This window comes from Curtobacterium sp. PhB78 (genome assembly GCF_003751685.1).
Taxonomy (GTDB): Bacteria; Actinomycetota; Actinomycetes; order Actinomycetales; family Microbacteriaceae; genus Curtobacterium.
On the sequence record NZ_RKIA01000005.1, the window covers coordinates 1 to 227,623 of the forward strand.

At 70.7% G+C, this 227,623-nt stretch carries 214 protein-coding genes and 5 tRNA genes (1 of these 219 cut by a window edge); 75 read left to right on the forward strand and 144 right to left on the reverse strand.

The window, feature by feature from the left end; translation table 11 throughout:
- Nucleotides 1–209: 209 nt before the first annotated feature.
- From EDF53_RS12245 to EDF53_RS19385, 5 genes are all read right to left on the reverse strand, one after another.
- Nucleotides 210–1,034 (reverse strand): helix-turn-helix domain-containing protein, encoded by an 825-nt coding sequence (locus EDF53_RS12245; protein ID WP_123293863.1) that lies wholly within the window; start codon nt 1,032–1,034, stop codon nt 210–212.
- A gap of 46 nt (nt 1,035–1,080) precedes the next feature.
- Entirely contained in the window at nt 1,081–1,443 is a 363-nt protein-coding gene (locus EDF53_RS12250) for a hypothetical protein (protein ID WP_123293864.1), read from the reverse strand.
- A 76-nt stretch (nt 1,444–1,519) separates the two neighbouring features.
- Nucleotides 1,520–2,020, reverse strand: a complete 501-nt coding sequence (locus EDF53_RS12255) for a hypothetical protein (RefSeq protein WP_133939128.1) — start codon at nt 2,018–2,020, stop codon at nt 1,520–1,522.
- A 174-nt stretch (nt 2,021–2,194) separates the two neighbouring features.
- Nucleotides 2,195–3,241, reverse strand: a complete 1,047-nt coding sequence (locus tag EDF53_RS12260) for a GrpB family protein (protein WP_185021028.1) — start codon at nt 3,239–3,241, stop codon at nt 2,195–2,197.
- 32 nt (nt 3,242–3,273) lie between these two features.
- Nucleotides 3,274–3,552, reverse strand: coding sequence for a hypothetical protein (locus tag EDF53_RS19385; RefSeq protein WP_185021029.1), 279 nt, complete (start codon nt 3,550–3,552; stop codon nt 3,274–3,276).
- Between the two features lie 119 nt (nt 3,553–3,671).
- Between EDF53_RS19385 and melA the strand changes: the two genes are divergently transcribed.
- The 4 genes from melA (at nt 3,672) to EDF53_RS12280 (ending at nt 8,344) form a co-directional block, all read left to right on the forward strand.
- The gene (melA, locus tag EDF53_RS12265) at nt 3,672–5,096 is read left to right on the forward strand and encodes an alpha-galactosidase (protein WP_123293867.1); all 1,425 of its coding nucleotides are present in this window, start codon (nt 3,672–3,674) and stop codon (nt 5,094–5,096) included.
- 125 nt (nt 5,097–5,221) lie between these two features.
- The gene (locus EDF53_RS12270) at nt 5,222–6,526 is read left to right on the forward strand and encodes a sugar ABC transporter substrate-binding protein (RefSeq protein WP_260215575.1); all 1,305 of its coding nucleotides are present in this window, start codon (nt 5,222–5,224) and stop codon (nt 6,524–6,526) included.
- Nucleotides 6,510–7,469, forward strand: coding sequence for a carbohydrate ABC transporter permease (locus tag EDF53_RS12275; RefSeq protein ID WP_123293868.1), 960 nt, complete (start codon nt 6,510–6,512; stop codon nt 7,467–7,469). The genes EDF53_RS12270 and EDF53_RS12275 overlap by 17 nt, the downstream gene beginning before the upstream one ends.
- A complete protein-coding gene (locus EDF53_RS12280) occupies nt 7,469–8,344 on the forward strand; it encodes a carbohydrate ABC transporter permease (protein WP_071252441.1) in 876 nt (291 codons plus the stop codon). The genes EDF53_RS12275 and EDF53_RS12280 overlap by 1 nt, the downstream gene beginning before the upstream one ends.
- Before the next feature lie 173 nt (nt 8,345–8,517).
- On the opposite strand, the gene EDF53_RS12285 is transcribed toward EDF53_RS12280, so the two are convergent.
- The 4 genes from EDF53_RS12285 to EDF53_RS12300 all read right to left on the reverse strand — a co-directional run bounded on the left by EDF53_RS12285 (nt 8,518) and on the right by EDF53_RS12300 (nt 11,589).
- Nucleotides 8,518–8,727 (reverse strand): cold-shock protein, encoded by a 210-nt coding sequence (locus tag EDF53_RS12285; protein ID WP_123294168.1) that lies wholly within the window; start codon nt 8,725–8,727, stop codon nt 8,518–8,520.
- Between the two features lie 16 nt (nt 8,728–8,743).
- Nucleotides 8,744–9,853, reverse strand: a complete 1,110-nt coding sequence (locus EDF53_RS12290) for an acyl-CoA desaturase (protein WP_123293869.1) — start codon at nt 9,851–9,853, stop codon at nt 8,744–8,746.
- A 249-nt stretch (nt 9,854–10,102) separates the two neighbouring features.
- Complete coding sequence (locus EDF53_RS12295) at nt 10,103–11,089, reverse strand: Gfo/Idh/MocA family oxidoreductase (RefSeq protein ID WP_243692509.1); 987 nt, start codon at nt 11,087–11,089, stop codon at nt 10,103–10,105.
- On the reverse strand, nt 11,086–11,589 hold the full coding sequence (locus EDF53_RS12300) for a heme-degrading domain-containing protein (protein ID WP_123293870.1): 504 nt from the start codon (nt 11,587–11,589) through the stop codon (nt 11,086–11,088). The genes EDF53_RS12295 and EDF53_RS12300 overlap by 4 nt, the downstream gene beginning before the upstream one ends.
- 116 nt (nt 11,590–11,705) lie before the next feature.
- Between EDF53_RS12300 and EDF53_RS12305 the strand changes: the two genes are divergently transcribed.
- A complete protein-coding gene (locus EDF53_RS12305) occupies nt 11,706–13,523 on the forward strand; it encodes a BCCT family transporter (RefSeq protein ID WP_260215579.1) in 1,818 nt (605 codons plus the stop codon).
- A gap of 90 nt (nt 13,524–13,613) precedes the next feature.
- Here the strand turns inward: EDF53_RS12305 and EDF53_RS12310 are convergent, their stop codons facing one another.
- Both EDF53_RS12310 and EDF53_RS12315 read right to left on the reverse strand, forming a co-directional pair.
- Complete coding sequence (locus EDF53_RS12310; RefSeq protein WP_123293871.1) at nt 13,614–14,066, reverse strand: GNAT family N-acetyltransferase; 453 nt, start codon at nt 14,064–14,066, stop codon at nt 13,614–13,616.
- A gap of 16 nt (nt 14,067–14,082) precedes the next feature.
- Complete coding sequence (locus EDF53_RS12315) at nt 14,083–14,508, reverse strand: VOC family protein (RefSeq protein ID WP_123294171.1); 426 nt, start codon at nt 14,506–14,508, stop codon at nt 14,083–14,085.
- Between the two features lie 128 nt (nt 14,509–14,636).
- On the opposite strand from EDF53_RS12315, the gene EDF53_RS12320 reads away from it, so the two are divergent.
- The gene (locus EDF53_RS12320; protein WP_123293872.1) at nt 14,637–14,903 is read left to right on the forward strand and encodes a hypothetical protein; all 267 of its coding nucleotides are present in this window, start codon (nt 14,637–14,639) and stop codon (nt 14,901–14,903) included.
- Between the two features lie 79 nt (nt 14,904–14,982).
- Here EDF53_RS12320 and EDF53_RS12325 read toward each other — a convergent pair whose 3' ends face one another.
- Complete coding sequence (locus EDF53_RS12325) at nt 14,983–15,846, reverse strand: SMP-30/gluconolactonase/LRE family protein (RefSeq protein WP_185021030.1); 864 nt, start codon at nt 15,844–15,846, stop codon at nt 14,983–14,985.
- Between the two features lie 57 nt (nt 15,847–15,903).
- On the opposite strand from EDF53_RS12325, the gene EDF53_RS12330 reads away from it, so the two are divergent.
- On the forward strand, nt 15,904–16,941 hold the full coding sequence (locus EDF53_RS12330; RefSeq protein WP_123293873.1) for an LLM class flavin-dependent oxidoreductase: 1,038 nt from the start codon (nt 15,904–15,906) through the stop codon (nt 16,939–16,941).
- 88 nt (nt 16,942–17,029) lie between these two features.
- Here EDF53_RS12330 and EDF53_RS12335 read toward each other — a convergent pair whose 3' ends face one another.
- Both EDF53_RS12335 and EDF53_RS12340 read right to left on the reverse strand, forming a co-directional pair.
- Nucleotides 17,030–18,244 (reverse strand): glycosyl transferase, encoded by a 1,215-nt coding sequence (locus EDF53_RS12335; protein WP_123293874.1) that lies wholly within the window; start codon nt 18,242–18,244, stop codon nt 17,030–17,032.
- Entirely contained in the window at nt 18,241–19,053 is an 813-nt protein-coding gene (locus tag EDF53_RS12340) for a mannosyl-3-phosphoglycerate phosphatase (protein ID WP_123293875.1), read from the reverse strand. Before EDF53_RS12340 ends, EDF53_RS12335 begins: the two co-directional genes overlap by 4 nt.
- Before the next feature lie 171 nt (nt 19,054–19,224).
- On the opposite strand from EDF53_RS12340, the gene EDF53_RS12345 reads away from it, so the two are divergent.
- Entirely contained in the window at nt 19,225–19,929 is a 705-nt protein-coding gene (locus tag EDF53_RS12345) for a hypothetical protein (protein WP_148058344.1), read from the forward strand.
- A 10-nt stretch (nt 19,930–19,939) separates the two neighbouring features.
- Nucleotides 19,940–20,410 (forward strand): GNAT family N-acetyltransferase, encoded by a 471-nt coding sequence (locus EDF53_RS12350; RefSeq protein WP_185021031.1) that lies wholly within the window; start codon nt 19,940–19,942, stop codon nt 20,408–20,410.
- A 77-nt stretch (nt 20,411–20,487) separates the two neighbouring features.
- On the opposite strand, the gene EDF53_RS12355 is transcribed toward EDF53_RS12350, so the two are convergent.
- Nucleotides 20,488–21,534, reverse strand: coding sequence for an alpha/beta hydrolase (locus tag EDF53_RS12355; protein ID WP_123294174.1), 1,047 nt, complete (start codon nt 21,532–21,534; stop codon nt 20,488–20,490).
- A 275-nt stretch (nt 21,535–21,809) separates the two neighbouring features.
- Between EDF53_RS12355 and EDF53_RS12360 the strand changes: the two genes are divergently transcribed.
- Nucleotides 21,810–22,811, forward strand: a complete 1,002-nt coding sequence (locus EDF53_RS12360; protein WP_148058345.1) for a carboxypeptidase regulatory-like domain-containing protein — start codon at nt 21,810–21,812, stop codon at nt 22,809–22,811.
- Here EDF53_RS12360 and EDF53_RS12365 read toward each other — a convergent pair.
- Together EDF53_RS12365 and EDF53_RS12370 are read right to left on the reverse strand one after the other, a co-directional pair.
- Nucleotides 22,808–23,521: a GAF and ANTAR domain-containing protein gene (locus EDF53_RS12365; protein WP_131973727.1), complete on the reverse strand. Its 714-nt coding sequence runs from the start codon at nt 23,519–23,521 to the stop codon at nt 22,808–22,810. The genes EDF53_RS12360 and EDF53_RS12365 overlap by 4 nt on opposite strands.
- A 171-nt stretch (nt 23,522–23,692) precedes the next feature.
- Complete coding sequence (locus tag EDF53_RS12370; RefSeq protein WP_123293879.1) at nt 23,693–24,733, reverse strand: NAD(P)-dependent alcohol dehydrogenase; 1,041 nt, start codon at nt 24,731–24,733, stop codon at nt 23,693–23,695.
- A 170-nt stretch (nt 24,734–24,903) separates the two neighbouring features.
- Between EDF53_RS12370 and EDF53_RS12375 the strand changes: the two genes are divergently transcribed.
- From EDF53_RS12375 to EDF53_RS19840, 4 genes are all read left to right on the forward strand, one after another.
- A complete protein-coding gene (locus EDF53_RS12375; RefSeq protein ID WP_123293880.1) occupies nt 24,904–25,779 on the forward strand; it encodes a helix-turn-helix transcriptional regulator in 876 nt (291 codons plus the stop codon).
- 299 nt (nt 25,780–26,078) lie between these two features.
- On the forward strand, nt 26,079–26,984 hold the full coding sequence (locus tag EDF53_RS12380) for a hypothetical protein (protein ID WP_123293881.1): 906 nt from the start codon (nt 26,079–26,081) through the stop codon (nt 26,982–26,984).
- On the forward strand, nt 26,981–28,264 hold the full coding sequence (locus EDF53_RS12385; protein WP_185021032.1) for a hypothetical protein: 1,284 nt from the start codon (nt 26,981–26,983) through the stop codon (nt 28,262–28,264). The genes EDF53_RS12380 and EDF53_RS12385 overlap by 4 nt, the downstream gene beginning before the upstream one ends.
- Complete coding sequence (locus EDF53_RS19840; protein ID WP_123293883.1) at nt 28,261–28,923, forward strand: ABC transporter ATP-binding protein; 663 nt, start codon at nt 28,261–28,263, stop codon at nt 28,921–28,923. Before EDF53_RS12385 ends, EDF53_RS19840 begins: the two co-directional genes overlap by 4 nt.
- A gap of 104 nt (nt 28,924–29,027) precedes the next feature.
- On the opposite strand, the gene EDF53_RS12395 is transcribed toward EDF53_RS19840, so the two are convergent.
- Nucleotides 29,028–29,516, reverse strand: a complete 489-nt coding sequence (locus EDF53_RS12395; RefSeq protein ID WP_123293884.1) for a hypothetical protein — start codon at nt 29,514–29,516, stop codon at nt 29,028–29,030.
- Here EDF53_RS12395 and EDF53_RS19680 point away from each other — a divergent pair.
- Both EDF53_RS19680 and EDF53_RS12400 read left to right on the forward strand, forming a co-directional pair.
- Nucleotides 29,509–29,637 (forward strand): hypothetical protein, encoded by a 129-nt coding sequence (locus EDF53_RS19680; protein ID WP_260215593.1) that lies wholly within the window; start codon nt 29,509–29,511, stop codon nt 29,635–29,637. The genes EDF53_RS12395 and EDF53_RS19680 overlap by 8 nt on opposite strands.
- Nucleotides 29,638–29,941: 304 nt before the next feature.
- On the forward strand, nt 29,942–30,298 hold the full coding sequence (locus tag EDF53_RS12400; RefSeq protein ID WP_123293885.1) for a transposase: 357 nt from the start codon (nt 29,942–29,944) through the stop codon (nt 30,296–30,298).
- On the opposite strand, the gene EDF53_RS12405 is transcribed toward EDF53_RS12400, so the two are convergent.
- The 5 genes from EDF53_RS12405 to EDF53_RS12425 all read right to left on the reverse strand — a co-directional run bounded on the left by EDF53_RS12405 (nt 30,267) and on the right by EDF53_RS12425 (nt 39,046).
- Nucleotides 30,267–32,864, reverse strand: a complete 2,598-nt coding sequence (locus tag EDF53_RS12405) for an AAA family ATPase (RefSeq protein ID WP_123293886.1) — start codon at nt 32,862–32,864, stop codon at nt 30,267–30,269. The two genes, EDF53_RS12400 and EDF53_RS12405, sit on opposite strands and share 32 nt — an antisense overlap.
- 227 nt (nt 32,865–33,091) lie before the next feature.
- Nucleotides 33,092–35,386, reverse strand: a complete 2,295-nt coding sequence (locus EDF53_RS12410; RefSeq protein ID WP_185021033.1) for a hypothetical protein — start codon at nt 35,384–35,386, stop codon at nt 33,092–33,094.
- A 61-nt stretch (nt 35,387–35,447) separates the two neighbouring features.
- Nucleotides 35,448–36,446, reverse strand: a complete 999-nt coding sequence (locus EDF53_RS12415) for a HEPN/Toprim-associated domain-containing protein (protein WP_123293887.1) — start codon at nt 36,444–36,446, stop codon at nt 35,448–35,450.
- Between the two features lie 177 nt (nt 36,447–36,623).
- Nucleotides 36,624–38,393 (reverse strand): ATP-dependent endonuclease, encoded by a 1,770-nt coding sequence (locus tag EDF53_RS12420; protein ID WP_148058346.1) that lies wholly within the window; start codon nt 38,391–38,393, stop codon nt 36,624–36,626.
- Nucleotides 38,394–38,533: 140 nt separating this feature from the next.
- On the reverse strand, nt 38,534–39,046 hold the full coding sequence (locus EDF53_RS12425; RefSeq protein WP_148058347.1) for a hypothetical protein: 513 nt from the start codon (nt 39,044–39,046) through the stop codon (nt 38,534–38,536).
- 492 nt (nt 39,047–39,538) lie between these two features.
- On the opposite strand from EDF53_RS12425, the gene EDF53_RS19000 reads away from it, so the two are divergent.
- Nucleotides 39,539–40,105, forward strand: coding sequence for a hypothetical protein (locus EDF53_RS19000; protein ID WP_148058348.1), 567 nt, complete (start codon nt 39,539–39,541; stop codon nt 40,103–40,105).
- On the opposite strand, the gene EDF53_RS12430 is transcribed toward EDF53_RS19000, so the two are convergent.
- The 3 genes from EDF53_RS12430 to EDF53_RS12440 all read right to left on the reverse strand — a co-directional run bounded on the left by EDF53_RS12430 (nt 40,097) and on the right by EDF53_RS12440 (nt 41,732).
- Nucleotides 40,097–40,170 (reverse strand) — tRNA-Pro (locus EDF53_RS12430). The genes EDF53_RS19000 and EDF53_RS12430 overlap by 9 nt on opposite strands.
- A gap of 153 nt (nt 40,171–40,323) precedes the next feature.
- Nucleotides 40,324–40,914 (reverse strand): hypothetical protein, encoded by a 591-nt coding sequence (locus EDF53_RS12435; protein ID WP_185021034.1) that lies wholly within the window; start codon nt 40,912–40,914, stop codon nt 40,324–40,326.
- Nucleotides 40,902–41,732 (reverse strand): endonuclease/exonuclease/phosphatase family protein, encoded by an 831-nt coding sequence (locus tag EDF53_RS12440; protein WP_123293891.1) that lies wholly within the window; start codon nt 41,730–41,732, stop codon nt 40,902–40,904. The genes EDF53_RS12435 and EDF53_RS12440 overlap by 13 nt, the downstream gene beginning before the upstream one ends.
- A gap of 70 nt (nt 41,733–41,802) precedes the next feature.
- On the opposite strand from EDF53_RS12440, the gene EDF53_RS12445 reads away from it, so the two are divergent.
- Together EDF53_RS12445 and EDF53_RS12450 are read left to right on the forward strand one after the other, a co-directional pair.
- Nucleotides 41,803–43,284 carry a hypothetical protein gene (locus EDF53_RS12445; RefSeq protein ID WP_123293892.1) on the forward strand — a complete coding sequence of 494 codons (1,482 nt, stop codon included), beginning with the start codon at nt 41,803–41,805 and terminating at the stop codon, nt 43,282–43,284.
- 76 nt (nt 43,285–43,360) lie between these two features.
- Nucleotides 43,361–45,508: an ATP-dependent DNA helicase RecQ gene (locus EDF53_RS12450; protein ID WP_123293893.1), complete on the forward strand. Its 2,148-nt coding sequence runs from the start codon at nt 43,361–43,363 to the stop codon at nt 45,506–45,508.
- 106 nt (nt 45,509–45,614) lie between these two features.
- Here EDF53_RS12450 and EDF53_RS12455 read toward each other — a convergent pair whose 3' ends face one another.
- The 15 genes from EDF53_RS12455 to EDF53_RS12525 all read right to left on the reverse strand — a co-directional run bounded on the left by EDF53_RS12455 (nt 45,615) and on the right by EDF53_RS12525 (nt 59,885).
- On the reverse strand, nt 45,615–46,136 hold the full coding sequence (locus tag EDF53_RS12455; RefSeq protein ID WP_123293894.1) for a hypothetical protein: 522 nt from the start codon (nt 46,134–46,136) through the stop codon (nt 45,615–45,617).
- 155 nt (nt 46,137–46,291) lie between these two features.
- Nucleotides 46,292–46,933 (reverse strand): hypothetical protein, encoded by a 642-nt coding sequence (locus tag EDF53_RS12460; RefSeq protein ID WP_148058350.1) that lies wholly within the window; start codon nt 46,931–46,933, stop codon nt 46,292–46,294.
- Between the two features lie 131 nt (nt 46,934–47,064).
- Complete coding sequence (der, locus tag EDF53_RS12465) at nt 47,065–48,585, reverse strand: ribosome biogenesis GTPase Der (protein ID WP_123293896.1); 1,521 nt, start codon at nt 48,583–48,585, stop codon at nt 47,065–47,067.
- 108 nt (nt 48,586–48,693) lie between these two features.
- Nucleotides 48,694–49,359, reverse strand: coding sequence for a (d)CMP kinase (gene cmk / locus EDF53_RS12470; RefSeq protein WP_123294175.1), 666 nt, complete (start codon nt 49,357–49,359; stop codon nt 48,694–48,696).
- Nucleotides 49,360–49,580: 221 nt separating this feature from the next.
- Nucleotides 49,581–50,693 (reverse strand): prephenate dehydrogenase, encoded by a 1,113-nt coding sequence (locus EDF53_RS12475; protein ID WP_123293897.1) that lies wholly within the window; start codon nt 50,691–50,693, stop codon nt 49,581–49,583.
- Nucleotides 50,694–50,780: 87 nt separating this feature from the next.
- Entirely contained in the window at nt 50,781–51,572 is a 792-nt protein-coding gene (locus EDF53_RS19685; RefSeq protein ID WP_243698047.1) for a pseudouridine synthase, read from the reverse strand.
- A gap of 1,327 nt (nt 51,573–52,899) precedes the next feature.
- Nucleotides 52,900–53,628 carry an SMC-Scp complex subunit ScpB gene (gene scpB, locus EDF53_RS12485; RefSeq protein ID WP_185021036.1) on the reverse strand — a complete coding sequence of 243 codons (729 nt, stop codon included), beginning with the start codon at nt 53,626–53,628 and terminating at the stop codon, nt 52,900–52,902.
- Nucleotides 53,618–54,421: a ScpA family protein gene (locus EDF53_RS12490; RefSeq protein WP_123293899.1), complete on the reverse strand. Its 804-nt coding sequence runs from the start codon at nt 54,419–54,421 to the stop codon at nt 53,618–53,620. The genes scpB and EDF53_RS12490 overlap by 11 nt, the downstream gene beginning before the upstream one ends.
- Nucleotides 54,405–55,280 (reverse strand): ParA family protein, encoded by an 876-nt coding sequence (locus tag EDF53_RS12495; RefSeq protein ID WP_111084609.1) that lies wholly within the window; start codon nt 55,278–55,280, stop codon nt 54,405–54,407. The genes EDF53_RS12490 and EDF53_RS12495 overlap by 17 nt, the downstream gene beginning before the upstream one ends.
- Before the next feature lie 124 nt (nt 55,281–55,404).
- Nucleotides 55,405–56,232, reverse strand: a complete 828-nt coding sequence (locus EDF53_RS12500) for an SseB family protein (RefSeq protein ID WP_123293900.1) — start codon at nt 56,230–56,232, stop codon at nt 55,405–55,407.
- A 4-nt stretch (nt 56,233–56,236) separates the two neighbouring features.
- A complete protein-coding gene (gene priA / locus EDF53_RS12505; protein WP_111084607.1) occupies nt 56,237–56,983 on the reverse strand; it encodes a bifunctional 1-(5-phosphoribosyl)-5-((5-phosphoribosylamino)methylideneamino)imidazole-4-carboxamide isomerase/phosphoribosylanthranilate isomerase PriA in 747 nt (248 codons plus the stop codon).
- A 111-nt stretch (nt 56,984–57,094) separates the two neighbouring features.
- Entirely contained in the window at nt 57,095–57,730 is a 636-nt protein-coding gene (gene hisH, locus EDF53_RS12510) for an imidazole glycerol phosphate synthase subunit HisH (protein ID WP_123293901.1), read from the reverse strand.
- Complete coding sequence (gene hisB / locus EDF53_RS12515) at nt 57,727–58,329, reverse strand: imidazoleglycerol-phosphate dehydratase HisB (RefSeq protein WP_111084605.1); 603 nt, start codon at nt 58,327–58,329, stop codon at nt 57,727–57,729. Before hisB ends, hisH begins: the two co-directional genes overlap by 4 nt.
- A complete protein-coding gene (locus EDF53_RS12520; protein ID WP_123293902.1) occupies nt 58,326–59,432 on the reverse strand; it encodes a histidinol-phosphate transaminase in 1,107 nt (368 codons plus the stop codon). The genes hisB and EDF53_RS12520 overlap by 4 nt, the downstream gene beginning before the upstream one ends.
- A 75-nt stretch (nt 59,433–59,507) precedes the next feature.
- Entirely contained in the window at nt 59,508–59,885 is a 378-nt protein-coding gene (locus EDF53_RS12525; protein WP_111084603.1) for a LysM peptidoglycan-binding domain-containing protein, read from the reverse strand.
- 235 nt (nt 59,886–60,120) lie between these two features.
- Between EDF53_RS12525 and lexA the strand changes: the two genes are divergently transcribed.
- The gene (lexA, locus tag EDF53_RS12530; RefSeq protein WP_123293903.1) at nt 60,121–60,765 is read left to right on the forward strand and encodes a transcriptional repressor LexA; all 645 of its coding nucleotides are present in this window, start codon (nt 60,121–60,123) and stop codon (nt 60,763–60,765) included.
- A 181-nt stretch (nt 60,766–60,946) separates the two neighbouring features.
- Here lexA and hflX read toward each other — a convergent pair whose 3' ends face one another.
- Nucleotides 60,947–62,485: a GTPase HflX gene (gene hflX, locus EDF53_RS12535; protein ID WP_111084601.1), complete on the reverse strand. Its 1,539-nt coding sequence runs from the start codon at nt 62,483–62,485 to the stop codon at nt 60,947–60,949.
- 61 nt (nt 62,486–62,546) lie between these two features.
- On the opposite strand from hflX, the gene EDF53_RS12540 reads away from it, so the two are divergent.
- Nucleotides 62,547–63,158 (forward strand): class I SAM-dependent methyltransferase, encoded by a 612-nt coding sequence (locus EDF53_RS12540; protein ID WP_123293904.1) that lies wholly within the window; start codon nt 62,547–62,549, stop codon nt 63,156–63,158.
- A gap of 208 nt (nt 63,159–63,366) precedes the next feature.
- Here the strand turns inward: EDF53_RS12540 and dapF are convergent, their stop codons facing one another.
- From dapF to EDF53_RS12610, 14 genes are all read right to left on the reverse strand, one after another.
- A complete protein-coding gene (dapF, locus tag EDF53_RS12545; RefSeq protein ID WP_123293905.1) occupies nt 63,367–64,257 on the reverse strand; it encodes a diaminopimelate epimerase in 891 nt (296 codons plus the stop codon).
- Nucleotides 64,254–65,165: a tRNA (adenosine(37)-N6)-dimethylallyltransferase MiaA gene (miaA, locus tag EDF53_RS12550; protein WP_123294177.1), complete on the reverse strand. Its 912-nt coding sequence runs from the start codon at nt 65,163–65,165 to the stop codon at nt 64,254–64,256. Before miaA ends, dapF begins: the two co-directional genes overlap by 4 nt.
- A gap of 70 nt (nt 65,166–65,235) precedes the next feature.
- Nucleotides 65,236–66,729, reverse strand: a complete 1,494-nt coding sequence (miaB, locus tag EDF53_RS12555; RefSeq protein WP_123293906.1) for a tRNA (N6-isopentenyl adenosine(37)-C2)-methylthiotransferase MiaB — start codon at nt 66,727–66,729, stop codon at nt 65,236–65,238.
- A 26-nt stretch (nt 66,730–66,755) separates the two neighbouring features.
- Complete coding sequence (locus tag EDF53_RS12560; protein ID WP_123293907.1) at nt 66,756–67,622, reverse strand: regulatory protein RecX; 867 nt, start codon at nt 67,620–67,622, stop codon at nt 66,756–66,758.
- Complete coding sequence (recA, locus tag EDF53_RS12565; protein ID WP_111084595.1) at nt 67,619–68,680, reverse strand: recombinase RecA; 1,062 nt, start codon at nt 68,678–68,680, stop codon at nt 67,619–67,621. Before recA ends, EDF53_RS12560 begins: the two co-directional genes overlap by 4 nt.
- Before the next feature lie 282 nt (nt 68,681–68,962).
- Nucleotides 68,963–69,187: a DUF3046 domain-containing protein gene (locus EDF53_RS12570; protein ID WP_123293908.1), complete on the reverse strand. Its 225-nt coding sequence runs from the start codon at nt 69,185–69,187 to the stop codon at nt 68,963–68,965.
- A gap of 93 nt (nt 69,188–69,280) precedes the next feature.
- Nucleotides 69,281–69,589, reverse strand: coding sequence for a helix-turn-helix domain-containing protein (locus EDF53_RS12575; protein WP_027464765.1), 309 nt, complete (start codon nt 69,587–69,589; stop codon nt 69,281–69,283).
- Between the two features lie 154 nt (nt 69,590–69,743).
- A complete protein-coding gene (locus EDF53_RS12580) occupies nt 69,744–70,289 on the reverse strand; it encodes a CinA family protein (protein WP_395873586.1) in 546 nt (181 codons plus the stop codon).
- Nucleotides 70,286–70,954, reverse strand: a complete 669-nt coding sequence (gene pgsA / locus EDF53_RS12585) for a CDP-diacylglycerol--glycerol-3-phosphate 3-phosphatidyltransferase (RefSeq protein WP_123293909.1) — start codon at nt 70,952–70,954, stop codon at nt 70,286–70,288. The genes EDF53_RS12580 and pgsA overlap by 4 nt, the downstream gene beginning before the upstream one ends.
- The gene (locus tag EDF53_RS12590; RefSeq protein ID WP_123293910.1) at nt 70,951–73,860 is read right to left on the reverse strand and encodes a DNA translocase FtsK; all 2,910 of its coding nucleotides are present in this window, start codon (nt 73,858–73,860) and stop codon (nt 70,951–70,953) included. The genes pgsA and EDF53_RS12590 overlap by 4 nt, the downstream gene beginning before the upstream one ends.
- Before the next feature lie 119 nt (nt 73,861–73,979).
- The gene (locus EDF53_RS12595) at nt 73,980–75,656 is read right to left on the reverse strand and encodes a ribonuclease J (RefSeq protein ID WP_123293911.1); all 1,677 of its coding nucleotides are present in this window, start codon (nt 75,654–75,656) and stop codon (nt 73,980–73,982) included.
- A 49-nt stretch (nt 75,657–75,705) separates the two neighbouring features.
- On the reverse strand, nt 75,706–76,683 hold the full coding sequence (dapA, locus tag EDF53_RS12600; RefSeq protein ID WP_111084638.1) for a 4-hydroxy-tetrahydrodipicolinate synthase: 978 nt from the start codon (nt 76,681–76,683) through the stop codon (nt 75,706–75,708).
- Nucleotides 76,684–76,895: 212 nt separating this feature from the next.
- Complete coding sequence (locus EDF53_RS12605) at nt 76,896–77,390, reverse strand: dihydrofolate reductase (protein WP_123293912.1); 495 nt, start codon at nt 77,388–77,390, stop codon at nt 76,896–76,898.
- Nucleotides 77,390–78,220: a thymidylate synthase gene (locus EDF53_RS12610; protein WP_123293913.1), complete on the reverse strand. Its 831-nt coding sequence runs from the start codon at nt 78,218–78,220 to the stop codon at nt 77,390–77,392. Before EDF53_RS12610 ends, EDF53_RS12605 begins: the two co-directional genes overlap by 1 nt.
- Nucleotides 78,221–78,274: 54 nt before the next feature.
- Between EDF53_RS12610 and EDF53_RS12615 the strand changes: the two genes are divergently transcribed.
- Nucleotides 78,275–79,195 (forward strand): TIGR01777 family oxidoreductase, encoded by a 921-nt coding sequence (locus tag EDF53_RS12615; RefSeq protein WP_123293914.1) that lies wholly within the window; start codon nt 78,275–78,277, stop codon nt 79,193–79,195.
- Nucleotides 79,196–79,202: 7 nt separating this feature from the next.
- Here the strand turns inward: EDF53_RS12615 and EDF53_RS12620 are convergent, their stop codons facing one another.
- Both EDF53_RS12620 and EDF53_RS12625 read right to left on the reverse strand, forming a co-directional pair.
- A complete protein-coding gene (locus EDF53_RS12620; protein ID WP_395873590.1) occupies nt 79,203–79,673 on the reverse strand; it encodes a tetratricopeptide repeat protein in 471 nt (156 codons plus the stop codon).
- A gap of 4 nt (nt 79,674–79,677) precedes the next feature.
- A complete protein-coding gene (locus EDF53_RS12625) occupies nt 79,678–80,424 on the reverse strand; it encodes a 4-hydroxy-tetrahydrodipicolinate reductase (RefSeq protein WP_228505012.1) in 747 nt (248 codons plus the stop codon).
- Nucleotides 80,425–80,447: 23 nt separating this feature from the next.
- Between EDF53_RS12625 and EDF53_RS12630 the strand changes: the two genes are divergently transcribed.
- On the forward strand, nt 80,448–80,939 hold the full coding sequence (locus EDF53_RS12630) for a GNAT family N-acetyltransferase (protein WP_123293915.1): 492 nt from the start codon (nt 80,448–80,450) through the stop codon (nt 80,937–80,939).
- On the opposite strand, the gene EDF53_RS12635 is transcribed toward EDF53_RS12630, so the two are convergent.
- Together EDF53_RS12635 and EDF53_RS12640 are read right to left on the reverse strand one after the other, a co-directional pair.
- Nucleotides 80,936–81,538, reverse strand: a complete 603-nt coding sequence (locus tag EDF53_RS12635) for a histidine phosphatase family protein (RefSeq protein WP_111084585.1) — start codon at nt 81,536–81,538, stop codon at nt 80,936–80,938. The genes EDF53_RS12630 and EDF53_RS12635 overlap by 4 nt on opposite strands.
- 8 nt (nt 81,539–81,546) lie before the next feature.
- A complete protein-coding gene (locus EDF53_RS12640; RefSeq protein ID WP_123293916.1) occupies nt 81,547–82,881 on the reverse strand; it encodes a pitrilysin family protein in 1,335 nt (444 codons plus the stop codon).
- 246 nt (nt 82,882–83,127) lie between these two features.
- Here EDF53_RS12640 and EDF53_RS12645 point away from each other — a divergent pair, with 246 nt between their 5' ends.
- Nucleotides 83,128–83,775 carry a TetR/AcrR family transcriptional regulator gene (locus tag EDF53_RS12645; RefSeq protein WP_123293917.1) on the forward strand — a complete coding sequence of 216 codons (648 nt, stop codon included), beginning with the start codon at nt 83,128–83,130 and terminating at the stop codon, nt 83,773–83,775.
- A gap of 286 nt (nt 83,776–84,061) precedes the next feature.
- Here the strand turns inward: EDF53_RS12645 and EDF53_RS12650 are convergent, their stop codons facing one another.
- Nucleotides 84,062–85,027, reverse strand: a complete 966-nt coding sequence (locus EDF53_RS12650) for a ferritin-like domain-containing protein (protein ID WP_123293918.1) — start codon at nt 85,025–85,027, stop codon at nt 84,062–84,064.
- Nucleotides 85,028–85,275: 248 nt separating this feature from the next.
- Between EDF53_RS12650 and EDF53_RS12655 the strand changes: the two genes are divergently transcribed.
- On the forward strand, nt 85,276–85,803 hold the full coding sequence (locus EDF53_RS12655) for a YbhB/YbcL family Raf kinase inhibitor-like protein (RefSeq protein WP_123293919.1): 528 nt from the start codon (nt 85,276–85,278) through the stop codon (nt 85,801–85,803).
- A gap of 69 nt (nt 85,804–85,872) precedes the next feature.
- Here EDF53_RS12655 and EDF53_RS12660 read toward each other — a convergent pair whose 3' ends face one another.
- On the reverse strand, nt 85,873–88,140 hold the full coding sequence (locus EDF53_RS12660) for a polyribonucleotide nucleotidyltransferase (RefSeq protein WP_123293920.1): 2,268 nt from the start codon (nt 88,138–88,140) through the stop codon (nt 85,873–85,875).
- A 281-nt stretch (nt 88,141–88,421) separates the two neighbouring features.
- Between EDF53_RS12660 and EDF53_RS12665 the strand changes: the two genes are divergently transcribed.
- The gene (locus EDF53_RS12665; protein ID WP_123293921.1) at nt 88,422–89,636 is read left to right on the forward strand and encodes a lytic transglycosylase domain-containing protein; all 1,215 of its coding nucleotides are present in this window, start codon (nt 88,422–88,424) and stop codon (nt 89,634–89,636) included.
- Nucleotides 89,637–89,646: 10 nt separating this feature from the next.
- On the opposite strand, the gene EDF53_RS12670 is transcribed toward EDF53_RS12665, so the two are convergent.
- The 8 genes from EDF53_RS12670 to EDF53_RS12700 all read right to left on the reverse strand — a co-directional run bounded on the left by EDF53_RS12670 (nt 89,647) and on the right by EDF53_RS12700 (nt 94,765).
- Nucleotides 89,647–89,880, reverse strand: coding sequence for a ferredoxin (locus EDF53_RS12670; protein ID WP_123293922.1), 234 nt, complete (start codon nt 89,878–89,880; stop codon nt 89,647–89,649).
- Nucleotides 89,877–91,193 (reverse strand): NADH-ubiquinone oxidoreductase-F iron-sulfur binding region domain-containing protein, encoded by a 1,317-nt coding sequence (locus EDF53_RS12675; RefSeq protein WP_123293923.1) that lies wholly within the window; start codon nt 91,191–91,193, stop codon nt 89,877–89,879. The genes EDF53_RS12670 and EDF53_RS12675 overlap by 4 nt, the downstream gene beginning before the upstream one ends.
- Nucleotides 91,190–91,747, reverse strand: a complete 558-nt coding sequence (locus tag EDF53_RS12680; RefSeq protein WP_123293924.1) for a ferric reductase-like transmembrane domain-containing protein — start codon at nt 91,745–91,747, stop codon at nt 91,190–91,192. The genes EDF53_RS12675 and EDF53_RS12680 overlap by 4 nt, the downstream gene beginning before the upstream one ends.
- Nucleotides 91,747–92,706, reverse strand: coding sequence for an FAD:protein FMN transferase (locus EDF53_RS12685; protein WP_221181216.1), 960 nt, complete (start codon nt 92,704–92,706; stop codon nt 91,747–91,749). The genes EDF53_RS12680 and EDF53_RS12685 overlap by 1 nt, the downstream gene beginning before the upstream one ends.
- Before the next feature lie 2 nt (nt 92,707–92,708).
- Nucleotides 92,709–93,065: a hypothetical protein gene (locus EDF53_RS19555; RefSeq protein WP_221181217.1), complete on the reverse strand. Its 357-nt coding sequence runs from the start codon at nt 93,063–93,065 to the stop codon at nt 92,709–92,711.
- Between the two features lie 126 nt (nt 93,066–93,191).
- On the reverse strand, nt 93,192–93,809 hold the full coding sequence (locus EDF53_RS12690) for a CE1759 family FMN reductase (RefSeq protein ID WP_123293925.1): 618 nt from the start codon (nt 93,807–93,809) through the stop codon (nt 93,192–93,194).
- Nucleotides 93,810–93,946: 137 nt separating this feature from the next.
- Nucleotides 93,947–94,216, reverse strand: coding sequence for a 30S ribosomal protein S15 (gene rpsO / locus EDF53_RS12695; protein ID WP_070416523.1), 270 nt, complete (start codon nt 94,214–94,216; stop codon nt 93,947–93,949).
- Nucleotides 94,217–94,318: 102 nt separating this feature from the next.
- Nucleotides 94,319–94,765 (reverse strand): VanZ family protein, encoded by a 447-nt coding sequence (locus tag EDF53_RS12700; RefSeq protein ID WP_123293926.1) that lies wholly within the window; start codon nt 94,763–94,765, stop codon nt 94,319–94,321.
- Between the two features lie 143 nt (nt 94,766–94,908).
- Between EDF53_RS12700 and EDF53_RS12705 the strand changes: the two genes are divergently transcribed.
- From EDF53_RS12705 to EDF53_RS12715, 3 genes are read left to right on the forward strand one after another with little or no spacing between them, the layout of a single operon-like run.
- The gene (locus EDF53_RS12705) at nt 94,909–95,964 is read left to right on the forward strand and encodes a glycoside hydrolase family 6 protein (RefSeq protein ID WP_185021037.1); all 1,056 of its coding nucleotides are present in this window, start codon (nt 94,909–94,911) and stop codon (nt 95,962–95,964) included.
- Nucleotides 95,965–96,005: 41 nt separating this feature from the next.
- The gene (locus tag EDF53_RS12710) at nt 96,006–97,055 is read left to right on the forward strand and encodes a M4 family metallopeptidase (RefSeq protein WP_123293928.1); all 1,050 of its coding nucleotides are present in this window, start codon (nt 96,006–96,008) and stop codon (nt 97,053–97,055) included.
- A gap of 38 nt (nt 97,056–97,093) precedes the next feature.
- Nucleotides 97,094–97,369 carry a protealysin inhibitor emfourin gene (locus tag EDF53_RS12715; RefSeq protein WP_123293929.1) on the forward strand — a complete coding sequence of 92 codons (276 nt, stop codon included), beginning with the start codon at nt 97,094–97,096 and terminating at the stop codon, nt 97,367–97,369.
- Nucleotides 97,370–97,523: 154 nt separating this feature from the next.
- On the opposite strand, the gene EDF53_RS12720 is transcribed toward EDF53_RS12715, so the two are convergent.
- The 3 genes from EDF53_RS12720 to EDF53_RS12730 all read right to left on the reverse strand — a co-directional run bounded on the left by EDF53_RS12720 (nt 97,524) and on the right by EDF53_RS12730 (nt 101,048).
- On the reverse strand, nt 97,524–99,767 hold the full coding sequence (locus EDF53_RS12720) for an AAA family ATPase (RefSeq protein WP_260215611.1): 2,244 nt from the start codon (nt 99,765–99,767) through the stop codon (nt 97,524–97,526).
- Between the two features lie 73 nt (nt 99,768–99,840).
- A complete protein-coding gene (locus EDF53_RS12725) occupies nt 99,841–100,677 on the reverse strand; it encodes an aldo/keto reductase (protein WP_123293931.1) in 837 nt (278 codons plus the stop codon).
- A complete protein-coding gene (locus EDF53_RS12730; protein ID WP_123293932.1) occupies nt 100,677–101,048 on the reverse strand; it encodes an FKBP-type peptidyl-prolyl cis-trans isomerase in 372 nt (123 codons plus the stop codon). The genes EDF53_RS12725 and EDF53_RS12730 overlap by 1 nt, the downstream gene beginning before the upstream one ends.
- A 69-nt stretch (nt 101,049–101,117) precedes the next feature.
- Between EDF53_RS12730 and EDF53_RS12735 the strand changes: the two genes are divergently transcribed.
- Nucleotides 101,118–102,437 carry an MFS transporter gene (locus tag EDF53_RS12735; RefSeq protein WP_123293933.1) on the forward strand — a complete coding sequence of 440 codons (1,320 nt, stop codon included), beginning with the start codon at nt 101,118–101,120 and terminating at the stop codon, nt 102,435–102,437.
- Between the two features lie 237 nt (nt 102,438–102,674).
- Nucleotides 102,675–103,760, forward strand: a complete 1,086-nt coding sequence (locus EDF53_RS12740; protein ID WP_123293934.1) for a YihY/virulence factor BrkB family protein — start codon at nt 102,675–102,677, stop codon at nt 103,758–103,760.
- A 28-nt stretch (nt 103,761–103,788) separates the two neighbouring features.
- On the opposite strand, the gene EDF53_RS12745 is transcribed toward EDF53_RS12740, so the two are convergent.
- The 3 genes from EDF53_RS12745 to EDF53_RS12755 form a co-directional block, all read right to left on the reverse strand.
- On the reverse strand, nt 103,789–105,279 hold the full coding sequence (locus EDF53_RS12745; RefSeq protein WP_123293935.1) for an aspartate ammonia-lyase: 1,491 nt from the start codon (nt 105,277–105,279) through the stop codon (nt 103,789–103,791).
- A gap of 299 nt (nt 105,280–105,578) precedes the next feature.
- Entirely contained in the window at nt 105,579–105,875 is a 297-nt protein-coding gene (locus EDF53_RS12750) for a hypothetical protein (protein WP_123293936.1), read from the reverse strand.
- Between the two features lie 55 nt (nt 105,876–105,930).
- The gene (locus EDF53_RS12755) at nt 105,931–107,187 is read right to left on the reverse strand and encodes an inorganic phosphate transporter (RefSeq protein WP_123293937.1); all 1,257 of its coding nucleotides are present in this window, start codon (nt 107,185–107,187) and stop codon (nt 105,931–105,933) included.
- Nucleotides 107,188–107,304: 117 nt separating this feature from the next.
- On the opposite strand from EDF53_RS12755, the gene EDF53_RS12760 reads away from it, so the two are divergent.
- From EDF53_RS12760 to EDF53_RS12770, 3 genes are all read left to right on the forward strand, one after another.
- Nucleotides 107,305–108,993, forward strand: coding sequence for a sodium:proton antiporter (locus EDF53_RS12760; RefSeq protein ID WP_123293938.1), 1,689 nt, complete (start codon nt 107,305–107,307; stop codon nt 108,991–108,993).
- A 51-nt stretch (nt 108,994–109,044) separates the two neighbouring features.
- Complete coding sequence (locus tag EDF53_RS12765; protein WP_123293939.1) at nt 109,045–110,613, forward strand: ABC transporter permease; 1,569 nt, start codon at nt 109,045–109,047, stop codon at nt 110,611–110,613.
- Between the two features lie 230 nt (nt 110,614–110,843).
- Complete coding sequence (locus EDF53_RS12770) at nt 110,844–111,131, forward strand: hypothetical protein (RefSeq protein WP_111084562.1); 288 nt, start codon at nt 110,844–110,846, stop codon at nt 111,129–111,131.
- 14 nt (nt 111,132–111,145) lie between these two features.
- On the opposite strand, the gene EDF53_RS12775 is transcribed toward EDF53_RS12770, so the two are convergent.
- Entirely contained in the window at nt 111,146–111,664 is a 519-nt protein-coding gene (locus EDF53_RS12775; protein WP_185021038.1) for an 8-oxo-dGTP diphosphatase, read from the reverse strand.
- A 64-nt stretch (nt 111,665–111,728) separates the two neighbouring features.
- Here EDF53_RS12775 and EDF53_RS12780 point away from each other — a divergent pair, with 64 nt between their 5' ends.
- Nucleotides 111,729–112,079 carry a tryptophan synthase subunit alpha gene (locus tag EDF53_RS12780; RefSeq protein ID WP_123294181.1) on the forward strand — a complete coding sequence of 117 codons (351 nt, stop codon included), beginning with the start codon at nt 111,729–111,731 and terminating at the stop codon, nt 112,077–112,079.
- A 63-nt stretch (nt 112,080–112,142) separates the two neighbouring features.
- Nucleotides 112,143–113,033: an aminodeoxychorismate lyase gene (locus EDF53_RS12785; protein WP_123293941.1), complete on the forward strand. Its 891-nt coding sequence runs from the start codon at nt 112,143–112,145 to the stop codon at nt 113,031–113,033.
- Nucleotides 113,034–113,144: 111 nt separating this feature from the next.
- On the opposite strand, the gene EDF53_RS12790 is transcribed toward EDF53_RS12785, so the two are convergent.
- A complete protein-coding gene (locus EDF53_RS12790; RefSeq protein WP_123293942.1) occupies nt 113,145–114,344 on the reverse strand; it encodes an amidohydrolase in 1,200 nt (399 codons plus the stop codon).
- A gap of 73 nt (nt 114,345–114,417) precedes the next feature.
- On the opposite strand from EDF53_RS12790, the gene EDF53_RS12795 reads away from it, so the two are divergent.
- Both EDF53_RS12795 and EDF53_RS12800 read left to right on the forward strand, forming a co-directional pair.
- On the forward strand, nt 114,418–115,797 hold the full coding sequence (locus EDF53_RS12795) for a Fic family protein (RefSeq protein ID WP_123293943.1): 1,380 nt from the start codon (nt 114,418–114,420) through the stop codon (nt 115,795–115,797).
- Between the two features lie 9 nt (nt 115,798–115,806).
- Entirely contained in the window at nt 115,807–117,951 is a 2,145-nt protein-coding gene (locus EDF53_RS12800) for a S9 family peptidase (RefSeq protein ID WP_173169588.1), read from the forward strand.
- 102 nt (nt 117,952–118,053) lie between these two features.
- Here EDF53_RS12800 and EDF53_RS12805 read toward each other — a convergent pair whose 3' ends face one another.
- The 3 genes from EDF53_RS12805 to EDF53_RS12810 are packed head-to-tail and all read right to left on the reverse strand — an operon-like array spanning nt 118,054 to nt 120,742.
- Nucleotides 118,054–119,583, reverse strand: coding sequence for a CYTH domain-containing protein (locus EDF53_RS12805; RefSeq protein WP_185021039.1), 1,530 nt, complete (start codon nt 119,581–119,583; stop codon nt 118,054–118,056).
- A complete protein-coding gene (locus EDF53_RS19390; protein WP_185021040.1) occupies nt 119,580–120,419 on the reverse strand; it encodes a hypothetical protein in 840 nt (279 codons plus the stop codon). The genes EDF53_RS12805 and EDF53_RS19390 overlap by 4 nt, the downstream gene beginning before the upstream one ends.
- Complete coding sequence (locus tag EDF53_RS12810) at nt 120,416–120,742, reverse strand: PadR family transcriptional regulator (RefSeq protein WP_123293946.1); 327 nt, start codon at nt 120,740–120,742, stop codon at nt 120,416–120,418. Before EDF53_RS12810 ends, EDF53_RS19390 begins: the two co-directional genes overlap by 4 nt.
- A 68-nt stretch (nt 120,743–120,810) precedes the next feature.
- Between EDF53_RS12810 and EDF53_RS12815 the strand changes: the two genes are divergently transcribed.
- On the forward strand, nt 120,811–121,083 hold the full coding sequence (locus EDF53_RS12815) for a mycoredoxin (RefSeq protein ID WP_123293947.1): 273 nt from the start codon (nt 120,811–120,813) through the stop codon (nt 121,081–121,083).
- 115 nt (nt 121,084–121,198) lie between these two features.
- Here the strand turns inward: EDF53_RS12815 and EDF53_RS12820 are convergent, their stop codons facing one another.
- Nucleotides 121,199–123,325 carry a DEAD/DEAH box helicase gene (locus tag EDF53_RS12820; protein ID WP_165901102.1) on the reverse strand — a complete coding sequence of 709 codons (2,127 nt, stop codon included), beginning with the start codon at nt 123,323–123,325 and terminating at the stop codon, nt 121,199–121,201.
- Between the two features lie 623 nt (nt 123,326–123,948).
- Nucleotides 123,949–125,193: an aminoglycoside phosphotransferase family protein gene (locus tag EDF53_RS12825; protein ID WP_111084551.1), complete on the reverse strand. Its 1,245-nt coding sequence runs from the start codon at nt 125,191–125,193 to the stop codon at nt 123,949–123,951.
- Nucleotides 125,194–125,273: 80 nt separating this feature from the next.
- Here EDF53_RS12825 and EDF53_RS12830 point away from each other — a divergent pair, with 80 nt between their 5' ends.
- Nucleotides 125,274–126,347 (forward strand): aromatic acid exporter family protein, encoded by a 1,074-nt coding sequence (locus EDF53_RS12830; RefSeq protein WP_123294183.1) that lies wholly within the window; start codon nt 125,274–125,276, stop codon nt 126,345–126,347.
- 6 nt (nt 126,348–126,353) lie between these two features.
- Here EDF53_RS12830 and EDF53_RS12835 read toward each other — a convergent pair whose 3' ends face one another.
- Nucleotides 126,354–126,692 (reverse strand): hypothetical protein, encoded by a 339-nt coding sequence (locus EDF53_RS12835; protein ID WP_111084550.1) that lies wholly within the window; start codon nt 126,690–126,692, stop codon nt 126,354–126,356.
- A 225-nt stretch (nt 126,693–126,917) separates the two neighbouring features.
- On the opposite strand from EDF53_RS12835, the gene EDF53_RS12840 reads away from it, so the two are divergent.
- Both EDF53_RS12840 and EDF53_RS12845 read left to right on the forward strand, forming a co-directional pair.
- Nucleotides 126,918–127,595 (forward strand): response regulator transcription factor, encoded by a 678-nt coding sequence (locus EDF53_RS12840; protein WP_111084549.1) that lies wholly within the window; start codon nt 126,918–126,920, stop codon nt 127,593–127,595.
- Nucleotides 127,592–129,103: a HAMP domain-containing sensor histidine kinase gene (locus EDF53_RS12845; protein ID WP_123293948.1), complete on the forward strand. Its 1,512-nt coding sequence runs from the start codon at nt 127,592–127,594 to the stop codon at nt 129,101–129,103. The genes EDF53_RS12840 and EDF53_RS12845 overlap by 4 nt, the downstream gene beginning before the upstream one ends.
- Nucleotides 129,104–129,153: 50 nt before the next feature.
- Here the strand turns inward: EDF53_RS12845 and EDF53_RS12850 are convergent, their stop codons facing one another.
- The 15 genes from EDF53_RS12850 to rplU form a co-directional block, all read right to left on the reverse strand.
- Nucleotides 129,154–132,579, reverse strand: a complete 3,426-nt coding sequence (locus EDF53_RS12850; RefSeq protein WP_123293949.1) for an error-prone DNA polymerase — start codon at nt 132,577–132,579, stop codon at nt 129,154–129,156.
- A gap of 22 nt (nt 132,580–132,601) precedes the next feature.
- Nucleotides 132,602–134,230: a DNA polymerase Y family protein gene (locus tag EDF53_RS12855; protein ID WP_123293950.1), complete on the reverse strand. Its 1,629-nt coding sequence runs from the start codon at nt 134,228–134,230 to the stop codon at nt 132,602–132,604.
- A 34-nt stretch (nt 134,231–134,264) separates the two neighbouring features.
- Nucleotides 134,265–135,149 (reverse strand): hypothetical protein, encoded by an 885-nt coding sequence (locus tag EDF53_RS12860; protein WP_123293951.1) that lies wholly within the window; start codon nt 135,147–135,149, stop codon nt 134,265–134,267.
- 36 nt (nt 135,150–135,185) lie between these two features.
- Entirely contained in the window at nt 135,186–136,745 is a 1,560-nt protein-coding gene (locus EDF53_RS12865) for an anthranilate synthase component I family protein (RefSeq protein ID WP_123293952.1), read from the reverse strand.
- Nucleotides 136,724–137,647 (reverse strand): aldose 1-epimerase family protein, encoded by a 924-nt coding sequence (locus EDF53_RS12870; RefSeq protein ID WP_123293953.1) that lies wholly within the window; start codon nt 137,645–137,647, stop codon nt 136,724–136,726. The genes EDF53_RS12865 and EDF53_RS12870 overlap by 22 nt, the downstream gene beginning before the upstream one ends.
- 78 nt (nt 137,648–137,725) lie before the next feature.
- Nucleotides 137,726–137,801: transfer RNA gene (locus EDF53_RS12875), tRNA-Ala, on the reverse strand.
- A 108-nt stretch (nt 137,802–137,909) separates the two neighbouring features.
- Nucleotides 137,910–138,284, reverse strand: a complete 375-nt coding sequence (gene rsfS, locus EDF53_RS12880; protein ID WP_111084542.1) for a ribosome silencing factor — start codon at nt 138,282–138,284, stop codon at nt 137,910–137,912.
- Nucleotides 138,285–138,415: 131 nt separating this feature from the next.
- Nucleotides 138,416–139,924, reverse strand: a complete 1,509-nt coding sequence (locus tag EDF53_RS12885) for a hypothetical protein (protein WP_123293954.1) — start codon at nt 139,922–139,924, stop codon at nt 138,416–138,418.
- A complete protein-coding gene (gene nadD, locus EDF53_RS12890) occupies nt 139,921–140,520 on the reverse strand; it encodes a nicotinate-nucleotide adenylyltransferase (RefSeq protein ID WP_111084540.1) in 600 nt (199 codons plus the stop codon). The genes EDF53_RS12885 and nadD overlap by 4 nt, the downstream gene beginning before the upstream one ends.
- A gap of 10 nt (nt 140,521–140,530) precedes the next feature.
- Nucleotides 140,531–140,731 carry a hypothetical protein gene (locus tag EDF53_RS12895; RefSeq protein ID WP_123293955.1) on the reverse strand — a complete coding sequence of 67 codons (201 nt, stop codon included), beginning with the start codon at nt 140,729–140,731 and terminating at the stop codon, nt 140,531–140,533.
- A 41-nt stretch (nt 140,732–140,772) separates the two neighbouring features.
- On the reverse strand, nt 140,773–142,038 hold the full coding sequence (locus tag EDF53_RS12900; RefSeq protein ID WP_123293956.1) for a glutamate-5-semialdehyde dehydrogenase: 1,266 nt from the start codon (nt 142,036–142,038) through the stop codon (nt 140,773–140,775).
- Between the two features lie 378 nt (nt 142,039–142,416).
- On the reverse strand, nt 142,417–143,235 hold the full coding sequence (gene proB / locus EDF53_RS12905; protein ID WP_216834657.1) for a glutamate 5-kinase: 819 nt from the start codon (nt 143,233–143,235) through the stop codon (nt 142,417–142,419).
- Between the two features lie 7 nt (nt 143,236–143,242).
- Nucleotides 143,243–144,829: a GTPase ObgE gene (obgE, locus tag EDF53_RS12910; protein ID WP_123293957.1), complete on the reverse strand. Its 1,587-nt coding sequence runs from the start codon at nt 144,827–144,829 to the stop codon at nt 143,243–143,245.
- A gap of 184 nt (nt 144,830–145,013) precedes the next feature.
- Nucleotides 145,014–145,265 (reverse strand): 50S ribosomal protein L27, encoded by a 252-nt coding sequence (gene rpmA / locus EDF53_RS12915; RefSeq protein WP_071257351.1) that lies wholly within the window; start codon nt 145,263–145,265, stop codon nt 145,014–145,016.
- A 12-nt stretch (nt 145,266–145,277) separates the two neighbouring features.
- A complete protein-coding gene (rplU, locus tag EDF53_RS12920) occupies nt 145,278–145,586 on the reverse strand; it encodes a 50S ribosomal protein L21 (protein ID WP_111084536.1) in 309 nt (102 codons plus the stop codon).
- 179 nt (nt 145,587–145,765) lie between these two features.
- Here rplU and EDF53_RS12925 point away from each other — a divergent pair, with 179 nt between their 5' ends.
- A complete protein-coding gene (locus tag EDF53_RS12925; RefSeq protein ID WP_123293958.1) occupies nt 145,766–146,038 on the forward strand; it encodes a DUF4031 domain-containing protein in 273 nt (90 codons plus the stop codon).
- A 462-nt stretch (nt 146,039–146,500) separates the two neighbouring features.
- Here EDF53_RS12925 and EDF53_RS12930 read toward each other — a convergent pair whose 3' ends face one another.
- Both EDF53_RS12930 and EDF53_RS12935 read right to left on the reverse strand, forming a co-directional pair.
- Nucleotides 146,501–147,463 carry a hypothetical protein gene (locus tag EDF53_RS12930; RefSeq protein ID WP_148058352.1) on the reverse strand — a complete coding sequence of 321 codons (963 nt, stop codon included), beginning with the start codon at nt 147,461–147,463 and terminating at the stop codon, nt 146,501–146,503.
- 2 nt (nt 147,464–147,465) lie between these two features.
- On the reverse strand, nt 147,466–150,354 hold the full coding sequence (locus tag EDF53_RS12935) for an Rne/Rng family ribonuclease (protein ID WP_123293960.1): 2,889 nt from the start codon (nt 150,352–150,354) through the stop codon (nt 147,466–147,468).
- 349 nt (nt 150,355–150,703) lie between these two features.
- Between EDF53_RS12935 and EDF53_RS12940 the strand changes: the two genes are divergently transcribed.
- Nucleotides 150,704–151,306: a vitamin K epoxide reductase family protein gene (locus EDF53_RS12940; RefSeq protein WP_260215639.1), complete on the forward strand. Its 603-nt coding sequence runs from the start codon at nt 150,704–150,706 to the stop codon at nt 151,304–151,306.
- 122 nt (nt 151,307–151,428) lie between these two features.
- A complete protein-coding gene (locus tag EDF53_RS12945; protein ID WP_123293962.1) occupies nt 151,429–152,280 on the forward strand; it encodes a thioredoxin domain-containing protein in 852 nt (283 codons plus the stop codon).
- A 73-nt stretch (nt 152,281–152,353) separates the two neighbouring features.
- Here the strand turns inward: EDF53_RS12945 and EDF53_RS12950 are convergent, their stop codons facing one another.
- From EDF53_RS12950 to ileS, 5 genes are read right to left on the reverse strand one after another with little or no spacing between them, the layout of a single operon-like run.
- Nucleotides 152,354–153,202: a thioredoxin domain-containing protein gene (locus EDF53_RS12950; RefSeq protein WP_123293963.1), complete on the reverse strand. Its 849-nt coding sequence runs from the start codon at nt 153,200–153,202 to the stop codon at nt 152,354–152,356.
- 19 nt (nt 153,203–153,221) lie between these two features.
- The gene (ndk, locus tag EDF53_RS12955; RefSeq protein WP_111084529.1) at nt 153,222–153,641 is read right to left on the reverse strand and encodes a nucleoside-diphosphate kinase; all 420 of its coding nucleotides are present in this window, start codon (nt 153,639–153,641) and stop codon (nt 153,222–153,224) included.
- Nucleotides 153,642–153,679: 38 nt separating this feature from the next.
- Nucleotides 153,680–154,165: a DUF4233 domain-containing protein gene (locus tag EDF53_RS19005; RefSeq protein WP_148058353.1), complete on the reverse strand. Its 486-nt coding sequence runs from the start codon at nt 154,163–154,165 to the stop codon at nt 153,680–153,682.
- Nucleotides 154,162–155,628, reverse strand: coding sequence for a folylpolyglutamate synthase/dihydrofolate synthase family protein (locus EDF53_RS12965; RefSeq protein WP_185003204.1), 1,467 nt, complete (start codon nt 155,626–155,628; stop codon nt 154,162–154,164). Before EDF53_RS12965 ends, EDF53_RS19005 begins: the two co-directional genes overlap by 4 nt.
- The gene (ileS, locus tag EDF53_RS12970) at nt 155,625–158,879 is read right to left on the reverse strand and encodes an isoleucine--tRNA ligase (RefSeq protein ID WP_123293965.1); all 3,255 of its coding nucleotides are present in this window, start codon (nt 158,877–158,879) and stop codon (nt 155,625–155,627) included. The genes EDF53_RS12965 and ileS overlap by 4 nt, the downstream gene beginning before the upstream one ends.
- A 244-nt stretch (nt 158,880–159,123) precedes the next feature.
- Between ileS and EDF53_RS12975 the strand changes: the two genes are divergently transcribed.
- Nucleotides 159,124–160,158, forward strand: a complete 1,035-nt coding sequence (locus EDF53_RS12975) for a cation diffusion facilitator family transporter (protein ID WP_123293966.1) — start codon at nt 159,124–159,126, stop codon at nt 160,156–160,158.
- A gap of 23 nt (nt 160,159–160,181) precedes the next feature.
- Here EDF53_RS12975 and EDF53_RS12980 read toward each other — a convergent pair whose 3' ends face one another.
- Nucleotides 160,182–160,781: a TetR/AcrR family transcriptional regulator gene (locus EDF53_RS12980; protein ID WP_123293967.1), complete on the reverse strand. Its 600-nt coding sequence runs from the start codon at nt 160,779–160,781 to the stop codon at nt 160,182–160,184.
- Between the two features lie 32 nt (nt 160,782–160,813).
- Here EDF53_RS12980 and EDF53_RS12985 point away from each other — a divergent pair, with 32 nt between their 5' ends.
- Genes EDF53_RS12985 through EDF53_RS13000 form a run of 4 tightly spaced genes read left to right on the forward strand, consistent with a single transcriptional unit; the run spans nt 160,814 to nt 166,060 of the window.
- Nucleotides 160,814–162,433, forward strand: coding sequence for an ABC transporter substrate-binding protein (locus tag EDF53_RS12985; RefSeq protein ID WP_123293968.1), 1,620 nt, complete (start codon nt 160,814–160,816; stop codon nt 162,431–162,433).
- Nucleotides 162,434–162,438: 5 nt separating this feature from the next.
- Entirely contained in the window at nt 162,439–163,476 is a 1,038-nt protein-coding gene (locus EDF53_RS12990; protein ID WP_260215645.1) for an ABC transporter permease, read from the forward strand.
- Nucleotides 163,473–164,369 (forward strand): ABC transporter permease, encoded by an 897-nt coding sequence (locus EDF53_RS12995; protein WP_260215646.1) that lies wholly within the window; start codon nt 163,473–163,475, stop codon nt 164,367–164,369. Before EDF53_RS12990 ends, EDF53_RS12995 begins: the two co-directional genes overlap by 4 nt.
- The gene (locus EDF53_RS13000; protein WP_123293969.1) at nt 164,366–166,060 is read left to right on the forward strand and encodes an ABC transporter ATP-binding protein; all 1,695 of its coding nucleotides are present in this window, start codon (nt 164,366–164,368) and stop codon (nt 166,058–166,060) included. The genes EDF53_RS12995 and EDF53_RS13000 overlap by 4 nt, the downstream gene beginning before the upstream one ends.
- A 148-nt stretch (nt 166,061–166,208) precedes the next feature.
- On the opposite strand, the gene proP is transcribed toward EDF53_RS13000, so the two are convergent.
- Nucleotides 166,209–167,795, reverse strand: coding sequence for a glycine betaine/L-proline transporter ProP (gene proP / locus EDF53_RS13005; RefSeq protein WP_243648893.1), 1,587 nt, complete (start codon nt 167,793–167,795; stop codon nt 166,209–166,211).
- A 266-nt stretch (nt 167,796–168,061) separates the two neighbouring features.
- Between proP and valS the strand changes: the two genes are divergently transcribed.
- Nucleotides 168,062–170,656 (forward strand): valine--tRNA ligase, encoded by a 2,595-nt coding sequence (valS, locus tag EDF53_RS13010; RefSeq protein ID WP_260215650.1) that lies wholly within the window; start codon nt 168,062–168,064, stop codon nt 170,654–170,656.
- A gap of 65 nt (nt 170,657–170,721) precedes the next feature.
- A complete protein-coding gene (locus EDF53_RS13015) occupies nt 170,722–170,973 on the forward strand; it encodes a hypothetical protein (RefSeq protein WP_123293970.1) in 252 nt (83 codons plus the stop codon).
- 81 nt (nt 170,974–171,054) lie between these two features.
- Here the strand turns inward: EDF53_RS13015 and EDF53_RS13020 are convergent, their stop codons facing one another.
- Nucleotides 171,055–171,891, reverse strand: a complete 837-nt coding sequence (locus EDF53_RS13020) for an alpha/beta fold hydrolase (RefSeq protein ID WP_123293971.1) — start codon at nt 171,889–171,891, stop codon at nt 171,055–171,057.
- A 122-nt stretch (nt 171,892–172,013) separates the two neighbouring features.
- Between EDF53_RS13020 and EDF53_RS13025 the strand changes: the two genes are divergently transcribed.
- On the forward strand, nt 172,014–172,613 hold the full coding sequence (locus EDF53_RS13025) for a TetR/AcrR family transcriptional regulator (protein WP_123294189.1): 600 nt from the start codon (nt 172,014–172,016) through the stop codon (nt 172,611–172,613).
- 256 nt (nt 172,614–172,869) lie between these two features.
- On the forward strand, nt 172,870–174,894 hold the full coding sequence (locus EDF53_RS13030) for a M3 family metallopeptidase (protein WP_123293972.1): 2,025 nt from the start codon (nt 172,870–172,872) through the stop codon (nt 174,892–174,894).
- A gap of 204 nt (nt 174,895–175,098) precedes the next feature.
- Here EDF53_RS13030 and clpX read toward each other — a convergent pair whose 3' ends face one another.
- Nucleotides 175,099–176,379 (reverse strand): ATP-dependent Clp protease ATP-binding subunit ClpX, encoded by a 1,281-nt coding sequence (clpX, locus tag EDF53_RS13035; protein ID WP_111084519.1) that lies wholly within the window; start codon nt 176,377–176,379, stop codon nt 175,099–175,101.
- A 233-nt stretch (nt 176,380–176,612) separates the two neighbouring features.
- On the opposite strand from clpX, the gene EDF53_RS13040 reads away from it, so the two are divergent.
- Entirely contained in the window at nt 176,613–177,341 is a 729-nt protein-coding gene (locus EDF53_RS13040) for a YcnI family protein (protein ID WP_123293973.1), read from the forward strand.
- A gap of 50 nt (nt 177,342–177,391) precedes the next feature.
- Nucleotides 177,392–177,997, forward strand: a complete 606-nt coding sequence (locus EDF53_RS13045; protein ID WP_185021041.1) for a copper resistance CopC family protein — start codon at nt 177,392–177,394, stop codon at nt 177,995–177,997.
- A 62-nt stretch (nt 177,998–178,059) separates the two neighbouring features.
- Here the strand turns inward: EDF53_RS13045 and EDF53_RS13050 are convergent, their stop codons facing one another.
- The 5 genes from EDF53_RS13050 to EDF53_RS13070 form a co-directional block, all read right to left on the reverse strand.
- Nucleotides 178,060–178,719 carry an ATP-dependent Clp protease proteolytic subunit gene (locus EDF53_RS13050; RefSeq protein WP_111075987.1) on the reverse strand — a complete coding sequence of 220 codons (660 nt, stop codon included), beginning with the start codon at nt 178,717–178,719 and terminating at the stop codon, nt 178,060–178,062.
- A gap of 26 nt (nt 178,720–178,745) precedes the next feature.
- Nucleotides 178,746–179,375 (reverse strand): ATP-dependent Clp protease proteolytic subunit, encoded by a 630-nt coding sequence (locus EDF53_RS13055; protein WP_111084515.1) that lies wholly within the window; start codon nt 179,373–179,375, stop codon nt 178,746–178,748.
- 169 nt (nt 179,376–179,544) lie between these two features.
- Nucleotides 179,545–180,852, reverse strand: a complete 1,308-nt coding sequence (gene tig / locus EDF53_RS13060) for a trigger factor (RefSeq protein WP_159572754.1) — start codon at nt 180,850–180,852, stop codon at nt 179,545–179,547.
- A gap of 52 nt (nt 180,853–180,904) precedes the next feature.
- Nucleotides 180,905–180,981: transfer RNA gene (locus EDF53_RS13065), tRNA-Pro, on the reverse strand.
- Between the two features lie 93 nt (nt 180,982–181,074).
- Nucleotides 181,075–181,350 carry a hypothetical protein gene (locus EDF53_RS13070; protein WP_123293976.1) on the reverse strand — a complete coding sequence of 92 codons (276 nt, stop codon included), beginning with the start codon at nt 181,348–181,350 and terminating at the stop codon, nt 181,075–181,077.
- Between the two features lie 67 nt (nt 181,351–181,417).
- Here EDF53_RS13070 and EDF53_RS13075 point away from each other — a divergent pair.
- Nucleotides 181,418–181,488: transfer RNA gene (locus EDF53_RS13075), tRNA-Gly, on the forward strand.
- 142 nt (nt 181,489–181,630) lie between these two features.
- Here EDF53_RS13075 and EDF53_RS13080 read toward each other — a convergent pair.
- The 7 genes from EDF53_RS13080 to EDF53_RS13110 all read right to left on the reverse strand — a co-directional run bounded on the left by EDF53_RS13080 (nt 181,631) and on the right by EDF53_RS13110 (nt 190,696).
- Complete coding sequence (locus tag EDF53_RS13080) at nt 181,631–181,921, reverse strand: DUF1905 domain-containing protein (protein WP_123293977.1); 291 nt, start codon at nt 181,919–181,921, stop codon at nt 181,631–181,633.
- Nucleotides 181,922–182,146: 225 nt separating this feature from the next.
- On the reverse strand, nt 182,147–183,070 hold the full coding sequence (locus EDF53_RS13085; protein WP_123293978.1) for an endo-beta-N-acetylglucosaminidase H: 924 nt from the start codon (nt 183,068–183,070) through the stop codon (nt 182,147–182,149).
- A gap of 49 nt (nt 183,071–183,119) precedes the next feature.
- On the reverse strand, nt 183,120–186,119 hold the full coding sequence (locus tag EDF53_RS13090; protein ID WP_123293979.1) for a glycoside hydrolase family 38 C-terminal domain-containing protein: 3,000 nt from the start codon (nt 186,117–186,119) through the stop codon (nt 183,120–183,122).
- 32 nt (nt 186,120–186,151) lie between these two features.
- Complete coding sequence (locus tag EDF53_RS13095) at nt 186,152–187,546, reverse strand: cellulase family glycosylhydrolase (RefSeq protein WP_123293980.1); 1,395 nt, start codon at nt 187,544–187,546, stop codon at nt 186,152–186,154.
- The gene (locus EDF53_RS13100) at nt 187,546–188,529 is read right to left on the reverse strand and encodes a carbohydrate ABC transporter permease (RefSeq protein WP_207906643.1); all 984 of its coding nucleotides are present in this window, start codon (nt 188,527–188,529) and stop codon (nt 187,546–187,548) included. Before EDF53_RS13100 ends, EDF53_RS13095 begins: the two co-directional genes overlap by 1 nt.
- On the reverse strand, nt 188,526–189,404 hold the full coding sequence (locus EDF53_RS13105; protein ID WP_111084508.1) for a carbohydrate ABC transporter permease: 879 nt from the start codon (nt 189,402–189,404) through the stop codon (nt 188,526–188,528). Before EDF53_RS13105 ends, EDF53_RS13100 begins: the two co-directional genes overlap by 4 nt.
- Nucleotides 189,404–190,696 (reverse strand): ABC transporter substrate-binding protein, encoded by a 1,293-nt coding sequence (locus EDF53_RS13110; RefSeq protein WP_123293981.1) that lies wholly within the window; start codon nt 190,694–190,696, stop codon nt 189,404–189,406. Before EDF53_RS13110 ends, EDF53_RS13105 begins: the two co-directional genes overlap by 1 nt.
- A 115-nt stretch (nt 190,697–190,811) precedes the next feature.
- Here EDF53_RS13110 and EDF53_RS13115 point away from each other — a divergent pair, with 115 nt between their 5' ends.
- The 3 genes from EDF53_RS13115 to EDF53_RS19395 all read left to right on the forward strand — a co-directional run bounded on the left by EDF53_RS13115 (nt 190,812) and on the right by EDF53_RS19395 (nt 192,522).
- Nucleotides 190,812–191,843, forward strand: coding sequence for a LacI family DNA-binding transcriptional regulator (locus tag EDF53_RS13115; RefSeq protein ID WP_123293982.1), 1,032 nt, complete (start codon nt 190,812–190,814; stop codon nt 191,841–191,843).
- Between the two features lie 91 nt (nt 191,844–191,934).
- Complete coding sequence (locus EDF53_RS13120) at nt 191,935–192,267, forward strand: hypothetical protein (protein WP_123293983.1); 333 nt, start codon at nt 191,935–191,937, stop codon at nt 192,265–192,267.
- A gap of 102 nt (nt 192,268–192,369) precedes the next feature.
- Complete coding sequence (locus EDF53_RS19395) at nt 192,370–192,522, forward strand: hypothetical protein (RefSeq protein WP_159572741.1); 153 nt, start codon at nt 192,370–192,372, stop codon at nt 192,520–192,522.
- A gap of 8 nt (nt 192,523–192,530) precedes the next feature.
- On the opposite strand, the gene EDF53_RS13125 is transcribed toward EDF53_RS19395, so the two are convergent.
- From EDF53_RS13125 to EDF53_RS13135, 3 genes are read right to left on the reverse strand one after another with little or no spacing between them, the layout of a single operon-like run.
- A complete protein-coding gene (locus EDF53_RS13125; RefSeq protein ID WP_123293984.1) occupies nt 192,531–193,394 on the reverse strand; it encodes a DMT family transporter in 864 nt (287 codons plus the stop codon).
- 13 nt (nt 193,395–193,407) lie between these two features.
- A complete protein-coding gene (locus tag EDF53_RS13130) occupies nt 193,408–194,070 on the reverse strand; it encodes a response regulator transcription factor (protein ID WP_111084503.1) in 663 nt (220 codons plus the stop codon).
- Between the two features lie 39 nt (nt 194,071–194,109).
- Nucleotides 194,110–195,666: a sensor histidine kinase gene (locus EDF53_RS13135; protein WP_123293985.1), complete on the reverse strand. Its 1,557-nt coding sequence runs from the start codon at nt 195,664–195,666 to the stop codon at nt 194,110–194,112.
- Nucleotides 195,667–195,799: 133 nt separating this feature from the next.
- Between EDF53_RS13135 and EDF53_RS13140 the strand changes: the two genes are divergently transcribed.
- Together EDF53_RS13140 and EDF53_RS13145 are read left to right on the forward strand one after the other, a co-directional pair.
- Entirely contained in the window at nt 195,800–196,642 is an 843-nt protein-coding gene (locus EDF53_RS13140) for a helix-turn-helix domain-containing protein (protein ID WP_148058354.1), read from the forward strand.
- Nucleotides 196,643–196,743: 101 nt separating this feature from the next.
- Nucleotides 196,744–197,325, forward strand: a complete 582-nt coding sequence (locus EDF53_RS13145; RefSeq protein ID WP_123293987.1) for a hypothetical protein — start codon at nt 196,744–196,746, stop codon at nt 197,323–197,325.
- Nucleotides 197,326–197,374: 49 nt separating this feature from the next.
- On the opposite strand, the gene EDF53_RS13150 is transcribed toward EDF53_RS13145, so the two are convergent.
- The 7 genes from EDF53_RS13150 to EDF53_RS13180 all read right to left on the reverse strand — a co-directional run bounded on the left by EDF53_RS13150 (nt 197,375) and on the right by EDF53_RS13180 (nt 205,919).
- Complete coding sequence (locus EDF53_RS13150; protein WP_123293988.1) at nt 197,375–199,027, reverse strand: ABC transporter ATP-binding protein; 1,653 nt, start codon at nt 199,025–199,027, stop codon at nt 197,375–197,377.
- A complete protein-coding gene (locus tag EDF53_RS13155) occupies nt 199,024–199,608 on the reverse strand; it encodes a GbsR/MarR family transcriptional regulator (protein ID WP_123293989.1) in 585 nt (194 codons plus the stop codon). Before EDF53_RS13155 ends, EDF53_RS13150 begins: the two co-directional genes overlap by 4 nt.
- Complete coding sequence (locus tag EDF53_RS13160) at nt 199,605–201,014, reverse strand: serine hydrolase (protein ID WP_260215663.1); 1,410 nt, start codon at nt 201,012–201,014, stop codon at nt 199,605–199,607. The genes EDF53_RS13155 and EDF53_RS13160 overlap by 4 nt, the downstream gene beginning before the upstream one ends.
- Nucleotides 201,015–201,098: 84 nt before the next feature.
- Nucleotides 201,099–201,989 (reverse strand): ABC transporter permease, encoded by an 891-nt coding sequence (locus EDF53_RS13165; RefSeq protein WP_111086776.1) that lies wholly within the window; start codon nt 201,987–201,989, stop codon nt 201,099–201,101.
- Nucleotides 201,986–202,927, reverse strand: a complete 942-nt coding sequence (locus EDF53_RS13170; RefSeq protein ID WP_123293990.1) for an ABC transporter permease — start codon at nt 202,925–202,927, stop codon at nt 201,986–201,988. The genes EDF53_RS13165 and EDF53_RS13170 overlap by 4 nt, the downstream gene beginning before the upstream one ends.
- Complete coding sequence (locus EDF53_RS13175) at nt 202,927–204,321, reverse strand: M14 family zinc carboxypeptidase (protein WP_123293991.1); 1,395 nt, start codon at nt 204,319–204,321, stop codon at nt 202,927–202,929. The genes EDF53_RS13170 and EDF53_RS13175 overlap by 1 nt, the downstream gene beginning before the upstream one ends.
- A gap of 11 nt (nt 204,322–204,332) precedes the next feature.
- On the reverse strand, nt 204,333–205,919 hold the full coding sequence (locus EDF53_RS13180; RefSeq protein WP_260215666.1) for an ABC transporter substrate-binding protein: 1,587 nt from the start codon (nt 205,917–205,919) through the stop codon (nt 204,333–204,335).
- 158 nt (nt 205,920–206,077) lie between these two features.
- Between EDF53_RS13180 and EDF53_RS13185 the strand changes: the two genes are divergently transcribed.
- Both EDF53_RS13185 and EDF53_RS13190 read left to right on the forward strand, forming a co-directional pair.
- Complete coding sequence (locus tag EDF53_RS13185; protein WP_123294193.1) at nt 206,078–206,737, forward strand: FMN-binding negative transcriptional regulator; 660 nt, start codon at nt 206,078–206,080, stop codon at nt 206,735–206,737.
- Complete coding sequence (locus EDF53_RS13190) at nt 206,734–208,203, forward strand: amidohydrolase (RefSeq protein ID WP_123293992.1); 1,470 nt, start codon at nt 206,734–206,736, stop codon at nt 208,201–208,203. The genes EDF53_RS13185 and EDF53_RS13190 overlap by 4 nt, the downstream gene beginning before the upstream one ends.
- Before the next feature lie 6 nt (nt 208,204–208,209).
- On the opposite strand, the gene EDF53_RS13195 is transcribed toward EDF53_RS13190, so the two are convergent.
- Genes EDF53_RS13195 through EDF53_RS13205 form a run of 3 tightly spaced genes read right to left on the reverse strand, consistent with a single transcriptional unit; the run spans nt 208,210 to nt 210,277 of the window.
- Nucleotides 208,210–209,139, reverse strand: coding sequence for an Fpg/Nei family DNA glycosylase (locus EDF53_RS13195; protein WP_123293993.1), 930 nt, complete (start codon nt 209,137–209,139; stop codon nt 208,210–208,212).
- 9 nt (nt 209,140–209,148) lie between these two features.
- Nucleotides 209,149–209,646 carry a ribose-5-phosphate isomerase gene (locus EDF53_RS13200; protein ID WP_123293994.1) on the reverse strand — a complete coding sequence of 166 codons (498 nt, stop codon included), beginning with the start codon at nt 209,644–209,646 and terminating at the stop codon, nt 209,149–209,151.
- Between the two features lie 22 nt (nt 209,647–209,668).
- The gene (locus EDF53_RS13205) at nt 209,669–210,277 is read right to left on the reverse strand and encodes an XRE family transcriptional regulator (RefSeq protein WP_123293995.1); all 609 of its coding nucleotides are present in this window, start codon (nt 210,275–210,277) and stop codon (nt 209,669–209,671) included.
- On the opposite strand from EDF53_RS13205, the gene EDF53_RS13210 reads away from it, so the two are divergent.
- Nucleotides 210,276–210,803 (forward strand): GNAT family N-acetyltransferase, encoded by a 528-nt coding sequence (locus tag EDF53_RS13210; RefSeq protein WP_123293996.1) that lies wholly within the window; start codon nt 210,276–210,278, stop codon nt 210,801–210,803. The two genes, EDF53_RS13205 and EDF53_RS13210, sit on opposite strands and share 2 nt — an antisense overlap.
- Before the next feature lie 52 nt (nt 210,804–210,855).
- Here EDF53_RS13210 and EDF53_RS13215 read toward each other — a convergent pair whose 3' ends face one another.
- The gene (locus tag EDF53_RS13215) at nt 210,856–211,416 is read right to left on the reverse strand and encodes a disulfide bond formation protein DsbA (RefSeq protein ID WP_235036050.1); all 561 of its coding nucleotides are present in this window, start codon (nt 211,414–211,416) and stop codon (nt 210,856–210,858) included.
- Between the two features lie 227 nt (nt 211,417–211,643).
- Here EDF53_RS13215 and pepN point away from each other — a divergent pair, with 227 nt between their 5' ends.
- The 3 genes from pepN (at nt 211,644) to EDF53_RS13230 (ending at nt 215,875) form a co-directional block, all read left to right on the forward strand.
- Entirely contained in the window at nt 211,644–214,223 is a 2,580-nt protein-coding gene (gene pepN / locus EDF53_RS13220) for an aminopeptidase N (protein ID WP_123293998.1), read from the forward strand.
- 75 nt (nt 214,224–214,298) lie between these two features.
- A complete protein-coding gene (locus EDF53_RS13225) occupies nt 214,299–215,366 on the forward strand; it encodes a mechanosensitive ion channel family protein (RefSeq protein ID WP_123293999.1) in 1,068 nt (355 codons plus the stop codon).
- Between the two features lie 47 nt (nt 215,367–215,413).
- Nucleotides 215,414–215,875: a globin gene (locus EDF53_RS13230; protein ID WP_260213568.1), complete on the forward strand. Its 462-nt coding sequence runs from the start codon at nt 215,414–215,416 to the stop codon at nt 215,873–215,875.
- 162 nt (nt 215,876–216,037) lie between these two features.
- Here EDF53_RS13230 and EDF53_RS13235 read toward each other — a convergent pair whose 3' ends face one another.
- Entirely contained in the window at nt 216,038–216,880 is an 843-nt protein-coding gene (locus EDF53_RS13235; protein WP_123294000.1) for an NAD-dependent epimerase/dehydratase family protein, read from the reverse strand.
- A 37-nt stretch (nt 216,881–216,917) separates the two neighbouring features.
- Nucleotides 216,918–217,619: a hypothetical protein gene (locus EDF53_RS13240; protein WP_123294001.1), complete on the reverse strand. Its 702-nt coding sequence runs from the start codon at nt 217,617–217,619 to the stop codon at nt 216,918–216,920.
- Between the two features lie 47 nt (nt 217,620–217,666).
- Between EDF53_RS13240 and EDF53_RS13245 the strand changes: the two genes are divergently transcribed.
- Nucleotides 217,667–218,530, forward strand: coding sequence for an acyl-CoA thioesterase II (locus EDF53_RS13245; RefSeq protein WP_123294002.1), 864 nt, complete (start codon nt 217,667–217,669; stop codon nt 218,528–218,530).
- On the opposite strand, the gene EDF53_RS13250 is transcribed toward EDF53_RS13245, so the two are convergent.
- Entirely contained in the window at nt 218,517–218,972 is a 456-nt protein-coding gene (locus EDF53_RS13250) for a thioesterase family protein (RefSeq protein WP_123294003.1), read from the reverse strand. The genes EDF53_RS13245 and EDF53_RS13250 overlap by 14 nt on opposite strands.
- Before the next feature lie 32 nt (nt 218,973–219,004).
- Nucleotides 219,005–220,690, reverse strand: coding sequence for an energy-dependent translational throttle protein EttA (gene ettA, locus EDF53_RS13255; protein ID WP_111086790.1), 1,686 nt, complete (start codon nt 220,688–220,690; stop codon nt 219,005–219,007).
- Nucleotides 220,691–220,880: 190 nt separating this feature from the next.
- On the opposite strand from ettA, the gene EDF53_RS13260 reads away from it, so the two are divergent.
- A complete protein-coding gene (locus EDF53_RS13260) occupies nt 220,881–221,606 on the forward strand; it encodes a hypothetical protein (protein WP_123294004.1) in 726 nt (241 codons plus the stop codon).
- Nucleotides 221,607–221,629: 23 nt separating this feature from the next.
- On the opposite strand, the gene EDF53_RS13265 is transcribed toward EDF53_RS13260, so the two are convergent.
- The 3 genes from EDF53_RS13265 to msrA all read right to left on the reverse strand — a co-directional run bounded on the left by EDF53_RS13265 (nt 221,630) and on the right by msrA (nt 223,211).
- Nucleotides 221,630–222,319: a single-stranded DNA-binding protein gene (locus EDF53_RS13265; protein ID WP_123294005.1), complete on the reverse strand. Its 690-nt coding sequence runs from the start codon at nt 222,317–222,319 to the stop codon at nt 221,630–221,632.
- A gap of 123 nt (nt 222,320–222,442) precedes the next feature.
- Nucleotides 222,443–222,646, reverse strand: a complete 204-nt coding sequence (locus tag EDF53_RS13270; protein ID WP_123294006.1) for a methyltransferase — start codon at nt 222,644–222,646, stop codon at nt 222,443–222,445.
- Nucleotides 222,647–222,683: 37 nt separating this feature from the next.
- A complete protein-coding gene (msrA, locus tag EDF53_RS13275; RefSeq protein WP_123294007.1) occupies nt 222,684–223,211 on the reverse strand; it encodes a peptide-methionine (S)-S-oxide reductase MsrA in 528 nt (175 codons plus the stop codon).
- Nucleotides 223,212–223,369: 158 nt separating this feature from the next.
- Between msrA and EDF53_RS19400 the strand changes: the two genes are divergently transcribed.
- Together EDF53_RS19400 and EDF53_RS13285 are read left to right on the forward strand one after the other, a co-directional pair.
- Nucleotides 223,370–223,636, forward strand: a complete 267-nt coding sequence (locus EDF53_RS19400) for a hypothetical protein (protein WP_111086795.1) — start codon at nt 223,370–223,372, stop codon at nt 223,634–223,636.
- Nucleotides 223,637–223,725: 89 nt separating this feature from the next.
- Nucleotides 223,726–225,063: a hypothetical protein gene (locus EDF53_RS13285; protein ID WP_123294009.1), complete on the forward strand. Its 1,338-nt coding sequence runs from the start codon at nt 223,726–223,728 to the stop codon at nt 225,061–225,063.
- A 103-nt stretch (nt 225,064–225,166) separates the two neighbouring features.
- Here EDF53_RS13285 and EDF53_RS13290 read toward each other — a convergent pair.
- Nucleotides 225,167–225,239 (reverse strand) — tRNA-Arg (locus EDF53_RS13290).
- 112 nt (nt 225,240–225,351) lie between these two features.
- Between EDF53_RS13290 and EDF53_RS13295 the strand changes: the two genes are divergently transcribed.
- The 3 genes from EDF53_RS13295 to EDF53_RS13305 all read left to right on the forward strand — a co-directional run.
- Nucleotides 225,352–226,155: a cytidylyltransferase domain-containing protein gene (locus tag EDF53_RS13295; protein ID WP_123294010.1), complete on the forward strand. Its 804-nt coding sequence runs from the start codon at nt 225,352–225,354 to the stop codon at nt 226,153–226,155.
- A complete protein-coding gene (locus tag EDF53_RS13300; protein WP_123294011.1) occupies nt 226,152–227,024 on the forward strand; it encodes an N-acetylneuraminate synthase family protein in 873 nt (290 codons plus the stop codon). The genes EDF53_RS13295 and EDF53_RS13300 overlap by 4 nt, the downstream gene beginning before the upstream one ends.
- Nucleotides 227,025–227,121: 97 nt before the next feature.
- Nucleotides 227,122–227,623, forward strand: partial view of a DUF6716 putative glycosyltransferase gene (locus EDF53_RS13305; protein ID WP_123294012.1) — the 5' end (the start) only. 1,082 nt of this gene lie beyond the right edge of the window; 502 of the gene's 1,584 nt are visible here — the first part of the coding sequence; its start codon is at nt 227,122–227,124; its stop codon lies off the right edge, out of view.

Genomic DNA, 227,623 nt, shown 5'->3' on the forward strand with positions numbered 1-227,623 from the left:
ACCACCGTCCACGTCTCCGAAGACGCCGCCGGCCTGCTGAACAAGACCTTCGGCACCGACGCCGTCAAGCGCGGCCTCCTCGTCGGCACCGCCACGATCACCGCACAGATCAAGTAACACCCCACGTACTCCGGCTGTGCATGGCAGACCGGAACGGCCAACGCCCCGTCGCTCGCGACGGGGCGTTGCTCGTGCGTGGAGACGCCGGGTCAGCGAACCCGCGCTCGGTACGCACCTGGCGCGGTTCCGCACGCACGGGTGAAGTGCACGTAGAAACTCGATTGCGACCCGAACCCTGCGGCGTGCGCGATCTCCGACGTCGTCATGGACGTCGTCGCGAGCAACCGCTGCGCCTCGGCCACCCGGCACCGTGTCAGGTACTCGACGATCGTGGTGCCGACGTCCTGTCGGAACACCGACATCGCGTAGTGCGGGTGCAGGTGTGCGGCCGCTGCGACGTCAGCGACCTCGATCGGTTCGCGGAACCGGTCGACCACGAACCGCACCATGTCGATCACGCGGTGCATGGCATCCGCGGTGCCGTGCCCGCCGCCGGGCCGCAGGTCAACGGCATCGCGGTGGTGCCGGAGCAGGCGACGCACGAGCGCCTGCGCCTCGAGGTTGGCGATGATCTCCGCACCGTCGTCCTCGAAGTCCTGCTGCCACGACCCGAGCATCGACTCGACGTCACGGCCAGCGGCTGCGGTCGGCACGACGATCGGGCGGTTCAGGAGCATCGCTCCGAGGTCGTGGTCGGGCAGTCCCCACGCCAGCACCTCGGCCAGCGGGATGTGCACCCAGCGGAACTCGCCCGTGCCGGTGCCGTCACCCACGAGCTGGTGCGGGGTCCAGCCCCAGAACAGTGCGATCTCGCCCGCGTGCACGCTTACCGGCGCCCCGCCGAACCGGTAGTCCAGGTGCCCGTCGAGCACCAGGTTCATCTCGAGGTCGTCGTGCCGATGGGACGACGCCATGAGCGGAGCCGGGCCGCGGTGGCTCCAGTACGCCGCTTCCATCGTCTCCACGTCGAGCACGATGCTGAGCCTACGTCAGTGAGCCTTTCCCCACACAGGACCTCCGTCAGGGGGTCGCCTGACGAGACCAGTAGTCGGCTCTGATGACGAGGAGTTCCCCGTCCGCTTCCGAACTCAGGTTGACGGTGCGCGGGTCCCACAGTGTCCCGCGCTGACGAGCTTGCGGAGTCATCCCCAAGCTCGTCGCGAGGTCCTGCGGGCTCACTCCCTCGGGCGGTCGGACCGAGAGCACGGCCCAGCACCCACCAGAAGCGCACTCCTTCTCTTCCGTGATCAGCTCGCTGCCCGCGGGCAGTGAGACCGAGGAAGCGGGTGGCACATCCCCCTCGGTCGCGAACGCGAACAGGGACACGAGGCGAACACCGGCGAGCAACGCGACGAGCGCAAGCGTCACCACGACCATCACCACGACCGATCGCTTCCGTCTCCCTGTGGCCGTCACGAGCGCCACCCTACGGCCTTGGCGCAACAGCCTGTCCTGGTACTCACCCGACGGTGTGGAGTACTTCGATGCCCATGGAGCCGACGCGCGGTCGGTACCGGACGAGCGCGACTCGTGCCCCGTGCATCTCTCCGAGCTCCTGGTGGCGCGATCGGTCCACGTGACGCACGACCGCTGCCTCGCGTGAGGCCTCGCGGTGCACACTGATCGAGAGGTGGGCCGTGTTCCTGATGAAGGCCATCGGAGGCGCGGCACCGCCGTGGAGCGCCGAGGCAGCCTCACGCATCCGGACACGGATCGGCCGCAGGGTGTCGTCGTCGAACCCCTGCACGAAGATGCCGGCCGCCGATCCTCCAAGGCCGTCGAGCCGGACTCGGTGGTCGAGCGCGCCGCGCGAATCCTCGACGACGTCGATGTAGTGCTCGAGCGTCGCACGGTCGATCCGATCGCGGTACGGTTCGAGGCTCGTGATCGTGAGGTGCACGTCCTCGACTCCGTACACGTGTTGCGTGCCGTCGTACGCGGCGGCCAGTTCATCCGCCACGCCAGCGATCCGCTGAGCGAGTGGCCTCGGAGGGAGCAGCACCAGGCTCAGACCCCAGCGCGGATCACCGTCCACCGGTTCACGGTCGAGCTGCAGGTCACCAACACGCAGCCGCTGACGGGCACGTTCCCAGAGCACGTCGTACTCCTCACGACTTGCCACAGGCGCCGCCGTCTACTCGTCCCACGCCGTCACGGACGCGAGACCTCGGACGGCACGTTCCTCATCGAGCAGCTGCTGCACCACCTGGCTCTTCGCTGCGGTGTAGGCACGACCGTCCGACGATCGCGCTGCTCGGGTCTTGACCTCCCGGTACCGCGCAACGGCGGTCGGGTCGCTGAGCAGTTTGTCCCGGAAGAGCCGTTGGTTGCATTCGTCCCACTGGTCCGAGGCGAAGACGTGGAGGATGTGGGTCCTCGCCCCGTCTCGCTCTCGGGTGTACACCCCGTGGCTCTTCGGACCGGAACGGTGCTGCGTGTAGCCCGTCGCCGCGAGCAACGGGCTGAGCGCCAAGGGATCCGTGTCGACTGCGACCCGGACCGCGATGTCGATGACCGGCTTTGCTTCGAGGCCCGGGACGGCCGTGCTGCCGATGTGTTCGACCGCGAGCACGCGGTCTCCGAGCGCGGCGACGAGCCGCGACGCCTCACGCTGGTAGTCCGTCTTCCAGGAGTCGCGGTGTGCTTCCAGCTGCACCGCGGGAGGCTCGTCCACGGACCGGATCGTGGCCATCGCCGCTGGCCACAGCGCGTCCAACCGCGGTCCCCACGGATCTGCCATCACGCCGCTCTGACGGAGTTCGACCACCTCGGACGCGGGGAGCCACTTCCAGGCCATCACCTCGGCCGGAGCTGGCCGCACGGTCGAGTCGGCAGGTTCCCGGACGGTGAAGAGATCCACCAGCGCAGAGTCCTCGGTGAAGCGACCGACCCACTGCAGCGCGTCGGGCGCGACCTCGATGGCGGTCTCCTCGCGCAGTTCACGGCAGGCCGCCGCTGTCCCCGACTCGCCGGCGAGCGCACTGCCACCGGGAAACTCCCACCCGTGCGCGAACTCCTTCGTCGGAGCTCGTTGCGTGACGAGGACGGTCCCGTCGGCGCGGTGGACGCAGACCGTGACCACGAGGTGGAAGGACCCGGCGGGCCAGCCGCTGTCGCCTCGCCGGAACGTCGTGCCTGTCGCTCCACCGCCCGCATCGACCACGTCCCACCACTCGTCCACGTCCGCCAGCGTACGACGACAGTCGCGACCCGTCAGAGCCCCTTCCGTCTGTTCGTCTCCCAGTACCCCAGCACCAGCTCGTCGCCCGGCGGCAGTTCGCGTTCGACGAGCCGGAAGAGTCGACGCGCCTGGCGCTCGGACGAGCGCGCCGCGGCCTCGGTCGGCCATCCCGCTTCCACCGAGTAGTCCTCGTTGAACTCGGCGGCCCACCGCAGTACTTCGTCGCGGACCGTCTCCGACAACGCCGGTGTCCCCTCAGGGCACAGGCCGTCCTCGTCCCAGAGCGGCCAGTCGACGCTGTACTCGTTCATCAGTCGGTAGCGCACCGGACAACACTCGCACAGCGGGCCACGGACCGATCCGAGGATCCTGGAACCCCACCGTCCGAAGCCGGAGGACCGCACACCCCCGCGCTTCCTACCGTCGACACATGACCAAGATCACCATCATCGGCGCCGGCGGCTTCGTCTTCCCCTTCCGCCTCATCGGCGACCTCGTCTCCTTCCCCGCCCTGCAGGACGCGACGTTGCACCTCATGGACCTCGACGCGGGCCGGGTCGCCCGCACCGCGACGGCCGCCCGCGAGCTCGTCGCCCACCACGGCCTCGGTGTCGAGGTCCTCGAGACCACGGACCGCCGTGCGGCCCTGGCGGGTGCCGACGTCGTCATCATCACGTTCCAGGTCGGCGGCGTCGAGTCGTACAAGTGGGACGTCGAGATCCCGCGCAAGTACGGCATCGACCAGGCGGTCGGCGACACCGTCGGCCCGGGCGGCGTCTTCCGCTTCCTGCGGTCGGTCCGCGCGTACGAGGACATCGCCCGCGATGCCCTCGAGCTCTGCCCGGACGCCCAGTTCATCAACTACGCGAACCCGATGGCGATGGCCACGGCGTTCCTCAACGCGAAGGGGCTCCGGACGGTGGGGCTCTGCCACAGCGTGCAGGGCACGACCCGCATGCTGGCGCGCACGCTCGGCGTGCCGTACGACGAGGTCGAGTTCGTCAGCGCCGGCATCAACCACCAGGCGTGGATCCTCGAGTTCACGCGTCGCAACGGCGAGGACCTGTACCCGCGTCTGCGCGAGGTGATGACGGCGAAGCACCAGCGGGGTGTCGCGGCGTCCGACCTGCACGACGACGACGGCGACCACAGCGAGGCAGCTGCCGCGGCGAGCAACTACGAGGGCGGCAACGAGCAGGTCCGCACCCAGCTGATGCGCTCGTTCGGGTACTTCGAGACCGAGTCGAGCCACCACGCCAGCGAGTACGTGCCGTACTTCCGCAAGGACCCGGAGACGGTGCTCGAGTACATCCCGGAGCGCTGGGACTACTACGAGATCTGCCTGGCGCACGACGAGCAGGGCGACGTGGACACGCAGCTCGAGAAGCTCAAGGCCGACCTGACGCCGAGCGTCGAGTACGGCGCGAGCATCGTGAACGCGATCGTGACGGGTGTGCCGGCGGTCGTCTACGGCAACGTGCCGAACGCCACGGGCGTCATCCAGAACCTGCCGTCCGACGCCTGCGTCGAGGTCGCGTGCCTGGTCGACGGCAAGGGGGTGCAGCCGACGTCGTTCGGTGAGCTCCCGCCGCAGCTCGCCGCGATCAACCGCACGAACACGAACGTGCAGACCCTGGCGGTGCGCGCTGCACTCACGGGCAACGTCGAGCACGTCCACCACGCGGTGGCTCTGGACCCGCTGACGGCGGCGCACCTGACGCTCGACCGCATCGCCGAGATGACCGACGAGCTCCTGCACGCCCACGCGGCGCTCCTCCCCGAGTCGCTGCGTCCGGCGGACGCGGTCACCGCGGCACCGGTGGCCGACCGGGAGGCCCGCCCCGCGCTCGTCTGAACCGTCGCGCCCGACGTGGGGTCGGGTCCAGGACGCGACCCCACGTCGGACGCGCGGCGCCCCGTGTGCGCACCCCGCGCCTCCCGGCCGACCTGAACGGCACCACGACCTCAAAGGAGAGGACCATGCCGACCCGACCATCCCCCCAGCTCGCCAGACGGGGGTTCCTCGCCCTCGCCGGCATCTCGCTGACCGGCGCGCTGGCAGCGTGCGCCGGCGGCGGCACGACCGGCCGCGGCGGGACGAAGCACATCCGCCTGTCCACCTGGAACATCCCGACGGACATCACGAGCTACCAGGCGATCGCCGACGAGTTCGTCGCGGCGCACCCCGGCACGAGCGTCGCCGTCGAGGTGACGACCGGCCAGTTCCACCAGTGGTTCATCACCCGGCTCGCCGCCGACCTGGCGCCGGACGTCATCCGGATCACCCCGCAGCAGATCGGTCGGTACGCCGCGAACGGCAGCCTGGTCGACATCTCGGGGGCCGTCCCGGCGGACTACCGGCAGGACTACAGCGACCCGTTCTGGGCGATCGGCGCGCGGGACGACGGCGTGTACGGCGTCTTCCAGCACACCGACAACTTCATCACCTACTACAACCGCGACGTCATGGAGCAGATCGGCGTCACACCTCCTGAAGCCCTGGCCGACGCGTGGACGTGGGACGAGTTCCTCGACGTCGCGAAGGAGGTCAAGCAGGTCACCGGCAAGTACGCGTTCGGGTACGGGTGGTCGTCGCCCGAGACGGCGTACCGGTGGCTGCCGCTGGTCCACCAGAACGGGGGCGCGTTCCTCGGCGAAGACGGTGCCACCCCGTCGATGGACACCCCGGAGGCGATCGACGCCCTGGCCTTCGGCCGGAAGTGGTACGCCGAGGGACTCGCGACCACGGGCAACCTCAGCAAGAGCGGCGGCGGCGACGTCTCGCGGAACCTGTTCCTGACCGGGCAGATCGGCATGATGCTCAACAACCCGGAGTCCATCGCGCAGCTCGACACCGACATGCCGGACAACTGGGGCACGGCCCCGATGATCCGCAACGTCGGCGAGGCGAGCGACCTGGGCGGCAACGCCCTGGCCGTCACGAAGTCGAGCAAGCACCCGGAGCTCGCGGCCGAGCTCGTTGCGATGATCACGTCCCGGTCGAAGATGCAGCAGTTCTGCCACGACGGCAACTGGCTGCCCGCCCGGAAGTCCCTCGACGCGAAGGACATCGGGTACGCCGCGAACACCGACACGATGCAGCGGTTCATCGACCAGGGGACGACGATCCCGCTCTCGATGGTGAAGGCCGAGAGCGGCGAGTACTTCAGCTCGCTCAACGCGGTGTTCGCCGACTACCTCGACCTCTGCCTGCTCGGGCAACTGAGCCCGAAAGAGGCCTCGAACCAGATGATGGAGGCGATGCGCAGTGTCACTGCGAACTGAGACCGCGCCGGTCCGCACGACGGCGTCCACCGCCCCACCGACCGGCGGATCCCCCGCGGGCGGCGGCACCCGCCGGAGCCGGGGCCGCTTCGTCCCGTACGTGTTCATCGGCCCCGCGGCGCTGCTGTTCCTCGGCTTCTCGCTCATCCCGATCATCACGGCGATCGCGCTGAGCTTCCAGGACTCCAGCACCTCGCTCGGCGACGGCACCTGGGTCGGCGGGAAGAACTTCGTCGACATGGGTTCCGACCCGCTCATCGGCACGGCGCTGCGGAACACGCTCGTGTTCACGCTCGGCACCGTGCCCACCTCGATGGCGATCGGGCTCGCCCTGGCGGTCGCCCTGAACCGGCCGCTGCCCGGGCGCTCGGTGTTCCGTGCCCTGTTCTTCGTGCCGATGGTCGCGGCGGGCGTCGTGGTGGGCGTCATCATGTCGTGGATCTTCAACGGCGACTACGGCGTCGTGAACAACCTGCTCGAAGCGCTCGGGATGGGGCGCGTGCCCTGGCTGACCGCTCCGGGCTGGGCGATGGCGACCCTGGTGGTCGTCGTGGTCTGGACCCGGATCGGCTTCTGCATGGTGATCTACCTCGGCGCGCTGCAGTCCGTGCCCGCCGAGCTCAAGGAGGCCGCCGCGATCGACGGCGCCTCGCGATGGGTCCGGTTCCGGACCATCACGTGGCCGCTGCTCCGCCCGACGACTTCGATCCTGCTCATCCTGAACGTCGTGTTCTCGTTGCAGGCCTTCGACGTCATCTACGTGATGACCGGCGGTGGCCCCGGCTTCTCGACGACCGTGCTGATCCAGTACGTGTTCCGGTCCGCGTTCATCGATGCCCGGATGGGCTACGCCGCGGCGCTCGGACTGGTGCTCGTCGCGATCCTGCTCGTGTTCACGCTGCTCCGGCAGCGCGCCAACCGCAAGGCGGAGGAGATGCTCTGATGGCCGTACTCGATGTCCGCGGTCCCCGCCGCCGTCCGGCTGGGGCCCGCTCCAGGCGCCGGCCTGGTCGCTGGGTGCTCGTCGCCGGGCTCACCGCCCTGGCCATCCTGATGGTGTTCCCGCTGTACTGGATGGTCGTCTCAGCACTCACCCCCGGCGGGCAGTCGCAGAGCGGCACGTTCTCGCTGTTCCCGACCCGGCCGACGTTCGAGAACTACACGCAGGTGTTCAGCACACAGCCGGTCTGGCGGTGGCTCGGCAACTCGGCGCTCATCACCAGTGTCGGCACCGCGTTGAGCGTCGTCGTGTCGTTGATGGCCGGGTACGCCCTCGCCAAGTTCCGGTTCATGGGCCGGGGGCTGCTGTACTCGGCGTTCCTCGTCACGATCATGATCCCGATCCAGGTCACCCTGGTGCCGAGCTTCCTGGTCGTCGCGAAGATCGGCCTGGTCGACTCCCCCTGGGCGGTGATCCTGCCGACCGTGTTCGACGTCGTCGGGATCTTCATCGCCCGGCAGTTCATGCTCGGGGTGCCGGACGCCCTGATGGAGGCCGCTCGACTCGACGGCGCTGGCGAGTTCCAGACGTTCTTCCGGGTGGTGCTGCCCTCGTGCGGCCCCCTGGTCGGGGTGCTCGTGATCCTCGGCTTCATGACGCGGTGGAACGACTTCCTCTGGCCGCTCGTCGTGCTGCAGGGCAACGAGAACCTGACCGTGCCGGTGGCCCTGTCGACGCTGACGAACAACCCGGCGTTCAGTTCGCCGTGGGGTGCCGTGATGGCCATCGCGACGGTGACCGTGCTGCCGCTGCTCGTGGTGTTCCTGGCGTTCCAGCGCCAGTTCGTGCAGGGCATCGCCTCGACCGGCATCAAGTAGCGCGGCGGGCGCGCGCCGGCACGGCGGGCGGCGTACCTGCCCGAATCGGGCGTACCTGGTCGATTCTTTCGACCAGGTACGCCCGATTCCGCATACCAGCGCAGTGGACATGGGAAAGAAACGACGGGAGGCACGGTGCCAACTGGCACCGTGCCTCCCGTCCGTCGTCCGCGTCAGCGGATGATCGAGATGTTGTCCGCCTGCGGGCCCTTCTTGCCGGGGCCCACGTCGTACTGCACGTGGTCGTTCTCCTCGAGCGACCGGTAGCCGGTCGTCGCAACGATGCTGGAGAAGTGGGCGAACAGGTCCTCGGACCCGTCGTCGGGGTGGATGAAGCCGTACCCCTTGGCGTGGTCGAACCACTTCACGGTGCCGGTCGGCATGGTCGACAGCACGGCGTCAGTGGATGCGCAGTTGCGCGACCATCGGGCAGGCGAACGGGTCGCGGGCAGCGAGCCCGACCCGGTTCAGGTACCGGACGACGATGCCGTAGGAGCGCAGCAGGGTGGTCTCGGTGTAGGGCACCTCGAGCGTGTCGCAGTGGTCGCGGACGAGCAGGCGGGCCTGCTTGAGCGCCGGACGGGGCATCGACGGGAACAGGTGGTGCTCGACCTGGTAGTTCAGGCCGCCCATCAGGAACGAGACCCACCAGCCGCCGCGGATGTTGCGCGACGTGCGGACCTGGCGCGAGAAGAAGTCGACCTTGGCGTCGTGCGCGATGGTCGGCATGCCCTTGTGGTTCGGGGCGAACGAGGCGCCCATCATCACGCCGAACACGGCGAGCTGCACCCCGAGGAACGCGCAGGCCATGCCGAACGGCAGGAACCAGAACACGACCGTCAGGTAGATGCCGAAGCGGGCGACGAGCAGCGCGGCCTCGAGCCAGCGGTGCTTGACGTCGGCCTTGGTGCCGTTGCCGGTGACGATGCTCTGCACGGCGTACCGGTGCAGGTTCAGGCCCTCGAGCGTCAGCAGGGGGAAGAACAGCCAGCCCTGGAACCGCATGAACGTCGTCATGAGCGGACCCTTGACCGCCGCAGCGTCCTCCGGCAGGAACCGGATGCCGTCGGGTGCGATGTCGGGGTCCTTGCCGACGGTGTTCGGGTTGCCGTGGTGGCGGGTGTGCTTGTTCATCCACCACGAGTAGCTGAGGCCGACCAGGAACGTGCCGAGCCAGCGGCCGGCGTGGTCGTTCCACTTCTGCGAGGCGAAGACCTGGCGGTGCGCGGCTTCGTGCGACAGGAACGCGAACTGCGTGAAGATCACGCCGAGCGCGCCGGCGACGATGAGCTGGAACCAGGTGTCGCCGAGGAATGCGAACGCGACCCACGCGAGGGCGAAGGTGACGATGAGTGTGCCGAACAGCGACCAGTAGAACCCGGTGCGGCGGCGGAGGAGTCCGTTCTCCTTCACCTGCGCGAGCAGGGCTGAGTAGGTCGAGGTGCCCTTGGGGCTTCCTGTTCCAGGTCGAGTGCGGGTGTAGCCCGGAGCGAGCGGAGTGGTGGTCAAGATGGACCGACCTTCCGGTGCGGACCGGCCCTTCGGCCGGTTCGAGAGAGTTCACGCGATTGCGCTTGGTGCGACCCTAGGGCCTGAAGGTGCGATTCCACCTGACAATCAGCCTGCCCTGTCCAGCGGGCGTTGTGATGGCACCTGAAGGGGGTGTGCGTCCCCACGGGCGGACGGGAGGCGCGGGTCGCCCCCGCCCCGTGCCTCCCGTCCGCCGCACGCGCCCGACCAGGGCCGTGGCCCGCGCCGTCAGGTCGCGATCCGCGCTCCGGAGCGGTGCGACTCCGTCGCCGCGTCGGCGAGCAGGAGGGCCCGCCGGCCGTCCTCGAGCGTCGCGCGCGGGCGCTCGTCGCCGCGCGTCACCGCGACGAGGTGGGCGATCTCGGCCGCGTAGGCCTCGCGGTACCGGTCGCCGTAGTGGCTGATGGCGAGGTCGCCCGCACCGACGCCGGCAGCGGTCGACGCGGTGACCGAGGTCGCGGTCCGGTTGCCGACCGCGAGCGTGCCCGCTGGCCCGGACGCCTCGAGCCGCTGGTCGTACCCGGAGGCGTTGCTCCGCGCGTCGACGATCGTGACGAGTGCCCCGCCAGCCGTGGTCAGGGTGACCATCGCACCGGAGACGTCGTCGAGTGCGGCGACCTCGGGGTCGCTCACCTGGCCGACGGCGTGCACCGAGGTGACCTCGCCGCCGAGCCACCGGGCCATGTCGAGGTCGTGGATGGTCATGTCGCGGAACAGTCCACCGGACCCCGGTACGTAGGCGATGGGCGGCGGTGCAGGGTCGCGGCTGACGATGACGAGCTGCTCGAGGGGGCCGATCTCACCGGCCACCAACCGGTCGTGCAGGGCCGCGAACGACGGGTCGAACCGACGGTTGAAGGCCACGACGACCCGGTCTGCGGCGGCACCGACGGCCGCGATGCAGGCGTCGACCCGGGCGATGTCGAGGTCGACGGGCTTCTCGACCAGGACAGCCTTGCCACCGGCGACCGCCTGCGTGATGTGCGCGGCGTGCAGCGGGTTCGGCGACGCGATGACGACGGCGTCGATCGCCGGGTCGGCGAACGCGGCGTCGACCTCGAGGGCGGCGGCTCCGTGGCGAGCGGCGAGCGCCGGTGCTCCGGACCCACCGGCGACCGCGGACAGGACGGCACCGTCGGTGCGGGCCACGTTGGCGGCGTGCACGGCCGCCATCTTGCCGGCGCCGATGATCGCGATGCGGACGTCGGCGGTCACGAGGCGTCGGCCCGGATCGCTTCGAGCCCCTCGACCACGAGCGCGTGGTCGTCGTGCATCTCGAGACCACTGACCCCGACCGCCCCGATCAGGCGGCCCTGCAGCAGGAGCGGGAACGCACCGCCGGCCGCCGCGTACTCGTTCGTGTCGAGGGCGCCGTCCTGCTCGAAGCTCCCGCCGGCGGCCAGGTAGGTCGCGCGGACGCGCAGCGACGACTGGCCGAAGTGCCGCACGACGCGGAACTTCCGCTCGAGCCAGGCGTCGTTCAACGCGGCGGCGCCCTCGGTCGCGGCGTGGAAGACCCGCTGCTCGCCGAACACGACGGCGAACCCGATGGCGTGGCCGCGGTCGATCGCCGCCTGCCGGAGCCAGGAGCCGAGGCGCCACGAGTCGTCGAGGTCGAAGGACGGGAACGTCAGGCGCTGCTCCTCGGCCGCGAGGGCATCGCGCAGGGCGGTCGGGTCGAGGTCGCGGTAGTGGGCGCCGTCGGGGTGGGCCATGATCTCTCCTTCGAGGTGGTCCGGAACACGTTCTGGAACGTTCCAGAGCACCGAGCGTACCGCCCCCGACACGCCTGAGCGAACGCACAGAGCCGCCGCCAGGCACCATGGAGGGCATGGCAAGCACCACCTCCGCTCCCCCGCCCGGCCCCGTCGAGACGACGTCGAAGGTGCGGCGGTGGGTGTTCTGGCCCGCCGCCGTCCTCGTGCTCGGTTTCGTGGCGTTCACCCTGATCTCCCCGTCGAGCGCCGAGGCGATGTTCGTCGGCCTGCAGGACGGCATCGTCAAGAACTTCAGCTGGTACTACGTCCTCGTCGCCGCGTTCTTCGTCGGCTTCTCGCTGTTCGTCGGCTTCAGCAAGTTCGGCGACATCAAGCTCGGCAAGGACCAGGACGAGCCCGAGTTCTCGACCGGGTCGTGGTTCGCGCTGCTCTTCGCCGCTGGCATGGGCATCGGCCTCGTGTTCTACGGCGTCTCGGAACCGCTCAGCCACTTCGCCTCACCGCGCCCCGGCGTCACCGGCACCGAGAACGAGCTCGCGCAGCAGGCCCTCACCCAGACGTTCCTGCACTGGGGACTCCACGCGTGGGCGATCTACGTCGTGCTCGGCCTCGCCCTGGCCTACGCCATCCACCGCCGCGGCCGCCCCGTGTCGATCCGGTGGGCGCTCGAGCCGCTGCTCGGCAACCGGGTGCGCGGCGGGTGGGGCAACCTCATCGACGTCATCGCGCTCGTCGGCACGCTGTTCGGTGTCGCGACCTCGCTCGGCCTCGGGGTCATCCAGATCGGCGCCGGGCTCGAGAGCGCTGGCATCGCCGACAGCAGCATCGTCAGCCAGATCGCCATCATCGCCGTGATCACCGCGGTGACCATCGTGTCGCTCGTGACCGGTGTCACCAAGGGCATGAAGATCCTGTCGAACTTCAACCTGCTGCTCGCCGCCGCACTGCTGCTGTTCGTGCTCATCGTCGGGCCGACCCAGTTCCTGCTCCGCGACTTCGTGCAGTCCATCGGCGCGTACCTGCAGAACATCGTCGGCCTGTCGTTCAACGTCACTGCACAGCAGGGCGCCGAGGGCGTCGCCTGGCAGGGCGCGTGGACCACCTTCTACTGGGGCTGGTGGATGTCGTGGGCGCCGTTCGTCGGCGTCTTCATCGCGCGCATCTCGAAGGGCCGAACGGTCCGCCAGTTCGTGTTCGGCGTGCTGCTCGTGCCGACCGCGCTCACGTTCCTCTGGTTCGCCGTGCTCGGCGGCGCCGCCATCCACCGCGAGACCGACGGCCCCGGTGGCCTGGTCGGCTCGGACGGCTCGGTCGACCTCGAAGGCTCGCTGTTCGCCCTGCTCGGCGACCTGCCCGCCGGAGCGGTGCTGACCTTCGGCGCGATCCTGCTCATCGGCGTGTTCTTCGTGACCTCGTCGGACTCCGGGTCGCTCGTGATGGCGATGATCGCGTCCGGCGGCGACATCGAGCCGAAGAACTGGCTGCGCGTCTTCTTCGCCACCGTCTCGGCACTGCTCGCCGTTGCCCTGCTGCTGAGCGGCGGGCTGAACGCTCTCAAGACGGCGGCGATCACCACGGCGTTGCCCTTCAGCGTCGTGCTGCTGCTCACCTGTTGGTCGACGATCATCGCCTTCACCCGCGAGCGCCGTGCCTACGACAAGGCCGAGCGCGAGGTCCTGCTCGAACACGTCGGTGCGTACTACGGCCTCGAGGTCGAGGGGCCGTCAGAGCGCGCGCCGCGGTCCGCGTTCGGTCGGCCGTGGGCAGCCGTCAAGAAGCGCGTGCGCGGCGGGTCAGTGGCGCACCCGGCCGCCACCGCCCTCGACGACTTCCCGATCCGGACGCAGACGGTGTCACCAGACCCGGCGGTCGACGCGAGCCTGGACGACGGGCCGGCTGCGGAGAGCGCTCCGCGCCCGACGGACGGATGACGGACGGGAGGCTCGTGGCGGGGCCGCCACGGGCCTCCCGTCCATCAGCGGTCGCGACCAGGGCGTCGCGCTTGCCCCGACACGAAGGGCTCAGAGGCGCTTCTCCATGCAGTAGCTCGTCGGGTCGTCGGTGTACGGCGGGAACCGCGGGACCTGGCGGTACCCGAGCTTCTCGTACAGGGCGATCGCCGCGACCTGTGGCAAGCCCGTCTCCAGTTGCAGCGTCTCGATGCCCAAGTCGTGCGCGTGCGCCTCGAGTGCCTGGAGCAGGGCTCGACCGACCCCGAGCCCTCGAGCCTCGTCGGTGACGAACATGCGCTTGACCTCGCCGGATCCATCGCGCCGATCAACCAGCGCCGCGGTGCCGACGGCCACGCCACCCTCGCGAGCGACGAACAGCGAGACCCCATCGGCTTCCAGGGCGTCGACGTCGAGGCCGTAGTAGTTCTCGGCCGGGTACAGAGCCAGGGCGAAGGCGTCTCCTTGGCGGAGCAGGCTGAGGACGTCGTCGCTGCGAGGGCTCTCGATCTGGATGGAAGGCACGGCCGATTGTACGAGTTCAGTCGGCGACTGGGCGTCGTCCCGCCGAGGACTGGAAGCGCACCAGGTACCCGTCCGGGTCCTGCACGAGGAACTGGTCGACGCCGGCCTGCTCGTTCCCGACGTCGTACCACTTCGTCTCGGGCTGCATGAAGAGTTCGGTCTCGGCACGGAGCAGGGTGGCGGCGAGCGCGCGGCTGTCGGGCACGGTGATCTGGAAGTTCACGCCTCGGCCGAGCGGGCGATCGAGCGGGCCGGTGATCCAGTTCCGATCGACGCCGGCCTGTTCGAGCATCAGGTGTGCGGTGCCGAGGGCGATGTACGCGAAGCGCTCCTCGGGCCGCGCGTAGCGGGTCTCGAAGCCGCACAGGTCGCACCAGAACGCGAGGCTCCGGTCCAGGTCGGCGACGAGGAGTTCGGGGACGAGTGCGGGCTCGGGGGGCATGCTCACCGGACCATCGTGGCATCGGAGCGCTGCGATGCCCGCTCGGCGGCCGTCAGATGCCGGGACAGGAATACGACGATGCGGCGTCGTGCGAGGATTCGTCGACCACATCGACGAAGGGCTCGATCATGACCACCGCGCGCACGTTCCACCTGATCAGCACGCCGCTGCTGGCCGTCGGGTTCCTCGGGGTCGGCGCGCTGATGGCCGACGTCTACTACGGACCGGAGGGTGGGGGTGCCAACATCGGCCTCGGGCTCGTGATGCCACTGTGCCTCGGCTCCGGCGTGGTCGGCATCGCGATGGGGATCGCGGCCCTCGTGATGACGTGGTCGGCCGGCCGCGCCGCACGTTCGCGCCAGCCACGCCCGGGGCACCTCCCCGAGGTTCCATGACATGCCGCGTGCACGTCGCCGAGGTTCCACGGGCAGGCTCCGCGGCGCGTGAGATGCCCGAATTTTGGAACCTCGGCGCTCACCAACCCGGCACGGCCACCCGCACCGCACTGATCCGCCCCGCACGCGTCTGCGCCGTTGTCGCCGGGTCGTAGCTGTCCGCCGTCGCCAGGTACAGCGTGCGGCCGTCCTCGCCCCCGAGTGCGCAGTCGATCGCGCACAGCCCCGGCGCGTCGATCCGGTCCGTGACCTCGCCGCCCTCGAGGACCCGGAGGAACTCCCCCGTGTCGACGGAGCAGACCCAGACGGCGCCGTCGCGGTCGACCGTGCTGCCGTCCGGCGTGACGCCACCGGGAAGCGCTGCCCACTCGCGTCGGCCGGTCAGCGACCCGTCGGGCTCGATGTCGAACGCGGTGAGCCGGCCGCCCCACGTCTCGCTCACCACGAGGGTGCGGGTGCCGGGCAGGACGTTCGCGCTGTTCGGGAACACCAGCCCCTCGGCGGCGAGGCGGAACGAGCCGTCCTGCTCGATCACGTACAGCGGGCCGGGGCGGAGCTCCTCGCCGCCGTACAGGTCGTAGCCGAAGGCCCCGATGTAGGTCCGGCCGGTCGCCTCGTCGACGACCAGGTCGTTCAGGAGCGACGACTCCTCGCCGGACAGGTCGGCGAACACCGACGCCTCTCCACGGTCGTCGACGGCGACGACCGTGCGGGACTCCATCGAGCTGACGACGAGTCGCCCGTCGGCGAGCCATCCAAGTCCGGACGACTGGCCCTCCACCGTGGCCTCCAGGCGCGGAGCCGCGGTCGAGGTCGGGTCCATCGAGAAGACCTCGCCGGTGTGCATGTCCGAGTACCAGAGCCGCCCGTCGTGCCAGCGGTTGCCCTCGGGGAAGCGGATGTCGGTGACGACGTCGGTCGCGGAGTCCAGAGTGATGTGCACCGATCCACCCTGCCAGCCGGACCCCCGCGCCACCCGGTGGTCTGGCACGATCGAGGCATGCCCCTCGACGGAACTCCCCTGGAACGGCTCGGCTTCCTGACGATCGGGTCGTTCGACCCCGCCCGACCGTCCGAGGGCCACGAGGACACGCTCCGGGTCATCGAACGCGCGGAAGCGCTCGGCTTCGACAGCGCCTGGCTGCGCCATCGGCACCTGCAGCACGGCATCTCCTCCCCCGTTGCGGTGATGGCCGCCGCGTCGCAGCGGACCTCGCGGATCGAGCTCGGCACCGCCGTCACGCCGATCGGCGCCGAGAACCCCTTCCGGCTCGCCGAGGACCTCGGCACCGTCGACGTGCTGCTGGGTGGGCGGCTGAACCCCGGCTTCTCGGTCGGTACCCCGATGAACTTCGACCTGTACCGCGAGGCGCTCTACCCCGACACCGCCGAGCACGAGGACCTCGGCAACGACCGGCTCCTGCGCTTCCGTGACCTCGTGCGCGGAGACGCGGTGGCCGGCACCGGGACCGGCACCGTCGAACGCCGAGGGATCGAGGAGTTCGCGAGCACCGTCCAGCCCCACAGCGCTGGCCTGTCCGACCGCATCTGGTACGGCACCGGCAGCACGAAGTCGGCGGTCTGGGCCGGCGAGAACGGCTTCCACCTGCTCACCTCGAGCGTCACGCGCAGCGAGGTCGGCACGGACTTCGCCGCCAACCAGCGCGCACAGATCGACGCCTACCTCGACGTCCACCCCGACCCCGACGCCGCCCGTGTCTCGCAGGGCCTGGTCGTCATCCCGACCGACACCGCGACCCGTGAGCAGGAGGCCCGCTACCGCGCCTACGTCGAGAGCCGCTCCGGCCGAGTTGGCGTACCGATGGGGCCCGCCGGGATGCTCTTCGCCGCCGACCTCGTGGGGACCTCGGCCGAGATCGCGGACCGGTTGCGCGCCGACGCCGGCTACCAGGCGGTCACCGAGGTCGCCTTCGCGCTGCCGTTCTCGTTCGAGCCGGACGACTACGCGCAGATCACCACGGACATCGCGGAGCACCTGGGTCCGCAACTCGGCTGGGCGCCGCGACCGGCGGCCTGAGAGCAGCGCCAGACCGCCGGACGGGAGGCACGTGGCCAGCTCGCACCGTGCCTCCCGTCCGCCCTTCGGTCGCGCCCAGGGCGCGTGATCAGTCCTGCTGGTCCGCCTCCACCGCATCCTGCAACCGCTCGAGCACGTCCGGCACCGCCGAGCGCACCCGGCTCCAGCTCGGGATGAACGGCTTGTCGTCCGGGCGCGCGCTGAAGGCGCCGCCGGCGTCGAGGATCGCCTTGGTGAAGAGCTCCACCGCGGCTTCTTCGGCGTGCTGGTCGAAGCCGAGCCCGCTCATCTCCGCTTCGTGCCGGTAGACCTCGACGATGTCGAGGGCGTTCCGGTAGTACGTCGCCTTGAGCACCCGGAACGAGTCCGAGGTGAGCGGGACGCCCATCGTCGCGAGCTTCCGCAGCAGCGACTGCACGATGTCGTTGCCCATACGGGCGAGTCCGCCGGTGCCGTCGGCCTCGGCGAGGGGCTGGTGCTTGTGGTCGTAGGCATCGGCGATCTCCACCTGGCACACCTGCCGGGTCGCGTAGTCGCGGTACACCTCGGACAGCATGCCGATCTCGAGGCCCCAGTCCCCCGGGATCTTCAGGCCGTTCAGCACGTGCGCGCGCATCGCGAACTCGCCGGACAGCGGGTACCGGAAGCTGCTGAGGTACTCCAGGTACTCGGACTCCCCGTAGACCTGGCGGAGCGACCGGAGCAGCGGGCCGACGAGCAGGCGTCCGACGCGGCCGTTGATCCGGCCGTCGGCGACGCGGGCGTAGTAGCCCTTCGAGAACTCGTAGTCGAACGCCGGGTTCGCGACCGGGTAGAACAGCCGCGCGAGCATGCCCCGCTCGTACGTGGTGATGTCGCAGTCGTGCAGGGCGATGCACTCCGCACGCTCCGACGCGAGCGCGTAGCCCGTGCAGTACCAGACGTTCCGGCCCTTGCCCGGCTCGCCCGGCGCCAGGCCCTCGCGCTCGAGCTCGGCGTCGAGTGCCCGCAGCCGCGGCCCGTCGTTCCACAGGATGCGGTGCCGCTGCGGCAGCCGGGCGAAGAACTCCCGCGCGTGTTCGAACTGCGAGCGGTCGGCGCGGTCCAGCCCGATGACGATCTCGCTGAGCCAGTCGGCCTCGGCGAGCTCGTCTACGATCCGAGAGAGCGCCGGGCGTTCGAGCTCCGAGTACAGCGCCGGCAGGATCAGGCTCATCGGCCGCTTCTCGGCGAAACCCCGCAGGTCGTCCTCGATGCTCGCGGTGCTGCGGCGGCCGAGGTCGTGGAACGTCGTGATGATGCCGTTCTGGTGGAAGTCGCTCATCGGTGGCTCCTGACGGACGGGGTGGTGAATCGGGAGACGCCCTCGGCCCAGCCCTGCGGGCCAGGGGCGGTTGTGCGGTGGACGCGCTCGGGTCGGTCGTCGGCGAGGGGGCCGGGTTCCGGGCCGTGGCCGCGGACGACGACCGCCAGGTCGACGGCGTCGAGCAGCGCCGTGTCGTTCGGGCCGTCGCCGAGCCCGATGGTGCACGGAGCGGTGCCGGTGCGGCGTTCGTGGTCGGCGACGAGCAGGCGGACCGCGGTGCCCTTGTCGCGCCCGGCGGGCAGGACGTGCCAGAAGCGGCCGCCGCGCACGAGGTCGAGGCCGGCCGCGGCGAGCGCCGCGCGGAACGCGTCCGCCCGGTCGTCGTCCTCGGCGTGCCAGAGCAGGACCTCGGAGGCTTCGCGCCGCCGGGCATCACCGGCAGCATCGAGGACGAGGCCGGTCCAGGCGGCGACGACCTCGTCGGTCACACCGCCGAAGGTCGCGAAGTGCAGGTCCAGGTCCGCACGGGTGCGGTCGAGGGCTGCGCGGAGACGCGCGACTTCGCCGTCTGGCGGTCCCGCGAGCACGTTGCCGTCTCGTCCCACGACGATCGCGCCGTTCTCCGCGACGAACGCCTGCCCATCCAGACCGGTCCGCCGCTGCAGGGCGGTGATCTCGGCCCGGGTCTTGCTGCTGCAGAACACCACCGGCACGCCGTCCGCGCGCAGCCGCTCGAGCATCGGCAGGGCAGCGTCGAACGAGTAGTCGTGGTGGTCGAGGAACGTCCCGTCGAGGTCCGTGACGACCATCAGGTCGGGTGGTGGCATCGTGCTCCGCTCGCGGCTGGCTGGGCTGCGGGCGACTATGCCCCGGACCACCCTGCCATGTGCGGGAGTCCGGTTGGTGAACAGGGGCGGCTCGGTTCCGTGGTGCGCACTGCGCGCCCGGTCGCTACAGTCGTGGTGGGGCGCCGGGGACCAGGCGCAAGGGGGAACACCGTGGGGGAAGTCCAGTACGACGACGCGGCAGCCGATCTGCTCGCGCAGGCAGCGTCCAGCGCCGCTTCAACTCTGCGTGTCCAAGGCGGCGCTCCGCGCGCCGCCGCTCCCATCGAACGAATGCAGCAGGGCGACCTACACGCCTGGCAGGTCCGCCACGACGAACGCATCCGAGCAGCCGCCCCGTCGGACTTCCTCCGGCGGCCGGGACTCCGAGGCGTCGCCCGCCCCAGCATCGGTGTCGGCGTCATGCTGACTGCGGCGCTCCTCGTGTCCGGTTGCAGCAACGCCCCTGGAGGCAACGCAGTGGACCCGTCCGAGGCGAAGAAGTCGATCGTCGACGCCGTCAAGGAGTCGACCGACGCCGTCGGCGGCGAGTGGACGGTGTACCGCGGCCCCGCTGCCGAGGTGTGCACGCAGTCGGGCGGTGGGGACGGCGCCCGTTTTGTCTACGTCCTGGAGCGGAGCGGCACCGACGGCACCGATCCTGCGGCCGACATCCGTACGGTCGAGGAGCTTTGGAAGTCAAAGGGGATCACGACGGAGCGGTTCGAGAGCGGCGGTTCAGACCCGCTCACCGGCATCCGGGGCGCGGACGGGCCCGTCACCTCCATCGGATTCAACGCGTACCCGCAGCGGTACAGCATCACAGGAGTCTCGGAGTGCTCCGACGGGGATGTGCAGGACCTGCGGAGTGCGGAGTGAGGCCGGCGTCATGATGATCCGGCACGCGACCGTTGACGACGCGGAGTCCATCGCCCACGTCCACACCACGTCCTGGCGTGAGACGTACGGCCGGTTCGTGGACGACCCGGCCACCAACCCGTGGTTCGACGTCGAGCGACGGATCACGATGTGGCGATCGAACCTGGAACACGAGACCTTCGCGACCCTGATCGCCGAGGGCGAGATCGGGATCATCGGCTTCGCCGCGGCACAGGTCGTGACCGAACCCGATGCGGTCCGGCCGGAAGAGCTCACCATGCTCTACGTGCTTGCGTGCGCTCATGGGAGCGGTGCTGGCCAGGCACTCCTGGACGCCGTCCTCGAGGGCCGTCCGGCTTCGCTCTGGGTCGCGGCCGACAACCCGCGAGCGCACTCGTTCTACCGCCGGAACGGTTTCGTCGCCGACGGCGCGACGTCGAGCTTCGGCCCGATCGGGACGACCGTTCGGCTCGTCCGTTGATCGCCTGGTGACATCGGCCGGGACGGGAGGCCCGGTGCCAGCTGGCACCGGGCCTCCCGTCCCGCTCGTGGGGATGTCTACCGAGACACCCCCGTCACGGGTCCGTCCTGGCGCCCGGCTGCGCGACTGATCGGCGAAGGATCGCCGAGCAGTCGTCGGGTCCAGTCCGCGAGGGCCGCGGTCGCGGTCCTCGAGATGGCGGCGTCGGGCACCATGCTCGTGAACCCGTGGAAGGCACCGGGCCAGACGTGGAGCTCCGCGTCGACCCCCGCTGCCCAGAGGCGGCTCGCGAAGGCGACGTCCTCGTCGCGGAAGACCTCAGCACTGCCGCAGTCGATGTAGGTCTTCGGCAGCGCAGACAGGTCTGCGGCACGAGCCGGCGCGGCGTACTCGGAGACGTCAGGGGTGGCACGGCGTGCCCCGAGGTACGCGTCCCACGCGAAGCGGTTCATCTGGCGGTCGGCGACCCCGACGCCGTCGATCTGCTGGGTCGAGACGGTCTCGTCACGGTCGTCGAGCATGGGTGACACGAGGATCTGCGCCATCAGGTCGGGACCCTGCCGGTCACGGGCGAGCAGGGCGGTCCCCACGGCGAGTCCGCCGCCGGCGCTCTGCCCCGCGATGACGATCCGTGCCGGGTCGATGCCGAGCTCGTCCGCGTGCGCCGCCACCCAGACGAGACCGGCGTAGCAGTCCTCCACCGGGTACGGATCGGGGTACTCGGGTGCGAGGCGGTAGTCGACGCTGACGAGGACCACGTCGTGGTCGAGCAGCCAGTCGTCGAACGAGTCGAGGTTCCCGAGGTGGTGGCCGAACATCATGCCCCCGCCGTGGATCGAGTAGACGGCCGCGGTCGCACCGGTCGCACCGGCCGCACCGGTGCGCTCGACGCGGTCGATGATCGCGAGGTCGATGGGCTCACCGAGGTACCCCGGAACCGTGACGTTCCGCCGCTGGTACCCGCGGGACCGCAGGCGCTCGTCGAGGACGTCCTCGGGCACGTCGAGCTGCCGCATGCGGGGCAACATCTCAGCGGTGAGGGTGAACGGGCCTTGGGCCTCGAGCGCCGCCAGGAAGGTCGCCAGTTCGGGGTCGAACGGCGGGCGGGCGATGGTGTCGGACACGGGCACACTCCTTCGATGAAGAAGTGGCGACTCCCGTGAGACGCGTGTGCGGTCCCGCCTGCCGGAGCAGCGCGGGATTTTTTCCCTCTGCCGAGGACAGTAGTGCACGCGACGCTCCGGAGCGCGCACCGCACTGTGCAAGAAGCCGCGGAAACGAGGTACTGAACGCCGACGTTCCTGGTGCGCAACCGGGACGCCGTCCTTCCCCACCACTCGCACGACGCGTACAGTCCCCCGCAAGGTACGACTGGTGGGCGGGGAACGCGATGCGACTGATGACGGGAACGACACTGGTCGTGGCGCTTGCCGCAGCAGCGATGGTCGGCCTGGCGCCGCCAGCGGCCGCGGCCGGGTCGGGGACGATCGCTGTGCAGCTCGCGACGCCGGACGGCACCCCGATCAGGTTGGCGGACGTCGAAATCGCTGCGATCGGCATCGACGCCGTCGTCGGGACCGCCACCACCGATGCCGACGGCACCGCGACGTTCACCGGCATCCCCGCCCCGGACACCGTGACGGTCACCACACGGCAACTCCCGCCGCGCGGAACGCAGACCTACGCCCCCGGACTCCGCTCGGCCATCGTGGTCCGCGGCGGCACGACGGTCGCGGTCACCGTGCCGCTCGTGATCGGCGCCACCGTGGAGGGCGGGGTGGTCGGCCCCTCGGGTCCCGCTGCTGGACGGTTGATGTACGCCTGGAACGAAGACACCTCGCAGGTGTTCCGGACGACCTCGGACAGCGCGGGCCAGTACCGGTTCGTCGGGTTCAGCACCGGGAAGTACCGCATCGAGGCCTACGCCAGCGGCACGGCGTCGCCCGCCGTCTGGAAGACCCGGGTGTACCAGCAGCGCGGGACCCTCCCAGCGTCGCAGGTGACGTTGTCGAGGCACTACGCACACAGCGACTACGACCTGGTCGTCTACGCCGACACGGCGTCCCGCACCCCGTCGCCGCTGCTCAGTGGCGCGCGCGTCACGGTGACGAACGCGACGACCGGTGCGTCGTTCTCGACCCGGTTCTCGACGCTGCTCGACAGCGAGCAGACGGCACAGTTCCAGATTCCCTCCGGGCAGTACTTGGTCGAGCTCCGGACAGTGGCGACGACCGCGACGCCGGCGCGTGTGCTGTGGCTCGGACGCCCCGGCGGCGTGTACCGGTACGTGACCGACCGGGCCCAGGCCGTCCCGGTGCGGGTCGTGTTCGGCGGATTCAACGGCTGGGGTGGGGCGGTGCCGGAAACGTCCGTGGCCGTGGCCGTGGCCGAGTACAACTAGCCGAGGGTGGTCCGTCCGGCGAGGACGGCGAGGGCGACCTCGGCGAGCGGGAGCTGGTTCCGCCGCGCGTGGTCGCGCAGCAGGGAGAACGCGGTCGCGGTGTCCACCCCGTTCCGGTTCGCGATCCACCCCTTCGCCTGCTCGATGACGGTACGGCTGTCGAGTGCTGCTTGCAGTTGCCCCTGCGTCGTCACCGCGTCGTCGATGGTGCGCTGCTGCATGAGCGAGACCGCTGCGATGTCGGCCAGTGCCCGCGCAGCGATGAGGTCGTCCTCGTCGAACGCGCCGGCGGACTCGCCGAACAGGTTGAGCGATCCGATGACGGTGGTCCGGAGCCGCAGCGGGATCGAGTGGACGGCTGTGTACCCGGCGTCAGCCGCGGCCCGGCAGAAGTGCGGCCATCGCGGCTCGGCCACTCGGACGTCGGGGATCGAGACCACGCTCCCCGTCCGCGCTGCCTCGAGACAGGGCCCGTCGCCGACTTCGAGCTGCAGGAGCTCGAGCAGTCCGCTGTGGTGCCCCACCGAGGCGGTGATCTGCAACCGGTGATCCGAGCCGAACAGCATCAGCCCGGCAGCGTGGACGTCGAACAACGCCGCCGACTCGTCCACCAGGTGCTGCAGGCGCCCGGTGAGGTCCTCTGAGCTGGTGGCGCTGCCGACCAGCGCGATGATCGTCTGCAACAGTCGTCGTTCGCGGTCGGCGCCCACGGGGTCACTCCAGATGCTGTGATCAGAAGTGGCCGGTCGTGCCCTGCTCCAGCAGTCGAAGACCGCGTGCCGCCACACTACGGCCCGGGGATGCGAACACGCCTGGCGCAACGACTCCCCGCTGGGGACTCGTCCAGATCACCGACCCGGGTGCGAACGGCCGACTGGGCGTCAGATCGTGCTGGCGTCGAGGACGAACCGGTACCGGACGTCGCTCGCGAGCATCCGTGTGTACGAGTCGTTGATGTCCGTCGCGGCGACGGTCTCGATCTCCGAGCCCAGCCCGTGCTCGGCGCAGAAGTCGAGCATCTCCTGGGTCTCGGCGATGCCGCCGATCATGGAGCCGGCCAGGGCCCGGTTGCCGGCGATCAGGGAGAACGCGTGCAGTGGCAGCGGCTCGTCGGGGATGCCGACCATGATCATGGTCCCCTCGGCGTGCAGGAGACCGAGGTACGCGCCGAGGTCGATGGGGGCGGACACCGTCGACAGGATGAGGTCGAAGCGGCCGGCGAGTTCGGTGAAGGTCGCGGGGTCCGACGTCGCACGGTAGTCCGCCGCACCGAGGCGCAGCCCGTCCTCACGCTTGCCGAGCGTCTGGGACAGCACCGTGACTTCGGCGCCCATGGCGTGGGCGATCTTCACCGCCATGTGGCCGACCCCGCCGAGTCCGACGACCGCGACCTTCTTGCCGGGGCCGGCGTTCCAGCGCTGCAGCGGCGAGTACGTGGTGATGCCCGCGCAGAGCAGCGGTGCCGCGACGTCGAGCGGAAGTGCGTCGGGGATCCGGAGCACGAAGGCCTCGGTGACGACGACCTGCTTCGCGTACCCGCCGTACGTGACCCTGCCGTCGCGACCGATCGCGTTGTACGTGTCGGTGGCACCACGGAGGCACTGCTGCTCCTGGCCCGCGAGACAGCGCTCGCACTCGCCGCACGAGTCGACCAGGCACCCCACACCGACACGGTCGCCGACCTGGTGCGCCGTGACCGCGGACCCGACAGCGGCCACGATCCCGGCGATCTCGTGCCCGGGGACCATCGGGTACACCCCCGGGCCCCACTCGTCGCGCGTCAGGTGGATGTCGGTGTGGCACAGGCCGGTGAAGCGGACGTCGATGAGGACGTCGTGCGCACCGAGTTCTCGGATCTCGACCGACGACGGTTCCAAGAGCGCTCCAGCGGCGGGGGCGGCGTAGGCGGGGACGATCGGCATGGTTGGTTCTCCTCGACGGTGGTGCCGGAGCAGGCTCAGCCCCGCTCCACGAACCCCTCAACACTCACTCGGAACGACTGCCCGAGCCAGACTCCCCTGCTGCGTACGTCCGCCGTGGGTACCACTGGCAGTGGTGGGACAACCGGAACGATCAGCCACATACTGGATCGATGAGCTCCTCCACGTCTGCAGCTCGGCTGGTGACGGCGGATGAGGACGAAGGGCAGGAGCTGGGACGCTTCCTCGCCGCGAAGCGAGCCCAGATCCGCCCGGACGACGTCGGAATGCCAGGAGGCGGGCGTCGACGGGTTCCCGGACTGCGCCGCGAAGAAGTCGCCATGCTCGCAGGCGTCTCGCCCGCGTACTACACCCGACTGGAGCAAGGCGATGCCGGGCGGGTGTCCGACGAGGTCGTCGGCGCACTGTCCCAAGCCCTGCGCCTCACACCCGCCGAGGCGGAGCATCTCTTCCGCCTCGTGAACCCGCGAGCCGAGGCCCGGAGGAACACCTGCAGCAACGCGGTGGTCCGGCCGGAGCTGCAATCGCTGCTCGACGCACTCGGAGAGGTTCCGGCGATGATCGTCGGCCGACGGTCGGACATCCTGGCGTGGAACACCCTCGGATCGCTCGTGTTCGGCGACCTCGAGCGCCTCCCCCGCTCGGAGCGCAACTGGGCGCGGCTGGTGTTCATCCACCCGGAGTACCGGAACCTCTTCATCGACTGGCACCAGAAGGCAGCCGATGTCGTCGGACAGCTCCGGGTGGACGCCGGCTTCCACCCGACCGACCCACACCTCGCCGCCCTCGTCGGCGAACTCGCCGTCACGAGCCCGACGTTCGCCAGACTCTGGGCGCGACACGAGATCCGGGAACGCTGTCACAGCATCCAGCAACTCGAACACCCCGAGGTCGGCCAGCTCGAACTGCAGGTCGAATCGTTCCGCGTCGCAGGAGAAGAGGACAAGAGTCTCGTCACCTACCGAGCCACGGCAGAGTCGTCGACGCACGCGGCGCTGCGGCAGCTGCGCGCGGCAACCGGAGCGTGAGTCCGGCTACCTCGACTACGTGCTCTTGGTGGAGGTGGAAGTAGAAGTCGACCCATCGACGGACGGGAGGCCCGGCGCCAGCTGGTACCGGGCCTCCCGTCCGTCCGTGGTTGCGCTGCAGATCCCCGACCGCGTGTCCGGGGCACGGTCGCGACCGAGAACACGTTGCTCGACAAAGCGTTCCACCTCTGACATGTTAACGACTGAACGGTTGGCTTTCACCGATCAGAGAGGCACAGTCGGTTGCGCAGGAACCGGAACGTCGACAGCTCTCACCCGCTGCGGCGTGAGGAGACGACGTGACGAAGCGACAGCTCACGGCGACCGCCGGCCTGCTCCTGCTGGCCATGCTCCTGACGGTGCTGATCGGAGTGTTCGACGCTCGTCGACGTGTCATCGCCGCGGAGGGCGACGATCTCCGCACCGGCCAGAGCGCCTGGGTGACCGCGACATTCGACGAACTCAGGCGCGCCCGGGGCGGGTTCGAACCGGGAACGAAGGTGTTCGTGAACCTCGAGGAGAAGGTCCGCGCCGTCGCGGTCCTGTCGGGACGGTGGACAGACGTTCCGCTGCACGACGGGCACGCGCTGACCGGGCGTCCCGGCGAAGCTCTCGTCGGCTCTGACGTCGCCGTCCGCGGCGACGACCTCGTCTTCGACGGCACGACGTACACCGTGGTGGGTCGTCTCGGCGTCCGGGCAGACAGTCTGCTGTCCGATGACGTGGTCCTCGCCGATCCGTCGCAGTTCTCGGCGTCACCACAGCGGCTGCTCCTGGACGGCCCGAGCAGTGTCCGCCACTACAGCGCACAGTTCCCTGGCCGAAGCGTCGAGATCATCGACGACGGCACGAACCGCAGGACGAACGTCGACGCTGTGTCGCCGGTGCTGGTCACGCTCGGCGCGCTCGTCTCCACACTCATCGCCCTGATCGCTGGTCTGCAAACCGGACGATGGGAACTCCGCGCTGCGGCAGTCCGGTTCATGACGGGGGTTCGACCACTGACCACCCTTCGCAGCGCTGCCGCCAGGGTCGGTCTGATCAGCGCCGTCGCCTGTGCAATCGCGCTCATGGGTGCGGCAGCTGCACGGCACACCACCAACCTCGACCTCGACGTCACCGCCGCAGTCGTGGCAGTCGGGACGGTCACGCTCGCCGTCTCGGTCGTTTCATTCTGGCACGGAAGCCGACGATGGAACTGTTGAACGACCTCCGGTCCAACTGGACGATCATCGTCGCCAAGATCGTCCTGATCGTGCTGCTCGCACTCTGCTGGTACAACGTGGCGTCGTTCACCCAGTCCACGTCGCAAGCCGTGGCCCAGGGCCTGTCCGCTGATGCCGACGCCGACCTCTACACAGTGATCGACGATCTCGACCCGGAGGCCTTCGAAGCGGTTCGACGAAACGAGCGCGCACTCGACGCAGTCGCCTCGTTCGTCGAGCGCATCGATGACGAGCCCCGATTCAGGTTCATCTCCTCGTACGACCAACCCGTCACCGTCCAGGACTTCCGCGGCGACGATCGCTTCGACGTCGGCTACGGCACGGAGTACACGCTCAACGGGAAGTACCAGGACGAGTCCGGACGGAGCGTCCAGGACATCAAGTCCATCCAGCTCAACGAAACTGCGTACGAGTTCGCGGGGCTGTCCGTGCAGGACGGCAAGCCGATCGAGTGGGACGCCGTCGACTGGGGATCCGGCCAGGTCCCGGCGCTGCTCGGCAACGAGTACCGCGGCGTGTACGAGCTCGGAGAGCGACTCACCGGAGCGGTCATCCTGCAGGAGCAAGAGCTCGAAGTCGTCGGTTTCCTCGAACCGAACAGCGCCATGTACTTCCGCGGTGAGGCCAACCACTACCTCGATGACACCGTCATCGTGCCCTACCCGCCGACACTCGCCGGACTCGACCGAGCAGCACTCGACCGGCTGGATCCCGAGCTGTTCGCACGCCTCGTGTTCCAGGTGTTGAACGCCGACCTCGCCGTCGATCGCAGCCTCGATTTCGGTGGCGTCGTCGCGCGACTCGACGAGATCGGAGACGACACCGGCTTCCGGTCGTACACGTTGCTCGGAGTGCCGACCTACCTCGTGCAGCTCTCCCTCGTCCGCCAGCTCATCCAGGACAACATGGTGCTCGTCACCGCGCTGCTCGTCGTCCTCACCGCGGGCGTGGGCATCATCACGGCGTTCCTCGACCGACTTCTCCATCACCGTCGAGCGCCAGTCGCGCGGGTGCACCATCTCCTCGGGAAGAGCCCGAACCGCACGAACCGCCTGTTCCGCGCAAGCCGCCTCACCGAGTACGCCGCCGCGTTCGGGCTGTTCCTCGCGACGAGCGCGGCGCTCCCCAACGACAGTGCGCCGGCTCGACTCGGCGCGGGTGCCGCCCTCCTGCTCTGGTGCGTGGCGGACGGCGCACTCAGCCGACGAGCCGTCCGCATCGAACTGACCACCCGACGTCGAAGAGGTACCCCACGATGATCACGCTGCACGACGTCTCGAAGACGATCACCGAGCCCGACGGATCGACCAGAACGCTGTTCGACCGACTGCACTTCGACCTTCGCGAAGACGATCGGTCAGTAGCCATCACCGGGCGCAGCGGATCGGGCAAGAGCACGCTGCTCCGAATCCTCGCCGGCCTCGACACCGATTTCGTTGGCACCTACGACCATGAAGGGCAGGTGCTCGAGCGCACCGCGTCCAGGATGGCGGCTCACCGGCTCCGACACATCGGCATCGTCACCCAGGACCACAGCCTGCTCGGGGACCGCAGCGTGCTCGACAACGTCCGGCTCGGAGTCCCTGCTCGTGCTGACTCGGCGGACCGAGCACACGACGCCCTCGAGGCGGTCGGCATCGGTCACCTTGCCGGCAAGCGCCCACGACGACTGTCGGGAGGAGAAGCGCAGCGCGTCGCGATCGCTCGGGCCATCGCGAAGCGCCCAGCCGTCGTCCTTGCCGATGAGCCCACCGGAGCACTCGACGAGACGACCGAAGACGACGTGCTCGCCCTCTTCGACCGGCTGCAGGAAGCAGGAACCAAGTTCGTGATCGTCACCCACAGTGAGCGCGTTGCACAGCGATGCGGACGCCAACTCCACCTCCATCACGAGCAGCTCCTCGCGCGCGGCGCGTGACGGACTGGAGGTGGGCCCCACCAGCCGGTACCGGCGCACCGCGCCAGCGGGGCGACGGCCGTGCCTGGAGGGACGGTGCCAGCTGGCATCGGGCCTCCAGTCCGTCAGAAGTTACGCTCCAGATCCCGATCACGCGTGCGCAGTACGGTCGCGGCTGAAGAACTCGGCGAACATTTCCGTTTCGCCGCGTGCGAATCGAGGTCGAGCTCGAGGCCCTCCATGTTGAGGTCGGTCCCGAACAGTCGGAGTATTCCTGGGCCATTCGGCTCCGCGGTCTCGAGGGACACCGAGAACAGTGTCGGCGACGTCCCGCCGGCAGCAATCCGCCGAGCTTCTGCGAACGCCGCGCGGTACGTCGCGTCGGTGACGCGGATCACACTGACCGAGCAACTCGTGGCGTCCCAGTCGGGCGCGACCATCTCGCCGCTGGGCGCATGGAAGAAGTGCACGACGAACGTGTCGCGCTCGCCTTCGGCGCCGTAGTGCCGCTCGTCCACTTCTTCGATCTGCACGAACTCATTCCGCATCACCGGGAAGACCTTCAAGCTCGCCGTCCGGACGGTCGCGCCGGGCGAGACGACCCACGTGATCAAGACGCACTCTTTCCGCGTCATCACCACGCGGACCTACCACCCCGGCACGCACGCCGTCGAGCTGCTCGTCAACGGGGTCTCCGCCGGCCGCCGCGAGTTCGAGCTCACCGCGGGACGCTGAACCCGACGGCGTCGAGGGTGTCCGGCAGCGCCATGGTCATCGCCTGGAAATCGAGGAGCAAGAAGAACAGTGGGGTGTTGCTGGGGCGACACCCGACACCGCGCGTCTTGCAAGCGGCGACCACCGCACGGTCGCCGCTTGCAAGGAACCGCTGTCCGGGCGCTCAGTGCACCGGTGTGGCCGGGAGCACGAACCGCTCAGGTTCGCCGTCGAGCATCGCTGTCCGTGTCATCCGCTGGATCTCGGCGGACACCTCTCCCCGCGGAGCGCTCACCTCGTCGAGGCTGCCTGAAAGGATGCGATCGTGCCCAAGCCCTATCCGAAGGAGTTCCGCGATGACGTGGTGCGTGTCGCGGAGAACCGCGAGCCCGGCGTGTCGATCAAGCGCATTGTTGGCGATTTCGGGGTTCACCCGATGACACTCACGAAGTGGCTCGCCCGCTCGGGCACCGAGAAGACAGCCGTTGACACCGGTGCGCCGCTGCTGGGAGGTCGAGATGCTGAGATCCGCGAGTTGCGTAAGCGCAACCGTCTCCTCGAGCAGGAATTCGAGGTGCGGCGGCGTATCTGTCGCAAGCGCACCTTCCGGGAATCAGCGCGGACCTCCCGCGACATGAATATCAACAGGCTCACGCCGCCTTGCCTTCGTTCAGCTTCTTGAGCTCCTGAAGCTCGGCCCAGTGTTGTTCGAGTCCGGCGAGAGTAGGGCTGACGCCCTGAGTGATGAGGGCTTGGGAGTGGGCGTCGATGTACCGGCAGGCTTCCTCGAAGATCTCGCTGGCCTTGGGGATGATCTCGCCGAGCTTGTCGACGTTGATGTTGCCGAGCGTCGTCATCTGGACGTTGGCCTGATACCGGCGGGTCACGCCCTTGAGCAGCTCGTCCTCCGTGAAGACCTCGCACCAGGAACGAAGGTGGCTGTAGCCGGTGCGGACCAGCGCGTCCCGGGCTTCGCCGTCCAACTGCTTGGCGGCTTGGATGGTGCTATTAATCCGACCCTTGATCGCGTTCAAGGAGTCGATGCGCGGTCCTGTGGCGCGGGACACGTTGCCCTTGCCGCTCTCGTCAGTGATCTGGAAGTAGGCGCACCGCTTGGACTTCTCGAACAGGGCGAGGAGCGTCGTGGCGAACAAGATGTCGTGGGTAAAGACAATGACCTGGTTGTCGTCGGCCAGGCGGGCGATGCGCTGGGCAACTTCCTTGATTCGACGGTGGTCGAGGCTGGATACCGGGTCGTCGAAGATGACAGGCGCCGTGATGCCTGCGAGGCGAGCCTCGGCGAGAAAATCTGCGAGCGCTAAGACTTTCTGTTCGCCCTCGGACAGCACCTTGGACGGCTTGTGCTTACCGCTCAGCACCTTGCGGCGCTGCGCCTTGCCCTCTCGCCCGACGAACTGGACCTTGAGGGACGGGGTACGGAGGGCTTCGCACTCCTCGAGGAACAGCGCATCAAAGCTCTGGTTGATCAGCTGATCGCTGGCGGTCTTGGCGAGCGCGGTCACGGAGCGGCCGAGGCCAGGCAGCGGGCGCTTGAGCGTCTTGAGGCGATCGGCCTCCTTGGCGCTTTTGACCTGCGTCTCGATCACTGCCCAGGACTTACCCAACTCGATGGCGTCCTTGAGTTCGAGCAGCTCTGCTTGCCTCTCAGCCAGCGCCTCGGTTCGGCCCTTCTGCAAGGTCTCCAGGTCCGTGATGCTGTTGCCCACGGTGGTCAGCGCAGTGTCGACCTCGGCGCGAGGCTTGGCCACGAGATCGGCGATCTCGATGCTGGCTGGTTGGCTGGCGGCCACTGCCGTGGCGGCGGTGCTTCGTGCGCCTTCGATCGCTTCAACCTGAGTGAAGTAGGTCGGGCGCTCGCTTGGATCGGCGTCCTTGTATTGCTGGATGAACGACGCCATCTCGTTGCCTTGGAGCGCGGCAGCTTGCCGCCTGTAGCCATCGAGCGTGGTGTCGGTGATACGGATGTCGGCTGAGATCTTGTCCTCAAGGTACGTCGAGTAGCGAGTGAGCAGATCACGCGCCGGATCGAGCAGAGGCTGGCGGCAATAGAGGCAGCGGTCTGCATCGTGCGCCTCAACCTCGACGAGATGCTGGCGGTACGTCTCGCCGGCCTCGATGAAGTCGTTCCAGGTGTCGTCGGGCTCAGCAGGCAGGTCCGCGGCGGCGAAAAGCTCGCGGCGGAACGTCTCGAAATCGGTCGTGAGCTGCGCGCGCGTTGCCAGTGCGTCGTTGTACTTGGCCTGCTCGAAGCCCAGCAGAGCTTCGGCCGCGGTCGCTGCCTCTGACAGAACTCGCTGCTCGCTCCTGAGGCCGGTTATCTGGGCACCCATGGTGTTGGCGCGCAGGGCCGCAACGCCCTGGGTCAAAGCATCGAGCTCTTGATCGACGTCATCCCCGCTCTTGGCCTTGGCCTTGAGGTCGGCAAGCTCGGTGGAAGCACCGAGGGTCTCGATCAGCGGATAGATGGTCGATCCGCGCTGGAATCTGGAGAGCAGTGCCGAGCCGCTCGAACCAAGCTCAGAGATCGCCGCATCAACCTGAGCTGCTACTGCCTGGATCGCAGTCGTGACGTCTTTGAACAGGGCCAGCGAGGCCGGGGTGTAGACGTAGTCAAGGTCCTCGTCGACGTGGGTGCGCACGGCGGGGCTGTCGAAGATCGACATGCGCGTGAACGGCGACACCCCCAGTTCGCCCGTCCAGATCAGATTCTGAGCGTCGTCGCCGAGCTTGAATTCAAGTTTGGCGGACTGTGCTTCCGAGGTGTCGGCATCGATGTTGCCGAGGATCGTGTCGGCGGTACGGCTGTTGGCCAGAGCCTTGAAGATGCGGGAGTAGCCCGTCTTGCCGGTCCCGTTCTCCCCGTAGAGGATCGTCAGGCCCTCGTGGGGCTCGATCACTACACCCGCCACCAGCGCGTTGACACCACGTACCTCGGAGAGCCGGGTCAGCGACAGGGGCGGTGCCGACTCATCCTGGCGAGCCTCGATGTTGAGCAGTGGAACGGCTGGAAGCTCCCGCTTGTCGAGCGCTTTCTCCTGTCGGAACAGCAAGTAGGCCTTGTCGACCACGGAGGTTCCGACCGGGCGTCCGGTGGCGATCACTTCGGCGACAAGCAGGCGCACCCACTCGTCGTTGGCGTTCGCCCACTCGGCGAGTTGTGCCCGCGGGTCAATGAGCTCGGCTGGCTCAGTCGACTCTGCGACTTCGGCGTCAGTCGGTGTAGTCATCAGGCGCAGCCCTCCCGCGGCGCATCTGCAGTGATCGGTCTTGACGGCCCGCGCCGATGGTGTCCCTCATGACCTGCTCGCGATCTCCTCTGCGCCGCAGCGGGCGCTCATCCGTTGTCCCAACGCTAGCCATGTGGTCCGACACGGTCGACGATGCCGCGCCCAATGCGGTTGCACACCAGACTCCGGCCGCACGATCAGGTGCGCCTCGGCGGCGACGCTGTCGCTCAGTGGCCGGCGGCGACGTCCTCGAATGGATCGCGCTGGCTCGAGATCTCACCGGAGGCAGGTCGAGCCGGCGCCGCCAATCCCGAGCTCTCAGCGGGCAGCTCGTCTTCGTCCTCGTCGCTGGACACACGGTTGTTGATGTGTTCTTCTGCGCGGTCGCAAAGTGCGAGAACGTCCGGGCTCTCGGGGAAGGCGCTTCGAATGGCGGCAACGTAGTCGCGTGGAGTTTGGTAGAGCTGCTCCTTGGTCATGTCGCTGATGATCGAGTCGACATGGGTGTCGATGCGCTGCTCCAGCTCTGGCAGCACGTCTTCTTCAACTCGTCTGTGCAGGTCTGCGCGTTCTTGTGCGGTGAGGAGACCGGCGAGGGATGAGTCGGCCCAAGCCGGGTCGAGGTCGTCGATGCTGTACTCGACGATCCGCTCGACCGCTTTGCGGCGCACCTCTTCGGGCAAGGCCGCAGCTTCGTTGAGTCGGCTCAGGACAGCGGGCTCCCACATTGCGTCCACCATCATCCCGAACTCGGCCATGCCGGGTAGCGCGTCCTGGTGCGCATCCGCCCACATGCGCAGAAATTCGTCGGAACACCGTGTTTGTAAGAACCACGCTCGGGGGCCTCTCGACCATTCCCGCCGTTCGGGGACAGGGACGCGCGGGACAATCAGCCGATACATGGCGGGTGGGACCTGGACCAGCGCCCCCCGCTGGTTCGGGCCGCCGCAGTCGAGTTGGGAGACAAGCTCATCGGCCGTCATGCCTTCGAGATAGACCGACAGCGTGGAGATGTCACGGGCAACGGAGGCAGCGAAGCCTTCTCTGATCGTCGGGTGGTGGAAGCGCCAGACAGTGTTTCCGTCCGCTCTCACGTTTTGGGACAGGAAGGTGCCTTCTATGGCCGAGAAGGCGCGGGCTGTCTCGGCGACCGTTGCGCCCAGAGACGTCACCGCTGCAATCAGCCGTTCGTCTGGCGCGAACGGCGCTAGGAGTTCTCCGCCCGAGAGGTAGACCGCTGCGAGTGCTGCGCGCTGCGCAGGGTCGAGGCCGTCGAGCACGTCGACCAGAAACTCATTCGGATGCTCGAAGTATGACACCAGCGCGGCCTCACCCTTTAGCCCGGAGGCGGGCACGAAGTCTTGCAAGGACAGACGTCGCGCCACCTCCGGCTGGAATCGAGTTGCGGCCGCGACCGTGCGCAGGTGTGGCCGCCACTCGTCCAATACCCCGGCCGCCTGATCGCCTGCCTTCAAGTGGTTGTAGAGCATCTGCTCCTTCTCGGAGAGGCTCAGGGCAGTGATGTCGATGACAACCTGATGCTCTTTCAGCCGAGGGAAGGCGTACTCCTTCATCCTCGGGCGCGCTTCGCGGTAGATGTAGTCGCGGCTTGTCATCAGCACGCGAGCGCCGTGATCGACTGCCGCCATGACCTCGGGCATCCGTCGTACCCAGGCTTCGGTTAGGTGCGGTTCGTGTCGGATACTGCCGAAAGCGTCGTCGACCCAGAACATCTGCCGGGGGTCGTCGGGGTTCCAGTGCGCAAGAAGCTCATCCGGGCCATCGACGCGCATCACATCGCATTGCCAGTTGTCGAGCGCCGTCATGCAGAGCATCGCGGCGATGGTCGACTTCCCGCTGGCAGGTTCGCCAAGTAGCAATACGAACCCGTGCTCGGTGATGGCGTCACTTGCGCCTCGGTACGCGCCGGTAGGGACGAAGGTTTCCAGTTCTCGGGTCAAGCTTGTGAGAAGTGCGCGAGCCTGGCGCATCCTGCGCTCGTCCAGGATGCTCGTGAGGTCGCCGAGCCCATAGACACGCGGTACGTACCGCCGCAGGTTCCAGTTCATCTCGATCTGCGTGCAGATCCAGCCGCCGGGAAGAATCGCCGCAACCTTGGGGCCACGTTCGCGCACTTCCTCCGCGAACCAAGCCTGTGTCCGGCCGGTGACGCGCAGGTTCGTCAACACCATGTAGCCGTCGCAGAGCCCACGAGCGTGCAACGCTTCGATCTTGGCGAGTTCGTCTGCAAGGTCTCCCGGCGGCAGCGTGCCTGACGGCTCGACGCTGAACTTGCATTGCACCACGACGGGCATCGCGGTCGTGGCAAAGTCTTCGAGCTCCGTGACCACCTGGTCTCCAGGCGCCGCCCATAGGCCATGAAAGGCACCATCTTGACCGGCGTCGTTCGTGTCAGCGAACGCGGTGAAGGTCTGCCCCAGGGTCTCCTGGAGAACGACAGCGCAGAGGTCTTGGAAGGCTCGCCAGCCGAGCTTGTGGAGTTCGTAGTCAGGCCCGGGCATCGAGGCTGATTTAACCAGAGTCGCAGCACCCGCGAGGGGAGGTTCACGACGACACGGGGTGCTAGGTGAGCCCGGGAAGCGGAGTTGGAAGGGCCATCACGACTCGCAGAAGACTCTCGACGCTCTCATGGAGATCCGCATCCGACAGCACGTTATTGGGGTTCTCCGGGTGATGGATCATGTTGCGGACCGCGGTGGGAAGGGTCGTCACCTCTGGTGTCACGGTGCCGTCCGGGTTGACCTTCACGTACGGCGTCGCCTTGGGCAATCCGTAGCCTGCGAGCCAGGAGTCGAACCCCTTCACGGTCGGTTTGCCGGCGTGGTCTTGCAGGCGCCCGTAGAGCATGGTGTGGCCGATGACGAACGCTTGCCGGTCGATGTCGGTCAGGTCATCGAGCGATACCCAGCCGCTCTCGACCAAGTCTTGATGGTGCCATCGGAGCGCGAGCGAGCCGTTTGCTGGGCGGTCGGCGAGCGTTCGGAGGGTGATCGCGAAGTCGAGGCTTGCGATGAAATCTTCGAGCCCTGCCTCATTCGTATCCCAAGCCGAGAGCAGGCTCCTCACGTAAGCGCGGAAGTCCCAGATGAATGGCGCCACGTCCGCTGGCGTGAGCGTGCCGAAGTCGATGCTGGTGAGAGCAGTACGGAAGTCCTCGAAGGTGAGCTGGAGGTCCGCTGTCCGATTCCACCGGATCACCGCGGCGTCGAACTTGGTCTTCGTCTCTTGAAGGGAGTAACCGAGGTGGCGGAGCCGGAAGTCAGCCTCCTTCAAACTAGTCTGGAAGCCAGGCTTCGTCTCAGCCACCTCGTTCGCGTATCGATACGTGATGTCGGTGAGACTCCCCGGCGGGAATAGCCAATGATGGTTCTTCCAGTAGCGGTTTTTGCCATAGTCGATGTCGACGCCGTTGAGCGACAACGTGATCTCTGTGCCCACGAATAGATCCTCGCATCTTCCGTCGATCCCCGACCCAGTTCGCGCGCTACCGAACCCAGTGAGCTCGACGGGCCCGTATACCTCGTCGACAACGATGGTGAGTGCGTCGATGTCGAGCCGCATCGGTCGGTCCGCGCTCTCGGGACTGTTGCAGGTTCGGTTGACTCCTGACCTGGGGGATCTGGTCTCTGCTGGAGCGATGTCGATCCGCCGCCGTCGATGCGAACGGTCGCGTCGACAGGAGTGCATGGCGTGCACGGCCCGGTTCCGGCGGCGCCGCTCCCGTCTGCCCATGCGTCGTTACAGCAAGGCTTTCTCCCGTGCGATCACCGCCGCGGCGAGCTGCGCCGCGAACGCCGACGAGTCAGAATCCTTGTGCGCGCCGGCAGCCAGCGCTGCCGGCAGCCACTCCGGCCCCTTCTTGACGCCGAGACTTGGCGCGAACCCCTCGAGTTCGCCGACGGGGACTAAGACGACGCCCTCCGACGCGAGCGCGGTCACGAGCCGGTCCGCTGCCTGACGGTCGGCGCGGAAGCCGTTCATGCCGTATCGCTTCACGTCCGCCCACGGGTCGTCGGCTGCCAGAGCGCGTGTGACCGCCCGACGCGTGGCGCCGGTGTAAGCCGCGTCGGGTGCTTCGCCGAGAACACCGTCTACAGCAAGTTGCACATCGCCGTTCGTCGCCGGTCTTCGAGCTCGTCGGAACTCGGCCGTGGCCTTTTCGTAGTCCTTATCGATGTCGGTGGTCCACGTTGCACCCATCGCTTCCACAAGCGTCTTAAGAGTGCTTCTTTCCTTCAACGCATCGATGTCCAACGCGGCGAGTACCGGTACCCTCGCGGCGGCAAGGATCGAGGCGATCTCCGTTGCCCCGCCCTTGCCGTGCGCCGATACGAATAGAACGTCGTTCGGCAGCAACCCGTCGGGTAGCGGAGCGGCTTCGTCGAGCGCTGCCGCGTAGAATAGGCAGTCGCGTTCGTTCTCGGCGATGACGACGGCCCGGTGGAAGAGCCCGTCGAGGATGCTGCTGTGCCGAAGCAGTGGACTCGTCCACGCTTTCGCGAGTTCCGCGGGATCGACGCGGTGCGCGGTGGTCGTGTCCCCGCTCCGGTCAAGCCGGATGACCGTTCGGTCGGCGCTCTGAAGCGACAGGACACCGGCGACGAAGTTTCGGTCGTGTGTGGCGACGATGAGCTGGCTGCGCCGTCCGGCAGTGATCTCCGCGACGATGCGACCGAGCTTGAATGCCTGCGGCGGATGCAGGAATGCCTCCGGCTCATCAACGAATGAGATCTGATTCCGACCAGCGATGAGCGGGACCAGCAGGCCCAGCGTAGAACCGACACCGTCACCTTGCGACTCCACCGGCGGAAGCTTGGCCATGTCCTCCCGGTACGGTGTGAGGTCCTTGAAATCAGGTGTCACCGTGGTCTCGCCGTATCGGAGGATGACGTTGCCGCTCAACCAGTCGAGAGTGACTCCGGTGCCGAAGATGTCCTTCGTGTACGTGTTGAGGGAGCGCATCAGCTCCGTCTCTGCCTCGAAGTAGTGCAAATCGAGGTTGGGCGGGAGGCTGATGTCTGGGCGGCGCGGGACCGCACGGATCGCTTCAAATCGGGTTCGGGCGTTCGGCATCAGTGCAAGCGAGGCACCGAAGTTCGAAAGGTGCACCCTCGGCGTGAACGTGTAGGCGAGGTTGATTTCTTGCGGAGTCACGGTGACGCTGCCGCGGACGTAGCCGTTGTCGCTGGCGTATGCGTCTGCGGCAAACCAGGCGTGTGCGTCCGCCTGCGTGCCGCCCAGGAGCAGCTCCTGCGAGGTCAACAGGTGCGGCTGTGGAAGCACCGTCGCGCCCCACGCATCCACCAAAGAAGCGTGCATTTGGCGCAGCAGCGTGGACTTGCCGGCATTGTTGCCACCAACCACGACTGTGACACCGTTCGTGGAGATCGGGACCTGTACACCGCCTTGAACGCTGACCGACCCGATACGGAGCGAGAACAGATCCGCATTCCCGCCCCGCAGTTCGGGCTCGAGCGCAAATCGTTGTTCGTAGTCGTTTACGGCCACAGCCCCTCCTCAGTGGAATCTGCTGTGCAGGATAGCGCCTCGGAACTCCAGCCCCGGACCCGTGCACCACGGGCCCGTCGCACCCGCCAGAACGTCGCAGAGATTTTAAGCCCTTTGTTCACGGCGCTGGCGAGCAGGAGTCAGTACGTCGGGTGCCGCTCGGTGATGCGCAGCCAGTCGTCGAAGTCCGGGATCACAGTCCGCTGTGCTGAGCGTGCACTCCACTCGTTCTCCCACTCGCGGACCCGCTGCAGGCACAGTGCGAGGTAGTCGGCGGCGTAGCTCGACCACCGGGCGCTGTAGTCGATCGTGTCGCCGAGGACATCGTCTCCCGTGTCGAGGAAGACGAGGCCGTCGCCGAGCGCTTCACCGAGGCAAGCGCGTGTGGAACGCTTGAGGTGTCGCCATTGGCCCGGGAGCCGGACCTTCGTCGCGTCCAGGCTGCGGTACGCGACCGGGATGTGCTCGACCCAGAACGCGGTGTCGCGACGGTCGCGTAGGTGATGCAGCTGCTCGACCATCGGCACCATCCACGCGAGCAGTTCAGCTGCCGCCGCGCGTCGGCGTTGACGTTCGTCGTCTTGTCGCCGCTGGGTGCTCCCGATGGCGCGGTCGATGAGGGGGCCGATGGTTCCGCCGATGATGTCGGTCACGAACGCAATCTTCACGACACCTCCGACATTCAGCCCGGACAGTACGCAGGGGCCTTGTGCTGCGGGCAGTGGCAGCAGCGAAGCGATGGATAGGTGAGAACACGACGAAGCCCTCCCGGTTTGGGAGGGCTTCGTCGTGTTCGGTCTGGCTCGACTACGACGCGTTGGTACGGAGCGGGCAGCGGAAGGGTCGGTGGTTTGCGCCGAGGCTCAGGGGGTTCGCGTCGTGGGGCTGCTTGACCTAGTAGGGGCGCGGGCTGATCTGGTCGTCCCGCGTAATGTGGGTGGCGTCGAAGGCGGCGTCGAAGCTGCTGGGCATCGCGCGGGCGTAGAAGCGGCCGTTTGGCTGGAGAGCGCGCGGCCGTGTTGCGGCGGTGGTGGACTCTGGGCGTCGCGCGGCGTGGTCGGCGCGGTGCCACTCGGCAAGGGTGGTCAGGATCTCCTGGCTGATGTTCCGCGAGCGGGCCGCCTGCGCCGTGGCTCTGGTTCAGCTTGCGGGACTTCGCGCTCACACAAGCCCTGCGCTACAAGTCCCGCGAGTGGATCGACTTCCACGGCTACGCGCGCAACCTCATCGAGAACGGGAACTCGATGCTGAAGGCTCCGAAGTACGGGTCCCTGCACGACCATCTCAACCGACAGTCTCGCGGCTTCGCATCCGGCTACGTGTTCCTGACGTTCCTGCTCGTCGCGCTCAACATCAAACAGATCTGCGACTTCCTGAAGGCAAAGGAGATCGAAGCCCGCCGAGCAGCCGAGAACCGGCCCCACGCAAACCGCCCATCCTGCGTCGGAGAGACCGCGAATCCTTCAACGACTACACGGGCACCCGTCCAGGTGGAGTGCCGGACCTCGAGGTTCGTCAGGAGCGAGCCAAGGCACGACGAGAGAAGGCGGCGAAGGCGGCTGCTGAGAAGGCCAAGCGATCCACACGGTCGCGGAAGGTGGCAGCTCAGTAGCCCTGAACCTGCCGACGACAACGAAGAGAGGCTCGCAGCCAGTTGGCTGCGAGCCTCGCTTCGTTGTCGGGTTCTTAAGACACCCCTTCGGTCGGGCTGACAGGATTTGAACCTGCGACCCCTTGACCCCCAGTCAAGTGCGCTACCAAGCTGCGCCACAGCCCGCGAGTTCCGGAGAACTCAGGATCCCGGAGGACCCTCGCCCACGTCCGACCGGAGCGCGAGCGACCGGTCCAGCATAGCGGACGCCAGACCCCCTCCGCGCCACGGCGAGTCGGAGCGAGCAGCAACCAGAGCCACCGGAACGAGCACGCACCGTCACCCCGCCCGCACCACCTCGCGCCGCGCCGCCAACCACGGCAACCCGAGCCCGACGAGCAACCCACCGGCCCCGTCCGCCGCCAGGTCCCCGATGGTGTCGTCGTACCCGACGTAGATCGCCGAGTCGACGAAGTTGTGCCCGAGCCACTCCCCCATCTCCCACGCCGCCCCGATCGCGAGCCCAGCGCACAGCCCGAGGACCGCGACGACCACCCGGCGCTCTCCGTCCGGCGCCGGCACCGCGCGCAGGTCGGCACCGATGACGTACAGCACGGCGGCGAGCAGCCCGGTGAGCACGACGTGCATGAACTTGTCCCACAGGAACACGCTCGTGTACCACTCGAGCACGCTCGACCACCCGGCGAGGAGCACGAGCACGCACACCGCCAGGTCGAACGCGGGCCGCAGTCCGAGCATCCGCGGCACCACGACCCCGAGCAACGACAGCGCCATCACCGGCAGCGCGGTCCCGCCCCACCCGATGCTCGCGACGACCAGGCTCACGACCGTCAGGGCACGCACGACGTCGGCCACCAGGAACTTCGGCCGCAGGAACGTCGGACCGAGCGCCCGGATCACGACGCCCACCGCACGACCGCGTGCACGGCCGCGTGGTCGGAGGGCCACACGCCGCCCGGCCGCCGGTTCGAGACGGCCACCCGGTCGACGGTCGCTTCCGGCGTCACCAGGACACCGTCGATCCGCCGGCCACCGACACGCGGACTCCCGTAGTGCGGGTACGTCCCGTACGGCTCGCCCACCTGCCTGGAGGCCCGCCCCCAGCTGTCGACGACGCCAGCGTCCGCCAGTGCTCGCCATGGTGCGGACCCTGCCGGGCTGTTCCAATCGGCCATCACGACGGCGGGCAGGCCGCGCTGTCGCACGATCCGGCCGAGGAGTTCGGCGGACCGCAGTCGGGCCCACGGCGAGGCGACGTCGAGGTGCGTCGCGATGGCCAGGAACCGGACGCCGGTCGCGCGGTCGTCGACGACGGCTCCGACGGCGTGCCGGGGGAAGGACGTGACCCACGAGCGGGATCCCGGACGGCTCGGTGTGCGGGACAGTGCCCAGGTGCGTCGCTCGACGACGTCGAGGCGGGAGCGGTCCAGGAGGAGCCCGACCTGCTCGCCACCGCCGCGCGCGCCGCGCCCGACCAGGACGGGCTCCCAAATCGACCCAAGAGCGGCCGTGAGGTCCGCTGCCTGCGTGGGGAGGGCCTCCTGGACGGCGAGGACGGTGGGCGCTTCGGACGTGACGAGCGCGGTGATGGCATCGCGGCGACGCTCCCAGGCGTCCGGGTGTGCGGACGGTCGCGGCACGCGGCGCCGCACGTTGAGGGTCATGCAGTGGACCTCGGGCGACCGGACGGCTCCGATGAGCGGGTGGTCGTCGGGGTGGTGGGGCATGCTTCCCTTCTACGAGACGACACCCGTCGGATTCCCAGGGACCTCTCCGCGTGGCTCGTAGGGTGGCCCGATGCGTTCTCGTTCCACCCCTCGTGTCCTCGTCGCGATCGCCGTCTCCGGACTGCTGCTCGGAGCCGCCGGGTGCACGTCGAGCGGGCCGGACACGAGCCGCCCGACCCTCGCGAAGGCCACGGCGGGGACGGTCACGGTCGCCGACGCCTCCGACGCTGCGGCTCGGTCAGTGCGGGTGAGCACGTCCCTGTTCGCGAGTGCTCCCGGCGCGATCGTGGCGACGGCCGGTGATGCCGACGCGATCTCCGATGCAGCGAAGGCCGCGGCGAGCGCCCACGTCCCGGTGCTGCTGACCGCGACGGGCGCGAAGGGCAGCGCTGCCGTCGCCGGCGAGCTCGATCGGCTCGGGGCCGACTGGTACCAGGCCGAGGGCGACGTGTCGGTCGACACGGACGTCGAACAGCGGAAGGCGCCCGAGGATGGCGACGCGCCGGAGTCGACCCGGGCCTCCCGGCAGGCCACGGTGGTGGTGGCGGACGCGAGCGCGGACGCTGCGGCCGTGGCGACCGCGAAGGCCGCAGGAGCGAAGGTCGTGACCATGCCGCAGGGCGTGACCGACCCGGCTGCCGCACCCGACGTGGTGACGGCGCTGCACGAGCGGAAGCAGCACCAGACGGTCCTGGTCGGTGCGGCGTTCGACGCCCTGCAGGACCCGGAGTGGACGGTGCGGGCGGCCGAGGGCGGCTTCCAGCTGCGGAACGGCGGCCAGCGGCCGTTCGACGGGCACCGCTACGTGGCGCTGTACGGGGCTCCCGGCGCGCCGGCGCTCGGTGTGCTCGGCGAGCAGGGGCCGGAGGCCACCGTCCAGCGCGCCGAGCAGGTCGCGAAGCCGTACCGGGCCGAGTCCGACGAGCTGGTGACGCCCGCGATGGAGGTCATCGCGACCGTCGCCGCAGGGGACGCCGGGGCGGACGGCGACTACTCGACCGAGCTGCCGGTGTCGACGCTCGAGCCCTACGTCGACGCCGCGCACGACGCCGACATGCCCGTGATCATCGACCTGCAGCCGGGCCGCTCGGACTTCCTGTCGCAGGCGAAGAAGTACGAGTCGCTGCTGAAGAAGCCCGGAGTGTGGCTCGCGCTCGACCCGGAGTGGCGGCTGACGAAGGACCAGGTGCCGCTCGAGCAGATCGGCAGCGTGTCGGCGTCCGAGGTGAACGAGGTGTCCTCGTGGCTCGCGTCGCTCGTCGAGAAGGAGGGGCTGCCGCCGAAGGCGCTCGTGCTGCACCAGTTCCGGCTCTCGATGATCCAGGACCGTGATGCGCTCAAGACGCACCCGGAGCTCGACATGCTCGTGCACGTCGACGGGCAGGGGTCGCAGCCGGACAAGCAGGCGACGTGGAAGGCGCTGCACCAGGGCGCTCCGGAGGGCTTGCACTGGGGCTGGAAGAACTTCTACGACGAGGACACGCCCATGCTGACGCCGTCGCAGACGATGTCCGAGGTGACGCCGACGCCGTCGTTGGTCACCTACCAGTAAGGCCCGGTTGGTCCGGTTGTCCACAGCCGGGAGGCGCGGGTCGGCTTTCGTCGGTTGCTCCTGACAGCATGGGGGCATGGACACCCCCACCGCCGCTCCGTCTGTCGTCTCGCCGTCTGCGGACATCGCCGCCGAGGCACAGCAGGCGCTCGCCGCGCTCACCGGGCGCCCCGACGCGGTCTTCCACCCCGGCCAGCTCGAGGCGATCTCCGCCCTGGTCGAGCACCGGCAACGGGCCCTCGTCGTGCAGCGCACGGGGTGGGGCAAGTCGGCGGTGTACTTCCTCGCGACCCTGCTGCTCCGACGCCGTGGTGGCGGCCCGACCGTCCTGGTGTCGCCGCTGCTCGCACTGATGCGCGACCAGGTGGCTGCGGCTGCCCGGGCCGGGGTCCGTGCGGTGTCGATCAACTCCGCGAACGCGCACGAGTGGGGCGAGACCCAGGCCGCGCTCGCCCGTGACGAGGTCGACGTGCTCCTCGTCTCCCCCGAGCGCCTGAACAACCCGAAGTTCCGCGACGAGCAGATGCCGACCCTGATCGCGCGGATGGGCATGCTCGTGGTCGACGAGGCGCACTGCATCTCGGACTGGGGCCACGACTTCCGGCCGGACTACCGCCGCTTGGCCGAGCTCATCCGGTCCCTCCCCCACGGGGTCCCCGTCCTGGCGACCACCGCGACCGCGAACGAGCGCGTGGTCGAGGACGTCGCCGAGCAGCTGACCGCCGGCCCGGCCGACCCGGTGTTCACGATCCGGGGGTCACTCGCCCGCAAGTCCCTGCGGCTCGGTGTGCTCACGCTGCCCGACGCCCGGCAGCGGCTCGGCTGGCTCCTCGCGCACCTCGGCGACCTGCCCGGCAGCGGCATCATCTACACGCTCACGGTCTCGGCGGCCGAGGACATCGCCCGACTGCTCCGCGACAACGGGTACGCCGTCCGGGCCTACACGGGGCGCACCGACACCGACGAGCGGGAGCAGCTCGAGCAGCAGCTCAAGGGCAACGAGCTGAAGGCCCTGGTCGCCACGAGCGCGCTCGGCATGGGGTTCGACAAGCCGGACCTCGGGTTCGTCGTGCACGTCGGCGCTCCCTCGTCGCCCGTCGCCTACTACCAGCAGATCGGTCGTGCGGGTCGTGCCACCGACAACGCCGACGTGCTGCTGCTGCCCGGGCGTGAGGACCGTGAGATCTGGCAGTACTTCGCGAGCGCGTCGATGCCGACCGAGGCCCGGGCCTCCGCCGTGCTCGGTGCCCTGTCCACCGACACCGCGATGTCGACGGTCGCGCTCGAGGGTCTGGTCGACATCAAGCGCTCCACCCTCGAACTCCTGCTCAAGGTGCTCGACGTCGACGGGGCGGTTCGACGCGTCACCGGCGGCTGGGTCTCCACCGGGCAGCCGTGGCAGTACGACGCCCCGCGGTACGAGCGGGTCGCCGCGGCACGTTCCGCCGAGGCTGCGTCGATGCTCGACTACGAGTCCACCTCGGCCTGCCGCATGCAGCTGTTGCAGCAGGACCTCGACGACCCGTCCGCGGAGCCCTGCGGCCGGTGCGACAACTGCGCCGGGGCGTGGTTCCCGACCGCGGTCTCCGACACGGACTCGTCCGGTGCGGCTGCCGCGCTCGACAAGGTCGGTGTCGAGATCGCCCCGCGTGCCCAGTGGCCGTCGGGCATGTCATCGCTCGGCGTCTCGGTGCGGGGCAAGATCGGCGCCGACGAGCTCGTCCAGCCCGGCCGCGCGGTGGCTCGTCTGACCGACCTCGGCTGGGGCGGGCCGCTCCGTGCGCTGTTCTCGCCGTCGACGCCCGATGCTCCGATCTCCCGCGAGCTCGTCGACGGCTGTGTCCGGGCGCTCAAGGACTGGCCGTGGGAGACCCGGCCGACCGGGGTCGTGGCGATGTCCTCGCGGTCGCGGCCGCAGCTCGTGGGGTCGCTCGCCCAGGCGCTGTCCACGATCGGACGGCTGCAGTTCCTCGGCACGCTCGACCGGAACGGCGGCACGCCCCGCGGCGACGGTGCGACGAACAGCGCGTACCGGTTGTCCGGCGTGTGGGAGACGTTCCAGGTCGGGCCGGAACTCGCTGCGGCGCTGCAGTCGCACCAGGGCCCGGTGCTGCTCGTCGACGACCTGGTCGACAGCCGGTGGACGATGACCGTCGCGGGCCGCGAACTCCGGCGTGCCGGGGCCGCCGCCGTGCTGCCCTTCGCGCTGGCCACCGTCGCGTAGCGCTGCGCCGCCCGCCCCCGCACCCGTTCCGCGACAGTCCACGAGTCGATCGACGCGTGGTCTGTCGCAAGAGTGGTGCGGGCGCCGGAGCCGGCGGTCGACGGCGCTAGCGGCGGGCGGGCTTGGGGAACGTGGCGCGCATGTGGTCGGTGGTGAGCACGTCGCCGATACCGATCATGAGCAGTGAGAACACGATCTGCTCGATCACCATCCAGAACGGGTACAGCCCGGGGATCGCCGCCACGATGAGCGTCACGATCGGGAAGATCCGGCTGAACAACCGCACCCGCTGGTACGCCCAGTAGTACCCGAGCTGTGCCCGCCACGCGAACACGTAGAGCGTCAGAGTGATGAGCAACACGACCGTCGCCCGGAACCACACCGCCCACGGCACGGTCTCCCCCGCGCGCGTCAGCAGCACGGCCACGACGATGGCCGCGAGTCCGACGATCGTCTCCGCGACGAGCAGCCACCGGATCCACCGGAACGAGCGCACGGTGTCGGGGTGCTCGAGCATGTCCTGGCGGATGACGTACCCGCCCTGGCGACCTCCGGCCAGCCGGTCGAGCCGCAGCCGGCACCACAGACGGTCGGCGAGGCCACCGAGTCCGTCGTTGCGCTGCGTCACCAGTACATCGTGCCGCATCGAGCGACCGCCGGCGTACCGCGCCGTCGCCGACCCCAACCCCGACCCCGACCCCGACCCCGACCCCGAACGACGTCATCGAGGTCGCACGACGTCGACGAGGTCGTTCCGGGTCGGCGCAGGGCTCCCCAGCCGGCTCAGTCGCTCGGCACCAGCGCCGCGCCACCCAGCACGGTGCCGGTCGCCGCATCGAGCAGGACGAGGGAGCGGACCTCGTCGGGCAGGGTCCACGGGTCGCTCAGCACGACGGTCAGCCCCTGTTCGACGCCGGCGGCCTGGAACACGTCGGAGGACTCCCCCGCCGGCGTCCACTCCGGGTCCTTCCCACCGGTGACGGTCCCACCGGACAACACGACGTCGACCGGGCCACTCGTGCCCGTCTTCAGGTGCGAGATGTCCACCGCGAGGGTGGCGTCACCCGTGTTCCCTGCGATGTGGACGTGTCCAGAGGCGGCGGCGCCGTCGATGCCGACGATGTCCCCGGAGACCGGCGGGACACGGCGCCACCACGGCTCGATCGGCGACGAATCGACGGGCTGCACGGCCGGGGACGCCTCGGGCAGGGGTACGCCGAGGCCGTTCGAGGGTCGCAACCCCTCCGCGGGCGACTGCGCGGGCTCGGGCACGGGCGCAGCGCGTTCGGAGCGGGTGACTGCGTCGTCCTCGGAGGGTCCGTGCGAGACCGTCCAGAGTGACACCGAGCCGACGACGACCACGGCGACGAGGGCACCCACCAGGGCGAGCCGACGTCGATCCGTTCCCCACCGCCCGATGCGCACGCTCCCATGATGCCGCGCCGACGCTGCGGACGCGCTCCGGGCCTCCCGGCCGAACGCGAACGCGAACGCGAACGCGAACGCACAACGCGCCCCGTGCAGACGGGACGCGTTGTGTGTGACGGAGCTGGGACTCAGCGCTTCCGGCGCTCGCGCACGCGCATGTTGACGTTGATCGGGGTGCCGGAGAAGCCCCAGACCTCGCGGAGTCGACGGGTGATGAACCGTCGGTACTGCGGGTCGAGGAACGCCGACGTGAAGAGCACGAAGGTCGGCGGCTGGCTCGACGCCTGGGTCCCGAACAGGATGCGGGGCTGCTTGCCTCCGCGCACGGGGTGGGGGTGCTCCTGGACGAGCTCGGCGATGAAGGCGTTGACCTTGCCCGTCGGGATGCGGGTGTCCCACGACGCGAGGGCGGTCTCGAGCGCCGGCACGAGCTTCTCGAGGTGGCGGCCGGTGCGGGCCGAGATGTTCACACGCGGGGCCCAGGCGACGTGCGCCAGGTCCTGCTCGATCTCGCGCTCGAGGTAGCGGCGGCGTTCGTCGTCGAGCAGGTCCCACTTGTTGTAGGCCAGGACGAGCGCACGGCCCGACTCGAGCACCAGGTCGATGATGCGGAGGTCCTGCACGGAGACGGGCTCGGTGACGTCGAGGACGACGACGGCGACCTCGGCCTTCTCGAGCGCGGCGGTGGTGCGGAGCGAGGCGTAGAAGTCGGCGCCCTGCTGCATGTGGACGCGCTTCCGGATGCCGGCCGTGTCGACGAAACGCCACACCTTGCCGCCGAGCTCGATCTGCTCGTCCACCGGGTCGCGGGTGGTGCCGGCGATGTCGTTCACGACGACGCGCTCTTCACCGGCGGCCTTGTTGAGCAGCGAGCTCTTGCCGACGTTCGGGCGGCCGAGGATGGCCACGCGACGGGGGCCACCGACCTCCTGCTTGGCGACGGCCGAGGTGTCGGGCAGCGTCTTGATGATCAGGTCGAGCAGGTCCGCGACGCCACGGCCGTGCAGGGCCGACACGGGGTGCGGCTCGCCGAGCCCCAGGTTCCAGAGCTCGTAGGCGTCGAGTTCGCGGCGCTCGTCGTCGGCCTTGTTCGCGACGACGATGACGGGGCGGTCGGTGCCGCGGAGCATCTTGACGACGTGCTCGTCGGTGGCGGTGATGCCGACCGTGACGTCGACGACGAACAGCACGGCGTCGGCGAGGTCGATCGCGACCTCGGCCTGCGCGGCGACCGAGGCGTTGATGCCCTCGGCGCCGGGCTCCCAGCCGCCGGTGTCGACGAGCGTGAAGCGCTTGTCGTTCCAGTCGGCCTTGTAGCTGACGCGGTCACGCGTGACGCCGGGGACGTCCTGCACGACGGCCTCACGACGACCGAGGATGCGGTTGACGAGCGCGGACTTGCCGACGTTCGGGCGGCCGACGATCGCGAGCACCGGGTAGGCGGGCAGGTAGTGGACGCCGTCCTCGCCGACCTGACCGGCCTCGAGCAGGGCGAGGTCGTCGTCCTCGAGGTCGTACTCCTCGAGTCCGGCGCGGAGCGCGGTCGCGCGCTGCTCGGCCTCGGCCTCGTCGAGTCCGGCGAGCCGCTCGCCGAGGGCGTCGTCGTACTGGGGGAAGTCGTCGTTGTCCGGGTTGTCCAACTGAGCCATGGTGGGTTCCTCGCGAGCGGCCGGAGCCGCGGTGTCGGTGGCCGTTCCCGGCCGGGCCGGAGATCCGGCCGTGGTGTGACCAGGCGGCCGAGGCCGTCCGGTCGTGCGTCAGTGCGTGGCCGCGCGGGCCAGGTCGACGACCGCCTGCACGGTCTGGTCGAAGTCGAGGTCGGTGGAGTCGAGCGTCGTGACGCCGTCTGCGGCGTTCATGAAGTCGACGACCTTCGCGTCCGCCGCGTCTCGACGAGCGAGTGCGGCGGAGGTCTCTGCGGCCGACTGGGTCGTGACCTCCGCCGAGCGCCGGGCCATTCTAACGGACTCGTCGGCCGTCAGCAGGATCCGGACCTCGGCGTCGGGTGCGACCACCGTGGTGATGTCCCGGCCCTCGGTGATGATGCCCGGTGCGTCGGTCTTCCGCATGACGTTCCGGAACAGCTGCACGAGCCGGTGTCGGACGTCGGGGAGCTTCGCGATGTGGGCCACCGCACCCGTCACGTCCGGGGTGCGGATCGCGTCGGTGACGTCGGTCTCCCCCACGCGCACGTAGTAGTCGTCGGGGTCGGTGCCGATCGCGTAGTCGAAGGTGTCCCAGCTCGCCAGGATCGCCGCCCCGTCGTCGAGGTCGACCCGCTGCTGCAGGGCGTGCCAGGCGAGGGCGCGGTAGGCGGCGCCGGTGTCCTGGTAGCCGTAGCCGAGGGCGCGGGCGGCCGCGCGGGAGACGCTCGACTTGCCGCTGCCTGCGGGACCGTCGACCGCGATGACGATCTTGGCCACGTAGGCGCCGTCGGTGAGACCGGCCGGTACCGGGGCGCTGGTCGAACCGGGCTCGCCGCCGGGCTCGCCGAGGCCGCCGGCCGGACCGCCGAGCGGGCCGCCGTCCGCGCCACCGCGGGCGCCGTCACCGGGGGTCGGGGTCGGCAGACCGGAGTCCGGACCGTCCGGCCCGCCGGAGTCGGCGGTCACACCGGAGTCGTTCGTCGCTGCGTTCGTGTCGTTCAGGCCCATGCTGCTGCGATCCTCCATCCGCGACCCTCGAGTTCCTCGACGAGTCGCTGTTCCTGCTCGGGCAGGACCGACACCTCGACGATGCCGATCTGCGCGCCCGGTGAGTGCTCGAGGCGCATGTCCTCGAGGTTGATGCCGATCTCCCCGATGAACGTCAGGAGGGCGGCGATCTGCCCGGGGGTGTCGTCGACGAGGACGACCACCTGGGCGAAGCGCTTGGTGGTGCCGTGCTTGCCGGGCAGCCGTTCGACACCGCGGTTGCCGGCGGCGATCGTCTCGGCCAGGGTCCGCGGTGCTCCGGCGGCGGCGGGGTCGTCGAGCGCCCCGATCACGTCGCTCAGCTCGTCGCGCAAGTCGGACAGCACCCGCCGCACGTTGGCCGCGTTCGCGCCGATGATCTGCACCCACAGGCCGGGGTCGCTCGCGGCGACACGGGTGACGTCGCGGACGGCACCGCCCGCCAGACCGAGGGAGCCGTCCGGGGCGTCACGAAGCCGCGAGGCCATCAACGTCGACACGAGCTGCGGCACGTGCGAGACGTAGGCCACGGCCAAGTCGTGCGACGCCGGGTCCATCGGCACGACGGTCGCGCCGACGTCGAGCGCCAGGTCCTCGACCACGGCGGCGCGCTGGTAGCTGATCGCGTCGTGTCCGGCGATCACCCAGGGGCTGCCGACGAACAGGTCGGCGCGGGCGGCGCTCGGTCCGCTGCGTTCACGTCCGGCCATCGGGTGCGACCCGATGTAGCGGGTGACGTCGGCGCCGGCTGCCACGAGCTCGGCCAACGGTCCGGCCTTGACGCTCGCGACGTCGGTCACGATGGCGTCCGGGTACGCGGACAGTTCGCGGGCGACGACGGTCGCCACGACGTCCGGCGGGACCGCCACCACCACGAGTTCCGGCTGGTCGCCGGGTTCGGGCCGGCGGCCGGCCCCGTAGTCGACGGCGAGCGCCAACGCGCCGGGTGAGACGTCGTCGAGGACGACGTCGACCCCCTTCTCGCGCAGCGCCAGACCGATCGACGTTCCGAGGAGCCCGGTGCCGACGACCCGCACCGGGCCGCGCACGCGGCGGTCGATGTCGGGTGGGGTCAGGTCGGTCACCGGGCAAGCCTACCGACCGACACCCGGGCATCGGTCGACGCCCGGGTGGCAGTCACGGCCCGAGGGCCGGTCGCAGGCCGGTCGCGGTCAGTCCGCGGTCTCGTCGTCCCAGTCGTCGTCGTCGCCCTGGTCGAGGGCGACGTCGCGGTCGTCACGAGCGGAGGGCTTCGCGTCACGGACGGTGCCGAGCAGCTTGCCGACCTCGACCGTGCCCAGCTCGCGCATCTTGCCCGGCGGCAGGCTGCCGAGGTGCAGCGGCCCGAACGAGCGGCGGACGAGTTCGAGGACCGGGTGGTCGACGGCCTCGAGCATGCGACGGACGATCCGGTTGCGGCCGGAGTGCAGCGTGATCTCGACGAGCGACTCACCCCGCGAGGACTCGAGCAACCGCACCTTGTCGGCCTTGATCGGACCGTCCTCGAGCTCGACGCCCTCGGTCAGACGCTGGACCACGGCGGGGTTCACGTTGCCGTGCACCTTCGCGATGTAGGTCTTCTGCACGCCGAACGACGGGTGTGCCAGCACGTGTGCCAGGTCGCCGTCGTTCGTCAGGACGAGCAGCCCGGAGGTCTCGGTGTCCAGGCGGCCGACGTTGAACAGGCGCTCCTCGTAGCGGTCCACGAACTCGGTCAGGTCGCGGCGACCGCGCTCGTCCTGCAGGCTCGAGACGACACCGGTCGGCTTGTTCAGCACGATGTAGCGCCGCGAGGAGTCGATCTGCACCGGCACGCCGTCGACCGAGATCGCGTCCGTCGCGGGGTCGACACGACGCCCGAGGGCATCCACCACCTGCCCGTTGACCGTCACGCGGCCCTCGACGATCAGGTTCTCCGCGACGCGGCGAGATGCCACGCCCGCAGCGGCGATCACCTTCTGCAGGCGCTCCCCCTCTGCCTGGAGGCCCGGCTCGGCCCCGGCAGACGTCGTCCCGTCCGCCGCGTCCCAGTCCTCGATGATCGGGCGTTCGGGCGTGCCCTCCACCGGAGCACCGTGGCTGTCGCGCTCACCGCTCGGCTTCGGCGTGGTGCGGTTGCCGGCGCTGTTGCCGCCCTTGCCGGGGCGGTCGCTGTTGCGGACGCTCGTGGTTCCGCCGACGTAGCGGCGGCCGTTGTGCCAGACGCGGCTCTGCTGGCCGTCGGGGCCGCGGCGGTCCTCGCGGCTGTCGCGGTTGTCGCGGGGTGCCGAGCTGCGGTCGTCGCGTCCGCGGTACCCACCACGGTCATCACGGTTGTCGCGGGGAGCTGCGCTGCGGTCGTCGCGACCGCGGTAGCCACCACGGTCGTCACGGTTGTCGCGAGGTGCCGAGCTGCGGTCGTCGCGGCCCCGGTAGCCACCACGGTCATCGCGCGGAGCCGAGCTGCGGTCGTCGCGGCCCCGGTAGCCACCACGGTCATCGCGCGGCGCGGAGCTGCGGTCATCGCGACCCCGGTACCCACCGCGATCGTCGCGCGGAGCCGAGTTGCCCCGGTAGCTACCACGGTCATCGCGCGGGGCCGAGCTGCGGTCATCGCGACCCCGGTACCCACCACGGTCGTCACGCGGCGCGGCGCTGCGGTCGTCGCGCCCGCGGTAGCCACCACGGTCATCCCGCGGAGCCGAGTTACCGCGGTACCCGCCACGGTCGTCGCGCGGGGCCGAGCTGCGGTCGTCGCGACCCCGGTAGCCACCGCGATCGTCACGCGGCGCGGAGTTCCCGCGGTAGCCACCGCGGTCATCGCGCGGAGCCGAGCTGCGGTCATCGCGACCCCGGTAGCCACCACGGTCATCGCGCGGCGCGGAGTTCCCGCGGTAGCCGCCACGGTCGCCGCCGCCGGCACGGTCGTCACGGCCTCGGTACCCACCGCGGTCGTCACGCGGAGCCGAGTTGCCCCGGTACCCGCCACGGTCGTCGCGCGGAGCCGAGCTGCGGTCGTCACGGCCGCGGTACCCACCACGGTCATCACGCGGCGCGGAACTACGGTCATCGCGACCCCGGTACCCACCACGGTCGCCACCGCGGTCGTCGCGCGACTGGTAGCCGCCACGACGGTCGTCGTCACGCGGCGGACGTGCGCCCCCGCGGTCGTCGCGACCGTACCCGCCGGAGCGGCCACCGGCACTGGAGCCGGCCCCGCCGCGGCCGGGAGCCGAACGCCCGGGGCGATCCGGGCCTCCTGAGCGTCCGTTGCGGTCGTCTCGGTCTCGGGGCGCGCCGCGCCCCCGGTCGTCAAACCCGGCCATCGGGGATCCCTTCGTTCTGCCCGAAGCCGTCCGCACCGTCGTCCAGGAGGGGCGAGATGAGCGGCAGCTCGTCGAGCGAGTTGATGCCGAGCTGCTGCAGGAGCAGATCGGACGTGACGTAGTTGATGGCGCCGGTCTCGGAGTCGGTGAACGACTCCTCGATGAGACCGCGCGCGACCAGCGTTCGGACGACGCCGTCGACGTTGACGGCGCGGATCGACGCGATCTGGGATCGCGTGATCGGTTGCTTGTAGGCGACGACCGCGAGGGTCTCGAGTGCGGCCTGCGACAGGCGCGAGGGACGCTCGGCCTCGACGAACTGCTCGACGACGGCGTCCAGGTCCTGGCGGACGTAGAAGCGCCAGCCGCCGCCGACCTCGCGGAGTTCGAACCCGCGGCGGGTGGTGCCGTCGACGCCGTCGAAGTCCGCGACGAGGCGTTCGACGGCCTGGCGGACGGCGGGGACGGGGGCGTTCACGGCGGCGCCGAGCGCGACGAGCGACTGGGGCTCGTCCGCGATCATCAGGATCGCCTCGAGCTGGCGGTCGATCGGGATCGCCGGGTGCGCCTGCGGGGCGCGGTCGTGCTCGGCGCGCTGGCCGTGCTCAGCGTGCTCGGCGCGCGCGTGCATCTCGTGCTCGATCGCGCGGGCGTCGGCCATCTCGTCGGCGCCGCCGGGTTCGGCGCTGGACGTGTCGTGCACGTCATCCGTCATAGTCGGCTCCCAGGTTGGCGAGGCTCTCGTCGGACCAGTCCTCGGCGGTCCATCGGAGCGTGAGTTCCCCGAGCGGCTCGAGTTGTTCGAACGAGATCGATGCGTTCCGGTACAGCTCCAGGATCGCGAGGAAGCGAGCCACCACGATACCCGTCTGGTCGACGCCCGCGACCAGTTCGCGGAACGAGACCCCCTCGCCGTCGCGTGTCCGCAGGATCGAGACGACGATCGCGGCCTGTTCGCGGATGCTGATGAGCGGCGCGTGCAGGTGGTCGAGTCCGACCGTCGGGATCTCCCGCGGGGCGAACGCCAGCGCTGCCAGTGCGGCGAAGTCCTGCACCGAGAGCGTCCACACGAGCTCGGGCGTGCGGGCGCGGAACCGTTCCTCGAGCCGGACGCTCCGGACGTGCCGACGCGACTCCAGACCCCAGCGTTCGCCGAACCAGTCGGCGGCCTGCTTGAACGCCCGGTACTGCAGCAGCCGCGCGAACAGCAGGTCTCGGGCTTCGAGCAGGGCGACGTCCTCGGCATCGACGAGCTCACCCTGCGGCAGCAGCCCGACGATCTTCAGGTCGAGCAGGGTGGCGGCGACGACGAGGAACTCGCTCGCCTCGTCGAGTTCGTCCGCCGACTCGGCCTGACGCACGTACTGGATGAACTCTCCGGTGACCGCGCCGAGCGAGACCTCGGTGATGTCGAGCTCGTGCTTCGTGATGAGCGACAGCAGGAGGTCGAACGGGCCGTCGAAGTTGGTGAGCCGGACCCGGAACCCCGACTCAGGCGACGGCGCCACGCTGGACGAGCTCTCGTGCGAGCTGCCGGTAGGCGTGGGCGGCGGCGTGGTCGGGCGCCGTCTGGGTGATCGGTCGAGCGGAGACCGTGGCGTCCGGGAACTTCACGGTGCGGCCGATGACGGTGTCGAGGACCCGGTCGTCGAAGGTGTCGACGACGCGCTCCATGACCTCGCGCGAGTGCAGGGTGCGGGAGTCGTACATGGTCGGCAGGATGCCGTCGAGCGTCAGCGCCGGGTTGAGGCGGTCGCGCACCTTGTCGATCGTCTCGATGAGCAGGGCGACACCGCGCAGGGCGAAGAACTCGCACTCGAGCGGGATCAGCACGCCGTGCGCCGCGGTCAGGGCGTTGACGGTGAGCAGGCCGAGCGACGGCTGGCAGTCGACCAGGATCACGTCGTAGTCGTTCGCGACCTTGCGCAGCACGCTCGCCAGGATCTGCTCGCGGGCGACCTCGTTGACCAGGTGCACCTCGGCCGCGGACAGGTCGATGTTCGCCGGGATCACGTCGAGCCCCGGGGTGTTCGTCGGCTGGATGACCTGGATCGGGTCCTTCACGGCGCCCATGAGCAGGTCGTAGACGGTGTGGATGTCGTGCGTGCGGACACCGAGGCCCGCGGAGAGCGCACCCTGCGGGTCGAAGTCGACGGCCAGGACCTTGCGGCCGTACTCCGCCAGCGCTGCACCGAGGTTGATCGCCGTGGTGGTCTTGCCGACGCCGCCCTTCTGGTTGCAGAGGGCGATGATGCGCGCGGGGCCGGTGCTGTCGAGTTCCTCGGGCACGGGGAACTCCCGGACAGGACGACCCGTCGGACCGATGGAGGTCGCGCCGGTGGGGTTGGTCGTCGGGTTCGTGCTCACCCGGCCATCGTACCGGCGACGTCGGCCGGCCCGGGGCCGCACCGCCGCGCGCGGTCGGGTCTGCGTTGCTCGTGGCCGGGTCGGCGTTGCTCGTAGCCGGGTGCGTGGCCGACGCGGTCGCCGCTCAGGCTGCCCGCAGGGCCACGCGCATGCTGTCGACGCGTTCGGCGATGACGGCGTCCGTCGACCACCGCTGCTGCAGGCGTCCGACGAGCTCGCCGACCTGCTCGCGGTCGAGCCCGGGGTGCAACGCCAGTCCGACGGTCAGCTCCGGGCCGGCGAAGCGTCCGACCGGGTCACCGGGGGTCAGTTCGACACGGGCGACGCTGCGCTCCCCCACGACCGAGTCGGCGAACGCCTGAGCGACCTCGGGGTCCTCGAAGCACGGGGTCCACGGCAGGTCCTGGCCGAGCGCCCACACCGCAGGACGGCGCAGCACGAACTCGGTCGCCGACTTCGGGTCGAGCACGACGAGCTGCGTCTCCTCGCTCGCCGCGGCCATCGCCACCCGGCGTGACTCGACGGGCACGGGCCGGGCATCGGCGTCCCAGGCGTGCATCGCGTCGACCGAGGTGAACGCTGGCATCACGCTCCGCCCGTCCGGGCCGGCGACCGTCACGATCGAGAGCTCCTGGGTCTTGTCCACGAGCTTGCCGGCGTCGGTCTCGCCGAGGTCGCCCGCCTCGGCGATGAGCGGGATGAGCAGCCGGGCGGTGCGCAGTGCATGAACGACTGCCGCCTGCGATGCACCGGCGGCCACGCCTGCGATCGCCGCGGTCAGCGCCGGGTCGGCCAGACCGTCGTCGTCGGCGAACGCGGTGTCGTGATGGTCGAACGTGCGGCCTTCCCACGTGAAACCGGCCGAGTCCGCCGCGCCACCCGGGGTGTGCGCGTCGTCGGGACCGGTTGCCGCGTCCGGACCGGTTCCGCGCCCGTTCGAGATCCCCGCCACGCCGCTACTCCGAGGCGATGTCGAGTGCGGCCGGCAGCGTGAACGCCCCGGAGTACAGCGCCTTGCCGATGATCGCGCCTTCGAGCCCGAACGGCACGAGCTCGCGCAGCGCCCGCAGGTCGTCGAGCGTCGAGATCCCACCAGAGGCCACGACGGGCTGGTCGGTCCGGTCGCACACCTGGCGCAGCAGCTCGACGTTCGGGCCCTGCAGCGTGCCGTCCTTCGTGACGTCGGTGACGACGTACCGGGCGCAACCCGCGGCCTCGAGCCGGTCGAGGACCTCCCACAGGTCGCCGGCGTCCTCGGTCCAGCCGCGGCTGGCGAGGGTCGTGCCACGCACGTCGAGCCCGACGGCGATCTGCTCGCCGTACTCGCCGATCACCCGAGCGGCCCAGTCCGGGTTCTCGAGCGCCGCCGTGCCGAGGTTGACCCGGGCAGCGCCGGTGGCCAGCGCGGCTTCGAGCGAGGCGTCGTCGCGGATGCCGCCCGACAGCTCGACCGAGACGCCGTCGACCTCGCGGATCGCGTGCGCGATGACCTTGCGGTTGTCGCCCCGACCGAAGGCCGCGTCGAGGTCCACCAGGTGGATCCACTCCGCGCCCTGATCGCGCCAGGTGCGCGCGGCGGCGACGGGGTCGCCGTAGCCGGTCTCGCTCCCCGCCTCGCCCTGGGTCAGCCGGACGGCCTGGCCGTCGACCACGTCGACGGCAGGCAGCAGGACGAGGGGCGAGGTGTCGGTGAGGTCGGTCATGGTCCTGTCGGTTTCGTCACGGTGGTGAAGGTGCGGTGGTGAAGGTGCGGGGTTCGGCCTGGAGGCCCGCGGCGCGTCCGGCGGCGCCGTCGCGCCCGTTGCGGGCCGGGTTCAGAGCGAGCGCACCCAGTTGGTCAGCAGGCGGATGCCCGGCTCGCCGGACTTCTCGGGGTGGAACTGGGTCGCGGTGAGCGGCCCGTTCTCGACCGCGGCGATGAACCGCTGCCCGTGTTCGGCCCACGTCAGGCCGGGAGCACGGAACGGCCCGTAGGCGTCGAGCGGGAAGTCGGTCACGCCGTACGAGTGCACGAAGTAGAACCGCTCGTCGTGCAGCCCGTCGAACAGCACGGAGTTCTCCGGTGCTTGGACGGTGTTCCAGCCCATGTGCGGCAGGACCTCGGCCTGGAGCTGCTCGACGGTGCCGGGCCACTGTCCCAGGCCCTCGACGTCGGCTCCGCGTTCGATGCCGCGTGAGAACAGCACCTGCATGCCGACGCAGATGCCGAGCACCGGACGGCCACCGGCCAGACGGTGGTCGACGATCTCGCCGCCATGGACGCCCTCGAGCTGGTCGATGACCGCGGCGAACGCCCCGACCCCGGGCACGAGCAGGCCGTCGGCACGGAGCGCCGCCTGCTTGTCGGCGGTCAGCGTGACCTCGGCTCCGGCCCGCTCGAGTGCCTTGGCGGCCGAGTGGACGTTGCCCGACCCGTAGTCGAGGACGACGACGTTCGGCTTCGCGGTCACAGTGCGCCCTTGGTGGAGGGGATGCCGTCGACGCGCGGGTCGAGCTCGACCGCCTTGCGCATCGCACGCGCGAACGCCTTGAACTCGGCTTCCGCGATGTGGTGCGGGTCGCGGCCACCGAGCACACGGACGTGCACGGTGATGCCCGCGTTGAACGTGATCGCCTCGAACACGTGGCGGATCATCGACCCGGTGAAGTGACCGCCGATGCGGTGGAACTCGAACCCCTCGGGCTCACCCGAGTGCACGAGGAACGGACGCCCGGAGACGTCGACGACCGCCTGGGCCAGCGCCTCGTCGAGGGGCACGAGGGCGTCGCCGTACCGGCCTATGCCGGACCGGTCGCCGAGGGCCTGCTTGAGCGCCTGCCCGAGCACGATGCCGGTGTCCTCGACCGTGTGGTGCACGTCGATGTCGGTGTCACCGGTCGAGCGCACGCGCAGGTCGATGAGCGAGTGCTTGCTGAACGCCGTCAGCATGTGGTCGAAGAACGGCACGCTCGTCGAGATGTCGGACGAGCCGGTGCCGTCGAGGTCGAGCTCGAGTTCGACGCTCGATTCGCTCGTGCTGCGGCTGATCGAGGCGGTACGGGCGGTCATGCCCCAACCCTAACCGGCGGCTGCTCGGCCGCGACCTGCCGCATGGCGTCGAGGAACGCGGTGGTCTCCTCTTCGGTGCCGGCACTCACCCGCAGGTGGTTCGGGATGCCGAGGTCGCGCACGATGACGTCCCGCTCGAGCAGCGACTCGAACGCGGCATGCGGGTCGGCGACCCCGCCGAACAGCACGAAGTTCGACCAGGTCTCGTAGGTCCGGTAGCCCATGCCCTGCAGCTCGGTCACCATCCGGTCACGCTGCTGCTTGATGTCGTCGACCATCGCGAGCATCTCGGGCGCGTGGCGCAGTGCGGCGACGGCGGCCGCCTGCGTCAGGACGGACAGGTGGTACGGCAGCCGGACGAGGCGGACGGCGTCGATCACGGCGGGGTGTGCCGCCATGTAGCCGACCCGTGCACCGGCGAACGCGAACGCCTTGCTCATGGTCCGGGATACCACGAGTCGCTCGCGTCCGGGCAGCAGCGTGAGGGCGCTCGGCACGTCGGCCGGCATGAACTCGGCGTAGGCCTCGTCCACCATCACGACGCCGTCGGTCGCGGCGTACGCGGCCTCGATCGTCTCGATCGGCAGCGGTGTGCCCGTGGGGTTGTTCGGCCCGCACAAGAACAGGATGTCCGGTCGGTGCTGCTCGATCGCCGCCACGACGGTCTCGGGTGAGATGCGGAACTCGTCGTCGCGCTCCGCCGGGATCCAGGTCGTGCCGGTGCCGGAGGCCAGTATCGAGTGCATCGAGTAGGTGGGCGGGAACCCGAGGACGGAACGCCCCGGGCCACCGAAGGCCTGCAACAGCTGCTGGAGGACCTCGTTCGAGCCGTTCGCCGCCCACAGCTGTTCTGCCGTGAGGCCGTGCCCGAGGTACCCGGCCAGCGACTCGCGGAGCTCCGTGAACTCGCGGTCCGGATAGCGGTTCACCGTTGCGAGCGCCTGTCGGATCGAGGCGACGATGTCGTCAGCCACGTCGTCCGGCACGGGATGCGTGTTCTCGTTGACGTTCAGCTGGACGCGGACGTGCTTCTGCGGAGCGCCATAGGGGCTCTGACCGCGGAGGTCGTCTCGGATCGGGAGGTCTTCCAGCGTGAATGCCACCGATCCATCGTAGGCCGCTGTGGCCACCGGACGACCAGCCGTCCGGACGGGACTGCCGACGACCACTCGCAGCGGCTACTGACCGGAGGTGTACTTCGTCGGGATGGCGATCTGCTCGCCGGCCTGCAGCCCGGAGCCGTCGAGGGCGTTGAGGCTGATGACGTCCTGCACGAAGTCGCGCGGGTCGGCGTTCGGCGCGGTGTCCTCCGCCAGCTGCCAGAGCGTCTCGCCCGGCTGGATCGTGACCGTGTCGAACTGCGTCCGGGCGCCACCAGCGGCGGCGTCACCGGCGGACGCCTGGCCGCCGTTCAGGACGAAGAAGGCGACGACGATGAGGAGGGGGAGCGCGGCGAGCGTCGTGAAGACGATGCGGCCGCGGCGCGTCAGGCGCAGGCGGACGCGCACGGCGGGGGCCGCGGTGCGCTGGATGTCAGCGATGGCGATGGTGCTCATGTCGTTCTTGCCTTCCCGTTCGGGTGAACCGAAGTCGTGTACCGAACATAGTTTCGAATCAGACGACGCACAAGTCCTGGGAGAGGATTTCTGCGGGGTTTTCTTGCGACACGCTCGAACAGGTGTTTGTCCGGGCTTGACCGGTCGGATACTGTTTCGATCGACTGGGACAAGTCAAACGGGGACCACCGACATTCCCGCCACGGCCGCTCAGCACCGACGAAAGCGAGACGACGTGGTGGACGAACTGCGGGGCCAGAAGCCGCTGACCGCGAAGCAGCAGACGATCCTCGACGCCATCCGTGCGTCCATCGCCTCGCGGGGTTACCCGCCGAGCATGCGCGAGATCGGCGACGCAGCCGGGCTCTCCTCGCTGTCGAGCGTGTCCCACCAGCTCGGCCAGCTCGAGCTCGGCGGCTGGATCCGCCGCGACCCGAACCGTCCCCGTGCCCTCGAGGTCCTGGTCGACGAGCCCACGCCGGACGTCACCGGACCCGATGTCGACGCCACCACGCTCGTGCCGCTGGTCGGCCGGATCGCCGCCGGTGTCCCGATCACGGCGGAGCAGCACGTCGACGAGATCGTCCCGCTCCCCCGGCAGCTCGTCGGCTCGGGCGACCTCTTCATGCTCAAGGTCGTCGGCGAGTCGATGATCGACGCCGCGATCTGCGACGGCGACTGGGTGGTCGTCCGTGCGCAGCAGACCGCCGAGAACGGTGACATCGTCGCCGCGATGCTCGACGAAGAAGCCACCGTCAAGGTCTTCCGCCAGCGCGACGGCCACACGTGGCTGCTCCCCCGCAACACCGCGTTCGAGCCGATCCTCGGCGACGCGGCCTCGGTGCTCGGCAAGGTCGTCGCAGTCCTCCGCTCCCTTTGACCCGCGTCGGGCACCGACCTACGCCGGGGACTGACCGGCGCACAACCGCAATCGGCTCGGACCACGAGATCTCGTGGTCCGAGCCGATTGCGGTTGTGCGGCGTTGAACGGAACCGCGGCCGGAGCGCACCCGCGCGACGGACGTGGGGCGGGCCTCCCGGCCGTCAGTCGGTGCCGGCCGTCAGGACGTGACGGGCGCGACCACGTACGGATCGAGCTCCGCGACCTGGCGCTGGAAGACGCGCACGCGCAGGCGGGTGCCGTCCTCGACGTAGTCGACGGAGTCGACCGCGCCGGCGTCGTGCAGCGTGGAGACGAGGTCACCGCGGTCGTAGGGCACGACCACCGTGAGCTCGACGTCGGGCTCCGGCAGGCGCTCCTCGATGGTACGGAGGAGCTCCGGGATGCCCTCGCCCGTGCGGGCCGACACGAAGACGGCGTCCGACGCGAGTCCGATCAGGACGAGGCGCTGTGCGTCGTCGATCAGGTCGGCCTTGTTGAACACGACGATCTCGGGGATGTCGTGCGCGCCGACGTCGCCGATGACCTCGCGCACGGTCGCGAGCTGGGCCCCGGGGTCGGGGTGCGAGCCGTCGACCACGTGCACGATGACGTCGGCCTCGCCGACCTCCTCGAGGGTGGAGCGGAACGCCTCGACCAGCTGGTGCGGCAGGTTCCGGACGAAGCCGACCGTGTCCACGAAGGTGAACTCGCGGCCCTTGGTGCTCTCGGTCCGGCGGACCGTGGCGTCCAGCGTCGCGAACAGCTGGTTCTGCACCAGCACGCCGGCGCTCGTCAGACGGTTCAGGAGCGAGGACTTGCCCGCGTTCGTGTAACCGGCGATCGCGACGCTCGGCACCTCGTTGCGGTGACGGTCGGCACGCTTCGCCTCGCGCGCAGGACGGAACCCGGCGATCTGGCGGCGGAGCTTCGACATGCGGGTGTGGATGCGACGTCGGTCGAGCTCGATCTTCGTCTCACCGGGACCACGCGAACCCATGCCCGCACCGCCGGAGACCTGACCACCGGCCTGCCGGGACATCGAGTCACCCCAGCCGCGCAGTCGTGGCAGCAGGTACTGGAGCTGCGCGAGCTCGACCTGGGCCTTGCCCTCTCGGGTCTTCGCGTGCTGGCTGAAGATGTCGAGGATCACGGCCGTGCGGTCGATGACCTTGACCTTCACGACGTCCTCGAGCGCGCGGCGCTGCGACGGGGCGAGCTCGGTGTCCGCGATCACCGTGTCGGCGCCGGTGGCCTTGACGACCATCGCGAGCTCTTCCGCCTTGCCCTTGCCGAGGTAGGTCGCCGGGTCGGGGTTCGGTCGACGCTGGAGGAGCCCGTCGAGGACCACCGCGCCGGCCGTCTCGGCCAGGGCGGACAGCTCCCGCAGGGAGTTCTCGGCGTCCTGGGCGTCACCGTGCGGGTACACGCCGATCAGGACGACCTGCTCGAGCCGCAGCTGGCGGTACTCGACCTCGGTGACGTCCTCGAGCTCGGTGGAGAGGCCGGCGACGCGGCGCAGGGCCGCCCGGTCCTCACGGTCGTACTGGTCGCCGTCGCCGTCCCACCCGTGCTCGTCGACCGAGCGGGTCTGGATCGCCTGAGCGGGGGCGAAGATGGACGATGCTGCGCGGCGGTCGGCGTTGCGCAACACCCGTTCGACGACACCGTCTGCGCTGTCGTCGTTGGTCTGGTCGTTCTGCTGATGGGTATCCGTCATCCTGTCCACAGGGTACCTCCGGCGGGCCTCGGACACACCGGGTTCCCGCTACGGTTCATCCATGGCGAACGACCACTACTTCTCCGCGAACCCGTCATCGGACACCCGCGAACGCCAGATCGACGTCACCCTCGCCGGCCGGTCGCTCACGCTGACCACGGCAGCAGGGGTCTTCAGCCCGGACGGCCTCGACCGCGGCACCCGCGTGCTGCTCGGTTCCGTCCCGCCGCCCGCGCACGACGGCGCCCTGCTCGACGTCGGCTGCGGCTGGGGCCCGATCGCGATCACGATGGCGCTGCACTCCCCCAATGCGTCGGTGTGGGGCGTCGACGTCAACGAACGGGTGCTCGGTCTGGCGCGGGCCAACGCCGAGGCCGCCGGTGCGTCGAACGTCACCATCGCCCTGCCCGACGACGTCCCGGACGACCTGCGGTTCCGGACGATCTGGTCGAACCCGCCGATCCGCGTCGGCAAGGACGAACTCCACGAGATCCTGCTGACGTGGCTGCCCCGGCTCGAGGTCGAGGGCGACGCCTGGCTCGTGGTGTCGAAGGACCTCGGGGGCGACTCGTTGCAGAAGTGGCTCGTCGGTGCGCTCGGGGCAGGGTTCCACGTCGCGCGGGCGTCCACCGACAAGGGGTTCCGCGTCATCCGCGTGCGCCGGACGGCGTAGGCGGGCGCGCGGCGCCAGGCGCCGCGCGCGCCGCCCGGCCGGGCCGCGCCGGGCGGCGCCGGGCGGCGCCGGGCGCGCGCTGCGCGCCCGCGCCACTTCGTGAGCAGAAATGGTCGAGTCGCCGCAGCGCACCCGACCATTTCTGCTCACGAAGCGAAGCCCGCCGCGCGGCCCCCGCCCCGCGGCCCCCGCGGCCCCGCGCCCCGCGTCAGACCGTCAGGTCGCCGGAGAACACCAGCTCGGCGGGACCGGACAGCGACACGTGCTCGCCGTCCTCCGCCGCGAACATCCGCACCGTCACGACGCCGCCCGGCACCCGTACGCGCCAGGTGTCCGGCGCACCGGAGCCCACCCAGTACCGCGTCGCGAGGGCCGCAGCCACCGCACCGGTGCCGCACGACAGCGTCTCGCCGCTGCCCCGCTCGTGCACCCGCATCGTGATCTCGCCGACGCCGTCGTTGATCAGGGGGTCGCCGGGCAGCACGAACTCGACGTTGGCGCCGTGCTCGGGCGCCGGGTCGAGCACGGGCAGGAAGGTCAGGTCGAGGTCGGCGAGTTCGTCCTCGGTCGCGACGGCGACGACGACGTGCGGGTTGCCGACGTCGATGCCGATGCCGGGCCGGGCGCCGTCGAGGTTCTTGGCGCGCACCATGACGTCGTCCGAGCCGCCGTCCTCGATGCCCAGCCCCCACCGGCCGAGGTCGGCAGCGAAGCCGTTCGTGGTCCGCTGGATGTCGACCAGGCCCTTGCGGCTGCCGACGGTCAGGGTCTCGCCGGGTGCGAGCTCGACCAGGCCGGACTCGGTCAGGTACCGCGCGAACACCCGGATCCCGTTGCCGCACATCTCGGCGACCGTGCCGTCGGCGTTGTGGTAGTCCATGAACCACGTCGCCGCGGGTTCGACGGCCACCAGGGCGCGTCCTTCGGGGATCGATTCGGACCGCACCGCACGGATCACGCCGTCGCCGCCCACGCCGAAGCGTCGGTCCGCGATCGCGCGGATCCGCTCGGGGGTCAGGTCGACGGTGGCGTCGGGGTCGGCGAACAGGACGAAGTCGTTGCCGGTCCCCTGGCCCTTGGTGAAGTGCAGCTCGGTCACGGGACGATCCTACGGGCCAGTTCCGACAGGTCCCCGCGGTCGGCTCCGGTGACGTCGAGGGTCTCGGCGTCGGTGTAGCGGCGGAACCAGGACACCTGCCGTCGGGCGTACTTGCGCGTCGCGATCCCGGTCGCCTCGACCGCGGCCTCGATCGTGGAGGTCCCCCGCAGCACGTCGAGCGCCTGCGAGTACCCGATCGCGGCCCGCGCGGTCTTCCCGTGCTCGATGCCCTGCTCGCGCAGAGCCGCGACCTCGTCGACGAGTCCGGCGGCGAACATCCCCGCCGCACGCGCGTGCAGCGCCGCGACCAGCTGCTCACGATCCCGTCGCAGGTGCAGGATGCGGGACGGTCGCCAGGCGCGGGGCGCGGACGGGAGGCTCGGGGTCACGACCTCGGACCGGCTCGCGATCTCGAGTGCCCGGATCAACCGCCGTGGGTTGCGTGCATCGATCGTCGCTGCGGCCGCCGGGTCCAGGCCGCGGAGCCGCTCGAGCAGGATGCCCGGACCGAGCTCGTCGTGCTCGCGCTCGAGCTGCGCGCGGAGTTCCGGGTCGGTGCCGGGGAACGCCAGGTCGAACAGGACGGAGGACACGTAGAGACCACTGCCGCCGACGAGCACGGCGACGCCGCCGTCCGCCTGGATCCGGTCCACGTCGGCTCGGGCAGCCACCTGGTACGCGGCGACGCTCGCCTCGTCGGTGACGTCGAGCACGTCGAGTTGGTGGTGCGGGATGCCGTGCCGTTCGTCGAACGACAGCTTCGCGGTGCCGATGTCCATGCCCCGGTACAGCTGCATGGCGTCCGCGTTGACGATCTCGGCGTTCCGGCCGGCGGCGCGGAGGCGTTCGGCGATCGCGATCCCGAGGTCGGACTTGCCCGTCCCGGTCGCGCCGACGACGGCGATCAGATCAGCGTCGGAGGCATCGAGCCCGCAGTGCTGGGCCGGGTCGCGCTCGGGGCCGTCCCCGACGGGGGCGTCAGCGCCCGACACGGAGCGTCGGCAGCCCGAGCGACACCGGGCGCGGACCGTCGCCGGGCGCCGCCGGGGTCGGCACGCCGCAGCTCTCGGCCTCGGCGCGGTCCCAGGCGTCGCCCGCTCGGGTGCGTCGGATGCGCAGTGGAGCGTCGTCGTCGGCGATCAGGAAGTGCGGGGCCGCTCGGGTGATCTCGACCGTCACGACGTCGCCGGGTCGCGGGACCGCGGAGCCCTCCGGCACGGCGAAGTGCACGAGCCGCGAGTCCTCGGCGCGTCCGGACAACCGGCGGGTGGCGTCGTCCTTCCGCCCCTCGCCCGTCGCGACGAGGACCTCGACGCTCCGGCCGACCTGCGCGGCGTTCTCCTCCGCGGTGATGCGTTCCTGCAGCACGACGAGCCGCTCGTACCGCTCCTGCACGACGTGCTTCGGCAGCTGGTCGTCCATCGTCGCTGCCGGGGTGCCGGGACGGATCGAGTACTGGAAGGTGAAGGCGCTGGCGAACCGTGCCTGCTCGACGACGCGGAGGGTGTCCGCGAAGTCCTCTTCCGTCTCGCCGGGGAACCCGACGATGATGTCGGTCGAGATCGCCGCGTTCGGGATCTTGGCGCGCACCCGGTCGAGGATGCCGAGGAACCGCTCGCTCCGGTAGCTCCGCCGCATCGCCTTGAGGACCCGGTCGGACCCGGACTGCAACGGCATGTGCAGCTGCGGCATGACGTTCGGGGTCTCGGCCATGGCGTCGATGACGTCGTCGGTGAAGGCTGCCGGGTGCGGGCTCGTGAAGCGGATGCGCTCGAGGCCGTCGATGGTGCCGGCCGCGCGCAGCAGCTTGCCGAACGCCTGACGGTCGCCGAACTCGACCCCGTACGAGTTCACGTTCTGCCCGAGCAGCGTGACCTCGATCGCGCCGTCGTCGACGAGCGCCTGGATCTCGGCCAGGACGTCACCCGGGCGGCGGTCCTTCTCCTTGCCGCGGAGCGACGGGACGATGCAGAACGTGCACGTGTTGTTGCACCCGACCGAGATCGACACCCACCCGCTGTGGGTCGAGTCGCGCTTGGTCGGAAGCGTCGACGGGAACACGTCGAGCGCTTCGAGGATCTCGATCTGCGCCTCGTCGTTGTGCCGCGCGCGTTCGAGCAGCGTCGGCAACGAGCCCATGTTGTGCGTGCCGAAGACCACGTCCACCCACGGCGCCTTCTCGAGGATGACGTTCTTGTCCTTCTGCGCCAGGCACCCACCGACGGCGATCTGCATGCCGGGGTGGTCGCGCTTGATGCCGGCGAGCTGTCCGAGGTTGCCGTACAGACGGTTGTCCGCGTTCTCGCGCACCGCACAGGTGTTGATCACGACGACGTCGGCCTGCTCGCCGTCGGCCGCCATGTAGCCCGCAGCCTGCAGCGACCCGCTCAGCCGCTCGGAGTCGTGGACGTTCATCTGGCACCCGTAGGTGCGGACTTCGTAGGTGCGCTGGCGCGCTGCGACGGTGGCCATGGTCGTCCCAGTGTAGGTCGGGGCGACTACTCGAAGCGCACGGTCCCGCGGCCCGTCGGAGGGCGGCGTCCGCCGCCGTCGAGGGCCCGCTGGACGGCGATCCGAACCACGCCCGAGCCGTAGCCCTTGCGCATCAGGAACCCCGACAACCGACGCTCGGCGGTCGCACGGTCGAGCCCACGCATCTGCGGCGCACGCTTGTCGGCGAGCTCCTGGGCGCGGATGAACTCGTCGTCCTCGTCATCGGCGGCTTCGTCGAGCGCGGTGTCGATCGCGATCTGGTCGATGCCACGACGACGCAACTCGGTGATCACGCCCTGCCGCCCCAGACCCTTGCGGGCGTGCAAGCGGTCCACCAGGTCGGTGGCGAGGGCGACGTCGTCGAGCAGCCCGACGCGGGTCAGGCGTTCGATCTCGTGCTCGACCACGTCGGGGTCGAGGTCCTGCTGGGTGAGCAGTGTCCGCATCTCGGACTCGCTCACGCCCTTGCGGCCGAGCGCCCGCATGCTGAGCCGCTCGGCGTCGGCGCGTTGCTCGTCCAGGGGACGCGGAGCATCCGCAGGGTCGAGTTCTTCGCCACCGGCGATCGAGAAGACCGACGCCGTCGTGGCGTCCGCCCCGTCGTCGTCGTAGCCGTCCTGCTCGGCCCGCGCGGTCCGGCCGGAACCGTCGCCGATGACCGGCGAGACCCAGTCGGCCTGTGCACGCGGCCCGCGGATGGGCAACGGGACGGGGGTGTCCGCATCGTCCTCGAGCACGGGCTCTGGAATGCTTGGCACCGGCTGCTCGGGTTCGGGGGTGGGCTCCGCAGCTGCCGGGGCCCGGCGACGGGACCTCGCACCGAACAGGTCGGTGACCGGTGCGAGGCCGTCGTCGTCGTGGTCGGTGCTCACGCGCCCTTGCGCTCCGCGAGCTTCGGCGCGATCGACTCGACCGGAGCCTCTTCCGCCTTGGCGCCACCGACGCCGAGCTTGGCGAGGATCTTGCCCTCGATCTCAGCCGCGGTGTCGGGGTTCTGGATCAGGAAGGAACGCGAGTTCTCCTTGCCCTGCCCGAGCTGGTCGCCGTCGTAGGTGTACCAGGCACCCGACTTCTTGACGATGCCGTGGTCGACACCGAAGTCGAGCAGCGAGCCTTCGCGCGAGATGCCGACGCCGTACAGGATGTCGAACTCGGCCTGCTTGAAGGGCGGCGCCATCTTGTTCTTGACGACCTTGACACGCGTGCGGTTGCCCACCGCGTCGGTGCCGCTCTTGAGCGTCTCGATGCGACGGATGTCGAGGCGGACGGACGCGTAGAACTTCAGTGCCTTACCGCCCGAGGTGGTCTCCGGGGAACCGAAGAACACACCGATCTTCTCGCGCAGCTGGTTGATGAAGATCATCGTGGTCTGCGTCTGGTTCAGCCCACCGGCGAGCTTGCGCAGCGCCTGGGACATGAGGCGGGCCTGCAGACCGACGTGGGAGTCACCCATCTCGCCCTCGATCTCGGCGCGCGGCACCAGTGCTGCGACCGAGTCGATCACGATGAGGTCGATCGAGCCGGAGCGGACGAGCATGTCCGCGATCTCGAGCGCCTGCTCGGCGGTGTCCGGCTGCGACACGAGCAGGGCGTCGATGTCGACACCGAGCTTCTTGGCGTACTCCGGGTCGAGCGCGTGCTCGGCGTCGATGAAGGCCGCGATGCCACCGGCGCGCTGGGCGTTGGCGATGGCGTGGATGGTGAGGGTCGTCTTGCCCGAGGACTCCGGGCCGTAGATCTCGACGATGCGGCCGCGGGGCAGTCCCCCGATGCCGAGCGCGACGTCGAGCGCCACCGACCCGGTCTGGATGACGTTGACGGGGGCGCGTTCGTCCGAACCGAGGCGCATGATCGCACCCTTGCCGAACTGCCTGTCGATCTGTGCGAGTGCGGTCTCGAGGGCCTTTTCGCGGTCTGCCGGTGATGGCATGGGGTGCTCCTTCGTGCTCGTGTTCGGCCGCCTGTAGGCTGTCGCGTCCACGCCGGCCGGTGGTGCAAGGCCGATGGTTCTGCGACAAGGCTTCGGGCTGTTCCCGATGTCCATCAACCTATGGCTGGCCACCGACATCACTGCCGACGGTCACGCGATCTGTGGATGGAACACCCGGGCGACGCCGCTGTGGAGGAACGTACCACCGATCGAACACCCGTTCGAGCAACACGCCGAACACAGTTTCGGGTGATGACGGCGGCGCGACGGAGCGCGGACGCCTCAGTTCTGCGGCTCGGCCAACCCCTTGCCGTGCCGCCGGTCGAGCGGGACGTCCTGCGAGTCGCAGAGGGCGTCCCACACCCGACGGGCGTCGATGCCGGCGGCGAGGGCGTCCACGGCCGAGCGGCCACCGAGTTCCTCGAGCACGACGTCACGGCTGACCACGGACCCGTAGGCCTCGCCGAACACCTGGTCGACGGCACGCCAGAACTCACTCACCCGCATCCGACAAGCCTAAAGCGTCCCCGAACACACAGCGCCCCGGACGCAGAACGCCCCCGCCGGGAGGTTCCGGCGGGGGCGTTCAGTGCGAGGCGCTCAGCGCACCGCGAGGTCGTTGTCGAACTCGGCGACGAGGTCGTCCGGGAGCGTGTCGGGGACGGGAGTGAGTCCCTCGACGATCGCGAGGCGGTCGCCCACCTCGCGCATGATCGTGGAGATGGGGGTGTCCAGCGCATCCGCGACGGACGCGAGGATCTCCGAGCTGGCCTCTTTCTGACCACGCTCGACCTCACTGAGGTACCCGAGAGCCACACTGGCCTTGGACGCGACCTGACGGAGGGTCCGGCCCTTCTGCAAGCGGAAGTCCCGAAGCACATCGCCGATTTCCTGACGAACGAGAACCATGAGAACTCCTCCTCTCTGTCGTCTCCGCGCCCGCCCGATCCGGAGGATCGAGTTCGGGTTCAGCAACTTTAGCGTTGCCGGTTGAAGCATGCTAACCAGGCTGGCTGCCGTCCTGCTGGAGATTGCGTGAGATGTAACCCAGTGGAAACGGGACCTATTCCCGGCCCCGGACCACGGACGACATCCGTGTCAGGAGTTCGGAGACGGACGCCGTGCGGATTGCACCGCGGTCCCCGTCGAGGTGGAGTTCCCAGGCAGTGGCGCCGTCCGCCGACGCGATGCCGACGTAGACGGTGCCGACCGGCTTGCCGTCCTGCGGGTCCGGCCCCGCGACACCGGTCGTGCTGATCCCCCACGTCGCCGGCTCACCACCGACGGACAGCGCGATGCGGACACCGGCCGCCATCTGCCGCGCGACCTCGGGATCGACGGCCCCGTTGGCCGCCAGCAACGCCGACGACACCCCGAGCACGGTGTGCTTGACGGGCGTCGCGTAGGCCACGACTCCCCCGCGCACCACGGCGCTCGCCCCCGGAACACCGACGAGCGTCGACACCACCAACCCGCCGGTGAGCGACTCCGCCACGGCGACGGTCTCACCGCGACGCGTCAGGTCGGCGACCAGGTGCTGCGCGATCGCGTCGACCGTGTCGGCAGGGCCGGGAGGCACGGCGCCGGTCGCGTCGTCGGCCTGCGTCACGCGGTGGTCCGGTTGTGCTTCCACGCCTGGTACAGGTAGTCGATGCCGCTGAGCACGGTCGCCAGGAAGGCGGCGCTCATCAGCACCACGTTGACCCAGTGCGCCCAGTCGCCGACGAGCTCCCACCACGGGAAGAGTGCCGACGTCAGGGCGACGGCCTGCAGCACGGTCTTGATCTTGCCACCGCGACTGGCCGGGATCACCCGGTCCGACAGCACCGCGAAGCGGAACACCGTGATGCCGATCTCGCGCACCATGATGAGCACCGTCACATACCAGGGCAGCTCGAGCAGGATCGACAGGGCGACGAGCGCGCCGCCGATCAGGACCTTGTCGGCGATCGGGTCGACGAGCTTGCCGAAGTCGGTGACCAGGTTCTGCCGCCGGGCGATGATGCCGTCGGCGCTGTCGGTCACGATCGCGACGACGAAGACGATCGCCGCCCAGATGCGCAGCGGGCCGTCGTCGCCGGCGTCGGCGAGGAGCAGCACGAAGAACAGCGGCGCCATGAGGATGCGCACCACGGTGATGATGTTCGCGACGTTCGCCGTCGATGCGGGGCCGGGACCCTTGCGGAGCAGTCGCCCGCGCCAGGGGAACTTCGCGCCGTGTGTCGTGGCGCCGTCCGTCGTCTCCGTGCCGTCCGAGGCGGTCATCGCCTTCACTCCCTGCCCGTCAGTCCCCACGCGTCCTCATCGGGCTCGTCGTGCACTTCATCGTACCCGCGGGTCATGTCGCCCACGGGGTCGCCACCGTAGCGGTCGCCGTCGTCACCCGGGCCGGGCACGGGGGCCACGGGCGCCGGAGCAGCCGGCGGCTCCTCGCCGCGGAGCTTCGCGAGCACCGCGGGCAGCTGGTCGGTGGTGACGAGCACGTCCCGGGCCTTCGACCCCTCGGACGGCCCGACGATGTCGCGGGACTCCATCAGGTCCATCAGGCGACCGGCCTTGGCGAAGCCGACCCGGAGCTTGCGCTGCAGCATCGAGGTCGAGCCGAACTGCGTCGAGACGACCTGTTCGACCGCCGCGAGCAGCAGTTCGAGGTCGTCGCCGATGTCGGCGTCGATCTCCTTGCGCTCGACCACGGCCTGGACGTCCTGGCGGTACTCGGGCTGGGCCTGGCGGGTGACGTGCTGGACGACCTCGGCGACCTCGCCCTCCTGCACCCACGCTCCCTGCACGCGCAGGGACTTCGACGACCCCATCGGCAGGAAGAGCGCGTCGCCCTGACCGATGAGCTTGTCCGCGCCGGGCTGGTCGAGGATGACGCGGGAGTCCGTGACGCTCGTCACCGCGAAGGCGATGCGGGACGGCACGTTCGCCTTGATCAGGCCGGTGATGACGTCCACCGACGGGCGCTGCGTCGCGAGCACCAGGTGGATGCCGGCGGCACGGGCGAGCTGGGTGATGCGGACGATCGACTCCTCGACGTCGCGCGGGGCGACGAGCATGAGGTCCGCGAGCTCGTCGACGACGACGAGCAGGTACGGGTACGGCTTGAGCTTCCGCTCGCTGCCCGCGGGCAGGACGATCTCGTTGTTCTCGATCGCCTTGTTGAAGTCGTCGACGTGGCGGAACCCGAACGACGCCAGGTCGTCGTACCGCATGTCCATCTCCTTCACGACCCACTGCAGCGCTTCGGCCGCCTTCTTCGGGTTCGTGATGATGGGCGTGATGAGGTGCGGGACACCCGCGTAGATCGAGAGCTCGACGCGCTTCGGGTCGACCAGGACCATCCGGACCTCGGACGGCTTCGCCCGCATGAGCAGCGACGTGATCATCGAGTTGATGAAGACCGACTTGCCGGAACCGGTCGAACCGGCGACGAGCAGGTGCGGCATCTTCGCCAGGTTCGCGACGACGAAGCCGCCCTCGACGTCCTTGCCGACGCCGATCGTCATCGGGTGCTTCGACTTGCGTGCCGCGTTCGAGCGCAGCACGTCGCCGAGGGACACGATCTCGCGGTCGGAGTTCGGGATCTCGACGCCGATGGCGCTCTTGCCCGGGATCGGCGAGAGGATCCGGACCTCGTTGGAGGCCACCGCGTACGACAGGTTCTTCGACAGCGCCGTGACGCGCTCGACCTTGACACCCGGGCCGAGCTCGATCTCGTAGCGGGTGACCGTCGGGCCGCGGGAGAACCCGGTGACCTTCGCGTCGACCTTGAACTCCGTCAGCACGCCGGTGATGGCGGCGACGATGTCGTCGTTCGCCTGGCTGCGGGCGACCGAGGGGGTGCCGGAGCTCAGGGTGGTGGCGGCCGGCAGGCGGTACGGCTTCGACGGGTCGTCGTCGGTCGCCGCCGCGGAGAGTTCCTCGGGCTCGTCGACGACGGGGTCCTCGACGAGGGGTGCCGCGACCACGTCGGGCACCGCGGGGCGGATCGCCGCGGTCGGCTCCGGACGTGCGGGGACGTCGGTGCCGAAGTCCCGCAGGGCCTGCTCGGCGACCTGCAGGTCCTGTTCGACGGAGTCGTTGAGGTTGACCGACGCGGGTTCGGCCGGCGTCAGGTCCACGAGACCGGCCGCAGCGCCCGCGTTGGGGTTGACCACCGGGGCAGCGGGTGCAGCCGCCGCGGCGGGCGGGGCCGTCGGTGCGACACCGGTGGCCGGGGGCAGGACGGGGCTGTCGTACGCCGGGTCCTCTTCGCGCCCGGACTTGTTCCGCCGCCACCACGGCACGTTGTCGCCGCCGGCGTCACCGTCGGCAGCGGCCTGCTCCTCGCCGAAGCCGAGGTCGTCGAACAGCTGGAAGTCGGTGTCGCCCTTCTTGCCGCGCTTGGTCGTCTTGGTGCGGGTGGCGGGTGCCGCTGCTGCCGCTTCGACCTCGGGCTCGGCGGCCGGGGCCGGCGCTCCGAACAGGTACGCGTACAGCTCGTGCAGCCGACGCCCGACCTTGTTCGGCGGCGTCTTGGTGATGATGAAGAGGGAGAGCACGAGCAGCACGATCGCCACCGGGACCGCGACCCAGGCGGTCGCGATCGTGACGAGCCAGCCGATCACGACCCAGCCGAGCACACCGCCGGCCGAAGCCAGGGCGGGCATGCCGTCCGCTGCGCTCGGCTGCCCGCCGAAGACGTGGCAGAGCGAGGCGATCGCGACGAGCAGGATCCCGAGGCCGATGCCGATCCGGGTGTTGTCGTGCACCGAGGCCGGGTGCCGGAACAGCCATCCGGCGAAGACGATCATGATCACCGGCAGAGCGAACGCCAACCGGCCGAACAGCCCGCCGAACGTGTACGCGTCGAGGGCGACCGACACGCCGTTCGTCGGGTTGAGCCACTCGACGACCGCACCGGCGATGGCCAGCACGAACAGCAGGAACGGGAACCCGTCACGCCGCTGGTCCTTCTCGAGGGACTCCTTGCCGAGCAGTCGGAACATCGCACCGACGCCGTGCGCCATCGCGAGCCAGAACGTCACGAGCGGGTTCTGCTCGCGGAACACCGGTGTCGGTGCCGCCTGCGGCAGCTTCTTCGTCGTGGCCTGGGTGCGCGACGAACCGCGCGTCCCGTTCCCACGGGACGACGTGGACGCGCGCGAGCGCGTGGTCGACTTGGTGCCTCCGGCCATGGGCAGAACCCTAATCCCCTCCCAGGACAAACCAAGGGAGGCCCGCCGCAGCATCCGTGACGGACGCTGGACGGGCCTCCCGGTCGACCGCGATGAACGCGGCGAACGCGACTGACGCGCTACGCCTCGATGACCACCGGGACGATCATCGGACGGCGGCGGTGCTTGGTGTTGACCCAGCGGCCGACCGTGCGACGGACGACCTGCGCGAACGCGTGCGAGTCGCGCGTGCCGTTGGCGGCCGCCTCGGCGATCGCCTTGGCGATCTGGGGACGGACGTCGTCGAACACGGAGTCGTCCTCAGCGAAGCCGCGCGACTGGATCTCCGGGCCGATGACGCACTGGCCGGTGGTGAAGTCCACCGCGGCGAAGACCGAGATGAAGCCCTCTTCGGACAGCACGCGGCGGTCCTTGAGGTCGGCATCGGTGATCTCGCCCACGGTCGAGCCGTCGACGTACACGTAGCCGATGTCGAGCTGCCCGGCGACCGTCGCGACGCCGTCCTTCAGGTCGACGACGATGCCGTCCTGCCCGAGGATCACGTTGCGCGGCGGTACACCCGTCTGGATCGCCAGGTCGGCGTTCGCGTACAGGTGGCGGTGTTCGCCGTGCACGGGCAGGACGTTGCGCGGACGCAGGATGTTGTAGCAGTAGAGCAGTTCGCCGGCCGAGGCGTGTCCAGAGACGTGCACCTTGGCGTTGCCCTTGTGCACGACCTTCGCGCCGAGCTTCGTCAGCCCGTCGATGACGCGGTACACGGCGTTCTCGTTGCCCGGGATCAGCGACGAGGCGAGGATGACGGTGTCGCCCTCGCCGATCTCGATCTGGTGCTCGAGGTTCGCCATGCGCGCGAGCACGGCCATCGGCTCGCCCTGCGACCCCGTCGACATGTAGACGATCTGGTCGTCGGGGACGTTCTTCGCCTTCTTGGTGTCGATGAGGACGTTCTCGGGCACCCGGAGGTAGCCGAGGTCGGCGGCGATGGTCATGTTGCGGATCATCGAGCGCCCCATGAACGCGACCTTGCGGTTCGCGGCCGCGGCGGCGTCGAGGACCTGCTGCACACGGTGCACGTGCGACGAGAAGCTCGCCACGACGACCTTCTTGCGGGCGCGCGTGATGATGTTCTCGAGCACCGGGCCGATGTCGCGCTCGGGCGCGGTGAAGCCCGGCACGTCGGCGTTCGTGGAGTCCGGCAGGAACAGGTCGACGCCCTGCTCCCCCAGACGCGCGAACGCACGGAGGTCGGTGATGCGGTCGTCCAGCGGGAGCTGGTCCATCTTGAAGTCACCCGTGTGCAGGACACGACCGGCGGGGGTCGTGATCGCGACGGCGAGGGCGTCCGGGATGGAGTGGTTCACGGCCACGAACTCGAGGTGGAACGGGCCGAGCTGCTCGGTCTGGTCCTCGGCCACGACGAGCGTGTACGGCTTGATCCGGTGTTCCTTGAGCTTCGCCTCGACGAGCGCGAGGGTCAGCGTGGAGCCGATCAGCGGGATGTCGTCGCGGAGCTTCAGCAGGTACGGGACGGCACCGATGTGGTCCTCATGGCCGTGCGTGAGCACGACACCGAGGACGTCGTCGAGACGGTCACGGATCGGCGCGAAGTCCGGCAGGATCAGGTCGACCCCGGGCTGGTGCTCCTCGGGGAAGAGCACGCCGGCGTCGACGATGAGGAGCTTGCCCTCGTACTCGTAGACGGTCATGTTGCGACCGATCTCGCCGAGTCCCCCGATGGGGATGACGCGGAGGGTGCCGGGTTCGAGCGGCTGCGGTGTGGAGACTTGTGTGGGCATTCGGTCCTACGGATTCAGGCGACGCGCGAGGAGCGCGCCGCGGTGTTCGCTAGCGGGTGGTGCCTGGCACCTTTGGCAGTGCGCCGCCGGCCGCAGCGTTGCGGTCGGGGCGGAAGTTCGAGAAGTCGGCGCCGGGCACGTCGCGCACGGCTTCGAGCGAGGTCTCGATGGCGTACGCCTCGGAGTCCTCGGGGCCGACGAGCGGCAGACGGACGCGCGGGCTGCCGATGCGGCCGAGCCCGTGCAGGATGTACTTCGCTGCGACCGTGCCGGGCACGTGGGTCATCACGGCGCGGACGAGGGGCTCGACGCGCTTGTGCTCGGCGGTGGCGGTCGCCAGGTCGCCGCGGTTCACGGCGTCGATGATGGTGCGGTACGGCGTGCTCGTGATGTTCGCGGTGACGCCGATCAGGCCCGTCGCGCCGATCGACAGGTGCGGGAGCACGTTGGTGTCGTCGCCGGAGAAGTACATGAGGTCGGTGTTGTTGAGCACGCGGGACACCTCGGCGAAGTCGCCCTTGGCGTCCTTCACGGCGAGGATGTTCGGGTGGTGCGACGCCCGCACGATCGTCTCGTACGTGATCGGGATGCCGGTGCGCCCCGGGATGTCGTACAGGATCACCGGCAGGTCGGTGGCGTCGGCGATCATCCGGAAGTGGGTGAGCACACCCGACTGGGTCGGCTTGTTGTAGTACGGCGTGACGATCATCACGCCGTCCGCGCCGGCCTTCTCGCTCTGCTTGTACAGGTGGATCGCGTGCGCGGTCTCGTTCGACCCGCCACCCGTGATGATCTTCGCGCGGCCCGCGGCGACGGACTTGCCGACCTCGACCAGACGGAGCTTCTCGGGGTCGGTCAGGGTGCTGGTCTCGCCGGTCGTCCCGGTGACGACGATGCCGTCGGCGCCGGCGGTGATGCAGTCGTCGATGTGCTGCTCGACGCCGGGCCAGTCGACCTCACCGTCGGCCGTGAACGGGGTCACGAGGGCGACGAGGACCTGACCGAAGGGATTCTCACGCGGGGACACGGGCACCAGCGTACCGGGGATGGGCGCGATGGCCGCCGTCCGGGTGGACGGTCGCCTGCCTGCGGCGCGGACGGGAGGCCCGGATCGCGTCCGTCCTGCCGCTCACGCCCGGTGTCACGGGTGCGTCCAGGGCCGCCCGCGGCCGTCCGCACAACCAAAGTCATCGCGAACCACGGGAACGCGTGGTTCGCACGCACTTTGGTTGTGCTGCGCTACGCGCGGCGCCACTCGAGGAAGCGGTAGCGGGTCCCGGTGCGGGACACCTGCCACGGGCCCTCGTCGGTGAGCGTCCAGCCGGCCGGCTCGCCGAGCGTCGGTGCAACGGTGTCGCCGGGCACATCGACGTCGATGACGGTCTCGGACACCCGGTCGGCACGGTCCAACGCCGCGGCGTAGACCTGGCCGCCGCCGATGACCCAGACGGGGCTGTCGGCACCGTCGGCACCGTCGAGCGCGGCGCGGAGGTCGTGCACGACCTCGGCGCCGTCGGCGGTCCAGGACGCGTCGCGGGTGAGCACCACGTTGCGCCGACCGGGCAGCGGGCGGAAGCGTTCCGGCAGGGACTCCCAGGTGCGACGGCCCATGAGCACCGTGGCGTCGCCGGTGACCTGCTTGAAGTGCGCGAGGTCCTCGGGCACGTGCCAGGGCATGCCGCCGTCGGCCCCGATGACCCCGTCGGTCGACCGGGCCCAGACCATGCCGATCATCAGACGGCGACCGCGGCCTTGATCGCCGGGTGGTGGTGGTAGCCGACGACGGTGAAGTCCTCGTACTCGTAGTCGTCGATCGAGTCGCGCGGCGCGAGCTCGAGCGTCGGCAGGGCGTACGCCGTGCGGGACAGCTGCTCCTCGACCTGCTCGACGTGGTTGTCGTAGACGTGGCAGTCGCCGCCGGTCCAGACGAAGTCGCCGACCTCGAGCCCGGTCTGCGCGGCGATCATGTGGGTGAGCAGCGCGTACGACGCGATGTTGAAGGGGACGCCGAGGAACATGTCGGCGCTGCGCTGGTAGAGCTGGCACGAGAGCTTGCCGTCGTTGACGTAGAACTGGAAGAACGCGTGGCACGGTGCGAGCGCCATGTCCGGGATCTCGGCGACGTTCCACGCCGAGACGATGAGCCGGCGGCTGTCCGGGTTCGTGCGGATCTGGTCGATGACCTGGGCGATCTGGTCGACGTGCTCGCCGGACGGGGTCGGCCACGAGCGCCACTGCACGCCGTAGACGGGGCCGAGGTCGCCGTCCTCGTCCGCCCACTCGTTCCAGATCCGGACACCGTGCTCCTGCAGCCAGGTGGCGTTGCCGTCGCCGCGCAGGAACCAGAGCAGCTCGTACGCGATCGACTTGAAGTGCACGCGCTTCGTGGTCACGAGCGGGAAGCCCTTCGACAGGTCGTAGCGGAGCTGCGCGCCGAACAGGCTGCGGGTCCCGGTGCCGGTGCGGTCACCCTTCGGCGTGCCCTCGGTCAGGACCCGGCGGAGCAGGTCCTCGTACGGGGTCGGCACGGTGGGGTCGGGCTGCACGGTCTCGCTGTCGCTCACACACAGAAGCCTACGTCGGCGAAAGCCAACGGCAGCATGAGTAGCGTTGCCGGCATGGCAGACACGGCGGCAGAGCCCCTCTCGATCCTGATCGCCGGCGCGTCCGGTTTCATCGGCACCCCGCTCGTCCGCGCGCTGCGCGAGGCGGGCCACCACGTGACCACGCTCGTCCGGCGCGAGCCGCACACGGCCACCGAGTTCCGATGGGCCCCGGGTCGCCGGCCGCTCGACCCGGCCATCGTCGACGGTGCGGACGTGGTGATCAACCTGGCGGGGGCGAACATCGGCAAACTGCCATGGACCGCGAAGTACCGCGAGGAGATCCGGCGCTCCCGCGTCGACGCGACCGACACCCTGGTCGAGGCGATGCGGCACGCCAGCACTCCCCCGGCACTGTTCCTGTCCGGGTCGGCGTCCGGCGTGTACGGCGACCGTCCGGCGGACGTCCTGCAGGACGACGCGGCACCCGGGACCGGGTTCCTCGCCGAGGTCTGCACCGCGTGGGAGGCCGCGGCGAACGCGGCTCCGGAGGGCGTCCGGGTCGTCATCCTGCGCACGGGCATCGTGATCGGCGAGGGCGGCGGCGCGCTCGCACCCCTCATCCCGCTCACCCGGGCTGGGCTCGGCGGTCGCCTCGGCACCGGCGGGCAGCACTGGCCGTGGATCGCGCTCGAGGACGAGGTCGGGGCGATCGTGCACCTGGCGACGAGCCCGTCGGCGTCCGGGGTCAGCGGGCCGGTCAACCTCGCCGGGCCGGAAGCCGTCGTCGCCGACCGCATCACGAAGCGCGTCGCCGAGGACCTGCACCGGCCGTACCTGTTCCGGATCCCGGAGTTCGCGCTGCGCCTGGCGCTGCAGGACGCCGCCGACGAGATGCTGCTGTCGAGTCAGCGGATGGTGCCGACGAAGCTGCTCGAGTCCGGCTACGTGTTCCGGTACACGCGTGCGGTGGACGCCGTCGACGCGGTCCTCTGACCGGGTCTCAGGCGCTCGACCGCGTCAGGGCCGTGCGCATCGCGGCGCGAGCGCGCTTGCGGTCCCCCGCGGCGACGTAGACGACCCCGAGCCGGTACCAGGCGCGCCAGTCCGCCGGGTCCTGCTCGACAGCGGCCTTGTACTGCGGGAAGAGCTCGTCTGCGGCCTCGCGCGTCGGACGGCCGGACGGACGCACGGGCACGACGTCCTCCGGTGCACCGCCCTCGGCCTCGAGCCGGGAGCCGAGCCGGGTGATCCGGATGCCGAAGCGGAACTCGAGCACGAGCAACAGCGCCCCGATCGCGGCGACGACGAACAGGGCGACGCCGATGCCGATCCCGATCGGGATGCCGGTGGCGATGAACGCCACGGCCCGTTGCCCGACGAGCACGATGTAGAGCGCCAGCAGCAGGGTCATCAGCGCTGCTCCCCAGAACGGCGACCGGATCGCGCGGCCGGCACGCGCTGCACGTCCCACCGGGTCAGCCGATGCCGAGGACGCTGCCGAGGCCCACGGTGAGCCCGCGGGCGGATCCGAGGGCGGACAACGCCGCACGGATCCCGGCGACGTAGGCGACGTCGTCGTTGGTGTCGTGCCGGATCGTCAGGGTCTCGCCGGGGCCGCTGAGCAGGACGTCCTGCACGGCCTTCACCCCGGGCAACCGGAGCGAGTGGATCGGCACGCTCGCCACCTGCTGGCCGCGGGCGCGCTGGTCGACGTGCGGGGCCTCGACCGGGCCGACGTCGCGACGGGCCTCGGCGATGAGCTCGGCGGTGCGCACCGCGGTGCCGGACGGCGAGTCGATCTTGCCGGCGTGGTGCGTCTCGACGATCTCGACGGAGGGGAACCACGGCGCCGCGATGGTGGCCAGGTGAGTGCCGAGCACCGACCCGATCGAGAAGTTCGGCACCACGAGGACGCCCTGGTCGGGACGCTCCTGCAGGGCGGTGCGGAGCTTCGCGAGACGGTCGGCGGACCACCCGGACGTGCCGACGAGGACGTTCGCCCCGCTCGACAGCGCGTTCTCGACGATCGCGGGGCTGAGCGCCGGCACCGTCACGTCCACGACGAGCGCGGCACCGCCGAACACCGACGGCGGTGCTTCGTGGGCACCGTCCTTCGACGACAGGCGGGCGACGAGCTCGAACTCCGGGAGTTCCTCGACGACGGAGGCCACGAGGCCCCCGAGACGACCGGTGGCGCCGACGACGGCGACGGGAGTGACCATGCGGTCCATCCTAGGATCGACGCATGTCAGTCGAGGTCAGGACCGTGCCGGCCGATCTGCCCGAGGTCGACGTCCTGCTCGACGCGTACCTCGACGAGCGCGAGGCGACGTTCCCCAGTGCGCAGGGCGCGTACTCGCGGAAGCGCACCCCGGCGGCGGAGTTCACGCCGCCGAACGGGGTCTTCGCGGTGGCGTACGACGGCGGGGTCGCGGTCGGCTGCGGCGGCCTGCGGCGGATCGCGGACGACCCCGACGCGACCACCACGGACGTCCAGTTCGAGGTCAAGCACGTCTTCGTCAGCCCGGCGGGACGGGGCAAGGGCGTGGCCACGGCGCTGATGGACGCACTCGAACGGGAAGGCGCCGCGCTGGGGGCGACGAGCATCGTGCTGGACACGAACGACTCGCTCGTCGCCGCGGGCGCGATGTACCGCAGCCGGGGCTACGAGCGAGTCGCGCCGTTCAACGACAACCCGAACGCGACCGCCTGGTACCGCAAGCCGGTCTCCCGCTAGACGGGCTGGTCGACCGGCAGCCCGGTGCGGAGCTCGACCGGCAGGTGGGCCAGGTCGTTCAGGGCCACCACCTCGGCCGGCTTCGCGGAACGGATCCGGATGATCGTCAGCGCGGTGTGCGCGACGTTCGTGCCCATCCAGCGCCACTCGGGCGCCTGGAACGCCTCGCGCACGAACCAGCCGATCACGGCGTTGTGGGTGATGAGCAGGTCGTGCCGGTCCTCGCGCGCCGGGGTGAACCACTCGGAGACGGCGTCGCCCATCTGCGCCTGGCCGGCGATGATCTCCTCTTCCGTCACGCCGCCGTACCAGCCCTGGTAGGCGTGGGGCATGTCCGGGGTCGGGCCGGAGGGGACGCAGTCGAACAGCAGCGTCGACGGTTCGGGCTGGATCGACGGCAGTCGCTGCGCCAGGAACGCGGCGGTCTCGCTCGGGGCCTCCAACGGGGAGTGGTACACGCCGTCGAACGGCAGCCCGCCGAGACGGTCGGCGACGAGCATGGCCTGGCGCTTGCCGCGTTCCGACAGCTTGCCGTCGCGGAGGCCGTGCTCGGCGTCCTGGTGTTCGCCGTGCCGGACGAGGTACAGGTAGTGCGACATGTCCGTGCTCAGCTGCCCATCCCGATCGCTGCGGCGAGCTCGTCCTGCTGCACCGCCCCGACCACCGACGTGATCGTCGGGCGGGTCAGGAGGTCGCGGGCGAGTTCGAGCACGCCGTCGGTGGTGACCCGGTCGACACGCTCCAGTGCGGTCGACAGGTCGGTGTACTCCCCGGTGCCGAGCTCGGACCGGCCGAGGCGGGTCATCCGGGCGTCGGAGTCCTCGAGCGAGAGCGTCAGGGCGCCCTCGATCTGGCCCTTGGCACGGCGGAGCTCGTCGTCGGTGATGCCGTCGTCCACCATGCGGCGGAACTCGGCGTCGATGATCTCGATGACCCCGGGGACGTTGTCGGGCGCACAGCCCGCGTAGACGCCGAAGGCGCCGTTGTCGAGGTAGGCGGGCGCGAAGGACGACACCGCGTAGGCGAGGCCGCGTCGCTCGCGGACCTCTTGGAAGAGCCGGGAGCTCATGCCCCCGCCGAGCACGGCGTTCAGGACGCTGAGGGACGGCCGGCGGTCGTCGCGCAGGTCGAGTCCCTGCGAGCCGCGCAGCATGCTGACCTGCTCCGTCGGACGGTGGACCACCGACAGCTTGGGCTCGATGGGGTCGGCGACGGTCTGCGGCGTCCGGCGCGCGAGCGGCTCGGCGTGCGGGGCGTCGTGGAACACCGCGGCGACGGCGTCGCAGAACCGGTCGTGGTCGACGGCGCCGGCGGCGGTCACGACGATGCCGTTCGGTGCGTAGTGCTCGCGGTAGTGGGCCAGGACCTCGTCCCGCTGGACCGCACGGATGCTGTCCGGGGTCCCGCCGATCGGGCGGCCGAGCGCGTGTCCGCCGAAGGCCGCGGCGAAGAACGCTTCGCCCGCGACGTCGGCCGGGTCGTCGGCGGCCATCGCGAGTTCTTCGAGGATGACACCGCGCTCGACGGCGAACGCCTCGGGGTCGAGCACGGAGCCGGTCACCATGTCACCGATGACCTGCACGGCCATCGGGACGTCGGCGTCCCGCACCCGTGCGTAGTAGCAGGTGTACTCCTTGGCGGTCGCGGCGTTGTGCTCGCCGCCGACCGAGTCGAACGCGATCGCGATGTCGAGCGCCGACCGGGTCTCGGTGCCCTTGAACAGCAGGTGCTCGAGGAAGTGGGTCGATCCGAACTGGCCGTCGCGTTCGTCACGCGAACCGACGCCGACCCAGAACCCGATGCTCGTCGAAGCGGCACCGGGCACGGCTTCGGTCAGCACGCGGACACCCGACGGCAGCACGGTGCGGCGGACGAAGGCCCCTCCGGACGTCAGGAAGGACGTGTCCGGGGCCCCGAGCGGCAGTGGCACTGGCTGGTTCATCGCAGACGAGCCTACTGATGCTCCGGAGCCCACCGCCCAGTTTCCACAGGCCCATGGACTGTCACTCGAAGAGGGGTACAGAAATTGCGGACAGACCGACTCGTCTGTCTGTCCTCCTTGTGGTACAGTCGTTCACGCCGGATCGAAAGCCCCCCTAAGTTCCGATCCGGCGGCTCGGGACATCAGTCCTCGCGGCCACGAGTCCCCCCACTCGGTCGCGGAGCCGATGAACCAAGGAGCCACGCTGTGACGGTCGATTCCCCCCAACCGGCCGTCCAGCGTCTCCCTGGTCCGAGCACGAACCTCGCGTCGCCGGACGGGTCGAGCGTCCCCCCGACTCCCCGCTCCGGCGGCGCGAAGGTCCGCATCCTCGAGACGGCCACGCGACTCTTCTACGAAGAGGGCATCCACAGCGTCGGCGTCGACCGCCTCATCTCCGAGGCGAGCGTCACGAAGGCGACGTTCTACAAGCACTACGGGTCGAAGGACAACCTGATCCTCGCCTACATCCGCACGCAGCACGAGCGGGTGCAGGAACGCCTGGAACAGCTCGTCACCGACGCCGGCTCCTCCGCCGCAGCGGTCCGCGCGTGGGTCGCTGCCCTGGCGGACGAGGTCAACGACCCCGACTTCCGCGGGTGCGCGTTCCTCAACGCCGCCGCCGAGTACCACGACCCCCGCGACCCCGTGCGCGAGGTGGTCGCCACCCACCGCGACTGGTACACCGACCGGCTCGCCGCCCTGCTGCAGGAGTCCGGCCACCAGCTGCCCGGCGACGGCGCCGACGAGCTCATGCTCGCGCGCGACGGTGCGATGGCCGGCGCCTACGCCGGTGACGCCATCGCGGCGACGGCAGCGCTCGGTCGCGTCGTCGACCGCGTCCTCGCCGCCTGACGCCCGGCTGCCGTCGGGGCCCCGCTCGGCTGCGGCCCGGCTGCCGTCGGGGCCCCGCTCGGCTGCGGCCCGTCTGCCGTCGGGGCCCTCCCGGCTGCCGCGAAAGCGACAGTCTGCCGCGAACCGTTCGCGGCACACTGTCGCCCTCGCGGCACGGACCCGCCGACGTGACGGACATCCGTCGCTTTCGCGACCACGAGCGGACGGGAGGCACGGTGCCAGCTGACACCGTGCCTCCCGTCCGCTCGTGTGGTCGCGCTCACCGCGACCGGTCGCGTCGCGCGGATCAGGCCGGTCCGGTGGCGCTCCCGGGGTTGCCGCTCGAGACGATGGAGCCGTTGACGCCGTCCGGGAAGAACCCGCCCTTGTCGATCTGGTTCGGGTTCAGGAACACCACGTTCAGGACACGCTCCGCGGTGCGGCCGTAGGCGAGCGAGTTCGCGTCCGTCGGCACGAGGTTCACCGCTCCCGACCGGGTCGTCACCCCCTGGTCGTCGTCGGTCGGACCGTCGAGCGAGTCACGGGCGTCGGAGATCTTGTTCGCCGGCACCTGCAACCCCTTGTCCGAGAGCTTCGACCGGATGATCCCGGCGTGGTAGGCCTCGACGGCGAGGATGCCCGCCGCGGCACTGAGGTACGTCTTGCTGGTGATGAGCGGCGCGGCTCCCTTGTAGGCGGTGACCCCGACGTCCTCGAAGATGTACGCCCCGAGCAGGAAGTTCTCCTCGCTGGCGAACGGGTCGAAGGTGCCGGTCGGGCCGACCACACCCGCAGCGCGCGCCGCCGCGGTGAAGCTCGACACGAGGTCGATCTTCGGACGTGAGACCGTCGCACCGCCGAGGGCGGATCGGAGGAACGCCACGTGCGCGCGCTCGTCGTTCGCGATCTCGGTGGCGATGCCGCGGATGGCCGCGGTCTTGAACGGCACCTTCTTGCCACCGATCACCGGCCCCTGCGGGTCGATGCCGGTGATCATGCTGTCGGCGAGGCCCGCGCCGAACACGGCACGCAGGTAGAACTCGGCCTCGAGGTACTCGAGGTTCAGGGCGAAGTTGAGGATGGCGGCGTCGGAGACGGCACCGTCCTCTTCCGGGGTGGCGGCGGCGCGGTCGGTGGTGAGCACCGACGAGCCGAGCGCGGCGATGCCGGCTGAGGCGCCGGCGACGCCGGCGGCTGCGAAGAACCGTCGTCGGTCGAGCGCGTTCTCGGCGCTGCGATCGATGGCGTGGTGGATGAAACGCTTGTCGAACATCGTTGTCCTCATGTCGTGCTGGCAGCACGGGACCCCACCGACGCTGCAGGGAAACGGGTCGGTCGAGCCGCGATCGGCGGGATGGTCGATCGTGCGGCGAAGATACCCCCGAACAGGGGGGTGCCTCCACCGTTCCCGGTCATTCGGCGGAGTTCGGACAGGGCCACCGCACCGGGCGGCCGCGTCGGGCGGTCGCGTCGGGCCGCCGCGTCGGGCGGCCGCCGAGGCGGTGGGTGTTGGCTGGGCGCATGGCCAACGACCCCAACTGGAACCTCCCCGAGGTCCCCTCGTTCACCCTGACCAGCCCCGACTTCACCGACGGCGGCGAGCTGCCGACCTCGGCGCGCGGCACCGACGCGGGAGGCGAGGACCGCTCTCCCGCACTCGAGTGGTCCGGCGCTCCCGAGGGCACGAAGAGCTTCGTGCTCACCGTGTACGACCCCGACGCCCCGACCGGTTCGGGCTTCTGGCACTGGAGCCTGACCGACATCCCGGGCTCGGCGACCTCGCTGCCCGCCGGCGCCGGTACCGACGACGCCCTGCTGCCGGCCGAAGCCCTGCGCCGCCGCAACGAGTTCGGCACCGACACGTTCCTCGGCGCCGCTCCGCCCGCGGGCCACGGCGTGCACCGCTACTACTTCACGCTGAGCGCCCTCGACGTGCCGCTGCTCGAGGCGCCGGCCGACGCGACCCCCGCGGTCGTCGGGTTCGTGCTGCGCGAGCACCTGCTCGGCCGCGCGCAGCTCGTCGGCACGCAGGAGACCCCCGCCGCGTAGGACGACCCCGCAACGACGAACGGCCGCCGCCCCGGAAGGGACGACGGCCGTTCGTGTGCCAGGGGTGGATCAGACGGTGGCGTCCGTCGACTCCTCGCGGGCACCGCTGGAGTCGGTGTCCGACTCCTCGGCGACGACCGGCGCGAGCGACAGCTTGCCGCGGTCGTCCACCTTGGTGACCTCGACCAGGACCTTCTGGCCGACGCCCAGGACGTCCTCGACGTTCTCCACACGCTTGCCACCGGCGAGCTTGCGCACCTCGGAGACGTGGAGCAGACCGTCACGGCCCGGGAGCAGCGACACGAAGGCGCCGAACGTGGCGATCTTCACGACGGTGCCGAGGAACTGGTCCCCGATCTCCGGGTTGGTCGGGTTGGCGATCGCGTTGACCGACGCACGAGCGGCCTCGGCCGACGGTCCGTCGACGGCACCGATGTAGACGGTGCCGTTGTCCTCGATCGAGATGTCGGCACCGGTCTCGTCCTGGATGCCGTTGATCGTCTTGCCCTTCGGGCCGATCAGCTCGCCGATCTTGTCGACGGGGATCTGCACCGAGATGACGCGAGGAGCGGTGTCCGCCATCTCGTCGGGGGCGTCGATCGCCTCGTTCAGCACACCGAGGATGGCCGAGCGGGCCTCCTTGGCCTGCTTCAGCGCCGCGTCGAGCACCGTCGACGGGATGCCGTCGAGCTTGGTGTCGAGCTGGATCGCGGTGACGAACTCCGAGGTACCGGCGACCTTGAAGTCCATGTCGCCGAGTGCGTCTTCCGCACCGAGGATGTCGGTCAGCGCCGCGTAGCGGGTCTGACCGTCGACGGTGTCGGACACCAGGCCCATCGCGATGCCGGCGACCGGGGCCTTGAGGGGCACACCGGCGTTGAGCAGCGAGAGGGTCGAGGCGCAGACGGAACCCATCGAGGTCGAGCCGTTGGAGCTGAGCGCCTCGGAGACCTGACGGATGGCGTACGGGAACTCTTCACGCGTCGGCAGCACCGGCACGAGGGCGCGCTCGGCGAGGAAGCCGTGCCCGATCTCGCGACGCTTCGGCGAACCCACACGGCCGGTCTCACCGGTCGAGTAGGGCGGGAAGTTGTAGTGGTGCAGGTAGCGCTTCTTCGTGACGGGCGACAGCGAGTCGATCTGCTGCTCCATCTTGAGCATGTTCAGCGTGGTGACGCCGAGGATCTGCGTCTCGCCGCGCTGGAAGATCGCCGAACCGTGGACGCGCGGGATCACGGCGACCTCGGCGTCGAGCGGACGGATGTCGGCGAGGCCGCGACCGTCCATGCGGACCTGCTCGGTCAGGATGCGGCCGCGGACGACCTTCTTCGTGACCGACTTGTACGCGGCGCTGACCTGCGAGTTGGCGACGTCGGGCAGTTCGCCCGCCGACACCTTCGCCGCGATGGCCTCCTTGACGCGCGACTTGAGTGCGTCGTCGGCGTCCTGGCGCTCGGTCTTGGCGGCGATCTTGTAGACGTCACCGAGCTCGGAGAGCGCGATGGCCTCGACGGCCGAGTAGACCTCGGGCGCGTACGGCGGGAAGACCGGGTAGTCCTGGATCTCCTTGGCGGACTGCGCGGCGAGCTTCGCCTGGGCGTCGACGAGGGACTTGAGGAACGGCTTGGCCGCCTCGAGACCCTGCGCGACGACGGCCTCGTCGGGCTTGGTGGCGCCGCCCTGGATGAGCTCCCAGCTGTGCTCGGTGGCCTCGGCTTCGACCATCATGATGGCGACGTCCTCGTTGCCCGCCTCGTCGGTGACGACACGGCCGGCGACCGTGAGGTCGAAGACGGCGTCGGCGAGCTGCGATGCCTTCGGGAACGCGACCCACTGTTCGCCGATCAGCGCGAGGCGCACACCGGCGATCGGGCCGGAGAACGGCAGACCGGAGATCTGCGTCGACGCGGACGCGGCGTTGATGGCCAGCGCGTCGTAGAACTCGTCCGGAGCGATGCTCAGGACGGTGATGACGATCTGGACCTCGTTGCGCAGGCCGTCGACGAACGACGGGCGCAGCGGCCGGTCGATGAGTCGGCAGACCAGGATGGCCTCGGTCGACGGGCGGCCTTCGCGGCGGAAGAACGAACCGGGGATCTTGCCGGCGGCGTAGGAGCGCTCCTCGACGTCGACCGTCAGCGGGAAGAAGTCGAATCCTTCACGCGGGTGCTTGCCGGCGCTGGTGGCCGAGAGGAGCATCGTTTCCTCGTCGAGGTACGCGGCGACCGCGCCCTGCGCCTGCTGTGCGAGCCGACCGGTCTCGAACCGGACGGTGCGCTTGCCGTACTTGCCGTTGTCGATGACGGCTTCGGCGAACTTGATCTCGGGACCCTCCAAAAGGGTGCCTCCTTGATGTGTGTTCGGCAGGCCGTGGCGACGGCACTCGATGGTGCGTGCGCGCCGATCGTTCCGGACGCATGTCTGGCCAGCAGTAGAAGCACTCGGGAAACCGTTCCGGCCCGCGAGCCACCACCGATGACCAGCTCCGTGCCCGGCCTGCGCAGTGTTGTGTCGAACATCCGGGGAAACGGTCCTCGGACACGATGGACTTTACCAGTCCACAGGGAATCGGCGGCGCGGCTCGCTGACGGCCGGGCGAGCCTCGGTAACCTGCTGCCATGCGTCTCACCCCCTCGCGGGGCGTGCTCGTCGCGGCCGCCGTGGTCGTCGGCGCGCTCGTCGCCCCGGTCCTCACCGCTGTCCCGGCGTCCGCGACGGAGTACCCGACCTGGCAGGACGTGCAGCAGGCCAAGGGGAACGAGACCGCCAAGCGCGCCGAGGTCACCAAGGTGCAGGCCGCGCTGCAGTCGGCGCAGGACGAGGCGGCAGTGAAGTCGCAGGCCGCGCTGACGGCCTCGTCGAAGGCGGACGCGGCCGAGGCGGAGCTGGCGGAGGCCACCCAGGCCGCCACGAGCCTCCAGGCCCAGGCGCACCGCGCGTCCGAGACGGCCGAGCGTGCGCAGACACGCGCCGGGCAGCTGGCGGCGAACCTGTACCGCGACGGCAGCACGAACCAGATGACCACCCGGATCGCGACCGCGGGGAACCCCGACCAGCTGCTCTACCAGCTGGGCGCGCTCGACCAGCTGTCGTCCACGTGGTCCGGCGTGATGGACGAGGCGTCCGTCGCGGCCGGAACGGCATCGTCACTGCACGAACAGGCCGAACGGGCCGAGACCGAACGCGCGACGCGTGCGCAGGCGGCCGAGGAACGGTCCGCGGCGGCGAAGTCCGCCGAGGCCGTGGCGAACGCCGCGGTCGAGTCGACCGAGCAACACAGCGACGAGCTGTACGCGCAGCTCGCGTCGCTCCGGGACACCACCGCGAAGCAGGCCGCCGGGTACGAGCTCGGGCAGAAGGTCGCGGCGCAGAAGGCCGAACAGCAGCGCAAGCGTGCGGCGGCCGCCGCGGCACAGGCGGCGGCAGCAGCCTCGGCGAGCGCCGACACCGGTAGCGGCGGGAGCACCAGCGCCGGTGGCGGCGGGGGCACGAGCTACCCGAGCACCGGCGGTGTCGTCGTGGACCCCGCGGCCGCGCAGGCCTACGCGCGGAGCGCCCTGGGCTCGTACGGTTGGGGCGACGACCAGTTCTCCTGCCTGGTGTCGCTGTGGACGCAGGAGTCCGGCTGGCGGGCGAACGCGCTGAACGCCTCGAGCGGCGCCTACGGCATCCCGCAGTCCCTGCCCGCTGACAAGATGTCGGCGGCGGGGGCGGACTGGCGGACGAACGCGAACACGCAGATCAACTGGGGACTCGCCTACATCAAGAGCGCCTACGGGTCGCCGTGCGGTGCGTGGGGCCACGAGATGAGCGTCAACCCGCACTGGTACTGAGCACGACCGCTCACTGCTCCACCATTCGCAGTGCCTGCAGCGGGCACATCGCCACCGCGTCCGCAGCGGCGGCGCGTTCGTCCGGCCGCACCGGCACGTCGCGGGTGCCGCCGCCGTCCCGTGCGATCGGGTAGCCCCACTCGTCGCGCGCCAGCCGCTCGGCGAAGAGTTCGGTGCACAGGCCGCGTCCCCGGCAGCGGGTCCAGTCGACGTGCAGCACGACGGGGCCTGCGGCGGCGGTCATCGGAGTCCACCGACCGAGCCGGACCCCGCCGAGCCGGACCCGGCCGCACCGGGCCCGACCAGGCACGCGCCCCGCAGGTGCGCCTGCACGTCGTCGTGGAACACGTCGAGGGCGCTCCGCACCATCCGCGCGACGCCGTCCGGGTGATGGCAGGCCCCGCGTCCGTCGACCAGGGCAGCGATCCGCCGGACCTCGCCGGCCAGGTCGCCCGCCCGACGCCCGGAGGCCAGGTCGGCGACCACGTCGGCGATCCGCGGCAACCCGTTCACGCACGGCCCGCAGCGGCCGGCGGACGCCCCGGCGAGCGCCGCGGCGAGGCCTGCGGTGACCCCGACCGGGCAGGTCCGGTCGTCGAGCACGGCCAGCACGCCCGCCCCGGGCGCCGCACCCCACGGTGCGAGCCCGTCGACGTCGAAGGGCGCGTCGAGCGCTGCGGCCGGCACCCAGGTGCCGCCCCACCCGCCGAGCAGGACGCCTCGCGTCCGTCGCGGGTCGGCCGCCGGCAGCCGGGAGGCCCCCAGCAGCTGCCCGAGCGGCACACCCCCGGCGGTCTCCAGCACCACGGCACCGCCCGGGTCGGTCACGTCGCTGACCGTCACGAGACGGGTGCCGGGAGCACTCGCGCTGCCGACGCTCCGCGCCCACGCCGCCCCGTACCGTGCGACGAGTGCCGCCTGGGCCAGGGTCTCGACGTTCGACACGAGGGTCGCGCGACCGCTCGGGCCACGGTCGGCGAGCCGCACGACGCGGTCCTCCGGCAGTCCTCGTCCACCGGAGACGGCCGAGGCGAGCGCCGTGGCCTGCCCGGCGACGAAGCTGGTGTGGGGCAGCGCGCGGACCTCGATGGCGACCGGGTCGGTGCCGGTGCCGCGCCGGCCGTCGGTGCGTTCGGCGAGTGCCTGCCGGACCCGTTCGGCGAGCCGCGCGCTCGTGGCTACCACGGCCTCGGTCGCACCGATCGCGAGCGCCGCGACGACGATGCCGTCGAGCACCAGGTGTGGTGCGCGTTCGAGCAGGACGGCATCCTTGCGACTGGCGGGTTCCCCCTCGGCACCGTTGGCGATGACGATCGGGGCACCGCGGCCTCCGCGCCGGGTCCGGCCCGCCACGGCGTCGAGCTTGCGGGCGAGCGGGAACCCGGCTCCGCCGCGGCCGTCGACCCCGGCGAGACCGATCTCGTCGATGATCCCGGGTCCCACGTGCGGCAGCGGCCCGTGCGTGCCGTGGTGGGCGTCGAGTCCAGGGCTGGGGGCGGCGAGGAGCCGCCGCGTGCCGGTCGGTGGTGGCACGGTGAGCGGGTGTGCCAGGGTCATCTGAGGGCCTCCTTCGGGGTCGGACGGAACGCGGTGACGCCGGCCGTGCAGCGCCAGGCCACGGCGGCGAGGACGGCGGCGGTGCAGACCCCGGCGACCACCAGGAACCAGGCGGACGTGCCGTCGGTCCCGGTGCCGATCGCGTGCGCCATCGCGATCGGCCACATGGCGTAGGCAGCCCAGTGCACGGCGCGGAACACCCGCGGTCCGATCACCCGGCGGAGCATCCCCGTGACGACGAGCACCACGAGCAGGTCGACCGCCAGGGTGCCGAGCCCGAGCCAGAACCAGCGGTACGCACCGACGAACGGCACGACGGCGTCCAGCAGGCGCAGTTCGGCCTCGGTGTCGAGCAGCAGCGTCACCACGTGCACGGCCACGAACACAGTGGACGCCAGGGCGACGTCCCGGTGCACGAGCTGCACGCCGAACCGCGGCAGGCCGGGGAGCGGTCGTCCGCCGCGGGTCACGATGCCGAGCAGGACCGTCAGGGTCAGGAGCACGACGGCGGCGACGCCCGTGCCGCGGCCGACCACCCAGAGCGCGGTGTCCATCAGGCGGCGTCCGCCCCGTCGAAGGTGACGGTGACGGCACCGTCGGCAGCCTGGTCCTCCGGCCAGCCGCCGAGCCGCAGCACGGAGCCGTCGGCCGCGACGAGCCGGGCTGCACGGCCGCTCTGCCGGAGCCAGTCCACCGCGCCGTGCCCCCGGACGACGGCGGCGGTGGTCATCGTGTTGGCGGTGGTGCACGAGGGGGCGACGACCGTCACCGACCGCCACACCGGGTCGGCGGGCAGGCCCCACCGCGGATCGAGGATGTGGTGCCGCGCGGTCCCGTCCTGCTCCCAGCGGCGCTTCTGCGTGCTCGAGGTCGCGACGGACCACCCGGAGGCGATGCGGACGTGGTCGACGGGGTCGTCCGCCAGGTCCTGCACGCGCACCTGCCAGCCGCCGGAGGGGTCGGGGCCGGCCGTGGCGACGTCCCCGCCGAGCGAGACGAGGGCACCGACGCCGAGCCGCGCGGTGATGCTCGCGGCCGCCATGTCCGCGGCGGCGGCCTTCGCCGTGGCACCGAGGTCGAGCGTGACGCCCTCGGGCACCCGCAGGAACGTGCCGGACAGCAGGATCCGCTGCCACGCCGGGCGGTCGTCGAGCGATCGGGCCACGGCGTCGGGTGACGGGACCGGTGGCGCGTCGGCGAACGCGGCGTCGTACCCGAGGGACACCATCCGTCGGCCGAGCGTCGGGTCGACGTCCCCGTCGGACAGCCGTGCGGCGTCGACGGCCTGGTGCACGAGCGTCGCCAGCAACGGCGAGACCTCGGTGCCGCGCACCAGGTCGTCGGCGCGGGACAGGAGCTCGGAGTCGTCGCGGAACCGGCTGCACGCGGCGTCGACGGCGGCCGTGACCTCGCGGGCGCAGGACTCCGCGGCGGCGAGGTGGCGGCGGTCGCGGTGGTCGAGGACGACCCGGGCGGTGGTGGTCCAGAGGTCCCACTCTGCGGCGGCGCGCACGGTCACGATCCCGTCGTCGTCGTGTCGGACGACCCACCGGTGGTGCCCTGCGAGACGCCGGTGTCGCTGCTGCTCGTGCCGCTGTCGGTCGACGAGTCGGTCGACGAGTCGGTCGACGTGTCGTTCGACGACGAGGAGGACGAGGACCCGGAGTCGGTGGTGGCGTCGCTCGACGTCCCGGTACCCGAACCGGAGTCCGTCGTCGTGCTCGTGCTCGTGGACGTGTCGGTCGTCGTACTGGCCTGCTCGTGCCCGAACCACAGCCCCGCACCCGTGACCGTCGCGACCGCGAGTCCGCCCAGGCTCACGAGCGCACTCGTGACCCGCGCGGATCGCTTGCCGTTGCCTCTGGTGTCCATCGGTCCTCCTCGTCGTCATGACGAGGCTCCCGAGCCCACCGATGAGCGAGCCGCCAGCCGGCCGCACTCCGACCCCACGAACCCTGTGGTCCGCCTAAGAGCGCGCCGCGGGGTCAGCGGTCCGGGTCAGTGACCGAGGCCGCCGAGCAAGCTCGCGAAGTCCACGGTCGCGGGGAGCGCGTCGGCTTCCTGCGGGGCCCGCCGGGAGGCCCGGATCGCCCATGCCAGGTCCGCTCCGGCCCGGCGGATGCGTCCGTCCAGGGCCGCGGCGTCGCCGTCGCTCCCCCAGTCGTCGGTCGCGGCGAACACGCCGGTCGGCACCACCGCTGCGCGGAGGTACGCGAAGACCGGACGCAGGGCGTGGTCGATGGCGAGCGAGTGCCGCGAGGTCCCGCCCGTGGCGCCGAGCAGGACGGGCAGGTCGGCGAGCGCGTCCTTGTCGAGGACGTCGAGGAACGACTTCGCGAGACCGCTCACGCCGGCCGTGAAGATCGGCGTGACGAAGACGACGGCGTCGGCCTCGACCACTGCAGCCATGGCGGCGGACAGCGCGGGCGCCGCGAAGCCGGTGAGCATCGCGTCGGTGATCTCGTGTGCGAGCGGACGGAGCTCGACGTGCAGGACGTGCGCGGGCGTGCCCTCGGCGACGAGCGCGGCGACGGCGGCCTCGCCCAGGCGGTCGGCGAGCAGGCGGGTGGAGCTGGGCTCGGAGAGTCCGGCGGAGACGACGGCGATGGTGGTCATGGTGGTTCCCGACTTTCGATGCGTTTGCATGAACATCGTACCGAACCGTGCGCCGCGCGCAACCATTCCCGGGAACGGAGAACGCCCCGGTCCTCGCGAGGAGGACCGGGGCGTTCAGTCAAGCCGTGAGGCGTCGACTAGCGGCGCAGGCCGAGGCGCTCGATGAGCGCACGGTAGCGGGCGATGTCGACGTCGGAGAGGTAACCGAGGAGACGGCGACGCTGACCGACCATGAGCAGCAGACCACGACGCGAGTGGTGGTCGTGCTTGTGCTCCTTGAGGTGCTCGTTCAGGTCGTTGATACGACGCGTCAGAACGGCGACCTGGACCTCGGGGGAACCGGTGTCGCCCGGGTGGGTCGCGTACTCTTCGATGATCTCCTGCTTGACCTTCGCGTCAAGTGCCATGCGTAGATCCCCTTTCAGTCCGTTGCGCGGTGCCCGTGCCTGATGCACGAGCGCTCTTTGTCCGCGGCCGTTCGACGGCAACCGCGCAAGACTACCAGAGTCCTAGGCGGTCCTGGCGCGCAGGCGACGACGACGGGGCGCCGGCAGCAGACTGCGGACGAGTCCGACGAGCGTCGCGCCGAGCAGTCCACCGAGGCCGTTCGACAGCACGTCGCGGGGGTCGGCGACGCGGTAGGGCAGGTAGGTGGCCTGCGCGAACTCGATGCCGGTCGACAGGGCGACCGCGACCAGGGCCCCGAGGATCCACCAGCGCCGCGGCAGCCAGAGTGCGGCGAGCATGCCGACCGGCACGAACATCGCGATGTTGGCCAGGAACTCGGTGCGCTCGTACGTGAACCAGGTGCCGTGCGGCAGCTGCTGCACCCAGGCGATCGCGTGCAGCACGAACGAGTTCTGTGCCGAGGTGAAGACCTGCGGGGTCAGCGTCATCCGCCAGATCACCCAGGCGTACGCCGCGGTCACGGCGAGGAGGAGGAGTCGACGGAACATCCCGGTATTCTGCAACACCGTCCTGCGGGGTCGCTGGAGCGCTCCTGGCAGAAGCCGTCGGCCGACCTGAACGAACACCCCGGGGTCCTGGTCAGGACTCCCCCGCACCTGTCAGCATGGGTGCGAACAGGGAGGACCGCCGGATGCCGGAGCACCAGGGGAAGCGTGCGTCCGCGCGACGTCAGTGGCTGTGGATCGCGGCCGCGGTCGTCGGTGTCGCGGCGGTCGTGACGACGCTCGTGGTCGTCGTGCCGCACGGCAGTGGGCCGGATGCCGACCCGACGGCGAGCGGACGGGACGTCGTGACGCGGAAGACCGCGGAGCAGGCGTTCCCCGGCGGCCTCGCGCACCAACCGTCGGACGTGAACCAGCCGGGCATCCGCGAGCGCCAGGCCCGCGCCGCCGGACACGACGACACCGCGGCGCAGATCGCCCGCATCGCCGACCAGCCGATCGCGACCTGGCTCACGAACACCTCGCGGTCCGAGACGCGCACGACGATCCGCACCGTCGTCCGGAACGCCGAGCAGCAGCGGGCCACCCCGGTGTTCGTGCTGTACACCGTGCCGGACCGCGACTGCGGCAGCTACTCGAAGGGCGGCACCACCGACGACGCGTACCTGCCGTGGGTCCGGTCCGCCGTCCGCGCGATGGCTGGCTCGAAGGCCGTCGTGCTCGTCGAGCCGGACGCGATCGCGCAGATCCAGAACTGCGAGCGCCTCCGCGACTCCCGACTCCCGCTGCTCCGCAATGCCGTGGACGCGCTGACCGGGCACGGACTGACGGTGTACCTCGACGGCGGCAACGAGAACCGTGTCCCGACTGCGACGATGGCCGACTGGCTGCGGCAGGCGGGTGTGGACGAGGTGCAGGGCTTCTTCACGAACGTGTCGAACTTCTACCGCGTCGACCAGGAACGCGCCTACGCCGACGAACTCGCCGACGCGATCGGTGGGGATCCGCACTTCGTCATCGACGTCTCCCGGAACGGTCAGGGCTGGCGGGGGACGTGGTGCAACCCCGAGGGTGCGGGTCTCGGCCAGGCCCCGCACGTGACCGGCGGATCGAGCCGGCTCGACGCCCTGCTGTGGGTGAAGACCCCTGGTCTCAGCGACGGCACGTGCAACGGCGGACCGGCCGCCGGACAGTGGTGGGAGTCCTACGCGCTCGGTCTCGTCGAGAACCGCAAGCGCGACTGACCCGCGGCCGGGGTGTCGGTGCCCGGTGGTTGCATGAGCGCATGACCCCGACCGACAGCCGGCGCTCCGTCGTCCCGCCCTACCTGCTCCACGCCGTGGCCCAGGCGGCCGAGTTCCCCCGGGCGGCGTCTGCCGCGCGCACCGCACTGGCGTCGCTCGAGCTCGTGCAGAGCCCGAAGCACCAGCACCTGGTCGCCCCGCGCCGTGTCAGCGGCACGGTCGACCGGTCGCCCCAGCGCACGATCGCCGACGCCCGCGGCACGACGACCCTGCCCGGCACGGTGGTCCGGAGCGAGGGCGCCCCCGACACCGGCGACGCGGCCGTCGACGAGGCGTACGCGGGCCTCGGTGCGACCCACGCCTTCTGGCTCGACGTCTTCGGCCGGGTGTCGATCGACGGTGCCGGACTCCCCCTCGACGCCACGGTCCACTTCGGGCAGGACTACGACAACGCCTACTGGGACGGCAGCCGGATGGTGTTCGGCGACGGCGACGACGAGGTCTTCCGGCGCTTCACCATCGCGCTCGACGTCATCGGGCACGAACTGGCGCACGGCGTCACGCAGTACACCGCCGACCTGACCTACCAGGGGCAGTCCGGGGCGCTCAACGAGTCGATCAGCGACGTGTTCGGCTCACTCGTCGCCCAGTACGCGGCCGGGCAGACCGCCGAGCAGGCGAGCTGGCTCATCGGCCAGGGGCTCTTCACCGATGCCGTGCACGGCGATGCCCTGCGCTCGATGCGGGCCCCGGGTACCGCCTACGACGACCCGGTGCTCGGCAAGGACCCGCAGCCCGCGACGATGGCCGACTTCGTCGTGACGACCGACGACGCCGGTGGGGTGCACACGAACTCCGGCATCCCGAACCACGCGTTCTTCCTGGCGGCGACCGCGATCGGCGGGTACGCCTGGCAGGGCGCCGGTGCCGTGTGGTGGGACGCCCTGACCTCGGACGCCGTCACCGCCTCGATCGACTTCGCCGGGTTCGCCGCCGTGACGATCGACGCCGCTGGGTCCCGGTTCGGCGCCGGTTCCGCGGAGCACACCGCGGTGCAGGATGCCTGGCGGACGGTGGGCGTCCTCGACTGAGACGATCGAGCGCCACGCACCGGCGTACGGTCGGGAGCATGCGCATCGAGGTCCGTCGTTCCGGGGGCTTCGCCGGTACCACGCGGCACTGGCGGGTCGACACCGACACGAGCGCCGACCCCGCGGCGTGGTCCGATGTCGTCGACGCGCTCCCCCGGACCCCCGCGACGGCGACGGCCGGGCCGCCGGTCCCCGACGACTTCACGTGGACGATCACCGTCGAGCGCACGACCGTGACGATCCCGGGTCGCCGCCTCGACGGCGCGTGGGCCGACCTCGTCGCGCGCGTCCGCTCTGCAGGCGACCAGTCCTGAGACGGCAGGCCCGTGCCGGAGCCACCACGGGCCTCCCGTCCGCCCCGCGCCGGCCGGACCGCCGCGGATCGTGAGCAGGAATGGTCGCCTCCGCGCGGCGAACTCGACCATTTCTGCTCACGAAGTGGCCGCGCGCGATGCGAGGAGCGTCCCCTCAGTCGACGTCGATGACCGTCAGGCGCCGCGTCGGACGGGTCATCGCGACGTAGACCGCGGCCGCCGGGCGCGCAGCGTCGGCGCCGACCAGGTCGGGGTCGACGAGCAGCACGCCGTCGAACTCGAGGCCCTTGGCGTCCGCGCCCGTCAGCACCGTGAGCGACCCGGCGTGCGGCGAGGCCAGCCCGCGCACGTCGGCCTCGGTGCGCGTGAGCCGCTGCCGAACGGCGTCGACCTCGGACTCCGGGACGATCACGCCGATGGTGCCGGCACCGATCCGCGACCGTTCGGCGTCGGCGACCGACACGACCGTGTCGAGCAGGTCGGCGCGGGCGACGCGGACGCGCTCGACGGGGTCGCCGTCGCGCACGGCCTCGTTGCGGGTGACGGTCAGGCCGGCACCGTCGGCGAACACGCCGGCGGCCTCGACGATCGACCGCGGGGTGCGGTAGTTCACGGTGAGCTGCTCGATGCGGTGGTCGAGCGGCACGAGCGGTGCCCGCCCACGGCGTCGGCGGGCGAGCGCGCCGAGCACGTCGTCCCAGGTGCGCGCGGCCCCGGGCGAGGAGCCCTGCGCCATGTCGCCGACGATCGTGAAGGAGCGCAGCGGGTTGCGGCGGGCGAGCACGCGCCACTGCATCGGCGAGAGCTCCTGCGCCTCGTCGACCACGATGTGCCCGTAGGTCCACTCGCGGTCGTCGGCGGCGCGCTCCGCGGTCGAGCGGGGGTCGCCGCCCTCGGCGAACGAGCCGGCGACCTGTTCGGCGGTGACGATGCCCTCGACGCCCATGTTCTCGATCGCCTGACGGGCGTTCTCGATGTCACGGTTCCGGCTGGCCTTCGCCGCGCGCTTGGCGGCGCCGCCGGTCGGGTCGAACGGGCCGAGCAGTTCGGCTGCCTCGTCGAGCAGGGGGACGTCCTCGACCGTCCAGGCAGCACCGCGTGCGCGCTGCAGCAGGGCACGGCGTTCCGGGGTCCAGTCCGGGGTCAGCGAGGCGAGCCAGTTCGGACGGGCGTACAGGTCCTCGAGGAACTTCTCCGGGGGCAGCGGCAGCCACGCGGTGTTGAGCAGCACCCGGGCGTCGTAGGAGCTCCGGATGTCCTCGCGCAGGACCTTCTCGTCGGCCTCGTCCACCGTCGTGCCGCGCTCGCGCAGCTGTTCGGCGAGCAGCCGGGTCATCGCGTCGAGCGCGAGCTTGTTGAACGTCACGCGCGCGGCGTTGTGGGGCTTGCCGCGGTCCTGGGCACGTTTCATGGCGTCGGCCACGAGCTGCGGCGTCACGACGAGCCGCTCGCCCTCGACGTCGAGCGTGACCGACTCGGTCGGCACCACCTGGCGGGAGCGCACGGCGCGGCGCAGGAGTGCGGCCGTCTGCGCGGAGCCCTTCACGGCGGCGACGTCGCGGGGGTCGTGCGTCGTCGCGTGCACCCCCGGGTAGAGCGAACCGAGCGAGGCCATCACGACGCCGGTCTCACCGAGCGACGGCAGGACCTGCTCGATGTAGGTCAGGAACGCCGGCGACGGGCCGACCATCAGGACGCCGGAGCCCCGCAGCCGCTCGCGGTACGAGTACAGCAGGTACGCGGCACGGTGCAGTGCCACGGCGGTCTTGCCGGTGCCGGGGCCGCCCTGCACGATCAGGACGCCCTCGAGCGGGGAGCGGATGATGCGGTCCTGCTCGCCCTGGATGGTGGCGACGATGTCGGTCATCCGGCCGGTGCGCTCGGCGGTCACCGCGGCCAGCAGCGCCCCCTCGCCCTGCAGGTGGGTGCGCTCGTCGTCGTAGAGCGAGGCGTCGAACACCTCGTCCTCGACGCCGACGACCCGGCGGCCCTCGAGCGACAGGTGACGACGCGAGCGCATGCCCATCGGGTGCGCCGCGGTGGCCTGGTAGAACGCGCTGGCACCGGGCACACGCCAGTCGAGCAGCAGCGGGCGGTGGTCGGCGTCGCGGAGCCCCACCCGGCCGATGTAGCGGAAGGCGTCCTCGGAGCTGTCGGGCTCGGAGACCTCGAGCCGGCCGAAGACCAGACGGTCCCCCACGCGCTCGAGCGTCGCCACGGTGTCTTCGTAGAGTCGGGCGTACGCGTCGCGCTCGCTGCGGCTCTGGTGGTTCCCGCCGACCGCCTGACGACGGGTCTCGGCGAGACGCTGCTCGGCCTCGGCGGTCAGCTCGTCGAGACGGCGGAAGAGGCCGTCCACGTAGCCGCGCTCGCGGTCGATCTCGGTCGGTTCGGACACACGCAACCCTTCGGGAAGAGGGGAATCCAGTGTACTGCCCGCTGGAGGCCCGCAGTTCCCGAAGGGTCGTCGGTCACATCTCTTCGTGCGTGTCCGGGTCTGCGTCCCAGAGCCGGCCGCGCTCGAGGCCGGAGATGGCCTGCACCTCGGCGTCGGTCAGCTCGAAGCCGAACACGTCGAGGTTCTCGCGCTGCCGGGTGGCGTCCGCCGACTTCGGTACCGGCACGGCACCGAGCTGGACGTGCCACCGCAGGACGACCTGGCCGGGGGTCAGACCGTGGGCCGCTGCGGCGTCGGTGATCGGCTGCTCGGTGAGGAGCTCCGACCGGACGGCGAGCGGGCTCCAGCTCTCGGTCACGATGCCGAGCTCCTGGTGCACCTTCCGCAGTTCGGCCTGCGGGAAGTACGGGTGCAGCTCGACCTGGTTCACGGCCGGTGCGACACCGGTCGCGTCGATGATGCGACGCAGGTGCTCCGGGGTGAAGTTCGAGACACCGATCGAGCGGACCTTGCCGCTGTCGCGCAGGTCGACGAACGCCTTCCACGTGTCGACGAACTTGTCCACCGACGGGTTCGGCCAGTGGATCAGGTACAGGTCGACGTGGTCGAGTCCGAGGTTGCCCAGGGTCTCGTCGATCGAGCGGTGCGCCTCGTCGTAGCCGTGGTGGCGGCCGGGGAGCTTCGACGTGACGACGAGGTCCTCGCGTGCCACGTCGGACTCGCGGACGGCGCGGCCGACGGCATCTTCGTTGCCGTAGTTCAGCGCCGTGTCGAGCAGCCGGTAGCCGCTGGCGATCGCGGTGCCGACCGCGGCCGCACCCTCGTCGCCGTTCAGGCCGTAGGTGCCGAGGCCGAGCTCCGGGAACCGGTGGCCGTCGTTCAGCTCGATGGTCGGGGCACCGACCTGCATCAGCGCACCCCGAGCAGGTCGATCACGAAGATCAGGGTCTTGCCGGACAGGAAGTGGCCGCCACCGGCGGGACCGTAGGCGAGCTCCGGCGGGACGACGAGCTTGCGGCGACCGCCGACCTTCATGCCGGGGATGCCCTCCTGCCAACCGCGCACGAGCGCCGCGAGGGGGAAGTCGATGGGCTCACCGCGGTTCCACGAGCTGTCGAACTCCTCGCCGGTCTCGTACTCGACGCCGGCGTAGTGCACCTTGACGGTCGAGCCGGCGGACGCTTCCTCGCCGGAGCCCTCGACGATGTCGGTGATGACGAGATCGGTGGGGGCAGGGCCCTCGGGCGCGTCGAACTCGGGCTTGCTGTTGAGGTCAGTCATGCGATCCAGTCAACCAGAGCGCGGCAACGGCAGACGCAACGGCCACCCAGGCCGCAGAATGGTTCCACCGTGACACGACCCACTCCCGCACCGCCGCGCCGCCGCCTGCTCGCCGACCTCACCCCGCTCCGCCGATCCCCCGCCTTCGCCCGGCTCTGGGCGGGCACCGCGATCGCCGGCATCGGCACGCAGATGACCACGGTGGCGGTCGGGCTCGAGGTGTACGAGATCACGCACTCCACCTTCGCGGTGGCGCTCGTGGGGGTCATCGCCCTGCTGCCGATGGTGGTCGCCGGCCTGTACGGCGGCATGCTCGCCGACGCCTTCGACCGGCGCACCGTCGCACTCGTGTCGTCGATCATCGCCTGGGTCGCGGTCGCCCTCATCGCCACCCACTCGTGGCTCGGACTGCACAGCGTCCCACTGCTCTACGTCCTGGCGACCGTGAACGCCGTCGCGGCGACCGTGAGCAACGCCTCGCGCTCGGCGATCGTCCCGCGACTCGTCGGCACCGACCTGCTGCCCGCGGCGAGCGCCCTGGGCGGGATCGCCTCCGGGTTCCAGGTCACCGTCGGACCGGCCGTCGCCGGCGTCCTGATCGCGAGCGTCGGGTTCGCGCCGACCTACACGATCGACGTCGTCCTGTTCACCTTCGCGTTCCTCGGGGTGTTCACGCTGCCGCGGATGGCGGCCGACCACGGTGCCCTCCGCCCGGGGCTGAGCTCCCTGGTCGAGGGCGCCCGGTTCCTGCGGAGGTCGCGCAACATCACCATGACGTTCGTGCTCGACATCGTCGCGATGACGTTCGGTCAGCCCCGCGTCCTGTTCCCCGCGATCGGGGCGCTCGTGATCGGCGGCGGATCGATCACCGTGGGCACCCTCACGGCCGCCTACGCGATCGGCGCGCTGCTGTCGAGTGTCTTCTCCGGGCCGCTCGGGCACGTGCGCCGCCAGGGCGAGGCGGTCGGCTGGGCCATCACCGCGTACGGCGCAGCGATCGCGGCGTTCGGCGTCGTCATCGCGCTCGCGCACGTGCTCGGCGGACGCTCGGGCGAGTCGTTCTCGGTCGGGATCCTGCCCGCGCTCGGGTTGGCGGCGCTGTTCCTGGCGGCGGCCGGCGGTGCGGACAACGTCAGCTCGGTGTTCCGGAACACGATCCTGCAAGCGGCGTCGCCGGACGGCATGCGCGGCCGGCTGCAGGGCATCTTCATCGTGGTCGTCACGGGAGGCCCGCGGCTCGGCGACCTCTACGCGGGCCTGGTCGTCGCGGCCGGCATCGCGTACCCGCCGATCATCGGTGGCGTGCTCATCGTGGCGCTCGTCGCGCTGCTCCTCCGCCTCGTCCCTTCCTTCCGCCGCTACGACGCCCTGCACCCCCACGCCAACTGACCGGCGAGCGGCCGCAGGCCCTCCCGCGAAAGCGACAGATCTGCGCGAACCTTCCGCGGACGTCTGTCGCTTTCGCGAGACGGACGGCAGACCGTGGCGGGATCGTGTCGCTCTGACGGGGTCGACGCGACCAGGGGCGGACGGGAGGCGCGGGGCGGGCCCGCCACGGGCCTCCCGTCCGCACCGCGGCGCGACCACGGCACGGCGTGACGTCACGTGTCGGGTACCGTACAACGCATGCCGGACAGCGCATCGCGCGACCTCCAGCGGACGGGAGTCCGCGCCGTCGTCCGGCGCACCTACCACTCGGTCATCCGGCACCGCGTCGTCGACGCGGCCGCGTCACTGACGTTCTTCGCGCTCCTGACCGTGTTCCCCACCGCGCTGACCGTGGTCTCCGCACTGTCGATCGTCGACCGCAAGGGCGACAGCCTGGCCGACATCATCGGTGTGCTCGGGTTCATCCTGCGCCCGGAGACGGCACAGCACCTCGAGACCCCGCTGCGTCAGCTGCTGACCCTCGACAACCCGTGGCTCGGCTTCGCGACCGGCGTCGTGCTGACACTGTGGTCGCTGTCCGGGTACGCGACGGCGTTCGGGCGGGCGATGAACACCTCGTACGAGGTCGAGGAGGGGCGGCGGATCTGGAAGTTCCGCAGCATGATGCTCCTCGTCACCCTGCTCGTGATGGCGGGCGGGGCGATCGCGATCGTGATCCTGCTCGGCACCCCGACGATCTCGGCGGCGATCGTCGCGTCGTTCGGCTGGGCGCCGTGGATCGACGACGTGTGGAACGTCGTGAAGTGGCCCGTGCTCGCCGCCGACCTCGTCGTGATGGTCGCGGTCCTGTACTACGCGACCCCGAACGTGAAGACGCCGCAGCTGCGCTGGGTGTCCGCCGGTGCCGCGTTCGCCATCGTCACCTGGGCGCTCGCGACCCTCGGCTTCGCCGTCTACGTCGAGACGATCGGCGGCGGGAACCGTGCGTACGGGTGGCTCGGCGGCGGGATCCTGCTGCTCGTCTACCTGTACATCTCGAACTTCGTGCTCGTGGTCGGCGGTGAGCTCGACTCCGAGGTGATCCGGATGCGGCAGCTCCTGGCCGGCATCGAGGCCGACGAGTCGATCCGGTTGCCGCTGCGCGACGTCACGCGCAACTTCACGCTCGCCCGCTGGCGGGACGCCGACATCGCCGCGGCGCGGAACGTCCGGACCACCGCGGCCCAGGTCGCCGCCGACGAGGACGCCGAGCCGACCCCGGAGCAGGAACACCTGCGCGACGTGGCCCAGCAGGTGCGCGTCGGCGAGGCGCCGATGCCCTGAGGTGGTTGCGCTGGTCGCGCTGGTTGCGTTAGCGCTCGCGCGCCGCTCGGTCCAGCATCTCCTCGGTGACCACCGGGATCGCACCGGTCGCGAGCTCGATGCCGGACAGCCGCGCCGGGCTCAGCACGCGCTGCACCTGGTCCTCGTCCATCAGGCCGGCGGCCACGACGAGCGTCGAGATCGGCGTCGACGTGGTCAGTGCCGTGTGCGCGATCGACGCCGCAGCCGCGTAGCCGATGTACGGGGTCAGGGCCGTGACCACCCCGACGTTCGTGTCGACCTGCGCCGCGAGCTTCGCCTCGTTCGCCTCGATGCCCGTCACGCAGTGCTCGCGCAACGTCGCGCAGCCCCGTGACATCCACTGCAGCGACTGCAGGATCGAGTGCGCGATGATCGGCTCGAACGCGTTGAGCTGGAGCTGTCCGCCCTCGGCCGCCATCGTCACGGTCGTGTCGGCGCCGACCACGGCGAACGCGATCTGGTTCACGACCTCGGGGATCACCGGGTTCACCTTGCCCGGCATGATCGACGAGCCCGCCTGGCGCGCCGGCAGGGTGATCTCGCCGAGACCAGCCTGCGGCCCCGACGCGAGCAGCCGCAGGTCGTTGCAGATCTTCGAGAGCTTCGCGGCACTGCGCTTCACCGTGCCGGACAGCGTCATGAAGGCGCCGGCGTCACTCGTCGCCTCGATCAGGTCCGGTGCCGTCACGACGTCGATGCCGCTGGCGTCCTGCAGCTGCCGGCGGACCTCGTCGCGGTAGAGCGGGTCCGCGGTGATCCCGGTGCCGATCGCCGTCGCACCGAGGTTCATCTCGGCCAGCAGCGGCAGGACCTTGCGGAGCAGGTCGGCGTCCTCCTGGATCGTGTGCGAGAAGCCGGTGAACTCCTGCCCGAGGGTCATCGGCACGGCGTCCTGCAGCTGCGTCCGGCCGACCTTGAGCACGTCGGAGAACGCGTTCCCCCGCTCGGCGAACGCCGCGGAGAGCTGCTCGAGCTGCTCGATGAGTCGCCGGGCGGAGAAGATCATCGCGATCTTGATGCTCGTCGGGTAGGTGTCGTTCGTCGACTGGCTGCGGTTCACGTGGTCGATCGGGTGCAGGTACCCGTAGTCGCCCCGCTCGCGGCCGAGGAGCTCGAGGGCCCGGTTCGCCAGGACCTCGTTCGTGTTCATGTTCGTGCTCGTACCGGCACCGCCCTGCACGATGTCGACGACGAACTGCTCACGCAGGGCGCCGTCCCGCACCTCCTGCGCAGCACGGTCGATGGCGTCGGCACGCTCGTCGTCGAGGACCCCGATCGCCCGGTTCGCCCGCGCAGCCGCCTGCTTCACGGTGGCGAGTGCCTCGATGAGGTCCGGGTACACCGAGATCGGCACCGACGTGATCGGGAAGTTCTCCAGGGCCCGCAGGGTGTTGATGCCCCAGTACGCGTCGATCGGGACCTCGCGCGACCCCAGCGAGTCGCTCTCGGTACGGGTCTGCGCCCCGGTGGGGGCCTGTGCTGCTTCGTTGCCGGTCACACGTCGAGGCTAGCCCAGTCCGTCCGGCCGGTCCGGGAGCCGGGCGGGAGCGCGCCCATGGTGAGCAGGAATGGTCGGGTCGCCGGAACGCACTCGACCATTTCTGCTCACGAAGCGCGCGTCGCGTCAGCGCCGCCCACACCCAGCCAGACGGGAGGCACGGTGCCAGGCCGCCACGGGCCTCCCGTCCGGTGGACGCGAGCGATCGCGTGCCCGTGGATGGTGAGCAGGAATGGTCGAGTCGCCGGAACGCACCCGACCATTCCTGCTCACGAAGCGCGCGTCGCGCGCGCCCCGCGTCAGTGGAACTGGGGGACGATGAGGTAGATGCCGTACAGCACGACGGCGCCGCAGACCGCGTAGCAGAGGATCGCGAGCGCACGGAAGGCACGCACCGCGGTCGTCGCTCCGGCGGGGTTCGGGAACCCGGCGGTCGCCGGACCGATCGTGCCGTCGTCCTTCACGGTGAACTTGCCCGCGCGGGTGTCCGCGGCGCTCCAGAACCGGAGACCGACGGAGTACACGGCGACGACGAAGCACGACGAGACCACGGCGACGAGCGCCACGGTGACGAACGCGAACCAGTCGATACCCATCAGCGATCTCCCACCGTGAGGAATGCGAAACGGCGTCCGTCAAGCGCGATTCCCATCAGCGACGGCCTCCCTTGCGTGCGGCCATGCGGCGGAGCGTGCGCTCGCGGCTCAGTGCGGCGCGGCGGTCGGCAACGGCGTCGGCGCGCTTCTTGCGCTGCAGGTCGCGCAGTTCCTTGCGGGTGTACACGGCGTTCGCGGCGACGTCGACCTCGATGGCCGAGGCACCCTCGTGCGGCTTCCGGAGCGACCACAGGTACAGGCCGAGGATCACGGCGGCGCCGACGATGGCGTCGATCACGAGGCCGATGACGCCCAGGCGTGCGATGCCCGAAGCCACCGCGCCCACGGCTGCGGCGGCGGGCAGCGTGATGAACCAGGCGATGACGATCTTGCCGGCGGTGGACCACTGGATCTTCGAGCCGCGGCGGCCGAGTCCGGCGCCGATGATCGAGCCGGAGGACACCTGCGTGGTCGAGAGCGCGAAGCCGAGGTGGCTGGACGCCAGGATCGTCGCGGCGGTCGAGGCCTCGGCGGCGAAGCCCTGGGTGGCCCGGATCTCGGTGATGCCGGACCCGAGCGTGCGGATGATGCGCCACCCGCCCGTGTAGGTGCCGAGCGCGATCGCCAGGGCACAGGCGACGACGACCCAGAACTGCACGCCCTGGTTCGACGACTGCGCCCCGGAGGCGATCAGCGTCAGCGTGATGACACCCATCGTCTTCTGGGCGTCGTTCGTGCCGTGGGCGAGCGACACCATCGACGAGGTGAAGATCTGCCCGACACGGAAGCCGCCGCGCTCGTTCGGGAAGACCGGGCGCTTCGTGATCCGGTACGCGATGCGTGTCGACAGGAACGACACGAGCGACGCGATCACCGGGGACGCGAAGGCCGGGATGATGACGACCGTCAGCAGCGCGACGTAGTTGACGGACTGGAACCCGGCGCCGACGATCGCAGCTCCGATCAGTCCGCCGAACAGCGCGTGCGACGACGACGAGGGCAGCCCGCGGAGCCACGTGATCATGTTCCACACGACCGCTCCGATGAGCCCCGCGAAGATCATCTCCGGTGAGATCGCGACGCCGCCCGGGCCCTCGTTGATGAGGCCGTGCGAGATCGAGGTCGCCACCGCGGTGCTGAGGAACGCACCGACGAGGTTGAGCACCGCGGCGACCGTGACCGCGACCTTGGGCTTCATGGCCCCGGTCGCGATCGGAGTCGCCATCGCGTTGGCGGTGTCGTGAAAACCGTTTGTGAAGTCGAAGAAGAGGGCCAACGCGATGACCAGGACGACTATGAGTGTGATGTCCACCGCGGGCCAGTGTTCCCCATCGACGGCCTCCGGAGCAAACCTGATCGGCAACCTGCTGTTCACCGGAGCTTCAGACTCGTTCAGATTCGGAACCATGCCGATGCGAGAATGAGTCCCATGGACACCGTCGAGCTCCTCATCCTGTTGGTCGGATCGCTCGCGGTGACCGGGTTCGCACGGGCGAAGGGACTCCCCGCTCCCCTGCTCGTGACGGCGGTCGCGCTCGCAGCGTCGTTCCTGCCGGGACTCCCCGCGATGGAGATCGACTCCGAGGTGATCCTGACGGTGATCCTGCCGCCGCTGCTCTACTCGGCGGCGCTCGACGTGTCGTGGCAGAGCTTCCGGACGTCGATCAAGCAGATCCGGCGTCTCGGCATCTTCCTGGTCATCGTGACGGCACTCGTGGTCGGCGCGGTGGCGTACTTCCTGATCCCGGACATGACCCTGCCCGCGGCGATCCTGCTCGGTGCGATCGTCGCCCCGCCGGACGCGGTGTCCGCCGCCGCGATCGGTCGCAAGCTCGGGCTCCCCCGCCGGGTGATGACGGTGCTGTCCGGCGAGAGCCTGATCAACGACGCCGCGTCCCTGACCCTGGTGCGCGTGTTCACCCTGATCATCGCCGGGACGTCGCTCACCGTCTGGCAGGACCTCGGCATCTTCGGCCTGGCGATCGGCGTCGGCCTGGCCGTCGGCATCGTGCTCGGCGTCGTCGTGCACTGGATCCGGATGCGGCTCAACGACCCCGTGGTCGAGACGATCATGAGCATCCTGCTGCCCTTCGTCGCGTACATCCTGGCCGAGGACCTCTCCGGCTCCGGCGTCATCGCGGTCGTCACGGCCGGCCTGTACATCGGCTACAACTCGCCGAAGGAGGGCTACGCCACCCGCCTGCAGGAGCGCCCGCTGTGGACCAGCATCGACGTCATCCTCGAGGGCTTCGTCTTCGCCCTGATCGGCCTGCAGCTCAACACCGTGGTGCAGGACCTGGTCGAGAGCGAACGGAGTCTCGGCCAGACGCTCACCGCCGCGGCCGTGGTGCTCGGCGTCGTGATCCTGGTGCGGCCCCTCTTCATCTTCGAGTCGTACGTGCGCAACCGCTTCAACGGGCGATGGCTCCGTCCGCTGCGCATCAAGCTCTCCCGGGGCCACCCGTCACTGCGGTGGATGCGCGGGACGGCCGAGCCGAAGCTCAACTGGCGCGAGCTCACCGTCATCTCGTGGACGGGCATGCGCGGCGTGGTGACCCTCGCCGCCGCGGTGTCCGTGGTCGCGAGCCCGACGCAGATCCCCGCGCAGGACACGATCTTCATCATCGCGTTCTTCGTCACCGTCGGCACGCTGCTGCTGCAGGGCCTGACCCTGCCCTTCGTCATCCGTGCACTCAAGGTGCAGGACCCGGCCGAGGGCGAAGAGGACGTCCGGAGCGAGATGCGGCTGAACCAGCGCACGACCGAGGCCGCCATCGAGCTGCTCGAGAAGCGACGTCCGGTCTGGTCGAAGCAGTACGGCGACGTCGCCGTCGACTCCGTGGTGAACCGGCTGAAGGCACGACTCGAGCGGCAGGTCGAGACCTTCCGGCAGGACGCCGAGGAAGAAGAGGTCGAGGAGCGCAACGCCCCGATGCGCCTGCGCGGCTCGCAGATCCAGGACATCCGGCGCGAGCTGCTCGACCGACGACGCGAGATCGTGCTCGAGGAGCGCGAGAAGGGCAACCTCGACGAAGAGGTCATGCGCCGCGTGCTCGTGACCCTCGACGCCGAAGAACTCGCGATGGACTCGGCGCAGGCGTCACGCAGCCGCTCCTGAGGGCCTCGGCGTATCCTGGCGCTCCGTCCGAGAACAGGAGCACAGCGCCGAGTGAGCACGCCGCGGAACGACGTCAACAGGAACGACGACACCCCGGACCGTCCCGGAGGGTCCCGGCCGACGTCGGCGCCGAAGCCACGCAGCACCCGGCCCTCGGCCCGCGGGACCAAGCCCCGTCGCGGCGCGAAGGTCGCCGGTTCCACCCGACCGGCTCCGCGCCGACAGGCACCCGTGCCGGCACCGCAGCAGCACGGTGCGTACCGCCGCTGGTACTCGACGTTGCACCCGTCGCTCCAGCTCATCGGCCTGCAGCTCTGGATGCCGCTGTTCTTCATCGTCGGCTTCTGCCTCTGCTACGTCTTCGCGTTCCACGCACCGCACCCGCACGACGTCCCGATCGCGCTGGTCGGCAGCGACCCGACACTCGTCGCCGCCGTGCAGAAGGCGTTGCCGGGCGAGTTCGTGTTCCACACCTACGACTCCCTGGCCGCGGCGAAGCGTGACGTCATCGCCGGCTCGATGGCGGTCGCGTACGACCCCGCGACGAACGAGTTCTTCAAGGCGAGCGCCCACCAGTTCCAGGTCGCGAGCCTCGTACCGGCGACGCTGAGCGCGGTCCTGACCGGGATCGGGGTCGCAACCCCGAAGCTCACCGAGCTCGCTCCCCTGCCAGCGTGGGACGAGTACGGCACCGTCCCGATGTACGTCATGCTCGCCTGGTGCATCGGCGGCTACATGGTCGCGATGTTCATCGGGATCATGGGCGGCCCGCTCCGGCATCGCACCCGCATGACCGTCATCGTCGTCGGCGGCCTCGTCATCTCCCTCATCACGAACACCCTCGCCGGTCCGGTCGTCGGCGCCATCCACGGCCACTGGATCCAGCTCGTGCTCATCGCGTGGGGGTGGATCGTCGCGATCGGTCTCGCCGTCAACGGGCTGAGCTACTTCGTCGGCCGGTTCATCGCCGCCCCCGCCATGATCTGCTTCGTGTTCCTGTCGATGCCGTCGTCCGGCGGGGCGTACCCGAAGTGGTTCATGCCGGAGCCGTTCGCCTGGCTCAACAACGTCGTGGTCGGGTCGAGCATGGTCGACATGATCAAGCACCAGATCTACGGCGTCGGCCCCGGCCCGGCCCGCGGTCTGATCACGATGGGCTGCTACGCCGCGGTCGGCCTCGTGCTCATGTACTTCGGCAAGAAGTGGTGGGAGCGGCGACGCATCCGCGCCATCGTCACCGGCCGGACCACGATGTTCCAGGACGCCAACACCGCGAACCGTGAGTTCCTCGGCAAGGAACGCGACGCCGAGCTCGAGCGCCACGGCCTCGAGTCCACCGAGACGGGCACCCTGAGCGTCCTGAGCGACGACGACTGGGAGGACGCCCGCGTCGGCGGCGACGTCTTCACCGGCGGACGCGACGGCCTCGAGACCGAGACCACCCCCACCGGCCGCATCCCCGTGGTGCGGACCGGGGAGCGCACGGGAGGCGCGGGGACCGGACCGCGCACGCGTCCCGTCCCACGCGCCGAGGGCTCCAGGGCCCCGGCTCGCTCCGACACGTCGGCTCGCGTCGACGCCGGGGACGAGCTCCCGCACGGCCGGCACGCGGACCGGTAGCTCGTTCCTGACGATCGCGCCGCTCGCGCAGACCGACTGCGTGCGCATGTTCCGACGATCCACCAGTCGAACGACGCGTGCTCTGTCGCATGATGCACATGCATCGACTGCGTGCGCATGTTCCGACGATGCACCAGTCGAACGACGGGTGCTCTGTCGCATGATGCACGTGCATCGTCCGTGCCGGCACGCGGACCGGTGAGGCGTCGGCGGCGCGTATCCTGGGGGGCATGAACCCCCGCATCACCTGGCACCGCGTCCTCGTCACCGTCGTCGTCGTGCTCCTCGTGCTGACGGTCGGCTTCTACGTCGCGAGCATCGTGCTCGCTCCCGCCGACGGCCGGAACACCGCCGGGCTCTTCGTCGGCTGGGCGATGTTCGCCATGGTCGGCGCGATCGTGTTCGGGATCATCGACTTCTTCGTCAGGCCCCTCGGCGGTCGCAGCGGGGACGCCGAGGTCATCGCCGCCGCCGAGGAAGCGCGCACCGGCAGCACCCGCACCCAGCAGACCCGCTGATCCGCTGATCCGCTCTACGCGGGCGTCTCGACACCCGTCCCGGTGAAGCCCGCGACCGTCGCGTCGTCGTCGGCGAACGTGAAGCGTGCACGCACTGACCCCCCGCGGAGCACCGCCGGCAGCCAGTACTTCGCGTCGTCCCACATCGCCTCGTAGGGGACGTCGGCGACCGGGATCCACCGCGGTTCGAGCTCGTCGGAGCCCGACGGGCTGCCCTGCCAGCGGCGGCACACGAAGACGTCCGAGACCTGGGACCAGGACGGCCGGTACGGGAACCGGTAGTCCAACGTGCCACGGGCCTCCAGGTCGACCGTCTCGAGACGCAGGCCGACCTCTTCGCGCACCTCGCGCACGGCGGTCTCGACCGCCGTCTCACCGGGCTCCCGCTTGCCGCCCGGGCCGACCAGCCGGCCGGTGCCGAGGCCGCGGCGCTTCTCCCCGAGCAGGACCTCGGGCCCGCTCGCGCCGTCGCGCAGCAGGTAGACGACGACCACTCGGGGGTGTTGGGACTTGCTCTCGTCGCGCGGGGTCACCCGTCCAGTCTGGCCGAAGATGTGTCGTACGCTCTTCCCATGGCAGGCGTGCTGCGGGGGCACCATGGCTGAGCCCCGCAGGACCGGGCGCAGCCTCGAAGTGCTGCGCGCCGAGGCTGCCGAGGAGATCTCGATGCTCGTCGAGCACCGGAGCCGCCAGGGCGAGGACCCGTGGGAGTTCATGCCGACGCTCCCCACGGTGGACGAGCAGGTCGTGCTCATCCTCCGGGCCGACGCGGTCGACCTCGACGCCGCGATCGGCAAGCGGCACGCCCAGTGGTCGATGCACCCCGCGTCCGGTCAGGGCACCGTCCTCGGCGAGGAGTACCACCGGTTGCGCCGGATCGCACTGCAGCACCCCGAGCTGACGCAGGCGGTGTGGAAGCTCATGGGCGCCCTGCCCGACGCGAGCTGACGCCCACGCACGAAGCGCGCCCACGTACAACGTGTGCGGACGCGTGTGCGGTTGGATGGGCGCATGACCGAAACCGTGCTCGCGATCCTCAACCAGCCCTCCCGCGACGCCGCGCCGCACGACCCCGCAGCGGACGCCTTCACCTGGGCGAAGCCGCTCGAGGAGCACCTGCAGGTGCAGGACCTCGGCATCACCCGGGGTGACGGCGTGTTCGAGACGATCACGGTGGTCGACGGTCGTCCGCAGGCCCTCGAGGCGCACCTCGACCGGTTCGGCCGCTCCGCCGCGATGCTCGACCTGCCCGCGCCGGACCCCGATGCCTGGCGGCAGGCGATCGAAGCCGTCTGCGCCCGGCTCGACCCGGTCCGCGAGGCCTTCGCGAAGACCGTCCTGACCCGTGGCGTCGAGGGCACCGACCGACCCACCGGCTGGGTCTACGCCGCACCGTCCGTCGACTCGACCGCCGCGCGCACCGAGGGCATCTCCGTCGTCGTGCTGGACCGCGGCTACCGCCACGACGTGGAGCGCACCTCGCCGTGGCTGCTGCAGGGCGCGAAGACCCTGTCGTACGCGGTCAACATGGCCGCCCTGCGCGAGGCTGGCCGGCGCGGTGCCGACGACGCCCTGTTCGTGTCGAGCGACGGCTACGTGCTCGAGGGCACGCGCGCGAACCTGATCCTGAAGGTCGGCGACCGGCTCGTCACACCGCGCACCGACATCGGGATCCTGGCCGGCACCACGCAGGCCGACGTCTTCCGCTTCGCCGAGCAGGAGGGCATCGAGACCGCCTACGAACTCGTCACACTCGCCGACCTGCAGGCCGCCGACGCACTCTGGCTCGTGTCGAGCGTGCGGCAGGCGGCGCCGATCCGCTCCGTGAACGGCGACGCCCGTGCGGTCGACGCGGACCTGACGGACCGCATCAACGAGTTCCTGCTGGCGCGCGAGGTCTGAGCCGGCCGGGTCCGCCGGCCGTCACCACCCAGCGCCCCCGGCGCCACGGACGGGAGGCCCGGATCGCGACGTGCGGGCACGTCGCGATCCGGGCCTCCCGGCTCTCCCCCGCTACCAGCGCGGGGTGGTGACGCCGACGCCGTCCGCCCACTCGAAGACCTGGCGGCCGTCGATCCAGACACGTGTCGCGCGACTGGTCGCGTCGAGCGGGTCGCCGTCCCAGAGCACGAGGTCGGCGTCGTGGCCCACGGCCAGCCGACCGACACGGTCACCGAAGCCCAGGAACTCGGCTGGGTTGACGGTGAGCGCCTCGAGCGCGGTCTGGGCGGGCAGTCCCTCCTTCACCGCGGCGGTGGCCTGGTCGACGAGCATGCCGATCGGCACGACGGGGGCGTCGGTGGTGATCGCGACCCGGACGCCGGCGGCGGCGATGGTGGCGAGGTTCGGGATGCCGCGGTCACGGAGCTCCACCTTCGAGCGGCTCGTGAACAGGGGGCCGTAGATGACCGGGATGTCCTTCTCGGCGAGCAGGCTGGCGATCTTGTGCGCCTCGGTGCCGTGGTTCACGACGAGTCGGTAGCCGAACTCCTCGGACAGCCGGATGGCGGTCGCGATGTCGTCGTGGCGGTGGGTGTGCTGGTCCCAGACGAGTTCGCCGTCGAGGACCCGGACGAGCGCCTCCTTCGTCAGGTCACGCGCGAACGGCTCACCCTTCGCGGCGGCGGCGTCACGGGCGGCACGGTAGTTCTGGGCCTCGACGAAGGCGTCACGGATGATCTTCGCGACGCCGAGGCGCGTCGACGGCGTCTGGCCCTTGCTGCCGTACACCCGCTTCGGGTTCTCGCCGAGCGCGCTCTTGATGCTCACCGCGTCCGAGATGAGCTGTTCGTCGACGGTGCGCCCGCCCCAGGTCTTGATGGCGACGGTCTGGCCGCCGATCGGGTTGCCGGACCCCGGCTTCACGACGATGCTCGTGATGCCCCCGGCGAGCGCGTCGCGGAAGCCCTCGTCGTCGATGTCGATCGCGTCGATCGCGCGGACCCCGGCCATGTTCGGGCCGGTCATCTCGTTCGTGTCGTTGCCGGCCTCGCCGTTCGCCTCCTCGTGGATGCCGACGTGGCCGTGCGACTCGACGAACCCGGGGACGAGCCACGCACCGGCTGCGTCCACGACGGTGATCCCCGGGGGCGGTGTGACGTCCGGGCCGATCGCGGTGATGCGGCCGTCCTTGACGACGACCGCGCCGCCGTCGAAGGCGGGGGCGGAGACGGGGACGACGTGGGCACCGGTGATCGCGAAGGAGTTGCTCATGCCACCAACGCTACGCGGGCCGGCGAAATACGAATTCCTGGCGTCGGGCGCCCGGGGTCCCTACGCTCCCGGCATGGTGCATCGGAACGAGACCCCGGACGTCCACGACGGCTCGACCGCGCTCGGGGGCCAGACCGCGCACAGCGGCGTGCTCGTGCACCGCGGATGGCCCGTGCACGGCAGCGCGGAGCGTCCGTGGCGCAGCGCCAGCCGGGGTTCCCGCGCCGACCGGATGACCACGTCCGTCCGGGTGTCGCTCCCGCCGAGGATCGCTCGTGCTCGGTGGGAGCCCGATGCCCGGACCGAGGCGCTGCTCGACCGCGCAGCCGCGGCGCTCCGGTCGCTCGACGTCCACCACGGTTCCCGGCTCGCGCCGCTCGGGTCGGTGATCGGTCGGACCGAGGCCGTCGCCTCGTCGCGGATCGAGGACGAGTCCGCGTCACTCGACGACTGCGCCCGAGCGCTCGTGGGCATCCGCGCGAACCCGAGTGCGACCGTCGTCGTCCGCGCCGCCGGTGCGATCGAGGGGTTGGTCGCGGCAGCGGACACGGGTGTGATCACCGAGGCCGCGCTGCTCGAGGCGCATCGGCTGCTCATGCGCGACGACCCGGTCGACGGGCGGTACGCCGGGCGCTACCGCAGCGTCCAGAACTGGATCGGTGGCGGTGACACCCCGCGGCTGGCGACGTACGTCCCGCCGCCGCCGGACCTCGTCGCGCCCCTCATGGCCGACCTGTTCGCGTTCCTGCACCGGACGGACCTGCACCCGATCGCCCAGGCTGCGATCGGGCACGCCCAGTTCGAGTCGATCCACCCGTTCACCGACGGCAACGGCCGGATCGGACGTGCGCTGATCAGCGCCGTGCTGCGACGCCGGGGCGTCACGACGACGGTGACCGCGCCGATCGCCACCGCGCTCGCAGCGGATCGGGGCCGGTACTTCCGGCACCTCGCGCGGTACCGCGACGGGGTCGTGGACGCCCTCGTGACAGACGTCGCGATCGCCATCGGCACCGTGTGCGACGAGGCAACCGTGACCGCCCTGCTGCTCGACGAGCACGCGGCCGACCGGATGGCGGGTCCGTGTGCCACGAGTGTCCACGCCGTCGTCGGGCGGGCGCTCTCCGACGACCCGGTCCTGACCGAGGCCCGACTGCAGGACCTCCTCGCCGGTGTCGACGGCGGACCGGTCGACGAGGACCCGGCCGGCTCCGTGGCCGCAGACCTCGTGCGCGCCGGAGTGCTGCGTCCGGTCACCGAGCGGCGGCGTGACCGTGCCTGGGTCGCACCGGCCGTCGTGGACGAGCTCGAGGCCTTCGAGCAGCGGGTCCGCGCGGGGGTGGCCGGGCGGACGCAGTCCGACCGGTTCCGGGCGGGGCGGTCGGGCGGACGCGGTCCGACCGGTTCGGGGCGGCGGCGTGACGCCCGGCTCGCCACGGGGCCGTGCGCATAGGGTGGGATGGTGAGCACCGAGCACTCCCAGGCCACCCCGCCCACCGCCGCCAAGCGGCCCGTGACGCGGACCCACCACGGCATCGACTTCGTCGACGACTACGAGTGGCTGCGTGACAAGGAGTCGCCGGACACCCTGGCGTACCTCGAGGCCGAGAACGCCTACACCGACGCCGCCACCGACCACCTCGCCCCGCTGCGCGACCGCGTCTTCGCCGAGGTCAAGAACCGTGTCCAGGAGACCGACCTCTCAGTGCCGGTGCGCATGGGCGACTGGTGGTACTTCACCCGCACGGCCGAGGGCAGCCAGTACGGCGTGCACTGCCGTGCGCCGATCGCCGGTCCGGACGACTGGACCCCGCCGGCCGTCGTCGAGGGCGAGTCGACCCTCCCCGGCGAGCAGGTCGTCCTCGACGGCAACGCCCTGGCCGACGGCCACGAGTTCTTCTCCCTCGGCACCTACGACATCAGCGACGACGGCACCCGCCTGGTCTACGGCATCGACGTCGAGGGCGACGAGCGGTACACCCTGCACGTGCGCGACCTGGCCTCCGGCACCGACCTCGGCGACGCCATCCCGAACACCGGGGCGGGCGCGACCTTCGACCCGGCCGGCCGGTACGTCTTCTACCCGACCGTCGACGAGTCGTGGCGTCCGGACAAGATCTGGCGGCACGCCGTCGGCACGGCAGCGTCCGACGACGTCCTGGTCTTCGAGGAACCCGACGACCGCTACTGGGTCGGCGTCGGCGTCACCCGGTCGTCGCAGTACATCGTCATCGAGCTCGGGTCGAAGATCACGTCCGAGGCCCTGGTGCTCGACGCCGCCGACCCGACCGGCGAGTTCCAGGTCGTGTGGCCACGACGCGACGGCGTCGAGTACGAGATCGAGCACGCCATCGTCGGCGGCAGCGACCGCTTCCTGGTGCTGCACAACGACGGTGCCGAGAACTTCGAGCTCGTCGACGTCCCCGCCGACGACCCCACGTCCGAGCGCGACCGCCGGGTCGTCGTGGCGCACCACACCGAGCGCCGCATCGAGTCCGTCGACGCCTTCGCCGGGCACCTCGCGCTCGAGTACCGCTCCGAGGCACTCCCCCGCATCGCGATCATCCCCATCGAGGGTGACGAGTATGGCGACGCGCACGAGGTCCCGTTCGACGAAGCACTGTTCTCGGCCGGCCTCGGCGGCAACCCCGAGTGGGACCAGCCGACGCTCCGCATCGGGTTCACCTCGTTCGTCACGCCGTCCGAGGTCAGCGACCTGGACCTGGGGACCGGCGAGGTGACGGTCCTGAAGCGCCAGCCGGTGCTCGGCGGCTACGACCCCGCCGACTACGCGCAGGAGCGCGACTGGGCCACGGCGGCGGACGGCACCCGCGTGCCGATCTCGCTCGTCTGGCGGCGCGACGCCGTCGACGCGGACACCCCCTCGCCGCTCCACCTGTACGGCTACGGCTCGTACGAGCACTCGATCGACCCGGGCTTCAGCGTCATGCGTCTGTCGATGCTCGACCGCGGCGTCGTCTTCGCGGTCGCCCACGTGCGCGGTGGCGGCGAGATGGGTCGCCACTGGTACGAGAACGGCAAGACCCTGACGAAGAAGAACACGTTCACCGACTTCGTCGCGGTCGCCGACCACCTGATCGAGTCCGGCCGCACCACCGCGGACCGGCTCGTGGCCGAGGGCGGCAGCGCCGGTGGGCTCCTGATGGGTGCGGTGGCGAACATCGCACCGGACCGGTTCGCCGGGATCGTCGCCGCGGTGCCGTTCGTCGACGCGCTCACGAGCATCCTCGACCCCGACCTGCCCCTGACCGTCATCGAGTGGGACGAGTGGGGCGACCCGCTGCACGACGCCGAGGTCTACCGCTACATGAGCGAGTACACCCCGTACGAGAACGTCCGCGACGACGTGCAGTACCCACGGATCCTCGCCGTGACGTCGATCAACGACACCCGTGTGCTCTACGTCGAGCCGGCGAAGTGGACCGCGAAGCTGCGCGAGGTCGGGGCGCCGGTGCTGCTGAAGACCGAGATGTCCGCGGGCCACGGTGGCGTGAGTGGTCGGTACGCCTCGTGGAAGGAGCGGGCGTTCGAGCTCGCTTGGTTGCTCGACGTGCTCGGGCTGGCCGACGAGGCGCCCGCCGCCTGATGACTTGGTGAGCAGAAATGGTCGGGTTGCCCGCGGGCACCCGACCATTTCTGCTCACGAAGCGAACGCCCGCGGCCCGCGCCCGCGCCCGCGGCGTGCGGCTCACACGCGGTTGAGCGCGTGCACCGCCTCGTCGTAGGACTCCTCGGCCAGGCGCACCCGGTCCCCCGCGAGCACGCCGTACCCGAACGTGCCCTCGCCACCGCGTTCGGCGATCGCCGCGTTGGTCCGCAGCGCGTCGAGGGCGTGCAGCGATCGGACCCGCTCGGTCAGCACGTCGGCCGCGCTGCCGATCCGCTTCCAGAGCGCGTGCGGGAACGCGTCGTCGCCGAGGACGTCCATCGCCATCCGCGCCCGCATCGTGCCCTGCCAGGCGGCTTCGGTGGTCGCACGGTCGGCGGCCTCGCGCTCGGCGGCGGTGTCCGAGGTGTCGTCGGCGACCGCGGCCCGGACGAGTTCGCGGATGTGCGGCTTCACGACGGCGCCGACGTCCTGCGCGACCTTCTTCGGGGAACGGAGCGACCACTCGGTCGGGGTCGGGCGTTCGACGGCGTCGTCGAGCGCGTCGAGCAGCTCGAGGAACGGCTCACCGTGCACGAACGCGACGACGTCCCGCACCGACTGGTCCCGACGCTCACGGGTCGAGGCCAGGATGCGTTCGCGGGTCATGGAGTCGACCAGGTCGTCCTGCGCCGGGGTCGACGCGCGCGGCAACCGGTCGATCAGGTACTCGTTGAGTGCTGCGCGCGCGGTCACGGCAGCCAGGCCGTCGGCCGCCTCGGCGGCGCGGTCGACGGCGTCGCCGTCGGCGAACGCCGGACGGTAGGCGCCGAGGATCGACGCGATCTCGAGGGCGGTCTCAGCCGTCTGCCGGAGGTCGGCCGCGTCGCCGGAGCGGAGCCGCGATTCCTGGCCGAGCAGCGCAGCGCGCAGCTTCCGCAGTCGCTTCGCGAGGACGCGTGCGGTCGTGCCCTTGTCCGGCTTCGCCTCGGTCTGGAGGCGCGGTGCCGGTGCTCCGGCCAGCCCGCGTGCCAGCTTGGACGCGACGGCGGCGGGGCCGGCGCCGACGGCCGCGAAGCGCGCATCGAGGGCCGCGAAGAGCTCGTGCGCGACCTGCGGGTCGACGCCCGCGACGGCCTCGACCTCGACCTCGCGCCAGGTGCGCGGCGTCTCGGGAGCGTCGTCGTCGAGGCGCTGCGCGGTCACCTGGTCGTCGGCGAGCTCGGCGACCTGGTCGCCGTCCTCGTCGAGCAGGCGGGTGACGGTGCGGGTGGTCGTGATGCGGACCACGGGGCGCAGGCCACGGCCGCGTCGCTCGGTGAAGAGCGCCGCGAGGACCTCGGTCGGCACCGTGTCGGCGTCGTCGGTCAGCGGGAAGTGCTGCTCGTGGCGGACCGTGTCCGACTCGGAGCGCTTGATGTGCCACCCGGCGTCGGGGCCACCGGTCCGCCGGCGGACCGTGACCCGCGCCGCCACCAGGTCGTACCGTTCGGTGTCCCAGTACGTCGCATCGAGCTCGAACGGCTCCTGGTGCTCGGTGCGGAGGATGCCACCGGCACCGACGAGGTCGGGCAGGGCACCGCCCTCTGGCAGGTCGTAGGTGCGCTCGATCTCGAGGTGGGTGTCACTCACACGGTCTTGTCTACCAGGGCTTCGCCGTGCGCCTCGACAACCGCGGGCGCATCGGTGGAGAACCGTGACGCCACCACGGCTCCGACGACGGCGACCAGGAACGGGACGAGCTGCCCGATCCACGACACGAGCGCCATCGCGGAGTACGGGATCCCCGAGCCGTTCGCTGCTTCTGCGAGCGGGAACACCAGCACGGCAGCGACGACGGGCAGGACGAGGAGCGAGTACGTCCACACCGGTCGGCGGAGCACCACGAGCCAGACCGCGAGCAGCCCAGCCGCGATGACGCCGACCTGGACCGGGACGTACACGGGGACGTTGAGGGAACCGCTCGTGATCGCCCACCACACTGCGGCGATGGCGAACACGGCAACGGCGCCGAGGACCCGGCGGCGGCCTGCGACGTCCGACACCAGCAGGACGCTCGTTGCGACAGCGGCGCCCGGCACCACCGCGAGCCCGATCCCGACCATGTCGAAGACGAGGCGCGCCTCCGGCAGGCCGTTGTACCGCTGCAGGAGCGCGAGGACGCCCACCGAGACGACGTAGGACAGCACCGCGAGCGCGATGAGGACCGGGATCGTGCGGATGGTGTGCGGTGCAGAACGGACGGGTGTCGGCAGTGCGGTCATGGTGTCCCCCCAGGTGGATCGGTGGCCGGCGCGTCGGTGGAACAGCGCCGTGGTGAACGCGCCGAACGCGAGTGCGGTCGGCGAGAGGTCGAGTTCGTGGGCATCGCGCACGTCGGCGAGCCACTGCTCGCGGCGGGCGGCGCGGTGTGCTGCGGGTGAGACGGCGACGGCGACCCCCACGAGCGCCCGGTCGAGCGCGCTCACGAGGTCACCGGCCGGTGGGCCGAGCGAGCCGGACGAGCGGGCGTCGCGGCGGACGGACGCGCGGCGACGAGGTCGCGTGCGGCGTCGACCCCGTCGGGCGTGAACTCGTAGAGCCGACGACGCGGCCCCGGCCGGCTGGTCTCGTCGTCCCACGACGACGTGATCCACCCCTGCCGCTCGAGTCGCTCGAGGATCGGGTAGACGGTGCCGGCCTGGCGCCCGGTGGCCTTGATGACGAGCAGCCCCCATGCCGGACCGTCGACGGTCAGCAGTGCGTCGAGCACGTCGAGCGTCGGGGCGGTGATGCGTTGGATCGGATCCATGCGGCTTAACCTAGCTATATCGGATAAGCGCGTCAAGGCCGTCCAGAAAGCGGGGTTAGCCTGGCGCCATGAGCGACACGATCACCCGCGAGCAGTTCACCCCCGAAGCCGGCGGCGTCACGATGTTCACGACCACGTGGTGCGGCTACTGCGCCCGGTTGAAGAACCAGATGACGAAGGCCGGCGTGCCCTTCACCGAGGTCGACATCGAGCAGACCCCGGGCACGGCGGAACTCGTCGCCGAGGTCAACGGCGGCAACCAGACCGTTCCGACGCTCGTGTTCCCCGACGGCAGCACGGCGACGAACCCATCGCTGGCCGAGGTGCAGTCCCGCATCTGAGCGGCGCCCCCTGGCGCGGAGCCCCGCACGACCGAAGTCCGTCCGAACCGCGTGATCACGTGGTCCGGACGGACTTCGGTCGTGCTGAACGGGTGTGCGCCGCGCGACGCGGTCCCTAGCCCCCGAGCGCCTCGGTCAGCAGCGCGGCCATGGCGTCGAGCTGGATGTCGCCGGAGTCGACGAGTTCCTCGTCCGAACCGTCGAGCGCGCGGGCGGCCAGGGACGCCTTCGAGTCGATGAGCTCGGCGATCTTGGTGTCGATCGTCTGCGCGGCGATGATGCGCCACGCAGTGACGGGCTCTTCCTGCCCGATGCGGTGCACGCGGTCGATCGCCTGGGTCTGCTCGGCGCTCGTCCACGACAGCTCGGCGAGCACGACGTTGGACGCCACCTGCAGGTTCAGGCCCACGCCGGCCGCGGTGAGCGAGCAGACGATCACGGCGACGTCAGGGTCGTTCACGAACGAGTCGATCTGCGCCGTGCGCTGCGTGGCCGTCTGGTCGCCGCGGATCGTGGCGGTGCGCAGGCCACGTCGAGCGAAGACCTCTTCCGCCTGGTCCATCACGTCGAGGTGCTTCGCGAAGAACACGACCTTGCCGACGTTCGACGCGAGCTGCGCGGCGTAGTCCGCTGCGAGCTGGGCCTTGGCACGACCGATGCGTCGGACCATCGAGAACACGTTCTCACCGGTCGACGAGGCGTCCTGGTCCTCGAGCTCCCAGCGCGCGACCTGCCGGACGAGCTTGTGGTCGATGCCGACGACCGGGTCCTGCCCGGTACGGGCGTCGAGCGCCTGGTGGTACCGGCGGACGAGCTTCGCGGTGAGCTCGCGCTCGGCGTCGCGGATGGAGCGACCCTCGTCGCCGTCGAGCTCGACGGGGATGTCGGCGATCCGGCGGGCCGGGATGTCCGCGGCGACGTCGACCTTGCGGCGTCGGACGATGCCCTGGTCGATGACGGCACGACGGGCCTCGACGAAGAAGCCCTGGTCGGCGGGGGTCAGACCGATCTCCTCGAGCTCGTTCATGAGCTTCGCGCGGGGCTTCTTGTCGTCGATCCAGCCGAGGTACTCCCAGATGGTGCGGAAGTCCTCGACCGAGTTGATGAGCGGGGTGCCCGTCAGCGCCATGAGCAGCGGCGCTGCGGTGCGCTGCCGGATGCGGTCGGCGATCTGCAGCACGAAGCGGGCGCGCTGCGAGTCCTTGTTCTTGATGAAGTGCGCCTCGTCGACGACCATGCCCTTGAAGCCGAAGCCGCCGAGCCAGCCGGCGTGCCGGTCGAGGATCTCGTAGTTCACGATGATGATGTCGGCGAACCCGTCGAGGTCGTTGCCGTCCCCGTGGATGACGGTGGCGCGGTGGTTCGGCACCCAGCGTTCGGCTTCGCGCGCCCAGTTCGTCTTGACGACGTTCGGCACGACGACGAGCAGCGGGAACGCGTTCGCGGCGTCGGCGGCGAGCAGCGACTGCGCCGTCTTGCCGAGGCCCGGCTCGTCGGCGAGCAGGAACGTGCGGTGCCCCTGCGACGCGGCGGCGACCAGTTCGGCCTGGTGCTTCATCAGCGTGGTGCCGGAGCGGGAGTGCAGCGAGGTCGGCTCGGGCAGCGGCATCGTCGCCGCTCCCCCGCCTGCGCCGTACTCGAACGACTTGAACAGCGGACCGAAGAGCTCCCAGTTCGCCAGGCGACGCGGGTGCGCGACCGGCTGGTCGGCGAGTGCGAAGTCCGGCGGCAGGAACGGGTTGGCGAGCTGACGCTGCACGACCGCCTGCGGGGTGACCGCGCGCACCGGGGTCTCGGCGACCGGGGTGGGCTCCGCCGCGATGACGAGGTCCTCCGGCTGCAGCTCCATGCCGCCGGCGATCATCATGTCGCGCTTGACGGCGCGGGTCGCCTCGGAGACCTGCACCTCTTCTGCCAGCAGCTGGATGACGCTGGTGTCGCGGGCCGCGGTCTTCGCCAGGATCGTCGCGACGCCGTCGAGCCGCTTGAGCTGCTCGGCGCGCTGCGAGTCGGTGAGGTCGGTGTCGCCCTTCACCCGTGCGCGCTCCTCGCGCATGAGCAGTGCGACGGCCTGGAACTTCGTCCGGTTCGTCGCCTTGAGCGGTCCGCGCTGCGCCGCCGCCTCGACCTCGCGCACCGCGCGGGCGAGGACGGGGATCACGCCGTCGTTGTCCAGCGGCCTCGTCCGACGTGACGCGGTCCGCGTCCCGCCGGCAGCTCGCCGGGTGCCTGATCGAGCCAACGCTCCTCCTGTTCCGCCCACGCATCGGGGCGAGCCGCCCGTGGGGCGGAAGTCCTGCACCGGGGCCTGACACGGCTCCGGTTCGGCTGCGGGCCACCGTGGCCCACCGCATCGCCGGTCCCCGCTTCGGGACGTCCGGTGGAGTCCCGCGGACCGTTCCACCGCGAGCGCCTGCTCGGCGCCGGGTGCGACGGTCCGCGCCGGGATCCGGCGTCGTCACACGCACGTGACGCCCCCGCGGGGCGGTCACGGCCCGGTTCCCGCGTCGATCAAGTGATCGACGGCTGCGTCCGGAATCGACGCGGCACGCGGGAACGCGGTGCGTGCGCTCTCAGTTTACTCCCCGACCCCCGACAGAGGCGACTCCTCGTCGCCCGCGCGCGTCGCGCCCCCTGGAACGCCCCGTGTGCCGGCCGGGAGGCACGGTGCGGGCCCGCCACGCGCCTCCCGTCCGACGCCGGTCGCGTCCACCCCGCCGACGCGACAGATCACGGATCCCCACGCCGACCACCCCGCGAAAGCGACAGATCCCGGATCCCCACGCCGACCACCCCGCCAAAGCGACAGATTGCCGCCAACGTTCCGCGCAGATCTGTCGTTTTCGCGACGGGGGCCGCGAGCCGTCAGACGCGGGGCGCGGACCGCGGGCGGACCAGGCCGGCCGCCGGCAGGACCGGAGCAGCCTCGGCCAACGCGGCCCGCGTCGCCGCGAGGAGCTGCTCGGCGGTCTGGATGCCGTTCGCGGAGCCGGTGGTCGCCTGGCCGCCGGCGTGGGCGAGCAGCTGGGCACCGATGGCGGGCCCGATGCGGTCGGCCTCGCGCGGGTTGCGGGCGACCCAGTCGCGGGCGATCGCGTCGGCGAGGCGCTCGGCCGCGGCTCCGCGGTCGGCGTCTCCGCGCGATCGGTGCCAGAGGCCGGTGACGACCAGGTGAGCGACGACCGCCCCGATGTCGCGGACCGGGAAGCCCCACCCCGCGGTGTCGATGTCCAGCAGGCCGGAGATGCGCCAGGGCTCGTCCTCGTCGACGAAGACCTGCTCGAGGTGCAGGTCGCCGTGCACGACCTGCTTCGTCGCGCTCGTCCAGCCGATCGACCTGCGGCCGATGGCGTCGTACAGGCGGTCGATCTCGTCGGCGTCCTGCGGCAGCGCGGCGATGAGCGTGCGGCGGTGCCAGTCGGCGTGGTCCATCGCGTCGGCACGGGCCTGCTGGGTCATCGGGACGGTCGCGACCCGACCGCTCAGGGCGGCCAGCGACGCGACGAACCGCGGGTCGTCGGCGATGTCGAGGATGCGGCTGCCGGCCGGCACGCCGCGGATCCGTTCGAGCACGAGGAGCCCGTCGCCGCGGCTGGACAGCACGCGGGGCACCGGCAGGCCCGCCGCCACGAACTGCTCGTGCGACTTCACGATCGGCGCGACCCGGTGCGGACGGACGATCTTCAGGAACAGGGTGCGCTCGGGGGCGTCCACCCGCACCACCGCACGCTTGCCCGGTCGGTACGCGGCCACCGTGAGCACCGGGTCGGTGACCGGCATGCCGAGCGTCGTCAGGAGCTCGGCGACCGCGTCGCGGTAGGTCACCTGCGGCAGCACCGGCAGACCCGGGTCGTTCGGGTACGCCCACACCGAGACGGGTTCGCCGGTCGCGGGGTCGGTGACGATCGCACTGTTCTGGTCGTGCGCGCCGCCGGTGTCGACGTACGTCAGGACGGTGGCGCGCTGGCCGTTCCGGTCGACGGTGTCGACCTCGTAGCCGTACAGGTAGCCGTTGCCCGACGGCTCGACGGAGTGCGCCCGTGCGGCCACGACGGAGGTCCCGGAGCCGGCGAAGGCCTGCGGGATGACGCGCTCATGGTTGGGCCACACGACATCAGTCAACCGTGTCCGGACGTTTTCGTCGCGTTCGTGCACGGCTCGGCGTGCGGGCGGTGGCTAGCGTGGTCGAGGTGAACCCGGTCGCGCGTCTCCGCAGCTCCAGTCGCACGCCGTTCCTGCAGGTCGTGAAGACCGCGGTCGCGGTCGTCGCGGCGGTGCTGCTGTGCCGGCTGCTGATCCAGGGACCGTTCCCGACCTTCGCCGCGATCGCCGCGCTGCTCGTCGTGCAGCCGAGCATCAACCAGTCGTTCGTCAAGGGCCTCGAGCGGAGCGCCGGTGTCGTGCTCGGCGTGCTGCTCGCCACCGGGTTCCACCTGCTGCTCGGCGATTCGGTGTGGGTCGTCCTGCTCGTGGTCGTGCTCGCCATCCTCATCGCCTGGGTGCTCCGGCTGACCCCGACCTCGGCCACCCAGGTCAGCATCAGCGGGATGCTCGTGCTCACCGCGGGGGTCGTCACGCCGAACTACTCGGCCGACCGGATCCTCGAGACCGTGATCGGTGCGGTCGTCGCCCTCGTCGTGAACGCCCTGATCATCCCGCCGGTCCTGCTCGAGCCGGCGCACCTCGCCGTCGCCCGACTCGCCCGCGACACCGCCGTGGCCTTCGAACGCGTCGCGATCGGCCTGACCGAGGGGTGGGACCGCGACCGGTGGCAGGACGCCCTGGTGCGGGCCCGCGCGCTCCGGCAGCAGCACGCGAAGACCGAGGCATCACTGAACGCGGCCCGCGAGTCCCTGACGATGAACCCGCGTGGCGGCCGGCACCGCACGATCCTCGACCGCGACGTCGCCATGACCGAGCACCTGCGCGTCCTGGTCACGCGCGTCACCGGCATGACCCGGGCGATCCACGACAACACCGCACCAGACCTGCGCGCCGATCCGGTGGTCGGCGGCATCGCGACCGAGGTGGCCCGGATCGGATCGGACGTCCGCGCGCTCAGCGCCCGGGTCGAGTCGACGCGGCTGGACCCGTCGTTCGCCGCGGGTGCCGGTGGGGACGATGCCGGGGTGGCGACCGCCGAACCCGCGCTGACCGCGCCGATGGAGATCGTGCGACCGAACTCACGGCACTGGGTGCTCATCGGTGCCCTGCTCGAGGACGTCCGACGCGTGCGCGAGGAGCTGCTCGGCGAGGACGACTGACGCCGTTCAGCGCGTGGCGCGTGCGGCTTCGGCCGCCGTCTGCACGACGTCGTCCCAGATCACCGCGGCCGGCACGGCGGGATCGGTGCCGGGCACGCCGACGTCGGCGAACCGGCTGATCTCCGCGACGACGGCCTCGGTGCCGACTTCGCGCGCCGCGCGGCTCGCCACGTCGGGGACGGCCGTCCGCAGTTCGGCGACCACGCGGTCGCGGCGGACGCCCTCCATCTGGCCGAGTGCGCCGATGCCCTTCCACGCGGCGTCGAGCTCCGCGCGGAGACGGACGATGGCCGGGTGGTCGACGGACGGGTGGTCGACGGACGCGTGGTCGATCGGGTCGTTCATGGTGCCCCCTGGTGCAACGGACCGCCCTTCGGGTAAGCGCTGTCCGCCAGGTGATCCTACCAATGAAGCAAGAAGTCCTCATGTCCCTAGAACGCGGGACAGACCGTTCTGCCCGGTGGCCTGGCAGCCACGGTACCCGCTCCTGTGACGAGATTCAGTGAGTTCGGCCCGGGCATCGACCCTCCGCGCCCGTTCGATGCCACGATGGGTCCGAGGAGGTCCACTATGCGGCTGTTGGTGGTCGAGGACGACGATGAGATGCGTGCCCTGATGGAGCGCGGTCTCGCTGCCGAGGGGTACCGCGTGACGGCGGTGGAGAACGGGGTCGAGGCGCTCATCGCCCTCGGCGAGCAGGCGTTCGACCTGGCCGTCGTGGACGTGATGATGCCCGGCATGTCCGGGTTCGAGCTCGCACGACGCATCCGCGAGCGCGAGGACCCCGTGCGGATCCTGCTCGTCACCGCGCGCGACGCCGTGGACGACCGCGTGTTCGGCCTCGACGCCGGCGCGGACGACTACCTCACCAAGCCGTTCGCGTTCGCCGAGCTCACCGCCCGGCTCCGCGCCCTCGGTCGCCGCGAGTCCGCCGGGGCACCCCGCACGATCGAGGTCGGCGACGTCTCGATCGACTCCGAGGCCCGTCGCATCTCGATCAAGGGCCAGCGCGTCGCCGTCAGCCCGACCGAGTTCGCGCTGCTCCGCCTGCTGGCTCGCTCCGCCGGCAGCGTGGTCGACCGGCCGAAGATCCTCGAAGAGGTCTGGGACGGCTCGCAGCACGTCGACCCGAACGTCGTCGAGCAGTACATCTCGTACCTCCGCAAGAAGCTCGTTGCCCACGAGGCCACCGTCGCGATCGCCACCGTGCGCGGCCGCGGGTACCGCCTGGATCTGCTCGGGGCGTGAGCGGGGCTTCCGCTCGCCCGGGGCCGGACCGCCCACGACGCGGTCTGGTCCGCCCCCTGCGCCTGCTGTCCCTGCGGGCACGGATCACGATCGGCTCGACGGCGATCGCCGCGGTCGTGATCGTGCTGCTCGTGCTGGTGATGCGGTTCCAGGTGGTCAGCGTCGTCGCGAGTGCGACCCGCACCCTGTTGGACGCCGACGCCGACCCGTACGTCGCCACGCTCGAGGTGGACAGCGATCCCGACCTGTCCCCGCCGGGCAACGCGCAGCTCGTCGCCGTGGTCTCACCGTCCGGCGACATCGTGCTCTCGACGATGCCCACCCGGGTGGAGAGCGCTCTCGGCAGCCTGACCTCCACTCCGGCCGGCACCTCGATCATCCGGGTGTCCGGGTCCGAGTACCGCGTGGTCGTCGAACACCCCGTGAACCAGGCCGGCCGGTGGACGGTCGTCGCCGCCCGGAACTCGCAGGCCGAGGCGATCGTGGTCGACGACCTCACCTCGACCCTGTCGCTCACCGGCGTCGCGATCCTGCTCGCCTTCGGCGTCGCTTCGTGGATCCTGGCGACCGCGGCACTCCGTCCCGTCAACCGGATGCGCCGAGAGGCCGAGCGGCTGTCCGTCGCGCCCGAACGGGCCGAGCTGCCCGTCGGCCCCGCGCAGGACGAACTCGCGTCCCTGGCCACGACCCTCAACGCCTTCCTCGCCCGCACGCGCCAGGCCACCGAGCGGGAACGGCAGATGGTGTCCGACGCCAGCCACGAGCTCCGCACACCGCTCGCCATCCTGACCACCCAGCTCGACCTGGCGTCGCTCGACGGTGACGACGCCGCCGCCCTGGCTGCCCACATCGAGCGCGCCAAGCACAGCGTCGCCCGGCTCTCCCGGTTGGCGAACGACCTGCTCGCGTTGTCGCGGATCGAGGAGTCCGAACGGCGGGAACAGGACGGCGACCAGCGCCCGGAGACCGCCTGGTCCGACCTCGGCGACGAGGTCATGGCGGCCGTCGACCGGGTCCGGCTCATCGCGTCGGCCAAGGACGTCACCGTCGACTTCGACCTCGAGGCCCCGGTGGCCGTCGGTGGCTCCGGGCCCGGCATCGGCGGTGGGACCCACGAACCCCGCTACCGGCTCGACACCGGTGGCATGGCGCAGCTCGTCACGAACATCGCGGGCAACGCGGTGTCGGCGCTCCCCCGCGGTGGCGGCATCTTCGTGTCCTGGCGCAGCACCGGTGGCGAAGGCGTCCTGCAGGTCACCGACGACGGCCCCGGTGTCCCCGAGTCGTTCATCCCGGTGGCGTTCGACCGGTTCACCCGACCGGACGAGGCCCGGAAGTCGCGCCCGAACCCCGATCCGGCCACCGGTGCGATCGCCCTGCCGGGTGGATCCGGGCTGGGGCTCGCGATCGTCCGTGCGGTGGCCGAGCGTGCCGGCGGGACGGCGTCGCTGCGGAACGTGCGCTCCGGCGGACTCGAGGTCACGGTGCGACTGCCCGAGGTCGAGTAGCCGCGCGCCTCCTCCGCGCCCGCCGCGCGCGGACCGCTGCCCGCGACCACTCACTGGAAGTCCCGCGACCGCGTGCGCACGGACAGCGACAGGTGCTCGATCCGGTCCGCCACCAGGTTGACCACGCCGTCGGGCGACCGCTCGAGGATGCCGCGGACGATCACCGCCGGGGATTCCCGGGCGACCCGGCGGTAGCGTCCCCACACCCCGACGCTGCAGATGACGTTGACCAGCCCGGTCTCGTCCTCGACGTTCATGAACGTGATCCCCGATGCCGTCGCCGGACGCTGCCGGTGCGTGACGATCCCGCCGATCTCGACCCGCCGCCCGGTCTCGGCCGTCGCGGTGTCCTGCACGCTGAGCACCCGGCGGGCGGCGAGCCGGTCGCGCACGTGCCGGACGGGGTGGTCGTCGGTCGTCATGCCCGTCGACCACATGTCGGCGATCAGGACGTCGCCGCTCGTCATCTGCCCGAACAGCGGCGGTTGGACGACGACCTGCGTGTCCGGCAGCTGGTCGGCGCGCTCCGCAGCGGCCTGCGCCGCCGACCACATCGCCCCGCGGCGGTCGATGTCGAACGGGGCGAAGGCGTCGGCGGCGGCGAGCGCCTCGAGCTGCGCCGTCGTCAGCCCCACCCGGCGGGCCAGGTCGGACATGTCGACGAAGGGGCCGTTCGCGTCACGCTCGGCGACGATCTTCTCGGCGCTCTTCCGGCTGAGCGAGGCGACCTCGGCGAGTCCGAGCCGGACCGCGAACGCGCCGTCGCGGCGGTGGCGTGCGGTGTCGTCGGGCAGTGCCTTGTCGAAGGGCAGCACCGGCGGCTGCTCCGTGTGCAGGCAGGCGTCGTCACCGCACGGGGGCACCACCTGGTCGTCGCCGAGCGGTTCGAGCGTGGCGTCGACACCCGAGCGGAGGATGTCCGGTCGGAGCACCTGGACGCCGTGCCGACGGGCGTCGGCGACCAGGGTCTGCGGTGAGTAGAACCCCATCGGCTGCGCCCGGAGCAGCGCGGCCAGGAACGCCCCCGGGTAGTGCAGGCGCATCCAGGCGCTCGCGTAGACGATCAGGGCGAAGCTGATCGAGTGGCTCTCCGCGAAGCCGAAGTTCGCGAACGCCTGGATCTTCGCGTAGATCGCGTCGGCGTCCTCGCCGTGGATGCCGTTGTCCGACATGCCCGCGTAGAGCTTGTCGCGCAGCCGGTCGATCTTCTCGTGGCCGCGCTTCGACCCCATCGCGCGCCGCAGCAGGTCGGCGTCGTCGCCCGAGCAGTTGCCGACCGCGATCGCCATCTGCATGAGCTGCTCCTGGAACAGCGGCACGCCGAGGGTGCGTTCGAGCACCGGTTCGAGCGACGGGTGGATGTACGTGATCGGTTCCTCGCCGGTCCGACGCCGGATGTAGGGGTGGACGGCACCGCCCTGGATCGGGCCGGGGCGGACGAGGGCGACCTCGATCACCAGGTCGTAGAACCGTCGTGGGAGCAGCCGGGGCAGGGTGCCCATCTGCGCGCGGGACTCCACCTGGAACACCCCGATGGTGTCGGCTCGGCAGAGCTGGTCGTAGACGCCCTGTTCCTCCTTCGGCATGGAGTGCATCTCCCAGCGTTCCCCGCAGTGCTCCGCCGCCAGGTCGAACGAGTACTGCAGCGCCGCGAGCATGCCGAGGCCGAGCATGTCGAACTTCACGAGCCCCATGAAGGCGCAGTCGTCCTTGTCCCACTGCAGCACCGTGCGGCCGTCCATCCGCGCGTGCTCGATCGGCACGACCTCGCCCACCGGCCGGTCGGTGAGCACCATGCCGCCCGAGTGGATGCCGAGGTGGCGTGGGAAGCCCAGGACGTCGCTCGCCAGCCCGACGACCGCCGGCGGGATGTCGTGGTCTTGGCTCTCGGTCACCGAGCCCCACCGTTCGACCTGCTTCGACCAGGCGTCCTGCTGCCCCGGGCTGTGGCCGAGGGCCTTCGCCATGTCGCGGACGGCACCCTTCGGGCGGTACGTGATGACGTTCGCGACCTGGGCGGCGTTGTACCGGCCGTACTTCTCGTAGACGTACTGGATCACCTCTTCGCGGCGGTCCGAGTCGAAGTCGACGTCGATGTCGGGCTCTTCGTCGCGCATCGCCGACAGGAACCGCTCGAACGGCAGGCCGTAGCGGATCGAGTCCACCGCGGTGATCTCGAGCAGGTAGCAGACCGCGGAGTTCGCGGCGGAACCCCGCCCCTGGCAGAGGATCCCCCGGCCGCGGGCGTACTGCACCATGTCGCGCACGATCAGGAAGTAGCCGGGGAAGTTCTTGTCCTCGATCACCGCGAGCTCGCGTTCGATGCGCTCGCGCTTCTGCGGGTCCACGCCGTCGGCGCTGCCGGGGTAGAGCCGACGTGCACCCGTCCAGGTGAGCTCCCGCAACCAGGACATCGCGGTGTGGCCGTCCGGCACGTCGAGGTCGGGCAGTCCGGGCTTGACCGTGCGCAGCCGGAACCCGAGTTCGTCGGCCAGCGTGACGGTGTTCTCGATCGCCCCCGGGTACCGCCCGAACCGCCGGGTCATCTCGGCGCCGGAGCGCAGGTGCGCGGTGTCGGCGGCCGGCAGCCACCCGTCGATCTCGTCGAGGCTGCGCCGGGCCCGGACCGCGGCCAGCGCCGTCGCCACCGGGAACCGGTCCGGGGTGGCGTAGTGGACGTTGCCGGTCGCGACCAGGGGCAGCGTGTACCGCTCGGCGAGGGTCGCCAGAGCGTCGTTCCGCGCGCTGTCGAGCGGGTCGCCGTGGTCGAGGAGTTCCACCACGACGTTGCCGCTGCCGAAGCGGTCGAGCAGCATGCGCAGCGCGGTCTCCGCCGCGGACTCCCCGCCCTGCTCGAGCGCCTGTCGGACGGTGCCCTTCCGGCACCCGGTGAGCACCCGCCAGTGCCCGTCGGCCCGCCCCGCGAGCTCGTCGAGGTCGTAGCGTGGGCTGCCCTTCTCGGACCCGGCCGCGAGGTGCGCACTCGTCACCGCGCCCGCGAGCCGGTGGTAGCCGTCCTGCCCGTCGGCGAGCAGGAGCAGGTGGGAGCCCTGCGGATCGGGGACGCCGTTCTGCGGCTCGGTCAGGCCCAGCGAGAGCTCGGTGCCGTAGACGGTGCCGACCTGCGGGTACGCCTCGGCGACCTCGGCCATCCGGGCGGCACCGTAGAAGCCGTCGTGGTCGGTGAGGGCGAGGGCGTGCAGGCGCAGCCGTGCGGCTTCCTCGAACAGCTGCTCGGGCTGGCTGGCGCCGTCGAGGAAGCTGAAGGCCGAGTGCGCGTGCAGCTCGGCGTACGGCACGACCGGAGGGCCGTCGTCCGCAACCGCCGGCTGGTCCGTGGGCACGTACGGCTCGCGCTTGCGCGACCACGCCGGGCTGTCCCCGCCGTCGCCGGCCTTCGCCGTCCCCGGACTGCGCTTGTCCGACAGGGCGCGCTCGAACTGCGACCACGGCACGGGTGGGTTGCTGTAGCCCATCAGGTCCTGCTCCTGGATCGGTTCACGTGGCGATCGCCTCCGCCCACCACCGGTGGTCCGCCAGCACCAGGTACCAGGCACGGCCCTCGGCGTCGACGAGCTGCAGTCGGTGCAGTCGTCGGCCGCCGGACTCCCACCACCGCACGACGAGCGGCCAGGGGCCCGCCCAGGCCGTGACGGGTGCGAACCCGCCGCCCCGGTCCCCCTCGGCGCGGAAGCGTTCGGGTGCGCCGGACAGCACGCCGCGGTCGTCGACGTCGACGCTCGCGCCGTCGCCGGAGACCACGTCGACCGGGCGGGGACGCTCGAGGACGGTGGCGGGCGGCGGGCCGGGCAGCTTGCCGGGCCAGGGGCGGTCGCGCACGGTGGCCAGGGCCCGCTCGCCGCCGGGTGGGGCGTCGCCCCACGGCACGAGCACCACCCGCTCGGACAGGGTCCGGCCACCACCGACCCGCGGGCTCACCACCCCGTCGTGCCCGACCATGCCCTGGATCCGGGCCAGCCCGTGGTGCACGCGCTCGTCCGGTCCGGAGCCCCAGAGTCCGCGTTCGTGGTTCGCCATGTCGTCGACGGCGACCGGCTCGAGCACGACCGAGGTGACGGGGGCCTCGAGCCCGGTCGGGTCGACCCCGCCGGCGAGCTGCCACCGCACCCGGTCGACGACGTCGGCGGCGTCGAACCACCGGGGGTGCGCCCACGTGCGTTCGAGCAGGATGTCCCGCTCGTCGACGATCCCCACCCGGATGGTCGTCGCGACCAGCCCCGCGGCGCGGAGGCGTGCGGCGAAGTCGTCGGCGGAGCGCCGGAACGCGAACGCGATCTGGTCGGCACGGTCGAGCGGGGGCTCGAAGGCGGCCTCGATCCGGAGCTCGGGCGGGATCGCGCGTGCCGAGATCTCCCGCGGGTCGCGTCCGCTGGCCAGCCGGTGCAGGAACGCCCCGGCGACCCCGAACCGGTCGCGGACCTGCTCGTCACTGAGCGACGCGAAATCGCCCAGCGTGGTGATGCCGAGCCGGTCGAGCACCGTCGCGAGCTCGGGGTCGCCGAGCACACCGAGGGGCAGGGCCGCCAGGAAGTCCGACGAGCCGGAGACCGGCACGATCCGTACCCGTTCGCCGGGACGCACCGGCCGGGCCCGTGCCGCCTGCTCCGCCGCGAACGGGGTGTCCGCCACACCGGCCCGCACCGCCGGGGCACCGTGGTCGGCCGCGATCCCCGCCAGGGTCGCCGCGGCCGCCCGCTCGCCGCCGTAGTACCGCGCCGGTCCCCGGGCACGCAGGGCGAGGGTGCCGGGCCGCAGTACCTCGACCCCGGGGACGGCGGCCTCGACCGCGCGGATGACGGGTTCGAACGCGCGGTGGTCGAGGGCGTCGTCGTAGGGGTGCACGACGAGCTCCGGACAGCGCGCCTGTGCCTCGCGCACCCTGAGGCCCCGGACGACGCCGTGCTGCCGTGCGGACGCGGAGCTCGCGAACACCAGGCCCTTCGCGACCACGGCGAAGGGCTGCTCCGGCGGTGCCCCGGCCGCGCGGGCCGCCGCGATCACCGGCCAGTCCGGACACCAGAGCACGATGGTGCGGGTCGGCGGTGGCTCGGGCAGCGCCCCGCCGCGGGCGATCGCGTCGGCACGGACACGCCCCGGCGCGATCACGACGCCACCGCCACGGGCCGCAGCACCCCGGCGATCACGACGCCACCGCCACGGGCCGCAGCACCCGGGTGTCGCCGGACCCCACCGACGGCACGGGGGTCGCCGTCCGGACCGTGCCGTCGGCCGCGGGCAGGAGCAGTTCGGCGCTGGTGGGGCGCACCGCACCCGCACGACCGGTCGCCGTCACGGTGGCGCGACGCTCGGTCAGGTGCCCGTGGCCCTGACCGATGCCGCTCCACACCGACGACGTGATCCGCAGCGTGACGTCCGCGCCCGGCCAGGACCCGAGCGCGACGAGGGCCCCGCCGCGTTGCCGGAGCCGAGCCGACAGGCGGGCGACGTCTCCAGGTACCACCCGGCCGAGCGGTCGGGTGAGGACGATCTGGGCGACGTCCGCCATCGCCGCGGTCACCGCGAGCCACTGGTCGCCCGGATCGGGGACGAGCACGAGCCGCTCGAGGTCGATCCCCGCGGCGGCCGCGGCCTCGATCCCGAAGGACGGCACCCCGACGACCGCGCACCACGCACCGGACGCCGAGGCCGCCTGCAGCATGGTGATCGCGAGCAGCACCGACTCGGGGACGGCGTAGGTGCCACCGACCCGGATCGCTCCGCCGGGCAGCAGGGGTTCGAGAGCGGAGGCGGTCGGGAGCCCAGCGGTGTCGACACGGGTGGACTCCATGTCGGTGACCCGGGACCGCAGGGACGTGATGCGGTCGAGCGCCGCCCGGGCGTCACCGAGGTGGTCCGCAGCGCCCGCGCCGCCCCCACGGGCAGCACCCGCGCGCGCAGCACCCGAACCCCCACGCACAGCACCGCCCCGCCCGACCCGGTCCGGGCCGGGCGACCGGAGTGCCGCCGCCGTCTGCATGCCCTCATATTCGAACATGTGTTCGATGATGTCAATCGCGTCCGACATCCGTGGACAATCGGGTCGAACGCGTGTTCGGTCAGCTCACCACGTCGCCACCGCACCGACCGCGCCGAGCACGGACCGCGTCTTCGTCACGACCTCGTCCGCCTCGTCCGACGCCACCGACGACCACGTCACCGCTCCCCCGGCCCCGAGCGTCCGCGACCGGACCTCGACCGGACCCACCCCGCCGCCCGAGGCGTCCACCACCGTCACCAGTGTCCGGATGACCACCGACAGGTCGACCGCCCCGCTCGCCGAGAAGTACCCGATCGTCCCCGAGTACACCCCGCGCGGCGCGCCCTCGAGCCGGTCGGCGATCGCCATCGCGCTGATCTTCGGCGCGCCGGTCATCGACCCGGGTGGGAACGCCGCCCGCACCACGTCCGCCGGCGACGTCCCCGACGGCAGCACGGCACCGATCGTCGACACCATCTGGTGCACGCTCGCGTAGGTCTCGACCGCGCACAGCCGTTCGACGTGCACCGACCCGGGGATCGCCGTCCGCAGCAGGTCGTTCCGCAGCAGGTCCACGATCATCACGTTCTCGGCACGGTCCTTGGCGCTCGCCGCGAGTTCGTCCCGCACGGCCGCGTCGGCAGCAGCGTCGGCGAGTCGTCGCCGTGTGCCCTTGATCGGTTCCGCCAGCACGGTGCGGTCCGCGGCGATCCGCAGGAACCGCTCCGGCGACCGGCTCGCCACGCGCAGCGGGCCGAGCCGCAGGTACGCACCGAACGGGACGGGGTCCGACGCCCGCATCCGCAAGTAGTCGGACAGGTGCGGGTCGGACAGGTGCGGGTCCGTGCCGGGGCCGACCCGGGCCTCCCGGCCCCCGCCCGGCACGGAGAAGGAGGTGGTGAGACAGACCTGGAACGCGTTGCCCTCGCGGATCTCGGCGCGGCACGCGTCGACGGCGCGTTCGTGGTCGGCTCGCGACGTGCGTCCGGCCGCTGACGACACCCCGGCCGGGAGGCCCGTGGCCGCGTCCGCCACGTCGGCCGGCGACGGCGACCCGGTCACCGTCTCGAGCCACGCCCGGTTCTGCGCGCTGGCCGCCGGTTCCGCGTCGGCGACGAGCGTCAGCGCCCAGGCGCCACCGGTGTGGTCGACGACCACGGCGCGGTCCACGAACCGCAGGTCGGCGTCGGCGTGGCCGTCGGCGGTGCGGTCCGGGCCGCCGGACTCGCGACCGAGCTCGTACCCGAGGAACCCGACCCAGCCGAGTGCGAAGCCGCAACCGGCGATCGGCTCGGGTAGCTGCGGCGTCCGCGCGAGGAGGTCGGCCAGCACGGTGAAGGCCGGACGGTCGTCGGAGGACGACGAGCCGAACCAGCCGGCAGCGGGCGCGGCGACCTCGACGGACGCCTGCCGGTCCTGGTGGCGGAACCGGGCACGGAACGGCCCGTCCGCCCACGTCAGCACCGACCATCGCGCCCGTGGTCGAGCGGCGTCGGGTGCGCCGTCCGGCAGCGCGGAGTCGAGCCACACCAAGTCGCCCTCGACCGCGGCGGCCAGCGCGCCGAGGTCGGGGACCGGATCGAGCCGGCGGACCTCGATGCGGGCGCCGGCCGACGGACCGGTCAGATCGCGGAGATCGTCCATGCGGCGGCGTGGGACGCACCGGGGGCGAGCACCACGAGACCGCGGTCGACACCGTCGTTGAAGGCGTCCGGGGCGCACGTCATCGGCTCGATCGCCAGGCCGGCGCGGTGGTACTCGGGGACCACGTGGTCGGCCGTGTGCACCTGCACCCACGGGCACTCCGGACCGAAGGTCGCGCGGACACCCCGGCCGTCCGCTGCGGTCAGGGCGATGGTCGCGACCCCGTCGGCGTCGCGGTCGAAGCCGGTGAAGGCGTGGTCGATGAACCGGTCGCCGATGCGTGTGGCGGTGCGCAGGTCGAACTCGTCGTGCACGGGGACCAGGTCGGTCGGGATCAGCCGGTCCGGCGTGACCTCGAGCACCTCGGCCGCGGGCAGGGTGAGGGTCCAGTCGTCGACCGTGCCGGCGCCGGCGACCAGGTACGGGTGCGGGCCGGTCCCCCACGGGGCGTCGTCCGCGCCGGAGTTCGTGCCGGTGATCGTCGTGTGCAGCCCGGCGTCGTCCAGCCGGTACTCGACCAGGACCTCGACGCGGTACGGGTAGCCAGCCTGGGCCTGCACGGTGGTGGCGAGCACCACGCGGTCGGGCTCCTGCGCCTCGACCCGGAAGTCGGTCCAGGCGACCAGTCCGTGCAGGGCGTGGTGCCGTGCCGGTTCGGTGAGCGCGAGCTCGTGGTCGACACCGCCGAACGAGTACTCGCCGTCGACGACGCGGTTCGGCCACGGAGCGAGGACGGCACCGCGGAACGCCGGTCGGACCTCGTCCGCGGCGAACGGCACGATCAGGTCGCGACCCTCGTGCCGCAGGGTCCGCAGCGTCGCACCGACCGTGGCGATGTCGGCCGTGTACCCGGCGGCGGAGATCGTCAGCGGGGTTCCGGACAGCGGCGCATCGTTGCTCATGCGCTCAGCGTATCGGGCACGTGCGGCCACCCGCACCACGAAGAAACCCCCGCCGTTCCGGGGAACGACGGGGGTTGTTGGTGGATCTGAGGGGACTCGAACCCCTGACCCCCTGCATGCCATGCAGGTGCGCTACCAGCTGCGCCACAGACCCAGATTGTGTTGCTTCCGTGCCGACCGGTTCCCCGGAGGCACCATAGAAGCGTACACCATGCGAACGCCGGGCAACGAAATCGAAGCCGTCACCCGGGCGCGTCGCTGATCAGGCGGTGTGGTCCACCGGGAGCTCGAGCGGGATGGTCGGGCAGTCTGCCCAGAGCCGCTCGAGCGAGTAGTACTGACGGTCCTCGTCGTGGAAGACGTGCACCACGATGTCGCCGACGTCGATGAGGACCCAGCGGCCCTCGCTCCGGCCTTCGCGGCGGAGGGTCTTGGCGCCGAGCTCGAGGAGGCGCTCCTCGACCGCATCGGCGATGGACTGCACGTTGCGCTCGTTCCGACCGGTTGCGAGCAGGAACACGTCCGTGAGCTGCAACGGCCCGGTCACATCGAGCGCGACGAGGTCCTCGGCCTGCTTGGCGTCCGCCGCGAGAGCGGCGGCCTGCACGAGTTCCAGTGCGCGAGTGGAGGCGGTCACGGATTCCTTCCGGTCGTCGACCCGGCAGGGAGCCGGATCGCTTGATGGGTCACGATCATAAGCCACCCCGCCGACGCACGGCCAGGCCGCGGCCGACGCGGGTGTCGGGATCGGTGGTTCGGGTCGGGGCGTCAGCCGCCGAAGGTGTGGGTCGTGACGAGCGCGACGATGATGACCGCGGCAGCGGCGACACCGACGGCGCCGACCGTGACGCCGAGGATGAGCGGCGTGCGCGACTCCTTCGGCTTCGCGGCGGCGAGGACGACCTGGCGGGTCGAGGTGTGGCTGGACACCGCGCGGCTGGCGCGCACCGGGCTGGCGTCGGTCTCCGGCTGCTCGTCGTGCTGCTCGAGCAGGCGGTCGACCTCGGCGCCGTCGATCGGCCGGTGCGACCCCGTCGAGGACAACGACGCGGGCAGGTCGATGGACCCGGTGAGGATCACCTCGCCCGTCGCGTTCAGTGCTCCGGTCGGGTCGGCCAGGGCCGAGTTCGGCAGGATGATCGCGTTGGTGTCGGTGACCGCGATCCGGCGGGTGCCGGTCGAGTCGTCGTGCACCTCGGCGTCGTTCGAGCCGTGCGCCTGCTGCGACCAGTGCCCGACCGGTGGCTCGAAGGCCGTCGTCATCGGCTTCGGCTCGGCCGGCCGCTGGAAGGACGCGGGGACCTTCGGGGGCTCGGTCCGTGCGGGCTCCGGGATCGGGACCTCGTTGGTGTCGTCGTCCTCGGGGTCGAGGGACAGCGGGAACACCGCCGGGGTCGACGGCGCGCCGTCCGGGATCCCCGGGAGCGGCGTGGCCGAGGGGTGCTCGGGTGCGGCGACGTCGGCCGGGGCGTCCGCGTCGGCCGGCGTCTCGTCGGCCGGCGTCTCGTCGGTGCCCGTCTGGTCGGCGCCCGTCTGGTCGGCGCCCGTCTGGTCGCTGGACGTCCCTGCGGGAGCCTCGTCCGCGGCCCCGGCTTCGGGCTGTGCGTCGGAAGCGTCGTCGGCGGGCGGCGACCACGTCGACCGGTGGCGCCGGGGCTCCTCGGCGTGCGCAGCGGCTTCGTCGAGCGGCTCGAGGGCGTCGGGCGACCCGTCCGCCTCGGTGGCCTGGGCGACCGCAGCCTCGTCGAGCACCGTGGGGGTCTCGGAACCGGACGGCTCGTCCGTGTCGCGCGGCGCCGAGGTCGGCTCGATGGTGTCGACCGAGCCGAGGACGTCCTCGACGGTGCGGTCGGAGGACTGCGGCGTGGGGTTCTGCAGCGGGACCGGCAGGACCGCCTGGTTCTCGGCGGCGCGCTGCTGGCGGATCTGGCGGCGGGTCAGACCACCGCTGCCGGGCACGATCTCGGTCGCCGAGGCAGGCGGGAACGGCGACACCCCGGCCGCGGGGACGGAGGTCACCGGCACGGAGGGCGCCGAGGCCGGCGTGCCCGTCGGTGCCGACGTGCCCGTCGCGGCGGACGCCGGAGCGGAGGACTGGGCCGGACCGCCGGGAGCGGGTGCCACGTGCGAACCGGGCCGAGGACGGGGTTCCGTCGACTCGGCGGGTGCGGCGACGGTCGGCGGCGGCGTCGCGGGCTGCGAACCGGCTGCTGCGGCACGCTCCCGCTCGCGCGCCTGGCGCCGCGACAGGGGCGGCTGCGCGTCGGACGAACTCATGCAACGCTCCGATACAGGTGGTGCTTGGAGATGTACTGGACGACCCCGTCGGGGACCAGGTACCAGACGGGGGAACCACGTCTCACCCGGTCGCGGCAGTCGGTCGACGAGATGGCCAGTGCGGGGACTTCGAGCAAGCTTACGTCTCGCTCGGGGAGTCCGCTGATGCTCAGGTCGTGTCCCGGACGCGTCACGGCGACGAAGTGCGCGAGGTCCCAGAGACCATCATGGTCTTTCCAGTCGACAATCTGCTGAACGGCGTCTGCGCCCGAGATGAAGACGAGCTGCGCGTCGGGCCGCTGTTCGTGCAGGTCGCGGAGCGTGTCGACCGTGTACGTCGGGCCGGGGCGGTCGATGTCGACGCGGCTCACCGTGAACATCGGGTTCGACGCGGTCGCGATGACCGTCATCAGGTAGCGGTGCTCGGCATCCGTGACGCCGGACTTCATGTACGGCTGACCGGTGGGGACGAACACGACCTCGTCCAGGTCGAACGCCCGAGCGACCTCGGACGCCGCGACGAGGTGACCGTGGTGGATGGGGTCGAACGTGCCGCCCATCACCCCGATGCGCGGTCGTCCGGTGCTCTCGAGCATCGGGTGCAGATCAGCTCTTGGTGTGACCGAACTCGTCGACACCCGTCTCGTGGTGGCGGGTGGCCTCGAACTTCTGCGAGTGGCGGTAGGCCACGTCGCGGAAGCTCCAGGTGACGAAGCCCAGGAAGATGAAGAACAGCGCGCCGACGAGCGGGAACACGAACGCCGGGGCCCCGGAGGCGTGCTCCGCAGCTTCTGCGAGGAAGGTCATCGTTCGGTGCTCCGTTCGGTCGGGGAAAGACGCCGTTCAGTCTAGCCGCGGATCTGGCCGTTCCCGCGCACGATCCACTTGGTGCTCGTGAGCTCCGGCAGCCCCATCGGGCCACGCGCGTGCAGCTTCTGCGTCGAGATGCCCACCTCGGCGCCGAAGCCGAACTCCCCGCCGTCGGTGAAGCGCGTCGACGCGTTCACCATCACGACCGCCGAGTCGACCGTCGCCAGGAACCGCTCGGCCGTGTCGACGTCGTTCGTGACGATCGACTCGGTGTGGTGGGTGGACCAGCGCGCGATGTGCGCCATCGCGGCGTCGACGTCCGGCACGACGCGGATCGACAAGTCGAGGTCCATCGACTCGGTCGCCCAGTCCTCGTCGGTGGCGCGCAGCACGCCTGGCACGATCGCCCGCGTGGCGTCGTCGCCGCGCAGCGTGACACCGGAGGCACGGAGCCGGTCCGCGAGCACGGGCAGCAGCCGCTCGGCCGCCTGCTCGTGCACCAGGAGGGTCTCGAGGGCGTTGCAGACGCTCGGCCGCTGCACCTTGCTGTTCAGGACGATGTCGACGGCGCGCTGCTCGGGGGCCGACGCGTCGAGGAACACGTGCACCACGCCGGCACCGGTCTCGATCACGGGGACCTGCGACTCGGTGACGACGGTCTGGATGAGCGAGGCGCTGCCGCGTGGGATGAGCACGTCGACCAGGCCGCGGGCGCGCATGAGCTCGGTGGCTCCGGCACGGCCGAACTCGTCGATGGTCTGCACGAGCTCGCGCGGCAGGCCGACCGACTCGACGGCGTCCTGGATGCGCGCCACGAGCACGGCGTTCGTCCGCTGGGCCGCCGAACCCCCGCGGAGCACGACCGCGTTGCCGGACTTCAGCGCGAGCGAGGCGATGTCGACCGTGACGTTCGGTCGTGCCTCGTAGATGGCGCCGACGACCCCGAACGGCACCCGCACCTGGGTGAGCTGCAGGCCGTTCGGCAGCGACGAGCCCCGCAGGTGCTCCCCCACCGGGTCTTGCAGGCCGACGACGTCCTCGACCGCGGTGGCCAGCGCCTCGACGCGTGCGGGGTCGAGTCGGAGGCGGTCGACGAGGCCGGAGGACAGGCCGCTCTCCTCGCCCGCGACCAGGTCACCGTGGTTCGCGGCGACGATCTCGTCGGTGGCGGCGCGGACCCCGGCGGCGATCGCCACCAGGGCGGCGTCCTTGACCGCCGTCGTCGCGGTCGCCAGCGCCGACGAGGCGGTGCGGGCAGCCACGAGCGTGTCGGTCAGGGTCGGGGCGGGCGCGATCGACGACATGGACCGATTCTAGGTCCGCTCGTCGGCCCGTGACGGGCCTGACGGCGTCTCGCCGGCCGACCGGTCACGACACGTTGCACCACGACCGCCGAGCGGTCGCGCCGCGTCGCTCCGCGCCGCCCCCGTCGACCGGTCCCGACCGTTCGACGCGGTCCGTCGGTGCGTCGTGACCGCCTGGAGGCCCGGCACCGGTCCCCGGGACCCGTGCCGGGCCTCCAGGCGGTCGCGTTCACCACGCCGACCGGTCACGGCACGTCGTCCTGCGCCACGCGAGCGGTCGCAGACCGTCGCTCCGCGACGCCCGCGCCGACGGTCCCTGACCGGTCGGCGCCGTCCCAGCGGCGAGTCGTGACCGCTCCGAGCGCGGTCCGACCCGTGTCAGGGACGCGGCGCGGCGTGGAACCAGGTGCCGACGTGCTCGCCCGACAGGGCGCGGTCGACGAGGGCCGTGGCGGTCACCAGGACCGACGTACCCGACTCGGCCGCGAGCCGCGCAGCCGCGACCTTGGTGCCTGCTCCCCCGGTCCCCACGCCGGACTTGCCGACGGAGCCGAAGGTGACGCCGGCGAGCTCGTCGCCGAACGGTACCTCGTCGATGCGCTCGGCGCCGGGCTGCTCCGGCGGCTTCGTGTACAGGGCCTCGACGTCGGACAGCAGCACCAGGGCGTCGGCACCGAGCAACCGAGCCACCAGGGCGGCGAGCCGGTCGTTGTCGCCGAAGCGGATCTCGTGCGTGGCGACCGTGTCGTTCTCGTTCACGATCGGCAGCACCCGCAGGGCGAGCAGCCGGTCGATGGCGCGCTGCGCGTTGACCCGGTGCGTGGGGTTCTGCAGGTCGCCAGCGGTCAGCAGGATCTGCGCCGCGACGACCCGGTGCCGGTCGAGTTCCTTCTGGTACCGGAACATCAGGACGTTCTGGCCGGTGGCCGCGGCGGCCTGCTGCGTGGCGAGGTCGTCGGGACGGCCTTCGAGCCCGAGGAACGGGAACCCGGTCGCGATCGCACCGGACGACACGAGCACGACCTCGGTGCCACGGCCGTAGGCGCTGGCCAGGGCGTCCACCAGCGGACCGATCTGGCCGGCGGCGTCACCGCTGACCGAGGACGAGCCGACCTTGACCACGATCCGCCGCGCACGCGGGATGTCCTCTCGCCGGGTGACGGGTCCGAGGTCGGTGCGGGCGGTCGTGTCGGTCATGCCGCGGTCAGTCCTTCTGGTCGCTGGTCTCGAAGTCGCCGGTCTCGACGCCGGTCTCGGGGTCTCCGGTCTCGAGGTCGTCGCTGGTGACGACCTCGTCGTTCACCCAGAGGCCGGACACACGCTCCTGCTCGAGCTCGGCACGGGCGGCCGCCTTGGCGTCCATCCGCTCGAAGTACTCCTCGCGACGCTCGTTGCGGGTCGGACGCGAGGTCGCACCGATGCGGGCGTCGGTCCCGCGCGCGCTCGTGATGAGCTCCGCGGTGGACGTGAGCGTCGGCTCCCAGTCGAAGACCATGCCGCCGTCGCCACCGATCACGACGGTCGAACCGGCGACCGCGCCGGCCTTGAACAAGCCGTCCTCGACGCCGAGCTTCGCGAGCCGATCGGCCAGGAAGCCGATCGCCTCTTCGTTGGTGAAGTCGGTCTGCTGGATCCAGCGCTCCGGCTTCGCGCCGCGGACGCGGAAGAAGCGGTGCTCCTCACCGCCCTCGGCACGGACCGTGAAGCCCTGGTCGTTGACGGCACGGGGGCGGATGACGATGCGCTCGACGACGGGCTCGGCCGCACGCTTGGCACGACCCTGCTCGACGACCTCGGCCAACGCGAAGGTCAGCTCACGCAGACCCTTGTGCGACGCCGTGGAGATCGGGAACACGCGGTAGCCGCGGCCCTCGAGCTCGGCGGTGACGAACTCGGCGAGCTCGGCGGCATCCGGTACGTCGATCTTGTTGAGCGCGATGAGCTGCGGACGCTCGAGCAGCGGCACCTGACCCTCGGGGACCGGGTAGCGCTCGAGCTCGCCGAGGATGACGTCGAGGTCGCTGATCGGGTCGCGGCCCGGGTCCATCGTCGCGCAGTCGATGACGTGCAGCAGGGCTTCGCAGCGCTCGACGTGCCGCAGGAACTCGAGGCCGAGGCCCTTGCCCTCGGACGCGCCCTCGATCAGCCCGGGGACGTCCGCGACCGTGAAGCGGCTCTCGCCCGACTCGACGACGCCGAGGTTCGGGGTGAGCGTGGTGAAGGGGTAGTCGGCGATCTTCGGCTTCGCGGCCGAGATCGCGGCGATGAGCGAGGACTTGCCGGCGCTCGGGAACCCGACGAGGGCGACGTCGGCGATGGTCTTCAGCTCGAGGCTGATGTCACCCGCCCAGCCCTCGGTGCCGAGGAGCGCGAAGCCGGGGGCCTTGCGCTTGGTGGTGGAGAGCGCCGCATTGCCGAGGCCGCCCTGTCCACCGGGGGCCACGACGACGCGCATGCCGGGCTCGGTCAGGTCGGCGATGACCTCGCCGGCCTCGTCGTACACGACGGTGCCGATCGGGAGCGGGAGCTCCTGGACCTCGCCGCTGACGCCGCTGCGGTGGTCGCCCATGCCCGGCTGCCCGTTCTTGGACGAACGGTGCGGGGAGCGGTGGTAGCCGAGCAACGTGGTGACCTGCGGATCGGCCACGAGCACGATGTCACCGCCGTCACCGCCGTTGCCGCCGTCGGGCCCGGCGAGGGGCTTGAACTTCTCACGGCGGACCGAGACGCAACCGTTGCCGCCCTTCCCCGCGCTGAGGTGCAGGGTCACGCGGTCGACGAAGGTCGCCATGGTTCCACTCCTGGAAGATCGTTGCGCCGACGGGGTCCGTCAGCGCGTTGTGCCGACGTGATCCGTCGGCGCGTTGTGCCGACGAGATTCGTCAGCGCGTTGTGCCGGCGGCATCCGTCGGCGGGAAAAGCGAAGGAGGGGCGGGCACTCGGCCCGCCCCTCCCGCTGAAGCTGATCGTCGCGATTACGCGTTGACGATGTTGATGACCTTGCGGCCACCCTTGGTGCCGAACTCGACCGAACCGGCCGAGAGGGCGAACAGCGTGTCGTCGCCACCGCGGCCGACGTTGGCGCCCGGGTGGAAGTGGGTGCCACGCTGGCGGATGATGATCTCACCGGCGTTGACGACCTCGCCACCGAAGCGCTTCACGCCGAGGCGCTGAGCGTTCGAGTCACGACCGTTGCGAGTGGAACTCGCACCCTTCTTGTGTGCCATGAGCTGACTCCCTTACGCGATCTTGGTGATCTTGACGCGGGTCAGTTCAGCGCGGAAACCCTGGCGCTTCTTGTACCCGGTCTTGTTCTTGAACTTCTGGATGATGACCTTCGGACCGCGCAGGTCGTCGAGCACCTCGGCGGTGACGGTCACGTTGACGAGCTCGGAAGCCGCCGACGTGATCTTGTCACCGTCCACGAGGAGCACGGGGGCGAGGTCGATGTTGCCCTTGTCGTCCGCCTTGACACGGTCGACGGTCAGGATGGTGCCGACCTCGACCTTTTCCTGACGGCCGCCGGCGCGCACTACTGCGTAAACCACGTGGAAATCCTTACGTAACTCTGCTTGAGGGAAGTCTCGGGTGCCCACTTCTGCACGAGCGGCTCCCGGAAGGCCGGGCCCGATCGGCGACGCAGGCAGAACGGCCCGCTGACACCAGGGATCGAGAATACTCGATCCCCATGGGTCCGGTCAAACGGCGACACACGTACGATTGCACGGTGACCGTGTTGATCGACCCACCGACGTGGCCCGCTCACGACACTCTGTGGTCGCACCTCGTCAGTGATGAATCCTACGCGGAACTCCACGCGTTCGCTGCACGCGCCGGTGTGCCGCGTCGTGCGTTCGACCACGACCACTACGACGTGCCGCTCGCGAAGTACCACGAACTGGTCGCCGCAGGGGCCTCTGCGGTGTCCGGCCGGGAGCTCGTGCTGCGGCTCATCCGCAGCGGCCTGCGCGTGGCGCAGCGCGACAAGCGCGCCCACTGACGCGCCGCGCGTGCGTCCGGCACGCACGGTGCGAGGTTCCCGACTCGGTGCCGGGCACGCCGGCTCGCACGGCGTCCGGAACCTCGCACGGTGCGGACGGGAGGCCCGGCGCACGCCCGCCACGCCCGTCCTGTCGCACGGTGCGGGGCCGGCTCGCAGGCGTCCGCGCACCGTGCGAGGTTGCCCACAGCGTGCGAGGTCGGCAGCACGGTGCGTCGCCAGAGGCTCGCACCGTGCCGCGGCCGCTGCACCGCCCGGAGAACCTCGCACGGTGCGACGACAGGCGGACGCCGCACCGCGCAGGACCGCGGTCGCGCCTCGGGCACGTGCGCACCGTGCGAGGTTGGCCACACGGTGCGAGGTACGAGGGCCGCACCATGTGGTCAACCTCGCACCGTGCAGCGCCCACACGACCGCCCACACGACCGCACGAGCGACCGCGTCGCAAGCGACGACCCGAGGTCAGCGCGGCGCCGGACCGCCCCAGGGGCCTGCCGGCGGCTGCTGCTGGTCCGGACGGGGCTCTGCGCCGTACTGGCCGCCGTACTGCCCGTGGGGGTCCGGCTGGACCAGACCCTGTCCGTACGGGCCCTGCTGCGGCTGCTGCGGCCCCGGCTGCACGGTCGCGGGCGGGACGGCGTCGGCGGGCCGAACCGTCCCCGGCAGACCGGACGTCGGCGCGGTGCCACGGTTCCGTCGCGGGCGCCCGAGCCACAGCCACGCCGCGGTCGCGCTCGCCAGGAGCATCACCGTGAACGGCACGCCGTTGCGGAGCGGGTTCGTGACGACGTCGATCACGAGTCGGGAACCGCCCGAGGTGATCGCGCCGAACGCCCCCGTGAAGACACCGACGAGCGCGAGGGCGATCGTCCCGGCAGCCCCGGCGAGCACGGCGCGGAGCAGCACGGTCGGCAGCGGACTGCGGCGGGCGATCGGGGTCAGGAACGCCAACGCCAGGAACGCCCCCGCGTAGAACGGGAACGGCGCCAGGAACACCGAGGCGATGAAGCTGCCGACCAGACTGGCACCCGCGCCGTAGTGCGCGAACGGGCTGACGACGAGCGACGTCCCGATGAGCCCGACGATGCCGGACACGAACTCGACCAGCACGAGGGACACCACGGCGATGAGCGCCCCGGCGGTGTTGTTCACCGAGGCGCCGGGCGCGAAGGCCCGACGCGGATCGGCCGGCGCACGCGGCGGTCGCGGCGGGGCGTAGGGCACCCCGGCAGCGGGCTGGACGCCGTGCGGCGGCTGCCCACCAGGCTGCCCAACAGGCTGCCCACCGTACGGCGGCTGCCCGCCAGGCTGCCCACCGTACGGCGGCGCGGAACCGCCGGCTCCCCCGGGTCCGGGCGGTGCGGGCTGCTGCCAGCCCGCACCGTAGTACCCACGATCCTGCTGCGGGTCACCGGGGTTCGTCACGCTCAGTTCCCCAGGATGACGGAGCCGTCGGTGTCCTCGCCGGACGCACCCTCGGTCGTGGCCGGCGCACTGATGCTCGGCGACGACACCCGGCGGGACCGCGAACGACCCTGACCCGGCTGCTTCGGCTCCGGCAGCGCCTGGAGCACGGAGTCCAACAGCGACTCGGCGTCCGGGGCGACCTGACGCGGCTCGCGCTTCGGGGCCGCGTTGAGCGGGATGTCCAGGATCGCGACCGTGTTGTCGGTCGGGGTCACCGTCGCGCTGGAGCTGACCCGACGGCGGGCCGGGGCCTTGGCCTTCGGCTCGGCGGCAGGAGCAGCAGCCTCAGCGACCGCCTGCTTCGGCGCAGCCTGCTTCGGCTCGTCGCGCTTCGGCTCGTCGCGCTTCGGCTCGACAGCGGCCTCCGCCTCGACTGCGACGGGCGCCGACTCAGCGACCTCGGTGGCTTCGGTCGCGGCAGCGTTCGACTGCTCACCGCTCCGTCCACCACGGCCGCCACGGCGCCGACGCTTCGACCCGGTGGGCTGTTCGCCCGCTCCGGAGTCGTCGGACGCGGACGTCGCTGCGGGGACGTCGGCCGAGGTCGGTGCCTCCGCCGAGGTCGGCGATGCCGGCGAGTCCTCGTGCGGGATCGTCGAGGCGGCGATCCGCGACAGCGCGCTCTTCACGTCGTCGGTGATCTGGTGCGCCTGGCTCGACTGCCCGTTCGACGAACCGGAACCCGAGCCACCGCCGGAGTTGCCCCCGCCGTTGCCGTGCCCGTTGCCACCGTTGCCGTTGCTGCCGTTGCCGTTGCCACCGGCACCACTGCGCCCCTTGCGGCGCCCCTTGCTCGGGCCCGGATCGGCGTTGTTGTCGTTGACCTTCGCGTTGACCTCGTCGAGCGACTCGCGCAGGCCGACGCCGATCTTCTTGCGGGTCATCTGCACGAGGCCGAGCGAGGTGACCTCGGCGACCTGGTGCTTCGTGCGGTCGCGGCTCAGGCACTCGATCAGGCGTCGGAGCACGAGGTCGCGGTTCTCCTCGAGCACCATGTCGATGAAGTCGACGACGATGATGCCGCCGATGTCGCGCAGGCGGAGCTGGCGGACGAGTTCCTCGGCGGCCTCGAGGTTGTTCTTCGTGACCGTCTCCTCGAGGTTGCCCCCGGAGCCGACGAACTTGCCCGTGTTGACGTCGACGACCGTCATGGCCTCGGTGCGGTCGATGACGAGCGAACCACCGGAGGGCAGCCAGACCTTACGGTCGAGCGCCTTGTCGATCTGCTCGTTCAGGCGGTACTCCTCGAAGGAGTCCGGGCCCTCGTAGCGGACGACGCGGTCCTTCAGGTCGGGCGCGACGGCCGACAGGTACTCGTCGATGGTGCCGCCGGCGGCCTCGCCGTCGATGATGAGCTTCGTGAAGTCCTCGTTGAAGACGTCACGCACGATCTTGACGAGCAGGTCCGGCTCCGAGTGCAGCATCACCGGGGCCTGGCCACCGGCGACCTTCTTCTGGATGGCCTCCCACTGGCTGGTCAGGCGCTGCACGTCGCGGGTGAGCTGCTCTTCCGTCGCACCTTCGGCAGCGGTGCGCACGATGACGCCCGCGTGCTCCGGCAGGACCTCTTTCAGGATCTTCTTCAGGCGCGCACGCTCGGTGTCGGGCAGCTTGCGCGAGATCCCGTTCATCGAGCCGTTCGGCACGTAGACCAGGTAGCGACCGGGCAGCGAGACCTGGCTGGTCAGGCGGGCGCCCTTGTGGCCGACGGGGTCCTTCGTGACCTGGACCAGGACCTTGTCGCCCGGCTTGAGCGCGGCCTCGATGCGACGGCCGTGGCTGGTGTCGACCGAGTTCCAGTCGACCTCGCCGGCGTACAGCACGGCGTTGCGGCCGCGACCGATGTCGACGAAGGCGGCCTCCATCGACGGCAGGACGTTCTGCACCTTGCCGAGGTAGACGTTGCCGATCAGCGACACGTTCTCGGACTTGGTGATGTAGTGCTCGGCGAGGATGCCGTCCTCGAGCACGCCGATCTCGATGGTCGACGAGCTGGAGCGGACGATCATCTGGCGGTCGACGCTCTCGCGGCGGGCGAGGAACTCGTCCTCGCTCACGACCTGGCGGCGGCGTCCGGCGTCACGGCCGTCGCGTCGGCGCTGCTTCTTCGCCTCGAGCCGGGTCGAGCCCTTGATGCGCTGCGGCTCGGTGATGAGCTCGGGCTCGCGGCGGCGGGGCTCCTGGTGGTCGCGCGGCTCGCGCGGCGCACGGGCCTCGCGGTCGGCGCTGCTCCCCCGACGACGCGAGCGCCGGCGGGATCCGCCCTGCTCCTCACGCTCGTCGGTGTCGTACCGGTCATCGCGGTCGAACCGGTCCTCGCGCTCGGAGCGGTCGGAGCGCTCGTAGCGGTCGTCTCGGTCGTCCTCGTCGCGTTCGTACCGCGCGGCACGGCGCGGCAGCTCCGGCAGGACGGGGGCGTGGAAGATCAGGCTGAGCGTGCTCGTCGCCTTCGGGACGAACGGCTCGGCTGGGGCGGCGGGTTCGCTCGCCTCGGCCGTCGGCTCGGTCTCGGTCGGACGGGAGGCACCACTCGGCTCCGCCACGTCGGCTGCGGGCTCGGTCGGCTCGGCCGTCACCACCGGCAGGTCGCCGGTCAGCGTGCTCACGTCGTCCGGCTCGGCGCTCTGCGCGGAGACGGCCTCGACCGCGACGGACACGGCTTCTGCCGGTGCCCCGTCTGCCGGTGCCCCGTCCGTCAGCGCGAGGGGCGCGTCGACGGCCGGCACCTGCACGGCGTCGGCCGCGACCTGCTGGCCGGACGACCGGGCGCGGCGTCCGCCGAACAGGCGGGTCCGACGCTTCGGGGCGTTCTCGTCGTTGGTCGTGTTGTCGTTGTTCTGCTCCACCATGGACTGGCGCACTCCTCGGCCCCACTCGCACCCTTGTCAGGCGGCGGGAATTCTTTGGTTGTGGCGGTGGCGTCGACGCCCCGCGCTCGCTGTCTTCGTGATCGGTCTGCGTCAACTTCTCGTTGCGTCCGCTGCCGTTCCGGTCCGGGCACCCGGCCCGGGTCGGCTCGGCGTCGGAGTGACGCTGTCCCGACCACGGTGCGCTCTCACCGCACCTGATCGTCCGGACACTGCCCCGTGGGGCACTGCCCGGAAAGCTCTCTTCGGTCTGCGGTTGCCCGCACGACCTCCGGCCAGTATCGCACGCCGCTCCCGGAAAGGACCGGAAGCCGCATGCGATGATGACGGCGTGAGCACGTCAGCGCCTGCCCCCCGTCGTCCGGTCGCGATGGCCGTCTTCCTCTTGATCACCGGGTTCGTCGGCCTGTACGGGTCCTTCTCCCTGGTGCTCGACGAGTTCAAGAAGTACGCCGACCCCGACACGGTGCTCTCGTGCGACGTGAACCCGTTCATCAGCTGCTCGGACGTGATGGCGAGCTGGCAGGGTCACCTGTTCGGGTTCCCGAACCCACTGCTCGGCGTGATGGGCTTCGTGGCGCCGATCGCCGTCGCGGTGATGATGCTCGCGGGCTTCCGCAACGGCTCGCGGTGGTTCTGGATCGCGTTCAACGCCGGCGTGTTCCTGGCGTGGGTCTTCGTGACGTGGCTCTTCACCCAGACCGTCTGGTTCATCGGCGCGCTGTGCCCGTGGTGCATGCTCGTGTGGTCGATGACGATCCCGATGTTCTGGGTGTTCACGATCTGGAACGCCGCGCAGGGCCGCTTCGGTGCCCGCACCCAGCGGGTCGGCCGGGCGCTGCTCCCGTTCTGCTGGGCGTTCCCGCTGGCGAACTACCTGTTCATCGTCGTGACGATCATCATCAAGTTCCCGACCATCCTGACGGTCTTCTGATCCGCCGCTGAGCGTTCTCGATGCGGCACCGATGACACATCGATGACGCGTCACCGAATTCCTGGGGGCTTCCCAGGCAGGACGCCCGATCGACCTCCGGGCAGCACCTACGCTCGATCTCGATGAGCGAGAACGAGAGCAAGAAGGTCCGTCGCGACGCCGCCCGAGAGCGCGCTCGCGAAGCCCGGGTGCAGGAGCAGGCGCGACGTCGCCGCAACAAGACGCTCGGGATCAGCGGCATCATCGTCGGCAGCCTGGCGGTCGTCGCCGTGGTCGTCCTGGTGATCGCGAACTCGGTGCAACCCGCGGGGCCCGGGCCGCGGAACATGGCGAGCGACGGCATCCTGTTCACCGGCCAGAGCGGCGAGATCGTGCCCGTCGAGACCAAGGCCACACCCGACGGTGGGACCCCGACGGCGACGGAGCAGGACGACTCGGTGGCGAACATCACCGTGTACTCGGACTACATGTGCCCGTACTGCAACCAGTTCGAGACGGCGCAGATGGACCAGATCGAGCAGTGGGTGAAGGCCGGGTCCGCGACGCTCGAACTGCACCCGTTCAACCTGCTCGACCGGGTGTCGCTCGGCTCGAAGTACTCCACGCGCTCAGCCGCCGCGGCCGCCTGTGTCGCGGACTACGACCCCGACGCGTTCCTGGCGTACAACACGTCGCTCTACGAGAACCAGCCGTCCGAGAGCACCAAGGGCCTGACGAACGACGAGCTGGCGTCGCTGGCGAAGGACGCCGGCGCGACGAACAGCAAGGTCACCTCGTGCATCACCGGGCAGCACTTCGCCGGGTGGGTCGCCGACGCCACGAACCGGGTCATGAACGACCCGATCCCGAACTCGTCGCTCGACAAGGTGACGAGCACCCCGACGATCATCGTCAACGGCAAGCAGTTCACCGGCTCCCTGACCGACACCGACGCCTTCGCGTCCTTCGTCGAGCAGAACGGTGGCGCCGCGTAGGCACGAGGCAGCGCGACGACGAAGGCCCCCGCTTCCGGATGGAAGCGGGGGGCCTTCGCTCGTGCGGGTGGTGCTACTTCGCCGCGGCGTCGATCGCGGTGATGACCGTGCTGAGGTCGTCGAGGCGCTTGCCGTTCACGACCACGGTCGGCGTGCCGAAGCCCTGCGTGCCCTGCAGTGCCTCGTCCGCGGTGACGAGCTTCGTGGACTTCGTCACCCAGCCCTTGAACTGCTCGGTCGACAGGCACTCGGAGACGTTCGACCCGGTCGCGCCGCCCGCCTTCACGAGCTTCGCGATCTCGGCGTTCGTCAGGCCCGAGGTGCCCTCGGTGGGCTGGTTGTCGAAGAACTGCGTCTGGACGTCCAGGAACTTGTCCGGCGCGTAGTTCGCGACGCACATCGCGGCGTTCGCGGCCCGGCTGGCGTAGCGCGAGCTCTGGTAGCTGCGGTCGAGGATGGACACCGGCTGGATGGCCAGCGTCGCGTCGCCCGACTGCACCTTGTCCAGGATCTGGTCGGCGTAGGCGCCCTCGAACTGCTTGCAGACCGGGCAGGCCCAGTCGACGTACTCGGTGACCGCGACCGCACCGTCGGTGTTCGACGTCGGGACCGCCGACGGGGTGCCCTTCGCGGTGACGGCCTTCGTGGTCACCGGGGTGACCTCGCCGCCCTCGCCGGTGAACTGGATCGCGCCGGTGGCCATGTTCTTCGGCCCGGCAGCGGACACGGCGGGCGCGTTGTTCACGTTCACCACGACGAGCGTGATGATCGCGGCGATCGCGATGATGCCCAGGCCGATACCGCCCTGCAGGAACCATTTGTTGCGGCGCTTGCGACGCTTCTCGGCGTCGGCGCGCTGGCGCGAGACCTCACGCGCGTGCTGGCGACGCTCGTTCTTGGTGGGTCGGTCGTTGTTCGTCACGAGTCGTTCCCCCGGCGTCTCAGGCGAACCAGAGCGCGAGCTCGCGCGCCGACGACTCGGTGCTGTCCGACCCGTGCACCAGGTTCTGCTGCACCTTGAGGCCCCAGTCGCGACCGAGGTCGCCACGGATGGTGCCCGGCGCGGCGCTGGTGGGGTCGGTGGTGCCGGCGAGCGACCGGAAGCCGGCGATCACGCCGTTGCCGGCGACGCGCACGGCGACGACCGGACCGGACTGCATGAACTCGACGAGCGGCTCGAAGAACGGCTTGCCCTGGTGCTCCTCGTAGTGCGCGTCCAACAGGTCGCGCGGCGCGGTGAGCATCTTCAGGTCGACGATCTCGTAGCCCTTCGACTCGATGCGGCGGAGGATCTCACCGGTGAGCTGGCGGGCGACGCCGTCGGGCTTGACGAGGACGAGGGTCTCTTCGAGGTCGGACACGCAGTACTCCTAGTGTGTTCGCGGGATCGGAGGGGTGGTCAGTCCTCGCCCATGGCGGCCCGGCGCGCGGCGTTCTGGCGGTCGAGTTGACCGCCCTTGACGAAGCAGAAGACCCACAGCGCCAGGAACACCACGGCGACCGCGAACATGAACGGTTCGATGAACCCGGTGGCGAGGATGGCCGCCTGCAGCAGCCACCCGAACCCTACACCGGCGGGGTTGCCGGTCAGACGTGAGGCCAGCGCCAGCACGACCATCGCACCGATGCCGCCGCCGAACGCCAGGGCCGGCGGCAGGGTCCCCTTGCCGAACACGACGAGCATCGGGAAGAAGAACATCATCGCCTCGAGCACGAGCGCGATCGACAGCAGGCTCTCCTGCGCCCCGCGGTCGCGTCGCGGCTTCCGGGTGCGCGGTGCGCGCCCCGGCCGGGAGGTGGGCCCACGCGAGCCGGTTCCAGACGACCGCGGAGCTTGCGGAGAGGTCGGCTGGCCGTGCTCGTGGGGACGTGGTGCGTTCGTCACTTCGTCTCGCCTTCCCGGTGGACCAGGTCCATGACCGCACCCACCATCACGATGGAGCCCGCGACGAGCACGAGGGCGTCCTCGGCGTCCGCCTCGTCCGCCAGGTCGCGTGCCTGCTGCAGCGCGGCGGCGAGTGACGGCTCGACCACGACGCGATCCGCGCCGACCTCGTCCACGACGACCTTGGCGAAGGCGTCCGCGTCGAGGGCACGCTCCCCCGGGGGCTGCGTGACGACGAAGGTCTCGACGGTGCCCTTCAGCGCGCGGACGAACCCGCGGGCGTCCTTGTCGCCGAGGATCCCGACGACGCCGACGACGTGCTCGGACGGGAAGGCCACCGGCAGGGCCTCGGCCAGGGCCTTGGCACCGTGCGGGTTGTGCGCCGCGTCGACCACGACGGTCGGGTCGGTGGCGATCGGCTGGAGGCGACCGGGGCTGGTGGCACCGGCGAGGCCCTCGGACAGGACGTCCTCGTCGAGCGCCTGGGTGCCCCGACCGAGGAACGACTCGACCGCGGCGATCGCCACGGCCGCGTTGTGGGCCTGGTGCCGCCCGAACAGCGGCAGGAACAGGTCGTCGTAGCGGCCGGCGATCCCCTGCACGGTGATGAGCTGACCGCCCACCGCCGGCGTGACGTCCACGACGCTGAACCCGGTGCCCTCGACCGCGAGGGTCGACTCGGTGAGCTCGGCGGCACGCTCGAGTTCGACGAGTGCCTCGGGGACCTGCTCGCTCGACACCACGGCGGACGACGGCTTGATGATCCCGGACTTGGTCCGCGCGATCTCCGCCACCGTGCTGCCGAGCTGCTTCGCGTGGTCGATGGCGATCGGCGTGAACACCGCGACCTGGCTCTGCACGACGTTGGTGGAGTCCCACTCGCCGCCCATGCCGACCTCGATCACGGCGACGTCGACCGGCGCCTCGGCGAAGCACGCCAGGGCCAGGACGGTCAGTGCCTCGAAGAAGGTGAGCGGGAGCTCGCCCTTGGCGGTGAGCTCCTGGTCGGTCAGTTCGAGGACCGGGGCGATGTCGTCCCAGTTCTCGACGAGCCGGCTCGGCTCGATCGGCTGCCCGTCGATGACGATGCGCTCCCGGATCGACACCAGGTGCGGGCTCGTCATCAGGCCGGTGCGCAGACCGTGGGCACGGACGATGCTCTCGGTCGTGCGCGCGGTGGACGTCTTGCCGTTCGTGCCGGTGATGTGGATCACCGGGTACGCCAGGTGCGGGTCGCCGAGCAGCTCGACGGCGCGACGGGTCGCGGTCAGGCGGTGCTCGGGCGACTGCTCACCGATCCGGGCGTACAGGGCGGCCTCGACGCGCTTGACCTCGTCGTCGTCACCGCCGTACGGCACGGCCTCGACCGGAGCGTCACCGGACGGCCCCACCGGGATCCGGATGCCGTCCTCGTCGTGCTGGTCGTGCTGGTCGTGCTCGTCGTACTGGTCGTCGTCGCTCATGCGCGTGACACCTCCACGGTCACCTTCGCGCCGTCACCGACATCGGTGGTGGCGCCTGCCCCGAGGGGCACGATCTCGACGCTCGTCGCCAGGGTCTCCCCCGCGATGAGCTGCTGGTGGGTGCGCACCGACGCGTCGGCGGCCTCGTCGACCCCGAGGGTCAGGACGATGCGGTCGCTGACGTCCAGGTCGGCGTCGCGCCGGGCCTGCTGGACGGCACGGACGACGTCGCGGGCGAGCCCCTCGGCCTCGAGCTCGGGCGTGGTCACGGTGTCGAGCACCACGAAGCCGCCCTCGTCGAGGAACGCCACGGCGACCGACGGGTCGGCGACGGTGAGGTCGAGCGTGTACTCGCCCTCGACCAGGTCGACACCGCCGACGGTCACGCCGGACTCGGTCGCGGTCCAGTCGCCCTTCTTCGCGGCCGGGATCACCTGCTGCACGGCCTTGCCGATGCGCGGGCCGGCGACGCGGGCGTTGACGGTCAGCTTCCGCTCGATGCCGTACTGCGCCAGTGACTCCTCGGCCTGCGCCTCGAGCACGACCCGCTTGACGTTCAGCTCGTCGCGCAGGATGTCGGCGAACGGTTCGACCGCCGCCGGGTCCGGCACCACGAGGGTGAGCGTGGCGAGCGGCAGCCGGACGCGCTTGCCGGTCGCCTTGCGGAGGGCGAGGCCCTTCGAGGCGACGTCGCGCACGCGGTCCATCGCCGCGACGAGGGCGTCGTCGGCGGGGAACTCGGCCGCGTCGGGGAAGTCCGTCAGGTGCACGCTCCGACCACCGGTCAGGCCCTTCCAGATCTCCTCGGTGACGAGCGGGGCGAGCGGGGCCGCGACGCGGGTCAGGGTCTCGAGCACCGTGTACAGGGTGTCGAAGGCCGCACGGGCGTCGTCCCCTGCCGCACCGTCGGCCCCGGTCCAGAACTTGTCGCGCGACCGGCGGACGTACCAGTTCGTCAGCACGTCGGCGAAGTCGCGGACGGCCTGGGCCGCGAGCGGGGTGTCGAGCGCGTCGAGGTGCTGCTGCACGTCGGACACGAGCACCCGGGTCTTCGCGAGCAGGTACCGGTCGAGGACGTCGGTGCTGTCCGTTCGACGGGTGGCCTGGTACCCCGACTCCCCCGATGCGTTCGCGTACAGGGTGAAGAAGTAGTACGTCGACCACAGCGGCAGCATGAACTCGCGGACGCCCTGGCGGATGCCCTCCTCGGTGACGACGAGGTTGCCACCGCGGATCACCGACGAGGACATCAGGAACCAGCGCATGGCGTCGGCGCCGTCGCGGTCGAACACCTCGGAGACGTCCGGGTAGTTCCGCAGCGACTTCGACATCTTCTGACCGTCCGAGCCGAGGACGATGCCGTGGCTGATGACGTTCTTGAAAGCAGGCCGGTCGAACAGTGCCGTGGACAGCACGTGCATGACGTAGAACCAGCCGCGGGTCTGCCCGATGTACTCGACGATGAAGTCGGCCGGGTTGTGCGACTCGAACCACTCCCGGTTCTCGAACGGGTAGTGCACCTGGGCGTACGGCATCGACCCGGAGTCGAACCAGACGTCGAACACGTCGGTGATCCGGCGCATCGTCGAGTTCCCCGTGGGGTCGTCGGGGTTCGGACGGGTCAGGTCGTCGATGAACGGGCGGTGCAGGTCGACCTCGCCGTCGGCGTTCAGCGGCAGGCGGCCGAAGTCGCGCTCGATGTCCTCGAGCGAGCCGTACACGTCGGTGCGCGGGTACTCGGGGTCATCGGACTGCCACACCGGGATCGGCGTGCCGAAGTAGCGGTTGCGCGACACCGACCAGTCGATGGCGTTGCCGACCCACTTGCCGAACTGGCCGTCCTTGACGTTCTCCGGCACCCAGTTGATGTCCTGGTTGAGCTCGCCCATGCGGTCGCGGAAGTCGGTGACCCGCACGAACCACGACGACACGGCCTTGTAGATGAGGGGCTTCCGGCACCGCCAGCAGTGCGGGTAGCTGTGCTCGTAGGACGCCTGGCGGAGCAGACGACCGGCGTCGCGGACGGCCTTGGTCAGCGGCTTGTTCGCGTCGGACCAGAGCATGCCGGCGACCTCGCCGAACTGCGAGGTGAAGACCCCGCCCTCGTCGAGGGAGAGCACCACGGGGATACCGGCGGCAGCACAGACCACCTGGTCGTCGGCACCGTAGGCCGGGGCCTGGTGCACGATGCCGGTGCCCTCGCCGGTCTCGACGTAGTCGGCGACCAGGATGCGCCAGGCGTGCTCCATGCCCTCGGCATCGGCCAGGTATTCGAACAGGCGCTCGTACTCGACGCCGTCGAGCTCCGCACCCGCCAGGGTGCGGACGACCGCGGCAGCGGCGTCCTCGGCCGTCTCGTAGCCGAGGTCCTTCGCGTAGGCGGCCACGGTGTCCGAAGCCAGCAGGTAGTGGACGGAACCGGCGTCGGCACCGTCAGCCGCGCCTCCCGGCCCCGCAGGGAGCACCACGTACGAGACCGCAGGCCCGACGGCCAACGCGGCGTTCGTGGGCAGGGTCCAGGGGGTCGTGGTCCAGGCGAGCGCACGCACGCCGGCCAGCCCGAGCGACTCGGCGCGCGCACCCTGCAGCGGGAACGACACCGTGACGGACTGGTCCTGGCGCATCTTGTAGACGTCGTCGTCCATGCGCAGCTCGTGGTTCGACAGCGGCGTCTGGTCGTTCCAGCAGTACGGCAGGACCCGGAAGCCCTCGTACGCCAGGCCCTTGTCCCAGAGCTGCTTCCACGCCCACAGCACGCTCTCCATGAACGTCGTGTCGAGCGTCTTGTAGTCGTCCTCGAAGTCGACCCAGCGCGCCTGGCGGGTGACGTACTGCTGCCACTCGTCGGTGTACTGCAGCACGGACTTCTTGGCGGCGGCGTTGAACACGTCGACGCCCATCTCGTCGATCTCGTGCTTCTCGGTGATGCCGAGCTGGCGCATCGCCTCGAGCTCGGCGGGCAGCCCGTGGGTGTCCCAGCCGAAGCGTCGGTGCACCTGCTTGCCGCGCATCGTCTGGTACCGCGGGAAGACGTCCTTGGCGTACCCGGTCAGCAGGTGACCGTAGTGCGGCAGGCCGTTCGCGAACGGCGGGCCGTCGTAGAAGGTCCACTCGTCGCAGCCCTGGCGCTGGTCGATGGACGCCTGGAACGTGTCGTCGCCCTTCCAGAAGGCGAGGATCCCCCGCTCGACGGCGGGGAAGGACGGCGAGGGGACGACGCCATCGGCATCGGCGTTCAACGGGTACGGCACCGGGACTCCTTGTGGGTTCGCTCGATCTCCACGAGGACGGAGCACGCTCCGCGGTACCACCTCGCTTGCCACGCCGTGCTGTCCGCACGTCACGACCGCTCGTGTTCGGGTTCGGTGCGGCCCGGTCCGCCCGGTTCTACTGACGAGCCGCTCGCGCGGACCGCGTTCTTCCGGGAGCTCCCCGGTGATGGCCGGATCGACGCTCGTGTGACACGAGTTTAGCGGACGGGAGCATGCTGGAGGGATGCCCGACGACTCTGCCTCCGGCGAACGCCCGGAGTCCTCCCTCACCGTCATCATCGCCTTCGGCGCGAACCTGCTCGTCGCGATCGCGAAGACCATCGCGTCGCTCATCTCGGGTTCGGCCTCGATGGTGGCCGAGGCAGCGCACTCGTGGGCGGACACCGGCAACGAGATCTTCCTGCTGGTCGCCGAACGACGGGGCGCGCGGAAGCGCGACACCGCACACCCGCTCGGGTACGGACGCGAGACCTACATCTGGTCGATGTTCGCCGCGTTCGGGCTGTTCACCGCGGGCGCCATCGTGTCGATCTACCACGGCATCTCCGAGCTCGGCGAGACGGGTCCGGCCGAGGACGTCCTGCTCAACTACATCGTGCTCGCGCTGTCGTTCTGCCTCGAGGGCACGAGCTTCCTGCAGGCCTACCGCCAGGCGCACGGAGCGGCGACGAAGCGCAAGGTGCCGGTGCTGCGCCACGTGCTGCAGTCCTCGAACCCGACGCTGCGGGCCGTGTTCGCCGAGGACGCCGCTGCGCTCATCGGCCTCGTCGTCGCGTTCCTCGGGGTGTTCCTGCACCAGATCACCGGCCTGGCGATCTTCGACGCGATCGGGTCCATCGCGATCGGCCTGCTGCTCGGGGTCGTGGCGATCATCCTCATCGACCGCAACCGCCGCTTCCTGCTCGGCGAGAGCACGTCGCCCGAGCTCGAGAACGCCGTGCTCGTCGAGCTGCTCGGCCGCTCGCAGATCGAACGCGTCACCTACCTGCACCTGGAGTTCGTCGGACCGTCGCGGGTGTACCTCGTCGCCGCCGTCGACCTGACGGGCAACGAGAACGAGGAGCACGTCGCGGTGCGGTTGCGCGACGTCGAGAAGTCGCTCGAGGACAGCCCGTACATCGAGGAAGCCGTGTTGACGCTGAGCTATCCGGGTGACGCCTCGCTGCGGCCGACGAGCGACGAGGTGCCCGATGTCGTGCGCGACGGGACGGCCTCGGACGTGGCCGCCGGCGGCGCCGGGACGCTGCGCACCGACTGACGCGCGGGCGAGCGTCGTCGGCGTCAGCGGGCGTCGAGGCCGGCGACCACCGGGGTCAGCGCCGCCGCGACGTACTCGACGAGCGGTCGTCGGGCCACCCCGTCGGCGACCCACACCCCGAACGCCGCAGCAGCCGCCCCGAGCACCGCACCCGAGACCGTCTGCGGCCAGAGCGACCCCGGCTGCTCCCCCGTGCGCCCGGCCACGAAGGCGGCGACGGCCCCGTGCTGCGCCATCACCCGGACGGCGACCCCGGCGACGAGCTCGGAGCCGATGCCCATCACCTCGGCCTGCGCGACCGCCCACGGCACCCGCTCGGGGTCGTGGGCCCGGGCCGCGGCGAGCAGGGCCTGCTCCACCGCACGCACCGGACTGGGTTCGGTCGAGGCCGCCAGGTACCCGGGCAGCCCCGCGACCGCGGCGTCGAGCTCGAGCCACATCACGTCGGACTTCGCCGTGAAGTAGTTGAAGAACGTCGCGCGACTGACCCCCGCACGCACGGCGATCTGGTCGACCGTGGTGCGTGCGTACCCCTGCTCGAGGAACAGCTCGGCAGCGGCGTCCGCGAGGACCTCGGCGCTCGAGCGTCGAGGGCGGCCACCGCGGCGGATCGGTTCGTCCATGGGCCCCAGTAAACCGCTAGACTCGTCCAGCCATGATCTTGGACTCAGTACAGAAAACCGTCGCCGCCGTCGCGAGCGCCACAGCAGTCGTCCTCGTCCTCGCGGGGTGCAGCGGCGCGGGGACGAGCACCACGAGCAGCAAGCCGGTGAGCGGCGGGACCCTGACGTACGCCTCCGGTGACGCCGAGCCCACCTGCCTCGACCCGCACGTCGGCGGCAACTACCCGCAGGCGCTCCTGGCGACGCAGTACATCGAGGAGCTCGTCGGGCTCGAGGACGGCGAGCCGACGCCCGAGCTCGCGACGAAGTGGACCACGAGCGACGACGGCACGACCCTCACCTTCACGCTGCGCGACGACGTCACCTTCACCGACGGCACCCCGTTCGACGCCGCCGCCGTCGTGGCGAACATCGAGCACGTGCAGGACCCGGCCACCGCGTCGAGCACCGGGTACCTCGCGCTGCAGTCCATCACGAAGGCGACGGCCACCGACGACCACACCGTGACGCTCTCCCTGAGCCGTCCGGACAGCGCGCTGCTCGAGTCGTTCTCGCAGCCGTGGGTCGGCATGGAGTCCCCGAAGGCGCTCGAACGCAAGCAGGCGACGAACTGCGAGTCCCCCGTCGGCACCGGCCCGTTCGAGGTCACCGGGTGGAAGCACGGCGACCGCGTCACCCTGACGAAGAACAGTGACTACTGGGGGAAGACGAAGCCGCGCCTGTCCGGCATCACGTGGCGGTTCCTGCCCGACTCGACGTCGCGCTACGCGGCGCTGCAGTCCGGCCAGGTCGACGTCATCGACAACGCGCAGCCCGACCAGCTCAAGGCGGCGTCGGCGAAGGGCGCCATCCGCGACCTCGACGCCCCGCGCCCCGGTGCCTCGAACCGCCTCGAGTTGAACTCCGGCCACGGCGTGTTCCGTGACGAGGCCGTGCGGCAGGCGTTCATCGCGGGTGCCGAAATCGACCCCGGCCTGCAGTCGCTGTTCCTCGGCACCGCGAAGCGCTCGTACTCCGTGCTCTCGAGTGCCGAACCGCTGGCGTACTCGGAGAAGAGCCGGTTCGACTACTCGCCGTCGAAGGCGAAGCAGCTGCTCGACGACGCCGGCTGGAAGGTCGGGTCGGACGGCATCCGTGTCAAGGACGGCCAGCAGCTCACCGTGACGTTCCCGGTGTCGACGAACCAGTCGGTGCCGGCCGAGCGCAGCCTGTTCCAGCAGATCCAGGCGTCCGAGAAGGCCGTCGGGTTCAAGGTCGTGCTCGACGAACTCGACCTGTCCAGCTGGTACGCGGCCCTCGCGGCGAACGAGTACGACGTGGTCAGCGCCCCGTACACGAAGGTCGGCCCCGACGTCCTGCGCATCCTGTACGACAGCGCGAGCATCGAGCCGGCACCGTCCGGGTACTTCGCGAACCTCGCGCAGCTCGACGACCCCGCACTCGACACCCTGCTCGAGCAGGCGGCCCGCACCTCGGACGCCGACGAGCGCGCCGACCTGTACGAGCAGGCGCAGAAGACGATCCTGGCGAGCGACACCGTGCTGCCCCTCTACGACCAGCAGAACCACTTCCTGGTGCGCTCGGCCGTGCACGGCATCCAGACGACCTCGGTGTCCACGCCCTGGTTCGGCACGGCCTGGATCGACCGCTGACGCGGATGCCCTGGGTGTGGTGGGCCGTCCGACGGCTCGCGGGCGGGATCGGCGTGCTCTGGGCCGTCGCGACGATCGTGTTCGTCGCGATCCGGCTCATCCCCGGCGACCCCGCACTCGCGATCCTCGGTGGTCCGGGCTCGCAGGCCTCCGCCGAGGCCGTCGCCCAGGTCCGGCACGAGTACGGCCTCGACCAGCCGGTGCTCGTGCAGTACGCGGTGTTCCTCGGACGCCTCGCCACCCTGCAGCTCGGTGACTCGTACGCCTTCCGCACCCCGGTCGCGACGCTGCTCGGCCAGCAGCTGCCCGTCACGCTCACCCTGGCGGTGGCCGGCCTGGTCGCCGCCTGGGTCCTGGCGATCCTCGCGGCCTGGTGGTCGACGCAGCGCGGTCGGTTCGCGGCCGGGCTGACGAGCGCGCTGAGCGTCACCGCGAGCGTGATGCCGCACTTCTGGCTCGGCAGCGTGCTCATCGTGGTGTTCGCGAGCGCCCTCGGTTGGGTGCCCGCGGTCAGCGACGGCACGGTGCGCGGCTGGGTGCTCCCGGTGCTGACGGTGGCCGTCCCGGTCGCTGGGTACCTGGCCGAGACCGTGCGCGACGGGGTCGTCGACGCGCAACGGTCCGCCTTCGCCCTCGCCGCGCGGGGCCGTGGTGAGACCCGACTCGGGCTGTTCGCCCGGCACCTGCTCCGCCACGCGGCGCTGCCCGGGATCGCCCTGTCCGCCTGGGCCTTCGGGTCCCTCGTGTCCGGCGCCGTCGTCGTCGAGTCCGTGTTCGCGCTGCCCGGCATCGGTCGCGCCCTGGTGACCGCGGTGACGCAGCGGGACATGCCGCTCGTCGCCGGCATCGCGCTGGTGTCCGCCGCCGCCTACGTCGTGGTGCTCGCGGTCGCGGACCTCGTCGAACGTGTCGTCGACCCGCGCACCGGAGGCCGGCGCACCGGCGCCCCGCGCGCCGGAGGCCCGCGCGCCGGCGCCCCGCGCCCGCGCACCCCGCGAGCCGCGCGACGCCGTGGACCCGACCACGAGGCGGCCGCGCGGTGAGCGGCATCGCCGAGCCGAGCCTCCCGACCGGTGAACCGGTCGACGGACGACCGGCAGCAGCACGTCGCCGGCGACGGGGCCTCGGCGTCCCCGGCGCCGTCGCGGGTGCCGTGGTCCTGCTCGCCGTCGTGGCGGCCGCGTGGCCGGCGCTGCTCGGCGGCGCGGACCCGCTCGCGGTGCACCCGTCCGAGGCGCTGCTCGCACCGAGCGGCGCCCACCCGTTCGGCACCGATGAATCCGGACGCGACGTCCTGGCCCGGGTCGTCGCCGGCACGCGGGCCTCGCTCGTCGTCGGTGTCGCCGCGACCCTGATCGGCGGCGGGACCGGCGTCGTCCTCGGGGTCGTCGCCGGACTGGGCGCCGGCGCCGGACGCATCGGCCGACTGCTCGACGCCGTGATCGGCCGCGTCACCGAGGTCGCCTTCGCCCTGCCGCTGCTGCTCGTCGCCCTGGTGGTCATCGCCGTCACCGGCCCGGGCCCGGTGCCCGCCGTGCTCGCCGTCGGCTTCGCCACCGCCCCCGGCTACGCCCGCATCGTCCGTGGTCTGGTCCGTGCCGCCCGGTCGTCCCAGGTCGTCGAGACCGCCGTGCTGCTCGGCCGCTCCCCCGTCCGCATCGTGGTCCGGCACGTCCTGCCCACCGCACTCTGGCCCGTCGTCGCGGTCGCAACACTCGGCGTCGGCCAGGCGATCGTCTGGGCCTCGGCGCTGAGTTACCTCGGCGTCGGCACACCACCCCCGGCTCCGGAGTGGGGCGCGATGCTCGCCGACGGCCGGACCTACCTGCAGACCGCACCGTGGATGAGCACCTTCCCCGGGCTCGCCATCGTGGTGCTCGCGACCGCCGTCACCGTGCTCGGTCGCGCGATCCGCCGAACAGGAGTCGTCCGATGACCACCGTCCTCGAGGTCCAGGCGCTGCACGTCGCCATCGCGGGCACGCCGATCGTGCACGACGTCGCCCTGCGGGTCGACGCCGGCGAGTGCGTCGCCCTGGTCGGCGCGTCCGGCTCCGGCAAGACCGTCACCGCCCGCGCCGCACTCGGCCTGTCCGCGCCCGGCTCCGCCGTCCGCGCCGACGCCTTCACCGTCGCCGGCCTCGACGTCCGCGCCTTCTCCGATCGTCGGTGGCGCCAGGTGCGCGGGTCTCGGGTCGGCTACGTCGGCCAGGAGGCCCTGGGCGCGTTGGACCCGCTGCGTCCCGTCGGACGCGAGGTCGCCGACAGCCTCCGCCTGCACACCGAGATGGGTGCGGCCGAGCGCGTGGACGCCGTGCGCGATGCCCTGCGGGCGGTGGGCCTCGACCCGGACATCGCGACCGACGGCCGACTCGCCGGCACGCTGTCGGGCGGGATGCGGCAGCGGGCCCTCATCGCCGCGGCCACCATCGGGTCGCCGGCGCTCGTGGTCGCCGACGAGCCCACGACCGCACTGGACGCCGGCGTCGCGGTCACCGTGATGGAGCAGCTGCGGGCAGCACAGCAGCGCGGGGCGGGGCTGCTCGTCATCACGCACGACCTCGGGCTCGTCGCGGGGTGGGCCGACCGGGTGGCCGTCATGCACGAGGGCCGGATCGTCGAGCAGGGCCCGGTCGCCTCGGTGTTGCAGGATCCGCAGCACGCCGCGACGCAGGCCCTGGTGCGCGCGGCGCACGGTGCCGATCTGGTCGACCGGTGCGAGGTTGATGGCTCCGTGCAGGCCTCTGACGACGCACCGAGCGGGCAACCTCGCACCGAGCGCACGACCACGCACCGTGCGCCGATCGGCGACCGCGGCACCGAGCGCGCAACCTCGCACGGTGCGAGGGGGGTGCTCGTCGCCGACGGGCTCGCGCGCGGGTACGAGGGCGTCCGCGCCGTCGACGACGTGTCGTTCGGGCTCGACCGCGGGCGGGTGCTCGGGGTGATCGGCGCCTCGGGGTCGGGCAAGACCACCCTGGCGCGGATGCTGCTCGGGCTCGAGACGCCCGACGCCGGCACGGTCTCGCTCGACGGAGCCCCCTGGGTACCGCTCCCCGAACACGACCGACGCCCCCGACGCCACCGGGTCGCGGCCGTCGTGCAGGACCCCGGCGCCACGTTCGACGAGCGGTGGTCGGTCGAACGGGTCCTCGCCGACGCGTTCTCGCGGGGCGACGACCGCCGCGCCCGTGGCTCCCTCGCCGCCCGGGTGGACGCAGCCCTGCGACAGGTGGACCTCGACCCGGCGATCCGGCCGCGGTCGCCGCTGACCCTGTCCGGTGGGCAACGGCAGCGACTCGCGATCGCCCGGGCACTCGCCACCGACCCCGAGGTGATCGTCCTCGACGAACCGGTCACCGCCCTCGACGCCACCGTGCAGGACGCCGTGCTGACCCTGCTCGAGCGGCTCCGCGACGACACCGGCGTGGCGATGGTGTTCGTCTCGCACGACCTGCGGGCCGTGCGCCGGATGGCCGACGACGTGCTGGTCGTGCACCGGGGCGCGGTCGTCGAGCACGGCCCCGCCGCGACGGTGTTCGCGCGCCCGGCGCACCCCGTGACCGCGCACCTGCTGCAGGCCGCCGAGCGGCTGGCGGCGGGCCCCGCAGCCGACTTCACGGACTGAGCGACAGTTCGCGCGGTGCCGCGTCCGCGAACTGTCGCTGCGCGCGTGACGTCCCCCACGGCCCTGAACGTGACCGGAGGCCCGGTGCGCGTCCGTGGCGGACGTGCACCGGGCCTCCAGGGCGGGTTGCCGCGGGGCGGCCCCGGGGTCAGGAGTCGGCGGACTCCTTCTTCGCAGCGTCACCCGAGATGATCGGGATCTCACTCGTCGCGAACTCCTTCGCCCAGTCGGACTGCGCGAACTCCGAGTTCGGGTCGTTGTAGTCGTCGATCACGCCGGCGACCTCGTCCTCGGAACCGACCGTCGGGCCGGAGCCCATGAGCGGCGTGGCGGCGGTCTCCTTGGTGAAGTACACCGCGACGAGCCCGATGACGGCGGCCAGCATCAGGTAGAAGGCCGGGATGTCCTCGGCCCAGCCGTAGCCGGCGTCCTTCGCGGCGTTGATGAGCGCCGAGGTCGCGAGCGGGGTGGTCCCACCGAACAGCGACACCGAGACGTTGAACGCGATCGCCAGGGCGCCGTAGCGGATGATCGTCGGGAACAGCGCGGGCAGCGTCGACGGCATGGTCGAGGTGAACGTGACGAGCACGACACCGAGGATGAGCAGGCCGGAGAACACCCCGACGCCCGTGCCGGTCTGGACGAGCTTGAGGGCCGGCCAGGACAGCAGGATGAAGCCGATGCAGCCGGCGGCGAGCACCGGGCGACGACCGAACTTGTCGGACAGCCGGCCACCGAACGTGATGACGACCATCATGAGCAGCATCACGACGACGATCAGGATGAGGCCGAACGTGGCGTTCTGGCCGAGGTTCTGCTCGAGGTAGGTCGGCATGTACGACAGCAGCATGTAGTCGGTCACGTTGAAGACCAGGACCAGGCCGATGCAGATGATGAGCGCGCGCCAGTTCTCGGCGAAGAGCTTGAGGAACGGGGTCTTCTGCCCCTCACGCTCGGCGGCCTGCTCCTGCTGCTTCTGGAAGGCCGGGGTCTCCTCGAGCTTGAGACGCAGGTACAGCCCGATCAGACCGAGGGGGCCCGCGATGATGAACGGGATGCGCCAGCCCCAGCTGAGCAGGGCGTCCTCGGACAGGCCGAACTGCAGGCCGGTGACGATCGACGCGCCGAGCACGTAGCCGGCCAGGGTGCCGAACTCGAGCCACGAGCCCATGAACCCACGGCGCTTGTCGGGCGAGTACTCGGCGATGAAGGTCGCGGCGCCGCCGTACTCACCGCCGGTCGAGAAGCCCTGCACGAAGCGGGCCACGAGCAGCAGGACCGGGGCCCAGAAGCCGATCGAGTCGTACGACGGGATCAGGCCGATCATCAGCGTGCCGGCGGCCATCAGGATCATCGTCAGCGCGAGGACCTTCTGCCGGCCGATCCGGTCGCCGATCGGGCCGAAGACGGCGCCGCCGATGGGTCGGACGATGAACGCCGCGGCGAAGAAGCCGAAGGTCGCGACGATGTTCGCGGCCGGGTCGCCCTGCGGCAGGAAGACCTGCGAGATCGTGACGGTCAGGTACGCGAAGATGCCGAAGTCGAACCACTCCATCGCGTTGCCGAGGGCGGCGGCCGCCACGGCGCGCTTGAGCAGCGACTCCTCGACGACGGTGACGTCGTCCTTCGTCAGCTTGCGCCGAGCGCGCTTCGCAGCGCCCTTCGAGCGCAGCGGTCGGTCGCCGTGCGGCAACGGCCGATCGCCGTGCGGGTGGGGTGCGTCGTTCGGTGCCAAGTCGTTCCTCCGGTGTGCGGTGCGTCCTTCGGGCGTCCGGCGGACGGCAACGGTGCAGTTCCTGCGAACCCGCGCTCGCCGGACAAACTCCGACAGACTACCAGGTCTCCGGCGTGTCCGACAGGTCGGTGTGGTAATCGTCGCTCCCAGCACTCGTGAGCGGCGTCGGTCCCGCCCGCTACGATTGGGGCACCTCGCATCGACCGGGGACACTCAGGCACCTCATCACGGACTCGGTGCCGCACACACGCACGGAAGGCGCAGCCATGACCAAGCCCATGCCCGAGAAGCCCAGCGTCGACGGACTCGAGCAGGTCTGGGGGCCGGTCTGGGAGCAGGACGGCACCTACCGCTTCGACCGTGACGCCGCCGGCCACCGCGACGCCGTCTACTCGATCGACACCCCGCCGCCGACCGCCTCCGGGTCGCTGCACATCGGGCACGTCTTCTCGTACACGCACACCGACCTCAAGGCGCGGTTCGAGCGCATGCGGGGCAAGCACGTCTTCTACCCGATGGGCTGGGACGACAACGGCCTGCCGACCGAGCGCCGCGTGCAGAACTACTACGGCGTCCGCTGCGACCCGACGCTCCCCTACGACCCCGACTTCACGCCGCCGTTCGAGGGCGGCGACGGCAAGTCGTCGAAGGCCGCCGACCAGCTGCCGATCTCGCGCCGCAACTTCATCGCGCTGTGCGACCAGCTCACGGTGCAGGACGAGCAGCAGTTCGAGGAGCTCTTCCGCACCCTCGGCCTGTCGGTGGACTGGACGCAGTCGTACCGCACCATCGACGACACCTCGCGGGCGAGCGCGCAGCGCGCCTTCCTCCGCAACCTCGAGCGCGGCGAGGCCTACCAGGCCGACGCCCCGACCCTGTGGGACGTCACGTTCCGCACCGCGGTCGCGCAGGCCGAGCTCGAGGACAAGGAGATGCCCGGCGCGTATCACGGCATCGCCTTCCACCGTGCGGACGGCGGCGACGACGTCGTGATCCAGACGACCCGTCCCGAGCTGCTGCCGGCGTGCGTCGCCCTCGTCGCGCACCCCGACGACGAGCGGTTCCAGGACCTGTTCGGCACCACGGTCCGCTCCCCCCTGTTCGACGTCGAGGTCCCGGTGCTCGCACACCACCTGGCGCAGAAGGACAAGGGTGCCGGCATCGCGATGGTCTGCACCTTCGGCGACACCACCGACGTGGTCTGGTGGCGCGAGCTGCAGCTGCCGAACCGCGCGATCCTCGGCTTCGACGGCCGTGTCCGTTCCGACGAGCCCGCGTGGATCGAGTCGGCGACCGGCAAGGCGCTCTACGCCGAGATGGCCGGCAAGACCGTGTTCTCGGCGAAGAAGGTCGTCGTGGACGCCCTGACCGAGTCCGGCGAGCTCGTCGGCGACGTCAAGACGATCAACCACCCGGTGAAGTTCTTCGAGAAGGGCGACAAGCCCCTCGAGATCGTCTCGACCCGCCAGTGGTACATCGTCAACGGCGCCCGCGACGAAGCCCTGAAGACGACGCTCCGCGCCCGCGGCGAGGAGATCGCGTTCCACCCCGACTTCATGCGCGTCCGCTACGACAACTGGGTCGGTGGCCTGTCCGGCGACTGGCTCATCTCGCGCCAGCGCTTCTTCGGCGTGCCGATCCCGGTCTGGTACCCGCTCGACGCCGATGGCAACCCGGTGTTCGACCAGCCGATCGTCCCGACCGAGGCGCAGCTGCCCGTCGACCCGTCGTCGGACCCGGCACCCGGCTACTCCGAGGACCAGCGCGGCGTCGCCGGCGGGTTCCAGGGCGAGCTCGACGTCATGGACACCTGGGCCACCTCGTCGCTCACCCCGCAGCTCGCGGGCAAGTGGGAGACCGACCCGGCGCTGTACGACCTGGTGTACCCGTACGACGTCCGCCCGCAGGCGCAGGACATCATCCGCACGTGGCTCTTCACGACGGTGCTCCGCAGCCAGCTCGAAGCGGACACCGTGCCGTGGAAGCACGCGAGCATCTCCGGCTTCATCGTCGACCCCGACCGCAAGAAGATGTCGAAGTCGAAGGGCAACGTCGTCACGCCGCTGTCGATCCTCGAGCAGCACGGTGCCGACGCGGTCCGCTACTGGGCGGCCTCGTCGAAGCTCGGCACCGACGCCGCGTTCGACCCGCAGAACCCGAAGCAGATCAAGGTCGGACGTCGTCTGGCGATCAAGGTCCTGAACGCCGCCAAGTTCGTCTACGGCTTCCCCCTGCCAGAGGGCGCCACGAGCGTGACCGAGGCACTCGACGTCGACATGCTCGCCGAGCTCGGTGCGGTCGTCGAGCAGGCCACCGCCGCGTTCGACGGCTTCGACCACGCCCGCGCGCTCGAGATCACGGAGCGGTTCTTCTGGACCTTCTGCGACGACTACCTCGAGCTCGTGAAGGAACGTGCCTACGGCACGGCGGCCGACGCGACGCACGAGACCCAGGCGAGCGCGGTCCTGGCGCTGCGCGGCGCGATCGACGTGCTGCTCCGACTGCTGGCACCGTTCCTCCCGTACGCGACGGAAGAGGTGTGGGCCTGGACCCACGAGACCAGCGTGCACCGGGCCTCCTGGCCGACCGCTGCCGACCTGCCCACCGACGCGGCCCCCACCGGGCTGCTCGCGGCCGTCGGACAGGCGCTCATCGGGATCCGCGGCGCGAAGACGTCGGCGAAGGCGTCCCAGAAGACGCCCGTCACGCGTGCCGTCGTCGCGGCGCCGGCCGAGACGCGGGCGCTCATCGAGCGCGCGGCGGTCGACCTGGCGGCCGTCGGCCGCATCGAGAACCTGTCGTTCGTCGACGGCGACGAGCTCGCCGTCACCGAGATCGAGCTGGCGGAACAGCAGGCGTAACGTCGGTCGTCCGGGCCGGGTCGCGTCGGCGACCCGGCCCGTCCACCACCGGACAGGAGGCACGGATGCAGTTGGGCACACGATGGAGCGTGGGTGGGGAGCCGCCTGCGCGACTGCCCGAAGCGATGGTCGTCGCCGTGCGCGGGGTCGAGGACGAACTGGCGGCCGAGTCGGTCGACACGGGGACCTGGGGCTGGACCCTGACGTTCCTCGAGGGCAAGCCGATCGTCGAGCTCGACGACGGCACCTCGATCCACCTCGACGATGCAGGGCACGCCCAGGTCACGAACCCCGACGACGCCGCGGAAGAGGACTGACGCGGGGCGAGGATGCTCGGTGAGCAGAAATGGTCGGGTCCCCGGTGGGAACCCGACCATTTCTGCTCACGATGCGAGCGGCTACTCGGCGAGCCAGGTGAGCAGGACCTCGTTCACCTCGGCGGTGTGCGTGGTGAGCAGGCCGTGCGGGGCGCCCTCGATCTCGACGTACTTCGCGGCCGGCAGCGCCTTGGTGAAGCGGCGACCGGTGGCGTCGATCGGCAGGATGTTGTCCGCCGTGCCGTGCACGATGAGCGCCGGGACGGTCACCTTCGGGATGTCCTGACGGAAGTCGGTCGGCCAGGTCAGCGGTGCTGCGGCGGACGCGATCGCACCCGAGCCAGCGGCGATGTTCCAGGCGTTGCGGACGGCCTCTTCCGAGATGCGCGAGCCGAGGTTCTCCGACAGGTTGAAGAAGTCCTGGTAGAAGTTCGTGAAGTACGCGTACCGGTCCTTCTTGACGTCGGCGGCGATGCCCTCGAAGAACGACATCGGGCCGGCGCCGTCGGGGTTGTCGTCGGTGATGGCCAGGAAGGGCTCGAGCGAGGCGAGGAACGCGACCTTCGCGATGCGGTCCTGTCCGTGGCGGCCGATGTAGCGGGCGATCTCGCCGGTGCCCATCGAGAAGCCGACCAGGATCACGTCGCGCAGGTCGAGGGTCTCGAGGACGGTGTGCAGGTCGTCGGCGAAGGTGTCGTAGTCGTAGCCGGCGCTCGGCTGCGAGGACTGCCCGAAGCCGCGGCGGTCGTACGTGATCACGCGGTAGCCGGCCTCGAGGAGGGCCGGGGTCTGGCCCTCCCACGAGTTGCCGTCGAGGGGGAAGCCGTGGATCAGCACGATCGGCTGACCGGTTCCCTTGTCCTCGTAGTGGAGTTCGATGTCGACGCTGTTCTCGGTTCCGACGGTGATGGCACCCATGATCGTTTCCTTCCCTGAGCCTCGCGGAGAACGTCCGTTCTCCGTCGATGTGCCTTACACTAGAGAACGATCGTTCCCGGCGCAACTCGGGAACGGTGAACACGCAGCGAACGGGGTACGTCATGGCAACCAGCACCATCAGCACGGTCGACGCCGACGTCCGCGCACACATCGTGGACGTCGCCGACCAGCTGTTCTACGCGCGCGGCATCCAGTCCGTCGGCATGGACGAGATCCGCACGGGCGCAGGCGTCTCGCTGAAGAAGCTCTACGCGGCGTTCCCCGGCAAGGAGCAGCTCATCGCGGCCGTCCTGTCCGGGCGGCACGACCTGTGGGAGCGCGGCGTGCACGGTGCGGTCGAGGCCGCCACGAGCCCGCGTGACAAGCTGCTCGCCGTGTACGACTTCCTCGAGTCGTGGTTCGGCGACGACACGTTCCGCGGCTGCGGGTTCATCAACGCCTTCGGGGAGCTCGGCGCGACCTCGCCCGCGGTCGCCGAGATCGCCCGCGACCACAAGGACTCGTTCCAGCGGTTCGTGCAGGAGCTGACCGCCGAGGTCGTCGCCGATCCCGACCGAGCCGAGGAACTCGCCGCACAGCTCGCCCTGCTCGCCGAGGGCGCGCAGACCACTGCTGCCATCGCCGGCACCACGGAGCCCGCGGCGCACGCCCGCCGTGCCGCGTCGACGCTGATCGACGCCGCCACGGGGCCGTCCCGCTGACCTGGTCGTTCCGGGCGTACCTGGTTGTTCCGGGCGTACCTGGTCGTTTCTTTCGACCAGGTACGCCCGATTCCGCTTTCCAGTCCGGTCGCGATGGGAAGGAACGCGACCACAGGGCGGACTGGGCCCACGCCGCCGGTTCCGGTGCGACGCGCCAGCGGCGCGACGGCCGTGCCGGTGGGGAGAGGCGCGGGGCCAGGCCGCCACGGGCCTCCCGTCCGCCCCGTCGCGGCGCGACGTCCGTAGGGTGGTTGCCATGGCAACCCCGTTCGACGTCCCGAGCACCCTCCCCTACGCCCTGCCGCCCTTCGGCGACGTGCGACTCGAGCACTACCGACCGGCCTTCGAGGCCGGCATGGCCGAGCAGCGTGCCGAGGTCGAGTCCATCGCCACCGATCCGCACGCACCGACGGTCGAGAACACCCTCATCGCCCTCGAGCGCTCCGGGCAGCTGCTGACCCGTGTCAGTCACGTGTTCTTCACGCTGTCGTCGGCGGACTCGACGCCGGAGCTGCACGACCTCGAGGCCGAGGTCTCGCCGTTGCTCGCGGCCCACCGCGACGCGATCACGCTGGACTCGCGGCTCTACGCCCGCGTGCAGTCCGTGCTCGACGGCGCCGCAGCCGCCGGGCTCGAGGGCGAAGCGCTCCGCCTGGTCGAACGCACCCACGCGGAGATGACCCTGGCGGGCGCCGGGCTCGACGACGCCGGCAAGGAGCGCCTGACCGCGATCAACCAAGAGCTGTCGACGCTCACGACCACGTTCGAGCGCAACCTGCTCGAGGACACCAACGACTCCGCTGTGCACGTGACCGACGAAGCCGAGCTCGAGGGACTCGACGACGGTGCGAAGTCCGCCGCTGCCGGTTCCGCTGCGGACCGCGGCCTCGAGGGCTGGCTCATCACCCTGCCGCTCTACACCGGCCACCCGTGGCTGCCGTCGCTCGCGAACCGCGACCTGCGCGAGCGGATCATGCGCGCCTCGCTCGCCCGCGGCCGCCGCGGCAACCAGTACGACAACCGCGAGGTCCTGCTGCGCATCGTGCGGCTCCGTGCCGAGCGCGCCGAACTGCTCGGGTTCCCGAACCACGCCGCCGTCGTCACCGCCGACGAGACGGCGAAGACCCCCGAAGCTGTCGACGGCCTGCTGTCGTCGCTCGTCGGCGCTGCAGCCCGGAACGCCGACGACGAGCGGGCCGTCCGGTCCCGCACGGTCGGGTTCGACATCGAGTCGTGGGACTGGGCGTACGCCACCGAGATCCTGCGCGGCGAGCAGTTCGCCGCGGACAGCTCCGCGCTCCGACCGTACTTCGAGGCCGACCGGGTCCTGCACGACGGTGTCTTCCACGCCGCGGGCGCCCTCTACGGCCTGACCTTCACCGAGCGCCCGGACCTGCACGGCTACAACGACGAGGTCCGTGTCTTCGAGGTCACCGGCGACGACGACGAACCCGTCGGGCTCTACCTGCTCGACCTGTACACGCGCGACGGCAAGCGCGGCGGCGCGTGGATGAACCCCGTGGTCGAGCAGTCCGAGCTGCTCGGCACGCTGCCCGTCGTGGTGAACAACCTCAACGTCGCGAAGCCGGCCCCCGGGTCGCCGACGCTGCTCATCCAGGACGAGGTCGAGACGCTCTTCCACGAGTTCGGCCACGCGCTGCACGGCCTGATCGCCCGCACCACCTACCCCCGGTTCTCGGGCACCAACGTCGAGCGCGACTTCGTCGAGTTCCCGAGCCAGGTGAACGAGATGTGGGTGTCGTGGCCGTCGGTCCTGGCGAACTACGCCAAGCACCACGAGACCGGTGCCCCACTGCCGCCCGAGCTCGTCCTGGGCCTGAGCGAGTCCGAGGGCTTCAACGAGGGCTTCGGCACGACCGAGTACCTGGCCGCGGCGCTCCTCGACCAGGCGTGGCACCGGCTGTCCTCCGCAGACGCCGCTGCGGTCACGTCCGTCGAGGACTTCGAGCGGAACGCCCTCGCCGCCGCCGGGATCGCCGTCGAGGCCGTGCCGCCGCGCTACTCGTCGACGTACTTCGCGCACACGTTCTCGGGCGGGTACGACGCCGGGTACTACGGCTACATCTGGTCCGAGGTGCTCGACGCCGACACGGTCGAGTGGTTCCGCGACAACGGCGGGCTGGACCGTGCGGCCGGTCGGCGCTTCGCGGAACGGCTGCTGGGTGTCGGCGGCGCGAAGGACCCGCTCGAGGCGTACCGCGACTTCCGCGGCCGCGATGCCGAGGTCGGCCCGCTGCTGCGTCGCCGCGGCCTCGAGTAGGGCGCTACGGGACCGGGCGCTTCCGGGCGTACCGCGTCGAATCGGGCGTACCTGGTCGGAACTTCCGACCAGCTACGCCCGATCCCACTTTCCATCGCAGCCGTCATGGGAAGAACCAGACGTCGATCCGCGGACCGCGCCGACCGCCCCACCACGACGAAGCCCCGCACCGATCCGGTGCGGGGCTTCGTCGCGAGCGGGGCGCTACGCCGACTTCTCGACGCGCTTCGCCCGCGGCCGGGGCACGATGGTCGGCGCCGCGTTCTCGAGCACGGACTCGCGGGTGATCACCACGCGGGCGACGTCGTCGTCGGACGGGACGTCGAACATCACCGGGCCGAGGACCTCTTCGAGGATGGCGCGCAGACCACGGGCACCGGTCTGGCGCAGCACGGCCAGGTCGGCGATCGCCTCGAGCGCACCCTGGTCGAACTCGAGCTCGACGCCGTCGATCTGGAACATCCGCTGGTACTGCTTGATCAGCGCGTTCTTCGGCTCGGTCAGGATCTGCATGAGCGCTGCCTGGTCGAGCTGCGACACCGTGGTGACGACGGGCAGACGACCGATGAACTCGGGGATCAGGCCGAACTTGTGCAGGTCTTCCGGCAGGACCTCGGAGTACAGGTCCTGGTGGTCGGTCGCACTGTGCAGCGGCGCCCCGAAGCCGATCCCCCGCTTGCCGACGCGCGAGGACACGATGTCCTCGAGCCCGGCGAACGCACCGGCCACGATGAACAGGACGTTCGTCGTGTCGATCTGGATGAACTCCTGGTGCGGGTGCTTGCGACCACCCTGCGGCGGGACCGACGCGACGGTGCCCTCGAGGATCTTGAGCAGCGCCTGCTGCACGCCTTCGCCGGAGACGTCGCGCGTGATCGACGGGTTCTCGGCCTTGCGGGCGATCTTGTCGACCTCGTCGATGTAGATGATGCCGGTCTCGGCGCGCTTGACGTCGTAGTCGGCGGCCTGGATCAGCTTGAGCAGGATGTTCTCGACGTCTTCACCGACGTAGCCGGCCTCGGTCAGGGCGGTGGCGTCGGCAACGGCGAACGGCACGTTGAGGCGCTTCGCCAGGGTCTGCGCCAGGTAGGTCTTGCCGCAGCCGGTCGGGCCGATGAGCAGGATGTTCGACTTCGCGATCTCGATGTCGTCGCGGTCTTCGGCAGCGGTGATCTGCCCCTGCGCACGGATGCGCTTGTAGTGGTTGTAGACGGCCACGGCGAGGGCGCGCTTCGCCGGGTCCTGCCCGATGACGTACTCCTGCAGGAAGTCGAAGATCTCCCGCGGCTTCGGCAGTTCGAAGTCACCGCTCGAGGTGTCCTCGCCGGCTTCTGCCAGACGCTCCTCGATGATCTCGTTGCACAGCTCGACGCACTCGTCGCAGATGTAGACACCCGGACCGGCGATCAACTGCTGGACCTGCTTCTGGCTCTTGCCGCAGAAGGAGCACTTGAGGAGGTCCCCGCTCTCTCCGATGCGTGCCATTGCCGTGCCTCCCTGGTTGGACGTGCCGGCCCGCGCACTCGCACCGGCCGCTGGTGCACCGCTGCTGGTGGGCACCTCGTCGTGGACACGAGCCTAACCGCAACCGGTGACACCGACCGTGCGGCGCCGCGGGATTTCGCGCGCGCGTTCGCCCAGGGCGTTCGGGCCTGCTACCGTGATCCAGTCTTCTCTACAAGTTGTAGAAACACCGTCCCGACCATCGAAGGATCCCCATGCAGAAGCGTCTCGCCGCCGGCGGCGCCGTCACCCTCGGCGCCGTGGCCGTCATCGTCCTCGGCACCGCCGGCGCAGCCAGCGCGCACGTGTCCGCGACGGCCACCTCGACCGCCGCGAACTCGTACACCACGGCGACCTTCTCGGTCCCGCACGGCTGCGACGGCTCCCCCACCACGAAGATCGAGTTCCAGGTGCCGGAGTCCGTCATCGAGGTCACCCCCACCGTGAACCCGAACTGGAAGATCACGAAGGCGACCGAGCCGTACACGAGCCCCTCCGCCGCGGCCGACGGTGAGCACGCCGAGGACGCCGCCGAGCGCGTCACGAGCATCACCTACACCGCGAAGACCCCGCTCCCCGCCGACGAGCGCGACACCTTCGCCCTCTCCTTCTCGCTGCCGGACGGCAAGGCCGGCGACCTCGTCGAGTTCCCCGCGATCCAGACCTGCGAGAAGGGCTCGGTCGAGTGGAACCAGGAGCAGCAGGCCGGCGAGGCCGAGCCCGAGCACCCGGCCCCCTCGATCACGCTGACCGCGGCCGAGGCCACGGACGACGACGGTGACCCGGTCGCCACCACCCCGACCGCCGAGGCCGCAGCCGGCTCGACGACCCCCGCGGACCCCGACCTGGTCGGCCGCTTCCTCGGCCTGGGCGGTCTGGCGCTCGGCGCCGTCGCCCTGGTCGTCGCCGTCGCCGGCACGCGTCGTCGGAGCTCCGCCAAGTGACGCAACGCGGCTCGCGTCGGACTCGGCTGCGGTCCTCTGCCTGGAGGCTCGTGGCCGGGTCCGCCGCGGCCGTCGCGATCGCGGGCGGTGCGGTCCTCGGGCTCGCGGGTCCCGCCAGCGCGCACAACTACCTGATCGCGTCCACCCCGGAGGTCGGCGGCACACTCACGAGCCTGCCGAAGGCGTTCGAGATCACCACGAACGACAAGCTGCTCGACATCGGCGACTCCGGGTCTGGCTTCGCCTTCCGGGTCGTGGGCCCGGACGGGAAGTACTACGAGGACGGCTGCGTCGACATCGACGGCCCCTCGATGACCACGCCCGCCGCCCTCGGCGACTCGGGGAAGTACACCGTCGAGTGGCAGATCGTCTCCGCCGACGGCCACACCGTCTCCGACGAGTACGCCTTCACGTGGAAGGCCCCGTCCGGCTTCTCCGCGGCCTCGGGATCGACCACGCCGCCGACCTGCGCCACCGCGGGAGACGACTCCACCGCGGCCGCCACCACCGGCACCGCCTCTGGCGACACCGACTCGGCCGCGACCGACGCGCTCTGGATCGGCGCCGGAGGCGTCGTCCTCGTCGCCGCGGTCGTCGCGGTCCTGCTGCTCCTGCGGCGCCGCCCCGCGCCCGAGACGGACGACACCGAAGACTGACACCGCCGCACGACGAAGGCCCCACACCGATCGGTGCGGGGCCTTCGTCGTTCCTGCTGGTGCTACTTGACGAGCGCCGGCAGGTTCTTGCGGCTGGTGAGGACCTGGTCGATCAGGCCGTACTCCACGGCTTCCTGCGCGGACATGATCTTGTCGCGCTCGATGTCGTGGTTGATCTCCGCCGGCGTCTTGTTGGAGTGCTTCGACAGCGTCTCCTCGAGCCAGGTGCGCATGCGGAGGATCTCCGCCGCCTGGATCTCGATGTCCGACGCCTGGCCGCCACCCTGCTGGACAGCGGGCTGGTGGATGAGCACGCGGGCGTTCGGCAGAGCCAGACGCTTGCCCGGCGTGCCACCGGCGAGGAGCACCGACGCGGCCGAGGCAGCCTGACCGAGGCAGACCGTCTGGATCTGCGGACGGATGTACTGCATCGTGTCGTAGATCGCCGTCATCGCGGTGAACGAGCCACCGGGCGAGTTGATGTACATGACGATGTCGCGGTCGGGGTCCATCGACTCGAGCACGAGCAGCTGGGCCATGACGTCGTCAGCCGACGCGTCGTCGACCTGGACACCGAGGAACACGATGCGGTCCTCGAAGAGCTTCGCGTACGGGTCCTGGCGCTTGTAGCCGTAGGCCGTGCGCTCCTCGAAGCTCGGCAGGATGTACCGATCAGAGGGAGCCGGGACGTTCTGCGCGCCACCGAGCATTGGGAGATGCATTCTCGTTTCCTTTTCTTCGGTGGGGGTCAGGACTGGGCGTCGGGGTCGGCAGCCGCGGTCGGCGTCGCGCCGTCACCGACGGTGCCACCACCGCCGACGACCTCGGCCGACGAGGCACGCAGGTGGTCGACGAAGCCGTACTCGAGGGCTTCCTGCGCGCTGAACCAGTTGTCGCGGTCGTTGTCCTTGAGGACCTGCTCGATCGACTTGCCGGTCTGCTCGGCCGTGAGCTCCGCCATGCGCTGCTTCATGTCGAGGATGACCTTGGCCTGCGTCTGGATGTCGGCAGCGGTGCCGCCGAACCCGCCGGACGGCTGGTGCAGCAGGACGCGGGCGTTCGGCGTGATGTAGCGCTTGCCCGGCGTGCCGGAGGACAGCAGGAACTGTCCCATCGACGCGGCCAGGCCGATGCCCACGGTGACGATGTCGTTCGGGACGAACTGCATCGTGTCGTAGATCGCCATACCGGCGGTGATCGAGCCACCGGGCGAGTTGATGTAGAGGTAGATGTCCTTCTCAGGGTCCTCGGCGGCGAGCAGCAGCAGCTTGGCTGCGATCTCGTTCGAGTTGTCGTCGCGGACCTCGGAGCCGAGCCACACGATCCGGTCTCTCAGAAGGCGGTCAAAAACACTGGGGTTCAGTGTTGCTTCGGCCATGGAAAAGCTCCCGTTCAGTTGTCGCTTGTTGTCGAACTTATCGGTTGCAACGCACCACTTCGCGTGTGTTCGCCGACAGCAATGCGGTGGTGCGGAAAAGACGAGACGGGAGGCACGGTGCCAGCTGGCACCGTGCCTCCCGTCTGTATCGCTGGTGGCGTCGAGTTCGTTACTCGGCGTCCTCAGCAGGGGCCTGCGCGACGCCCGCCGTGAAGGCGGACAGGTCGACTGCGTCGCCGTTGGTGTCCTTGACGGTCACCTTCGACAGGACGGTCGCGACCGCCTTCGAGCGGGCGACCTCGCCGACCATGCCCGGGATCTGGCCGTTCTGGTCGATGACCTTGATGAACTCGGCCGGCTCCATGCCGTACTGCGCAGCAGCCTGGATGAGGTACTGGGTCAGTTCCTCCTGGGAGACCTGGATCTCCTCCTTCTCGGCGATGGAGTCGAGGAGGATCTGCGAGCGGAAGGCCTTCTCGCTGGACTCGGAGACCTCCTTGCGGTGCTCGTCGTCCTCGAGGCGGTTCTCCTGCTCGAGGTGACGGTGCACCTCGTCCTCGATGAGCTGCTCCGAGATCGGGATGTTCACGTCCTCGATGAGCTTCTCGACGAGCTTGTCGCGAGCCGCGGCGCCCTGACCGAAGGTCTTGGACTTCGCGATCTGCTCCTTCAGGTCCGCCTTGAGCTCGTCGATCGTGTCGAACTGGCTGGCGATCTGGGCGAACTCGTCGTCGGCCTCGGGGAGCTCGCGCTCCTTGACGGCTGTGACGGTGACGGCGATCTGGGCGGTCTCGCCCTCGCGGTCGCCACCGACGAGCTTCGACTCGAAGTTCGTCGACTCGCCGGCGGTCAGGGACTCGAGCGCCTCGTCGATGCCCTCGAGCAGGTCGCCGGAGCCGATCTCGTAGGAGACGCCGGTGGCCGAGTCGACCTCGTCGTCGCCGATGCTGGCGGTCAGGTCGATCTGCGCGAAGTCGCCGGTCTTCGCCGGACGGTCGACGGTCACGAGCGTGCCGAAGCGGGTGCGCAGGTTCTGCAGCTCCTCTTCGATCTCGTCGTCCGACACCTCGACGGCGTCGACGGTGAGCTCGTACGCGGAGTAGTCCGGCAGGTCGAACTCGGGACGGACGTCGACCTCGAAGGTGAGGACGAGGTCGCCCGCGAAGTCGGCGAGGTTCGGCAGTTCGGCGACGTCGGCCTCGGCACGGCCGAGGATGCGCAGCTCCTGCTCTTCGACCGCCTGGCGGTAGAAGTTGTCGATGGCGTCACCGACGGCGTGGTTCAGGACCTCGCCACGGCCGACGCGCTGGTCGACGATCGCCGGCGGGACCTTGCCCTTGCGGAAGCCGGGGATGTTGATCTGCTCGGCGATGTGCTTGTACGCGTGGTCGATGCTCGGCTTGAGATCTTCCGGCGTCACGTTCACGGTGAGCTTGACGCGGGTGTCGCTCACCTTGTCGACGGTGCTGGTGGCCACGGGATGTTCTCCTGTTGGTTGACGTTCGTGTGGTCGATGGTTCTCGAGGACCTGGTCGGGGCGACAGGAGTTGAACCTGCGACCTCCCGCTCCCAAAGCGGGCGCTCTACCAAGCTGAGCTACGCCCCGTTTGACTGGGCCAGGGTGTCCGCGCGCGCCGAAGGGCGCATGCGACGCCGATGAGTCTAGCGGTCCCCCGGTGCGCGGTTCCCGGGAGGGACGTCACTCGTCCGCTGCGGCGCGTCGCAGGCCGTTGCGCCACCGCACGCCGACCACCACCTGGACCCCGAGCGCCGCGACAGCGAGCACGATGCCGACGACGATCCGCCACACGTGCAGCAGGGCGTGCGCGGGCTGCGACTGCGGATCGCCGAACAGCTCCGGGCGCATCGAGAACACGATCGCGGCGAGGACCACCAGCGCGTAGGAGACCACGCGCGACCAGCGGATCGTGCGCTCGGCGCCGGCGTCCGGCTTGGGGATGACGCGCCCTGGCATGTCGTGCTCGTTCGTCCGGTACTCGTTCGTCCGCTACGATGGTCGGGCTGCGACACGTGCGCAGCGCGGGGATGTAGCTCAATGGTAGAGCCCCAGTCTTCCAAACTGGCCACGCGGGTTCGATTCCCGTCATCCCCTCTCTCGTTCCTCCCTCTGTCTACGGTCGCCGCACGGTGCAGTGTTCTCCGGCCCGTGCACGGTTGCTTGCTCAGTGCGAGGTTGTTCCGGCGCACCGAGCGATCAACGTCGCACGAGGCGAACACGCGCGCACCGTGCGTCGTCAGGGACTGCCGAGTTCGAGCGTGATCTGCGGGGCGTCGCCGAGTTCCACCCGGGCATGCTTGCGCTCCGCCGCACGCAACGGCACGAGGTACCCGCCGTCCTTCGGGAACAACGAGGTGGTCCAGGTCACGGCGCCGATCGTCACCCGGGCAGGGATCACACCCCAGCCGTAGGTGAGCATCGGCGCGAGGTCGGCGATGACCTCGGCGGCGTCCGGCGGCACGACGGCGAAGAAGAACGGTGACGGGCCGCGCCACTCGATCACCTCACCGCGGAACTCGAGCTCCATGTCGCGATCGTACGGCCGCGTCGTCGAACGCGCCGGACCGGGTTCCGATCTCGGTCCGTGACGGTTCCGGTTCACGATCACCGGGATCTGCGAACCGGAACCGTCAAGCGCGAGGAGGAACTGGTGCCTCCTCGGAGCCAGCGGGACGTGGACGACGGACGCGCCCCGTGTTTCCAGGCCGGAACCGGGGAGCACGGGGCGCGAGCTGCCGTCAGCGCGAACGCGTCAGCGGTACGACGCGGCCTGCCCGTAGAGCTGCTGCGTCATGGCGGAGACGTAGGCGGACTTGTCGCCTCCCGGCAGGTTGTACGTCATGAAGACGCCGTACCCGTCCGCCTTCGTGCGCTGCGCGAGCGACACCGCCGTCGACTGCGAGGTGTTCTGGATGTCCACCGCCGCAGCGGACAACCGGTCCTTGCCGAGCCCCGGGATCGACGGCGCCGAGTACGTGCCGTAGTAGGGGTTCCAGGCGTAGTCGAGCTTCGAGCCGACGGTGCTGCTCGACGACGACAGCGAGGACGAGGCCGGGCCGATGTCGTAGAACGAGATGAGCTTGCCGGGCATCTGGGCACGCAGCGCGGTGATGAGCCAGCCGATCGACTGCTGGTTCGGCTGCGGGGTGCCGTTCGCGCCGTAGTCGGAGTACTCGTCGTCGAGGTCGACGCCGTCGAGTCCGTACTTCGACACGGTGGCGGCGATCTGGGACGCGAAGTCCGACGCCGCGGCCTGGGTCGGGAAGTTGGCGATGCCCGCACCCTGGTGGTTGCCGAGGACCGACAGCGACACCTTGATGCCCTTCGCCTGCAGCGGCTTGATCTGCGTGGCAGCGTTGTCGAGGGTCGCCTGCACCTTGTCGTTGTTGACCAGAACTGCCTTGGAGCCGTTCCAGTTGATGTTCGCCGCGAAGATGATCGCGACGTCGAAGGCGTTCGCACCGCCGGACAGCGTGTAGCGGCCGACGTTCGCGAGCTGGTCGTTGTTGACCTCGACGTAGGCGATGCTCGTCGGCCCGGACTTGGTGCCGGCGGCAGTGCCGACGGCAGTCGCGGCGGCCGCACCGGGCGCGGCCGTCGCTGCGGACGGCATCAGCGGCGCCGCCACCATCGCGGCGATGGCCGCCACGATCCCGAACTTCATGGACTTCTTCATGACACTCCTCTTCGAGTGATGAACCGGCCGGCGGTCGCCGACCGGGGTCTCAGACGCGCGGGAACCGGAAGGTCCGCACCTCGTACGCGTCGACGGCGAACGACGACGCATCGGTGTCGGTCAACGGCTCTTCGAGCAGGGTGACCTCGGCAGCCGGTCCGAACGGCCCGTCGACCTCGATCCCGCCGGTCCCCCGCCGCCCCACCGGCTCGTACACCCGCACGACCAGGTCGCCGGAGCGGTCGTCGGCGAGCTTGACGCTCGACAGCACGACCCCGCCGGACACCCGCACGAGCGGCGCGAACCCGTGCGCCCCGATGAGGGTCCGCGCGCCGGCGTTCATCCGGACGCCCGCCGCGGTGGCCCCGAGCTGGTCGGTCCCGATGACGATCCCGTACCGGTGTGTCTGCACGCCCTGGTCGGTCTCAGGGTCGGGGAACCGCGGTGCGCGCAGCAGGGACAGCCGCACGGTGGTGGTGACGTGCCCGTCGACGGCGTCGCGGGTGGTGTCGAACCCGTGGATCGAGTCGTTCACGAGCGCGACGCCGAAGCCCGGCTCGGACACCAGCACGTAGCGGTGCATCGACGTCTCGAACTTCGCGGCCTCCCACGAGGTGTTCGTGTGGGTCACCCGCTTCTGCGCCCCGAACTGCGTCTCGGCGACGGTGTGCTCGGCGCGGACGTCGAGCGGGAACGCGACCTTGAGGAACTTCTCGGTCTCGTGCCAGTCGGTCGTCTGGTCGAACTCGAGCGTGCGGGAGTCCGGTGCGAGGACGATCTCCTGCCGCACGGTCGAGTCGCCGAAGGACCGGAACACGACGACCCGGGCGACACCGGCGTCGTCGACCGAGGCCTCGAGCGACGAGACGTCCACCAGGTCCTCGACCCGGTTCCGGTAGTACCGGTCGACGTCCCACGCGTCCCACATGTTCGGGAAGTCCTGGTGCAGCTGCAGCAGGTTCGCGGCCTGCCCGGCGGCGATCGCCTCGCGCCCGCTGGCCAGGTCGACGGCGCTCGTGACGAGTCCCTGATCGGTGACCGTGACGCGCACCAGCTCGTTCGCCAGCACGTACCCGCCGTCCTGCTCCGTCAGCGTGACAGCGGTCGGTTCCGCCACGTCGGTCGCCAGGACCGCGCCCTGCGCGGGTGCGCCGGCCTGGAGGAACGGGGCCGGGTTCACGACGACGGCTGCCTGCCCGGTACCGGCGAGCGCCGAGAGCGCCTGGCCGATGATCGCGGTCAGCGCCGCGGCCGTCTCGGCGTACTTCGCCTCGGCTTCGCGGTGCACCCAGGCGATCGAGGTGCCCGGCAGGATGTCGTGGAACTGCTGGAGCAGCACCTGCTGCCACAGGGCGTCGAGCTCGTCGTACGGGTAGGCGAAGTCGCTGCGTGCGGCGGCGGTCGTGGCCCAGAGCTCGGCCTCGATGAGGAGCTGTTCGCACCGGCGGTTGCCCTGCTTGGTGCCGTGCTGGCTGGTCAGGGTGGCGCGGTGCAGCTCGAGGTACAGCTCCCCCACCCACACGGGCGGATCGGTCAGCTCGGACTTCGCCCGGTCGAAGAACGTGTCCGGGTGCTCCCACCGGACCTTCGCGCTGCCCTCGAGGTCGGCGAGCCGCGCAGCCGTGCCGGTCATCTCGCGGGTCGTGCCGCCGCCGCCATCGCCCCAGCCGACCGGTGCGATCGAGCCCGTGGCGAGCCGGTTCTCACGGAACTGGCGGGAGGCCTTCGCGACCTCGCTGCCGGACAGGCGCGAGTTGTAGGTGTCCATCGACGGGAAGTGCGAGAACACCCGTGAGCCGTCGATGCCCTCCCACAGGAACGTGTGGTGCGGGAACTTGTTGACCTGGTTCCACGAGATCTTCTGCGTGAAGAACCACTCGAAGCCCGCACGGCGCATGAGCTGCGGCAGCGCCGGCGAGTACCCGAAGCTGTCCGGCAGCCAGACACCCTTGGGCCGGATGCCGAACTCGCGCTCGAAGAACCGCTGCCCCTGCGAGAACTGGCGGACGATGCTCTCACCGGTCGGCATCACGGTGTCGGACTCGACCCACATGCCGCCGATCGGCAGGAACCGACCGGCCTCGACGGCGGCCTGCACCCGGGCGTAGACCTCGGGGCGGTGTTCCTTGATCCAGGCGTACTGCTGCGCGCTCGACATGCCGTACAGGAAGTCGTCGGTCTGGTCGATGAGCTCGGTCATCGTCGAGGTGGTGCGGGCGACCTTGCGGATCGTCTCGCGGACCGGCCAGAGCCAGGCGGAGTCGATGTGGGCGTGGCCGATCGCCGAGATCGTGTGCGCCGAGGATTCTGCGGGGGCGGCGAGTACGTCGGCGAGCGCCGCACGCGCGTCACCCGCGGTCGCAGCGATGTGCTGCAGGTCGAGTCGGTCCAGCGCGTCGTCGAGGGCCTGCAGGATCCGCATCCGTCGCGGTCCCTCGGGCAGCTCGGCCTGCAGCTCGAGCAGGACGTCGATGTCGAGCGCGAGTTCGTGCACCTCGGACTCGAACACGGCGAGGTCCATCCGGCGCGAGGTGTAGAGCCGCTTCGACGACGAGGTCTGGACGTCGCCCTCGTGCGTGACGAGGAAGGGGTGGTAGTCGAGCAGGACCGGGTTCGACGCCGCCTCGACGAAGAGCTCGATCCTCTCGCCGCCCTCGGCCCGTTCCGTCAGCAGCACCCACTGGTTGCGCGGGTTGATCGACTTCACCGGCGTGCCGTCGGCCAGGTACACGAGGCCCTCGCACTGGAACCCCGGCATGTTCTTGTCGAAGCCGAGGTCGACGACGGCTTCCACCCGGCGTCCGGCCCACTCGCTCGGCACCGTCCCGGTCAGCCGGAACCAGGTCGTCCCCCAGGCCGCACCCCAGGGTGTGCCGACCTCGTACGGCGTGAACTCGAGCGCGAGTCCCTGCGCCGGCGGGATCGGCTCCCCCGGCAGCTCGTGCCAGGCGGTCTCCAACGGCACGGCGGTGGCGTGCACCGCCGGCGTGATGCGCTCGTCGAGGACCCGGCGGGCCCGTCCGGTGGTGAGGGGGATGTCGTCGTGCATGGAGCCTTCCAGGGTCGGGGCGTGGTCGCGGGTCAGCGCGTGGTCGCGGGGTGCGCGACGCGGATGGAGGTGGAGTCCAGCTCGGCGGGCACATCGGCGCAGCGGTCGATGCCACGGGCGGCGAGCATCCCGGTGTCGCCGAGCCGAGACCGCAGGACGACCTGCGGGCCGCGACCGTCCGGTTCGGCCGACGCGACCGCGAGCCAGGCGGCGGCGAACCGTCCGCCGGGGGCGCAGTCGGCACGCATCCCGTGTCGGTCCGAGCCGTCGGGCAGCACGTCGTCGAGCACGAGCGCCGTGGCCGGCGGCGCAGCAGCGGTGTCGGTGGCGCCCGACCGTGCGACGGCCGCGAAGGCCTCTCCCGCGGGCTTGATCCGGCCGTCGTTGGTGAAGAGCCCGAGGTCGTACTCGAGCTCCGGGAAGTCGGCGAGCGACCTGGCGACGTCGTGCGAGCACCACCACGTGACACCGAGCACCTCCTGCGCCCCGAGCACGTGCCGGATGGTCTGCTCGGTGAACGAGGCGGCGTCCTCCGGGGCGACGACGTTGGTGGGCGCCCCGACTTCCTGCAGCCAGTTCGGCCGTGCGGGGTCGCGGTTCCACGCGGCGGCGAGCTGGAGCAGGTACTCCCCGTGCCGCACCGATCCCGGTCCGAGTGCGCCGTGCAGGGCGGCCGAGCCGTTGAACACCCACGAGTGCGTGACGGTGGCGTCACCGTGGTCCGCCGCGTGCTCCGGTCCGAACGGCTGCGCGTCGTCGTACCAGGCCGCGTCGTACTGCGCGACGGTGACCAACGGCCGTGGACGCGACCCACTGCCGGACGGAGCCGACGCGGACGAGTCGACCCGGGCCTCCAGGCCGGACGAACCTGCCGAACCTGCCGAACCGGGCGGACCGGACGCGAGCCCGGACCGTGCCGCCGCGACCATCGCTGCCGCCCACGCGTGCCCCTGCTCCGCCGTGATGTCGTGCGGGGCGGGGTGCGGCGCGTGCGCGAACTGGTTCACCTCGTTGCCGATGGTGATGCCGAGCAGGTTCGGCTTGTCCGCGACCGCTGCGGCGAGCGCCCGGACGTACGCCGCGGTCGACGCGACGACGTCCGGGTCGGTGAACATGTTCCGACGGTGCCAGCTGTCCAGCCACGACGGCACGAAGTCGAAGCTCGACAGGTGCCCCTGCAGGGCGTCGACGTTGACGTCGAGTCCGAACGAGCCGGCGATGTCCACGACCGTCGCGACGTCCTGCAGTGCCGACGCCCGGATGAGGGTGCGGTTCGGCTGGACCACCGGCCAGAGCGGGAAGATCCGCACGTGGTCGGCGCCGAGCGAGGCGATCGCCTCGAGGTCCCTGGCGGTGTCCGACGGTGAGAAGTCGAGCCACGAGTGGAACCAGCCAACCGAGGGCGTGTAGTTGACCCCGAAGCGCATCAGCCCTTCACACCGCCCTCTTCGACGCCCTTGAAGAAGAAGCGCTGCAGGACGGCGAAGATCACGGCGATCGGGATGAACGCGATCATGGTGCCGGCGGCGATCATGCGCTGGTCGGTCGCGAACGTGCCCTGCAGGTACTGCAACCCGACGGTCAGGGTGAGGTTCTCCGGCGACTGCAGCACGATGAGCGGCCACAGGAAGTCGTCCCACGCCCCGATGAACGAGAAGATCGCGATGACGGCGATCGTCCCCTGCACGGCGGGCAACGAGATGTACCGCAGCCGCTGCATCGCGTTCGCACCGTCCATCACCGCGGCCTGGTCGATCTCCTCGGGGATCTGCCGGAACGCGTTGAACATGAGCAGCACGTTGAGTGCGGCGATCATGCCGGGTAGGGCGACGCCGACCAGGTTGTCGGCGAGGCCGAGGTCCTTGACGGTGACGAACTGCGAGATGATCGTCGCCTCGCCGGGCAGGACGAGGGTGGCGAGGAACAGTCCGAGCACGAGCTTGCGGTGCCGCCACTGCAGCCGCGCGAGGGCGAAGCCGGCGAGCGTCGCGAAGACGATGTTGCCGAACACGTCGATCGCGGCGACGAGCAGCGAGTTCCCGATGTAGCGCCACACCGGGATCGCGGCGGCCACCTTGAGGTAGTTCTCGATGGTCGGCTCGGTCGGGATGAACGACGGGTTCGCGGTGTAGATGTCCTCGCCGGCGCCCTTGAGCGAGGTGGACAGCTGCCACAGGAACGGGCCGATCGTGATGAAGAGCACCACGATGAGCAGGACGTAGCGCACGACCTTCTCGCGGGTGGACATGACACCCCAGACCGCGCGACGGCGCTTGCGTCCGTCTCGTCCGTCTCGTCCGTTCGGCCGGGAGGCCCGTCCCGCGTCCGTCGCGCCCGTCACGTCCGGCGTCGGGCTGGCTGCACCGCGCGCCCCGCCCAGGGCGGGTTCGGTGGTCGTCGTGTTCGTCACTTGTCCGCCTTGCTGTTCATCCGCGCGAGGGCGAGCATCGGGATCAGCGTCACGACGAAGAGCAGGAGGCTCAGGGCGGACGCGTAGCCGAGGTTGCCGGTGAAACCGCGGGCGTACTGCTGGATGAGCATGACGAGCGAGTTGTCCTGCCCGCCGGGTCCACCGGTGCCGTTGGTGAGAATGTAGAGCTCGCTGAACACCCGGAGCGCGGAGACGCAGACCAGGATCCCGACGAGCGTCATGGTGCCGCGGACCCCCGGCATGGTGACCGACCAGAACCGGCGCACCGATCCGGCGCCGTCGAGGGCGGCGGCTTCGTGCAGGTCCTTGCCGACGTTCCCGAGGGCCGCGAGGAAGATGATCATGTAGTAGCCGAGGCCCTTCCAGACCGTCAGGCTGATCGCGCTGAGGAGCAGCAGCCACCGGTCGGTCAGGAACGGGACGCTGCCCTGCACGACGCCGAGCGCCTGCGCCATCTCGTTGATGACGCCGCGGTCGTCGAGGATCCAGGTCCAGATGAGCCCGACGACCACGGCCGACGCGATGACCGGCGTGTAGAACGCCGTGCGGAAGAACGCGATCCCCGGCAGCTTCTGCTGGACGAGCACCGCGATGAGCAGCGGCAGCACGGTCAGCAGGGGCAGGCAGATCGCCATGTAGATGACGCTGTTGAGCAGCGCCTCCCACACCTGCGGATCGGCGAGCAGGGTCTCGAAGTTCTTGAGCCCGACCCACTGGCTCACGCCCCCCAGCGGGCTGGCGTTCGTGAACGACAGCCGGACGGTGTTGATCGACGGCCAGAGGCTGAACGCGACGAGCCAGACGAGGGCCGGCAGGACGAGCAGCCAGGGCGTGAACCAGCGGTTGGCGCGCATCAGCCGTTGGCCAGCAGGCTGTTCATCTTGGTCTGGGCCGTCTGCAGCGCCTTCTCCGGCGCGACCTGGCCCTTCATGGCGAGGGCGATCTGCTGGTCGAGGAAGTCCGTCATCGCGGAGTTCGCCTCGACCGGGTTGAGGACCTTCGCGGTCTTCAGGGCCTCGTTCGCCAGGACACGGGCCTCGCCGTTGACGGTGCCGTCGTCCTTCGAGAAGTACGGGTCGGACTGCGACGACGTGGTCGACGGGAAGATGTTGACCTTGTGCGCGAACGCCTCTTGGTTCTCCGCGTTCGTCATGAACTTCGCGAACGCCTCGGCGGTGGCGAGGTGCTTCGACTTGGCGGACACCGACAGGCCCTGCACGTAGAGCGGCGGGGTGTCGAGGGCCGGGCTGACGGTGACCTTGCCCTTGAGCGACGGGTTGTTCTTCTCGAAGTCGGCGAGCGAGGTGGCGCCGCCCGTGGTCCAGGCGACCTTCTGCTGCGTGAACAGGGTGGAGTTGCCGAGGTAGTCGCTGTTCAGCACGTTCGAGGGCATGTAGCCGTCCTGGTATGCGTCCTTGTAGCGCTCGATCAGGTCGGCGGCCTTCGACGAGTCGGCGAAGGTGAACTTCGTGCCGTCCGCGTTGAGGACCTTCACGCCGGCCAGGGTGAAGTCGCCGAGACCGGGCTTCCGGCTCATCAGGTAGTCGGTCGGGCAGTTCTCGTGCATGGTCTTCGCCTGCGTGAACAGCTCGTCGGTGGTCTTCGGCGGGTTCTTCGCGTCGAGGCCGCACTTCGCGAACATCGTCGCGTTCCAGTAGTCGACGTCGGTGTTGAGGTACCAGGGGTAGCCGAACGTTCCGTCGACGCCCTTGTACTTGTAGGAATCGAGCGCGCCGGCGACGTACGTGCTCGCGAGCTTCGTGTCGTCCTTCGCGACGTCCTGCAGGAACCCACGCTTCGCGAGCGGCAGGGCGATGTCCGGCGGCAGGTTGATGACGTCGGGCAGCGAGTTCGACGACGCCTGGCTGAGCACCTTGTCGGCGTAGCCGTCGCCTGGCTGGTCCTGCAGCTTGACCTTCGCGTCGGGGTGGGCCTTCTCGAAGTCGGCGATCACCCCGTTCAGGTAGCCCGTGTACGTCGGCGTGAGCGCCCACGTCTGCAGCGTGATCGACCCGCTGATCTCCCCGCTGCCGGTGTCGGCCGCGTTGCCGCCGCTCGAGCAGCCCGTCAGGACGAGTGCCGTGGCGGCAGCTCCTGCGAGCAGCGCTGCGGCGCGGCTCCTCGTCGCACGTGTGGTGGTCCTCATGGCGTCTGACTCCCTCGTCATCCTGCGTGGTCATCGTGCTGAACCGGTTCAGTTCCTGTCCCTGAACCCGCTTGTGGCAGTGACTATGAACGACTAAAACGCTATAGTCAAGCCCGTGGCCACGAACCGTCGAACGACGATCTCCGACATCGCCGCGCGTGCCGGCGTGTCCGTCAGCGCGGTCTCCTTCGCCCTCAACGACCGCCCCGGCGTGTCCGACGAGACCCGCGAACGCGTCCGCGCGATCGCCCGCGAACTCGACTGGCAACCACACACCGCAGCACGCGCCCTGGGCGGCGCGAAGGCCGGCTCGATCGGCTTCGTGCTGAACCGGCCGGCCCGCACACTCGGCACCGAGTCGTTCTTCGGCGACCTGATCTCCGGCATCCAGCTCGGGCTCGCCGGCACCCACGTCGGGATGAACCTGCTCGTGGCGCGCGACGCGGCCGAGGAACTCGAGACCTACCGGGCGTGGTGGCGTGGACACCGGGTCGACGGCGTCGTCCTCATCGACCCGCGGCGCGACGACGACCGGCTCACCCTGCTCGCCGAACTCGGCATGCCCGCGGTCGTCGTCGGCTCCCACCCCTCACCCGAGGGCTCCGCACCGAGCGTGTGGATCGACGACGGCGACGCGACCGACACGGTCCTGCGGTACCTGCACGCGCTCGGGCACCGGCGGATTGCGCACGTCGCCGGGCGCCCCGAGTTCGAGCACACCGCCATGCGGATCGGCCGGGTCCGGGCCTTCGCGGCGGCCGAGGGGCTCACGGACGCCGTGTCGATCCCGACCGACTACTCGGCCGAGGCCGGCGCGAGTGCGACCCGGACCCTGCTGTCCCGCAGCAGCCGACCGACGGCGATCGTGTACGACAACGACGTCCTGGCGGTCGCCGGACTCGGGGTCGCGAGCGAGATGGGCGTCGCCGTGCCGACCGACGTCTCGATCGTGTCGTTCGACGACTCGGCGATGATCCAGCTCGTCCGGCCGTCCATCACCTCGCTGACCCGCGACACCGTGGAGCTCGGGCAGCGCGCGGCGACACTCCTGCGAGCGCAGATCGACGCCACTGCACCGCTGGCGTCACGGCCCGGACCACCACTGACCTTGAGCGTGCGGGAATCGACGGCGCGCGCGCAGCCCTGACCGCTCCCCGACACGCCGAGCGGCACGTCGGCGTCCGTCCACGGCGCGCGGCGGACTTGACTCCCGTTCGAACACACGTTCGAATACCGTCGTGGGACGGCGTCGCGAGAACCGGTGGCAGCCCCCGGAGCACCCGGAGGTCGAACGTCCGCGCGCCTACTCGCTCTCAGAGGACGCCCGCGGGCCCGACGTCTGCCACGCCGTCACCCCCGTGCCGGTCTGGGCGTGGATCCAGTTCCCGACATTCCACGTCCGAGTGAAGGCCTTCGCGAAGAGCTGGACCCGCGATGCCGTCATGGTCGAGTGGGCCCAGTTCGGACAGCAGGCGGACGCGTGGGTGTGGCGGTCCGCCGTGAAGCACCGCACCCTGCGCGCCGACCAGGCGGAGCGCGCGATGCGGAGTCCGCAGAACGCAGCGCGTTGACTTCTGCTCGCACCCCGAGGATGGTTTAGCGAACACCGGTTCGGCAAGTAACTCACTGATCGAGGCATTCGTTCGAGTGTCGCTCCGGGACGAGGAGGCACCATGAAGAACACAGCGGTGCCGTCCTGGGTCGCCCACGTGCTCACCCCGCCCGAGGTCATCAGCGCCTACGTCGAGGCCCGGGTCAACGATCCGGCCCTGCTGTCGGGCGAGCACACGGAACCCACGTACGCCGACTTCCTCGGCGACGAGTAGACGGTCGTTCAGCGGCGTCGGCGGCGCGCGGACAGCGTGACGCCGACGCTCGCAGCGGTGACGCACACCAGCGCCACCGTCTCCAGCACGGACAGCCCCTCGCTGAGCACCACGAGACCGGCCAGCGCGGCGATCGCCGGGCCGAGACTCTGCAGCACGCCGAACACCCGCGTCGGCATCCGCCGCAGCGCCAGCATCTCGAGGGCGTAGGGCAGCACGCTCGACAGCACCGCGACCGCGCCGAAGACGAGCAGGAGCAGGGGTTCGCGGGCCACGCCGTCGACCGCGGACGGGAGCCCGAACGGCAGCGACACGAGCATCGCGACCACCATCGACACCACCAGGCCGTCGACACCCGGGATCGCGGCGCCGACGTGCCGGTTCATCACGATGTAGCCCGCCCAGCACGCCGCCGCGAGCACGGCCCAGACCACGCCGCCGACCTCGGTCACGGCGCTCGGACCGGCTCCGAGCAGCACGACGCCGGCGAGCGCCAGGGCGGCCCAGAGCGCGTCCCGCCACCGTCGGGTGTGCACGAGGGACAGGGCGAGCGGGCCGAGGAACTCGATCGTCACCGCGACGCCGATCGGGATGCTCGCGAACGACAGGTAGATGAAGACGTTCATCCCGCCGAGCGCCAGCCCGAGGCCGACCGCGCCGAGCCACTGCGCGCGGGTCCAGTGCCTGATGCGAGGACGGACGACCAGCGCGAGCACCACCGCGCCGATGACGAGCCGGAGCGTCGCGGCCCCGACCGCGCCGACGTCGTCGAAGTGGGTCTTCGCGATCGCGGCCCCGAGCTGGACGGACACCATCGCGGTGAGGGCGAGCAGCGGAGCCGGGATCCGGTCGGTACCGCGGGCCTGGTTCATCCGCGGGACCGGCTCATCCGAGGTAGGCGAGCACGGCGAGGACGCGGCGGTGGTCCTCGCCGGTGTCCTCGAGCGCGAGCTTGCCGAAGATGCTCGACACGTGCTTCTCGACGGCGCCGGTGCCGATGACGAGGGCGCGGGCGATGGCCGCGTTCGTGCGACCCTCGGCCATCAGGCCGAGCACGTCGCGTTCGCGCGGGGTGAGCGCGGCGAGTGGGTCGCGCCGCCGGCTCATCAGCTGCGTGACGACCTCGGGGTCGAGCACCGTGCCGCCGGCGGCGATCCGACGAACGGCGTCGTCGATCTCCTCGAGCCGGGTGACGCGGTCCTTGAGCAGGTAGCCGATGCCCGTCGCACCGGCGGCGAGGACGTCTTCGGCGTAGGTGGCCTCGACGTACTGCGAGAGGAGCAGGACCCCGGTGCGCGGGGCGATCCGACGGGTCTCGACGGCGGCGCGGACGCCTTCGTCGGTGAAGGTCGGCGGCATCCGGACGTCCATGACGACGACGTCGGGAGCGCCGTCCGGCAGCGTCGCGAGGAACGCACGGGCGTCGGCGTACTGGCCGATGACGTCGATGCCGGCTTCGTCGAGCACGCGGGCCAGGCCCTCCCGCAGCAGGACGGCGTCGTCGACGACGACGGCCCGGATGCGTGCTGCATCCGGGCCGTCTGTCATGCCGACCAGCCTAGTGGGAGCGCGGGCGCTCCCGTGGGGTCACGACCGCGGGTTCGCCGTCGTGGGGACGCCGTTCAGGGCGCCGAGCGGGATCCGCGCTGTTGCCTCGGTCGGGCCGCCCTCGGGGCTCGCGACGACCAGGTCGCCGTCGAGCGCGCGCATCCGGCCGATCAGGCCCTCGATGCCGTGGCCCTGCTGGGGTCGTGCTCCGCCGCGGCCGTCGTCGGTCACGCTGACGGTCAGGTACCAGAGCCCGGAGGCGTCGACCACGAGGCCGAGGTACACCCCGGCGGTCGTGGCACCGGCGTGCTTCATGGTGTTCGTCAGGAGCTCGCTCACGGTGAAGTACACGTTGCGCTGGATCTCCGTCGCGAGCTCGAGGCCCTCGGGCAGGCGGACGTCGAGGCCGACCGGGATCGGGGTGCGGGCGACGAGCGCTTCGAGGGCCGCCACGAGCCCGCGGTCGAGCAGGATCGGCGGGGCGAACCCGCGGGACAGCGCACGCAGTTCGTCGAGGGCGTCCTGCGCGTGCTCGGAGGCCTCGCCGATCAGCTGCTTCGCCTTCTGCGGGTCCTTCTCGAACGCGCGTTCCGCTGCCGACAGGTCCATCCGGAGCCGCACCAGGCGCTGCTGAGGGCCGTCGTGGAGGTCGCGCTCGATCTGGCGCAGGGCCTGACCCTCGGCGGTCACGGCACCGGCACGGGAGGCCTGGAGTCCGGCGACGCGCTGCTCGAGCTGCTCGGCACGGAACCCACCGAGCAGACCGAAGTCCACCCAGTAGTGCGCGATGACCGAGCCACGGGCCCAGAGCGGGAACAGCACGACCGAGGCGGCCATCGACAGCAACCCGAGGAACCCGAACCCGACGACGGAGGTCATGTCCCACCCGAAGTACTGCGCACTCAGTCCGTTCGCGAACGCGACCACCGCGAGCCCGACGGGCCAGAGGAACCCGGCGAGCAGCAGGACGCCGGCGCCCACGGTGAAGAGCGCGACGAGCGGGTAGACGACCGCTGCGTGCAGCAGGTAGAGCCAGTAGTGCGGGTTGGCGACCGCGGAACCGGTGCGCGTCCACCAGTTCTGCTGCCAGCGGGGCGTCCAGTCCACCGGGCGGATCGGACGCCGGTCGGCCCATCCGATGCGGAGCTTCTCGAACTGTCCGAGCCACCGCGCCACGAACAGCGCGATGAAGAACATCAGCAGCACGAACGGGTTGAACAGGTCGCGGAAGCCGCCGCCGAAGATCGCCGCGGGGAACGCGAAGTAGAGCGTGCAGAGCAGCACCCCGGTCAGGGCCATGTAGCCGAAGTCGCGCGGCAGGCGCTTCCACGACTCGCGGTAGAACGCGCCGGCGGTCATGCCGGAGCCCGCACTACCGCCCCGGCCGCCACCCGGCGCCGATCCGTTCGGCGGGGTCGCTCCCCACGACGCTGGCGGCGTCTGCTGGTCGTGCTGTCGCGGGTACTGCGGCATCGGCTTGGTGGCTCCAGGTGGGACGGAGTCGCCCAGCGGGACGGTCTGGGCCTGGTCGGGCGAGGGCGTGACGTCGTCCAGCGGGACGGTTCGCGCCTGGTCGAGGCGGTCGGTGTCGGTCATGACTCCAGCCTCGCGATCGCGGGGCCGTTCCCCCATCCTGCCCCCTCCCCACCCCGGGTGGGGTTATCCCCCCTCTCCACAGATCTCCCGAGGCCGATCGTCACGGGACGGCCCGCAGGACATGCTCGTGGTGATGGGCGACGCACTCCGAGCACTGATCGACGCCGTCGGCCTCGAGGTCGGCACCGGCGAGGAGGTCCGATCCGACGACGACCGCTGGACGCTCGATCTCGATCCGGACGGTACGCACGCCTGGGTCGCGACCCGGCACCGGCCGGTCTGGCTCCACCGCGACGACACACTCGTGTTCATCGAGGCTGGTGGAGCCGCACTGGTCGAGCAGCACCCGACGACGTCGATCGGCTCCGACCCCGAGCGGCACGGTCCGCCTCGAACTGCTCCTTCGTACGACTTCCCGCACGAGGCCCTGTTCGCCGACACCGGCGTCGTCGTCGGATCGGCGACGCTGGGGCCACTCGCTGCCGAGGTCCTCGCGCTCCCGTCGATCGCCACCACCCAGCCCGCGGGCTTCCCATCGGCGGACGTCGTGCTGGCGCTGCGTCACGTCGGTCACCTCGACGGCGGCCGGTGGCACGGCGTGCAGCAGGATGCGCTCGCGCGACTCGTGGTCACGACCGTGCTCCACGACAACCCACCGCCGTTGCTGCGCGACAACAGCCTGGCGAGGGTCCTCGACCGGCTCTTCGACCCGGCGGGCGGGCACTCGACTGCGGACCTGCTCGACGGCGTCGGCATGTCTCCGCGCACCCTCGAGCGTCGGTGCACCGAGACCACGGGCTGCACGCCGGCCCAGCTCGGGCGGTGGTTCCGGAGCCTCGGCGTCCGGAGTGCACTCACCCGGGGTGACCGTCCCGCCGAGGTCGCTGCACGCTTCGGCTTCAGCACCGCCGCCTCCATGCGACGCGCGCTGCAGCGGGTCCGCGCACCGGAGACCGACCTCCCTCGGAGGTTCTGACGGTTCTGGTTCACGAATCCCGCGGTTCGCGAACCAGGACCGTCAGCCGCCCGGACAGAACATGCTTTCCCCGCCGCGCGGGCTGCGCGTAGTGTGCGGGCATGCAGAACATCACGGGGGTTCGGGTGGTCTCGGCCGCGGCGGTCGTCGCAGCGGTCGCGTTCGGGGCGCGCGGACTGGTCGGGACGATCTGGCTCGCGCCGTGGGACCTGCCGAACGGGCTGCTCCTCGTCGCCACGGTGCTCGCCGGGCTGGCGGGCGCGGTCGTGCTCGTCGCCGCGGTGCGCGCTCGGGACCGTCGGGCGCTCGCGTTCGCGGTGTCGGTCCTGGCGTTCGCGCTCCTGTGGCCCGCGCCGGGCTGGGCCACCGCGGTGCTCGTCGTCGTCGCGCAGGGTGCACTCGTGGCGTTCGGCGTGCTGACCGTCCGAAACGAGGACGGCGCGCAGCGGGCCTTCGGCTGGGTCGTCACCGTGGCGGCGTCGCTGTGGTTCGTCACCGCGCTGCTGTCGAACGCGGTGCTCCTCACGGCGCTGCCGCAGGAGGCACTCGGCATCGCGTACTCCGTCCCGGGGCTGCTGCAGACCGTGGCCTACCTGGCGGCGACGGTGCTCGTCGCCGTCCCGCTCCTGCGTCCGGTGGGTCGGGGCGTGAACGCGCTCTGGGCCTCGGCCGAGGTGCGCTGACTCCGCAACGACGCTGAGACCGCAGGGCCGCAGAGCCGGCGAGCGCCCGTCAGCCGGCCCGTGCCGCCAGGCGCTCGGATCGGCGCACTGCCTGCTCGTCCGGGTCCGGCACCGGCGCGGCCTGGATGAGTCGACGCGTGTAGGGGTCCTGCGGCGACCGGAGGATGGCGTCGCGACTCCCCTGCTCGGCGACCTTCCCGCCGTGCAGCACGACGACCCGGTCGCACAGCGTGTCGACCACGGCCAGGTCGTGGGTGACGAACAGGCACGCGAAGCCGAGGCGTTCCTGCAGCTCACGGAAGACGTCGAGCACCCGGGCCTGCACCGAGACGTCGAGGGCGCTCGTCGGCTCGTCGGCGATGAGCAGTGCGGGGTCGAGTGCGACGGCGCGGGCGATCGCGACGCGCTGCCGTTGTCCGCCGGAGAGCTCGTGCGGGAAGCGCTCGCGGTACCCGCCGTCCAGGCCGACGTCGGCGAGCAACCGCTCCACGCGTTCGTCGATCTGGGCCGACGGCAGGCGCAGGATCTGCCGGAGCGGCTCGGCGACGGTCTGTCCGACCGTGTAGCGCGGGTTGAGCGACCGGAGCGGGTTCTGGAAGACCACGCCGACGTGTCGCCGCATCTCCCGGCGCGCTGCTCGCCGGGCGACCGCCACGTCGGTGCCCTCGACGACGACCGAACCGGACGTGATCGGTGCGAGCCCCACGGCGGCGCGGCCGATGGTGGTCTTGCCGCTGCCGGACTCGCCCACGAGTCCGACGATCTCACCGCGACCGACCGTGAACGACACGTCGTCGACCGCGGGGAACCGCCCGCGCAGTGCACCGCCGTACTCGACCACGAGGTGCCGGACGTCGAGGACGACCGACGGGGCCTCCGTGACGGGGTCGACCCGCGCCTCCCGGCCGACCTCGGTGCCCATGCGTGGGACCGCAGCGAGCAGGTCACGGGTGTAGTCGGCGGACGGTGCGGCGAAGACCGCGGCGACGGTGCCCGTCTCGACGACGCGACCGCGGCGCATGACGACCACGCGGTCGGCGATGTCGGCGACGACGCCCATGTCGTGGGTGATGAGGAGGATCGCGGTGCCGGTGCGTTCGCGCAGCGCACGCAGGACGTCGAGCACCTCGGCCTGCACCGTGACGTCGAGTGCGGTCGTCGGCTCGTCGGCGATGAGCAGGTCGGGGTCGGCGGCGAGCGCCATCGCGATCATCACCCGCTGCGCCTGTCCGCCGGAGAGCTCGTGCGGGTACTGGCCGAGCCGGCGTTCGGGCTCCGGCACCTCGACGGCACGCAGGAGTTCGAGCGAACGGTGCCGGACGGCGGCGCGGTCGTGCGAGGCGTCGGCGCGGCGGACGGCCTCGGCCAGCTGGAACCCGACCGTGAACACCGGGTTGAGCGCGGCCGACGGGTCCTGGAAGATCATCGACACGCTGCGGCCGCGGACCCCGCGCAGGGTGCGCTCGTCGGTGCCGAGCACCTCGAGGCCGCCGAGCCGGATGCTGCCGGAGGACCGCGCCCCGTCCGGCGCGATCCCCATCGCCGTCATCGCGGTCATGCTCTTGCCGGATCCGGACTCCCCGACGACGGCGACGACCTCGCCGCGGCCGACGGTGAACGAGGCGTCGTCGACCGCGCGGACCTCGGCGCCGTCGACGTCGAAGGTCACGGACAGGTGGTCGACGGTCAGGACGTCGGTCATGGGGTCTCCGAGCGGTCGGTGCGGTCGCGGGCGGCCTTGAACGCCTCCCAGTCCTCGAGCATCTTGTGGTGGTGGCCCTGCAACCACTGCATGTAGTCGCGGCCGTTGAGCAGGCGCTCGCGGACCTCGGCGTCGACGTCGCCCGCCCCGGTGCGGCCGGCGTGCTCGACCACCGCCAGGCCGTGTCCGATGATGTCGCGCTGCCGGTCGAGGTACTTCCGTTCCCCGGCGAGCCAGGACCCCCAGACGTCGGCCTCGGCGCGGAAGTAGTGGCTGCGTTCGCCCGCGACGATCTGCCGCTTCACGAACCCGGAGTCGACGAGCCGGCGCGTCGCCATCGAGACCGAACCCGAGCTGGCGCCGAGGGCGCGTTGGAGATCGGCGGACGACGAGTGCGGCGCGCGGGTCATCATGAGGTAGCCGAGCACGCGGGCGTCGGTGAGCGCCATGCCCGCACCGTCGTTGAGCATGAGGGCGAACTCCTCGACGAACGCCTGACGCTCGGGTTCGAGCACGACGTCGTCGTGCCCGACACCGTCGTCGTGCCCGACACCGACGCCCCGACCGTCGACGTCGCTCACGGTGCCAGCCCTGCCGCGACCTCGGGCGACTCGGTCGGGATCGTCCACGGTTCCTCGGTCATGCCACCGCCGGCGCGGATCGACCGGACGGCGCCGTCGGCGTCGCGCGTGAAGGTGATGTCCTCGTCGACCGAGCCGAAGCGGTTGCCGTGCGTCATCCGGAGCGTGTCCGCGTCGACGACCTCGAGCCGGGTGGGGGTGTCGAGCGGTTCGGGTCCGGACGGGTCGACCTCGACGAGCCGGTCGCCGATGCGGGCGATGTCGCTGACGCCCCACGGGTTGGCGAAGCGTCCGGTGTAGGCGGCGGTGTCGACGTCGTCGGGCACGGGAGTACCCGGCGCGGACGTGTCCGCCGCGGCGTCGAGCATCTGCACGACGGCGGTGGCGATGAGGGTGGCGGGTCCGGCGGCGGCGCTCGTCATGACGGACACGACGAGTCCGGATGCCGGGTCGAACAGCGACTGCGTGATGTGCCCGGGGAACCCGCCCGAGTGGCCGCGGATCTCGCGCCCTCCGATGCGGTCGACGATGAACCCGGCGCCGTAGCCGCGGGCGGCCGGGTCGTCGGTGGCGCTCCAGGCCTTGCGCTGCGCGAGTCGCTTCGAGTGGTCGTCGAGCAGGCTGCCGGCCCCGATGACGTGCTGCGAGAAGTACTTGACCAGGTCGGAGGCGGTGCCGTGGAACCCGGTGGCGGCGGCCATGGCGTGGGTGTCCACGTGGTCGATGCGCTGCCGCTGCCGCGCGGTGTGGAACCCGGTGTAGCCGACCACGAAGTCGTCGGCGCGCGTGGGGTCCCAGTCCGGGCCGGTGTTCCGCAGGCCCAGGGGTTCGGTGATCGACTCGCGGACGAAGTCGTTGTAGGACTGCCCGGAGACCGCGGCGATGACGAGCCCGAGCAGCGAGTAGCCGAGGTTCGAGTAGTTGAACGACGACCCGGTGGGGACCTTCTGCCCGCGGTCGAGCACGAGTGCCAACAGCTCCTGCTCGTCGGGGAACGGGCGCAGGAGCGACCAGTAGTCGCCGTCGTGGCCGTCGCGGATGACCCCGGCGCCCATCTCCATGAGCTCACGGATCGTGGCGTCGGCGAGCGGGGAGCCGCCGTCGACCAGCGCCGGGACGTACGTGCCGACGGTGTCGTCGAGCCGGAGCGACCCGCGCTCGGCGAGCTGGAGCAGTGCCGTCGCGGTGAAGGTCTTCGAGTGCGAGGCGATGCGGAACAGGTCGGTGGTGGTCAGGCGACGCCCGGCCTCGACGTCGGCGTAGCCCCAGGCCTCGTCGAACAGCACCTCGCCGCCGAACCCGATGGCGACCTGCACGCCCGGCACCCGCAGCTGCCAGACCTTGTACGACACCCACTCGTGGATGTAGGGCAGGGTCTTCCGGTACGCGGAGAGGGTGTCGGTCACGGTGGTCCTTTCGAAGGGCGGTGGTTCGAGTCTGGCGCGTCGGTCGCGACGGTGCCCACCGCGACGCGGCGTGCACCGTGGAGGTCAGCGCCGACGCGGGTCGAGCGCGGCGCGCAGCGTGTCGCCGAGCGCGATGACGGAGAGCACCGTGACGGCGAGGAACGCCGCGGGTGCGATGAGCATGTGCGGGGCGCGGAGGAACTGCGACGTCGCGGCGGAGAGCTGCAGCCCCCACGAGATCGCCGGGCTCTCGAGCCCGATGCCGAGGTAGGTCAGCGACGACTCGGACACGATGACGCCGCCGACGGTGATGGTCGCGAGCACGAGCAGTGGCGAGATCGACGACGGCAGCACGTACCGGGTGGTGATCCGCCAGGTGGACAGCCCCATCGTGCGGGCGGCGAGCACGAACTCGGCGTTCCGCACGCTGCGGACGCTCGACCGCACGAGCCGGGCCATCGTCGGCCACCCGAACAGCGCGAGCACGAGCGACACCGTCAGCACGGACCGCTCCCCCACGCTGTTGAGCACCACGACGGCGCCGAGCAGGAACGGGAAGCCGAGGAACACGTCGGTCAGGCGGGCGAGCACGGCGTCGACCCAGCCGCCGACCATGCCGGCGATCGTCCCGACGACGACGGCGACCATGCCGGCGAGCACGGTGGTGAGCACCGCGACGGCGATCGACGACCGGGTGCCGTACACGACGTTGGCGTACACGTCGCAGCCCTGCAGGTCGAAGCCGAACGGGTGCCCGCTGGTCGGCGAGGCGCCGCTCTGCCCGAGGTCGCACACCCGGGGGTCGCCGTGGCCGAACAGTCCGGCGAACAGCTGCGGGAACGACGCGACGAGCAGCACGACGACCAGGACCGAGGCGGGGACCCAGAAGCCCGGGGTACGGGCTGCGGCCAGCAGGGGTCGTCGTCGGCCGCCGACGACGGGTTCGACGGTGGCGCTGAGCGCTGAGGTGGTCATGCGGCTGCTCCGGTCCGGACGCGGGGGTCGAGGGCGGCGTGCAGCAGGTCGACGAGCACGCTCGTGACGAGGAACACCAGGATGAGCGCGGTCGAGATGCCGACGACGACGGCGCCCTCGTGCGACCGGATGCCCTGGAACAGCAGGTTCCCGACGCCGGGCAGGTTGAAGATGCCCTCGATGATCACGGTGCCGCCCATCAGGTACCCGAGGTCGGTCGCCAGGTAGGTGGCGGTGGGGATGAGCGAGTTCCGCATCACGTGCACGCCGACGATCCGACCGGGCGCGAGCCCCTTGGCCCGTGCGGTGCGGACGTAGTCGGCGTCGAGGGTCTCGATCATCGAGGTACGGGTGAGCCGGGACACCGCCGCGAGCCCGAACAGCGCGATGACGAACGCCGGCAGGATGTACGCCGTCGGCCAACCCGCGGTGACGCCGGCGACCGGGAACCAGTGCAGTCGCACCGAGAACACCAGCTGCAGGGCGACGCCGAGGACGAACACGGGGATCGCACCGACGACGATCGTGCCGACCAGGACCGTCTTGTCGAGGGCGGTCCCGCGCTTCAGGGCGGAGAGCACCCCGAGGCCGATGCCCAGGACGATCTCGAGGGCCCACGCGGTGAGCGCCAGGGTGATCGTGACGGGCCACCGCGAGGCCATCTGCTCCCCGACGGACTGCCCGTTGAAGTCGGTGCCGAAGTCGCCGCGGAACAGCCCGCCGACGTACTGCACGTACTGCAGCCAGAGCGGCTGGTCCAGGTGGTACTCGGCCCGGAGCGTGCGGACGACCGCGTCGCTGAGCGGCCGGTCGCCGCCGAGCGCCCGGATCGGGTCACCGGGCAGCGCGAACGTCATCGCGTAGATGAGGAACGTCACCCCGAGGAACACGATGGCCAGGCCGCCGAGCCGGCGACCGACGGCGAGCGTCGGACGCATCACGCGCCTCCCGACACGGCCGCCGACACCGGACGGGAGGCACGGGTCGGGTCCGCCACGTGCGCCGCGCAGGCGAGGATCGCCCCGTACTGCACCCCCACCAGTTTCCGCACCGGGATCGGGTCCGCCTCGGTGGCGGCGTCCGCCTGCCAGTGCGCGTAGCGCTCCGCCAGGCGGTCGCGCAGGCGCCGGAGCGGCGCGGACGCCGTACCGGCGGTGGTCTCCGCCTCGAACGCGCGCAGCAGCATGCCGCCGTAGCGCAGCCGGAAGCAGCGGACCAGGTCCTCGCAGCCGAAGCGCTCCGCGACGGTGGCCCGCCGGTCGACCGGCTCGCGGTCGGCCCGGCGGCGGTCGGTGTCCGCCGTGCCGACGAGCATCGGCACGAAGGCCCGCGACGCCTCGAGGAACGGCGACTCGATCGACAGCATCGGCGACGCCTCGTCGAGCAGCTGCTGGAGTTCCTCGCCCGAGGCGCCGAGCTCGGCGGAGCAGCGCCGCAGCAGGTCGGCGTACGACTCGTCGGTCGGGGTCTGGTCGTCGGCGTCCGGATGGCTCCAGTACGGCAGTTCGGCCACCATGCACAATGCTCCGTGCCGCATCGCCCACGCCGCACTCGACGCACCGTGGATGTGCTCGCCCGGGTCGACCCCGAGTCCTTCGAGGTAGTCGTACGCGGTCTCGATCCCGTCCATCGCGAACACCGCGGGGGCGAGTTCGCGCAGGAACGGCGACTCGGGCTCCCCGGTGTCGAGCGGCAGCCCGAGCGCGGCGGGGACCGCGTGCAGGGTGTCGACGACGTCGGGCAGGTCCTCGGACAGGTAGTAGTAGACCCCGCCCATCTCGCCGTTGTGCAGCGACACCAGCAGGTCCGGCTCGGTGTCGTCGATGAGCCGCATGAACGCGAGCGTCTCCGGCAGCACCTGGTCGAAGTACACCGACTTGTGGCTGTTCGGGAACGTCCACTCCACCTGGCTGTCCGGTGCCGGGCGGTAGAAGTGCCGCGAGTAGAACACCCGGTCGTGCGGGTCGTGGAACCACGCCTCGTTGAGCCGCATGCCGTCCGGGTCGATCGTCGGGACGATGTGCCAGGTGACGTCGAGCGCACGGGCGTCGTCGTCGGTGAGCACCGTCTCGGCGAGGTGCAGGGCCGTCCACGAACCGATCGGTTCGTTCGGGTGCACGCCGCCGACCACGACGGCGGCGTGCGACCCGGTGCCGATCCGGTAGGAGTGCAGTGGTTCGCCGAGCCGGCTGGTGCCGATCCGGGTGACCGTGACCTGGTCCGGGTGGGACGCTGCGAGCGCGTCGAACCGGGCGTGCAGGTCGTCGACGAGCGGGAAGCCGTCGTGGTCGGGGACCTCGGCCGCCAGGCGGAGGATGGTGCGCTGGTCCATGTGGTGGTGCCCTACTTCACGGCGATCTGCGCGACGACCGGGCTGCCGGCGACCGCGGGGAGCTTCGTGACCTTGTCACTCGTGACGTACGAGTACTTGTCGAAGAAGGTCGGGACGACGGGGAAGTCCTCGAGCACGGCCTCCTGCGTCTTCGTGTAGTACTCGTTCGCCTCGTCCTGCGAGCCGGCCGAGTCGGCCTTCGCCAGCAGCGCGTCGACGGTGTCGGACTGGTAGTACCCGGTGCAGGGCGAGCAGCCGCCGGCCAGGGTGAACAGGGCGCGGAGGGTGTTCTGCTGGCTGATGTACAGCGCACCCCAGTGACCGAAGTGCGGGCCGGCGACCTTCTTGTCCGTCAGCTCGGAGTAGTACGAGGCCCAGTCGGTGGTGGCCTTCGCGACGGTGTCGACGCCCAGGTTCTGCCGGATCTGGTTGGCGTACGCCTCGTAGAGCGAGTCGAGGCCGCTGCCGCCGGGGTAGACGAGCGTGATCGTGCCGTCGAAGCCGCCGGACGTCGCCAGGAGCTTCTTGGCCGCCGCGGGGTCGAACTCGCACGCGTCGCCGCAGATGCCCTCTTCGGTGCCGGACATCGACGGGGGCGTGAGTGCGGTGGCCGGTTCGTACAGGCCGCCGTAGATTGCCGTGTTCACCTCGTCGCGGTCGATCGACATCGAGATCGCGCGACGGACGTCGGGATCGGAGTACCGGTCGTCCCAGAGCGGGAAGCCGAGGTAGTCGATGCCGGGGGCGTCGAAGGAGTGCAGTCGGTCGCCGAAGTCGGCCTTCGCGCTCGTCATCTTGTCGGTCGGCAGGAACAGCACGTCGGCGTTGCCCGCGAGGACGTCGGTGTAGGCGGTGTTCATGTCGGAGTAGCTCCGGAACGTGACGTCCTTCGTGACCGGCTTCGTGCCCTCGTAGTCCTTCCACGCGGTGACGGTGAACTCCTTGTCCGCCTTCCACGCCGACTGCATCTCGTAGGGGCCGTTGCCGATCGGCTTCTCGTCGTACGCCTTCAGGTCCTCGTAGGCGGCCGACGGCATCGGGTAGAACGCCGTCTGGGCCTGGCTGAGCTGCAGCGGGAACTGGCTGTCGGCGTGGGTGAGCGTCACCGTGAAGGTGTCCTTGCCGGTGACCTGCAGCCCCGACATCTCCTTCGTCTTCGGGGTGCCCTTCGCCGGGTTGAGGTCCGTGTACCCGACGATCGCGGCGAGCTGCCCGCTGTTCTCCCACGCGTTGGGGCCGTAGGCGACGTGGTTCCAGGCCTTCACGTAGCTCTCCGGGGTGACGGCCTCGCCGTTCTGGAACGTCCAGCCGTCCCGGAGGGTGATGGTCCACGTGGTGGCGTCGTCGCTCTCGACGCTCTTCGCGGCGACGTCGTGGAGCTCGCCCTTCGCGTCGGTCTGCGTCAGCGGTGCGAACAGGCTCTGCACCTGGTCGAACGCGACGGTCTGTCGTCCGGGCGTCAGGTGGTCGGGCTCGCCGGTGGCGTACACCAGGCTCGATCCGCCGGCGGAGTCGGCCGTGCCGCTCGCCGAACAGCCGGTCACCACGAGCGCCAGTGTGGCTGCCGTGGCCAGGGCGGCGATGGTCCTGCGTCGCATGGGGGTCTCCTCGGGTCGTCGTTGATGAGTGAAGCTAGGCCCGTTCGAGCCCCCGGCACAATGCTTCTTTCAATGAACTCTGAAACTTTTACCGTTCTGAAACACTCGCGAAACGACAGGTGTCGCGCTCGACCGGGGCCGTGTGCCACGCTCGGACCATGCGGCACACACCCCACTTCCTGATGACGGACGTCGACGAGGTCAAGCGCCTCGTCGCCGGCAACCCGTGGGCCACGATCGTGTCGCACACCGACGCCGGGATCGTCGCGTCGCACTACCCGTTCCTGCTCGAGACACCCGGGCCGGACAACGACCCCGACCAGGTCGTCCTCGTCTCGCACGTCGGCCGCCCCGACGAACTCGCGCACGAACTCGGCCGCCACGAGGTCCTGGTCGTGGTGCAGGGTCCGCACGGCTACGTCTCCCCCGCCTGGTACCCGCCGGAGCAGTTCGTGCCGACCTGGAACCACGTCACCGCCCACCTGTGGGGCACGCCGGAGCTGCTGTCCGACGACGAGAACTTCCGGGTGCTCGGCGAGCTCGTCGACCACTTCGAGCGCGTCATGCCCGAGCCGGTGTCCCTCGAGATCGACGAGGAGACCGCGCGCCGGATGGCGAAGGGCACCGTGGGCATCCGCATCCGGGTCACCCGGTTCGACGCCCGCGCGAAGCTCTCCCAGAACAAGGCCCCCGAGGTCGTCGACCGGATCATCGCCGGCCTGCGCGGCGACGGCCCCTACGCGTCGCCGGCGCTCGCCGACGAGATGGAGCGGGTCCGGTCCGTCGGGCCCACGACGGACAGCCGGGAGGCGCGATGACCGAGATCCTGCTCCGCACCGTCCGCAGGGTGGGCACCTCCGGGGCCCCTGCCGACGTCCGCATCACCGACGGCCTGGTCACCGAGATCGCGCCGGCCGGCACGCTCGACCCCGCCGGCCCCGACACCGAGGTCGTCGACGCCGCCGGCGCCTGGCTCGGCCCCGGCCTCCGCGACCACCACACGCACTTCGACCAGTGGGCGCTGGTGCGCCGCCGCGTCGACGTCTCCGGCTGCGACTCCGCGGAGTCGACCGCCGACCTCCTCGCCGCGGTCGCGCGGACCGGGGTGCCGGACCGCGTGCTGATCGGACACGGCTACCGCGACGGGTTGTGGCCGACCCCCGCACGACGCGAGCTGCTCGACCAGGCCGCACCGGGCCTCCCGGCCGTCGTCATCAGCGGTGACCTGCACGCGGTCTGGTGCAACGCCCTCGCGCTCGCGCACTTCTCCGCACTCGTCGGCCGCTCGCTCGAGGCGGGTGAGGACGGGATCCTGCGCGAGCAGGACGCCTTCGACGTGACCGGCGCACTCTCGCAGGTGCCGGACGACCTGCTCGACGGGTACGTCGCCGACGCCGCGGAGGCCGCTGCCGCCCGCGGTGTGACGGGCATCGTCGACCTCGAGATGCGCTTCGGCCTCGACCGCTGGGCGCGCCGGATCCACGCCGGCACCGACGCGCTCCGGGTGTCGTCCGGCGTCTACCCGGCCGAACTCGACGCCGTGATCGACCGCGGACTCCGCACCGGCGACGTCGTCGACCGGACCCGCGGCCTGCTCACGATGGGGCCGTTCAAGGTCGTCACCGACGGCTCGCTCGGCACCCGGACCGCGGCCATGGCCGACGGCTCCGGCGTGCTGGCGTGGGAGTTCGACGACCTCGTCGCGATCACCCGCCGAGCCGTCGACGCCGGACTCGTCCCCGCGATCCACGCCATCGGCGACCGGGCGAACACCCTCGCGCTCGACGTCTTCGAAGCCGTCGGCGCCCGCGGCACCATCGAGCACGCGCAACTGCTCGTCGACACCGACGTCGACCGGTTCGCCAGGCTCGGGGTGGCCGCCTCGGTGCAGCCCGAGCACGCCATGGACGACCGCGACATCGCCGACCGGCACTGGGCCGGTCGCACCGACCGTGCCTTCGCGTTCGCGTCGCTCGCCCGAGCCGGCGCCCGGCTGCTGCTCGGGTCGGACGCCCCCGTCGCGCCGCTCGACCCGTGGATCTCGATGGCCGCGGCCGTCGGACGCGACCGGGACGGCCGCGACCCGTGGCACCCCGCCGAACGGCTCTCCGCGCTCGCCGCGTGGCAGGGGTCCACGGACGGTCGGGTCAGCGTCGCGGTCGGCGACGTCGCAGACCTGGTGCTCGTCGAGTCGGACCCGCTGGCGGCGTCGTCGTCCTCGTTGCGGTCGATGCGGGTGCTCGCGACCGCGATCGCCGGACGGTTCACGTACTCAGAGCTCTGAAGCGCGCTACTTCTGGTCCTTCGGGCACCAGTAGAGCTTCCGACCGGCCATGTCGGCCACCCGGATCTCGGTGCCGCACACCCGGCAGGGCTCACCCTGGCGGTGGTAGACCCAGTGCCGGTCCTTGCGCGACCGCTGCGCCTTCTTGTACTCGGCGTCGGACAGGCCGTCCATCGTCATCATCAGGCCGTCGCGGACGCCGTCGTGCAGCAGCTTCGACCAGTCCGCCCACAGCGCCTTCGCCTGCTTGACGGTGATCTTCTTGCCGACCTTGTACGGGTCGATGCGCTGCCGGAACAGCAGTTCGGCCCGGTAGATGTTGCCGATGCCGCTCACCACGGACTGGTCCATGAGCAGCTGGCCGATGGCGACGTTCCGCTTCCGGACGTTGTCCACGAACGTCTTCTCGGCCTCGGGACCGTCGTCGTTCATCGGGTCGGGGCCGAGCTTGTCGAGGGCACGCTGCACCTCGGCCGGGGTCTCCACCACGCAGGCCGTCGGGCCGCGCAGGTCGGCGACGGTGTCCTCGGTCAGGATCCGGACGCGCACCTGGCCGACGGGGTCCGGCGGGAAGGACTCGATCGGGTCCTCGACCTTCTCCTGCTCGGCCATCCGGTACCGCGCCAGTCGGGGTGCGCCGATCGACGTGAGGGACTCCTCGCCGTCGTCGTCGGCGGACAGCGCCGTGGCGGTCGACAGGTCGCCGGCGAAGTCCCACGCGCCGTAGAGCCCGAGGTGGACGCGCAGGAACAGGTCGCCCTCGAACTCGAGGAACATCTGCTTCGCCACGGCACGGGCGGCGATCATCCGCTTGCCGTCGAGCTGAGCGGCCCCGGCGGCGAACCGCCCCTGCGGACTGGACACCTCGCAGCGCTTGCCGACGAAGTGCCGGGTGAACTGGTTGGCGATTCGGTGGACGGAGTGACCCTCGGGCATGGGACCTGTCTACTCGGCCGAGCCGTCGATCTGCTTGCCGGCGATGTGCCCCGTCTGCTCGTACTCGGCCAGCTGCGCGATGCGGCGCGCGTGACGCTCCTCGCCCGAGAACGGCTCGGCGATGAACAGGTCGACGAAACGGATCGCTTCGTCCTCGGTGTGCTGGCGCGCACCGATCGAGATGACGTTCGCGTCGTTGTGCTGGCGTGCGAGGAGTGCGGTCGACTCGTTCCAGACGAGCGCTGCGCGGACGCCCTCGACCTTGTTCGCGGCGATCTGCTCACCGTTGCCGGAGCCGCCGAACACGACGCCGAGCGCCTGGACGCCGGCACGCTGGTCCTGCACCACGGCGTGCGCGGCGTTGATGCAGAACGAGGGGTAGTCGTCGAGCGCGTCGTACTCGGTCGGTCCGTGGTCCACGACCTCGTGACCGGCTTCGGTCAGGTGCGTTGCGAGGGTCTGGTTGAACTCGAGGCCGGCGTGGTCCGTTCCGAGGTGGATGCGCATGGAACCGATCCTATTCCTGCGACTACTGCCCCCGGACCACCACAACGACGTACCGCGTGAGCCCCTCGCCCGGGTTCCGGTAGACCACGTCGGCGGGGTCACCGAGCTCGATCCGGTCGCCCGCGGCGAGCCGCGTCGGCTCGCCGCCGACGACGAGCTCGAGCACGCCGTCGACCACCCAGATGCAGTGCCGCAGGAACGCGTAGGCGGACGCCGGGTAGGCCACTTCGCGGCCGGCCGGGAGGCGCACCTCGGTGACGTCCGCGGGGAACGCCGCGCTCGAGACCGGACGGCGGCGGTACCCGGTGTCGGGATCGGTCCAGGACTCCGCGGTCGCGCCGCGTTGGATGCCGCGTGCGTCGTCGGGGTCGGTCGCCCTGGGCACCTCGTGCTCGAGGGCCTCGTCGAGGAGCTGCGAGATCGTCAGGCCGAAGGCGCCGGAGAGCCGGCCGAGGATCGTCGCGGTGGGGCTCGACACCCCGCGCTCGACACGGTTGATCATCGCGCGGGAGACACCCGACTCCTCGGCGAGCTCGGTGAGGCTCCACTTGCGTTCGGTGCGCAGGCGTTGGAGGCGCTCCCCGAGAGCCCGTTCCGCGAGACCCAGCTCGTCGTCTACGATGTGAGACATGACGACAGCATATGCGACGAACGGGACGGATCCGGTCGTGGTGCGCGATTGCGGACCCGGCGACCTCGACGTCGTGCACGCCCTGCACGTCGACGCCGTGCTGCACTCCACCGCCATCTGGCAGGAGACCCCGCACCCCCGCGCGTACTTCGACGGCTGGCTCGCCGAGCGGCAGGGCGACGGGTACCCGGTGCTCGTCGCCGAGGTCGACGGCACCGTGGCCGGGTACGCCACGTACTCGCAGTGGCGGCCGCACCACGGGTACCGGCTGACCGTCGAGCACAGCGTCTACGTGGTCGAGTCGTTCCGCGGTCGGGGCATCGCCTCGACCCTGATGCGGTCGCTCGTCGAGCGGGCGACCGCCGAGGGCCGGCACGTCATGATGGCCGGGATCTGCAGCACGAACACCGGGTCGATCGCCCTGCACACCAAGCTCGGGTTCAGCACGGTCGCGGTGGTGCCCGAGGTCGGACGCAAGTTCGACCGCTGGCTGGACCTGACGCTCATGCGCCTACCGCTCGCCTGACGCGAGCCGAGGGGCGGGGGCGAGCCGCGCCTCCCGTCCGCTTGCCGGAGCGTCAGGCGGTGGTGTCGAAGACCGGGCCGACGGTACGCGAGCGCTTGAGCTCGAAGAAGCCGGGGTACTTCGCCACGGCGACGACGCCGTCCCACAGGTCGAGCGCCTCCTGGCCCTTGGGGGCCGGGGAGATGACCGGGCCGAAGAACGCGGTGCCGGCGACGGCGATGACGGGCGTGCCGACGTCCTGTCCGACGCGGTCGATGCCGTCCTGGTGGCTGACGCGCACGGCGGCGTCGACCTCGTCCGTCCAGGCGTACTCGAGCAGGTCGGCGTCGAGGCCGAGCTCCGCGAGCACGGCGGGGACCACCTGGTCGGGGTCCTGCTCCTGGCGGTGGTGGATGTGCTCACCGAGGGCGTCGTAGAGCGGCTTCACGATGTCCTGGCCGAGCCGGAGCCGCGCCGCCGTGACGATGCGCGGGTAGAGCTGCCCCTTGTGGATGCGCTCGCGGTACTCGTCGGGGATGTCCTGGTCCTCGTTCAGGACGAACAGGCTCATCACCTTCCACGTGACGTCGAGGTCGCGGTGCTCGGCGACCTCCCCCACCCAGCGGCTCGTCATCCAGGCCCAGGGGCAGTTCGGGTCGAACCAGAACTCCACGGTGGTGCGTTCGGTCGGGTGTTCCGTCGTGTGTTCCGTCGTCTTGTCCACAGTCGTCTCGCTCACGCTCCGAGCGTACGCGGCGTCGCTAGGCTGGGGATGACCGTCCCGCCGGTGCACGACGCCGTGCCGGGACTCCCCCTCGCGGACCACGATCGTCCGCGTCCTCAGCGAAGATGGAGCGTTGCGTGCCCGGAGAGAACCTCACCAGAACCGAAGCCCAGGAACGTGCCGGCATCGTCAGCGTGCAGACGTACGACGTCGAGCTCGACCTGACCCGCGGCGCCGAGACGTTCGGCAGCACCACCCGCGTGCGCTTCACCGCGACCGCGGGTGCGTCCACGTTCATCGACGCGATCACGAAGACCGTGCACTCCGTCACCCTGAACGGCACGGCGCTCGACGTCGCCGCGGTGAACGACGGCGTCCGCATCCAGCTCGACGACCTGCAGGAGCAGAACGAGCTCGTGGTCGTCAGCGACGCGCTGTACACGAACACCGGCGAGGGCCTGCACCGCTTCGTCGACCCCGTGGACGACGAGGTGTACCTGTACTCCCAGTTCGAGGTCCCCGACTCGCGCCGCATGTTCGCGGTGTTCGAGCAGCCCGACCTCAAGGCACAGTTCTCCTTCACCGTGACGGCGCCGTCACGGTGGCAGGTCGTGTCGAACTCCCCGACGCCCGAGCCCCACGTCGACGGTGAGAACGCGACCTGGGCCTTCCCGCCCACCGCGACCATCTCGAGCTACATCACGGCGCTCATCGCCGGCCCGTACGAGGTCGTCCGCGACGAACTCACGAGCAGCGACGGCCGCACCATCCCGCTCGGCGTCTTCGCGCGCAAGTCGCTGGCCGAGTACCTCGACCCCGAGTACGTGTTCGAGACCACCAAGAAGGGCTTCGCCTACTACGAGGAGAAGTTCGACGTCCCGTACCCGTTCGAGAAGTACGACCAGCTCTTCGTGCCGGAGTTCAACGCCGGCGCGATGGAGAACGCGGGCGCGGTCACGTTCACCGAGACCTACGTCTTCCGCTCGAAGGTGACCGACGCCATCAAGGAGCGCCGGGTCGTCACGATCCTGCACGAGCTCGCGCACATGTGGTTCGGCGACCTCGTCACCATGAAGTGGTGGAACGACCTGTGGCTGAACGAGTCGTTCGCCGAGTGGGCCTCCACGATCGCCACCGCCGAGGCCACCGAGTGGACCGAGGCCTGGACCACGTTCCAGGCGATGGAGAAGTCCTGGGCATACCGCCAGGACCAGCTGCCCTCGACCCACCCGATCGTCGCGACGATCAACGACCTCGAGGACGTCCAGGTCAACTTCGACGGCATCACGTACGCCAAGGGCGGCTCCGTCCTCAAGCAGCTCGTGGCGTGGGTCGGCATCGACGCGTTCTTCGCCGGCGTCTCGGCCTACTTCAAGAAGCACCACCACTCGAACACCGAGCTGCGTGACCTGCTCGTCGAGCTCGAGGCCACCAGCGGCCGTGACCTGTCCGAGTGGTCGAAGCTCTGGCTCGAGACCGCGGGCGTCAACACGCTCCGCCCGGAGATCGAGGTCGACGCGTCCGGCGCGATCACCGCGTTCGCCGTCCTGCAGGAAGCGCCGGCCGACTACCCGACGCTCCGCCCGCACCGCCTCGCCATCGGCGTCTACGCGTTCGGGACGGACGACTCCGCACCGTTCGGTGCCGACACCGCGTCGTCCGGCGGCAAGCTCGAGCGCGTGCACCGCGTCGAGATCGACGTCGACGGCGCACGCACCGAGGTCCCCGAGCTCGTCGGCGTGCATCGCGGCGACCTCGTGCTCCTCAACGACGACGACCTGGCCTACGCCAAGATCCGTCTCGACGAGCAGTCCCGCACGACGGCGATCGAGCACCTCGCGGCCATCGCGAACCCGCTCGCCCGCTCCATCGTGTGGGGCGCGATGTGGGACGCCACGCGCGACGCCGAGTCGCCCGCCAGCGACTACGTCCGGCTCGCGCTCGGCAACATCGCGACCGAGTCCGAGTCGACGACCATCCGCACGACCCTGTCGCAGCTGCTCCTGACGACGCGCAACTACGTCGCGCCGTCGAAGGTCGACGCCACGGTCCGCACGGTGGGCGAGACGCTCTGGCAGCTCGCGGCCTCGGCCGAGGCCGGGTCGGACGCCCAGTTCCAGTTCGTGAAGTTCTTCGCACAGATCGCGTCGACGCCCGAGCACGTCGCCACCCTGCAGGGGCTGCGCGACGGTTCGGTCACACTGAACGGGCTCGAGATCGACACCGACCTGCGCTGGGAGCTGCTCGAGGGCCTCGTGCTCGCCGGTGCCGCCTCCGATGCCGAGGTCGACGCCGAACTCGCGGCCGACAAGACCGCGTCGGGTGAGCAGGCCGCGGCCCGCGCCCGTGCGACGATCCCGACCGCCGAGGGCAAGCTGGCCGCCTTCGCGTCGCTCGTCGACTCCTCCGAGCTGCCGAACGCGATCGTGCGCCAGACCACGGTCGGGTTCCAGCACGTGAACAGCCCCGTCGTGCTCGAAGGCCTCGTGCCGAAGTACTTCGAGGTGCTCACCCGCATCTGGGCCGAGCGCAGCTACCACATGGCCGACACCATCGTCTCGGGCCTCTACCCGGCGCCGCTCGCGTCGGCCGAGCTCCGCGACGCCGCCCACGTGTGGCTCGAAGCGCACCCGGAGACCCCGGCGCTGCGGCGCATCGTGTCCGAGAGCGTCGCGGGCACGGAGCGTGCGCTCCGGGTGCAGACTGCCGACGCTTGAGTCTGCGTCGCTGATCGGCTGGGCCTCGGCGTTCCTCATGGAACGCCGAGGCCCCGCCCTTAGCATCGACCGGATATGACCTTGGCTGCAGAGACCTCCGACGTCCCGAAGTGGGCATCCAACGCGTTCACCCAGTTCGTCGACGCCTGGCACATCCCGATCACGATCGTGATCACCATCATCGCGGCGATCATCCTGCGCGTGATCCTCCGCCGGATGATCAAGCAGATCGTCGACCGTGTCGTGAACGGCGTGAAGAAGCGTCAGGGCGCCGAAGACACGCAGGCACTCATCGCGTCGCCGGTCCAGACCGCGCGTGTGGTGCAGCGGACCCGCACCCTGGGCAGCGTGCTCGAGAACCTCGCAACGGTCATCGTCGTGGTGGTGGCCCTTGCGATCATCATCCCCGTGGCGATCCCGGACGCCGCCGTCGGCATCGTCGGTGGCGCATCGCTCGTGGCCGCGGGCCTCGCCGTCGGCGCGCAGTCGATCGTGAAGGACCTGCTCTCCGGCATCTTCATGATCCTCGAGGACCAGGCCGGCGTCGGCGACGTCGTCGACACCGGGCAGGCCACGGGCGTCGTCGAGAACGTCGGGCTCCGAGTCATGCAGGTGCGCGACGTCAACGGGATCCTGTGGTTCGTGCCGAACGGGCAGATCCTGCGCGTCGGCAACCTGTCCCAGGGCTGGTCGCGCGTCCTCGTCGACATCACCGTCCCCTACGACACCGACATCGACGCCGTGCAGGACGCCCTGCTCGCGGCCGCCGTCACCATGTCGCAGGAGCCCCGCTGGCGCCAGCGCATCGTCGAGAAGCCCGAGATCTGGGGGCTGCAGTCGGTCTCCCCCGACGGCATGGTGTTCCGCCTCGTCGTGAAGACCCGCGCCTCCGAGCTCGACGTCGTCGGCCGCGAACTCCGCGCCCGCCTGAAGCACGCCGTCGACGAGCTCGGCATCACCCTGCCGGCGATGGCGATGATCATGCCCGAGGGCTGGGAGAACGCGACCTCGATCAACGGGCTGCGGTCGGTGCAGACGCGTCCCACCCCGGCGCCGACCAAGCCGCGCCGCCCCAAGCGCAACGTGCTCGGGCAACCCATCCGGACCGACGACCACCACGACGGCGGGAAGGACCCCCAGTGACCGATCCCACACCTCCGAGCAGTGGCCCAGGCGGGGGTGGGCTCGGCATGCCCGGCGTCCCCGGCGTGCCGGGTGTTCCGGGTGTTCCGGCACAGCCGATCACGCTGCGGGTCGGCGAGCACGGGGTCTCGGCCACCGGCTCGCTCTTCGACCGCATCGGTGGCGCCCCGACCTTCGACCGGCTCGTGCGCCGCTTCTACGAGGGCGTGCAGCAGGACGACGTCATCTGGCCGATGTACCCGGCCGACGACCTCGAGGGCGCGATCTGGCGCCTGTCCGCTTTCCTGCAGCAGTACTGGGGCGGGCCGGGCACCTACAGCGAGGAACGCGGACACCCCCGGCTCCGGATGCGGCACAACCCGTTCCGCATCACGTCCGAGGCCCGCGAGCGCTGGCTGCACCACATGCGTGAGGCCGTCGAGTCCCTGCAGCTCGCACCCCTCGACGAGGCCGAGCTCTGGGCGTACCTCGACCGTGCCGCGCACGCCATGACGAACACCTTCGACTGACGCCTGCTCTTCAGCCGCGCAGGTTCCGACTGCCGCCCAGGTTCCGAAATCTGCACATCTCGGCGCCGCCTCGTCCCGTTCGTGGAACCTCGGCGAACGGTGCGCGGCATGTTGTGGAACCTCGGCGGCGCTGACGCCGTCGTCGAGGGCCGTTCGTCGTCCTCAGCGCGCGTACGAGCCGGTGGCGAGGTCCTGGACCAGGGACGGGTGCGTCGGGTTCCAGCCGAAGGCGGAGCGGGCGTGGGCTCCGGACGCCTCCTGGTGCAGGAGCAGCGCGTCGGCGAAGGCCCCGCCGAGTCGCTCGCGCGAAGCATCGACGCTCTCGGCGACGACCGGTGCGCCGTGCGCTCCCGCTTCGGCGAGTTCGCGCACCGTCGGGTTGTCCCCGGTCGCGGCGACGATGTACCCGTCCTGCTCGGCACGCTCCAGCGCGAGGACGTAGAGCTCGCCGAGGTCGTCGACGTGCACCGTGGTCCAGCGCTGCGAGCCGTCACCGACCAGCGTGACCGGCTGGGTGCCGTCGCTGACGAACATCGCGGGGATGCCGGCACCTCGCCCGTACACGATGCCCGGGGCGACGATCGTGGTCCGCACGTCGCTCGCCCGCACGGCAGCCTCGTTCGCCGTGCGCCACGACGTCAGCTCGGGCGGATCGATCGGCGACTGCTCGGAGATGTCCGTCGAGTTGCCGAAGGTGAAGATGCCGCCGGTGTGCACGAACGGCTTCGGTGTGCCGGCGGACGCGCGCAGGACCGTCGCGGTGAAGTCCGGGTCGACGTCGGGCGCGGACGCCGTGTGGACGACGCCGTCGGTCTCGTGCAGCAGCCGTTCGACGACCTCGGTGTCGGTGACGTCCCCGACGAGGGCGTGCCCACCGGCGTCACGCACGTGCTGCGCCTTCTCGTCGGAGCGGACGATGGCGGTCACCTCGTGCCCGTGGGCGACGAGGGCGCGGAGGACGGAAGAGCCGATGTACCCGGACGCACCGGTGAGCAAGACGTGCATGCGGCCAGCCAACCACCTGGCCAGGACGTGACGTTCGCTACAGGTTCAGGGTCCAGGCGCGGCGTTTGACGAGCACGTGCCCGCGCGACGTCGTCAGACGGCTCCACGGACCGGTCTCGAACAGGCGGACCGGGTCGTGCCCGAGGAAGCCGAGGCTCTCCCCCGCGAAGCCTGCACCAGCGGGCAGGTGCTCGATGCCCGGCACCGGACGGCCCCAGACCTCGGATCGCACCTTGCGGATGATCGCCTCGCCCGCGTTGGTCGGGACGGCGTCGGCGACCTCGGCGATGCCGTCACGGGTGGCGCGGCGCAGCAGCTCCGGCGAGACGTCGGGCAGCGGCACCCATCCGCCACGGGGCGGGGAGATCGCCGCCCAGGTCACGGTGTGGACCTCGTGCGGGAGCTCGACCTCGATCGGTGTGGCCCGCGTCGGGTCGGCGCCGTCGGCGTGCTCGGCGTCCTGTTCCTCGGCGAGGAGCCGGAGCCGCTCGAGCAGGGACTGCAGCGGCACCACGGCGTCGATCGTCGCGGGCTCGGTGAGCGAGAACGTGCGGAGGCCGAGCACCGTCGGCAGCTCGTCGAGGAGTCCGAGGGGGTACAGGATCGCCGTGTAGACCGCGAGGACACCGGAGTCGGCGATGAACCGGACCGAACCGTCCTCGATCCGAGCGGTACGTCCGAGGTACGTGCGGAGGTCCCCGAGGGAGGCGGCGTCGGGAAGCGTGAACGAGGTGCCCATGTCGAACCGATCCTACCGGCGCACCCTGTGTTCGTAGACTGCACCACGTGAACGGCGAACCCGACTTCCTGCGGACCCTCCGACTCGAGGACACCGGTGCGAGCACGGGTGAGACGATCCTCACCGGCGCGAACCACTGGTCCCCCGGCGGGCGGGTGTTCGGCGGCCAGGTGCTCGCCCAGTGCATCGTCGCTGCGCAGGCCACCATCGAGGGGCGTGACATCCACTCGATGCACGGGTACTTCCTGCGTCCCGGCGACATCGACGTGCCGATCACCTTCGGCGTCGAACGCATCCACGACGGTCGGTCCTTCGCGACACGGCGCGTGCAGGCCTACCAGCGCGGTGTGCCGATCTTCTCGATGATCGCTTCGTTCCAGGTGCCGGACACCGGGGTCGAGCACCAGGACCCGTACCCGGTGGACACGCCGTCACCGGAGTCGCTGCCGTCCGCCGCGTCGATCCTGTCCACCATCGACCACCCCGTCGCCAAGGCCTGGGCCGAGCGCTCGATCGACCTGCGGCACGTCGAGGGACCGGTGTTCGTCGACGTGCAGGGCGAGCACGTGCCGCACCAGGCGGTCTGGTTCCGTGTGCAGGGCGACCTGCCGGACGACCCGGCGCTGCACCGTGCGGTCCTCGGGTACGCCAGCGACCTGTCGATCCTCGAACCGATCATGCGGCGGCACGGCGTCGCCTGGGGCACGCCCGGCGTGAAGAGCGCCAGCCTCGACCACGCGATGTGGTGGCACCGCGACGGTCGGGCCGACGAGTGGATCCTGTACACGCAGGAGTCCCCCAGCGCCCAGGGCGGCCGGGGGCTCGCGTTCGGTCGGATGTTCTCCCGCGACGGACGCCTGCTGGCGACCGTGGCGCAGGAGGGCATGATGCGGGTCCCTACGGGCGGCTGAACTCCACCGGGGCCTCGAGGTACTGCTCGCACGCCGCACGCTCGGCCGCGGTCAGCCGCCGAGGACGGTTCGTGGCGGCGTCCACCATGACGAGCGCGGTCGTCGCCCGGGTGTAGAGCTCGGCCGGCTGCTGCCCGACCGGCGACCAGACCTCGTACGACACGTCGACGCTCGCCCCACCGAGCCGCCCGATCCACATCTGGATGTCGAGCGGCTGGCGCAGGTACGGGATCGACGCGAGGTACTCGAGGCGCTGTCCGGCGATCACCGTCATCGTGCCGGAGCCCGGCCGACCGTCGATGATCGGCTCGGGCAGGCTGCCGTCCGCCGACAGCTCACCCTCGTCCGGACCCCAGAACCCCACGATGCGCGCCTCTTCGAGCAGGCGCAGCATCGCGGAGTTGTTGACGTGGCCGTAGGCGTCGATGTCGCTCCACCGCATGCGGATGGGAGCGTGCAGTCTCGCCACGCGGGTCAGTCGCGGGTGAGCTTGCGGTACGTCGCGCGCCCGGGCTTCGCGGCATCGGCACCGAGGCGCTCGATCTTGTTCTCCTCGTACGCCTCGAAGTTGCCCTCGAACCAGTACCAGTTCGGCGTGCCGTCCTCGTTGAGGCCTTCCCACGCCAGGATGTGGGTCGCGATGCGGTCGAGGAACCACCGGTCGTGGGTGATGACCACGGCGCAACCGGGGTACTCGAGCAGGGCGTTCTCGAGGCTGCCGAGGGTCTCGACGTCCAGGTCGTTCGTCGGCTCGTCGAGCAGCAGCAAGTTGCCGCCCTGCTTGAGCGTCAGCGCGAGGTTCAGGCGGTTGCGCTCGCCACCGGACAGGATGCCGGCACGCTTCTGCTGGTCCGGGCCCTTGAACCCGAACTGCGAGACGTAGGCGCGGGACGGGATCTCGGTCTTGCCGACCTGGATGTAGTCGAGCCCGTCGGACACGACCTCCCACAGGTTCTTGTTCGGGTCGATGCCGCCACGGCTCTGGTCGACGTACGAGATGTCGACGGTGTCGCCGATCTTCAGCGTGCCGCCGTCGAGGGGTTCGAGCCCGACGATCGTCTTGAACAGCGTCGTCTTGCCGACACCGTTCGGGCCGATGACGCCGACGATGCCGTTGCGGGGCAGCGTGAACGACAGGTCACCGATGATGACGCGCTCACCGAACTGCTTGTGCAGCTTCTCGGCGTCGATGACCTGCGAGCCCAGACGAGGACCCACGGGGATCACGATCTCCTCGAAGTCGAGCTTGCGGGTGCGCTCGGCCTCGGTGACCATCTCTTCGTACCGGGCGAGACGGGCCTTCGACTTCGCCTGACGACCCTTGGTGTTGCTGCGGACCCAGTCGAGCTCGGAGGACAGGCGCTTCGCGAGCTTCGCGTCCTTCTTGCCCTGCACCTCGAGGCGCGCACGCTTCTTCTCGAGGTACGTAGAGTAGTTGCCCTCGTACGGGTAGAGGCGACCACGGTCGACCTCGGCGATCCACTGGGCGACGTGGTCCAGGAAGTACCGGTCGTGGGTCACGGCGAGGACGGCACCGTGGTACTGCTGCAGGTGCTGCTCGAGCCACTGCACGCTCTCGGCGTCCAGGTGGTTGGTGGGCTCGTCGAGCAGGAGCAGGTCGGGCTTCTGGAGCAGGAGCTTGCAGAGCGCGACGCGACGCTTCTCACCGCCGGACAGGTGCGTGACGAGCTCGTCCCCCGGGGGGCACTGGAGCGCGGCCATGGCCTGCTCGAGCTGCGAGTCGAGGTCCCACGCGTCGGCGGCGTCGATCTCTTCCTGCAGCGTGCCCATCTCGGCGAGGAGCGCGTCGAAGTCGGCGTCGGGCTCGGCCATCAGTGCGGAGATCTCGTTGAAGCGGGCGAGCTTCGCGTGGATCTCGCCGACGCCTTCCTGGACGTTCTCGAGGACGGTCTTCGTCTCGTCGAGCTCCGGCTCCTGCATGAGGATGCCGACGGTGAAGCCCGGCGTGAGCTTCGCCTCACCGTTCGACGGCTGGTCGAGACCGGCCATGATCTTCAGGATCGTCGACTTGCCCGCACCGTTCGGTCCCACGACGCCGATCTTGGCGCCGGGGAGGAACGACATCGTGACGTCGTCGAGGATCAGCTTGTCGCCGACCGCCTTGCGGGCGCGGACCATCTGGTAGATGTACTCAGCCATATCGGCCCCAAGTGTAGTGACCCCGTCGGTGCGTCGCGCGCCCGGAACGGGATCGCCGCTTCGCGCACCCGGCGGGACGGGGGTCTGTCGGGATCCCTGGCGACGACGTAGGTTGTCCTCGCCAACCACCTCGGGGACCGTCGCTCACCACGACGCGGACCGATCCAGGATCACGGACGGGATGACAACCATGACCAGGCACGCCACACGACTGCGCCGACTCGCGCTCCCCTTCGTCGGAGCGGTCGCGCTCACCGTCGCCCTCGTCGCACCGGCCGCGCCGGCATCGGCTGCCGGTGCAGTCCCGAAGGGCGACCCGTACCTGCTCTACACGGCGAGCATCAGCGCCAACGGGTCCGGCACGGGCTACTCGTCGTACATCAACGTCCACGACGCCCACAACAACGCCTACTCCTTCGGCATCCAGTCGGACAAGGGGTCCCCCGAGAGCAAGGGCAAGCCGCGCTACATCTGGGAGCGCGTGCAGAACGGCAAGTTCACCTACGGTTACCTCGGTCCGGCGACGAACAAGCTCACGCCGATCGGGATGCGCTGGTACAAGAACGACGTCGCGACGATGATCGTGAACCACAAGACGATCGGCACCCTCAAGCTCAACCTGGACGGCCGGCTGTTCTTCAACGCCGAGGCGAACGCCCGACTGAACGGCGACGTCGTGCACTCGACCGTGCAGAACACGCGCATCACCGTCGGCGACCGGAAGGGCCAGACCGGCCTGAACGGCACGTGGAACACGAGCTTCTCGTTCCGCGGGCTGAAGGCGACGCAGACGAACAAGCCGAGGATCCAGGGCGCGACCTTCAAGATCGACGGCCGGGTCGCCGGGCTGCCGCGCGGTGGGAACTGGGACACCGAGCAGGTGTCCGGCATCGCGATGATCGCGCAGAAGTGGTGACCGTCCGGCGGGTCTGACCGGACTCACGCGGCGACCCGGGCGAGGGGTCCGTCGTCATCCGGCGACTCGGGGTCGAACGCGGCACCGTCCTGTTCGAGCATGCGCTCCGACGGCCCGACCGGGTCGGCTTCGTCGAGTCCGTCGTCGATCCCGGCCCCGGTCCCGTGATCCGTCCCGGCTGCGTCCTCGTCCTCGCGGTGGGCCCCGGCACCAGCCTCGGCCTCGTGCTCGGTGTCGTGCTCGTGCCGCGGACCGTCGAGCGCAGGAGCGGCGCCCAGCCCGCCGCCGTGCACCTCGCCGGTCCGGGGATCGACGCCCCGCACCCCGCCGTGCCCCGACGTCGTGTCGTTCACCTGGCGCGGCACCCGGACCCAGTTGCTGATGCCCCACGCCAGGTCGTGCCCGATGCCGTCGGCGTCGATCTCGACCGACGTACCGCCCCGGCCGTCGCGCTCCCAGGTGCGGATCCGGACGCGGCCGGAGACGACGATGCGGTCGCCCTTCTTCAGGGACTTGAACACGTTCGACGCGAGGGAGCGGAACGCGGTGACGGTGTACCAGTTGGTCGCACCGTTGACCCAGGCCGCGCTGGCCCGGTCCCATCGACGTGACGGTGAGGCGAGCCGGAGGCTCGTGATGGCGATGCCGGTCTCGGTGACGAGGTGACGGGGTTCCGTGGCGACGATTCCGCAGACGGTGATGATGTCGTTCATGCGTCGATCGTCATCGAGCCCGGGGCTGCGGAAGCAGCCCCGGGCTCGATCTGTGGCGTGTGGACCCGATCAGGCGACCTGTGGAGGACGAGTCCCCCGGGCCTCCTGTCCGGCCCTGGACCGCTAGTGCGCTCGGAACTCGGGCCGCGCCGCGAGCGGGCCGAGCGCAGCGTGGACCGCGCCCTTCGCCGACTCGAGCGACGGGTAGAGCCCGCCGGCGCGCCCTCGTCCGTAGAGCTCGACCTGGAAGCCGTCCGCGGCACGGTGGATGCTGCCCACCGCACCCGCCGGACCGATCGCGACCCAGGTCCCGGTGTTGTTCGTCATCGTTCGACCACCTCCTCGTGGCCCCGACGCCCGAGGATCAGGACGCCAGGATGTACTGACTGTAGGCCTTGCGGACCTTGTTCACCTTCGGCAGCGCCACTGCGAGGCAGTAGCCCTGACCGGGGTTCTTCGCGAAGAAGTCCTGGTGGTACTCCTCCGCCGCGTAGAACGTCGTGAGCGGCTCGATAGTGGTGACGATCCCGCCGTCCCAGATGTCGGATGCGCGCTGGATCGCCTGCTCGAAGAGCGCGCGCTGCGCGTCGTCCGCCGGGAACATCGCCGAGCGGTACTGCGTGCCGACGTCAGCGCCCTGCCGGTTCAGCTGCCGCGGGTCGTGCAGCGTGAAGAAGACGTCGAGGATGACCTCGGCCGGGATAACCGTCTCGTCGAAGGTGACCGCGACGGCCTCGGCGTGACCGGTCGAGCCCGTGCACACCAACTCGTACGACGGGTTCTCCACCCGACCGCCGATGTAGCCGGACTCCACGTCCTGCACGCCCTGGAGCGTGCGGTACACGGCATCGAGACACCAGAAACACCCACCTGCGAGCACGAATGTGGTCATGGCCACAACCTACCTCCCCGACATCCGTGCGGGGTTGGACAGGGGACACCCCCTCCACAGCACGCACCGCTCGTCCCGCCGTCCACGATGCGTCGACAGAGCCCCGGCGTGTCGGTGGTGGCCCGTAGCGTCGAGACCACACCGACCAGGAGGCCACGATGCAGACCACGACCGAACCCGCACTGCGGATCCGCACCGTCCCGCTCTCCCGGTCGCGCGGCGACTACCGCATCCTCGACGTCCGCGACGACCTGAGCCGCGTGACCCGCGCCAACGGCGAGATCGTCGGCTACGTCGACCGCATCGACGTCGCCGGTGACACCGCCTACCGCGCCCGTCGCTACGTCGCCACCGAGCGTCGGTTCGTCGAGCTGCCGAACGTGTGGTCCGCCGATGACGCCGTCGACTGCCTTCGCTGGTCATGATGTTCCAGATTGGAATCATCTCGGGTCGGATGCGCGGAACGCCGTTCGTCCTCCCCGGGGCCTGACCGTTTCGTGAGTATGGTGCGCGCATGGACTGGTGGAACGACCTGACCGACTGGACTTCGTCCGACGACGGGTGGCGGGTGATCTCGGGTGCCGTGATCCCCTTCGTCGCCATCGTCGTCGCCGGCGTCATCGCGGCACTCATCGGACGGGGTGCGACCAAGCGGGTCGTCGCCCTGCAGGAGCGCGAGTCGAAGAACGCCGCCGTCGCGGCGATCATCTCCGCGGCGCGCAAGGCCGCTGCTTGGGGTTCGCTCGGGCACGACGAACGCGGCTACGCGGACCACCTGGCAGAGGATGCCGACATCCGGCTCCGGCTGCTCCCCGTGCAGGGTGCGCCCCTCGCCGCCAACTGGGCACAGCACGAGATCGCCGACATCAAGAAGAACTCGTCGACCTTCAGCTTCCAGGCCGACCAGTCGCTCGCGGAGTTCCGCGACCGCCTGCTCGAGTGGCAGGCCCGTCCGGGCCGCGCTCGCAAGCTCTTCAAGGCCGACCTCGAGCGCTGGAAGTTCGAGTCCCCCGACCCGGATGCCGACCTGATCAAGCGCCAGCAGGACTGGAACGCCGACCAGAACAGCACCGCCCGCCCGCAGACCCCGGCAGCGCCCGCTCAGGCCGCTCCCGTCGAGCGCCCGACGCCGACGACGACGTCCCTGCGTCCGGCACAGCGTCCAGGAGGCACGCCCGCCTCCGCGCCGTCGGCTCCGGCCAACGCCGGGTCGGTCCCCGCCGGTGGCGCCCCCGCTGCCGCAGCCGGGTCGGCGTCCGCTCCCGCTGCAGGACCCGGGTTCTCGGTGAACCGCGGTGGGTCGGACGCCAACGCCACCCGCTCCTACGGCGAGAACACCACCCGCGTCTACGGTGACGACGCCGCACCGCCCGTGCGCCCGGCGCTCGGCACACCCACGTCCCCCGCACGCTCCACCCCGAGCCGCGGCACCGACGACACCGAGGTGGTGGACGACGACGCCGTCACCAAGGCCTTCGGCGACACCGATCGGGTGACCCCGGCCCGCGGCACCGACCGTCCCGCGTCGTCCACCGTCGCGACGCCGGCGCCCACCTCGGCCGACGCCCACGTCAACCGGACGCCCGCCAACGACGTCCCGACGACCCCGGGGACACCGGGGACACCGGGGACACCGGGGACACCGACCACCCCGGGTGCACCGACGACCCCGGCGTCCGCTCCGGCTCCGAAGGTCGAGACGCCGGGCACGACGAACACGACGTCGATCCCGACCCGCATCACCCAGGCCCCGGCAGAGCCCACCGACGCGAGCGAGACGTCCGAGGCGCCGTACACGCAGCCGATCAGCGCCTCCGAACTCCGTCGCCGCGCCGCGGACGACGACGAGTAACGGGCACGGACACCCAGCACGCAGCACGCAGCACGCAGCATCCAGCACCCCCACGAACGAGCAACGGGCCGCCATCCGATCGGATGGCGGCCCGTTCGCGTCGTGCCCCCGGCAGGAATCGAACCCGCGGCACGGTGGGTAGAAACCACCTGCTCTATCCACTGAGCTACGGAGGCGTGCGACGTCGATTCTAACCGGGACCCGCCGCTCGAGCGGTTCCGGAACGGTTCGGCCGTCGTCTGCCCGCAGTTCGCCTCTGGGACACCCGCGCTTCGTACCGTCCGGGAGATGCACTCCTCTGCCACCGTCCTCGCCGTCGTCCCCGCACGCGCCGGCTCGAAGGGCATCCCGGGCAAGAACCTCCGGACGGTCGGAGGTCGGTCGCTCGTCCGTCGGGCCGTGGAGTCGGCACGCAGCGCAGCACTGATCGACGCCGTGGTCGTCACGACCGACGGTGACGCCATCGCCGCCGAGGCCCGCGCCGCCGGCGCCGACGTGGTCCGACGGCCGGCCGACCTCGCGGGCGACCAGGCATCGTCGGAGTCCGCGCTGCTCCACGTGCTCGACGAACTCGAGGCCGGCGGCGATGCGCTGCCCGAGGTCCTGGTGTTCCTGCAGGCGACCTCGCCGTTCATCGACCCGGACGACCTCGACACGGCGATCCGGCGCGTCTCAGAGGGGCACGCCGACGTCGTGTTCGCCGCAGCGCCGTCGCACGCGTTCCTGTGGCGCATGGCCGACGACGGTTCCGCCGTCGCCGTGAACCACGACGCGGCCACCCGTCCGCGTCGCCAGGACCGCGCGGCCGAGTACCGCGAGACCGGCGCCTCGTACGTCATGCGGACCGACGGCTTCCGGCAGCACCGGCACCGCTTCCACGGCCGCGTCGAACTCATCGCCGTCGACCCCGCCGGCGCGATCGACATCGACGACGAGACCGACCTGATCACGGCCGAAGCCACGGCCGAAATCACGACCGAAGCCACGGCCGAAATCACGACCAAAGTCACAGTCGACGTCGTCGCTCCCCAGATCCCGGACCACGACCCATCCCCGACGCGGGCAGCCCCCGCACTGAACGGAGCACCATGACCGTCACCATCGGCACGTCCACGATCGGCGCGGGCCACCCCGCGTACCTCATCGGCGAGATCGGCCTCAACCACAACGGTGACGTCGACATCGCCAAGCAGCTCATCGACGTCGCCGCCGACGCCGGACTGCAGGCCGTCAAGTTCCAGAAGCGCACCCCGGCCATCTCCACGCCCGAGCACATGAAGAACACGCCCCGCAGCACCCCGTGGGGCGAGATGACCTACCTGGAGTACCGCTACCGCGTCGAGTTCGACCGCGACCAGTACATCGAGATCGGCGACCACGCGACGCTGCGCGGCCTGGACTGGTTCGCCTCCCCCTGGGACGAGCCGTCGGTGGACTTCCTCGAGGACCTCAACGTCGTCGCGTACAAGATCGCCTCGGCGTCGGTGACCGACCTCGGGATGCTCGCGGCCGTCGCCGCGACCGGCAAGCCCGTCATCCTGTCGACGGGCATGTCGACGCTCGAGCAGATCGACGCCGCCGTGGACGCCCTCGGAACCGACCGCCTCGTGCTCATGCACGCCACGTCGACGTACCCGCTCCCCGCCGAGGAGGCGAACCTGCGCATGATCGACACCCTCGCGCACCGCTACTCGGGCGTGCCCGTCGGGTACTCCGGCCACGAGCCGGGCCTGCAGATCTCGATCGCCGCCGTCGCCCTCGGCGCCACCGCGGTCGAACGGCACATCACGCTCGACCGCACGATGTGGGGCTCGGACCACGCGGCCTCGCTCGAGCCGCACGGCCTGAAGACCCTGGCGCGGGACATCCGGATCATCGAGACCGCGCTCGGTGACGGGGTGAAGCGGATCTTCCCCGGCGAGCGGGCGCCGCTCGCGAAGCTGCGCCGCGTCGGCGCGTGAGCGGATGCAGTCCCCATCCGACCGCCGGCGAGCGGGCGCCGCTCGCGAAGCTGCGCCGCGTCGGCGCGTGAGCGGAGACCACGTGAGCAGAGACCACGTGAGCAGCGGGCACGTGAGCGGCCAGGTCGACGAGACCGGCGCCCTGGACGTGCCGACTGACGGGGGTGCGTCGACCGTCGGACGGGAGCCGCGCCTCCCGTCCGGCCCGTCACCCCGCGGCCGACGTGTGGTCGCCCTGGTCGACACCGACTCGTTCGCCAAGTGGGGCGCCCACCTGCTCGCGGCGGCACCGGCCGGCTGGGACCTCGACCTGCGGACCGTCGCGACGCCGCGTTCGGCCAGCGCGAAGCAGCTGCGCTCGGCGTTCCGCGGGCTCGACGCACGACTCGCGCACCTGCGGACGGCTCCGCCGTCGCCGAAGGACGTCGATGCCGTCGTCGAGGAGCTCCGCGTCGATCCGCCCGACGCCGTCCTCGTGTCCCTGATCGGCCCGGTCGCCGAACTCGTCATCGACGAGGTGCACCGCCGGATCCCGGACCGGCCGGTGCTGGTGTCCGGCCTGCCGGGCATCTCGTTCCCGGCGAAGTGGAAGGGCATCT

Bases quoted from the DNA above. Each gene is read 5' to 3' on its own strand.
- EDF53_RS19385 (WP_185021029.1), bottom strand. From the start codon at position 3,552: ATGAACGAGTACAGCGTCGACTGGCCGCTCTGGGACGAGGACGGCCTG.
- melA (WP_123293867.1), top strand. From the start codon at position 3,672: ATGACCAAGATCACCATCATCGGCGCCGGCGGCTTCGTCTTCCCCTTC.
- EDF53_RS12270 (WP_260215575.1), top strand. From the start codon at position 5,222: ATGCCGACCCGACCATCCCCCCAGCTCGCCAGACGGGGGTTCCTCGCC.
- EDF53_RS12280 (WP_071252441.1), top strand. From the start codon at position 7,469: ATGGCCGTACTCGATGTCCGCGGTCCCCGCCGCCGTCCGGCTGGGGCC.
- EDF53_RS12285 (WP_123294168.1), bottom strand. From the start codon at position 8,727: ATGCCGACCGGCACCGTGAAGTGGTTCGACCACGCCAAGGGGTACGGC.
- EDF53_RS12300 (WP_123293870.1), bottom strand. From the start codon at position 11,589: ATGGCCCACCCCGACGGCGCCCACTACCGCGACCTCGACCCGACCGCC.
- EDF53_RS12305 (WP_260215579.1), top strand. From the start codon at position 11,706: ATGGCAAGCACCACCTCCGCTCCCCCGCCCGGCCCCGTCGAGACGACG.
- EDF53_RS12315 (WP_123294171.1), bottom strand. From the start codon at position 14,508: ATGCCCCCCGAGCCCGCACTCGTCCCCGAACTCCTCGTCGCCGACCTG.
- EDF53_RS12320 (WP_123293872.1), top strand. From the start codon at position 14,637: ATGACCACCGCGCGCACGTTCCACCTGATCAGCACGCCGCTGCTGGCC.
- EDF53_RS12330 (WP_123293873.1), top strand. From the start codon at position 15,904: ATGCCCCTCGACGGAACTCCCCTGGAACGGCTCGGCTTCCTGACGATC.
- EDF53_RS12335 (WP_123293874.1), bottom strand. From the start codon at position 18,244: ATGAGCGACTTCCACCAGAACGGCATCATCACGACGTTCCACGACCTC.
- EDF53_RS12340 (WP_123293875.1), bottom strand. From the start codon at position 19,053: ATGCCACCACCCGACCTGATGGTCGTCACGGACCTCGACGGGACGTTC.
- EDF53_RS12350 (WP_185021031.1), top strand. From the start codon at position 19,940: ATGATGATCCGGCACGCGACCGTTGACGACGCGGAGTCCATCGCCCAC.
- EDF53_RS12360 (WP_148058345.1), top strand. From the start codon at position 21,810: ATGACGGGAACGACACTGGTCGTGGCGCTTGCCGCAGCAGCGATGGTC.
- EDF53_RS12370 (WP_123293879.1), bottom strand. From the start codon at position 24,733: ATGCCGATCGTCCCCGCCTACGCCGCCCCCGCCGCTGGAGCGCTCTTG.
- EDF53_RS12375 (WP_123293880.1), top strand. From the start codon at position 24,904: ATGAGCTCCTCCACGTCTGCAGCTCGGCTGGTGACGGCGGATGAGGAC.
- EDF53_RS19840 (WP_123293883.1), top strand. From the start codon at position 28,261: ATGATCACGCTGCACGACGTCTCGAAGACGATCACCGAGCCCGACGGA.
- EDF53_RS12405 (WP_123293886.1), bottom strand. From the start codon at position 32,864: ATGACTACACCGACTGACGCCGAAGTCGCAGAGTCGACTGAGCCAGCC.
- EDF53_RS12410 (WP_185021033.1), bottom strand. From the start codon at position 35,386: ATGCCCGGGCCTGACTACGAACTCCACAAGCTCGGCTGGCGAGCCTTC.
- EDF53_RS12415 (WP_123293887.1), bottom strand. From the start codon at position 36,446: ATGCGGCTCGACATCGACGCACTCACCATCGTTGTCGACGAGGTATAC.
- EDF53_RS12440 (WP_123293891.1), bottom strand. From the start codon at position 41,732: ATGCCCCACCACCCCGACGACCACCCGCTCATCGGAGCCGTCCGGTCG.
- EDF53_RS12445 (WP_123293892.1), top strand. From the start codon at position 41,803: ATGCGTTCTCGTTCCACCCCTCGTGTCCTCGTCGCGATCGCCGTCTCC.
- EDF53_RS12450 (WP_123293893.1), top strand. From the start codon at position 43,361: ATGGACACCCCCACCGCCGCTCCGTCTGTCGTCTCGCCGTCTGCGGAC.
- der (WP_123293896.1), bottom strand. From the start codon at position 48,585: ATGGCTCAGTTGGACAACCCGGACAACGACGACTTCCCCCAGTACGAC.
- scpB (WP_185021036.1), bottom strand. From the start codon at position 53,628: ATGACGGATGACGTGCACGACACGTCCAGCGCCGAACCCGGCGGCGCC.
- priA (WP_111084607.1), bottom strand. From the start codon at position 56,983: ATGACCGACCTCACCGACACCTCGCCCCTCGTCCTGCTGCCTGCCGTC.
- hisB (WP_111084605.1), bottom strand. From the start codon at position 58,329: ATGACCGCCCGTACCGCCTCGATCAGCCGCAGCACGAGCGAATCGAGC.
- EDF53_RS12525 (WP_111084603.1), bottom strand. From the start codon at position 59,885: ATGAGCACCATCGCCATCGCTGACATCCAGCGCACCGCGGCCCCCGCC.
- hflX (WP_111084601.1), bottom strand. From the start codon at position 62,485: ATGACGGATACCCATCAGCAGAACGACCAGACCAACGACGACAGCGCA.
- EDF53_RS12540 (WP_123293904.1), top strand. From the start codon at position 62,547: ATGGCGAACGACCACTACTTCTCCGCGAACCCGTCATCGGACACCCGC.
- miaB (WP_123293906.1), bottom strand. From the start codon at position 66,729: ATGGCCACCGTCGCAGCGCGCCAGCGCACCTACGAAGTCCGCACCTAC.
- recA (WP_111084595.1), bottom strand. From the start codon at position 68,680: ATGCCATCACCGGCAGACCGCGAAAAGGCCCTCGAGACCGCACTCGCA.
- EDF53_RS12570 (WP_123293908.1), bottom strand. From the start codon at position 69,187: ATGCGGGTGAGTGAGTTCTGGCGTGCCGTCGACCAGGTGTTCGGCGAG.
- EDF53_RS12575 (WP_027464765.1), bottom strand. From the start codon at position 69,589: ATGGTTCTCGTTCGTCAGGAAATCGGCGATGTGCTTCGGGACTTCCGC.
- EDF53_RS12590 (WP_123293910.1), bottom strand. From the start codon at position 73,860: ATGGCCGGAGGCACCAAGTCGACCACGCGCTCGCGCGCGTCCACGTCG.
- EDF53_RS12595 (WP_123293911.1), bottom strand. From the start codon at position 75,656: ATGCCCACACAAGTCTCCACACCGCAGCCGCTCGAACCCGGCACCCTC.
- EDF53_RS12605 (WP_123293912.1), bottom strand. From the start codon at position 77,390: ATGATCGGCATGGTCTGGGCCCGGTCGACCGACGGGGTCATCGGGGCC.
- EDF53_RS12615 (WP_123293914.1), top strand. From the start codon at position 78,275: ATGGCAGACACGGCGGCAGAGCCCCTCTCGATCCTGATCGCCGGCGCG.
- EDF53_RS12625 (WP_228505012.1), bottom strand. From the start codon at position 80,424: ATGGTCACTCCCGTCGCCGTCGTCGGCGCCACCGGTCGTCTCGGGGGC.
- EDF53_RS12630 (WP_123293915.1), top strand. From the start codon at position 80,448: ATGTCAGTCGAGGTCAGGACCGTGCCGGCCGATCTGCCCGAGGTCGAC.
- EDF53_RS12635 (WP_111084585.1), bottom strand. From the start codon at position 81,538: ATGTCGCACTACCTGTACCTCGTCCGGCACGGCGAACACCAGGACGCC.
- EDF53_RS12640 (WP_123293916.1), bottom strand. From the start codon at position 82,881: ATGAACCAGCCAGTGCCACTGCCGCTCGGGGCCCCGGACACGTCCTTC.
- EDF53_RS12650 (WP_123293918.1), bottom strand. From the start codon at position 85,027: ATGTTCGACAAGCGTTTCATCCACCACGCCATCGATCGCAGCGCCGAG.
- EDF53_RS12655 (WP_123293919.1), top strand. From the start codon at position 85,276: ATGGCCAACGACCCCAACTGGAACCTCCCCGAGGTCCCCTCGTTCACC.
- EDF53_RS12665 (WP_123293921.1), top strand. From the start codon at position 88,422: ATGCGTCTCACCCCCTCGCGGGGCGTGCTCGTCGCGGCCGCCGTGGTC.
- EDF53_RS12670 (WP_123293922.1), bottom strand. From the start codon at position 89,880: ATGACCGCCGCCGCAGGCCCCGTCGTGCTGCACGTCGACTGGACCCGC.
- EDF53_RS12675 (WP_123293923.1), bottom strand. From the start codon at position 91,193: ATGACCCTGGCACACCCGCTCACCGTGCCACCACCGACCGGCACGCGG.
- EDF53_RS12680 (WP_123293924.1), bottom strand. From the start codon at position 91,747: ATGGACACCGCGCTCTGGGTGGTCGGCCGCGGCACGGGCGTCGCCGCC.
- EDF53_RS19555 (WP_221181217.1), bottom strand. From the start codon at position 93,065: ATGGACACCAGAGGCAACGGCAAGCGATCCGCGCGGGTCACGAGTGCG.
- EDF53_RS12690 (WP_123293925.1), bottom strand. From the start codon at position 93,809: ATGACCACCATCGCCGTCGTCTCCGCCGGACTCTCCGAGCCCAGCTCC.
- rpsO (WP_070416523.1), bottom strand. From the start codon at position 94,216: ATGGCACTTGACGCGAAGGTCAAGCAGGAGATCATCGAAGAGTACGCG.
- EDF53_RS12700 (WP_123293926.1), bottom strand. From the start codon at position 94,765: ATGTTCCGTCGACTCCTCCTCCTCGCCGTGACCGCGGCGTACGCCTGG.
- EDF53_RS12705 (WP_185021037.1), top strand. From the start codon at position 94,909: ATGCCGGAGCACCAGGGGAAGCGTGCGTCCGCGCGACGTCAGTGGCTG.
- EDF53_RS12710 (WP_123293928.1), top strand. From the start codon at position 96,006: ATGACCCCGACCGACAGCCGGCGCTCCGTCGTCCCGCCCTACCTGCTC.
- EDF53_RS12715 (WP_123293929.1), top strand. From the start codon at position 97,094: ATGCGCATCGAGGTCCGTCGTTCCGGGGGCTTCGCCGGTACCACGCGG.
- EDF53_RS12725 (WP_123293931.1), bottom strand. From the start codon at position 100,677: ATGCAGGTCGGTGCCCCGACCATCGAGCTGAACGACGGCCACCGGTTC.
- EDF53_RS12730 (WP_123293932.1), bottom strand. From the start codon at position 101,048: ATGACTGACCTCAACAGCAAGCCCGAGTTCGACGCGCCCGAGGGCCCT.
- EDF53_RS12740 (WP_123293934.1), top strand. From the start codon at position 102,675: ATGCCGGACAGCGCATCGCGCGACCTCCAGCGGACGGGAGTCCGCGCC.
- EDF53_RS12750 (WP_123293936.1), bottom strand. From the start codon at position 105,875: ATGGGTATCGACTGGTTCGCGTTCGTCACCGTGGCGCTCGTCGCCGTG.
- EDF53_RS12760 (WP_123293938.1), top strand. From the start codon at position 107,305: ATGGACACCGTCGAGCTCCTCATCCTGTTGGTCGGATCGCTCGCGGTG.
- EDF53_RS12770 (WP_111084562.1), top strand. From the start codon at position 110,844: ATGAACCCCCGCATCACCTGGCACCGCGTCCTCGTCACCGTCGTCGTC.
- EDF53_RS12780 (WP_123294181.1), top strand. From the start codon at position 111,729: ATGGCTGAGCCCCGCAGGACCGGGCGCAGCCTCGAAGTGCTGCGCGCC.
- EDF53_RS12785 (WP_123293941.1), top strand. From the start codon at position 112,143: ATGACCGAAACCGTGCTCGCGATCCTCAACCAGCCCTCCCGCGACGCC.
- EDF53_RS12790 (WP_123293942.1), bottom strand. From the start codon at position 114,344: ATGAGCAACTCCTTCGCGATCACCGGTGCCCACGTCGTCCCCGTCTCC.
- EDF53_RS12795 (WP_123293943.1), top strand. From the start codon at position 114,418: ATGGTGCATCGGAACGAGACCCCGGACGTCCACGACGGCTCGACCGCG.
- EDF53_RS12810 (WP_123293946.1), bottom strand. From the start codon at position 120,742: ATGGATCCGATCCAACGCATCACCGCCCCGACGCTCGACGTGCTCGAC.
- EDF53_RS12815 (WP_123293947.1), top strand. From the start codon at position 120,811: ATGAGCGACACGATCACCCGCGAGCAGTTCACCCCCGAAGCCGGCGGC.
- EDF53_RS12835 (WP_111084550.1), bottom strand. From the start codon at position 126,692: ATGAACGACCCGATCGACCACGCGTCCGTCGACCACCCGTCCGTCGAC.
- EDF53_RS12840 (WP_111084549.1), top strand. From the start codon at position 126,918: ATGCGGCTGTTGGTGGTCGAGGACGACGATGAGATGCGTGCCCTGATG.
- EDF53_RS12850 (WP_123293949.1), bottom strand. From the start codon at position 132,579: ATGGGCTACAGCAACCCACCCGTGCCGTGGTCGCAGTTCGAGCGCGCC.
- EDF53_RS12860 (WP_123293951.1), bottom strand. From the start codon at position 135,149: ATGTCGGACGCGATTGACATCATCGAACACATGTTCGAATATGAGGGC.
- EDF53_RS12865 (WP_123293952.1), bottom strand. From the start codon at position 136,745: ATGGACGATCTCCGCGATCTGACCGGTCCGTCGGCCGGCGCCCGCATC.
- EDF53_RS12870 (WP_123293953.1), bottom strand. From the start codon at position 137,647: ATGAGCAACGATGCGCCGCTGTCCGGAACCCCGCTGACGATCTCCGCC.
- EDF53_RS12885 (WP_123293954.1), bottom strand. From the start codon at position 139,924: ATGAGTTCGTCCGACGCGCAGCCGCCCCTGTCGCGGCGCCAGGCGCGC.
- nadD (WP_111084540.1), bottom strand. From the start codon at position 140,520: ATGCTCGAGAGCACCGGACGACCGCGCATCGGGGTGATGGGCGGCACG.
- EDF53_RS12895 (WP_123293955.1), bottom strand. From the start codon at position 140,731: ATGACCTTCCTCGCAGAAGCTGCGGAGCACGCCTCCGGGGCCCCGGCG.
- EDF53_RS12900 (WP_123293956.1), bottom strand. From the start codon at position 142,038: ATGTCGTCGATCGCGCCCGCCCCGACCCTGACCGACACGCTCGTGGCT.
- proB (WP_216834657.1), bottom strand. From the start codon at position 143,235: ATGACCGACACGACCGCCCGCACCGACCTCGGACCCGTCACCCGGCGA.
- obgE (WP_123293957.1), bottom strand. From the start codon at position 144,829: ATGGCGACCTTCGTCGACCGCGTGACCCTGCACCTCAGCGCGGGGAAG.
- rpmA (WP_071257351.1), bottom strand. From the start codon at position 145,265: ATGGCACACAAGAAGGGTGCGAGTTCCACTCGCAACGGTCGTGACTCG.
- EDF53_RS12935 (WP_123293960.1), bottom strand. From the start codon at position 150,354: ATGGTGGAGCAGAACAACGACAACACGACCAACGACGAGAACGCCCCG.
- EDF53_RS12945 (WP_123293962.1), top strand. From the start codon at position 151,429: ATGAGCGAGAACGAGAGCAAGAAGGTCCGTCGCGACGCCGCCCGAGAG.
- EDF53_RS12965 (WP_185003204.1), bottom strand. From the start codon at position 155,628: ATGAGCGACGACGACCAGTACGACGAGCACGACCAGCACGACCAGCAC.
- EDF53_RS12975 (WP_123293966.1), top strand. From the start codon at position 159,124: ATGCCCGACGACTCTGCCTCCGGCGAACGCCCGGAGTCCTCCCTCACC.
- EDF53_RS12980 (WP_123293967.1), bottom strand. From the start codon at position 160,781: ATGGACGAACCGATCCGCCGCGGTGGCCGCCCTCGACGCTCGAGCGCC.
- EDF53_RS12985 (WP_123293968.1), top strand. From the start codon at position 160,814: ATGATCTTGGACTCAGTACAGAAAACCGTCGCCGCCGTCGCGAGCGCC.
- EDF53_RS12990 (WP_260215645.1), top strand. From the start codon at position 162,439: ATGCCCTGGGTGTGGTGGGCCGTCCGACGGCTCGCGGGCGGGATCGGC.
- EDF53_RS13000 (WP_123293969.1), top strand. From the start codon at position 164,366: ATGACCACCGTCCTCGAGGTCCAGGCGCTGCACGTCGCCATCGCGGGC.
- valS (WP_260215650.1), top strand. From the start codon at position 168,062: ATGACCAAGCCCATGCCCGAGAAGCCCAGCGTCGACGGACTCGAGCAG.
- EDF53_RS13015 (WP_123293970.1), top strand. From the start codon at position 170,722: ATGCAGTTGGGCACACGATGGAGCGTGGGTGGGGAGCCGCCTGCGCGA.
- EDF53_RS13020 (WP_123293971.1), bottom strand. From the start codon at position 171,891: ATGGGTGCCATCACCGTCGGAACCGAGAACAGCGTCGACATCGAACTC.
- EDF53_RS13025 (WP_123294189.1), top strand. From the start codon at position 172,014: ATGGCAACCAGCACCATCAGCACGGTCGACGCCGACGTCCGCGCACAC.
- EDF53_RS13030 (WP_123293972.1), top strand. From the start codon at position 172,870: ATGGCAACCCCGTTCGACGTCCCGAGCACCCTCCCCTACGCCCTGCCG.
- clpX (WP_111084519.1), bottom strand. From the start codon at position 176,379: ATGGCACGCATCGGAGAGAGCGGGGACCTCCTCAAGTGCTCCTTCTGC.
- EDF53_RS13040 (WP_123293973.1), top strand. From the start codon at position 176,613: ATGCAGAAGCGTCTCGCCGCCGGCGGCGCCGTCACCCTCGGCGCCGTG.
- EDF53_RS13050 (WP_111075987.1), bottom strand. From the start codon at position 178,719: ATGCATCTCCCAATGCTCGGTGGCGCGCAGAACGTCCCGGCTCCCTCT.
- EDF53_RS13055 (WP_111084515.1), bottom strand. From the start codon at position 179,375: ATGGCCGAAGCAACACTGAACCCCAGTGTTTTTGACCGCCTTCTGAGA.
- EDF53_RS13070 (WP_123293976.1), bottom strand. From the start codon at position 181,350: ATGCCAGGGCGCGTCATCCCCAAGCCGGACGCCGGCGCCGAGCGCACG.
- EDF53_RS13080 (WP_123293977.1), bottom strand. From the start codon at position 181,921: ATGGAGCTCGAGTTCCGCGGTGAGGTGATCGAGTGGCGCGGCCCGTCA.
- EDF53_RS13085 (WP_123293978.1), bottom strand. From the start codon at position 183,070: ATGAAGAAGTCCATGAAGTTCGGGATCGTGGCGGCCATCGCCGCGATG.
- EDF53_RS13090 (WP_123293979.1), bottom strand. From the start codon at position 186,119: ATGCACGACGACATCCCCCTCACCACCGGACGGGCCCGCCGGGTCCTC.
- EDF53_RS13095 (WP_123293980.1), bottom strand. From the start codon at position 187,546: ATGCGCTTCGGGGTCAACTACACGCCCTCGGTTGGCTGGTTCCACTCG.
- EDF53_RS13105 (WP_111084508.1), bottom strand. From the start codon at position 189,404: ATGCGCGCCAACCGCTGGTTCACGCCCTGGCTGCTCGTCCTGCCGGCC.
- EDF53_RS13110 (WP_123293981.1), bottom strand. From the start codon at position 190,696: ATGAGGACCACCACACGTGCGACGAGGAGCCGCGCCGCAGCGCTGCTC.
- EDF53_RS19395 (WP_159572741.1), top strand. From the start codon at position 192,370: ATGAAGAACACAGCGGTGCCGTCCTGGGTCGCCCACGTGCTCACCCCG.
- EDF53_RS13125 (WP_123293984.1), bottom strand. From the start codon at position 193,394: ATGAACCAGGCCCGCGGTACCGACCGGATCCCGGCTCCGCTGCTCGCC.
- EDF53_RS13130 (WP_111084503.1), bottom strand. From the start codon at position 194,070: ATGACAGACGGCCCGGATGCAGCACGCATCCGGGCCGTCGTCGTCGAC.
- EDF53_RS13135 (WP_123293985.1), bottom strand. From the start codon at position 195,666: ATGACCGACACCGACCGCCTCGACCAGGCGCGAACCGTCCCGCTGGAC.
- EDF53_RS13140 (WP_148058354.1), top strand. From the start codon at position 195,800: ATGGGCGACGCACTCCGAGCACTGATCGACGCCGTCGGCCTCGAGGTC.
- EDF53_RS13145 (WP_123293987.1), top strand. From the start codon at position 196,744: ATGCAGAACATCACGGGGGTTCGGGTGGTCTCGGCCGCGGCGGTCGTC.
- EDF53_RS13150 (WP_123293988.1), bottom strand. From the start codon at position 199,027: ATGACCGACGTCCTGACCGTCGACCACCTGTCCGTGACCTTCGACGTC.
- EDF53_RS13165 (WP_111086776.1), bottom strand. From the start codon at position 201,989: ATGACCACCTCAGCGCTCAGCGCCACCGTCGAACCCGTCGTCGGCGGC.
- EDF53_RS13170 (WP_123293990.1), bottom strand. From the start codon at position 202,927: ATGCGTCCGACGCTCGCCGTCGGTCGCCGGCTCGGCGGCCTGGCCATC.
- EDF53_RS13175 (WP_123293991.1), bottom strand. From the start codon at position 204,321: ATGGACCAGCGCACCATCCTCCGCCTGGCGGCCGAGGTCCCCGACCAC.
- EDF53_RS13180 (WP_260215666.1), bottom strand. From the start codon at position 205,919: ATGCGACGCAGGACCATCGCCGCCCTGGCCACGGCAGCCACACTGGCG.
- EDF53_RS13185 (WP_123294193.1), top strand. From the start codon at position 206,078: ATGCGGCACACACCCCACTTCCTGATGACGGACGTCGACGAGGTCAAG.
- EDF53_RS13190 (WP_123293992.1), top strand. From the start codon at position 206,734: ATGACCGAGATCCTGCTCCGCACCGTCCGCAGGGTGGGCACCTCCGGG.
- EDF53_RS13195 (WP_123293993.1), bottom strand. From the start codon at position 209,139: ATGCCCGAGGGTCACTCCGTCCACCGAATCGCCAACCAGTTCACCCGG.
- EDF53_RS13200 (WP_123293994.1), bottom strand. From the start codon at position 209,646: ATGCGCATCCACCTCGGAACGGACCACGCCGGCCTCGAGTTCAACCAG.
- EDF53_RS13210 (WP_123293996.1), top strand. From the start codon at position 210,276: ATGACGACAGCATATGCGACGAACGGGACGGATCCGGTCGTGGTGCGC.
- EDF53_RS13205 (WP_123293995.1), bottom strand. From the start codon at position 210,277: ATGTCTCACATCGTAGACGACGAGCTGGGTCTCGCGGAACGGGCTCTC.
- EDF53_RS13215 (WP_235036050.1), bottom strand. From the start codon at position 211,416: ATGACGAGCCGCTGGGTGGGGGAGGTCGCCGAGCACCGCGACCTCGAC.
- EDF53_RS13225 (WP_123293999.1), top strand. From the start codon at position 214,299: ATGACCTTGGCTGCAGAGACCTCCGACGTCCCGAAGTGGGCATCCAAC.
- EDF53_RS13230 (WP_260213568.1), top strand. From the start codon at position 215,414: ATGCCCGGCGTCCCCGGCGTGCCGGGTGTTCCGGGTGTTCCGGCACAG.
- EDF53_RS13235 (WP_123294000.1), bottom strand. From the start codon at position 216,880: ATGCACGTCTTGCTCACCGGTGCGTCCGGGTACATCGGCTCTTCCGTC.
- EDF53_RS13240 (WP_123294001.1), bottom strand. From the start codon at position 217,619: ATGGGCACCTCGTTCACGCTTCCCGACGCCGCCTCCCTCGGGGACCTC.
- EDF53_RS13250 (WP_123294003.1), bottom strand. From the start codon at position 218,972: ATGCGGTGGAGCGACATCGACGCCTACGGCCACGTCAACAACTCCGCG.
- ettA (WP_111086790.1), bottom strand. From the start codon at position 220,690: ATGGCTGAGTACATCTACCAGATGGTCCGCGCCCGCAAGGCGGTCGGC.
- EDF53_RS13260 (WP_123294004.1), top strand. From the start codon at position 220,881: ATGACCAGGCACGCCACACGACTGCGCCGACTCGCGCTCCCCTTCGTC.
- EDF53_RS13265 (WP_123294005.1), bottom strand. From the start codon at position 222,319: ATGAACGACATCATCACCGTCTGCGGAATCGTCGCCACGGAACCCCGT.
- EDF53_RS13270 (WP_123294006.1), bottom strand. From the start codon at position 222,646: ATGACGAACAACACCGGGACCTGGGTCGCGATCGGTCCGGCGGGTGCG.
- msrA (WP_123294007.1), bottom strand. From the start codon at position 223,211: ATGACCACATTCGTGCTCGCAGGTGGGTGTTTCTGGTGTCTCGATGCC.
- EDF53_RS19400 (WP_111086795.1), top strand. From the start codon at position 223,370: ATGCAGACCACGACCGAACCCGCACTGCGGATCCGCACCGTCCCGCTC.
- EDF53_RS13285 (WP_123294009.1), top strand. From the start codon at position 223,726: ATGGACTGGTGGAACGACCTGACCGACTGGACTTCGTCCGACGACGGG.
- EDF53_RS13295 (WP_123294010.1), top strand. From the start codon at position 225,352: ATGCACTCCTCTGCCACCGTCCTCGCCGTCGTCCCCGCACGCGCCGGC.
- EDF53_RS13300 (WP_123294011.1), top strand. From the start codon at position 226,152: ATGACCGTCACCATCGGCACGTCCACGATCGGCGCGGGCCACCCCGCG.